This window comes from Brevibacterium sp. MGP-B1, from assembly GCF_057766545.1.
In genome coordinates, this window is the sequence record NZ_CM173407.1 from 3602215 (window position 1) to 3832900 (window position 230686).

A 230686-nucleotide genomic window follows, 5' to 3' on the forward strand; every position below is an offset into this window, starting at 1 on the left:
CCTCTCTTCATCAGCTCAGGTTCCTCTGATCGGCCCCGACTCACCCCGTCGTCTCGACGTCGAACCCGATTCGCCGATGGCCGTGGTCGTCAGTCTGGCTCATTTGAGCACGGGAGTTCGCCTCGCCGAATTCCAGGCCGTCGCGGGCCTGTTTCTGACCGATGTCATTGAGAAGCTCCGTTACGCCGAGGGCGACAAGATCTACTATCACTCAACGTTCACCGAAACGGCCGGCCGCTTCATCACGGCACGTGACGGACTGCTGCCTGAAAAGGACGACTTCGTGGACCCGTGGACATCCACCGGCTTCGTTCTCGAAGACCGCGCTCTCGACGGGTCTGATGATGCTGATTCCTCCACCGGCACTGCCGCCGGCGACAGCGAAACCGGGGAGAGCATCGTCGAGCAGCCACTGGCTCCGCCGGCAGCCCCGCTTCCGAATTTCCCCAAGTTCGGACTGCACAAATCCTTCAACAGCTGGGTCCACGACCTTGCCACGCGCGAAGAGATCGCCGAGCTGACCACGGTCCTCGGCTCGACGAGCAACGGTGCCTACAACGAGATCACGAACGCCGTGACACTGGCGTTCGGACTGCCGAAGTTCCTGCAGCGCTGCCTCGCCGGTGAATTCACGATCGAACACGTACTTGCAGCGACCCGTGCCATCAAAGACGTCGCCTTCGAATATCTGCCCCGTCTCGATGCCTACCTGGGCGACCGCCGTGCCGATATCACTATGGAGACCTTCAAGAAGTCGCTCAACCTCAAGATCGCGGCACTCGTCCCGGTCGACGACCGGACCGAACTGGCCGAGAAGCGTCGCCGGGTCGACATCATGAACTACCCCGACGGCACCGCCTCGGTGACCTTGTCCGGACCCGCCGTGGAACTTAACGCCTTCTACCTGCGCATCGAAGCATTCGCCCGAGCGATCCGCAACGGCAACATCTCGGCGCTCTCCGAAGAGAGCACCGCCGGCCTCGAGGTCGCCGACCAGGACAGCATCGCTGCTCTCATGTTCGACATCGCCACTCGAGCGACCCCGCAGATGACCATCGCAGTGACGACGCACGACACCACGACCGGAGAGACCACCACGAACGAGATCGCTCTCGAAGCTGCCGACGGCTCGGACTCCTCGGTCGCTGACGAATCGTACCCTACGGCTCCGATCACGGCAGCCGCGGTCGATCGTGCCGTGCAGGAGGCGCAGAGTGAAGCGGAAGCGGCCGCCGGCACCGGCGTCGACGTGAAGACCACCATCAAGCTCGTCATGCCCACCCACGGGCAGTGGGTGCGAGAGCAGGCGAAGATGATGGTAACGGTTCCGTATCTCACCGCGGTGGGAAAGTCGGAGCTGCCGGGGACGTTCTCCGACGGTACCCCGGTGCCGCCCGACGCGGCACGGGCTCTCGCAGGTGAGAGCCCCACTTGGCACCGGATCCTCACCGATCCCGCCACCGGGACGCCGATCGATGCCCGCTCGCGCAGCTACTACATCCCGGCGGAAGTTCGTGCTCCCCTGGTCGGCAGATGGCAGTCCTGCACTGCTCCGGGGTGCACCCGACGGGCGGAGACCTCGGAAGTCGATCACATCATCCCCTTCGACCATGCCGATCCGGCCCGAGGCGGTCAGACGACGTTCGAGAACCTCCACCCGCTGTGCAAACCCGACCACCAGGCCAAGACTGACCGCAGGTTCGCGGTCCGAATGACCGAGGACGGGGCGGTGGAGTACTCCTTCACTCGTGGAGTCGTCGCAACAATGTATCCACCGGACAACCCGATCAATGCCGAGCACGCTCGACAGGTGGAGAACTATGACCAACTGCCGAATCTGCTCGACCGTCAGAATGCCGTGGACGCGGAGCAGCTTGGCGACGTCGGAAATCTGGGCCCAGCCGGACGACTCGACAATACGGATGCATTTCGCCCTCCTGAACCAGAGGGCCATACCGCAGCAGGGGGCTCCGTACCAGTAGCCTCCGAGCCAAGGGACTCCGAACCAGGCTCCAGTGAACGAGGGGACGAGTGTGTCCCGACCGCTGGCGCCAAGCCCGTCTCGAGCGTCGGCCGGGAGCCCCCGTGGAACGACTATTGGGACTCCGGAGATCCGCCCCCGTTCTGACAGCGGGCCCGATCTGACAGCGGGCCCGATCTGACGGCGGGTCCGATCTGACGGCAGCCCGAAATCGCACGAGGCCCCAGACGCGCGCCTTCGCAGACGGCGACCGGGGCCCGTTCGGTGTATCCGGGTCCAGTTGGCCTAGCTGGCCTTAGATTCCGTCCTCGGCGATGAGGCGGCGGACGTCTTCCTGGGTGCGAACCTCGCCCTTTTGCGCGGCGTCGACGACCTTCTCGTGCTGCTCCTCGGTGACGACGGGAACCTCTTCTCCGTTGCAGTCGACGATCTTGCCGTCCTTGACGGTATCGCCTTCATAGAGGATGGCTTCGTTGTCGATGAGTCGCTGCAGCTCTTCCTTGCGGATGACTCGTCCGGTGCCGGCCACGAAGACCGACCGATCGGAGCGATCCTTCGTCTTCACTCCGATGTGGTTGAAGACGAGGTTGAGCAGCACGGCCATGAGAGTGGCCGAGGAGATGCCCGAGTGGAGGATGATGCCGACCCAATCCGGGAAGGCGTTGTAGAAGTCGGGCTCGACGACCGGGATGATGCCGAAGGCCAGCGAGACCGCCACGATGATCATATTGAGGTTGCCCTCGTACTCGACTTTCGACAGCGTACGGATGCCCGACGCGGCGACCGTGCCGAACAGCACGATGCCCGCGCCGCCGAGAACAGGAGTCGGAACCGCGGCAACGACCCCGCCCATCACAGGCAGCAGCCCGAGAACGACGAGGATCGCACCACCGGCAGTGACGACGAAGCGCGACTTCACGCCGGTGATCGCCACCAGGCCGACGTTCTGCGCAAATGCCGACTGGGTGAAGGAGTTGAAGATCGGCGAGACCGCCGACGACAGCATGTCAGCGCGCAGGCCCGATGCGATGCGCTTGGAATCGACCTTAGTATCGACGATCTCTCCGACGGCGATGATGTCCGCTGTGGTCTCGGCGAAGGTGACGATGATGACGATGAACATCGAGATGATCGCCGCGGCCGAGAATGTCGGCATACCGAAGGCGAACGGCTCGGGGAACGCGAAGACACCGCGATCGAGCACATGGGAGAAATCGGCCCAACCGAAGATGAGGCAGCCGATGGTGCCGATGACGATGGCCAGCAGAATCGACAGGCGGGAGATCACCGCGACGGGAATCCGGCTGAGGATGAGCACGATGGCCAAGGTGACCACGGCGATGAGGATATTGCGCATGCTGCCGTAGTCGGCAGCCTCGGCATCCCCGCCCATGGCCCAACCTGCGGCCACGGGCATGAGTGACAGACCGATCGTGGTGATGACCGTGCCGGTGACCACCGGAGGGAAGAACTTCACGATGAGCGCGAAGGCCGGGGCGACGATCAGGCCGATCACCGAGGCGACCAGCACCGACCCGAAGACCGCAGGCAGGCCGTCGCCGCCGGCCAGAATGGACGTCATCGTCGCGACGCCGGCGAACGAGACACCCTGGACCAGCGGCAGCTGCGAGCCGAAGAACGGCACACCGACCGACTGCAGGATCGTGGCCAGACCGCCCATGAACAGACAGGAGGCGATGAGGAGGCTGATGCCGTTGCCGTCGAGACCGGCGGCATTGCCGATGATGAGGGGAACCGCGATGATTCCGCCGTACATGGTGAGCACGTGCTGCAGACCGTAGGCGAAGGAACTGCCGACAGGAAGCCGTTCGTCCTCCGGACGGGCCGGCTTGCTCGCGACCGCGGACTTGCGGTCGTTGCTGGGTGACTGATGGGATACCGACATCTATCTCTCCATTGAGTGCGTCCTCGGGCGAAGACCTCACTGTGACTGTCCGACCTCAATGGTCGGTGTAGCGTGCGAGCGGGCATCAGATCGACCGAGAGATCGGTTGCATAATTCCGTTATGCGAAAGGAAATTTCCTTATCGCAAAACTCTAAAGGAATACCATTTTCGCCGCAAGCCATTTTAGTGACCCGCGGCACATGCTAGAGTGCACGGCAGTCGTGTACTCATCCCTTGACGATCTACTGAACGTTCGCTCAGTTCGAAGGTTTTGGATCATCGTACCGTTTTACCGATAGGTGGGTACAGTCGGGGATCCCGGATGGGATACCGACCGGCGGAGCAGCAGACGCCGGAAAACCTGAGCTGGTGGCGTCAGCCCCAGTTCTGTCGCCACTGACCAATAGTGCGCGCTCGACGCGCACGGTTCAAGAGTGAAAGGCGACACGATGACCGACATCAATGGAACCGGCACACCGTCAGCAGAGAGCTTCTCGGCTCCCGGGAACACATCGACCGCGCGACTGTGGCTGCGCGATCCGCTGGCCGTCCACCTCGGTGTCGGCGTCGATCCGAACCGGGCGACGCGGGGAATCGTCATCGACCCAGCCACGGGAACTATCGTGGAACTCGTTCCCGCCGGTGGCGAACCCACCTCATCCGGGGCCGGCGGTGCCGCCGGTGACGCGGCTGCCCTCGAAGTCATCGACGCCTCGGCGCATGTCATCACTCCCGGGCTGATCAATACGCATCATCACTTCTACCAGACGCTGACCCGTGCATGGGCGCCCGTCGCCGACCTGCCGCTGTTCGGGTGGCTGCAGAACCTCTACCCGGTGTGGGCCAGGCTGACCCCGCGCGCACTCGAGCTCGCCACGACCGTGGCGATGGCCGAGCTCCTCGAATCCGGCTGCACGACAGCCGCCGACCACCACTACCTGTTCCCCACCGGCATGGACGCGGCCATCGACATCCAGGTCGACGTCGTCCGGAGACTCGGCATGCGCGCCATGCTCACTCGCGGGTCGATGTCCCTGGGCGAGGACGACGGCGGACTGCCCCCTCAGCAGACGGTCCAGGACTCGGAAGTCATCCTCGACGATTCCCGCCGCCTCGTCGAGACCTACCACCAGCGAGGGCCCGGCGCTCAGATCCAGATCGGCTTCGCCCCGTGCTCCCCGTTCTCCGTGACCACCGAGCTCATGCGCGAATCCGCCGCACTCGCTGCGGAACTCGATGTCCGCCTCCATACCCACCTGGCCGAGACCATCGACGAAGAGGACTTCTGCCGCGAAACCTTCGGCCTGCGCACCGTCGACTACCTCGAATCCGTCGGCTGGCTGGGGGAGCGGACCTGGTTGGCGCACGGTGTGCACTTCGACGATTCGGAGATCGGCCGGCTCGGCGCCGCCGGAGTCTCCGTCGCCCACTGCCCGACCTCGAACATGCGGCTGGCCTCGGGAATCGCCCGCGCCGTCGAACTCGAGGACGCCGGAGTCAACGTCGGACTCGGCGTCGACGGATCCGCGTCGAATGACGCCTCGAACCTCATCCGCGAGGTCCGGCAGGCGCTCTACATCCAACGTCTGCGCTACGGCGCCGAGGCGGTCACCTGCGGCCGCGTCCTCGACTGGGCGACGAAGGGATCGGCGGCGGCACTCGGACGCGACGATCTCGGCACCATCGAAGCGGGCAAGCAGGCCGACCTCGCAATGTTCCGCCTCGACGGCCTCGCTTTCTCCGGATCGCACGACCCGATCCCCGCGCTCGTCCTCTGCGGTGCGGAGAAGGCCGATCGCGTGATGGTCGGCGGTCAGTGGCGGGTCGTCGACGGCCACGCCATCGGCGCGGATGGGCACGCGCTCGACAAGGAAGCGCTCATCGCTGCGCATCAGGAGGAGGCGCGCCGCCTCGTTGCGGGATGAGATCTGGGGCAGCGGTCGCCTCGGCGATCCTGAATCGGAGCCGGCCGCGCCTGGGGCACAGACAGCCAGCCGGCGGCTCAGTCCTCGGGCTTGCGGAACACCTCGCGCAGGTGGTCGCCGGTGAGGAAGTCGCCGACGCCGATCATGACCAGGCTGAACACGATCTGCTCGGTGATCATCCAGACCGGGTAGAGGCCGGGGATCGCGGCCATGACGAGGGTGATGACGGGGAAGATCTGCGTGAACAGGCGCAGGCGCTGGTATCCCCAGTAGAAGCCCTTCGTTGCGCGCCAGAAGAAGTAGAAGAGGGTCACGGTCATGCCGAGGACGACGATCGTGCGCATCCACACGGCGAACGGCACCGGTTCGCCGGCCCTGGCGATGAGCACCGCGTAGACCACGGCTCCGAAGCCGAGCACGAGTTCGAACACGAGCAGCCAGGTGATCCACGCGAAGGCGCGTTTCGTCTTCGGGTGCGCGAGGCCGTCCGAGGGCACGACGATTCCGGCTTTCCTGCCGCCGGCGAGGCGGTCGATCTTTGCAAGCAGGTTCTCCATGGCCATGCCTCCAGGCTAGCGGGATCACGAGCTCCGGAACCGATTTTCGGGGCTTCAGGTGCCTGTGTGATGGAACATCAATCGAAAGTTGGGGATGCAGTTCAATCCTGTGGGTCAGGAAACCGCGCCCGCGTGCTGATGAAGTGGAAGCATGAAGAAGATATTCAATGCAGCTTTCACGTACATGATCATCGGCGTCCTCTCGGGACTGTTCTACCGCGAGTTCACCAAGGCCAACGATTTCCCCTCCGGTGAGTTCACGCAGCTCGGCCTCGTCCACACCCACCTGCTCACACTCGGCTTCATCGTCCTGCTCATCGTCCTCGCCCTCGACAAGGTGTTCGGACTCTCGGGCACGAAGCTGTTCTCGTGGTTCTTCTGGCTCTACAACGTCGGCGTGATCCTCACGGGCGGAATGATGGTCTGGCACGGCTCGCTCACCGTCCTCGGCGAAGAGTCGAACGCCATGATCGCCGGAATCGCCGGCCTCGGTCACATCGCCCTGTCCGTCAGCCTCGTCCTGTTCTTCCTCGCCCTGCGCAAGAAGGTCGTGGCCGGCAAGGCTGTGACCGAAGGCGCGGAGACGACTTCGCTGTCGCGCTGACCGGGACACCTTCGCCGAGGCGGGGCTCGGGTCCGCACTCAACGACGTCACCGTCGTGGTGCGGGCCCGAAGTCCTGCTGTTGGGTGACAATGGTGCCATGAGCAGTGATTCCCAGCGCCGGGTGCGCATCCTCGCCATCGAACACGAACGTGGCACCGGACCGCAGAGGTTCGGTGAATGGCTGATCGACGCCGGCGCCGAGGTGGTCGTGACCCGTCCGTATCTCGGCGAGGTGATCCCGGAGCTCGGTTCGTTCGACGCCCTCATCGTCCTCGGCGGATCCGCAGGGCCCACCGGGGACGATGAGAATCCCTGGTTCCCCGAGGTTCGGGATCTGCTTCGCCGGTCGATCGCGGGGGAGTTCCCGAGCCTCAACATCTGCCTCGGCGGGGAGATGCTTGCCGTCGCAGGCGATGCTCCGATCGCTCGGCGGGCGCACCCGCAGATCGGGATCTACGAACTGGGTGTCACCTCGGCGGGGGCATCCGATCCGGTCTTCGGGGTGCTGGCCGGTGGCGGGTCAACCGGTACTGGGTCGACTGAAGGGGAGTCGCTGCCATCCGTGCTCTTCCATCAGGAGGAGATGGCGCTGCCGCCCGGAGCCGAACTCCTGATCACCGGTTCCGACGCCCCGGTCCAGGCCTTCCGCCTCGGCGAATTCGCGTGGGGCACTCAGTTCCACCCGGAAACCGATGCCGCGCAGATCGCGCGCTGGCTGGACGGCAACGACCTGGCCCTGCCGGCCGGCAAGACCGAGGATTCGATCATCGCCGAGGTCGAGGTGGACGATTCCGCTCTCGTCGACAATGGGAGGCGATTGGCTCGTGCCTTCGTGGAATTCCTGGACGGCCGGCGTCGGGCAGGCCGGGAAAGCAAGCTGGAATGCAGACAGCAAAGCACGAAGGCCGCGGACTGAGTCCGCGGCCTTCGTACCTGGCCTTTCTGGGCTGAACCCGGCCCCGTCGGGTGGTTCCTCCTCACGGTGAAGGAGGAACCACCTCGGCGATGGTGGGTCAGTCTTCGGCCTTCTTGAGCTTCTGATCGGTGTTGGTGTAGTAGATCCCATCGGCGGTGGAGCCGACGAGCCCCATCGTCACTCGCAGCAATCCGGGCTCGACGTCGTCCATGGGCGGCGGCGTCTCCGGTCCCAGGGTGAGCGACTTGCCGTCCTTCGTCGTGGCGGTGATCGAGCCGATGTACACAGTGACATCGCCCTTCAGCGTCATCGTGTCGGCCGTCGTCACCAGTCCATACTCCTCGTCCGGCGGCTTCACCGTCAGCGAGAATCCTTCGATCGAGATCTCTTCGGCCTGCAGCTTCAGAGTCACGATGGACCCGCCGTCAGCGGTGGGCACCGAGACGAACGAAATGCCCTTCAGACCCTTGAACGAGAGTCCTTCCGAACCCATCGCAGCCGGAGTCTTCGTGAAGACCGGTGCGTTCTCATCCATCTGTGCATCGGACGGGAACTCACCGTTGCCCTCTTTCTCCGAGTCTTCATCCTCGTCCTCGGTCGGGTCGTCGCTGGGCTCATCGAGTCCCAGACCACCCGGGTCCGTAGGTTCGTCGGACGGTTCCTCCGTCGGTTCCTCGCTCGGTTCGTCCGTGGGGCCCGGTGCGGGCAGCGAGGGATCCGATGTCGGTGGATCGCTGGGCTTCACCGGCATTCCGGGCGACAGGCTCCCCGCAGGTGAGGAGTCCTTGGCCTTTGCGGAATCCTCGTCATCGCAGGTGCCCACGAGTGAGCACAGCGGTGACGAATGGGCGGCTGCAACCGAACCCGCCCCGAGAGTCGTCGGGAGGATCAGGACAGCAGCCGCGAGGATTGAGGCCGTGCGGCGGCTGGGTGCCCTCATGCAGTCTCCCCCTCAGCGGCTTCGGACTCCTTCGGCCCGCGCGGTCCCATCCAAGCGACGATGAGGATCGCGCCGATGGTGGACAGCAGCATGCCGATGATGAACCCGCCGAGGTTCACTCCGATGAGTGAATAGACTGCGAGGACGAGAGCGATGATCCCGTAGAACACATGATGCGTGGGACGGAAGATCGACAGCAGAGCGAGGACGACGATGGCGATCGGAACCACCGTCGCCTGCAGACCCTCGATGCCGAACTGGATCTGCATATTGCCGAGGTCCAGCTGACCGGAGAAGAAGAGCTCGATTCCGCCGAGGACGGCAAGCACGCCTCCGATGAAGGGCCGCTGCCGACGCCAGTGCTTGAACCCCTGGCGCTTCTTCTCGGCGCCTTCGGTCATCTCGGCTCCCTCGCTGTTGTCAGCATCCCCCGTCTCCGGCGCCGGGACTGCGAATTCTGCCGTCTCGACGCCGGATTCGGTGTGGTCGCTCTGTTCGTTGGCGCGTCGACTCCGCCGGGACAGCGCAAGCAGGCTCGTCTTCTGCACGGTGTCCTCCTGTTCGGCGGCCCCCCGTTCATCGGTCGGCTGCCCGTTGGCTGCTGAGTCCCTCATCAGTCGCACTGCTCAGATCCGTCGGTGAGCTTCAGCGACATGTCCTTGAGGGTGAAGACCGAGGCCGTGGTCGACCAGGAATCCTGCTTGAGGTCCTTGATCGAGATGGTGTCGGAGTCCTGGGCGAAGTCGCCCTTGCTTCCCTTGGCCTTCGTATTGACGTCGGAGGCATCGACGCCGATGCGGATGTTCTTGAATTCCGCATCGCCCTTGAGTCCGGTCATGCCGATCTGCAGATCCTTCGCCGAGGCGGGGGTGCCCTTTCCGCCGGCCTTGATGAGGATGCCCACCTTGCCCAGAGGTGTCTCCTGGACTGCCGACTGGCAGAGGTTCTCCAGGGTGGCATCCTTGATGTTCGCGGTGACGATGGCGTGTTTGCCGCCCTCGGCGTCCTTGGCGACTCCGCTGTATTGGGAGAATCCGGTTCCCTCGAGCTGCGACGAGGCGATCTTGAATTGAGTGCCGGAGATGGCGAACGAGACCGGCACCGCGCCCTGGGCCACCCCGCCCATGAGCATGGCTGAGACGACACCCGTGGGAATTGCGACCATGGCGATGCGACCGGCATGGGATGAGACGAGCCTGCGGATGAGGCTGGGATTGCGGAACTTCATTGATCCTCCTTGACCACCGAAGGTTCGGCGGGCATCAGCGTGTGACGTAAGTTACTACGGGGTGTTACCCGACAGTATCGCGGGTGAAGTTTGAGCGTCAACATCTTTTGTCGACGAGGCTCGCAAGGGCGCGGGTGCGAGCGGTCGTGCGGCCCGGTTCCAAGCAGTCTTGTCGGATCATCACGTTCATCATCGGCCCAGGTCAGACGATGCGTCAGCGGCAACCGTGGGCGAGATCTGAATCGCGAGTGATGCCCCGGCGGCCCCGCCCGAGACGACGGAATCCGAGGAAAAGCAGTTCGTGAACAAAACTTTCAAAACTCAGCTGGATCGGCACGCTCAGCGCGTTGCGAACTCAGCGGCGAGAGCAGCGCGCAGGGCGATGATCCGCGGAGTCCGGGCGCTGCCGCGACGGATCGCCGTCGAGATCCGCCTGCTCGCAGGTTCCGGCAGCCGGTGCGTTGAGATCGTCGCGGAATCGATGCCGGCGTTCGCTGCGGCCGCCTGCAGAGACAAGCGCGGAACCAGCGCCGAGGCGAGGCCGAGAGCGACGAGCCGGACGAGCAGGAGGATATCGGAGGACTCGGTGCGCACCTCGGGTTCGAAGCCTGCCCTTCGGCATTCGGAGCGCGACCAGTGCCCGGCGCGTGTATCGGCAGGCTCCATGGCCCAGGCATGGTGGGCGCACCCATCGAGGCTTGGGACTGAAGGCGGGCCCGAAGAGCCGGAGTCAGCGGCTGCGGGAGTGATGAGGCAGAGCTCGTCGTCGCCGAGCACCTCGGTTTCGACTCCCTCGTCACGGCGTGCTGGACGCGACGGATAGTCCTCCTGGAGGACAAGATCGTAGTCCCGGGCGAGCAGTGCGGGGACGGCATCCTCGGTGCGGATATGCGTTGTGATGACCGTGAGGTCGGGATGGTCCCGGGCCAGCCGGGCGAGCGCGCCGGGCACGATAGTGTGCAAGGCCGTCTGGAAGGCGGCGATGCGCACGGTGCCGCCCACTCGGTGCCGGACCTCGGCGATCTCGGCCTCCGCGGCTTCAAGCTCACGCAGGACCGCCTCGGTGCGGGCGACGAGGATCTGCGCTTCCTCCGTCAGGCGCACCCCGCGACCAACGCGTTCGAGCAGCTGTGCGCCGACCTCGGACTCGAGGATCTTGAGCTGATGGGAGACCGAGGACGGGTCCTGGCCCAGAGCGGTCGCGGCCGCGGCCAGGCTGCCGCGGGCTGCGACCTCTCGCAGCAGACGGAGCCGTCTGAGACTGAACATCGTGCCTCCGGTGCAAGGTGAACTTTGAACGATGCAGTTCAAAACATGAAGGAAGTTCATGAGTAGTGGTGGAAGCCAGTCTATCGATTTCATGTGTCAGCGTTCGTAGGCTCGAGATCAGACACTTGAGAAAGGACGCTCAATGACCCCGACCACGCGCTCGAACAGCACAGATCTCCACATCGACGGTGACCGACTGTGGGCCGACCTCATGGCTCTCGCCGCGATCGGCTCCTACGACGACGAGGCGACCGGCCTCGTGGGGGTCAACCGGCAGTCGCTGACGGATGAGGACCGGGCAGGACGCGAACTGCTCATCTCCTTGATGGAGGAACTCGGCCTTGAAGTCACGATCGACGAGATGGGTACGATCTTCGGCCGACGCGAAGGTCTGGACCCCGAGCTCGCGCCCGTGCTCGTCGGTTCGCACATCGACACCGTGGCCACCGCCGGCGCCTTCGACGGCTGCCTCGGTGTGCTCGGCGGGCTGGCCGTGATCCGCGCCTTCGCCGAGGCGGGCCTCCAGCCCCGTCGCCCCATCGTCGTCGCCGCGTGGACCGAAGAGGAGGGAGTGCGCTTCGGCACCGATATGCTCGGATCCGCCGTCGCGGCGGGGCGACTGAGCCTCGATTACGCCTACGGACTCACCGATGAGACCGGAGCGCGGTTCGGTGACGAACTGAGGCGCATCGGCTTCAAGGGCGAGCGTCCCGTGCACATCGACCCGCCGCACGCCTACCTCGAATGCCATATCGAGCAGGGGCCCGTGTTGGCTCAGGAGGACCGCGTGATCGGCATCGTCACCGGAGTCCAGTCGATCTCCTGGCAGAAGGTGACCCTTCACGGCCGTGCAGCCCACGCTGGAACCACCCCGACCGAACTGCGCATCGACGCCGGCCTGGCCGCCGCGCAGATCATCGTCGAGGTCCGACGTATGGTTGACTCCGGCGCCTACGGACGGCTGCGTGCAACGGTCGGTCGCATCGATACCTTCCCGGGACTGCCGAGCGTCGTGCCCGATCGGGCCGAGATCACCGTCGACCTGCGCAATCCCGACGATGAGCACATGGCCCGCGCCGAGGCGGACCTCGCCGCTTACCTCGAACGTCTTCCCGACAGCCAGCCCGGACTGCGGGTGGAGGCGGCGCAGATGGCGCGGACCAAGGCCGTGCCCTTCAGCGAAGCCGTGCAGGACACGCTCGAGACCGCAGCGAAGGAACGCGGCTATGATTCGATGCGGCTGATGTCCGGGGCCGGTCACGATGCGCAGGAGATGGCCGCGATCGCCCCGGCGGCCATGGTTTTCGTCCGCGGTCAGCATCACGGAATCAGTCATAACCCCCGCGAATACTCGACTCCCGAGGACTGCCGCGCCGGTGTCGAGGTCCTGGCTTCGGCAGTGAAGGAGCTGAGCTCATGATCGGCGAATCCACACATCCGCAGGAATTCCACCGCACGATCCCCGGTTATCGGGTCACCGACCTCATCGATCTGCCCGGTCTCGCCGTCGAGGTGGGGGCCGCCTCGGTGCGGGTGAAAGACGAATCCGATCGCTTCGGTCTGCCGGCATTCAAGGCACTTGGAGCATCATGGGCAGTCAATCGGGTGATCAGCGCACACCTCGGTCTGCCTCCGGCTGCGACGTTCTCCGAACTCAGTGACCGCGCCGCGGGACTCGAGCTCGTCCTCGTCACCGCCTCCGACGGCAACCACGGCCGGGCGCTCGCCCATATCGCCGCCCGCCTGGGGCTGCGCTCACGCATCCACGTGCCCGCGGGTCTGCCTGCCAGCACGCTTGAGGCCATCCGCGGCGAAGGGGCCGAACTCGTGGAGACCGGCCTCATCTACGACCGGTCCGTCGAGGACGCGGCGGCGAGCTGCGGCGACGGCGAGCTGCTCGTTCAGGACACGGCATGGGACGGCTACGAGGACGTGCCCGGGTGGATCGTCGACGGGTATTCGACGCTGTTCGCCGAGGTCGATGAGCAGCTGGGCGGACCCGCTTCGCTCATCCTCGTGCCCAGCGGGGTCGGCTCCCTGCTCCAGGCCGCCGTCGTCCACCAGGGCAGGCACGGACCGGAGGCCCGCGTGATCGCCGTCGAACCGGTCACGGCTGCGTGCATCAACGCGTCGATGCGGGCAGGACGGTCGGTGAGCGTCGACACCTCGCAGCCGACCTCGATGGCCGGGCTCAACTGCGGGACCGTCTCGTCCCTGGCCTGGCCCGTCCTCCAGTCCGGACTCGACGATTCGGTCACGGTCACCGACACCGAGGCGGCCGCCGCCCAGGACGAACTCCATAACCTCGGTGTGGCGGTCGGCCCGTGTGGAGCCGCCTCGTTGGCGGGGCTGAGAGCCGCGCTCACCGCGTCCGGCGGACCGGGCGCCCTCGGACTCGATGAGTCCGCGCACATCGTCCTGCTCAGCACGGAATCGGCTGCGGCGAATGCCGGAGTCGACGCACTCAGCGCACCGGCGCATCGGGACCGAGCGGAATGCCCAGACCCCACCACAGGAAGAACAGCAGGCTCCAGCTGATCGTCATGCACACGGCCAAGGGCAGGGTGTGCGAGGCGAGCGTGCCGATGCCGGCGCTCTTCTGATACTTCTGCATGAAGCCGAGTGCGAGGATGAAGTACGGGCTCATCGGGGTGATCGCCGTCGACCCCGAGTCGGCGATGCGGAAGATCGCCTGCGAGGTCTCCGGCGGCACCTCGAGCAGCATGAGCAGCGGCACGATGACTGGGGCCATGATCGCCCACATCGCCGAACCGGAAGTGATGAGCACGTTGACGACGGAGAGCACGAGCAGGACGAGGATGAACACCACCCACGTCGGCAGGCCGAGGCCGGTGAAGAGTTCGGACACGGAGACCGAGACGAGCATGCCGATGTTCGTCCACTCGAAGTACTCGAGGAACTGGGCGATGGCGAAGAAGAGGACGAGGACCCCGGAGATCGAGGCGAGCCCCTGACCCATGAGCTTCGGAACGTCCGACCAGGTCTCGATCGTGCCCTCGCGGAAGCCGTACACGATGCCGCCGATGCCGAAGAGCATGGCGATGAGGAAGGCGATTCCGGTGAGGAACGGCGACTCCCCGAAGGGCCCGTCACCGCGCAGGGGCGCGCCCTCCGGGACGACGAGGACGACGATGGCGATGACCGCTGCGATGACGGCGAACATGGCCAGGCGCAGGGCCTTGCGTTCCTTGTCGGTGATGACGAGGTCTTCGTGTTCGGCATCCTCGTCGGCTTTGAGGTTGTCGCGCTTCATGAGCACGAGCTCGGTGACGATCGTGATGACGATGGCCAGCAGGATGGAGCTGGCGATGTTGAAGTACCAGTTGCCGATCGGAGTGACGATGTAGTCGGGGTCGATGATGTTCGCCGCAGCCGTCGTGATGCCCGCGAAGATCGCATCGTTGGGCGTCGGGATCGGGCTGGCATCGTAGCCGGAGGCGATCGAGGTGTACGCGACGATGACGCCGAGGACGGGGGAGCGGCCCACGGCCTTGAACACCATTCCGCCGAGCGGCACGAGGATGACATAGGCCGCCGCCGAGGCGACGTGGGAGACCGTGCCCATGAACGCGACCGTGAAGACGATGAGTCCGGCCGGGACGCGGGCGATCGAGACCTTCATCGCCGTCGACAGCAGGCCGGTGCGCTCGGCCAGGGCCACGCCCATGATGACGACCATGATCGTGATGAGCGGTGGGAAGGTCTCGTAGGCGTCGAGCGCGGTGCTCACGGCCATGGCGATGCCGTCGCCGCTGAGGAGGTTGTTCACCGGGGTCCAGTCCCCGGTGCCGGGATCCTCGACTCCCGCGCCGGCGAGGGAGAGGACGAGGCTGAATACGGCGAGGATCGCTGCGAGGATCCAGAACAGCCAGAAGGGGTTCGGCAGCTTGTTGCCGACGACTTCGATGACGTTGAGGGCGCGGATGACCAGCGGCAGCTTCTCCTGCTCGTCGGTCTGCGGGGTATCGGTGGTCTGGGTCGGTTTCATTGTGAGCTCCTGAGAGTCCAGTCAGGTCTTTCGGGCAGGGTCCACCAGGGCACGGTGATTACGGCGCTGGAATCGGGTGATCTGTGGTGGGGTGCGGGCCGGGCGGCCGGTCAGTGAGAAGCGGGTGTCACAGTCTCTGCAGCTCCTGACAGTAGGCGACGAGTCGGTCGACGACCTCGCCGAGGATGTCCTCCCCGGCCGCGGCCGTGGCGGTCCGTGGATCGCCGAGGACGCCGTTGTCGGCGTAGCGGTCGAATGTCACCGCTGTTGACGGTGTTTTCGTTCGTGATAGCCGGGCGCGCGGGTCGAGATCGTCGAGCCGGGTGGCGCCGGGGTTGAGGTGGCCCGAGTCGACCAGGGATTCGTCGATGGCAAGCATCTGCGAGGTCTCGGACTCTCCGCAGTGGCCGCTGACCTCGGTACGCGACAGCTGGGCGGTCGCCTCGGTGGCCAAGGCGGAGACCGGAGCATAGGCGAAGACGAAGTCCGGATGGGTGGCGAGCAGGGACTGCTGGACCACGCCGAGCGCGGCGAGGTTGCCGCCGTGACCGGTGATGACGAGGAGTCTGTCGAAGCCGGCATCGGCGAGCTGACGCACGATCGAGGAGACGAGGTCGATGAACAGCTGCGGACCGATATTGATCGTGCCGGGCAGGAAACGGTGGTGTGGGGAGACCCCATAGTCGATGCTCGGCAGGACGAAGGCGCTGCCCGCCCGAACCTGATTCCCGTCGGCGCTGTCGCGGAGCCGGTCGACGACGGCGCGTGCGACGTGAGCGGCACGGATGTTGTCGGTGCCCAGGGGCAGTCCGTCACCATGTTGTTCGCAGGCGCCGACGGGCAGGACGAGCAGGCTGCTTCGATCCTTCGCGAGCTCGACCTCCAAAGAGGTGAGTTCGGCGTAGTCGCGGATATGCGGGCGGATCTCGGAGATCGTCGGGCGGCTCACGGCTGGAGTCCTTCGACGGTGTCGGCGTCACCGGTCTGGTCTGTATCGTCAGCCCAGTCGGCGAGGACGGCGGCCTTGATCGCCTCGAGGTGCTTGCGGGTGCGGTGGGAGGCTTCGAAGCCGTCGCCGCGACGGATCGCATCGAGGATGTCCGCGTGCTCGTCGTGGTCGCGCAGGCGGTCATAGCTCGTGCGCGCCGCCTGCTGGGTCCGCGAATGGATGGCCAGCAGGGACACGAGCATCTCGTGCAGAGCGCGGTTGCCCGAAGCGCGAGCGAGTTCGACGTGGAAGTGACCGGCCGGGACCGCGGTCTCGACCTGGAGGGCATTGTCGAGTGCGGATTCCATGGAGGACACGGCGTCAGGTGCCTGAACGGCCGCGGCGAGCTCGGCGATTCCGGGCTCGATGGCGATGCGGGCGTCGAGGAGTTCGATGGCCGCTGCGAGATCGACGGGCACATAGTGCGGGTTGTCGAGGATGCGACGGTTGATCGCTTCGCGGACGTAGGTGCCCGAACCGTGCTTGAGCTCGACCGACCCCGTGGCCTCGAGCCGGCGCAGGGCCTCCCGGACGGTGGGCACGGTGACCTCGAAGCGTGCGGCGAGGACCTTCGCCGAGGGCAGGGTCTGCCCGGGCTGGAGGTTCTCGGTGCGGATGGTGTCGACGATTTCGCGAGTGAGGCGTTCGACGAGTCCGACGGTGGACGTCATGGTGCTCTCCTTCAAGTGTTTAAGTCATCTAATCACTTTGAGTGGTGTGTGTCAACGGTCACTTCTGGGTGGGCCCCTGCGTTGCTCCCGGGTGGCTGCGGAAGAAGTCCCAGACCGTGTCCGTGGCCGAGAAGTCCTTCGTGACGTATCCGCCCCCGCTGTAGACGACCTCACCCGGCCAGACGTGGCCGCCGTCGGTGATGGAATAGAGTTCGACGGAGGCGTCGCACCGCGTCCACTGGGTGCGCACAACGTCTTCGCCCTTGCGCCCGACCTGGCGTTCCTTCGTTCTCGCGCAGCCGGAGGCCTCCGCCCACGGCTGGATCCACTCGCGGACTCCCGGGTAGTCCTCGCCCTGGCGGTGGCCGCCCTCGTAGTGCATCGTCGCGTCCCCGGTGCCGTGGATCGCGAGCATCGGTGTGGGCGTCGAGTAATCACAGCCCTCCGTCGACTGCGGATAGTAGGCGCCGGCGACGGGGGCGAACGCGGAGAAGCGATCGCGCAGGTGACAAGCGAGGACGGAGACCATGCCGCCGCCGTTCGACTTGCCGGTGGCATAGACCCGATTGAGGTCGATGCAGTGCTCGGATTCGATCGAATCGAGCAGCTCGGCGACGAACGCGACGTCATCGGCACCGCTGGCGTAAGGAGCACCCTGCCAGGAACGTTTGCCGTCATTGAAGTCACCGTCGGGGAAGACGGTGATCGCGGGCAGTGTCGGCAGCCCCGTGTAGTTCTGGAATTCGGCGCCGTCGGACCCGTTGCCGTGGAACCCGAGGACGAGCGGCAGGGGAGTCGCGATCTCGTAGTCGCGCGGGATGTTGATCCGGTAGCTGCGCTCGCCGTCTGCCGTGGCGATGGTCTTCTCGTCGTTTCCGGGCTTCTGCTCGATGCCGCAGCCGGCCGACGGGGCGGCCGGTATCGTCGATGCCTTCGCGCCGGTGGTGTGAGCGGCGGCAGAATGCGCGGGTGCGGTCTGTGCGGTGGCGGCCATTCCTGAGGCCGCAGCGGTGCCCGTCAGCAGGGCGGCGCTCGTGGCGGCCGCGAGCAGAGCGGTCGAGATGCGTTTCGTCATTGATGACATCGTCAGTCCTTTGATCGTCGGTGATCGTGGTGAGGACTCTAGCACAGGTCATCAGATGACTAAATGAGTTGGCGATGACGGTGGCGTCGTCGAGGTGGCAGCGGTGTTGCCGATCCGGAACCCGCAGCTGGAAGGTGTTCGACTCAGGCCATCTGGGGCGCATCCCCTTCGATGGTCGACCAGTTCGCCTTCGTCAGTGCGACGGCATGCGCATGCTCACCGGCGCGGATGGCGGCGATGATCTCGGTGTGCTGCTCCGGTGAGGCTGACCCCTTCACCGATTCGAAGTGCAGGAACTCCGCGCGGCGCAGAGTGGCGGTGACGACCTCGAGGTGATCGGGAATGAGGGGATTGGCGGATCGGGTGAGGGCTACCTCGTGGAAGTCGTCATCGGCAGCGATCGCCGCCTCGGCGTCGCCGGCCGCGAGGGCCGCACTCAAACGGTCGTTCGCCTGCCCCATCTCATTCAGGGCCGCCTCATCGAGGGCGGGGAAGGCGAGGTCGATCGCCAGGCCGTGGAGTTCGGCGGCGATCTGCCGGGCCGCGAGGATGAGTTCCGGATCCTCCGGTGCCACGCGCGTCATCCGACCCGGCTCCGCCACGACGAGTCCGGCCTGCGCCAAACGTTGAAGCGCCTCGCGCACGGGCGTTCTGGACACCTGGAGCCAGGCACCGAGCTCCTGATCACGCAGCTGTTCCCCGGGGGCGAGCTGGCCGCGGACGATGGCATCGCGGATCGACCGATAGACGTCATCGCGCAGCAGGCTGCGCTGCGGGGCGGGGGAATCCGTGGGGATCGGCACGCTCGGTCACCTTGTCTCTGAGTGGGTAGGTCTCGTCCCGCGGGATGGGACTCGAACTCTGACCCATTGTAACCATCAGCAGAATGCAATATATTGCATATCACTGGATGCGATCCAGGACACAACGCATGGCGAACGAACGCCCAGAGACCTGCCCCAGAGAACAGAGGACATCATGGCCATCACCGACTTCGAACGCTACCCACTCACCTTCGGGCCGAGCCCAGTGCACGAGCTCCCGCGACTGAGCGACCACCTCGGCGGGGCCCGTGTCTGGGCCAAACGGGAAGACGTCAACTCAGGACTCGCTTTCGGCGGCAACAAGACCCGCAAGCTCGAGTACATCGTTCCCGACGTTCTCGCCTCGGGTGCGGACACTCTCGTGTCCATCGGCGGCTACCAGTCCAACCACACCCGCCAGGTCGCCGCCGTTGCCGCTCACCTTGGACTGAAGGCGCGCCTGGTGCAGGAACGCTGGGTCGACTGGGAGGACCCGGTCAACGACAAGGTCGGCAATATCGAACTGTCGCGCATCATGGGAGCCGACGTCCGCCTCGACTCGGCCGGATTCGACATCGGCATCCGCTCGAGCTGGGAGAACGCCCTGGCCGAGGTCGAAGAATCAGGCGGCAAGCCCTACCCGATCCCGGCTGGCGCCTCCGAGCACAAGTTCGGCGGACTCGGATTTGTGAATTGGGCGTATGAGGTCGCTGACCAGGAGAAGGAGCTCGGCGTCTTCTTCGACACCATCGTCGTGTGCACCGTGACCGGCTCGACGCATGCCGGAATGATCGCTGGATTCGCAGCTCTCGAGGCCGCCGGCGGACCGAAGCGCAAGGTCATCGGCATCGATGCATCGGCCACGATCGAGAAGACCCGCGACCAGGTGAAGAGGATCGCGAACACCACTGCCGAACTCATCGGCCTCGGGCGTGAGATCACCGCCGACGACGTCGATATCCGCACTGGTTGGGAAGGCCCGGCCTACGGCATCCCCGACGAGACGACCGTGAACGCGATCCGCACCACCGCCCAGCTCGAAGGCGTCATCCTCGACCCCGTCTACGAGGGCAAGTCGATGGCCGGACTCCTCGACCTCGTCGGAGACGGCACGATCGGCAGGGATTCCACCGTCCTCTACGCCCACCTCGGCGGACAGCTCGCACTCAACGCCTACTCCTCGATCTTCTGACGATGAGCACCGCACAGGAGTCGACAGCACAAGAATCGGCGGCTCAGGCGCCAACACCACAGGACACGGACCGCCACCAATTCGAGACCTCCCTGCAGGTCAGCCCGCCCGGGACGAATGACCGTCCGCTGCGCGCCTCGACCTCGGGAGATGATGAGATCCTTGACGAGATCGCCCAGCGCGTGCTGTGGCTGGCGACCTCGATCATCGACCGTGCCAACCGCGGCCGGGTCAACCCGGACGGGGTCAAGGTCGGCGGCCATCAGTCCTCGTCGGCCTCGATGACCGGGATCATGACGGCGCTGTGGTTCACCCGACTGCGCGCCATCGACCGCGTCTCGGTCAAACCGCATGCCTCTCCCGTCCTCCACGCGATCAACTATCTGCTCGGCGACCTCGGCGAGGAATTCCTCGACACCCTGCGCAGCCGCGGGGGACTCCAGCCCTACCCGTCGCGGACGAAGGACCCGGACACGGTGGACTTCTCCACCGGATCCGTGGGCATCGGCGCGACCGCTCCCATCTGGGCAGCCCTGTCCCACCGCTACGTCTCCGACCGGTTCCCCGAGACCCCGGAAGCCGGCCGGTTCTACTCCCTGCTCGGCGACGCGGAGATGGACGAAGGGGCGGTGTGGGAGGCGATCATCGATCCGGAGGTGCGCAGCCTCGGCGAGATCGTGTGGATCGTCGACCTCAACCGGCAGTCGCTCGACCGGGTCATTCCCGATGTCCAGATCCGCCGTTTGCAGGGCATGTTCGATGCCGCCGGGTGGCAGGTGCTCACCTGCCCGTGGGGGCGCCGACTCGAAGCCGTGTTCGCGGCCCCCGGCGGTGAGGCGCTCAAGAAGCGGCTCGTGCAGATGCCCAATCCCGAATACCAGCGGCTGCTGCGCGCCCATCCGTCCGAGATCCACGACCGGCTGCTCTCGGGTCTCACCGACACCGAGGCGACCGCCCTGTCCGCGGTCATCGACGGCTTCGACGCGGACGGTCTCGCCTCCCTCATCCGTGACCTGGGTGGACATGACCTCGGCCAGCTCGTGTCGACGTTCGACGCGATCGACGACGACCGGCCGACGGTGGTCTTCGCCTACACGATCAAAGGCAAAGGGCTGGCCACGGAGGGCCATCCCGGCAACCATGCCGCGCAGCTGACCGAAGCGCAGATGCGCGAGCTCGCGGCCGCCTCGGGGATGGACTTGGACGATCCGTGGGTCGCCTTCGCTCCGGACACCCCGGCCGGCCGGTTCTGTGCCGAAACCGCGCAGCGGCTGCGACGGGAGCCGGTGACCGGCCATGCCGTGGCCGCAGTGCCTGCCGAACTGGGATTCACTCCGCGACCGCAGATCTCCACGCAGGCGGCGCTGGGCCGGTTCCTCTCCGACCTCAAGCACGTCGCCCCCGAGGTGGCCCAGCGGGTTGTGACCCTGTCACCGGACGTCGCGACGTCGACGAACCTCGGCGGATGGATCAACAAGACCGGAATCTGGTCACCGGCGGGCCGGCATGACTGGTTCTCCGACGATCGGGAACGGGTGCTGCGGTGGCAGGAGGGCACGAGCGGACAGCACATCGAACTCGGCATCGCCGAGGTCAATCTAGTCTCCCTGGCCGGAGAGCTCGGATCGACCGGGCAGCGCTGGGGACAGCCGCTGCTGCCGATCGCCACGATCTACGATCCCTTCATCAACCGGGCCCTGGAACCCTGGACCTTCAGCCTCTACGCGGGTGGGCGTTCGATCATGGTCGGCACGCCCTCGGGGGTATCGCTTGCGCCCGAAGGCGGGGCCCACCAGTCGTTCAACACACCCTCGGTGACTCTGGAGATCCCGGGCCTGACGAGCTGGGAGCCGGCCTTCGCCCAGGACCTCGAATGGACCCTGCTCGAAGCGCTGCGCGAACTCACCGACCCGGATGGCGACTCCGCCTACTTTCGGCTGACGACGAGGCCCGTGGCCCAGGAACTCGCAAGTGTGCCCGAGGATCCGTTGCTGCGGGAGCGCCGCCGTGACCAGGTCATCGCCGGCGGCTACCGGCTCTCGGCCAGACCGGCCGCCGAGGACGAAGTCACCCTCGTCGGTGCCGGGGCCATCATGACCGAGGTGATCGCGGCGGCGGCCCGACTGGAATCCCTGGGTGTGCGGGCCGGAATCGTCTGCCTGAGCTCGCCGTCGAAGGTGTTCCGGTCGGTGCAGGCGCGGTCTCGGGTCCGCTCGAGTGTCCGCTCGGCCATCGCCGACGAACTCTTCCCTGCAGAGCATCCGGCACCGCTGGTCACCGTCCTCGACGGGCACCCGCACACTCTCGCGTTCCTCTCCGGAGTGCGCGGGGACCGCACACGGAACCTCGGGGTCACCGAATTCGGTCAGGCATCCTCGGTGGGGGAGGCCTATGCGATCCATGAGATCGATACGGACTCCATCGTGCGCGCCGGACTCGACCTCGTGGGGCGGTGAGCTCTCGGCGGGAGGCGAATCGTTTCGGTCCTCTGGTTCGATGAACAGGGGCCGGAGCGGACCCCCTCGCCGAGGCGGGAGGCCCCCGATCGAGGCCGGCGTTCCCACGTCGCGAGCGCGGTTCGGATTTCGTCGTGATCGATTCGGAATCCGCACCACCTCGGCGAGGGGACCACGGACGATCGGGGACTGAGGATTCCCCCAGGTTTCGGCACTTGTTGCGCGGGTCACGTATTGATAGCGTGGGTGGCAGGCATACGCATTCCGTCGATTCGGGCGGCAAACAGGTATGCAATTGCTTCAGCGGCGCCAACAGGCGCGCACAAGTCAAAGGAGTCTGGAATGAGCAACGTAGGCAGTGCTGCAGGCGGCTACCGTGTCGAGAACCCGGCCACGGGCGAGGTCGTCGAGAAGTTCGACAATGCCACCGACGAAGAGGTCCAGCAGGTCCTCGAATCCGCACACAAGGGCTACCTGAGCTGGCGCGAGAAGACGATCGAGGAACGCGCCGCCATCGTCAACAAGGTCGCCGCTCTCTTCGGCGAGCGCAAGGAAGAGCTCGCGAAGATCATCGCCGAGGAGATGGGCAAGCCCACCGCCGAAGGCGAGGAAGAGGCCGAGTTCTGCGAGGCGATCTTCAACTACTACGCCGACAACGGCCCGAAGTTCGCCGCCGACGAGCCGATCGAATCGATGTCCGGCGGCAAGGCCTTCATCCAGCGCCGCCCCGTCGGCACGCTGCTGGGCATCATGCCCTGGAACTTCCCCTACTACCAGGTCGCCCGCTTCGCCGCACCGAACCTCGTGCTCGGCAACACGATCATCCTCAAGCATGCCGAGATCTGCCCCCGCTCCTCGGCGAAGATCGCCGAGATCATGAAGGAAGCCGGCATCCCCGAAGGCGTGTACTCCAACATCTACGCCACGCATGAGCAGATCGAGACGATCATCGCCGACGACCGCGTCGAAGGCGTGTCCCTGACCGGTTCCGAGCGCGCCGGATCGGCCGTGGCCGCCACCGCCGGCAAGCATCTGAAGAAGGCCGTGCTCGAACTCGGCGGCTCCGACCCGTACATCATCCTCGACACCGATGACATGAACGAGGCCGTCGACACCGCCTGGGGCACCCGCCTGTACAACACCGGCCAGGTCTGCAACGCGAACAAGCGGATGATCGTCATGGACGACATCTACGACGACTTCGTGTCCGGACTGACCGAGCGTGCCCAGTCCTGGGAGAAGGGCACCCCCGCCGAGGCGGGCGACGGCAAGTACTCGCCCCTGTCCTCGCGGTCAGCCGCCGAGAACCTGCGCAAGCAGCTCGACCGCGCCGTCGAGCAGGGCGCGACCCTCGTCGGCGGCGAGCTCGCCACCGACGGCTCGGCCTATGTCACCCCGGCCGTGCTCACCGGAGTCACCTCGGAGATGGACGCCTACCGCGAGGAGCTCTTCGGTCCCGTGGCCACCGTGTACAAGGTCAGCAGCGATGACGAAGCACTGGCCCTGGCCAATGACTCGCGCTTCGGCCTCGGCGGCGCGGTGTTCGCCAAGGACGAGGAGCGTGCCGCGAAGCTCGCTCAGCGCCTCGATGTCGGCATGTCGAACGTCAACACCCCTGCCGGAGAGGGTGCGGAGATCCCGTTCGGCGGCACGAAGCGCTCGGGCTTCGGCCGCGAGCTCGGCCCCTACGGCATGGACGAGTTCGTCAACAAGCGCATGTACTACGTGGCTGACTGACCGGGGCTTGGCCTCAGCCTTCGTCGAGAAACGGGTTGGGCGTCGAGAAACGCGTGTGCGCATGCGTTTCTCGGCACCCAGCCCGTTTTTCACTGTCTTGCATGTGGGCCCGCGGGGTGGAGACGCGAGCGACCGTGAATCTCAGAATCTGAAACGCGTCTCTGATGGGTTGACGCGCGTTGGGTGAGCGGGATTACACTCAAACCTGTCATACAGCTTGACAGGTTTGTCTGGTGGGCTGTGTGTCGGATCAATGATCGGATCGAATCGGAGGAGTGGTCATGGGGACGAACAGCCCGACCGAACCCACCGCCAGACGCACAGCCGTCGAACGACTGTCCGCGGGCGAGGGCGTCGTGCGCAGTCTGCGTGCCGAGATCGCCGACGGGACCTTTCCCGTCGGCAACCGCCTTCCCTCCGAGGCGAAGCTCGCCGACCGATACGCCGTCAGCCGTCCCGTCATCCGCGAAGCCCTGCGCTCGCTGGCGACCCTCGGGCTGACCGAGACGAAGACCGGCAGCGGAACCTTCGTCATCGCCTCCGCTCCGGAGACCGGACTGCACCTCGGCGACTACTCCTCCCGGGATCTCCACGAGGCCCGACCGCATATCGAAGTCCCCGCTGCCGAACTCGCGGCCACTCGGCGCACCGAGGCCGACCTCGTCCGTCTCCACGCCCTGCTGCAGTCGATGAGCGCCGAGCCGAGTCCCCGCGGCTGGGTCGAGCTCGACGGAGAGCTGCACATCGCCATCGCCCGAGCCAGCGGAAACCGAGTCTTCGAAAGCGTCATCGCCGAACTCCGCGGTGCCCTGACCGCCCAGTCAGAGCTCCTCAACCTCGCCGCCAGCCGCCAACCGGACTCCGACGTCGAGCATACGGAGATCGTCCGCGCGATCGAAGCCGGCGACGGTGCCCGCGCCCGCGACGCTATGGCCGTGCATCTCGCTCAGGTCGCTGTCGCCGTCACCGACCTCGCCCGAAATCCAGGAAGACCATGACTCGCACTGCCTCTGCCCCGAACTCTGCCCCGGCTCATGTCCTGCTCGTCGAGGTCACTCGCAGCGACCTCGTCGAAGGCGTGCACTTCGGTTCCTTCGCCGTCGTCGACTCCGAGGGCCGTCCGCTCACCTCCGCCGGTGATATCGATGCGCCCTTCTATCCTCGGTCGACCCTCAAGCCCCTGCAGCTGCTTGCGATGCTGCGTCTCGGCCTCGATCTGCCGACCGAGCTCCTCGCTCTCGCCGCGGCCAGCCACTCGGGATCCCCCGAACACATCGACGGTGCCCGCCGGATCCTTCATCAGTACGAGCTCGACGAGACCGCCCTCGGCAACGTCATCGACCTGCCCTATGGGACTGCCGAGCGCGAAGCCCACCTCGCCGCCGGTGGGCAGCGCAGCCGCTTGGCCCAGAACTGCTCGGGCAAACACGCGGCCATGGTCGCGACCTGCCGGATCAACGGCTGGGACCTCGCGGGCTACCTCGATCCCACCCACCCTCTGCAGCGGCACATCGGCGCCACCATCGCCGAACTCACCGGCGAGACGCCGGCGACCGTGTCGACCGACGGATGTGGAACACCGCTGCCGGCGATCTCGCTGACCGGAATGGCCCGCGCTTTCGCCCGCCTGTCCACCGCCCCGACCGGCACGAGTGCGGCGCTCGTCGCCGCCGCCATGCGCGACCACCCGGACATGGTCGCCGGTGCCGGGCGCGACGTCACCGCGCTCATGCGCACCGTCCCCGGACTCATCGCCAAGGACGGCGCCGAAGCGGTTCAGCTGCTCGGGATCGACGGCATGGGCATCGCCGTCAAGATCGCCGACGGCTCGGATCGGGCCAGGCTGCCGATCGCCACCCGGATCCTCTCCGCTCTGCCCGCACCGACCGAAAATGCTGGCGACATCGTCAGTCCGCCCATCCTCGGCGGAGGGCGGGAAGTCGGCGGACTGCGCGTGACCCGCGAGGTCGAGGACCGCCTCGGCGAGTGGGAACGCACCCGGTCGGTCGCCTCCTGAGCCTCCGCAGCCGAACCACCCACCAGCACCGACAGGCATCAGCAACAACGACGAACAAAGGCGACACGAGAACCATGAGCACGGATACACGCATCGAGCACGACCTCCTCGGCGACCGGGAGATCCCGGGCGATGCCTACTGGGGCATCCATACGCTGCGGGCGGTCGAGAACTTCCCGATCACCGCGCAGACCCTGCAGTCCAACCCCGACCTCATCCGCGGTCTCGCCGCGGTCAAGCTCGCCGCAGCCAGGGCCAACCACGACCTCGGCCTCCTCGACGAGCAGCGGCGGGACGCGATCGTCTCAGCCTGCCGGGAGATCATCGACGGGAAGCTGTACGACCAGTTCCCGATCGACGTCATCCAAGGTGGGGCGGGCACCTCGTCGAATATGAACGCCAACGAGGTGATCGCGAACCGGGCGCTCGAGATCATCGGGCAGCCGCGCGGAACCTACACGCGGATCAGCCCGAACGACCACGTCAACCTCAGCCAGTCGACGAACGACGCCTACCCGACGGCCGTCAAGCTCGGTACGATCTTCGCGATCAAACGGCTGCTGACCGCCCTCGGGGAACTTCAGGACGCGTTCGCCGTGAAGGCGTCCGAATTCCACGACATCGTCACGATGGGACGCACCCAGCTGCAGGACGCCGTGCCGATGACGCTCGGCCAGGCCTTCGGCAGTTACGCGGTGACGATCGGGGAGGACCGCGAGCGCCTCGGGGAGGCCGAGTCGCTGGTGCACGAGATCAACCTCGGCGCCACCGCCATCGGCACCGGCCTCAATGCACCCGCCGGATACGCCGAGGCGGTCCGCGACCATCTCGCGCAGCTGACCGGGCTGCCCCTGGTCACCGCGCCCGACCTCGTGGAGGCGACCCAGGACGTCGGATCCTTCGTCCACCTGTCCGGGGTGCTCAAGCGCATCGCCGTGAAGATCTCGAAGATCTGCAACGATCTGCGGCTGCTGTCCTCGGGTCCGCGAGCCGGATTCAACGAGATCAACCTGCCCGCAGTGCAGTCGGGATCGTCGATCATGCCGGGCAAGATCAACCCCGTCATCCCCGAGGTGGTCAACCAGGTCGCGTTCGAAGTCATCGGCAACGATGTCACGATCACCGCGGCCGCCGAATCCGGGCAGCTGCAGCTCAACGCCTTCGAACCCGTCATCCTGCACAGCCTGCACAAGTCGATCTCCCACCTCGAATCGGCGTCGCGGACGCTGACGACCCGCTGCATCGCAGGCATCACCGCCAATCCGGAACTCACCCGCGCTGCCGTCGAACACTCCATCGGACTCGTCACCGCACTCAACCCGACCATCGGTTACCAGGCGGCGACGATGATCGCCCAGGAGGCGCTGAAGACCGGCCGCGGCGTCGCCGAACTCGTGCTCGAACACGGGCTGATGACCGCCTCCGAACTCGAACGTCTGCTCCGACCCGAACGGCTGGCGAACCTCACGGCCGTGTGAGCGAACCGGCTCCGGGCCGCCTGCCATCGACTACCTGACCACCTGACCGCCTGTTTCTGACAAGACCATCTGTACTCAACGAACGAGGACACTCATGACTGACAATCTCGGCTCCGACCGCAGCGCCGCCGTCGCACCCGCAGAACCGCGTTCGGGCCCGACCCGACCGAACCTCACCGCCGAGGACTCCGGGTATCAGAAGAACCTGGCCCCGCGCCAAGTGCAGATGATCGCCATCGGCGGGGCGATCGGCACCGGGCTATTCCTCGGTGCCGGCGGTCGCCTCCACGAGGCGGGGCCGTCCATCGTGCTCTCCTACGCGGTCTGCGGGTTCTTCGCGTTCCTCATCCTCCGCGCGCTCGGCGAACTCGTCCTGCACCGCCCGACCACCGGGTCGTTCGTCTCCTATGCCCGTGAGTTCTTCGGCGAGAAGGCTGCGTTCATCTCCGGGTGGTTCTATTGGCTGGTGTGGGCGACGACCGCGATCGTCGACATCACCGCGGCCGCGCTCTACATGGGCTTCTTCGGCCGCTACGTCGCCTGGATCGCGACCGTGCCGCAATGGGCGTGGGCGCTCATCGCGCTCGTCCTCGTGCTCGGACTCAACGTCATCTCCGTCAAGGTCTTCGGAGAGCTCGAGTTCTGGTTCGCGCTCATCAAGGTCGCCGCCCTCATCATCTTCCTCGTCGTCGGGGTCGGTTTCCTCATCTTCGGCACCCCCGTGGCCGGTCACGATCCCGGACTGTCGATGATCCTCGACAACGGCGGACTCTTCCCCAACGGTGCGCTGCCGGCGATCATCCTCATGCAGGGCGTCGTCTTCGCCTATGCCTCCATCGAGTTCGTGGGCACGGCCGCCGGCGAGACGGAGCACCCGGAGAAGGTGATGCCCAAGGCCATCAACTCCGTCATCCTGCGCATCGCGGTCTTCTACGTCGGATCGCTCACCCTGCTTGCCCTCCTCCTGCCCTTCACCGACTACGTCGACGGAGAGAGCCCGTTCGTCACCTTCTTCTCCTTCATCGGCGTCAAGGGCGCGGACACTGTGATGAACCTCGTTGTGCTCACGGCAGCCCTGTCCTCACTCAACGCGGGGCTCTACACGACCGGGCGAATCCTCAGGTCGATGTCGGTGGCCGGGTCGGCCCCGCAGTTCGCGCAGCGGATGAACCGCAGCGGCGTGCCCTACGGCGGGATCGTCATCACGGCAGTGGTCGCCCTCCTCGGCGTGCCGCTCAACTACCTGTTGCCCAGCGAGGCGTTCGAGATCGTGCTCAGTGTCTCCTCGGTGGGGATCATCCTCACGTGGGGCATGATCGTGCTGTGTCAGATGCGGCTCAAGCGGTGGGCCGACCGCGGACTGCTTGAGCGTCCCTCCTTCCGGATGATCGGTGCCCCCTATACCGGATATGCGACGCTGCTCTTCCTCGCTGTCATCCTCGTCATGGTCTTCGCCGATTCCCCGCCGACCCTGGTCGTGACGATCATCGCCTCGGTGTGCATGGTCATCGGCTGGTTCGTCTGCCGGAAGCGGATCCGGGCCATCGCCGAGGCGGGGGAGGCCGTCGAGTTCGAGATGTGAGGTTGGTCGGTTGGCTGGGTTGTGACGGTCGCCGGGCGGCTCAGCTGGCGTCGAAGTCCCAGGTCGCCTCGGTGGGGAGGTCCGGCATCGGCCAGTCGGGGTCCGGTTGGAAGTCCGGATAGTCGGAGTCGAAGGGGAAGGCCCAAGCGCGGATGTCGTCGATGGCTGAGTTCGCAGCGGCGCGGATGCGTGCGATCTTCTCGTCGGAGAACATTCCGGCTTCGCGCGCGAATTCGAGTTCGTCCTCGTCCTTGAGCCGGTAGGTGCCATCTGAGTCGACAACGATGTCGAGGACGTGGTCGGAGGTGAGGATTCCACGGTCGAAGCGGGTGAAGGGCTCCTCGAGGTTGACGTAGAAGGAATCGTGACGGGCCGGGGCGGCAGCCGCCTCGGAGGGGGCTGCCTCGGTGGTCCGGCCCTCGCGGTTCTCGAAGAACCACACCGAATAGTCAGCTCCCGGCTGGAAGACGGCGACGATGCCCGGTCCCTGCCATCGTTTGCGGCCTTGTGCCCGTGGGGCGCCGAAGCGGCCGGGTCCGTCAGCGGTGCGGATTCCCGAGCCGTCGGCGAGCACATGGTGGAGCATCCTCGTCCCCGACTCCAGCCAGACGGCCAGGTGGTTCTCGTCATCGGCGATGACCGTGACGGGGCGTTGGTCGTACAGCCCCGGGTGTGCCGGGTTGGTGTAGGTCCACAGGATCTGGTCGCCGTATCGCCAGCGCTTCTGTACTGCTACGTCCCGGCTCCCTGCTCCGCTCATGCTCTCATTGTCCCGGACCGGGGTGAGCGTGAGCCGTGAGCAGGAGCTGGGAGCGGATGATCAGCTGTGGGCGGCTTTGAGGGCGGCGCGCTCCTCGGCGGTGGGGATCTGAACGATCGGGGCGAGGACGACGTCAGCGAATTCTCGTGAGGGTGGCGGGGTCGATGCCATTCGCCGTGAACCAGCGAGCTGCCGCCTTCTCGGCGATGCCTTCGGCTTGATCGACGAGGTGGCGTCCGCTGTCGGTGAGGGAGAACTCACCGGACTCTGCGCGCGAGAGCCAGCCGAGCTTGACGAGTGGGCCGCTGGAGCGGATGGTCTGCGATCGGGTCTCGCCCATCGCCTCGGCGAGGTCCTCCCTGGTCAGCCCCTGCGGATGTGTCCCGATGATGCGCAGTCGACGCAGGTCGTCGAGCGACAGGCCGACGCGTGCCAGGGCAGCGCCGACTGCCGTGTCGAGCGCACTCTTCGCCCAGGCGACGGTCAGTGCTGCCTCGAGGTTGGGTGCCGAGTTCATGACCGCCGTCCCGACCGTGTCTTGATGTCCTCGACGCACACTGCCGAGACCTCGGTGACCGCGCCTGCGAAGCCGCGGCGGTCGAGGTCGGTGGCGGCGAGCTCTTCGCCTCTGAGCTTGGCCAGCACCTCGGCGTCATCGGGATCGGACTCGTCGACGTCGATGAGGAACCGATGCTGGAAGAACACGAGCTCCGGCGTGTAGAGAAAGGTCCCCTCGGGCGTGAAGCGGGCGGCGAACATGTCGTGCTCGGACTGGGCCGCACGGAGGCGGCGGCGCTGCTCGTCGTTGAGGTCGGCAAAGCGGCCGCGGGCGGTGATGCGAAAGTTCCATGTCATGGAGCGGTCTCCTGGATACGGGTGGCGTGATCGAAGATGGCGACGATCTCTTCGGCTGCGATGTCGCCGTAGGTGGGCACCGCGGTGTCGAGCACCGAGCGCAGGGTCAGGGCCATCGTCGTGGGATCGAAGCTGCGCATCTCGCCTCGGCGCTGTCCGTCCTCGAAGAGCGCGACGAGGTCGGCGGCCGATTCGGCCGCGCGCTCGCCATAGCTGGTTGCTCCCGGTGCGCGCCTGGCAAGGTGACCGACAGAGGCGATGATGGCCGCAGCCCGCTTGGGATGGCGTCGGCAGTAGGCGATATGCGTCGAGATGTACTCCGCAAGCCGTTCGTTCGAGCTGTTGGTCGAATTCAGTGCGTGGCCGAGCTCGGGGCCGAGTTCGCCGACTATGGACTGCACGACGGCTGCGGCCAGGTCCTCCTTGTCGGAGAAGTTTCCGTGGACGGCGCCTCGGCTGAAGCTGGCGTTCTCGGCCACCGCGACGAGCGAGGTTTCGGCGACACCGTGGTCGGCGAAGAGCGAGATCGCCGATTCGATGAGTCGTTGGCGAGTCGCTTCCTGACTTTCCCTGCGCGTCATGCGCTGCGGTGCTGAACTCATGACTTCAAGATACAGCAATGTATTTGAATACTGCAAAGTATTCGGGCCGGACTGGCGGAAACGGGCCGGACCCCCTCCGCAGACCACAGCCGTCTACGACGCTCCTATACTGAGGGTCGGTGCCCGGGGGCTGCCGATGCCAGTCGAGGATCGGGCACATGACGGCCCGCGAACGGGCCAGCGAGGAACGAATTCGAGGAGGACGGAATTGCCCATCACGTCGAGGATCCTCGAGGTCGCGGCCACCGATCCGGACCAGTTGGCCATCGTCGGCGGCCACTCTGGCAGCCCTGCCCCCGATGAGAGCACCGACCCCGCCGCGGACGTACGAGCCCCACGTTCCCTCACCTATGCGCAGCTCGTCCGGGATTCGGCCACGATGTTCGCCGCCGTCGACGCCCTCCACAGTGCCCAGCCCGACCCGCCGACACCGGCACCCGAGACCCACGGCATTCCGATCACGGCAGTGAGCCTCACCTCGGCGTTCGAGACCTCCCGCATCATCGCCGGCCTCGCCGGCTTCCGCGCAGTCTCGGCCACGATAGACCCCCGCTGGCCGCTCGACCACCAGGTCGGAGTCATCACGACCACCGGAATCGGTCTCGTCATCTCCGACTCGACCCGCCTCGCCGAGGCGCTTGCCGCCGCCGGATGGACCGGAACCGTCATCACCGCGACCGACTTCCGCGCCCGCGAAACCGCTATCGACCCTGCCGACACCTCACCGCCGACCGTCCGCGCGGCGTCCGAACCGTTCCTCATGCTCTTCTCCTCCGGCACGACGAGCAATCCGAAGGCCTTCATCAAGACCCGCCAGCAGTACCGCGACAACGTGGCCGTGTCCTCGGCCCATCTCGACCCCTTCGCCGGAGTGGCCACCCTCGCTCCCGGCCCCGTGTCCTACAGCCTCACCCTCTATGCCGTCGTCGAAAGCCTCGCCACCGGCGGCAGCGTGCACGTCGCCGACGACTTCGACCCGTTCACCATGGGCTCGCGCATCACCGACGAATCCATCACCCGCGTCGTCGCCGTGCCCGCCGTAGTCAAGGCCATCGCCGAGGCGGCCCGCCGAAAGCCTGAGAACTTCCACGGTCTCGACCTCGTCGTCACCGGAGGAGCGAACCTTCCTGCTTCCATCCGCTCGGCACTCGCCGACGTCCTCCCCGACACGCGGTTGATCAGCTACTACGGTGCCGCGGAGATCGGGTTCATCGGCGACAGTCGCGACGGCGACGGCACCTGGATCTCGATTTACGACACCATCGGCGTCGAGGTCCGCGACGATTCCGGTGCCCGCCTGCCGGACGGAGAGATCGGCACGGTCTGGATCAGGGCCGCCGCCTGCTCCGACGGCTATGTCACCGGCACCACCGACGCTCAGCTGCGACGCCCCGACGGCTGGGCCACGGTCGGTGACCAGGGACGGATCGAAAACGGACTCCTCCAACTCGCCGGACGGGCCGGTGACATCGCGATCACCGGAGGCCACAAGGTGTCCTTGCCCGAGGTCGAACGGGCCTTCGAGGGATTCGATCGCGGTGATCGGCGCTCGGGGCAGGGCCGCCTCGGCGAGGTCTGCGCGATCGCGCTGCCCGACGACGGTCTCGGCAGCATCGTCGCCCTCGTCATCGAACCGGGCCCTGGGGAACCTGCCTCCGACGACGGACCCAGGGACTCGGGCACGCCTGGTCTGAACTCGACTCTGCCCGGCAAAGCATCACTGCTCGCTCACGCACGGGCGGAACTGGCCCCGCAGTTCGTGCCGAGACGGTTCTATTCACTCGACCGGCTGCCGCGGACCGTCGGCGGGAAGATTCGACGCCACGAAACCGTTGACCTGGTCATGAGCGGAAAGGCACAGCGGCTGTGAACGCATCCCGGAGCAATCGGCACCGGACAGATGGCGTGCGCGATGTCGTCATCACCGGACTCGGCGCCATCACCCCGAGCGGCCAGGACCCCGAAACCCTTTGGCAGTCTGTGCGCGGCGGCCTCAGCGCCATCGACGTTCTCGCAGGTGAGCAGTTCGATGACCTTGCCGTGCGGATCGGCGGGCAGATCAAGGACTTCGACGCCGAGGCAGTTCTGCCCCGAGCGCTCGCCCGCCGACTCAGTCCCGTCCAACATTGGGCCATCGCCGCAGCCGACCAAGCGCTGCGCGCCGGTGGAATCGAAACCGCCGCCGACGATCTGCCCTGGGACCGCGACCGCACGGCCGTCATCGCGGCCACCGGCTCCGGACCCGTCGACGCCATGCAGGAGGCCACGCGCCGCCTCGACGCGGACGGCCCCCGGTCCGTTCCGCTGACCCTGTCCATTCACGGAGCACCGGACTCTGCGGCGGCGCTCATCAGCCAGCGCTTCGACCTGCGCGGTCCCGGTCAGGGAGTCTCGGCGACGTGTGCCTCCGGGGCGATCGGCCTCGGCGAGGCGATGCGCCGCATCCGCCACGGCTACGCCGATGCCGTGCTCGTCGTCGGCATGGAGGACTGTCTCGGCCCGGTCAATCTCGCCTCGAACGCGAACATGCGCGCGCTCGCCGCAGGATACGAAGACGATCCGACCGCTGCCAGCCGCCCCTTCGACCGGGCCCGCAACGGCTTCGTCATGAGCCAGGGTGCGGCCGCGATCCTCCTCGAATCCGCCGACTCGGCGGCCTCACGTGGGGCGATGCCGTTGGCTGAGCTCGCCGGATTCGGCGCCGCCAGCGATGCCCACCACCCGACGAACCCGCATCCGCAGGGACGGGGAGCCGCCTCGGCGGTGGTTCAGGCTGTGAGAGACGCGGGGCTGGAACCCGGCGATATCGACCACATCAACGCCCACGCCACGGGCACACCGGCCGGCGACCGAGCCGAACTCGCCGCCTTCGATGCGGCCCTGGGGGAGGCCGGACGGACGATCCCGATCTCGGCAACGAAATCGACGACGGGGCACCTCCTCGGCGCATCGGGGGTCGTCGAGGCGATCATCGCGACCATGACGATGCGTGACCAGATGCTGCCGCCGACACTCAACCTCGACGACAATGAGTTCCCCGACTGGGATATCGTCGCAGGTCAGGCTCGTGAGATGGGCGGTGGATCGAATCTCGCCGAGGCGGTCGTCGACACTGTGCTGTCCACGTCGTTCGGATTCGGCGGGCACAATGGCGCGATCATTCTGCGCCGGACCGCGCAGCCCGCGACACCCACAGCAGACGCGACCGACCCCTCGACAGTCGCAGACGACCCCTCGACGAAGGAGAGACGATGACCGACCGTGAGACACGCGTGAGCGAACTCGCCGCGCGGTACCTACCTGATGATGTGCTCGAACGATTCCGGGAACGGGCCGATGTCTATGACCGCGAGAACCGATTCTTCGACGAAGACCTCGCCGAACTCAAGGACCTCGGCTATCTTCAGCTGTTCGTCCCGCAGTCGCATGGCGGGCCGGGGCTGAGTCTGTTCGAGGTCTCCCGACTCCAGCAGAGGCTGGCAGCGGCGGCGCCCGGAACGGCTCTGGCGATCAACATGCACCTCATGACCACCGGCGTGGTCAAGGCATTGAACGACCGCGGGGACGACAGCTTGAACTGGGTGTTCGACGAGGTCAGGGCCGGTGAGATCTTCGCCTTCGGCATCTCGGAACCGTCGAACGACTGGGTCCTGCAGGGCTCGAACACCGAGGCGGTGCCGACGGCCGACGGCGGATACGAACTGACCGGGGTGAAGATCTTCACCTCGCTGTCTCCCGTGTGGACCAGGCTCATCGTCCACGGTGCCGTGGCCTCCGACGACGACGGGATCGCCGGTCCCGATGCGGACGAGCCGGCCGAAGGTCAGCTCGTCTACGGATTCATCGAACGCGATGCACCCAGGATCACGATTTCCGACGAATGGGATGTGCTGGGAATGCGGGCCTCGCAGTCGCGGGCGACGATCCTCGACCACGTGCCGATGAAACCCGAACGGGTCTCACGCGTCATCCCCGCCGGCAAGCACCCGGACCTGCTCACCTTCGCGATCACGAGCAACTTCCAGCTGCTCATCGCCGCCGTCTATGCCGGAGTCGCGGCCCGTGCGCTCGAGCTGGGCGCAGCCGGGCTGCACAAGCGGAAGTCCGCGAAGGCCGGCGTCACCTTCGCAGAGGTGCCCGAGGCCCGGACTCGCCTGGCCGATGCCCACCTCGACTTCATGCCGGTGACGGCGATGATCGACGCCTACGCTCGGGACTTCGACGACGTCATCGACCACGGCGCCGGGTGGCCGCTGCGCCTGGTGGGGGCGAGGATCAAGTCCGCCGAGGCGGCCCGCCGCAGCGCCGAGACCGCACTGATGTGCACGAGCGGCAGCGGATTCGGCAACAAACATGAGCTCTCCCGCCTCTTCCGCGACGCTGCGGCCGGTCTCTTCCACCCGCCGAGCGCCGACGCGGCACGTCCCATGTACGCGGCTGCACTGCTCGACGGGTAGGGGCGCTGTCGACTGGCGAGCCGTGGCCTCGGCAGGCGTAGAATGCCGCCGCAGGAATACGCTGACGCTGTCGACGGTCGGTTCGGTGCGTGCCAGGATGAGAGTGGATCGGAGCGTTTGGCTCCGGCGACGGCAGCTGCCGCCACAGATATGAGGGGAGGCTCCAATGGAGGAGATGACACCGACGATCGTCCGCGCCGATTCGATTGTGGCGCAGGCCGGGCTCGGGACCGATGCACAGGGTGGACGCGAGCCCGAGGCGTTCGCCGTGACCGGGGAGACCATCACCGCCACGGGCGATCTCAGCGAGCTTCGCGATCGTTTTCCCGGCGCCGAGGTGCTCGACTTCGGTGATGCGACGATCGTCCCCGGTCTCAATGACGCCCACACCCACCTCGCGCTGACCGCCGGGGACGCACTTCATCTCGACCTGTCTCACGCCGCCGTCGGTTCGGTCACCGGGCTTCTCGATACGGTCGCCGCCGAGGTGGGAGCCGCCTCGGCGAGGGATTGGGTCAAGGGCAGCCGCTACGACGATGAGAAGACCGGGACCGTCCTCCGCGATGACCTCGACCGTATTGCGGCCGAGGTGCCGGTGATCGTCACCCACGTGGCCGGGCACTGGGCAGTGGTCAACTCGGCCGGCCTCGAATGGTTGGGCATCGAAGAGACATCGACCGATCCCGACGGAGGACGTTATGACCGGTACCCCGACGGAAGACTCAACGGCCGCCTCGTCGAACGGGCGCTGATGAACGTGTCGATGCCGGCCACGGCGCGTGGTGGCCGCTTCATCTCCGGCGACACCGTCGACGATCTGCGGATCGGAGCTGCCAGGACGATTGCCCAGTGGAACGCCGCCGGGCTGACCTCGATCTGCGACGCGCTCATCAGCCCTCAGGACATCGGGATCCTCTCGGCCGTTCGTGAAGATGGCGGTTTGGGACTGCGGATCGGCATGCTCCTGTCCATCGACCACTACGACAAGGCCGCTGATCTCGGCATCGGCAGCGGGTTCGGCGACGACCGACTCAGACTGATCGGAGTGAAGGCCTTCCTCGACGGAGCGATCGGTGGGCGGACCTGCCTGCTGTCCGAGCCATTCACCGACCCGAACTATCAGGGGGTGCAGACCACCTCGACCGAGGAGTTGCGCTCAGCCATCGAACGCGTCCATTCCGACGGCAATCGCGTCGGCGTCCACGCCAACGTCGATGCCGCGATCCGCATCGTCCTCGACGCATTCGAGGACGTGTCGGCACGGACCGCTCGCCCCGGTCTGCGCCACCGGATCGAGCACTGCAGCCTGATCGAGGATGACATCCTCGCGCGGATGCGCCGTCTTGGTGCCATCGCCGTTCCCTTCGCCGGATACGCCGGCTACCACGGTGGGGCGCTGAACTCCTGGTATGGGGCCGAGCGGATGGGACGCATGTTCGCCCACCGGTCATTCCTCGATTCCGGGGTCACCGTGGCCGGATCCTCGGACTATCCGTGCGGCCCCTTCCAGCCGCTGTTCGGCCTCCAGTCGCTGGTCACCCGCACCGGAGTCGACGACGGCGTGGAAGTCGGGCCGAGCCAGAAAGTGTCGGCTGCGGAGGCGCTGTCGATCTTCACGCTGGGATCTGCCGAGGCGTCTGGCGAGGAAGCGTTTAAGGGTCGTCTAGCGCCCGGGTACCTCGCCGACTTCACCGTTCTCGGGGACAATCCGCTGACCATCGACCCGCACGGGATCGCAGACATCGCCGTGCGCGCCACCTACGTCGGCGGAGACGAGGTGTATTCCGCCTGAGCGGTGCTCTCAGCGCGATCGTCCTCAGCTCACCGCCTGCGCTTCCCGCTCGCTCGTCGGCGCCCACCGGGGGTCCGGCTTTGCCAGCGTCACCGCAACAACCACCACGAGGTTCGCCGCAACCGCCCACAGGCCGCCGTTGATGCCGAGCAGCGGATCATGGCCGGTGTAGTGGAGGCCAACCATGACGATCGAGCCGACGATGAGGCCCGCCGCAGCCGCCTGCTTGCTCATGCGCGGCCAGTACAGGGACAGCAGCGCGGCCGGCACGACCTGTGCCAGGCCCTCGTAGCTGAGCACGGAGAGCTCGACGAGCGCATCCGGCATGAGCAGGCTCATGATCAGGGCGATGATGCCGACGGCCAGGCACACCCACTGGGACAGGGTCTTCTGCCGCAGGCCCCGTGCGTTCAGCTGCTCAGGCGTCATCGAGGCGGCGTTCTTCGGTCCGGCCAAGCCGCCGCCCAAGACAGTCCGTCCCCACATCGAACCGATCGAGAGCATGTACACGCTCATCGGCACGATCGCCGAGAGCGCGCCTGCGACGCCGATGATCGCGACGATCGGCGCGGGCAGGGAATCGATGACCACGGAGAACAGGGCCAGGTCGGCGTCTTTGAGGGCGGGGACGACGAAGAGTGCAGCCACACCGACCATCATCGGCACGAGGAGCAGCAGCTGATACCACGGCAGGATGATCGAGTTGCGTCGCAGAGCATTCGCCGAGGTGCCCGACAGGTAGCCGGCGATCGACGTGGGGAATACGGTGATCGTGATACCGTTGAGGATGATCGTCGAGATGAACCATGCACCCCCGTAGATGCCATCGCCTGCGCCGGGGAAGGTCAGCCACTGAGATTTCTCACTCACGACGCGGTCAAGCAGAGGAGCCAGGCCGTCGAAATAGTGCAGCGGTACGTAGATCGCAAGGAACGCGACAGCGAGGATGACCAGTCCGTCCTTGAGGACGCTGACCCAGGCGGAACCGCGCAGTCCGGAGAAGAGGATGAACGCCTCGGCGACGATGAAGGAGACGATGGCGGCGACCTTGAGGTCGATCGCGCCGTAGCTCATGGCGTTGACGACTGCACCCATGCCCTGAATCTGCAGCTGGATGTAGGGGACGATGAAGATCGTCGCGAGGACGGCCACGAGGATCGCCAACCCACGCGAGCGGAACCGGTGTTCGACGATGTCGGAGAGACTGACGAGCTTGTGCCGGGCGGCATAGGTCCAGAACAGTGGGCCGACGAGGTAGGCGACGACGAGACCGATGCTCAGGTAGCCGATGAGGTAGAGGATCGGCACCCCGTAGGAGTAGGACCAACCGGCCGTGCCGAGGAACGAAAAGCTCGTATATGTTTTGCCTGCCATGAGCAGCAGGATGAAGACGAAGCCCAGCCCGCGTCCGGACACCGACCATTCGTCCAGCGACTTCTCCCGGCCGCGGCCGGACCAGATGCCGATGCCGATGGTCGCGAGCATGGCGAGGCCGAAGATGATGCAGGCGATGATCGCGGAGGTGCTCATTTCCCGGCCTCCTCGATCTCGTGGTCCTCACCGAATGCGACATCGGAGGGGATGTGCTCGGGCAGATCGTGCCGGTAGTACCGGTCGCCTCGGGCGGTCATCCACACGAAGAACCAGGTGAGGATCGTGACCGCGATCGTGTAGGCGAGGATGAACGGCAGACCGGCGATGCGCGGCTCGACCGAGTTCGCCACGACCGGGGTGAGGACGTAGAGGATGACGGGAACGATGAGGAGGACCAGCGAATACCGCCGCCGAGGCGGCCCTGACGTTGGGGCCGAATCGTCAGCATGCGACATGAGCGACCTTCTTTCACTCGACACCGGCAGCCGGTCGGCAGCCTCGGCAAGGTTAGTGCCGTGAGTCACAGACGAAATGGCCGTCCGAAGTGTGGAATCGGACGGCCATGCTGACGGTCCGATGTACGCGGTCGTACAGCGCGACGGTGATTGATAGAATTGGTGCCATGAATTTCGGTATGCCCTCCAGAAGGCTCCGCAGCCGCCGCTGACGGCGGCGGGAACCTCCACATCACTCTCGTGCGCCGTCCTGGCCCTCGCCGGACGGTGGCTTCATGCTGTCCGGCTCCACGACGAGCTGAAAGACCACGATGCCGAAATCAACATCTTCATCCCCCGAACTCGACCTGTCCGCAGGATCTGCCGCACACATCCGCGCCGAAGGCATTCACATCATGCGCGCCGACCGCGAGATCCTCACCGGTCTCGACCTGACGGTCTCCGCCGGTTCGCGACTGGCTGTCGTCGGCGAGAACGGCAGCGGCAAGACGACCTTGCTCCACGTCCTCGCCGGTACGCTTCCTCCCGACCGGGGAGTGCTGAGGCGGTCAGGTACCGTCACCCTGCTCGAACAGGCGCTCGACGCCGATAACAACCGCACAGTCGGCGACCTCATCAATGAGTCCCTGAGCCAGGAGAAGGCCGCATTGGCCGCTCTCGACGCAGCCGGCGAGGCGATGGCACGAGACGAACCCGGAGCAGACGAGGCCTTCACCCACGCCCTCGAATGGGCGACCCGCCTCGACGCATGGGACGGTGAGCGTCGCATCGACACGGCACTGGCAGGGCTGTCCGCGTGCTCGGACCGGACGCGGAGCCTCGCGAGCCTCTCGGTCGGCCAGCGGTACCGAGTGCGTTTGGCCGTCGTCCTCGGCTCGAGCACGGACATCCTCCTTCTCGACGAGCCGACGAACCACCTCGACGCCCAGTCACTGGCGTTCGTCACCGAGCGACTTCACACCAGACCCGGCGGATTCGCTCTGGTCAGCCACGACAGGGCGCTGCTTCACGATGTCGCCGACGAATTCCTCGATCTCGACCCGAGTCGCGACGGACGCCCCCGGAACTACTCCGGCGGCTACCGCGGATGGGTGGCGGGGAAACGTCGGGACCGTGAGAAGTGGGAGCAGGACTACCTCGCCGAGGTGGCCGAACACGCCCGACTGTCCGATGCCGCCGATGATGCCCGGTCCCGGCTGGGCAACGGATGGCGGCCACCGAAGGGAACCGGCAAGCACACTCGCGCGACGAGGACCGCCGGCGTCGTGCAGGCCTTCAACCGTCGCGTCGAAGACCTCGAACGGCACGCCGTGGAAGTGCCCGAACCACCCCTGCGTCTGCAGTGGCCGGACGTGTCGGAATCCGATGACGAGCGGTGGGAAGCGGAAGGCGACTCACTGCTGGCAGCGGAATCGGTCACCGTTGAAGGGCGGATGAGGCAGACGGTGTCTCTGAGCATCGCTCCCGGCGACCGCCTGCTCATCACCGGCGCGAACGGCACCGGCAAGTCGACGCTTCTCGACGTGCTCACCGGCCGTCTCGATCCGAGTTCCGGAGAGGTTCGCAAACATCCGCAGGCACGGGCGGAGCTGCTCAGTCAGGAGGTTCCCGAATGGAACGCCGCCGACACCGCCGCCCGTGTGTTCGAGGACTATGCACTACGGTCGTCGCTGTCCGGCGACCTTACCCTGCAGAACCTCGGGCTGCTCTCGGCGGATGACTCGACGACACCGGTTCACCGACTTTCGCAGGGTCAGCAGCGCAGACTCCAGCTGGCGATGTGTCTGGCGGTCGAACCCGACGTGCTCATCCTCGATGAACCGACGAATCATCTGTCCGCCTCGCTGGTCGACGAACTCACGGAGTCCTTCGGGACCGCCTCGGCGGCGCTCATCGTCGTCACCCACGACCGGCAGATGTTGGCGGATCTCGCGGACTGGCCGCGTCTCGACATTGGGACAAAAGCGGTCTCGGGCCTGCGACGCTGAGCTCTTGCACTCTCAATCATGGCGAAGCGCACCTGTCGCGGAGTGTACCTCGCGACAAGTGCGCTGACGCTTGAACGAGAGTCGTTGCGAGCCTGGCTCGTCTGCGTACAAAGACTTACAATGACTAACAAGGCTAACAAAGACTCATAGCCGACGAACAGCAGTCAGAGCAGTCATTTCGAGGAGCCGAAGATGTCCTTGCCGTTTGAGATACCGCCGGTGTCGTCCGGCGAGAGCTCGCTCTCGCCGTTCACTCCGTCGTTCGGGACGATTCCCCCGCTGCTCGCTGATCGGCAGGGCTACATCAATGATTTTGCCTATGCTCTCGACTCAGGGCCAGGTGCCATGGGGCGAGCGACCTTAGTGACAGGTCAGAGAGGTATGGGCAAGAGTGTGATGCTGAAAGTATTTCGCGAAGTGGCGGCATCACGGCAATGGGTTGCTGTCCACTCGGATGCCGGACCCGGTTTTCTTCGTCGGTTGGCAGAATCAAGGATCCCCGAAGCATTTGACGAGCTCGACATCGCAACGAAGACCAAGACTCGCCTCTCGGGGGTGAATCTGCCGTTTGGTGCTGGGGGTGTGTCCACCACAACTGAACCCACTCATTCGATCGTCCAGGATTTCGAGCACCAGGTCATCTCAATTCTGTCCCTCCTGGCGGCTCATGGCACGGGTCTGCTCATCACACTGGACGAGGTCCACCATGCGCAGCTGAGCGAACTGCGAGAGCTGACTGGAACGATTGCCGCAGCGTTCAGCGACGGTCTGCCGGTTGCCTTCGCCGCTGCTGGCCTGCCGTCGACGATCAACTCACTGGTGAACGACGAGATCTCTACTTACCTGAGGAGATCTGCTCGTGTTGAGTTGGGCAATCTCAGCCGCGATGGAGTTCGACGGGGATTGTTGGCACCAATCGAGGACAATGGAAAGACTATCGGTGAGACTGCGCTCAAACTGGCCGTCGAGGGGACCGGACAGTATCCGTACTTGGTTCAACTCATCGGAGATCAGGCATGGCGGAATGCTTCTGATCGTTCAGAGCTCACTGAGCAGGATGTTGCAAAGGCAGTGAGGAGATCCCGTTCTCTGATGTTCGACCAAGTGCACGGTCCGGCGTTTGCCGAATTGTCCGAGCGGGAGCGGGAGTTCATGGGCGCGATGAGTCGCGATGACAGTGATTCTGCTTTGCGGGACATCGCGGACAGGATGGGCATCAGCTCGAAGCACGCAGGGGTGTTCAGGTTCAGGCTGCTGGCACAGGGGGTTATCGAAGCTCCAGCGCGCGGGAGACTGCGATATGCGATTCCCTTTTCGCGTGACTACTACCGGCAACGCTGAACTCAGTCGTACTCGTTCAAGGCGCAGCGCACTTGTCGGGGCGTATACCTCGCGACAAATGCGCTGCCGCTTGAACGACGTTGGGGCTGCTCGACGGGTGAGTTCGCCCTCGCTCGTCAGAGCTCCGGCAGCAGCGAGATCGGGTTCTCGATGCAGTCGGCGACGAAGGTGAGGAACTTGCTCGGCTCCTGACCGTCGCACGCCCGGTGGTCGAAGACGAACGACAGATACATCACCTTGCGCACGGTCAGCTCGCCGTCGACGACCCATGGGCGGTCCTTGATCCGACCGAGGCCGAGCATGGCCACCTCGGGGAGGTTGATGATCGGGGCCGAACCGTCGACGCCGAACACCCCGTAGTTGTTCAGCGTGAACGTGCCGCCGGACAGTTCCGTAGGATCGAACCTGCCCGAGGCGGCCTTCCCGACGGTCTCGGACACGGAATCGCGCAGCTGCCGCAGGCTCATCTCGCCGGCCCCGTGGACGACGGGAACCATGAGCCCGCGCGGGGTCTGCGCGGCCAGGCCGAGGTTGATGTCACCATGGGTGACGATCTCTCCGGCGGCTGTATCGATCGACGAGTTGATGATCGGATACTTCTTCAATCCGGCCACGACGAAGCGGGCGACGAGGGACAGCAGCGAATATCTCTCACCGGTGCGCGCCTCGAGCGCGCGCTTCGTGCCCAGCAGCTCGGTGGCATCGACATCGAGCCAGATGGTGGCCTCGGGGATCTCCTGCCGAGACTTCGTGAGGCGTTCGGAGACGACCTTCCGAAGCCCCGTGATCGGGGTGCGGGTATCGCGGTCGGCCCGCCCGACAGGCGAAAGTGCCCCCGCCGAGGTGGTGCTGCGTTCCGTGATCGACTGAGGTTCGCCGGCTCGTGACGTCCCCGCGGGGACGTGAGCGCTCGCCGCGTCGAAGTTCGCAGCCGTGCCCGACTCGATCGCAGCGAGGACATCGGCCCTGGTCACGATCCCACCGGGACCGCTGCCGGGAAGGTGCTTGGCGCTGATTCCGTGATCCTTCGCCAGCTTGCGCACGAGGGGAGACGACACGGGGGAGACCTGCTCGCCGGCGGCCGTCGCCGACTCTCCGATGGCAGTCATCGACGAGTCATCGGTGGGAGTCTGTGCCGCTGTCGGCGGCTGCAGGGGAGCATCCGGGATGACTGTCGGGACGGCTGGGGCGGCGCCCGGGGTCACGGTGGAAGTCGCGGCCGGAACAGCCGTGTGCTTGCCGCCGAACGAGCGCTGCTTCGCCGACCGAGTTTTCGGCTCCGACGTGCCGTAGCCGATGAGATTCGCGCCGCTCGATTCGCCGGCGCTGTCGTCTGCGCTCGCGCTGGCGCTCGCCGCCGCGCTCTCCGCCTCGGCGACAGAGAGCAGGGCCTGGCCTGCACTGACGGTGTCCCCAGCGGCGGCGTGAAGGCTGACGATCCGCCCGGCGTACGGGCAGGGGAGTTCGACGACTGACTTCGCGGATTCGACCTCGACGACCATCTGATCGACGTGGACCTCGTCCCCGATCTCGACCTTCCAGGAGATCAGCTCCGCCTCGGTGAGGCCTTCGCCGAGGTCGGGAAGGATGAACTCGCGCGTGCCAGTCCCGCGCATCCCGGTATTCAGATCAGCACTCATCACAGCTCCCAATCCCAGGACTCGAGCGCATCGAGCACGCGTTCGACGGTGGGCAAGTAGAACTCCTCGAGCTTCGGCGACGGGTAGGGCACATCGAACCCAGCGACCCTCAGGATCGGGGCCGACAGGTACGTGAAGTTGCGCTCGGTGAGGCGCGCGGCCACCTCGGCGCCGTATCCGCCGAACTGCGCGGCCTCGTGGATGATCGCCGCGCGCGAGGTCTTGCGCACCGACTCAGACACCGTCTCATCATCGAACGGAGACAGCGTGCGCAGGTCGATGACCTCGATGGACAATCCGTGCTCGGCCCCGGCCTCGGCGGAATCGAGCGCCGTCCGCACCGTCGGACCATAGGCGAGCAGGGTGACGTCGGTGCCCTCGCGGATGACCTGCGCCCGATTCATCGGCGCCGTCGTCACCGGCAGACTCAGCGTCTCCTTCATCCAGTAGCGGGACTTCGGCTCCATGAACACGACCGGATCATCGGAGGCGATCGACTCGCGCAGCAGCGAATACGCATCGGCCGGATTCGACGGCGTGACGACGGTCAGACCCGGCGTCGACGTCCAATAGGCCTCGGACGAATCCGAGTGGTGCTCGACTCCGCCGATGTCGCCGGCATAGGGAATCCGGATCGTGATCGGCAGACTGACCCGGCCTTTCGTCCGGTTCCGCATCTTCGCCACATGGGACACGATCTGCTCGAACGCGGGGTAGGCGTAGGCGTCGAACTGCATCTCGACCACCGGGCGCATCCCGTTCATCGCCATGCCGATCGCGGTGCCGATGATGCCGGACTCCGCAAGCGGGGAATCCCAGACCCGATTCGACCCGAATTCGGCCCGCAGTGCTTCGGTGACACGGAAGACCCCGCCGAGGCGGCCGACATCCTCACCGAAGACGAGCACAGTGTCGTCGTCGGCCAGGGAATCCCGCAGCGCCTGGTTGAGGGCCTTCGTCATCGTCACCGATGACCGGGCGGCTCTGTCATTGCTCGCCGGTTCGGTGCTCGCCGAGGTGGCCGTGGCTGTTTCGGCGTTCACTGCGGTCGGATCGGCGGTCGGTTCGGTGGTTGGGTCGGTGCCCGTCTCGACGCTCATGCGTGACCTGCTGCGGCGAGTTCGGCCTCGAGGACCTGCTGCTGTTCGGCAAGGGCCGTGCGCGGGGTCGCGTAGACGTGGGCGAAGAGTTCGCGCGGGTCGATCTCGGCCTCGGTGTTCATGGCATCGCGGACGGACGCGGCCAGGGTCTCGGCCGCCTCGGCGATCTCATCGACGCCGGCATCGTCGAGGGCACCGGTCGTTCGCAGATACTTCTCGAGACGGTCGATGGGATCGAACTGCTTCCAGTGCTCGACCTCCTCGGTGTCACGGTACTTCGTCGGATCGTCGGAGTTCGTGTGCGACTCCATCCGGTAGGTGAGGCACTCGATGAGGGTCGGACCGTCCCCGTTCCGACCGCGTTCGAGGGCGGCGGCGACGGCGGCGAACACGGCGGCGACATCATTGCCGTCGACGCGCAGGCCCGGCATTCCGTAGCCGGCGGCGCGATCGGCGAGCATCGTCGCGTTCGTCTGCTCCCGCAGGGGAGTGGAGATCGCATACTGGTTGTTCTGCAGGACGAAGACCGTCGGGGTCTGCCACACGGAGGCGAAGTTGAAGGCTTCGTGGGTGTCGCCTTCGCTGCTGGCGCCGTCGCCGAGGAAGGTCAGAGTCGCGGCGTCTTCGCCCTTGAGCTTCGCGGCCATCGCGAATCCCGTGGCATGCAGAGTCTGCGTCGCCAGGGGCGTCGCCGCAGGTGAGGTGTGATACTCGTGCGGATCGAAACCGCAGTGCCAGTCCCCGCGGAAGGCGGCGAGGATCTCGGCGACGGGCACCCCGCGGGTCAGCAGCGCTGCCGAGTCGCGGTAGGTGGGGAACAGCCAATCGTTCGGGGCCAGCGCGGTGGTGGCCCCCACCTCGGCGGCTTCCTGGCCTGCCGCGGAGGGATAGGTCGCGAGTCGGCCTTGGCGGGTCAGGTGCGTGACCTGTGCTTCGAACCGGCGGACGAGGACCATCTGCCGGTAGAGACCGGTGAGGGTGGCATCGCTGGGGATCCGCAGCCCTTCGGTCGGAGTGTCGGTGAGCCGGCCATCTGCGCCGATGAAGCTGATCGGCTGCAGCTGGGGCAGTGAGCGGCCTGTGGTGGGAACGTCAATGGTCATGGCCCCATGGTGGCGTGAGCCGAGTCACGATTCCATGGCTTACGTGCAGGTGAGGACGGGCGGCCAAACGTGTCGCGAACTCGGGACGAAGGGGCCGGTTCCGGCAGGTCGAGTGGACGTTTGGCTGGACGGTCAGGGGGCTTTCTTATAGGCGTGCCTGCAAGACCAGCGAAGCGCATCAACATTTCTTGTGCGATGTCATCTTTTTGGAGGATGTGCGGGGGCCGAGTAAGAACATAACCTCGATACCGGCTGAGAACTACCGCAGTTCCAGCAGGGAGGAATCATGTGAAGAAGATGCTCAGTTACACGAGAACGACATTCTGCACGGGGCTGTGAATGCTGAGATATCTCACCGCACTGCCCTACGCCCTTCCGGTCATGGCAGGTGGTGCGATCGTTGCAGCCGTGATCGCAAAACCTGTTGGCCGACGGCTTCGGGAGCATCCAGTCATCGTGTTCTTCTGGATGGCGAGCGTGTCCGTTGTGATCGCTGCGACTGTGACACCTTCGGGGCACGCGGTGGGGTTGAACGATTATTTGACGACGACCCGAGTCTGGACGTGGTCGTTTCCGGACCCAGGGGCGCTATTCTCGGTCAATTGGCAGTCGATGAACCTGTTGCCTTTTGCGCTATTAGGGGTAGCTAGCGGACTGTTCCTTCGGTTCCGCCACATTGTCGGGGCCGCCTCCATCGCAGCGCTGCTGTCGCTAGCCGTCGAACTTGTCCAGTGCATGGTTATCTCGCTGGGCAGAGCACAGTTCAACTTAGCGACAGTCGTTATCGGACGGGTCGGGATTGTATGGGGAATGTTGGTGGGAAGACTGGCAGCGAGCCAAATTCGCAAGACTGAACAAAAAGGGGATCGGGGCCAGCATCGGCAACCTCGAGTGAAGACATCCTGCCGGTGGCGTCTTCGCCTGCAGATGAAGTCGCTCGAGTTGATTCGCTACCGAAAGACGGTGCCGAAGCAGACCCGCTGGAGCTTGTGCCTGGTGCGACCACCGACCCTGACAAGGTCAAAGAGATCAACGAGCCGAGAGCTCCTGGAACCGTAGTAGTCGATCCTGACAATGGGAAGATCGTTGCGGCAAAACTGGAATCCAATATCTCGGCCCACAAGATATCAATTGTCGGCCCTGGGTGTTCGGCGGCGAGCGGCGACCTCTCCGCGCCGGAGGAGATCGCCCCGATGCAACCGGAGATCGAAGCGCTCGTCGACCTCTACACGACGATGCAGCCGGCCGCCCACTTCTGGCTGAGCGCCCAAGCCGATGGCAACACACTCGTCATAGGCAGACTCGGGTACGGGCTCAACAAATATCACGGTGAAGCCGCCGACACCGAGTTCGAAGCCTGCCATTGGGTCAGCTCATTCCTCGCCCGCCGCGATGAGCGGGGCTCACGGTAAAGCGAGTCTCAACGGGCTCGGTGAATCACACGCCTCCCGCTATGCGAATCGCTTCTTGACCAAATCGCTGATGCGCACCCTTCCGACGACGATGACACCCACGAAGGACGCAGCTGCAGTGAGCACACCCGTGACGATGATGGGCACGGCAAGCACGCGCGCCGCTGTCCCCAAATCCATGTTGGGCACACACAGCAGAGCGATCGCTGTCAGCAATGCGCCCGCCCCCACACAGATCGCACCTCTGCGTCCCAGGCGAGTCCACCAGATCCGCAGGAGCGAGTGCCCGTGCAGTCTCAGTATGCCCAGCGTTGCCGCGTCCCTGGCCAATGCCGCAGCGGTGGCTCCGAGCACCGCGAGCGAGAGAACTGCGCTGAGTGCCATCAGCGGAGTCGAAGAGAACGACTCGAGCTGGACACTCTCGTCGTCGACGAATGAGTCCGGGGCCGTCGGTGCGGCATCCGGATCAGATTCGTGCATCTCGTCGTTGACCCGCTGACTGAGTGATTCGAGGAAGCCAGCAAAACTCTCCCGGTCGTCAGCCTCAACGCTGTAGATTCCCATGACTGGCAGCGTTGCGAACGCATCAGTCAAGGGCCGGACAGTCAGGTCGTAGCTGTCAGCGAGGTTGCGCGGAGTGCCCACTGTGGCGCCAGATTTGGTCGACACCATGGCGCCGTGAGCCTGAGTCTCTGCTCTGGTGAGTTCACGCCCTTCGGCAAGTGGGATTCGGTCGAAGATCTTCGTCGGATGATTGAGCCGGACGTAGTAGGTGACATCAATGCCGTCTCCATTTGACTGACGCACCGTTCTCCTGACGAGGTTGACGCCATTGTCATCGGCAGCGCCGACAAGGATGCGTTCGGCCGTCAGCGGGTCTTGAACCGGTATGTCGCGAGGCCAGGAGAACACGTCCATTTCGCGAGTGACCTCGAAGGTGGCTGTCTCTTGGGCCTTCCGGATTTCGGTGGTCAGCCCCAGTCCCGCCGAAATGAGAAAGGTGACCAAGAGCGTGACTGCAACAAAGTTCCTCACAAGGATGGGCCTCCATAGCCTGCCCTCTGGTGCTGTGCCTCGGGCTGGGGGAGTAGAGATTCCACTGTGACTGTTCGACTGCACGCCTCAGCTACTCGAGCGTCGTGAGTTGCGATGAGAACTGTGCGACCGTCAGCGTTCATCTCCTGAAGCAGCGCGATGATGTGATCGCGGTTATCTTCATCCAGCGATCCAGTGGGTTCGTCGGCCAGGACGAGCTCACACGGTTTGAGCCACAGCCGGGCGAGAGCCACCCGCTGCTGCTCCCCACCTGAGAGTGAGTACACGTAACGATCCTCGTAACCGGCCAGACCGACCCGTTTGAGAACTCTGGCGATCTGTTGTGTCCGATCGGTCTCATCGGCTGAGTACGTCAAGGCGACCATCAGATTCTCTTTGACAGTCGCGGAGTCTATGAGGGCAAAGTTCTGGAATAGGTATCCGAGGCGATGGCGCAATAGCAGCGTCGAAGCTCGCGAACGAGGGCGTGGTGCAGGGGTGCCGAAGAGTCGGACTTCGCCGCTGTCAGGAGCGTCAAGAAGACCGGCAAGGTTGAGGATCGTCGACTTCCCCGATCCGCTCGGGCCTGTGAAGGCGACCATCTCACCGTGGCCTACCGAAAGATCGACGTGGTCGAGTATCGTCCGCCCAGCGTAGGCTTTCGTTACCTGGTCGAAGTCGAGAGGTGTTGATTCCGTGTGACTGGGCATGTCAGATTTCCTTGAGGCGGAGTACGGGGTGACGGCGGTCGAAGAACATGACTGCGCTGACGGCGATGAGCGCCTCCAGCGCAGCGACACTGACTGTCGCCACCACCAGAGCCGGCCACTCATCGACAAGGACGAGAGGGTGGAAATACTCGGGGATCTCTACGTAGCCGCTCAGTATGTAGATCCCTGCCACCGCGACTGCCGCGGCGGGGATCAGCAAGAGCCACGACGTAGCTAGACCGGTGAACACTTCCTCAAAGCTCTTGAACCGAGAGAAACCGTGAAGCCGTCTGATCGCTGAATGGGCGCGCCACCTTTCATAGACGACGGCAACAGCCACGATGCTCGAAGCCAAAGTGAAGACAACAGCTCCGATGGCGGCGACGGTCAGCCAACGAGCGTCCTCGGACGAAAGCGAGAACTGCTCGTTGATCGCGTCCGCTGGGTAGACGAGTGCGGTGAAGTTGTCGTCAAGATCGTGCTGTTCGAACAGGGGGAGAAGGTCCTGGTAGACCTGTTCGGGGTGGCCATCGACTTTGACCTTCATCGGGGTGTCAATCTCACCGGTGATCGCATTCTCCCAGTCGCTGGCGATGGTGTTCGACCGGGTCATCACTGTCACGATGGGGTCAGGAAGCGTGTTGCCTTCATCAGGCCGAATCTGAGTGTTGAACGTAAAGAGGTTCTGACCGGGTTGAGTCCAGACGATGCGAACCTTCTGCTCAAGGACTGCGTCGCTGACTGTATACCCGTTGGCTTCCGCATACTCGACATCGCTGCCGGATGAACCGTTGCGCATGTCTTGCAGGTACTCCCGGATCTGACCCTCGCGATCTTTGAGGGTGGTTGGCACGGCCACAATCCAGTCTTTTTCATCGTCCGAAATCGCGAGCCTGTTACCCTCACTGTCGAGGACAGGGTACTTCTCGAGGTAGTTGGTGTTCACATTCATCTGAACATAGGGAAGATTCGGGTCATCCCCAACCACATCCATATCGGCGGCTTCGACGTAGATTCCTCCACCCTTATCAAGCTCCGGGTAGACGTGCTCGGCCACCGCTTTTGAGATCCCGTCGCTGCCATCTTCGATAGCCGCCAGGTCGTCGCCGTTGCTTCGAGGGAAGTAGACCGCATAGTCCGTGCTGTCGCTCCAGCTGTTGAGCGTCGAGGCACTGTCTGAGGAGAAGCTGAAGGCACTGAAGAAGCACACGGCTATTGCAATGAGCACCCCAGCAGCGCATGACTTGATTCCAAAAGCCGCCATGGTCTTGATGACGTACGTGGAAGGTTTCCGCATAAAGTTCCTGCCGTTGTCGGTATGTCGCAGGAGCTGGGGCGGACCGGTCGATCGATCCGCCCCAGCTCGAATGACGAGTGTTCGAGCTCTGCCGACTACGCGTTAGCGCTCCACTTAGCCTTGCACGTGTGCGACCGCTTGCCGTATGCGTTCGCGTTGGCCCACTTGCCCTTGCTCGCAGTCTTCGTCACGTTCACCGATCCGATGATTGCGGTGCCGGAGTGACGCTTCGTGCGATGGAAATAGTGCGAATAGCACTTCTTCTGCTTCCCAGCTTTAGTCGTCACTTTCTCGCTGCCGAAGTTCCACGTCCCGCCTCCTGGGCTCCTCTTTGCCTGGACGGTGATGCTCGTTCCGCTCGCCTCATCCTGGACAACGACCTCACCGGAGGTGGCCTCCTGGCTTGCAGTGGTAGGGCTGGTGGAGCTTGCGTCACTAGCCATCGCACCGGTGGCACCAGTTGCCGATAGAGCAATCGCGAGAACCACTGTCGCAATCGTCTTCGAAGCCTTCACTTCATTCTCCTATATCTTTCAATCATTATTCAGTGAACGGTCAGGATCGACCAAGAACTGACACTAGACGACAGCCCTAGTGAAGCGCCTCCTCTAAAAGGATGAAATCGTGGGACTTTCTCAATCGACAGTCCCTACGCACATGCATCGGTGGCCCATTGAGCCAACCGCCGCAGCCGAGTTCAAAGCCTGCCATTGGGCCAGCTCATTCCTCGCCCGCTACGCGGGCCACCGAAGACTGACCGGCAACGACGACCGGTGGTACGGCCCCACCCGATACGTCTTGCCGTCCCGTGTCTGCCGGTAGCCGCGCACATCATGCGGTCTGCGAGGGCCGGTTGCACCCGTGGACACCAGGTGCCCCGAAGGACCGCCGTCAACCCAGCGAGGTCGATCCGAGAGACGGTACACCGCCGCAGCCTCCTGCCCGTCCGGGGTCAATCTCGACGTCGTGAACTTCCGATCACCGACCGCCCGCGAGGCCGTCAACCTGCCTTCATGGGCGAAGAGCAAGTCCAGCAGGACAAGCGCCGCATGGGAGGCATCACCGGAGATATATGTGCGCTGACGGAAGTCGACGTCGACGTGCGTGGGCAGCACATGACGACTGTCCATGGTGACAAACCGCAGCGCGATGGAATCCTGCCGCATCATCGCCGTCACCGACGACAGGGACTGCCGCCGCGAGCCGAACTTCACCGACACAGGTTGTTCGAACAGAAGCCGACACTGTGGCCGGCAGGTCAAAGCCGTGGCGAGGAAGACCGTCTCCACGGTCAGATCCCGCTTGCCGACTGCCGCCAGATACTTCTCCACATCGGCACACTCCCGCGACCGGACAGCGATCGCTGCGGCAGGCTGCAATTGCGGAGGCCGCGGCTGAGTCGCCGCAGTCTCCTTCTTCTTCGGCTGAGCCTGCTTCTGCTCAGGCGGCACGGTCTCGACCGGAGGCTGAGCCGGTGGGGGAGGGGCGACCGGCGGGATCGGCCTCGACGGGCACCTTCGCTAAGTCGTCGGTGCGTGTCAGCAGCACCAACGCTCGCCGCCACTGCCCGATGCGATGCTGACTGGGTGCCGACGCTTTCAGGACTGCATCGGAGATCGCCGACATCACCGGCACCGACATGACCTCGGCAGCCCACACTTCGTCGGACATCGGCGGCACTCTCGGCAACCCAAGTGCCGCGACGATGCCGGTGACACTCTGCTTCCACGACGCCTGCAGGTAGCTGGAGCGAATGGCGTCGGAGATGAACGGTTCAACCTCCTGCGGAGGCAGCGCGGAGAATGCGTTCGCCCACACCCCGAACGACTCAGGGGTACACAGCGTCTGCAAATGACCGGTGATGAGACCGTCAGCACCCTCGGGCGACAGCCCTTTCGTCTCATCGACCCATTGAGTAACGACCGTATACGGCACCGGAGCCCTCATCAGCATCCTGCGATATCGCTCGGCTCGACGACCGGCCGACCTCTTCACAATGGAACTCCGGCCACAGCCGACGAGCCTCCATTGTTCCAACAGCGCCACAGGGCACGGCCACGCTGATCGACCATCGCACACCACTTCCTGTTCAGGCACACGAACACTCAAAGAGATGATGGCACACGGCAGCGACACAAGTAGTCGCTTCGACCAACGACGTCTCCGTACCGGCTAGGGCGTGCCTCCTTTATCGGCGGAGCCATGTCATTATTGCGCTGATCACGATGGCCGCTCGACAGGTGATGGCGAGCTTGTCGTATCTCGTCGCTAAACCTCGCCATTGCTTGACGTAGGCAAACGAACGCTCAACGACATTGCGGTCCCGATACGCGGCCGCATCGAATGCCGGTGGCCGTCCGCCTTTGCTGCCGCGCTTCTTACGAGTCGCGATCTGGTCATTCTTCTCCGGGATCACCGCCCGAATGCCACGCGACCGTAGGTATTCGCGGTTGCCTTTGGAACCATAAGCACGATCCGCCAAGATCGCGTCCGGACGTGTGCGAGGACGACCGCTACCAGCCTGTGGCACTCGGATATCAGCCAGGACCTGTTGCAGGATCACCCCGTCATGGCGTTGTCCACCAGTGACTACCACCGCCAGGGGACGGCCGCGGCCGTCGACGGCATGGTGGATCTTTGTTGTCAGCCCACTACGTGAGCGACCGATGCCATGTCCGGCCGGCTCACACTCCCGATCGGGCAGATTCTTGTAATTCGATGTAGCCCCCTGTGTCCTGGTCAGGGCGTGTCGTGTTCGTTGCGTGCTGGCGAGCACGGTTGAGGGTGCCGTCGACGGAGATGTTCCAATCGATGTCACCGGCGGCATCGGCAGCAGAGAGCATCTGGGCCAGGACTCGGTCCCAGGTGCCGCCGGCGGCGTAGCGGCGATGGCGTTTCCATACTGTCTGCCAGGGGCCGAAGTGCTCGCGTGGCAGGTCGCGCCAGCCAATGTCGGCGCGGTATCGGTAGACGATTCCTTCGACTATTCGGCGGTTGTACTCAAACGGTCGGGCTCTCTTGCTGACGTTCGAGGGCAATAGCGGTTCGATTCTCGCCCACTGCTCATCAGTGAAGACTCTGTGTCGTTGCTGCGTAGTCACCAATCCAGCGTGTCAGTCCGAAGACCTCAAATAGAGGAGACGTGCCCTAGGAGGCATGTAGGCGCGTATGAGAGATAGCGCTTATTGCCGTGGGGGTGCCTGCCTGCCCACGTTTTAAACCGGCCTCGGACAATGATATTCGGGGGCCGGTTCCCATTCGCGCAGACGAGAAAGTAGCGGTGTCCGCTTGGCTCAGCATTCGCCGTTGTCGCGGTCGTGAACGACGACCACCGGGTTGGCATTGCTTGCATCGAGGACGGTGAAAACTCTCATCGACTTCGCCCTCACCGGCCGGCTGCTTCTGAACAACTTCCTCCCGTTGATCGCATTAGCTCTCGGCGCAGAGGTCCTCTCCGAGCGGGGCGATGTGCGCCTTAACCTTCGATGCCGCGGCCCTCAGATCTCGCCCCACCGGTATCCGTGGGAGGTGAAGGCCTCGGCGATCGCGGCCTTCTTGCCTTCGACATCTCCTTTGAAGGCCTGATGCCCGCCTTCGGTGACGACGATTAGCTTGCCGTCGGTGAAGTATGCGGTCGAAAACGAGGCGCGGGAGATGCGCAGCGGGTGGTCGTCGTCTCTTCCGATGGTGATTCCGTGCTCGTCGATGCGCAGGGGAGTCGTCGAGGCGGCGATGAAGAAGGCGGCGATGAGTCCGAGTGCTCCGCCGATGATCGGTCGGGCGATGACGACCCACGCCTGGTCGAAGCGGCTGAGCTTCTCGATGACGTCGCCGAAAGGGAGGGGGAACGTCGCGGCAAACGACCCGAGTGCCGGAAGGAAGAAGCCGAGAGCCACGCCGATGCCGATGCAGACGAGACCGATGACGACGACATCGGTCCGACTGAGCGCAAACGTCGCAGCGGTGCGGGGCCGCCGGGCGGTGGGGTCGTTCTTCTGTTGGGGGTGATCCATCACGTGCTCGATCCTCGAAGTCGTTGTCGGTACTCCATGATACCAAAGTGGAACACTGGTGTTCCATAAGTAGACTGCTCTGTATCGTTCAACGAATCTGGGAGGGGTTGTGCCGGTGCAGGGCATGCGTCGATTGGGCCGAGAGGCCCTGGTTAGCGAGGCACTGACCCACCTTGCCGCGAACCCGCAGGCGTCGATGAGCGAGCTCTCGCAGTCAATCGGCGTCGGCCGTACGACCCTCTATCGGCATTTCGGTGATCGCGAGGCGCTCGTCGCCGCGGCGGCGAGGCTCGGTGCCCGGCGATTCGGTGAGGCGGTCATGCAGGCCCGTCCCGGCGAAGGGGCCGGGCTGGCTGCGCTCGAACGGATCTGTGCGGAGCTGTTCACTCTGCCCGATGTGCTCACCCTGCTCTTCGCCGACAACCCGATCATCACCGATGAATCCTTCGCCGAGGCGACCCCAGAGTTCCGTGCGGATGCTGGAGACGCGGCAGGCGCTGAGCCCAGCGCGGGCGCTGAATCTGCAGGCGACGAAGACGATCCGCTCGAAGCTGTCATCGCAAGGGGGCAGGCGGATGGGTCCATCGATGACGGCGTGCCGATCGGCTGGGCGGCAGCCTTCGTCTACCTCACCATCGGCTCCGGACACCTCTACAGCGTGAGCGTCGGCGTCGACGATCCGACCGCGCGCGCCCAATCCCTTGAACTGACCATCAGGGCGGTGCGGAAGACCCTGGGGTCGCCCGGAGTGTGATCTCGGCAAAGCCGCGGGGCCATGCCGGGGCAGTTGCGGGGCGGACGAGGTCTGACTTGTTACCGTTATTGCTTCAGTTCATCCTCGGCAGGAGCAGTGCGTGTCTTCTTTCTTCGACAGTCCCGAATTCCACGGTATGGCAGCGGGCGGCAAAATCAGCCGCAACCCCGGCATGGGCGATCGGATGATGCGGGAGCTGGCGCCGTTCCTCAAGGCCGAAGGAATCGACATCGATGATCCGAATGCGGACTTCACCGAGGCTGACTTCCACGCTGCCATGGAGAAGGCGCAGGTGGAATACAACCGCCGCCTATTCACCCCGGTCGGTGCCCACCGCGGACTGGCTCTGGGTAAGCTGCGCTCCTTCTCCCTTGCCTTCGCCGAAGGAGATATCAAGCGCGCCGAGGCTGTTGTGGCCTCCCTGCCCTCGGACCCCGAGGACTTCAGCCCGAGCGTCGCGCAGGTGACCGGGGCGGCGATGGGCCTCCTCGACGAGTGGTTCACCGACGACGTGCACGGACCGAAGCTCGGCGGAGTGCTGGCACCGAAGTGGTCGGCGAAGAAATCTCGCGCCGTGGCCCGTGACATCCTGGCCCTGGCGCATAAGGGGCGCGTCGTCGACAGCCTCGACGGCCTCATCGCCGGCAACAGCGGACGTCCCGTCCTCGAAGGGGGCATGCTCGCCGTAGCTGCCGCAGTCGTGCGGTTGGCCAAGCGAAACAAGGTCTCGGAGCAGGACGTCGTCGACGAGATCATGCCACTCGACGGTTATCCGGAGCCGGTTGCCGGCACCTACGGCTCCACCGGCCGCGTGATCCAAGACGTCCAGGAAGCCCAGGACGGCCCTGCTGCAGAACAGGACCTGCCGGAGTGGCTCGGAGGATCGAGCGCCCAGGCGAGTGCACAGGCGAACCCCCACGCTGATCCGCAGGGCGTCGACGAACGAATGGACGAGGTCGAGAAGACCGTCTACGAGATGCCGCTATACCAGCGCTTCCGCGACTGGCTGGCCGAGACCTACGATGATGTCGACGAGGACTCAGAGGTCTTCGACATCGCCCATCTCCTGTTCTGCATCGCCGTGTCCTCCCGCGCAGATATCGACGAACCGGAGGGAATCGACGACCTCCTCGATGTCCTTGAAAGCTTCGCCGTCGACGGACAGGAGGAAGCCGAGAAGACCGATGGCGAATCGCCTTCGACGGTGATCTTCCTCGACAGCCTCGAAGCTCTCGACAACTATCTTCGTTTCCGCATGGACACCGACGAGGCCCCCGAGCGCTGGAGCGCCGCCCGGGCCCGCGCCGAGGCCGCGAGCATGCGCACCGACCCGCTGCCTTCGGCGCTGATGGCGGCCGTCGAAGCCAATGCCCTGAGTGAGGAACAGCTCGCATCGCCGATGCCGCACAACCGCCTCGTCGAGGGAGTGGTCGGCACTCTCGATTGGATCGGCGACTCCCGCCCGCTGACCGGTACGGGGCGGGTGAAGCGAGCCGATATCGCCGAGGCGGCCGGAAAGTTCGGCATCAACGCCGTCGGAGTCGCGTCGAACGCTCGGTACGAACATGGCGTGAACTATGCGCGCAGCGCCGACGAGGTGCCCGTCCTCGAAGCGATGTGGGCCGTGATGCAGAGCGCCGAGATCACCGAGATCACCGGCACCAAGGTCTGCCCGGGAAACGCCGCCGACGAGTGGAAGAAGGGCGAGGTGAGCGCGGATACCGCACTGCCGGTCATCGGCGCCTTCATCTACGAGCGGCTGCTCGACGTGATCAACCTCGTTCCCGGAGAGGACTACGGCGCCCCGGCGATCACGATCGCCCAGCGCCTCATCGAGATCCTCACTCCCGACTCGGCACCGGAACGCCCCGAACTCGACCTCGGCGAGGTGCGCAGCGAACGGCTCTCCACGCTCTTGGAGGACGAACTGCAGGAGCTCACCGAGCTCGGGCTCCTCACGGCCGACGGAGACACGCTGTCAGTCGAGCCGGTGTACAAGCGCATCGTCGCCGGTGCCGCGCTCATGCTGCTGTCGGGACCGCGCGAATAAGACGAGGCGAGACCAGGGGTGTCGGAGCGAACTGAGGTGGCGGCCTCTGGTCGGTGTTGAAAATAAGTGGTTGCACCTGCTGCGATCCCAGGTTAGGCTCACCTATGAGATATAGGGAACATCGGTCTTGCCTAAGGCAGTTGACACACCTGCTTGAAGTTGTGGGTCCGGCTTCTCTGTTTCTCGCTGTTTCATACGTCAAGAACCCTCGGAGCTGAATACATGCCGCGTACTTCCAGGCCTCTGCAGGTGCTGCCGATCATCCTGCGAGAAGTGGAAGTCACCGGCATCGTCGACATCACCCCGAACATGCGACGCCTGACAGTGGCAGGCGATCAATTGGCGGCCGGTGGGGTCGGCGAGGCTGCACGGCCTGCATTCCGCTCCGAGGGTTTCGACGATCACGTGAAACTCGTCATTCCCCCGCCCGACGGCTCATCCCTCGATATCGGCGAGCAGGAGGAGTTCCGCTTCAACTGGAATCGGGAAGCGCTCAACCGTGCCCGCGACTACACCGTTCGCAGCGTCGACCACGAGACGAACTCCTTCAGCATCGACATCGTGCGCCATGACTCCGGACTGGCCTCTGACTGGGCTTTCGGCGTCGCGGTCGGTGATCGGATCAGCTTCGCCGGACCGAAGACCTGCGCCGGGCTGGCCGACGACATCGATTTCCACCTCCTCGTCGCCGACGAGACGGCGCTGCCCGCTGTCGGGCGCTGGCTCGAAGAGGCACCTGCTGGCACCCGCGGTCACATCATCGTCGAAGTACCCACCTCCGACGACATTCAAGACATCCCCACCGAAGCCGATGTCGAAATCGACTGGCTCATCCGCGGATCCACCGCACCGGGCGAATCGCGCCTGATGTTCGACGCCGTGAAGAATCTCGATCTGCCCGAAGGACGCACTTTCGCCTGGTGCGCGGGCGAGACACTGACCATCGCCCCCATCCGCCGCTACCTGCGCCGGGAGATCGGCCTTCCCAAAGAGGACGTCGAGGTCGTCGGCTACTGGCGGAAGATGCCGACTCGTCCCGCCGCGCCAAGTGCGGCAGTCGCCTCCACGCCCGAGGCCACGCTCGAGGGATCTGGGGCCGAGTCCGCCCCGGCCGATGATTCGGCCCCTTCTGCAGCAGCCGGCAGCGAGGGCAGCGCCGAACCGGACGGAACTCTCGAGGTCCTCCACCAGGTCCACGAAATGACCGAACTGCTCCCCGCGATCATCACCCGGACAGCCGTCACCCTCGGCATCAACGACCTCATCGCCGGCGGAGTCGCCACCGCCGAGGCGATCGCCGCCGAACTCGATATCGATGCCGACCGTGTGCGCCCGGTGCTGACGGCTATGTGCTCCCTCGGACTCCTTGCGCGTGAGGAGGAGAACTACCGCAACACCCCGACCGGGGCGGTTCTCACCGGCGACGGTGCCTCCGACGGGCTCGACCTGAGCGATGCGGCGCTGCTCGACCTGTTCTCCCTCGTCGACCTCATCGACGTGCTCAGAGGCGGGTTCGCCTCCCGCACTTCGCGCGCCTCGACGATTCAGGCTCCCACCTGGCACGCCCAGCGCGACGCCGATTCCGAACTCGACTCCGCCCACCGGCGACGCAGCCTCGACCACCTGCAGTATGTCCTCGATCTCATCCTCGACCTCGAACCCGTGGCCTCGGCCGAGGGCCTCGCCGTCGTCGGTGATGTCGACGCCGAGGCGGCCGCCGCCCTGACGAGGAAGGCCTCGCATTCGGGGCGGACGATCCACACTCCCGGCGCACAGGGCCTGTCCGGTCGACGACCCTGGCCGGACGTCGACTGTACCCTCGTGATCGCCGGATTGACGGGGCGATCGCGGACAGAGGTGACCTCGTTGTTGGACCGGATGCTCGCCGCGAGCCGGACAGTGGTGATCGTCGAACCCTTCACCGACGATGCCGAGACCGATGACCATCAGGCCGAAGAGCTCATCACGGTCCTGGCCACCACCGGGAATCCGTCGCTGACCCGCGGCGAGCTCGTCACGGATCTGCACAGGCTCGGAGCCGCGCACGTGCAGGTGAGAGACATCGGATGGGGGTTCGGCCGGTTCCGATCGGCCGTGATCGCCTCACGCTCCTGAACTGCCTCTCCGGGGCCCGGCCGCCTCACCCGGACGTTCACCAGATCAAAGAAGAATAAGGACAAACGTATGACATTGACGCGCCTGACCGCTGCTGCCATCGCCGGAGCCACCGGCCTCGCTCTCCTCGCCGGATGCGCAGGCGGCAGTGAGGAAGCGAACCCGGGCACTGCCTCCGAGACGCGCACCGTCACCGATGCGACCGGCGCGGAGGTCGAAGTGCCCGCGGCTCCGAAGGCCGTCGCGACACTGCACTATGCCGCCACCGAGACCCTCATGGATCTTGATGCGCCTCCCGTGGCGCAGGGCGAGTACCAGGATCCGGCCGTGCCCGAGGAGTGGCTCGATGAACTCGAGGGGATCCCCACAGTCAGTCAGCAGGAGCCGGACCTCGAGAAGCTCGCCGAGGCCGAACCCGACCTCATCCTGTCCCCGAACATCTTCGAGCCGGAGATGATCGAGCAGCTCGAGGAGATCGCACCCGTCTACCAGTTCACCCTGCGCGGCGGAGACCGCGCGAACTGGCAGCAGCGTGTGGGGGAAGTCGCAGACGCCGTCAACAAGACCGATCAGCTCGACGAACTCGACAGAGAATTCACGGCTCGGCAGAAGCAGCTCGGCGAAAAGCATTCCGAAGTCACCGAGGGCACCACGATCGGAGTGGTGTCCTCCTTCGAGGAGAACTCGGCATATCTGTGGGGAAGTGAGAACATGCTCGGCACGATTCTGTCCCCGCTCGGGTTCGATTGGTCGGCCGACGAAGACGCCATGGTGAAGAAGTACGGCAAGGCCGAACAGGGAGGCAATAAGTCCGGGACCGTCGAGCCCGAAGCTCAGATCTCGCTGGAAGTCCTCGACCGCAGTCTGTCCGATGCCGACATCATCTTCGTCAACTCGGACCTGCGCGGCGACTATGACTCGTTGACGAAGGCGCTCATGGACTCCGCTGTGTTCAAAGACCTCCCGGCTGTCCGGGCCGGACACGTCTATCCGATCGGCAAAGCCACAATCGCCGGATACGCCGACGCGGATTACGGTCTCGACCTTGCCGAGAAAGCCATCACCGAATACCAGAAGGACTGAGCCGCAGGACTCAGCCGGCGCCCGGCCTGTGGCCCTCGGCCTCATCGAGGATGAGGAGCGAGCGGGAGGACACGACGCCCGGGACCTCGTGGATGCGGCGCAGGATCACCTGCGACAGCGCAGTGTTATCCGGGGCGTTGACCGTCACCAAGGCGTCGATGTCCCCGCTGACGGCTTGGACCTTTTCCACGAACGGAAGGGCTGCCAGGTCGTCACGGACCTGCGGCCAGGGGCGCTCGCCGATCTTGACGACGACGACCGCGGTCACGGTCATGCCGAGAGCCTCGCGGTCCACCTCGGCGGTGAATTTCCTGATCGCACCCGATTCGATGAGGGTCGTGAAGCGCTTATGCGCGGCGGAGCGGGAGATGTGGACGCGTTCGGCCAGCTGGCGCACGCTCAGGCGCGAGTCCTCGACGAGGGCGGCGATGATGCTGCGGTCGATGTCGTCGAGGTCGAATGCCACGGGGCGCTCCTTCACCGTTGATGTCTGCGTCTTGCCTGCGACCTCTGCGTCCAGCCTGCCCGGATGCACTCGCACGGAGGGCGGCGATGGCCACCGGGAGGAATGGTCGGTCTGCTTCCCATTCTAGGGCCCCGCCTCGGCGAGGGGATGCCCCCGCGTCGAGGTCCCGTCGTCGACGACAAGGGCGCCGCCTCGGCGAGGGGAGCCCGCGAGTTTGCGGCGTCCGACGCACTGGACAAATTCTGTCGATCGTTCGTACAGTAACGGAGATACCTGTGGTGCCTACCACGTACCATGGGTGATGGACATGATCGGTTCTAACCCGGACCCGGTCAACGGACGGAAATCAGCCACCTGTAGATTATGAGACGAAAGTCTCACGCAGCTGGAACTGCTTCACGAACCTAAGGAGTCATCCTTGAAGATCGCGGTGTTGGTCAAAGAGGTCCCGGATACGTACGGCGACCGCAAGTTGAACTTGGAAACCGGGCTCGCCGATCGCGGCGCCTCGGAAGCCGTCCTCGATGAGATCGGTGAGCGTGCCCTCGAGGTCGCCCTGACGCAGAAGGACTCCGACGGCGACACCGAGGTGACCGTCATTTCGATGGCGCCCGATACCGCGACCGCCACGATCCGCAAGGGTCTGGCCATGGGTGCTGACAATGCCGTGCACGTGGCCGATGAAGGTTTGGCCGGCGCCGATCTCGGCCTGACCGCCGAAGTGCTCGCCGCCGCTCTGCGCCGCGGTGAGTTCGACCTCGTCGTCACCGGCAACGTCTCCACCGACGGCAACGGCGGCATGATGCCGGCGATGCTCGCCGAGCACCTCGACTACCCGCACGTGACCGGTCTGACGACCGTCGAACTGGGCGACGGCAAGGTCTCCGGCAGCCGCGCGGTCGAAGGCGGCAAGCAGCAGGTCTCGGCCGAACTGCCCGCCGTCATCTCCATCACCGAGGCGCTTCCCGAGGCCCGATTCCCGAACTTCAAGGGCATCATGGCGGCGAAGAAGAAGCCCTTCGAGGTCATCAGCCTGTCCGATCTCGACATCGACGCCGAGGACCAGTCCGTGGCCCGCTCGATCATGGTCACCGTCGCCGAGAAGCCGCCGCGCGAAGCCGGCGAGAAGGTCGTCGACGAAGGCAATGGCGGAGTCGAACTCGCCGAATACCTCACCAAGAACCGTCTGGCCTAAGGAGAATCGTCATGTCAGAATTCCCGCAGGACTCCATTCTCGTCGTCCTCACCGCCGATGCCGAAGGCCAGCTGGAGAAGCCGGCCGCCGAACTGCTCGGCGGAGCCGCTGAGATCGGCTCGCCCGTCGCCCTCGTGCTCGCCGACGGCAGCGCCGACGCCGCTGCCGAGAAGGCCGCCGAACTCGGCGCCGTGGCGACCCTGACCGCCGCAGCCACCGAGGGCAACCTCGGCACCGCGGCCGTCGACGCCGTGGCCGCAGCCGCGGAGCTCACCGCCCCCGACGCTGTTCTCGTGCCCAATACTCTCGACGGTCGTGACATCGCCGGTCGCTACGCCGTGCGCAGCGGATCGGCCGTGTCCGTCGACGCCACCGGACTCGAACGCGACTCCGAGGGCATCGTGGCCAACCACTCCGTCTACGGCGGCGGCTACACCGCCTCCTCGGCCCCGACCTTCGGTGCGCCCATCGTGACCCTGCGCCTGGGCTCGATCGAAGCTCGCGCAGAAGCGCAGTCCGCGAACACGCAGGCCCTCGAGGTCGCCGATTCCGGTAAGCGCTCGGCTTCGATCGACTCGTTCGAGGCCGTTGTCGAAACCTCCTCGCGTCCCGAGCTGCGCGGCGCGCAGAAGGTCGTCTCCGGTGGCCGCGGCGTCGGTTCGGAGGAGTCCTTCGAGCTCGTCGGCGAATTCGCCGACACTCTCGGCGCTGCCGTCGGTGCCTCCCGTGCGGCCGTCGACGCCGGCTACATCGCGCAGTCGCACCAGGTCGGCCAGACCGGTGTGTCGGTGTCCCCGCAGCTCTACGTGGCTCTCGGCATCTCCGGCGCGATCCAGCACAAGGCCGGTATGCAGACCTCGAAGACCATTGTCGCGGTCAACAAGGACGCCGAAGCTCCGATCTTCGACATCGCCGATTTCGGCGTCGTCGGCGACCTGTTCAAGGTCGTTCCCCAGGCCATCGAATCACTGAACGAGAACAAGTCCTGATATGGCAACCTATTCCAGTTCGCTGCGTTCGGGTCTGCCCCGGGTCGAAGGCGGAGACCCCTGGCCCCCGGAGGGCGTCATCGGCGAACCCTTGGAAGAGGGCGCGTCGTGGCTGCCGGAGACTGCCGAGACGGAGGAACTGGATGAAGGTTCCCCCGCCGAGGCGGCCGAATCCGATGTGACCGAGGCTGAGGAGTCGACGGGGATCGTCGACGACTCGGACGAGGAATCCGCCGAGGATTCGTCGACCGGTGCTGCTTCTGCGACGGCGGGTGATGACGATGATGCAGCCGATGTCGCTCCTGCTGAAGCCGCTCCCGCGGCCGAGGTGCCGTTGCGCCGTGGACTGCCGCGCGTCGAGGGCGGAGAGCCCTGGCCGCCGGAAGGTCTTGCTCCGGCCGGAGTGAAGGCCACCGGTGCCTCAGCTGCTCCTATCGCGTCTGCTGAATCGTCGGCTCCCGAAGAGCCTGCGGCCGAAGAGGATGTCGCTGCCGAGGATTCGACCGAGGACGCGGCGTCCGCTGAATCGGACGAACAGTCCTCTGCTGCCCCAGCTGCTGCAGCGACGGCTGGTGCCGGAGTGGCTGCCGGCGCCGCCGTCGCCGCTTCCGGTTCGGACGATGAGTCTGAAGCGGCAGAACCTGCCGCCGCCGATGCCGCACCCGCTGCGGAATCCGCTCCTGCCGCCGAGGTTCCCTTGCGTCGTGGTCTGCCGCGAGTTGTCGGAGGAGATCCTTGGCCGCCGGAAGGCTTCGCGCCTGCCGGAGTCAAGGCCGCAGGTGGATCCGCCGCCGGCGCTGCTGCTCCGGTAGCGGCTGCATCCGCTCCTGACGACAGCACTGCGGAGGAATCCGCTGCTCAGGCCGACTCTGCTGAAACCGCTTCGGCTGATACGTCAGCCGATTCCACGTCTGAATCCTCGTCCGCTGCTCCTGCGGCGGCCGCCGCAGCTGGTGCTGGCGTTGCCGGTGCCGGTGTGGCTGCAGCAGCCGCGAACGGCTCGGGCTCCGGAGAACTCTCCGATGTACCCCTGCGCCGCGGACTTCCCCGCACCCCCGGGGGAGACCCCTGGCCGCCGGAAGGCTTTGCTCCAGCACACGCTGCCAAACCTGCCGCAGGTTCGGCTGCCGCTTCGGCTCCGGCTGAAGAGAAGGCCGCCGACGCCACGTCGACCGGTGCCGAATCTGCCGACGAAGCGCAGGCGCCGGCCGAGACGAAGCAGGATGCGAAGCCGGCTGCAGCTGACGAATCCGGTGAGAAGAAGCCCCAAGGCCGACGCACCGGAATCGGCGGCGTCGGTGCCGGTGCGGCAGCCGCAGGTGCGGGAGCCGCCGCCGGTGCAGGTGCTGCAGCAGCGGGAGCCGCCTCGGCGTCGGAGAAGAAATCCGGCGAAGCCGAGAAGAAGCCTGCCCAGCGCAAGCCGATGGCGAAGCCTGCGGCGAAGACCGCGGGCAAGCCTGCCCAGCGCAAGCCGATGGCCAAGCCCGCAGCGAAGGCCGACGACAAGGCTGCGGCTCGCACCGCGGACAAGCCGGCCGCGAAGACGGCACCGGCTGCGAAGGCCACATCGTCGAGTTCGGGCAGCACCGCCTCGGCGAAGCCTGCAGCGAAGAAGGAACCGGTCATGATCGGTTCGAAGTCGCTGGGACAGTGGTCCAAGCTCGTCGGACTGGGACTCGGCGGACTCCTCGTTGTGGCCGGGGTCCTCATCCTCGCCGCGCGCGGTGTCACGACCCTGCCGGGCGTGCCGGAGTTCCTCGAACGCTACCCGGGCGAATATCACATCCCGGAATTCGTCGAACCCGGCTTCCCGGGCTGGGTGCGGTGGACGCACTTCCTCAACATCTTCTTCATGGTGCTCATCATCCGTTCGGGTCTGCAGGTGCGTCACCAGCAGAAGCCGCCGGCGTTCTACACCCCGAAGAAGGGTGGGAAGAAGATCAGCATCAACCTCTGGCTGCACACGAGTCTCGATCTGCTGTGGCTGGCCAATGGTGTGGTCTTCGTCGTGCTGCTCTTCGTCTCCGGGCACTGGGCGCGCATCGTGCCGACCAGTTGGGAAGTGTTCCCGAACGCGCTGTCGGCGGCGCTGCAGTACGGCACGATGGAATGGCCGATGGAAGATGCGTGGGTCAACTACAACGCTCTCCAGCAGCTGATGTACTTCATCATCGTGTTCATCGCCGCCCCGTTGGCTGCGATCACGGGCGTGCGGATGAGCGAATGGTGGCCGAAGAACGCCGCGACGCTGAACAAGATCTACCCGGCGCCGCTGGCACGGGCGATCCACTTCCCGACGATGCTGTTCTTCGTGTTCTTCATACTCGTCCACGTGTTCCTCGTTTTCACGACCGGACTGCGGCACAACCTCGGCTACATGTTCGCGGGAACCGAGATGCTCGGTTGGGCCGGACTCGTATGGTTCCTCATCGCGATGGTCGTGGTCGTGGCCGGTTGGTTCGCCGCCAGGCCGCTGCTGCTCGCCCCGATCGCGAATCTCTTCGGACGCGTCTCGAGCAGGTAGGCGACGCCGCCCGCATCAGCGAAGCCCCGCACGATCGAAAAGTCGTGCGGGGCTTCGCTGTGTCGGTGAGTACAGTTCCAAGGCCCAGTCGGACATTCATTCCGACAGGGCCTTTCTCGTGGACGGATCGGGCCGCCTCGGCGAGGTTCTATTTCTTGGTGCGGGTGGCCACGTGGCGGATCGTGCGGACGATCATCAGCGCCAGGAGGATGATGCCGACGTAGCCGTTGATGACGTAGATGATGTTGACCATCTGCGAGAACGGCAGGACGAGGCCGATGATCGTGCCGAGAACGGGGAGTGCGATCGTCACGTACTTGAACTTCTTCGTCTTGTCGTCGAAGAAGCGCGATGACACCGTCCACAGCAGCGGAATCGCCGTCGTGTAGATTCCGGCGAGGATCATCACGGAGATGAGCGCCCCGATCCACGGTCCGAGGCTGCTGGCGAGAACGAGCATCGGGATCTCGGCGTCGAAGACCTCGCCGATGTTGGCCAGCAGCCCGAGTCCGACGACCATGCAGGCCAGGGAGAAGGCAATGCCTCCGACGAAGCCGCCGGCCGTGGCCTCGCGGCGGTTCTTCACGGTCTTGCCGAGGGCGGCGAGGAACGCCGCGAGCCAGAGCATGCAGAATCCGACATAAGACAGGCCGGAGAGGAACCAGTTCGACGACGCCTGAGTGACGTCGAGGCTCGGCAGGATCTCAACTCCGGTGGAGACGCCTGCGGGGTCGCGCACGATGCCGTAGACGCCGAGGGCGATCGCGACGACGACGATGACCGGGCCGATCTTGCCGATGACGTCGACGAGGCTCGTCAGCCCGAACCACACGGTGGCGCAGACGACAGCGGCCAGGGCGATCCCGCCGATGAACTTCGACAGTCCGTAGTGCTCCTCGAAGACTGCGCCGGCACCAGCGATCATCACGGTGAAGGACAGGAAGACGAAGAGGATCGAGAAGTAGTCGAAGAACGTGCCGAGGTACTTTCCGCCGTAGTAGTAGAAGACGCGTGAGGGTTTCTCGAACTGCTCCCGCCTGCCCGTGAGGAAGAGCTCGACGGCGACGTAGGAGATGAGCACGAGCACCAGAAGACCGGTGCCGAAGACGCCCCAGAAGCCGTAGGACGCGTAGTACTGGAGGATCTCTTGGCCGGTGGCGAAGCCCGAGCCGATGAGGAATGCGATGATCGCCCCGGCATAGGTGATGACCCGCAGAATGCTGGTCTTCTCGGTCGTGGCCAGATGGGTGGCAGTGGAGGTCTCAGCCATGGAAGTCCTTCGTCGTTGAGGGAATGAGGTGGTCGACAGAGTCAGGTCGACAACTGATATATCACATTCAAGCACGTTAGCGTGTGTTTGTGATCACGTCAACGGGTGTTGGGGTTCAGCGACGGCGTCGTTGTTGGCGCGGGCCGTGGCGGCTGGCTTCCAGCGGGGTCTGGGGCTGTGAGCGGGTGAAGTGGGACCTCAGCGCAGGGTTGTGCGGACGGTCTTGTCGAACTCGCGGACGTGCTCGGCGGCGCGGGCGGCGACAGTCTCCTCGTCGCCGTCGAGGATGGCCTCGAGCAGATCGATGTGCTCGCGGATGTGGGTGACGAGATCCGGGATCCCCGGGATGACGAGGCACCAGATGCGAGTGGCCAGGTCGTCGAGGCGGATGAGCGTCTCCGACAGGTGCGGATTGTCCACTGAGCTGTAGATGAGGCGGTGGACGTCGAGGTCGCGTTCCATCAGCGTGCGCTGCTCGTCGGTCGATTCGAGTGCCCTGAGGTCGGCGATCGCGGCCGTGAAATCCGCGCGACGCTCCGTGGTGAGGTTGCGTGCCGCACGCCGGGCGGCGATGGGCTCGAGTGCTTCGCGCATCTCGGAGATCGTCGACAGATCGGTGAGGTCGACATTCGTGGCGAAGGTCCCGCGCCGCGGATACGACACGACGAGGTGATCGCGCTCGAGTCGCTTGAGGGCCTCGCGGATCGGCGTGCGACCGACCTCGAGCTCGGCGCTGAGGGCCGCCTCGTTGATCGGATCGCCCGGAGCGATGTCGAGCATGATGAGCCGGTGGCGGAGGATCTCATAGGCGCGATTCGCCAAGGACGTCGTCGGTGACGTCGCGTCGGCGGATGTGCTCATGAGAAGCCCCTTCATAATCTCTGCGGCAAACGTATTGCATCGGCTGGAATTCTCTGCCTACACTACAGGAACGCATCTGATATATTAGTTGCCGATCAGCCGGGAAGGGCTGATCGCGACAGGTCGAAGGAGATCCATGACAGAGCAACTCGCCAATCCCGCCGAAGCCGGCACGGCCAGTGCCCCGACAAGCGCTTCCGCTGGGACCTTCCCCAGCCGTGAACCCGTCGAACTGAGCACCTCGATCGCTGAACTCGATCCGCAGATCGCCGGATTCATCGACGCCGAACTGGCCCGGCAGCGCGAGGGCCTGGAGATGATCGCCTCGGAGAACCACACCGCCTCGGCCGTCATGGAAGCTCAAGGGTCGGTGCTCACGAACAAGTACGCCGAGGGCTACCCGGGCCGCCGCTACTACGGCGGCTGCGAACACGTCGACGAGATCGAACGCATCGCCATCGACCGCGTCAAGGCACTCTTCGGAGCCGCGTATGCGAACGTCCAGCCGCACTCCGGCGCCCAGGCCAACGCCTCGGTCATGCACGCACTCATCCGTCCCGGCGACACCGTCCTCGGACTCAACCTCGCCCACGGCGGCCACCTCACCCACGGAATGAAGATCAACTTCTCCGGCCGCCTCTACTCGATCGTCCCCTACGGCCTCGATGCCGAGACCGGACGCGTCGACATGGCCGAGGTCGAACGCCTCGCTCACGAGCACCAGCCGAAGCTCATCGTCGCAGGCTGGTCGGCTTACACCCGGCAGCTCGACTTCGCCGAGTTCCGCCGCATCGCCGGTTCCGTCGGTGCCTACCTCATGGTCGACATGGCCCACTTCGCCGGACTCGTCGCCGCCGGGCTTCACCCCTCACCGGTCCCGCACGCCCACGTCGTATCGTCGACGACGCACAAGACCCTCGGCGGCCCCCGAGGCGGCATCATCCTCACCAATGACGCGGACATTGCGAAGAAGATCAACTCCGCCGTCTTCCCCGGACAGCAGGGTGGACCCCTCGAGCACGTGATCGCCGGCAAGGCCGTGGCCTTCGGCTTGGCCGCCACCGACACATTCGTCGACAAGCAGAAGCGGACCCTGGCCGGGGCCGGCGAACTCGCCCGCCGGCTGACCGAAGACGATGTCGCCGAACGCGGAATCTCCGTCCTCACCGGCGGCACCGACGTCCACCTCGTCCTCGTCGATCTGCGCAACTCAACCCTCGACGGAGCCCAGGCCGAAGATCTGCTCGCCCAGATCGGCATCACCGTCAATCGCAACGCCGTCCCCGACGATCCGCGTCCCCCGATGGTCACCTCGGGCCTGCGCATCGGCACCCCGGCACTCGCCAGCCGCGGCTTCGGCTCCGAGGCCTTCGCCGAGGTCGCCGACATCATCGCCGAGGTGCTCAAGGCCGGCACCGAGGCGGACGGCGCGAGCCCGGAGATCATCGCCGAACTGAGCGCCCGGGTCACCGCGCTCGCGCAGAACCACCCGCTCTACCCCACCATCTCAGAGATCGGAGCACGCTGATGGCAGACCAGCTTCCCGAACACCCCGACTTCCTGTGGCGCAACCCCGAGCCGAAGAAGTCCTACGAAGCCGTCATCATCGGCGGCGGCGGACACGGCCTGGCCACCGCCTACTACCTGGCGAAGAACCACGGGATGACGAACATCGCCATCCTCGAGCGCGGATGGCTGGCCGGGGGCAACATGGCCCGGAACACCACGATCATCCGCTCGAACTATCTCTGGGACGAATCCGCCGCGATCTACGAGAAGTCCCTCAAGCTCTGGGAACAGCTGCCCGAAGAGCTCGAGTACGACTTCCTCTTCTCCCAGCGCGGCGTGCTCAACCTCGCCCACACCCTCCAGGACGTCCGCGAATCCCAGCGCCGGGTGAACGCGAACAAGCTCAACGGCGTCGACGCCGAATGGCTCGATCCCAAGCAGGTCAAGGAAGTCTGCCCGATCATCAACATCGGCGACGACCTCCGCTACCCAGTGATGGGCGGGACGTATCAGCCGCGCGCCGGCATCGCCAAGCACGACCACGTCGCCTGGGCCTTCGCCCGCAAGGCCGATGAGATGGGCGTCGACATCATCCAGAACTGCGAAGTCACCGGCATCGAACGCATCGGCAATCAGGTCGTCGGTGTGCAGACGAACCGCGGACCGATCGCCACCGAGAAGGTCGCTCTGGCCGTGGCCGGCGACTCCTCGGTGCTCGCCGACATGGCCGGGATCCGCCTGCCGATCCAGACCCACCCGCTGCAGGCGCTGGTCTCCGAACTCTTCGAACCCGTGCACCCGACCGTGGTCATGTCCAACCACGTCCACGTCTACGTCTCCCAAGCGCACAAGGGCGAACTCGTCATGGGCGCCGGCGTCGACTCCTACAACGGCTACGGTCAACGAGGCGGCTTCCACGTCATCGAGGAGCAGCTGGCCGCCGCGGTCGAACTGTTCCCGATCTTCGCCCGCGCCCATGTGCTGCGCACCTGGGGCGGCAACGTCGACGTCACCCTCGACGCCTCACCGATCGTGTCGAAGACGGAAGTCCAAGGACTCTACGCCAACTGCGGCTGGGGCACCGGCGGCTTCAAGGGCACCCCCGCGGCGGGCTTCACCTACGCACACACCATCGCGAACGACGAACCCCACCCGCTCAACGCCCCGTTCGCCCTCGACCGCTTCGAAACCGGTCACCTCATCGACGAACACGGCGCCGCAGCCGTGGCTCACTGAGCGGAAGGAAAGAGACACCGACATGCTGCTCATCGACTGCCCGAACTGCGGGCCACGCGACGAAACCGAATTCCACTACGGCGGACAGGCGCACGTTCCCTACCCCGAAGACCCGCACGCCCTGACCGACAGGGAATGGGCCGAGTACCTCTTCTACCGTGAGAACAGCCGCGGCGCCTACGCCGAGATGTGGAGCCACAGCGCTGGCTGCCGGAAGTGGTTCAACGCCATCCGCGATACGGCCACCTACGACTTCACCGCCATCTACCCGATCGGCTCGCCCCGTCCCGACACGCAAGGAGAGGTTCGATGACGAACACCACCCGCCTGCACTCGGCGTCTCGTCTGCCCGGTGCCACCGGCATCGACACCACCCGCCCGATCGACTTCACCGTCGACGGAGCGACCTACTCGGGCTTCGCCGGTGACACGATCGCCAGCGCGCTCATCGCCGCGGGCCGCATCGACTGCGGCAACTCGACGTACCTCGGACGCGCCCGCGGCATCCTCGGCGTGGGCGTCGAAGAGTCCAATGCGCTCGTCCGCGTGCAGCCCCGTTTCCCCGGAGACGTCTCCGAGTCGATGCTGCCCGCCACCCGCGTCGCCCTCGCCGATGGTCTCGAGGCCGACTACCTCGCCGGGCTCGGCATCCTCGATCCCGGCCAGGACGAACTGACCTACGAGCACAAACACGTCCACACCGACGTCCTCATCGTCGGCGCCGGCCCCGCCGGACTCGCCGCCGCCCGGGAGGCCGGCAAGTCCGGGGCCCGCACCCTGCTCCTCGACGATCAGTCGATTCCCGGCGGCTCGCTGCTCGCCGCGGGACCGGCCACCACCGAGACCATCGACGACGTCGACGCCCTGGCGTGGGTCGAGTCCACCGTCGCCGGATTCGCCGAGCATGAAGAGCTCACGTACGTGCCGAACACCACGGTCTTCGGCAGCTACGACTCGAACTACTTCGTCGCCCTCGAAGACCGCACCGACGCCGTCGCCGCGGCCGATGGCCGCGGAGTGCGCCAGAAGGTCTGGCATGTCCGCGCCGGTCAGGTCGTGCTCGCCACCGGCACCCACGACCGCCCGATCGTCTTCGCCGATAACGACCGCCCCGGCATCATGCTCGCCTCGGCCGTGCGCACCTACCTCGGCCGCTACGGTGTGGCCGCCGGGCAGAACGTGGCCGTGGCGACGACGAACGACTCCGCCTACGATCTCGTCACAGACCTCCACGCGGCAGGCATCACCGTCCCCGCGGTCATCGACTCCCGTCCGACCGCCTCGGCGATCGCTGAATCCGTCACCGCGGCCACGGGCACCCGCCTCATCCTCGGCTCCGCCGTCACCGGCACCGCCGGTGACGGGCCGGCCGGACGTATCAGCGCCATCACCGTCGCCTCCCTCGACGACGACGGTGTCGTTGCCGGAGCAGGCGAAGAGATCGCCGTCGACCTGCTCGCCGTCTCCGGCGGTCACTCGCCGGTCATCCACCTCCACGGGCAGCGCAAGGGCCGGATCCACTGGAACGCCGACAGCGCGGCCTTCGTTCCCACGGCCCCCGTCCGCGACCAATTCACCGTCGGATCCGTGACCGGAGACTACTCGCTGGAAGCGGCCCTGCGGCAAGGAGCGGAAGCCGGGAACCAGGCTGCGAACCGGACCGGCTTCCCGGCCGCACTGAGCGTCCCGGCAGCCTCCCCGATGGCCTACGCGCCGGCCCGCCCACTGTGGCTGGTCACCTCGGCTTCCGACGACCATGACGCGCTGAGCACGCACTTCATCGACTTCCAGCGTGACCAGACCGTCGCCGACGTGCAGCGGGCGATGAGCGCAGGCATGCGCTCGGTCGAGCACATCAAGCGCTACACCTCGATCTCGACCGCCAACGATCAGGGCAAGACCTCAGCGGTCAACGCCATCGGCGCGATCGCCTCGGTGCTGGGCAAAGCCGAGGACCTCGGACAGGTCGGACACACGACCTTCCGCGCCCCGTTCGCGCCGGTGCCGTTCGCGGCACTGGCAGGACGGCGCAAGGGCGAACTCTTCGACCCGGCCCGGGTCACCTCGATCCACCCCTGGCACGTCGCCCACGGAGCCGAATTCGAAGACGTCGGCCAGTGGAAGCGTCCCTGGTACTACCCGCGGCCGGGTGAGGACATGGAGGCCGCGGTGCTGCGCGAGGGCAAAGCCGTGCGCGAGTCCGTCGGCTTCCAGGACGCCTCGACGCTCGGCAAGATCGAGATCCGTGGGAAGGACGCCGGAGAGTTCCTCGGCCAGATCTACACCAACGGCTTCAAGAAGCTCAAGGTCGGCAAGGGTCGCTACGGGCTGATGTGCAAGCCCGACGGAATGATCTTCGACGACGGCGTGACACTGCGCGTGGCCGAGGACCGCTACTACATGACGACGACCACCGGCGGGGCGGCGACCGTCCTCGAATGGCTCGAGGAATGGCACCAGACCGAGTGGCCCGAACTCGACGTCGTCTTCACCTCGGTGACCGAACAGTGGTCGACCGTCGCCGTGGCCGGACCCCGGTCGCGCGATGTCATCGCCAGGGTCGCACCGAACCTCGATGTGTCGAACGAGGCCTTCGAGTTCATGGGCTTCCGTGAGACCACCCTGGCGAACGGCATTCCGGCTCGCATCTGCCGGATCTCGTTCTCCGGTGAGCTCGCCTTCGAGATCAACGTCGACACGTTCTACGGGCTGGCCGTGTGGGAGGCCGTCGCCGAGGCGGGTGCCGAGTTCGACATCACCCCCTACGGCACCGAGGTCATGCACGTGCTGCGTGCCGAGAAGGGCTTCATCATCGTCGGGCAGGACACCGACGGGACCGTGACCCCGCAGGATGCGGGCATGGAGTGGATCGTCTCGAAGGTCAAGGACTTCATCGGCAAACGCTCCTACTCCCGGGTCGACACGGCCCGCGAGGACCGCAAGCACCTCGTCGGCGTGCTGCCGATCGACGGCACGACGCGCCTGGCCGAAGGCGCCCAGCTCATTGCGGCGGGCACTCCCGTCACGCCGGAGGACGGGCCGGTGCCGATGATCGGGCACGTCACCTCGTCCTATATCTCGCCGAGCCTCGACCGGCCGTTCGGACTCGCACTCGTCGAGAACGGCCGCAACCGCGAAGGTGAGATCGTCAAGTCCCCCTTCGGCGACACCCTCGTCGACGTCGAGATCACCTCGCCCGTCTTCTACGACCCGGAAGGAAACCGCCGCGATGGCTGACACCACCTATTCCACACTTTCCGCCACGACGGCCGCGGCAGGGACCGCCCACACGGGCACCGGGTCGAGCGGACTCGATGACCTGCGGGTCTCGCCGGCCGGGCACCTGGCCGGGCTGATGTCCGAGGCGAGTGCCGCCGGCGGCCGCAGCGTCGGCCTGCGCGAACTGCCCTTCACGGTGCAGATCGGCCTGCGGGCACAGCCTGACTCGGCGTCGTGGAAGTCGCTCGAGGATACGTTCGGTCTCAGCCTGCCGCGCAGCGTCGGCGAAGTCACCGGTGATCCGGCGGCTCAGCACGTGCTGTGGCTGAGCCCCGACGAGTTCCTCGCCGTCGACGTCTCCCGCGAGCAGCAGCCGGGTGAGACGATCGTCGCCGAGGCAGGACTCGAAGGACTGCCGGGACAGGCCGTCGACCTCTCCGCCAACCGCACGATCCTCGAACTGACGGGGCAGAAGGCCCGCGAGGTGCTCGAGAAGAGCTGCCGCGCCGACCTCCATCCCCGCGCCTTCGGAGTCGGGTCCGCGATCGTCACGGCGCTGGGTCCCGTGCCGGTCATTCTCCACCACAGCGGTGAGGACACGTACCGCATCTACCCGCGGGCGAGCTTCGCGGACTTCACGGTCCGCTGGCTGCTCGACGGAATGTCGGAGTTCCTCGACAGCGTCGATGCCAGCGGTGCCTCGGCGCGTGAAGAGGACGTCGGCTGATGGCACTCGGGGTCCTCGATCTGTTCTCGATCGGCATCGGCCCCTCCTCCTCACACACGGTGGGGCCGATGCGTGCAGCCTTGCGATTCGTCGACGAACTCGAGGGGCAAGGTCTCCTGCATCGGGTGCGTCGGGTCCGGGTCGGACTCTATGGTTCGCTGGCCGCGACCGGCATCGGGCACGGTTCGGATTCGGCGGTGCTCGTGGGTCTGAGCGGTTTCGATCCCGAAACGCTCGACCCCGACCAGGTGGGCCCGCTGGTCGCCGAGGTGAAGACCCAACGCAAGCTCCACCTCGGCGGGCGTCTCGTCATCGAATTCGAACCGGAGACGGATCTCGTCCTGCACATGCGGAAGAATCTTCCCGGCCATCCCAATGGGATGCTCATCCGCGCCGAGGTCGACGATGAGGTCATCGAGCGCGAGTACTACTCGGTCGGTGGGGGATTCGTCGTCACCGCCGAGGAGCTCGCGGCTGAGAAGGACGCTGCGGAGACGATCGAGGCCTCTGAACAGGCCGGGCAGGAAGTCGGTCGGACGATTGATTTCGCGACGGCCGATGAACTCCTCGCCCGCTGCCGCGAGCATGGGCTGAGCATCGCCGAGCTCATGGCCGTCAACGAACGCGTGACCCGCAGTGATGAGCAGCTGCGGGAGAAGCTCTTGGCGATCTGGGCGGTGATGCGCGAATGCGTGCACAACGGATGCACGCGGGAGGAGACGACGCTGCCCGGCGGGCTCAAGGTCCGCAGGCGCGCCCCCGAACTGCGGGCGAAGCTCGAGGACGCGGACTACCGGGCATCGGGTTCGCTCGATGCCCTCGAGTGGGTCAACCTCTTTGCCTTGGCCGTCAACGAGGAGAACGCCTCGGGCGGGCGGATCGTCACTGCCCCGACGAACGGGGCCGCGGGCATCATTCCCGCGGTGCTCCATTACATGGACCGGTTCGTCACCGGCGACGGGACGGCTGGCGGGGATGCGAGCTCCGGCGACGGAGCAGGCGCCGCCGCTGGTGCGAGTGCTGCCGACGATGCCGTCGTGCAATTCCTGCTCACGGCCGGGGCGATCGGGATCCTCTTCAAACGCAATGCGTCGATCTCCGGCGCCGAGGTGGGCTGCCAGGGCGAGGTCGGATCGGCCTGTGCGATGGCTGCCGCAGGCCTGTGCGCCGTACTCGGCGGAACTCCCGAACAGGTGGAGAACGCCGCGGAGATCGGACTCGAGCACAACCTCGGGCTGACCTGCGATCCCGTCGGCGGGCTCGTCCAGGTTCCGTGCATCGAACGCAATGCCATCGCCTCGGTGAAGGCGATCAATGCGGCCCGGCTGGCCATGCACGGCGACGGCACTCACCGGGTGAGCCTCGATCAGGCGATCGAGACCATGCGGCAGACTGGAGCCGATATGAAATCGAAGTACAAGGAGACATCGCGCGGCGGCCTCGCCGTCAACGTCGTCGAATGCTGAGCACCATCCCGACCTTGCACCACACAGATCTTGCCCCACGGACAGAAGGACACGGACATGCAGGACTACATCTTCACTCTCGAATGCGCCGAGCGCCCCGGAATCACGCATGCCGTGACCGGTGCCCTGCTCACCCACGGCGGAGACATCAAGGAACTCAAACAGTTCGATGACCAGTCGACTCAACAGCTGTTCCTGCGCATCGACTTCAGCGTCTCCGACGAGCCCGGCAATGGTGTCGAGGCTCTGCGGACCGACTTCGAAGCGATCGGCGAGGAGTTCGGCGCGACCTGGCAGCTGTGGCCGCAGGGGGAGAAGCGGCGGGTGCTCATCATGGTCTCGAAGTTCGAGCACTGCCTCAACGACCTGCTCTTCCGCGCCCGGGTCGGCGAACTGCCGATCGAGATCGCCGCGGTCGTCTCGAACCACCCCGACCACCGGGAGCTCGTCGAATGGCACCACATTCCCTTCTTCCGGATCCCGGTGACGAAGGAGACGAAGCCCGAGTCCGAGGCGAAGCTGCTCGAACTCGTCGACCGCTTCGAGGTCGACCTCGTGGTGCTCGCCCGCTATATGCAGATCCTCTCCGACGACCTCGCGCGCGAACTCACCGGACGCGCCATCAACATCCACCACTCGTTCCTGCCGTCGTTCAAGGGCGCGAAACCCTACCACCAGGCATGGGAGCGCGGAGTCAAGACCGTCGGGGCGACCGCGCACTTCGTCAACAGCGAACTCGACGAGGGTCCGATCATCGCTCAGCAGCTCGTCGAGGTCGACCACGCCTTCACGCCTGAGGACCTCGTGGCCGCCGGCCGCGATGCCGAGTGCAAGGCGCTGTCCAACGCCGTGAAGTGGCACTGCGACGGGCGTGTGTTCCTCTCGGGCAAGAGGACTATCGTCCTGCGCTAGAACCGCTTTCGCGCCGACCGCTCAGGTTGCCGTCGCTGTACCGCGTTATGCGGCGAGCGGTCGAAGGCAACCTGAGCGGTCGGCGTATCCACGGTGCCGAGGGGACGGAGGCCATGAAACCGCTGCATGCCGCCTCGGCGTGGATAGACTGTCGACTATGAGCGAGACCCAGACCGAGATCGGCCCGCGCATCGGCGACCAGGTGTTCGAAGCGCTGCAGGCGAGCATTCTCTCCGGCGAATATCGCAGCGGCGATCGACTGCGGATACGCCAGCTCGCGGCGTCCCTGGGTACGAGCGTCATGCCCGTGCGGGAGTCGCTGGCCCGGCTCGAGGAGGTCGGACTCGTCGAGACCAGCCCGCACCGCGGGGCCGTGGTCAAGGAATTCACCGCCGAGGAGCTGCTGCAGATCTATTCGGTGCGTCGCATCCTCGAGGTCGAAGCGACGGTCCAGGGCACGCAGAAGCTCGACGCGGCAGGACGGGCACGCCTCGATGAGGAGTTCGCGTCGATGGAGGCGGCTCTCGACTCCGGCGATGCCTCGGAGTATCTCGACCACGACGAAGAGCTGCTCTCGACGATCTATTCCGCCTCGGACAATCCCGTCCTCGTTGAGACGATCCGGACCCTGTGGCTGCGCTGCCGGGCGTACAAACTCGTCGGTGCCAGGCGGGAGATCGCGGCCGACGCCAAGGCGCCGCTGCTCAAGCACCAGCGCCGACTCATGGACGCCGTCGACGCGGGAGACCCCGCGGCCGCCGCCGAGGTGACCGAGGAGTCCTTCGACGACGCCGTCCGCCGCATCCGTGCCGGGTTGGGCGCCTGACAGAAATCGCATGAAATCGGGTGTGATCAGACACTTGCGAGTAAATGTGATCACATTCTATTCTGTGTGCAGACGATCCGCGTGAAGGTGCGCGGCCGCTCAGAGTAGAGGGGGTGCTCCCCATGAAAGATGCCGTTATCGTCGGCGGCGGACTCGCCGGACTGTCAGCAGCGTGGAGACTGCGCAATTGGGATGTGACGCTGTTGGAATCGGGTTCCCGAGTCGGCGGTCGGATCCGTTCGGAGAACCGCGGACGCTACTTCCTCAACTGGGGCGGACACATGTTCGCCGGAGGCAAGACAGCGACGAATTCACTCATCACCGAGACACAGACCCGTTCGTCGGAGATCCCCGGATCGCTGTCTGCGGTGTCGATGAACGGCAAGTTGCTCATTGACGGACCCGTCCAGTCGTATCCGTTCCGGATCCCGATGTCATTGAAGGACCGCGCATCGATGATCAAGGCTGGGGTCAAGGTCTCCGCCGACGTCCTCCGCTACGCCAATGCCGTGCGACTGCGCCCGAACGAAAGTTCGGAGATGCGTCAGCAGAGGATCTATGACTTCGAGAGCGACCGCTCGTTCGCCGACTACATCGGGGAACTCTCCGAGGATGCCGAGGCGATGTTCCGCCCGACGATCACCCGTTCAGCCGCCGATCCCGATGAGCTCGCCGCCGGTGCCGGCATCGGCTACTTCAGCCTCGTGTGGAACATCGGGCAGGGTCTCAACCGCAGTATCGGCGGCGGGCCGTCCAACCTCGTCGAGTCGATCGCGGCTCCGCTGCAGGAGAACATCCAGCTCGACGCTAAGGTCTTTGAGATCGTCCATCAGAAGGACCATGTCGTCATCCGCTATCGGCAGGACGACATCGACCATGAGATCGAAGCGCTCTCTGTCGTCCTCGCCGCCCCGGCGACCGTGGCTCATAAGATCGCCGTCGACCTGCAGGAGGATAAGCGCGAGGCGCTCGGGCAGATCGTCTACGGTCCCTACGTCTCCGCGGCGTTCCTTACCAACGAGACCGAACCTCAGCCCTGGGACCGGGCCTACGGGATCGCCACACCGAAGCGCTCGTTCAACGTGGTGATGAACCAGGGCAACATTGTCCGCGGCACGGAATCGGAGCGTCAGCCGGGCGGAAGCATCATGACCTTCTCTCCGGCGAGCCTTGCCGGGAAGCTGCTCGACCAGGACGACAAGGACATTCTCGACACCTACATCGGCGACCTCGACGAGGTCCTGCCCGGGTTCGCCGGCATCGTCGAAGAGGCCCAGGTGCAGCGGTGGCGCACCGGCGCACCCTACTGCTTCCCGGGTCGCGGCAAACTTCAGCCGACGCTGAACAAACTCTCCGGCCGGGTGTTCCTCGCCGGCGACTACATGGGCACCTTGTACACGGAGACCGCCATCAGCTCCGGTTTTACGGCCGCGCAAGAGGCCGCGAACATCCTCGTCACAGCGCGTCAGACCCGCCGACACCACCCCGTCCAGCACCCCAACGAGAACGAACCGCCTCGACATGAGGCGAATACTCACAACACCGCACCTCAGGCAAACACTGCATCTCAGTCAACCAACGCTTTACAGACCCTTATGGAGACATCATGAACATTCAGCTGCGCGGAGTCCTCACCGCACTGACCACCCCCTTCGACGCCGAGGAGAACATCGACTATGACGCCCTCGGGCGCATCGTCGATCGGTCGATCGACGGCGGAGTCGACGGACTCGTCGTCGGCGGTTCGACCGCAGAATTCGCGACCATGACCGGCGAGGAACGTCAGTCCGTGCTCGAATTCGTCATCGAACGCACAGCCGGGCGCTTGCCGATCGTCGCGCAGACCGGAGCCACCTCGACGCGGGAAGCCATTCGCCACTCCCAGGCGGCGCAGGCATCCGGAGCCGATGTTCTCATGATCGTCACACCCTATTACGAGCCCCTGACGCTGGCCGAGACGATCGACTACATCAAGGCTGTCGCCGCTGCCGTGGACATCGACGTCATGCTCTACAACATCCCCGCGGCCACCGGCGTCAACCTCGACCCCGGCACAGTGAGGCAGCTCGCCGAGGGTGTCGCGAACATCCGCTTCATCAAGGACTCGAGCGCGAACTGGGAACAGGCACTCCAGCTCATCCACCACCACAGCGACGTCATCTCCACCTACATCGGCTGGGACAGCTTTATCTACTCGGGTCTCGTCGAGGGCGCGGCAGGCATGGTCGCGGGAGCCGCGAACGTCCTCCCCGCTGAGATCGTGTCGGTGTCGAAGCTCATCGCCTCCGGAGACCTCAACGGTGCGCGCGAAGTGTGGAAGACTCTCTACCCGGTCATCGACGCGATGATCTCCGAACCGTTCATCCAGGCGGTCAAGACCGGCCTCGAGCTGCGCGGCGTCCCCGTCGGCTCGCCGAGACGGCCCCTGGCTGACACCGACCCCGACGTGAGGGAGCGGATCAAGGTGGCGCTGGACAGCTCGGCGGGTGAGCTCAGACGCCGACCGCTCAACTCGGCGTCGAGCTCTCGCTCCGGATTCAGCCACTGATGCCGACCGCTCACGTTGCCGTCGCTGTGCCGAGGAAATTGTCAACCTGTTTGAGACATTGTGTGGATATTGATGCCAGTCGGCAGGACTTGTGCCGCCAGAGGTCGTCGCCGAAAACGGGATGGATAAAGCAACTGGGCTCGATCCAGATGTGCTTGTCGCTTTGCGATGAGTTCATTGACACTGCCGTCATAGACCGCTTGGGGTGGATAATGACCGATTCCTGAGTGCCGATGATTGCGTGAATACTCGTCAAGGAACTCCGCCGTCCATGCCCGAGCGTCGTCGAGCGACTCGAACCGTTCAGGGGCAGTCGGCGAGTACTTGATCGTTTTGAACATCGATTCGGAAGACGGGTTGTCGTCGCTGACACGTGGTCGCGAATGCGAAGCAATCGCTCCTTGAGTCTCCAGAAGGTCGAGGACTCGTTGGCTACGCATCGGCCCACCATTATCCGAATGGACAACCTTCGGGACACCGTGCCTGGCGAACGCGGTCGCGAACATTTTTGCGGCGAGCTCACCGGTCTCCGCACGGTCAAGACACCACCCGACCGGACACCTCGAGTAGACATCGATGATCAACATCAGCCTGTACTCCTGCCGGCCAGGCCCCTTCAACAGGGTCGTATCCCACGACCACAACTCGTTGGCCTTCGTCGCAGCAGCCACAGGTGCATGACGAGGCCCACGGGCCGCTTGGCGGCGACGATCTCCAACAAGCCCCCGAGTCTTCGCGACCCGATAGAAAGTCCGTTGAGAACACATAATCTCCTCGGTTTCCAAGCTCTTCCAATACACCTGTTGGACGGAAAGATCGATATTGTCCTCACGGGCCAAGACCTCGAAAATTGTGTCCTTCTCCGCGTCCGTTAACCGTGACGGCTGGGCCCGCTCGGCTGCAGGAACGGGCACCGCGACCGCAGTGTAATGCTGATATCCGCGATGAATCCTGTAGTACGTCGACCGAGGCAACCCGACCAACGCACAGGCCCGGCTGACACTCATGCCGACGACGTGCAAATCAGTGACCGTGACGATCAGCGCACCCCGTGCTGCTTGAGCCAGCTGGCATATTCCTCGGCGCTCATCAACGACGGCGGGATCGGTGTGGTCTGCGGTTCCGAACTCGTGGTGATCCCCTCCAAGAGCTCGTATGCTTTTCCCATGATGTCCTGGGCCGCTTCGGCCTGTGCGACCTTCTTCTTAAGCCTCTCGTTCTCCTCTCTCAATCGCACTATTTCTGCTCGGTCGGACGCGTCTAGACGATCCTTATCCGAGCCTTTACGCGATCGCTCTCTCAACGTTGCGTCCAACCTTCCGTTATCACGAGCCGCGAGCCACCGTTTCGCTGTTCCGTACGCGAGGTTATGCTCTCGAAGCAGCATCGTCTTCTGTCCGCGTTCGATACAAGCATCCCACTCGCGGAGGAATTGTCTCCTGAACTCGTTATTGAATGATCGGCGTCCTGTTGGGGAGATGCCGGGCTGGGCAGTGATCATGGTGCTCATACCTCCTACCCGCCCCTGCCAGGACTGTCTCACGACCATCCTGGCAAATAGGGTATGCGATGCGCGGTCGACGGTAACTCGAGCGATCGGCGAAGCTCAACTACGGCTGCGAGTGATCAGCGCAGAGTGGAGTTCCTCCGGCAGCTTGACGACCTCGAGGCTGCGTTTGCGGCCGAAGTCGAAGCCGAACCGTGCATGCAGACGGTCGAGATGCTCGGCGACCCGCAGCGAATAGTCAGGGTCGAAAGCATCTGCCGCGATCGCGATGATGAACAGGCCAGTGCCCGGACTCTCCTGTCCCGAGTCGAAGGCAGGTGCGTCGACGGAGAAGCGGCCCCCGCCGTGGACGGCGAGGAGTTCGATCATGAGAGCGACATTGCTGCCCTTGACCCCGCCGAATGGCAGCAAGGAACCGGCGAGGGCGGCCTCGGCATCGTTCGTGGCCGCTCCGTCGGGTGCGAGTGCCCATCCGTCGGGGATCGTCTCTCCTCGATCGGCGGCGTCGCGGACGTTGACCCACGCGGTAGCACTGGTCGCCTGATCGAACATCCGCGGGCCATCGGAATGGGGAACGGCGAACGAGAACGGGTTCGTTCCGGTCGCCGATCCCGGTGCGCCGAACAGCGACATCAGCGCCGGTGAGTTGGCCCCTGCAAACGCCACCAGGCCTCGTTCGGCCAGTCGCGTCGTAAAGTGGCCGAGCTCTCCGGCGGTGAAGGCGTTGGCGATGTTGAGGACGGAGATGCCGAGCGTTGCGACAGACGAGGCGTAGTCGTCGAAGGCTGCGTCGAAGGCGAGCTGCGCGGTGCCGCGGTCGGCGTCGACGTGGTGTGCGGCGGGCAGGCGATTCGTCACTCGCGGCTGCGCCTGCCCGTTGATCCGGCCGGCTTCGAGCCCATCGAGGTAGTCGATGAGGTGCGCGGTGCCCACCTGCGTCTTGCCCCGTCGCTCGGCCGCCACTGTTGCATCGGCCAGGGATTGCGCCAGCGCTGGTGATCCGCCTGCCGCGGTGATCGCTGCGATGCACAAGTCACGCAGTTCGGGAATCGTCAGGGACACGGTCGCGGCGTCAGGAGTCTCCGGCATGCCCATCACGCTACCGGAGCTCGGGTGTTCAAGGGGAGCAGTCTGGCATGGGAGCGGGGCGGCTCACTTGGCCGAGCAGCCTACCTGAACAGATCCCAGATGCTGAACGTAGTGCGTTTGTAGACCGCGTTGCGTGCGGCACGCTTGGGGTTCTTCACCACGCCCATTCCGCGCTGACCATAGCCGGGAACGACCGCCTTCTTGACGGCGCGCTTGGCACGTCCGGTGGTTCGTGCCTTCAGTGAGCGTTTCAGGGATGGCTTGCGCATACCGAATTTCATGGCGCTCCTCTTCTCTCGTCCGCGACCTCCGCCGCTACGGCAGGTGTCACTATGACAATAGTGTGATGCGGGACTGCCGTGAAGTACAGCGCGAGCTCCCGGAAGACGCGCGCAGTTGACAGAATTGTCCATCAGCTCATCAGCCGCCACGAATTCCCGCGCCCGCCACCAAGAACGGAGTGTGTCATCTGCTCGCCGGGCGCCGCCGAATCGCAACAACGGCGATGCTCAGTGCAACGAGCGGAATGGTCAGGAATCCAGCGGCCGTATAACCGAACTCGTCGGGAACCAGCGAGTCAGCAGGGGTTGCGGTCGCCAACAGCAGACCGGCGAGAGCGCTGCCGAAACTGAAACCGCTGGCACGAACGATCTGATTGATCGAGAGGACACTTGAGGTCTCGGATTTCGGCACCCCGTCGAGGACGAGCCGCGGCATGATCGCTGAGACGCCGCCCACGCCGAAGCCGAGCAGGCTCATCGCAATCAGTACGACGATGAGCGAATCCGGAGAGAAGGCGAATACGGCCATCCCCGCGATGACAGCTGCCGAATGGATCGCAAAGGTCCACCGCGCCGATGTCTTCTGCGCCAGGGACGGGGTGGCCCGACCCGCGACGAACCCGAGTACGGAGAAGGGAATGAGCGCAGCTCCGGCAGCGGGTCCGGTGAGGCCGAAACCGTATCCCGAATTCGCCGGAGTCTGCACATAGCGGGTGAACAGCGAGAACAGCAGATACATCGCGACTGCGGAGGCGAGCATGGCGATGTTGGCGCGCAGCACATTGCCCGTGAGGAAGAGACGCAGGTCGACGAGCGGTGATGTCGTTCTGCGCTCGACTGCCGCCCAGCCGGCGAATGCGGCGGTGGCTGAGATGAGGATCAGCGCGCCGATCCACGGCTGTTGCCACACCGAAGGCTGAGCGACGACCATGAGCACGCCGAGGATGCCGAGCGCCAAGAGCAGCGCACCCGCAGAATCGATGCGCACTCTCTGCCGCGAGTTGCTGCCCGGGAGGGTGCACCAAGCGAGGACGAAGGCGGTCAGGGACAGCAGGAAACCGAGGCCATAGGCGATGCGCAGGCCCGCCGCTTCATCGACGAAACCCATCAGTGGGTACGCCACGCCGATGCCCACTGTGGACGCGACCGACACCGTCGCGATCGTTGACTCGGTACGAGAAGCACTCAGGTGATCGCGTGCAATGCTCATGAGAAGCGGAGTGACTCCGAGACCGAGTCCCTGAAGTCCGCGACCGATGATGAGCACGGCGAAATGGGCGGGAACTGCGGTCAGCAGACCGCCGAGGGCGACGAGTCCCAAGGCGATGAGCACCGTCGCCCGACGTTGTCGACCAGCGCCGAGGCGGCCGAGCACCGGTGCCGTGACCGCGCCGGTGAAGAGGGTGATCGTCAGTGTCCATTGCGCCATCTCGAGCGGCACGTTGAGACCGAGTGCCGCCGAGGTGATGAGCGGTGCACCGACTCCGCCGATGACTGCGCCGAGGAGGGCGATGACGATGATGGAACGCGAAAGGGTTCCTTCGGTGGGGCTGCTGTTCGGGGAGGTCATCGGTTCGTCTGGTCATCGATGTGGTCGAACAGACCGGGGCGAATCAGAGTGCGGATGCCGCTGGCCCAGTCTTCGTCGACCTCATTGATGTCCAGAGCCGCTCCGACGTTGAGCAGCATACCGAAGGCGAGGAAGGTCTTGACGGTGACCGGATCGAGCTCGGTGCTGTCGGCGACGACCTGCCACATGTAAGCGAATCTCTCGCGAACTGCCCTCTTGACCTCGGCGTCTCCGCAGGCCGCGAGTCCCTGCAGCTGGAGGAGCAGCGAATGCCGATCGGTGAGCAGATCATAATACTGAGAACCCATGACTTCGAGGGCCTGTCGACCGGTCTTCCCCTCGGCAGCTGCGAGCATGGCCTCGCTGACCCGGTCGAAGGATTGGGCGACGAGTTCGAGGAACAGTGCCTTCTTCGTGCCGAACATGCGGAAGATGTACGCCTGCGTGATCCCTGCCTCCCGGGCGATTGCGTCAGTCGACGCGCCGTGCAGTCCGTGTTCGGCGAACTCCTTCGCGGCGAGTTCGAGAACCTGTCTGCGGCGATCTGCGCCGCTCATCCTCTGTGCCATGGGAATAAATTATCAGTTAGTGACTAGTAACTAAAGTTGCTGCCACGAAGATGCGAGTTGGTCGCTTTCACGGTGGAGGTGCTTCCTGCGGGTGAATCCGTCTCGATCCAACAGCGGAATTCGAGGTGGATCCACCCGCACGAGTCATGCGCGAGAGGATCGGAGGGCAGATCAGAGGTCGCCGGAGTCCGGGGTGAGGTCGGCTTGGGAGCTCAGCGCCTCGGCGATGGCCTTCGCTTCCCGGCGCAGCAGAGCGACGAGGCGTTCGACCCGGGAACCGGTGACACGGTCGGCGATCGAGGCGATCGACAGGGCCGCACGCGGGCGCGAGCCGCGGATGCGCAGCGGAACCGCGACCGCCCACGACCCCTTGGCGAAGAGCCCCGGATTGTGGACGAAGCCGTCGATGCGGGCCTGATCGATGATGTCGCGCAGGTGCGGAACGGAAACCTTCGGATACCTCTCGGCGAGGATCTCGGCGTTGGCCTCGAACTGGGCGTCCACCTCGGCGGGGGAGAGCTCGGAGAGGATCGCCAGCGATCCGGCACCGATGCCCAGCGGGTGGCGGTCGCCCACGGACAGGGCGTTGTTGAAGATCTCACCGAAGCCCTCCTCGCGGCGGGCGCAGATCGAATAGCTGCCCGTGCGCAGAGTGAGGAACACGGTGTCCTGACTGAGCTCGGCCAAGCGCATCAGACTCGACTCGGACTCCGTGACCAGGGGGTCCACCGATTTCTGGGCCAGCTGGCCGAGGATCTGCGACTGCACGCCGAGGCGGTATCCACCCTCTTCGAGGCGTTCGACGTAGCCCATGGCGATGAGCGCCTGGAGCATGCGGTGGACGCTGGCCTTCGGGCGGCCGCTGATCGAAGCGAGCTCGGACAGGCTCGCGCCCTCGCGCCGCTCCCCGGCGATGAGCCCGACGAGGTTGAGCAGGGTCAGGGCGCGTTGGATGCTCTGAGCGCCGGTGCCCGGTTCGAGGCTGTCGACGGCGTGGGCGACATTGAACGAAGCGGACCGGCGCAGGAGCCGACCGCGCATCTTGATGCGATATTCCTCGCGGAGGTCCTCATTCGAATCGGCGCCGTTGTGCATGTCTCCATTATGGACCGTGCGCCTCGCATTGCGGCCGCGGACTCTGCGGAACCGACCAACGGCGGGCCGCCTCGGCGAGCTGACCTGGGGCGATCCACCTTCCGCGGAAAACGTAACCGGAGTTCGGGGTCCATTTGTGGTCGACTCACAATCGAGCGCCAGGAAGTCTGGGCCGACTCACGAAGCATCCTCGCTGTGGCCTGCACCACACTCGAACTGCACCCCGAAGCAATGACGCAACAGTGAGGACATCATGTACGACTACATCGTGGTAGGCGCAGGATCGGCCGGATGTGTGCTGGCCGCTCGTCTGAGCGAAGATCCCGACGTCAACGTCGCGCTCATCGAAGCCGGAGCCGCCGACACCGCCGACGAGATCCACATCCCAGCAGCATTCAGCACCCTGTTCAAGAGCCAGTGGGACTGGGACCTCGACACCGAACCGGAACCCGAACTCCACCGCCGCCGTGCCTACCTTCCCCGCGGCAAGATGCTCGGCGGATCGAGCTCGATGAACGCGATGATCTACATCCGCGGCAACCGCGCCGACTACGATCAGTGGGCCGCCGACGGTGCCACCGGCTGGTCCTATGACGACGTCCTTCCCTACTTCCGGAAAGCCGAATCCAATGAGCGCGGGGCGGACGACTTCCACGGAGCCGACGGCCCGCTGACCGTCTCCGAATCCCGGTCGATGAATCCGCTGTGCGACGCCTGGGTCGACGGTGCCGTCGAAGCCGGATTCGACCACAACGAGGACTTCAACTCCGGTGAACAGCTCGGGGTCGGCCGCTTCCAAGTCACCCAACGCGACGGAATGCGCTGCAGCACCGCCGTGGCCTACCTCCACCCTGTGGCGGAGCGGAAGAACCTCACCATCATCACCGACGCCCACGCCCGCAAGGTGGTCTTCGAGGGCAAGCGCGCCGTCGGAATCGAGATCGAACGCTACGGCGAGATCGAACAGATCCGCGCGAACCGTGAGGTCGTGCTCTCGGCCGGCGCCTACGGCTCCGCCCACCTCCTCCTGCTCTCCGGCGTCGGCCCGGCCGCCCAGCTCGACGCCTTCGGCATCGAGAAGGTCGCCGACCTGCCCGTCGGTGAGCGCATGCAGGACCACTACATGGTCATGCTCAACTACACGACCGACCTCGAAACGCTCAAGACCGCCGTCTCCCCGGCCAACGCCGAACTGTTGCAGACCGCCGGCCGCGGCCCGCTGACCTCGAACATCGGCGAAGCCGGCGGCTTCTTCGAAACTCGAGAAGGGCTGAACGGTCCCGATGTGCAGTTCCACTCCACCCCCTGCCTCTTCGCCGAGGAGGGGCTGGGCGCCCAGACGGTCCAAGGACTGGCCGCCGGTCCCTGCGTTCTCAAACCCACGAGCACCGGAACGCTCACCCTGCGCTCGCCCGACCCGAAGGTCGCGCCCCGGATCCTCCACAACTACCTCGGATCCGAGGAGGACAAGCAGAGCATCCTCGCCGGACTGCGCATCGCGCTGGACATCGCCTCCCAGCCGGCGATGCAGGCCGTCATCAAGGACGACTTCATCGTCCCCGAGGGCTTCAGCGACGAGGAACTGCTCGACTTCGCCCGGCAGGTCGGACAGACGCTCTACCACCCGACCTCGACCTGCTCGATCGGCCACGTCGTCGACCCCGAGCTCAAGGTCATCGGCGTCGACGGGCTGCGCGTCGCCGACGCCTCGGTGATGCCCACCGTCGTGCGCGGCAATACGAACGCCCCGACGATCATGATCGGCGAGAAGGCCGCCGACCTCATCGCCGAATCCCGCACCACCGACACTCGCACCGCGAAGCCCACCACCGCCACCGAGGCGGCCACCCCCATCACACAGAAAGACGAGGTTCCGGCATGACCGAGATCCCCACCTACCGAATGTTCATCGACGGCCAATGGATCGACACCGCCGAGAAACACGCGATCACCTCACCGGCCACCGGGCAGACCGCCGCCCGAGTCGCCTTCGGCGGAGTCGAGCATGCCGATGCCGCGGTCGCCGCTGCCGTTGCCGCTCACGAAGAGGGCACGTGGCGGAACATGACGCCTGACCAGCGCGCGGACATCCTCGACCGGATCGCCGCGAGCATGGAGGCCAAGGCCGAGCGGCTGTCCGCCCTGGCGACTGCCGAGAACGGAGTCACAGTGCGCACCGCCGGCGCCTTCCACATCGGCCTCGGTGTGGCGAACCTGCGCGTCTTCGCAGGCATGGCCCGCGGCTTCACCCCCGAACAGGACAATCCGCTGGCACCGGCCACCGGCGAGGCGCGAGCGACCATCCGCCGCGAACCCATCGGGGTCTGCGCCGGCATCGTGCCCTTCAACTTCCCCCTCGTTCTCGCCGGATGGAAGCTCGGACCGGCCCTGGCGGCAGGCAATACCTTCGTGCTCAAAGCCGATGAGAACACCCCGCTGACCCTGCTCGAACTCGCCCGGTCCGCCGAAGAGGCGGGCCTGCCGCCCGGTGTCCTCAACATCATCACCGGCCCCGGCGAGACTGTCGGAGCCCGGCTCGCCGAACACCCGGACGTCCGCAAGATCGGCTTCACCGGATCCACCGAGGTCGGCAAGAGCGTCCAACGCGCAGCCGCCGACAATCTCAAGAAGGTGACCCTCGAACTCGGCGGCAAGGGCCCGAACATCATCCTCGACGATGCGAACCTCGATGCCGCGATCGACGGTTCCATCTTCGCCTTCCTCATGTACTCCGGGCAGGTGTGCGAATCCGGCACCCGACTGCTCGTGCCCAATTCGCGCAAGGACGAGATCGTCGACCGCCTCATCACCCGCTTGCAGGATGTGACGATCGGCGATCCGACCGATCCCGCCTCGGACATGGGCCCGGTCGCCTCTCAGGACCAGAAGGCCCGGGTCGAACGCTACCTGGCGATCGCCGCCGAGGAGGGGGCGACGCTGGCCTACCGCGGGGCCCTTCCCGAGGGGGAGATGTTCGAGACCGGGGCCTGGGTGCCGCCGATCGTGTTCACCGATGTCACCAACGACATGCGCATCGCCCGCGAGGAGGTGTTCGGTCCGGTCCTCGTCGTCATCGGCTACGACGATGAAGCCGAGGCGGTCGCGATCGCCAACGACAGCGAATACGGGCTCTCCGCCGGAGTCTGGGGCTCATCCGAGCGTGCCCGCGCTGTCGCGAACTCACTCGAAGCCGGAACCGTGTGGGTCAACGACTGGCACGCGGGCTTCCCGTTCAACCCGTTCGGCGGGTACAAGCAGAGCGGCATCGGCCGGGAGCTCGGCCCCGATGCCCTGGCCGAATACACCCAGGTCAAGGCGGTCCAGGAAAGCCTCGACGCCGACTGGGCCAAACACGGATACGCTCTCGTGCTGCCGGCGCCGGCCGAGGTTCCGGTTCCGGTTCCGGCCTGACCATCCGACGTCGGGTCCTGAGGATCCGACGTCAGGTCCTGAGGATCCGACGTCGGTTCGTGAGGTCATCGATCCCCACGCCGAGGCGACTCTCCCGTTCCGGGGATGGGCCGCCTCGGCGCGGGGATCGTTCAATTCGAGATCGGGACGGTGCCGCGCGCGGTGAGCATGCGGATGGCGATGATCGTCTCCTGCAGGTCGGTGAAGCTGCGGACGTTGCGGCCGGTGCGGTCGGCTGCGGTGTCGAGTCGGTAGTACGCGGTGTTCACGTGGACATGGAGGTGCTCGGCGGCGAGTTTGGCGTTGAGGTCACAAGCCGCGTATTCGAGCAGCGTTTCGATGAGGACACCGCCGGCGGCGAGATCGTCCTCGACGAAGCGGCGCAGTTCGGGGCGGATGAGGCGGTGGGCGACCTTATCGTCGAGGGTGACGAGGTAGTCGAGCGGAGTGAGGGCATGCAGCGACCTCACTCCCGGCACACCGTTGAGACTCTCCTGGGCGAGCACAGCCTCGCGGTATGCCTCGGGCACACGGTCGAGCCCCTCGTGGACGGTGGAGGTGCCCACGCACAGGTCGGTGCCGTGGCGGGACAGCTCCCGGTGGACACGTTCGAGATCGGCCAGGGTGGTCGTGCCGTCGGAGGTCACCGGGGTGATGCCGACGATCTGATCCTGGAGGACCACGGCGATGCCGCGACGGCCGACGTCGAAGACCGAGCGCAGGGCGGTGATGACCTCCCGCATCCCTCGATCATCTCGCAACGGAGTCTGCGAGGTGGCCGTGGCGACGAGCACGCGCGAATCCGGGCGGAGGTCGGACACCTCGGCGAGGTCCGCGCTCGGCCCCGGTGCCAAGCGGCGACCGGAGAGCAGATCGTCGACGAGGTCACGGCGGACCCGGTCGCCCTCAGCCATCTCAAGCTGCTGGGTCTCAAGGAAAGCGACGGCCCCGACGGAGCTGCCGACCTCGATGACGCTCATGACGTGGATGGCGATGTGCAGCGCCTCGTCGCGGGTCTCCTGTTCGGAATCCGAGGCATCGACGATCGCCTCCCACAGAGTCTCCTGCCCGATCCGGAAACCGGTGAGGAAGTCCGGCAGGGTCACTCCCTGCCGCAGTCGCCGCCGGGCCTGGGAGGCGGTGATCGGGAAGTCCTCGGCGGTGGCGCGGCGGCCCTCCTCCAAGGGGGTGAGCGCGGCTTCGAAGACGGTGAACGTGTGTGCGGTGAGATCCTCGGCGAGATTCTTGTCCGGGCTGGCCGGATAAGCGGGCACTTCCCGCCAGGTGCGGCTGACCGAACGTTGGACCGTGGCCGGCAGCGTTGCTCGGACACGGTCGACGATGCGCAGGACGAGTGGATTGGCGACCATGGCAGAAGCTTACGGGCATCCTTGTCGTCCGACCACAATCGATGACTCGTGTTTCTGTTGCACATCCCGTTGCCCGACCCTGCCGGCAACGGCAGAGTGGGCTTCATAGAGCCGGACGGCGGGAGCCGAACGGGAGTCGGACCCGTCCGCTCAGTCGACTCTTCTCCTGTGTTGGGGCCACAACCAGTGGTGGTTCCAGCGCCAGCACCGAGCCGATCAAAGACGAACGATTCAAGCCTGGAGGAAGACATGACCAACCTCGCCGACAATCTCACCGCCACCGCGAGCCGGCACGGGCAGCGACCTGCCGTCCGCCTCGGCGATTCCGTGCTGACGTATGCGCAGCTGCAGGGCCAGGCGCAGCGGGTGGCGACGATGCTCAAGGACAGGGGGATCGGGCCCGGCGACCGCGTCGGACTCGTCCTGCCCAACGTCCTCGAATTCCCCGTACTCTTCTACGGGGCGCTGTCCGTCGGCGCCATCGTCGTGCCGATGAACCCGCTGCTCAAGGACCGCGAGGTGCAGTACTACCTCGAGGATTCCGGGGCCCAGATCGTCTTCGCGTGGAAGGATATGGCGGGTGAGGCCGGGAAGGCGGCGGCCGCGGTCGGCATCGAATGCGTGCGAGTCGATCCCGCCGATTTCGCCGATCAGCTGTCCGTCTTCGACCCGACGCCTGAGGTGGTGTCCCGAGCCGACGACGACACCGTCGTGCTGCTCTACACCTCCGGCACCACCGGACAGCCGAAGGGCGCGGAACTCACCCACTTCAATATGATGACGAACGCGGCCGTCACCGCCGAGACCCTCACCTTCCTCACCGAGGACGACATGGTCATGGGCTGCCTGCCGCTGTTCCACTGCTTCGGCCTGACCTGCGGACTCAACGCCTCCGTGCTCAGCGGATCCTGCCTCGCCCTCATCCCGCGCTTCGACCCGATCGAGGCCCTCGAGACCATTCAGGAAGCGAAGGTCAGCATCTTCATCGGTGTGCCGACGATGTACGCGCGCATGCTCAACGCCGAAGGGCGCGAGAACTTCGACGTCTCCAGCCTGCGCTCATGCATCTCCGGCGGATCGGCGATGCCGGTCGAGGTGATGAAGAACTTCGAATCCGCTTTCGACTGCATCATCCTCGAAGGCTACGGGCTATCCGAGACCTCACCGGTCGCCTGTTTCAACCAGCCGGGCATGGAACGCAAGACCGGCACCATCGGCGTGCCCGTGCGCGGAGTCGAGATGAAGCTCGTCGACGATGACGACAACGACGTTCCCGTCGGTGAGATCGGCGAGATCGCCATCAAGGGCGAACCCGTGATGAAGGGGTACTGGGGACGACCGGAGGCGACAGAGGTGGCCATCCGCGACGGATGGTTCCACTCCGGCGACCTCGCCGAGCAGGACGAGGACGGCTATTACACGATCGTCGACCGGAAGAAGGACCTCATCATCCGCGGCGGCTACAACGTCTATCCGCGTGAGGTCGAGGAAGCGCTCTACGAGCACGAAGCCGTCGCCGAGGCGGCTGTGATCGGCATCGCGAATGACGACCTCGGTGAGGAGATCGGGGCCGCCGTCGCCCTCAAAGCCGGCAGCAGCGTCGACGCCGAGGAGCTGCGGACGTTCGCGAAATCGCGGGTCGCCGCCTACAAGTACCCGCGCAATGTGTGGATCGTCGACGAGCTGCCCAAGGGACCGACCGGCAAGATCCTCCGCCGCGAGATCTCGGCACCGGAGGACGCGCTGAAATGAACGCGCGCTGAGCTGCGGTCCAACCGGGTCGCGATTCGGCCGGGCTCCACCTCGAACTCGGATCCACGATGCGGAACGGCGGTCTCTTGACTCGGCGGCCGCCTCGGCGAGGGGAGACCTAGACTCGGATCGGCCCCATCGGACGGTGGGGCCGTCGATCTTGAGAGGTGAGTGAGACGTGGCCGAGACGGTCCTCGATATCGCTGATGTGACATTCCGGCGTGGGCAGACGCAGATCCTCCATGGCATCGATCTGCGCATCGCCGCCGGCGAGCACTGGGTGCTCATCGGTCCGAACGGGGCGGGGAAATCGACCCTGCTGAGTTTCGCCTCGGCGCAGGTGTTCCCGACCTCGGGCACCGTGGATATCCTCGGATCACGCATGGGCCGGGTCGAGCTCGCAGCGCTGCGCCGCCTCATCGGACACGTCAACCCGCGCCATCCGCTGCGGTCGAACCTCACCGTCCGCGAGGTCGTCCTCACCGGGCTGACCGGCACCGTCGAACGACCCATGCGGTGGGAACCCTCACCCGAGGATGTCGTGAAGGCCGATGCCCAGATCGCCGAGGTGGGACTGGAGTCCCGCGCCGACGCCGGGTGGAAGGTGCTGTCACAGGGGGAGCGGGGCCGTGCGCTCGTCGCCCGGTCGCTCATCGCCGACCCTCAGCTGCTGCTCTTCGACGAACCGACCACGGGCCTCGACGTGGCCGCCCGCGAACAGCTGCTCGAGACCATCGACGCCCTGTCGGTGCGCTCGCCGGAGTTGTCGACGCTGCTGGTCACCCATCATCTCGAGGAGATCCCGGAGACCACGACGCATGCCGCGCTCATCTCCGACGGTCGGTTGACCGCGGCGGGCCCCATCGCCGAGGTGCTCACCTCCGAGCAGGTCTCCGCCGCCTTCGACCATCCGATCGAGGTGGGCTTCGCCGATCGCCGCTGGTCGGCCCGCGCAGTCCGGTCCGGTGCGGTGCTCGGCTGACGAACTGCGTCCGTGCTGAGGATCGGCTGGGACGATCACCGCGCGCATTGCACGGCTGTGCACTCGGGCCTAGGCTTGAGGCATGAAGATGAGTACCGTGTGGAGCATCATCGGCGCGATCATCGCCATCATCATCGCGTGGTGGGTGGTCAACGTCGCGTTCTCCATCGCGTGGTTCCTCGTCAAGGCCATCATCACCGTCGTCGTGGCGCTCGCGATCTTCGGCCTCATCAAGGCCTCGCTGAAGTCCAAGGACCGCGACCGAACACGCTGAATTCCTGCCTTCGACCGCGCTGACTTCGCCTCAGAGATCGCCGAGGCTCGTGTTCGCCCCGCAGAGGACGACGCAGACTTTCTCTCCCTCGGCCGGCACATAGCCGCCTGCAGTTTTCCCGTCGCTCGCAGACTCGCCGTCGACACCGCTGACTCCTGCCAATGCCGTGGCCGCCGCATGCTCGACCGCCAGCCGGTGCTCGTCCCATAGTCGCTGCCGTGCTTCGATGATGGCGTCGTCGCTGACCAGCACCGAGGTGACCAGATCCGACCGTGCCGCCTCCAGCGCCAAGGATGTCGCCCGCCTGGCACCGAGCGAATCTGCTGCCACTGAATCGACCGTGACGTCGACCGGTTCGCCCGCCTCAATCGCTGCATTCAACGCTCGGCAGTTCTCCGGCTCGACCGCGACAGTGCGCACCCGGTGATGAGTCGCGGCCGTCGCGACGCCTGCGAAAAGTCCGCCGCCTCCGACGGAGACGACGACCGTGTCGAGATCGGGCACCTGCTCGAGGATCTCGGTCATCAAGGTGCCCGCGCCGGCGGCGATAAGCGGGTGGTCGTAGGCGTGCGAGGCCAGCGCTCCCGATGAGTCGACGAATTCCTGGCAGGCGGCGGCCGCCTCGGCGAATTCGGAACCGACCAACTCCACTCGCGCGCCATACGAACGCAGCCGTTCGACCTTCACGCTCGGTGCGGTGGTCGGCAGGAAGACGGTCGCCGGTACACCGGCGGCACGTGCAGCCCATGCACAGGCAAGTCCGGCGTTCCCGCCCGAGGCGATCGTCACTCCCGCCTCGGGGAAGGTGCCTTCGGCAAGGTGAGCCTGGATGAAGTTCTGCGCACCGCGGGCCTTGAACGTGCCGGTGTGCTGCATGAACTCGAGGGCGAAGACGTGTCCTTCCTCGTCGGCCGGGGCCACGGTCACCGGTCGCACTTGTCCGGCGATCCGTGCAGACGCGGCTTCGATGTCGGGATACGTGAGCTCAGTCATCTCATCAGCCTATGCGAGAGCTGCTGAGAGGGTGCGCCGCCTCGGTGGATTGTTGGGTCGATCCACGGCGTTTCAGGCGGAGGAATCACCGTGGATCGACCAGGAAATCGAGGTGCAGGTGACGAACCAGGGGTTCGCGGCAGCCTCAGTGATGCTTCGTCAGGCCGAGGTCGTTGCCCTTGGTCTCCTTGACGAGGCTGACGCCGATGAGCGAGATGATGCACACGATGATCATGTAGATCGCGATCGAGATCGATGAGCCGGTCTCGGCGAGCAGGGTCTCGGCGATGGTCGGGGCGAAGGCGCCGCCGAGGATCGCACCGAGCGCATAGCCGATCGACACTCCCGAGTAGCGGACCTCGACAGGGAACATCTCCGCATACATCGCCGACATCGGGCCGTAGGAGAGGCCCATGCCGACGGTGAGGACGAAGATGCCGATGCCGTACAGCCAGATATTGGCTTGATCGATCATGAGGAACGTCGGGATGAGCCACACGATGAGCAGGATGTATCCGATCTGGAAGGTCCGCACGCGACCGAGCTTGTCCGACAGCGCACCGCCCCACATCGTGAAGACCAGCCAGCCGAAGCTCGCGAGCGTCGTTGCCAACAGCACGGGTGCCCGGTCGAGGCCGACCGATCCGCCCTCGGCGATGGGGCGCGAGGCGTAGGCGGCGAAGAACGCGATGATCATGTAGCCCACGGCGTTGTTGCCGATGAAGATGAGCGCGGAGAGGACGACTTCCTTCGTGTTCTTCTTGAACAGGGTGCCCAAAGGAGCCGAGGATTCGGCCTTGCGCTCGGCGAGCTCGGCGAAGACCGGGGACTCCTCGACCTGCCGGCGGATGTAATAGCCGATGAAGACGAGGACGACTGAGAAGAGGAACGGGATCCTCCATCCGAAGCTCGCGAACTGTTCGGCGGAGAGGACCGTGGTGAGCACCCAGATGACGCCGGTGGCCAGGATCATGCCGACCGGCACGCCGATCTGCGGGTACGCGCCGAAGATGCCGCGCTTGGAGATCGGGGCATGTTCGACCGACAGCAGCGCGGCCCCACCCCATTCGCCGCCGGCGGAGAAGCCCTGGAGGATCCGCAGCAGGGTAAGCAGGATCGGGGCACCGACGCCGATCATCGCGTAGTTCGGGAGCAGTCCGATGAGCGAGGTCGCGGCCCCCATGAGGATGAGCGTGAGCACGAGCATCTTCTTGCGTCCGATCCGATCGCCGAGGTGGCCGGCGATGATCGCGCCCAGCGGACGGAAGAGGAACGAGATGCCCAGAGACGCCCACGCCATAATCTGGCCGAGCGCTGGATTCTCCGAGGCCAGCGGGCCGAAGTACTGGGCGGAGAGGACGAGGCCGGCGGCCTGGGCGTAGATGAAGAAGTCGTACCACTCGATGGTGGTGCCGACGAGGGTGCCGGCGAGGACCTTGCGCTCCTCGCGAGTGATCGAGTGGGGCTCGGTCGGCTGTGATGCGGCGGGGCCGGGTGCTGTGGTGGACATCAGAAGATCTTTCGGTTGCTGGGCGACTTTGCCGGGTGCCGTCTCCGGAGGCGGTGGTCCTCGACTCTGAGTGATCGCCGGTGCCTCGGGTCTGGCGGCGGACGGATGGACGTCTGCCTCGACTGACTGCCTGGTCAGTAATTGCCTCTGACTATATTGCAGATGGTGGTCGATGTCACCTGCGTGATGGCCGAATCCGGCCCGATCCTCCGGGGTGCTCGTTGGCGGTGGAGATCGGTGAGTCAGCGACCTGGTTCCGAGTCGTTGCTCGGTGTGGTTATCGTGGCCCCACGGCTCATCTCTGCCACGTGCTGCAGAGCGCAGGGGCGATGAGCGTCTCTGCGGCGAATCCAAGGGAAGGGGCCGAACGATGGCAACCACAGTGATCCTGGTCAACGGCCTCCCCGCCTCCGGGAAGTCCACGCTCGCCTCTGACCTCGCCGATGCTGCGGACATCCCGTTCCTCTCCGTCGACGAGGTGCTCGAACGGCTCGTCGATTCCGTGAACTACCGCTTCCCTCGGGATCCGGCCCATGAGCTCGCAGGCGGAGTGGCATGGAGGCTGGCATCCCTGGTCGAGGGCACGGTGGTGGTCGAGTCGTTCTGGGCTCTCGAACGTGATCTCGACAGTGTCAGGGAGGGCCTGCGAACCGCCAGGGCTGAGGCGGTCGTCGAAGTGTGGTGCGACGCACCTCTGGAGGAGGCCGTCGAGCGGTACGAGAACCGAGACCGTCACGGGATACACGAGGACGATCCGAATGATGTCGATCTGTGGGAGCGAAGTGCACCGCTCGACGTCGGGCCGGTCGTGCGCATCGATACGAGCAGCGATTCGGGCAAGGCATCGGGTGCAGAAGTGTTCGCGGCAGTGCAAGAGCTTCTGGCAAAGGGTGAAACACAGGAAAGAGGGGCATGATGAAAGGCAGACTTCTCTTGGCGGCAGGCTTCGGAGTGGGATACGTCCTCGGCTCCCGCGCCGGTCGACAGAGCTATGAATCGCTCAAGCGATGCGCCCAGAACCTGTGGAGTGACCCCAGGGTCCGGGGCCGTGTCTCGGAGGTCGAGGACTTGGTCAAGGAGAAAGCTCCGGTCGTCCAGGACAAGGCGGAACAGGCGCGGAAGACCGTCGGTGAGAAATCGAAGAAGGTCGGCGATGAGGTGAAGACGAAGATCTCCGGCGATTCGGTCGAGGATCCGATGGAGGACAGTCATGGTTGAGATCTCCGATACCGAGCACTTCGGGGCCAGCCGAAAGGCCATCGAGGCCGAGCTCGGTGTCATCGCCGCCGAGTGGGAGCAGCAGGGACGCATCGAGCCGGTCGTGGACAAGGACACGGGTGAGATCCATCCCGATGCGGAGCGTGAGCTGCTCGATCGTTTCTGACCTGCTCTGACGACTCTTCATGACAATTACCGACCGATTGGTTAGTATATGTTGAGGAATCGGCAGCGGTGCCGAATACGGCCGCCGTGGACCGGGAGACGTCGTTTCACCAGGGAGAGCAAAGCATGACCGAAATCCTCAGTTCCTATGTGGCCGGATCCTGGCACACACCGGCAGCGACCGAGTCCGCCCGTCCCGTCCGCGACGCCGGCACCGGGGAACTCCTGCACTCGGTGAGTTCGGCAGGAGTCGACTTCGCCGCCGTCGCCGACCACGCCCGGACCACCGGAATCGAGCAGCTGCAGAATCTCACCTTCCATCAGCGCGGTGTGATCCTCAAGAAGCTTGCGACTTACCTCATGGAGCGCACGAAGGACTACCATGAGATCTCCTTCACCACCGGCACCACGAAACGCGATGCCTTCGTCGACATCGAAGGCGGAATCGGCACTCTCTTCACCTACTCCGGAGTTGCCCGCCGCCAGATGCCGAATTCGACCGTTCACCTCGACGGCAGAGTCGAGCGCCTGTCGAAGAACGGCACCTTCGTCGGCCGCCACATCCTCACCTCCCGGCAGGGCCTCGCGCTGCAGATCAACGCCTTCAACTTCCCCGTCTGGGGCATGCTCGAGAAGTTCGGGCCGATGTTCGTCGCTGGCGTCCCCGTCGTCGTCAAACCTGCCACCGACACCGCCCACCTGACCCGCGCCGTGGTCGCGGATATGATCGAATCCGGTCTGCTCCCGGCCGGCGCGATTCAGCTGGTCAGCGGTGATGTCACCCCACTGTTCGACCACCTCGCCGAGCAGGATGCCATCGCGTTCACCGGTTCCGCGAACACTGCCCGCACGCTGTCCGCGCTCGATTGCGTGACCGAGCGCGGCACCCGCTTCTTCGCCGAGGCGGACTCCCTGAACTTCTCTCTGCTCGGTCCCGACGCCGGACCCGGCACGGAGGAATTCGATCTCTTCGTCTCCGGCGTCGTCGCCGAGATGACCGTCAAGGCCGGACAGAAGTGCACCGCGATCCGCCGCACCTTCGTCCCCGAAGCCCACGCCGAGGCGGTCGGTGAGGCCATCATCGCGAAGCTCGCCACCCAGGGCGTCGGAGATCCGCGTGAGAAGTCCACCCGCCTGGGCCCCGTGGTCTCCGACAAGCAGCGCACCGACGTCCTCGACGCGGTCGACCAGATCATCTCCGGGGGAGCGCATCTGCTCGTCGGCGGCCGTGAGGAATCCGATCGTCTGGCCGCCGAACACGGCGGAGCCTATGTCGCGGCCACCGTCCTCCAGGCCGATGACGCCTGGGCCGATGCCGTCCACGACATCGAGGCCTTCGGGCCCGTGACCTCGATCATCACCTATTCCGACACCGAGGATGCCGTCCGCCTGGCCGCCCGTGGCCGCGGATCGCTGGTCGGCTCCGTCGTCACCCACGACCGTGAGTTCGCCACCGAATTCGTCCGCAAGATCGCCCCATGGCACGGCCGTGTGCTCGTCCTCGACCGCGACGATGCCGACGAGTCGACCGGTCATGGTTCGCCGCTGCCGAACCTCATCCACGGCGGCCCCGGACGGGCCGGCGGCGGTGAGGAGATGGGCGGACTGCGCGGCGTCGAGCACTTCATGCAGCGCACCGCGATCCAGGCCTCCCCGGACATGCTCACCGCGATCGGCGGGGAATGGGTCAACGGATCGGAGCGCCGCCTCGGCGATCATCCGTTCACGAAGTCGCTTGAGGACCTGCGCATCGGCGACACCCTCGATTCGGAATGGCGGGAGGTCACGCTCGACGATATCGAGCACTTCGCGAACTTCACCGGGGACACCTTCTACGCCCACATGAACGAGGAGGCGGCCGCCGCGAACCCGTTCTTCCCGGGACGCGTGGCGCACGGCTACCTCATCGTGTCCTTCGCCGCCGGACTCTTCGTCCAGCCGGACCCGGGCCCGGTGCTCGCGAACTACGGACTCGAGGGTCTGACCTTCATCACGCCCGTCTCCCCAGGTGACAAGCTCAAGGTGACGCTCACCGCCAAGCGCATCACCCCGCGTGAGACCGACGAATACGGTGAGGTCCGCTGGGACGCGCAGGTCGTCAACCAGAACGACGAACCCGTGGCGAACTACGACGTGCTCACGCTCGTCGCCAAGGAGTACTGAGGACCCGGTTGGGTTGAGGGCCTGTCGGCCGGACAGGCGGGTAAGAGTCGCCCCGCGCCGAGGATGCACATCCTCGGCGCGGGGCGATTCGTCTGTGGAATCAGAGTTCGATGCGTGCTGAACCGGCCGCGGAGCCGTTCAGTCTGACTCTGCGATCGCCTCGGCGACGCTGTTGAGGTGGTCGTGCATCGCTGCCGCGGCGGCTTGGGGGTCGCGGTCCGAGATGGCATCAATGATCGCTACGTGCTGCGGCAGGGACGCCGTGGGACGGCCCTCGCGAGCTGAGAGGCGGAATTGATGTCGGACAGCCTGACCTCTCAGTCTGCGGATGGTATCGGCAGCAGTGGACTGTCCGCTGATTTCAATGATCAGTGCATGCAGCTGTCGGTTCTGGTCGGCATAGACGTCCAGGGCGCCCGTTGAAACTGCCTCTGACATAGTGTTTCCGATCGCTTGGAGCTGCTCGATCTGCGCATCGCTGGCTTTTTCGGCCGCCTTCGAGGCACAGAGACCCTCCACTGCGGAGCGGACCTCAATGATTTCGACGGCCTCTTCGATGGACACCGCCCTGACACGTGCGCCACGGTGACGGATGCGTTCGATGAGCCCTTCGGCAGTCAGCTCGGACAGTGCAATGCGCACATTCCCTCGTGAGGCTCCGTACTCTTCCGCAATATCCGTCTCCACAAGGCGCTGATTGGGGACGAGCCGACCCTCCATGATCGATTCGCGTAGATGAGCTGCAAGTTTTTCGGCGCTGATGGACTTGCGTTTCTCCGGGGATGAAGCCTGTTGTGCTGAGGGTGTCACGGAGGGGAAAGGTCCTTTCGTGGTCCGTCGTGCTCTGTCGCTCGAGAGGAGGTTGTTCTCCTCGAGCGTTCGGTACTCCCGCTCAGGATATCTGATCTGTACGACAAAATTGTCTACATGATTGTCAACAATATGATTAACATGTAAGCTCGCTCACGGTTGGTCGTCGAGACGATCGGCTTCGTCAGTTCCAAGCCGAGCGAATACTCGGCGTCACCGACCTGAACAGGTACAAGGAGGTACATCGTTGACGGAAGTCACTACTGATTCCTGGCTGGAGTGGAAGAGGGGTCTGGCCGCCCCGAGGATGTCACTGCCGCAGTCGTCGGTCGACGCGCATTGCCACGTATTCGGTCCCGCAGCCGACTTCCCATTCTCGCCGAGCCGCAAATACACCCCGGGTGATGCCGGCAAAGCCGATCTGGAGAACCTGCACCGGCACCTCGGTATCGACCGCCGAGTCATCGTCCAGGCCAGTTGCCATGGGCGTGACAATGCGGCTCTGCTCGATGCTCTCGACCACTTCGGCGATTCGGCTCGGGGCGTAGTCGCACTCGGGCCGGACGTCAGCGATGCAGAGCTGAGATCGATGCACGAGCGCGGGGTACGCGGAGTCCGATTCAATTTCGTGCGGCGACTGGTGCAGAACCAGCCGCTCGATGAGTTGAAGACCGTCGCCGACAAGATCCGCGACCTCGGCTGGCACGTCGTCCTCTACTTCGAACCGCAGGACTTCCCCGAGCTCGAGACAACCTTCGCCTCACTCGGAATCCCTCTCGTCATCGACCACATGGGACGACCCGACGTCGGCCTGGGCGCAGCCTCGCAGGCCTTCTCCGATTTCCTTCGGTTCGTTGAACGGACACGAGCGTGGGTCAAGGTCAGCTGTCCGGAACGGTTGACCAAGACCGGCCCGTTCGCCCTTGACGACGCCGAGGCCGTCTACGACGATGTCGTGCCCTTCGCCCGCAAGGTCATCGACGAGTTCGGAAACAGAACACTGTGGGGGACGGACTGGCCTCACCCCAACCTGAAATCCCATATGCCTGACGACGCCGTCATGCTCAACTACCTATCGCAGATCACAGAGAACGCCCGGGAACTGACACAGCTGTTGGTGGACAACCCGGAGGCTCTCTACTGGACGGGAGAGACTCGATGACAGAACAGAACGCCGCCACAGCCAATCCGGTCAATCGAATCAACCGATTGCCCGTGACCAAGGTCCACATCCGAATCATCGTCCTCATTGCCGTCGCATACTTCTTCGAGTTCGCCGATATCAACACGTTTGCGGCCACAGCGCCGGAAATCAGACGGGTGTGGGGCCTCAGCGTCAACTCGGTCGCCTACATCACCTCGATCTCTTTCGTCGGTATGTTCATCGGTTCACTCGTCGGAGGGTGGATCGGCGACAAATGGGGTCGTAAGACGGGCCTCTTGTTGACCACGGGGTGGTTTTCGCTCTTCTCTCTGCTGACCGTCATCGCCTGGGACGGTCTGTCGATGGGCGTGCTGCGTTTCCTGACCTCGGCAGGATTGTCCGCTATGACAGTCATCGCGGTCATCTACGTCAATGAACTGTTCCCTGCCAAAGTGCGCGGACGGTACCTCGCCTACGCAATGGTGATCGGCATCTGCGGAACACCGGTGACAACTTTCATCGCAAGCTTCATCGTCCCACTCAGCGACGAGAGCTGGAGGCTCGTCTATGTGTGGGGAGCACTGGGAGGAGTTGTCTTTCTCGGGTTCCGGACACTGATCGAGTCTCCTGCTTGGTTGGAGAGCAAGGGACGGATCACCCAGGCCGCTGCGGTACTCACCGATCTGGAGAAGCGGATCGAAGCGACCGGAGCGACCATTGCTCCGGCACCGCCGGCCGTGGCCGAGGTGAAGGCCTCGCACGGAACGCCCTTCCGAACACTCTTCCAGCGCAAATACGCGATCCCGCTCATCGTGCTCAGCCTGCTGTGGATCACTCAGACCGTCGGCTTCTTCGGTTACTCCAGTTGGGCTCCGACGCTGCTCGCCGACCAGGGATTCGCCGTCGAGAAATCGATCTTCTACGTGGCTCTCACCACCGTTGGAGCACCATTGGGCTCCCTCCTCGCGGCACTGCTTACAGACCGATTCGAACGCCGGTGGCTGCTGGTCATCGCCGGAACCGTCATCGGCATCTGCGGTCTGCTCTATGGCTTGACCTTCAACCCGATCCTCATCGTTGTCTTCGGTTTCCTCGTCAACATGTTCGAGCGCGGCTACACCTCTTTGGCGTATGCCTACTCACCGGAACTTTTCGACACGCGAACCCGGTCCTTGGGCACTGGACTGACCTACGGTATCGGACGTCTGTCGAATGCAGCGGGGCCACTGATCATCGCTGCGATCTACACCTCGAACGGCTATTCGTCGGTGTTCGTCTTCATTGCGGGCACCTGGTTCTTCGGAGCCTTGGTCCTGGCCGTGCTCGGACGATCGACCAGGAAGCAGAGGCTGACCGATGAAGCGTCGAGCAGCGCAGAGGTACCCGCATGAAAGCTCGATCTCCGCAGCAGCGCATTCCGGGCATGCTCATGCGCGGCGGATCGTCCCGTGGACCGTTCTTCCGTGCCGAGGATCTGCCGAGTGACCCGGCAGAACGCAACCGAATTCTGACCGCTGTTCTGGGCAGTCCCCACCCGCTGCAGGTCGATGGCATCGGCGGCGGACATCCGCTGACCAGCAAGGCCGGCATCGTCTCCGTCTCAGATGAGGAGGGAATCGACCTCGACTTCACTTTCGCGCAGTTGACTCCTGACTCCGATTCAGTGCAGACCACGGCGAACTGCGGAAACATGCTCGCCGCTGTGGTTCCCTTCGCCATCGAGTCCGGACTTCTCACGGCCAACGACGACTGGACGACTGCGGTCGTGAAGTCGCTGAACACGGGCCTGCTTTCCAAGATCACAGTGTGTACCCCGGAAGCGCTGCCCGGCGGCGAGCGGTATGTGGCCTACTCCGGCGATGTCAGTATCGCCGGAGTGCCGGGAGCCGGGTCGGGAATAGACATCCGCTTCGTCGACACTGCAGGCTCGGTGGCGGATTCAATGATTCCCTCTGGCAAGCTCGTCGATCAGATCACACTCGATTCCGGGCAGACCGTCGACACGACTTTGATCGACAATGGCCAGCCACTGGTTCTTATCCGCGCCGCGGACCTCGGACGCACTGGGTACGAGACTGTGGCCGAGCTGGACGGTGACGATAAACTCAGCCACCAGCTCGAGGACATTCGACTGAAAGCCGGACGCCTCATGGGACTCGGTGATGTCACCGAGCACAGCTACCCGAAGATGACTCTGGTCGCAGCACCTGCAGATGGAGGAACGATCTGCACGCGAAGCTTCATCCCTCATCGTGTCCATGAGTCGATCGGCGTACTGGCCGCACTGACCGTAGCCACTGCCGCACGACTCAACGGAACCGTCGCCGCAGCGGTCACACCTGCCGACGATGCCGACTGCACGGCCATCGACGGTGGGGGAACTCGTGTACTCACCATCGAACATCCCAGCGGAGGATTCGACGTCGCGTTGGAATGCGACTCAGCCGGAAATATCACCGGTGCCGGAATCACCCGTACCGCACGTCTGCTGATGTCTGGCGATTTCCACCTTCACAGCCAGACCGGTCACTGACACACCACCGAACGAAAGGCACAAGAATGATCATCGATTGTCATGGGCACTACACCACCGCGCCCGGGCAGCTCGGCGAATGGCGGAAACAACAGCTCTCTGCCTTCGAGGACGGCACATCAGGGCAGCCTCAGCGACCGTCGATCAGCGATGATGAAATTCGCGAATCTTTGGAAGCCAACCAGCTACGTCTGATGGATGAGCGAGGGATCGACCTCACCGTCTTCTCGCCACGGGCCTCATTCATGGCGCATCATCGGGGAGACTTCGAGATTTCCTCGGAATGGGCCCGCATCTGCAACGACCTGTGTGCCAGAGTCGCTGACCTCTATCCGGAACGATTCGTCCCCGCAGCGATGCTGCCGCAGTCGCCCGGAGTCGACCCAGCGAGCTGTGTCGGTGAGATCAACCGAGCAGTTGACGAACACGATGTCGTGGCGATCAATCTCAACCCCGATCCGTCCGGAGGGTACTGGTCGTCGCCGCCGTTGACCGATGAGCAGTGGTTCCCAGTCTACGAGGCCATGATCGAGCACGGACTTCCTGCGATGATCCACGTGTCCACCTCGGCGAATCCTGCCTTCCATACGACAGGTGCTCACTATCTCAACGCCGACACGACCGCAGTCATGCAGCTCATCGAAGGAGATCTGTTCTCCCGATTCCCTGAACTGCAATTTGTGATCCCCCACGGAGGCGGAGCCGTGCCGTATCACTGGGGACGATTCCGAGGACTGGCACAAGCCATGGGCAAGCCGACATTGGACGACCACCTGCTCGGCAACGTCTCCTTCGACACCTGCGTCTATCACCAGCCGGGTATCGACGAATTGCTGTCGGTGATTCCCGCGAAGAACGTTCTCTTCGCTTCGGAGATGGTCGGCGCGGTACGTGGGATCGATCCGATGACCGACCGCTACTTCGATGACACTGTCGCATATATCGAAGCCGCAGAACTTACCGACGGACAGCGAAAGGCCATCTACAGCGATAACGTGCGCCGCATCTATCCCAGGCTGCACCGCCGCTTGGAATCCATGGGGCTGTGAATCGTCAGGCGCCTCGCCTAGCCCGATCCCCAGAACTCAGATCCGCAAACAGGAGAACATCACACCATGTATGATCTCGGAGTCGTCCACACCACAATCGACCGCCCCGATCCCGATGACATTGCTGCGCTCAGTGAATTCGGCGTAGCGACTGTCCATGAAGCCATGGGGCGCGTCGGGTTGATGCGGCCCTACCTTCGCCCGATCTATTCCGGGGCCTCGATGTGCGGGCCCGCAGTGACAGTGCTGTTGCAGCCCGGAGACAATTGGATGCTTCACGTTGCGGCCGAACAGATTCGCGAAGGTGACGTCGTTGTAGCCGGGTGCACGACAGAAAGCACCGACGGCTTCTTCGGCGAACTGCTCGCCACCTCGATGAAGGCCCGAGGCGGCAAAGGGCTCGTCATCGACGGTGGGTGCCGCGATACACAGGAACTCGAAGAACTCGGCTTCCCTGTGTTCGCACGCTCTGTGCACGCCAAAGGCACGGTCAAAGCAACACTCGGGTCGGTCAACGTTCCTGTCGTCTGTGCCAATGCTTTGGTCAATCCCGGTGATGTCGTCATGGCGGATGCAGACGGAGTCGTCGTTGTCCCAAAGGATCGAGTGAAGACCGTTGCTGAAGCATCGCGACGTCGCGAAAACCGCGAAGCGGAGAAACGCGCGGAGTTCGAGGCTGGAGTATTGGGGCTCGACCTCTACGAGATGAGGGCACCGTTGGAAGCAGCAGGACTCAAGTATGTCGATTGAGTAGATGCCCCCGCGCCGAGGATGCACATCCTCGGCGCGGGGCGATTTCGTTCATGAGGTCTGGGGGACCCGGACCTTGAGCGATGACGGGCGGATCGTCACGGTCGCCGGGGTCTGCGTCACAGCGTCGCCGTCGGCGACGATCTCGACCGGAGCGGCACTGGCAGGGGTGTCGATGCGGATCTCGCGAGCACGGCTGAGGTGGATGTTCGGATGACGGTCATGTCTGCCCGACGTGAACGCGACGAGCTCGACGGCAAGCTTCGGCAGGAATGCCTCTTTGAGGAGGACGACATCGATGAGTCCGTCGTCGAGCTCTGCCTCGGGGGAGAGCTTGAGTCCGCCGCCGTAGCGGCCCGAATTTGCGAACCCCGCGGTCAGGCCCCGAAAGTCGAGGCGCCTGCCGTCGACGGTCAGCTCGAGGTCGATGCTCCTCGGTGGCAGGACCGCACGCAGGATCCCGTACAGGTACACCCAATGGCCCCGGACGAACCGGGCCGAGTTCGCATACCGCTGGACAGCCGAGTCGAGGCCGAGGCAGACGTTGCCGAGACTGATCGTGCCATCGAGGTCGAGAACGTCGATGACGCGATCGCGGCCGTCGGCGATGGTGGCCACAGCGTCGTCGACGTCCTTCGGGATGCCGAGTTTGCCGATGAGGTCATTGCCGCGGCCGCCGGCGATGACGCCCAGTGCTGTGTTCGTATCGACGAGGCCGGCGGCGACCGCGCGCGCCATCCCGTCACCGCCGAGCGCACCGACGACTTGAGCACCTTCAGCTGCGAACTCGGCGGCGAGTTCCTTCGCATGCTCCTCGCTCGTGCTTCTCACGAGCCGCGCTTCAAGCCCGTGCGCTGCGAAGGCATCGATGAGTGGGTCGATGCGCTTGAGTACGGCTCCTCTGCGGGCTGTGGGGTTGAGGATCACGGGCACGACTGCCGGGTCGGCGACCCGCCGTGCCGAACCCTGTTCCGCGGGATCCGTGCCGAAGGCGTCCTTGTCTTCGATGCCGTTCACAGCCGATCCGGTCCGTTCATCAGCTTGCCGGGGTTCATGATGCCCCTCGGGTCGACCTCGGCCTTGGCCGCACGCAGCATCCGCAGCCACATCTCACCGGTTTCGGTCGGCAGCCACGGAGCGTGATCGGTGCCCACGGCATGGTGGTGGGTGATCGTGCCCCCGCCGGCAAGGATGGCGTCGCCGGCCGCCGACTTCAGCGCCTTCCATTGCGCGATCTCCGCTCCGACCTGCTGCTTGGCGAAGACCGTGTAGTAGAGCGAGCATCCGGAGGCGTAGAGGTGCGAGACGTGGCAGAGCACGAACGCGGGCGTGCCGCGATCGGCCATCTCCTTCTCGATTCCGGCGCCGATTGCATCGTGGAGCTCCTCCACCTTCGACCAAGGAGCCGAGGTCTCCATCGTCTCGACGATCATCCCCTCCCGCAGCAGCTGATCGCGCAGATACGGAGTCGAGAAGCGGTGCTTCTCCCACGAGGTCTCCGGAACGGCACCGAGATTGACGCCCTTGTGTCGGCGCACGATCGAACGGCCTTGGGACCGACGCAAATGCACATCGGACCGGACGCCGTCGTAGCGGACGACGAGCAGGCAGGGGGTCGTGATGCCGCGGGCGCGCAGATAGGCCAGGACGCCCTTGCGCTGCAGCTCGCTGCCGAGCTGGGCGAGGCCGAACGCGGTCTCATTGACATCGGAGAGGCGAGCGATGTCGAGGTGCAGTCCCGACTGTTCCATCTCCCGCAGTGCCGCGGTGCCCGAAGCGAAGTCGGGGAAGAACCACGAATCGGCCAGGACCGACTTCGGCACGCGACGGATCCGCAGCGTCGCCTCGGTGATGACGCCCAGCGTGCCCTCGGAGCCGACGAACAGCTGGCGCGGATTCGGGCCGGCCGCCGTTGCCGGGGTAGTGCGCAGCTCGACCGGGCCGCTCGGGGTCGAACACCGCAGACCGTACACGTTCTCGTCGATGCGCCCGTAACCGGTCGACTGCTGACCGGCAGAACGGGTCGCGACCCAGCCGCCGACGGTGCTGAACTCGAAGGACTGGGGGTAGTGGGCGAGGGTGAAACCTTGAGCCTGCAGGGTCTCCTCCAGGTCGGGTCCGAAGACGCCGGCCTGGACGGTGGCCGTCAGCGATTCCTCGTCGATGTCGATGACCTGGTCGAGACGGGCGAGGCTGATGCTCACGACCGCGGAGAACTCGCCGCGCACGGCATCGATGCCGCCGACGACGCTGGTGCCGCCGCCGACGGGGACGACCGCCACGGATTCCTCGGCACACACGGCCAGCAGAGCGTCCACCTCGGCGCTGGAGGAGGGGTAGACCACGGCATCGGGCGCGTGGGTGAGCCGTCCGCTGCGCAGGCGGATGAGGTCGGGCAGGCTGCGCCCGGCGGCATGGGAGACGCGGACGGCATGATCATCGCGGACGAATTCCTCGCCCACGGTCTCGACGAGTCGGGCGCGCACCTCATCGGTGAGTCCCGACTCGGGCAGCGAGACGTCCTCGAGCGCCACATGCGGCTTGTCGACGCCGGCCGGCCAGCCACAGTGCTTGCTCAGGATCACCTTCGCGCCGGGCTTGACGGGCCCGTCATTGCCGTCTTCGCCCCAGCCCCACCAGCGCATACGCGGTTGAATGTTGTCCATGCTCGTCATCCTTCGTGTCGTGTTTCGGTGGTGAGCTCCGGAGCGAGCCTGACCACAGCGTCGTAGAGATCGGGGCGATCGGCGCCGACGAGGCCCCAGCGGGTCCGCCGGTCGATGACGTCCTCGACCGTCAGCGCCAGTTCGTGCTCGACGGCGAACCGGACCTCCGCCCCGGTCAGCGGGATTCCCTCGCGAACGGGTTCGTCGAGTGAGGGATCGGCCTCACCGTAAGCGGCCACCGTCGCGGCCTCGGTTCCGAAGACGGCGACGAGGTGTTCGGGCAGGCCGGGCGCGGGGGTGCCCTTGCCGACGAGCCCGAGTTCGGTGCTCCGGCACGGTCCCGCCTGCAGGCCGCCGGATTCGATCGCGGCATCGACAGCGTCTTCGGCCATGCGCCGGTAGGCGGTGAGTTTGCCGCCGACGATGGTCAGCGCTCCGGTCCGCGAATCCCGCAGCAGCGCGTGCTTGCGGGAGAGGTCGGCGCTGGTGGAGGCGCCGCTGCTCTTGATCAGCGGGCGGAAGCCCGAGTAGCTGCCGATGATGTCCTCAGGTGTCAGCTCGTCGCCGAGGACGGCGTTGATCGTGTCGAGGAGGAACGCCTCCTCGTCGCCGTCGGGGTGGGCCCGATCCGGGATCGGCCCGTGGTGCGGATCGTCGGTGAGACCGATCATCACGAGGCCGTTGTGCCACGGGACGGCGAAGACGTAGCGACCGAAGTGACCGGGCACCGGCGCGGTGATCGCGGCCCGGGGATTGCCCAGACGGGCGGCCGGTACGAGGATGTGCGAACCCTTGCTGGGGGCCAGTTCGACGTCGCCTGCGAGCGTATCGGACCAGACCCCGGCGGCGTTGACGATCTGCTTGGCGCCGATCGTGTGCTCGTCTCCGGTGAGGCGGTCCCTCACGTCCACGAGGCCGGGTTCGATGGCGGTCGCCTCGGCGTAGGTGATGATGCGTCCGCCGTGGGCGGCGGCCGTCCGAGCCAGTGCGACGACGAGCCTGGCGTCGTCGATGAGCTGACCGTCCCAGCTGAGCAGTCCGCCGCGCAGACCCTCAGCCTCGGTGGTCGGGGCGAGCCGTCGGACTGCCTCGGCCGAGACCCGACGAGGGCGGGGGAGAATCTCCTTCGGGGTGCGGGCGAGCATCCGGAGGACGTTGCCGGCGTGGAAGCCGGTGTTCGTCACTGCAGCCTCGACTCGGCCGATCCCCGGATGCAGCGGGAAGACCATCGGCAGCGGCCGGATGAGGTGCGGGGCGATGTTCTTCATCAGCCGGCCGCGTTCGACGGCTGATTCCCATGCGATCCCGATATCGCCCTTCGCGAGGTAGCGCAGTCCGCCGTGAGCGAGCTTCGATGACCAGCTGCTGGTGCCCGAGGCGAGATCGCCGCGTTCGATGAGTGCGACGCTGAGCCCGCGGGTCGCCGCGTCGAGAGCGACTCCGGCGCCGGTGAATCCGCCGCCGATGACGACGAGGTCGACCTCGCCGCCGGCGGTGAGTTCTGCGAGTTCCCGCTCACGGCGAGCGGCATTGAGCGCGGAATCTCCTGAAGCAGTGGAATCCATCGGAATCCTTTCTGGTACGAGTTCGTACCAGTTTGCAATCGCGCTCCGATGTTGTCAAGATCACAGTGTGAGCGAAGAGGGACGTCCGTATGCCGGTGAGAGCCGCGAGGAGCGCAGGAGCGCTCGCCGTGAGCTCGTCGTCGCCGCCGGGACCGCGCTGTTCGGGACCATCGGCTATCGGTCGACGACCGTCGGTGCGATCTGTGCGAAAGCCGGACTCAATAAGCGCTACTTCTACGAATCGTTCGCCACCCTCGAAGATCTGCTCTGCGAGGTCTATGGGCGGGTGGTCGGCGACCTGCGCTCCGCGGTGCTCGCGGGGGGCGGCGATTCCGCCCCGGAGGTGCTGCGCGGGTTCGTTGCGGCCTTCCTCGAATGGGCGCAGAACCATCCGGTGGAGGCGAGGGTCCATCTCTTCGAGGTCCTCGGGGTGAGCCCGCGCGTCGACGAGCTCTACCGTTCCTACGGGCGATCGATCGGCGACGAATTGGTCGACCGGCTCTCTGCGTCATTCTCCGGACCGGAGCTGACTGCGGAGCGCAAGCGCATCCTCGGGGACGTGCTCGTGGGTGCGGGTATCCAGCTCGTCGTCGACTGGGTGATCAGCGGCTATCAGCCGCCGCGCGACGATTTCCTGTCCGAGATGGACGGGACGATGGAGTGGGTCGTCGCTGCGGGAATGTCGGCACTCGGCTTCGATCTCGGCTGAGGCGCCGACCCTCAGGCTTCAGGCCTCCAGGCCTTGGAAGGCCATCGTCGTGACCGCCTCGGCGATGGTGTCGGGATCGACGGGATAGCTGGGCCGGTACCACTCGGTGATCGAGTTGACCATGCCGAAGAGCAGGCGCGTGATGAGCCCGGGGGTGAAGTCCGAGCGCAGACCGCCTTCGGCGATGGCGGCCGCGACGAGAGCACGGACCTTCGCATCGATGTTGCGCCGGGCTTCGAGGGCCTTGCGCTCGAGCGGCGAGTTTCCGCGCACCCGCAGCAGCAGGGTCACCGAATGGTGGTATTCGATGAGGATGACCACGCTGGCGCGCACGGCCAGCTGCAGGCGTTCGAGCGCGGTGACATTCTCGCGCAGGCTCTCGGTCTCGACGGCGGAATCGAGGGCGCGGATGCCGCGGCTGATCGCGAGATGCAGCAGCTCTTCCTTCGACTTCACATGATGGTAGATCGCGGACTTCGTGATGCCGAGCTCACGGGCGACCGTGTCCATCGACGTGCCGTCGTAGCCGCGGGAGACGAAGACCTCGGTGGCTTTGTTGATGAGCGTCTCCCGGTCGTAGCCGGGACGGCCGCGGCGCGAGCGTTTGGGGGCGGACGCCTCGGCGGGGGTGGTCGAGGGCGTCGACGCGGAGGTCGTCGATTCCGCGGACGACGTCGTCGAGTCCGGGGATGTCGACGCGGGTGAGGACGATTCGGGCATGCGCATCAGTCTAATCGGCCACCTCGGTGAGTGCCGCGACCCAGGTCACAGCACTCACCTCGGCACTCGTCCGCGGCGCGGCTTCAGCGCATGCCCCGCGCCTCATCTCAGCGCACGCCCTCGCGGCGATCGATGATGCGCTTCATCTTGCCCACCGAGCGCGGCAGATCGCCGGGCAGCTTGATGTCGATGGCGCAGGAGACGCCGAGGCGCTCCTTGATGCGGGCGGCCACGAGCTTGTCTAGGCCCTCGAGTTCGACGGCGCCGACGCCTTCGCGAGCCTCGACCTCGACGGTCATCTCATCCATCCGGCCCGGGCGGGTGAGGATCAGCTGGAAGTGGGGGCTCAGCGGCGCGAACTCGAAGAGCACGGTCTCGACGTTCGCGGGGTAGACGTTGACGCCGCGGATGATCATGAGGTCATCGGAGCGACCGGTGATGCGCGAGATGCGGCGGAAGTTTGGCAGCGCGGTGCCCGGCAGCAGCGTTGCCAGATCGTGCGTGCGGTAGCGGATGATGGGCAGCGCTTCCTTTGTCAGCGAGGTGAAGACGAGTTCGCCCTCCTCACCGTCAGGCAGCACTTCGCCGGTGAAGGGATCGACGATCTCCGGGTAGAAGTGGTCCTCCCAGATCGTCGGGCCGTCCTTCGTTACCGCGGATTCGCAGGCCACACCCGGTCCCATGACCTCGGAGAGGCCGTAGATGTCGACGGCATCGATGTTGAAGGAATTCTCGATCTCCTTGCGCATCTCGTCCGTCCACGGCTCGGCGCCGCAGATCGCGGTCTTCAGGCTCGTGCTCGTGGGGTCGATGCCCTGCTTGTGGAATTCGTCGAGGATCGTGAGCAGGTACGTCGGGGTGGCTGTGATGATGTCCGGCTTGAAGTCCTGGATGAGCTGCACCTGGCGCGGGGTCTGACCGCCGGAGATCGGGACGACGGTGAAGCCGTGGCGCTCCGCCCCGTGGACGCCGAGTCCGCCGGTGAACAGCCCGTAGCCGTAGGCATTGTGCATCATCTGTCCGCGCTTGCCGCCGGCACCGAGGATGGACCGCGCGATGAGGCTGCCCCACCGATCGAGATCGCCCAAGGTGTAGCCGACGACGGTCGGCAGGCCCGTCGTTCCCGAGGAGGCGTGGATCCGCGCGACCTGGTCCTGCGGGACCGCGAAGAGTCCGAACGGGTAGTTGTCGCGCAGGTCCTGTTTGGTCGTGAACGGTAGTTTCGCAATGTCATCGAGGCTCGTGATGTCCGCAGGGGTCACGCCGAGGTCGTCGAAGGCCTTCCGGTAGAACGGCACGTTCTCGTACACCGATTTCACCGTCGTCTGGAGGTTCTTCAGCTGGTCGGAGCGCAGCTCATCCAGGCTCATCCGTTCGCCGGCGTCGAGGTCGGTCTCAGTCATCATCGTCTCCTTGCGAATCTCTTCTGTGTGTCAGATCCAAAGACCGCCGAGGTGGTCCACCGTTCTTCGGTGTCCGGTCGTCGACGGGTGGTTCGGTGGGGTTTGTCCGGCGCGGCATGGTGCCTGTCGCGGAGCCGGCGGTCGTGGGGTTGGTCGGGTCTACTTGCGGGCGGGCAGTGTGCGGGAGCGGCCGCGGTAGGTGGCGATGATGTCGTCGCCGCGGGTGACGGTGACGTCGTAGATGCCCGAGCGACCCTGCTTGATGACCTCATGGCCGCGGGCGACCAGCTGATCGCCGAGGTATGTGGGTTTGAGGAAGTCGATGTCTCCGCCGGAGGCGACGGTGATCGAGCCGGGATAGTTGCAGGCCATCGCGAAGGTGGTGTCGGCGAAGAGGAAGACATAGCCGCCGTGGGTGATGTCGTGGCCGTTGGTCATGATCTCGGTGACCGTCATCGAGCACTGCGCCCACCCGGGCCCGTGGTCATCGACGGTGATGCCCAGATGCTGGGAGGCGCGATCATTGGCGAACATCGCGGCCGCACCGGTGAGTTCGGGAGCGTGTGGGGCTGCCCCGGCGGTGGATGCCTCGGTGGATCCTGTGGGATCGGGCTGGGGAGCCGCCTCGGCGGGGGACTCGGGCGCCGCCTCGGTGGGGGTGTTCGGGGTCTGTGACTTCGCGGTCGTCGTATCGTGGGCGGGCTGTCCCATGGTCGGCTCCTCCTCGAGTCGCGGGTTCAGGCGCTGGTGCACGAGGAGTGCCTGCGCCGCTGCGTATTGACGACGGTGAGAGTTCCCCGCGATTCCGGACGGTCAGCCCGCCGGAGAATTAACGACCATCTGGTCAATAAATATCGTTCCGATCGTCGCCGCTGTCAAGTCATGCGCCGCAAATCGGTCGAGCCGGAGTGCTGCTCGGCGGCAGAAATCGGAATGTTGGGTCGATCCGCGGTGGTTTCGTCGCCGGTGACGCCGTGGACCGACCCAACAATCCACTGAACGGCACGGCGGGGCGGCTCCATCGCGCGGCGGCTCCGTCGTGGGCGGCGCGGCACGGCGATCCGACAGGCGGCGCGGCAAGGCGGCGGGGCTGAGTGGCTCCTTCGCGTGGGCGGCACGGCATTGCACCCGGGCCGGGGGTGTGCGACACTGGTGGCAACAATACAGAACAAATGGTCAGTAAATGGATGCCCTCGGGCCAGAGGTCTTGCGATGGTCGGACCGATGAGGAGGTCGGCAGCCGCTGGCCGAGCCGGGTCCTGACAAGGGCACATCCAAGGGTGGAGTGGTCATGACAACTCAAGTGAACGACAACCGCTTCGACGAGGCGCAGCTGCAGGAGCAGTTCGACGCCACGATCGAGGCCAAGGATCGGATCGAACCCCGGGACTGGATGCCCGAGGCCTACCGCAAGACGCTCATCCGCCAGGTCGCGCAGCACGCGCACTCGGAGATCATCGGCATGCAGCCCGAAGGCAACTGGATCTCCCGTGCGCCTTCTCTGCGTCGCAAGGCGATCCTGCTGGCGAAGGTCCAGGACGAAGCCGGACACGGCCTCTACCTCTACTCGGCCGCCGAGACCCTGGGCGCCACACGCAACGAACTCACCGAGAAGCTCGTCGCCGGCAAGCAGAAGTACTCCTCGATCTTCAACTACCCGACCCTGTCCTACACGGATGTCGGCACGATCGGCTGGCTCGTCGACGGGGCGGCCATCTGCAACCAGGTGCCGCTGTGCCGGACCTCCTTCGGCCCCTACGGTCGCGCGATGATCCGCATCTGCAAGGAGGAGTCCTTCCACCAGCGTCAGGGCTATGAGCTGCTGATGACGATGATGCGCGGCACCGACGCTCAGCGCGCGATGGTCCAGGAATCGGTCAACCGCTTCTGGTGGCCGGCGTTGATGATGTTCGGACCTCCCGACGACAACTCGCCGAACACCGAGCAGTCGATGGCCTGGGGCATCAAGACCCACACCAACGATGAGCTGCGGCAGAAGTTCGTCGACATGTCCGTCCCGCAGGCCGAAGCCCTCGGCGTGACGTTCCCCGACGAGAACCTCAAGTGGAACGAAGAGCGTGGCCACTACGACTTCTCCACCCCGAACTGGGACGAGTTCTGGGACGTCGTCAAGGGCAATGGCCCCTGCAATACTCAGCGAATCGCCCACCGCAAGCGCGCTTGGGACGAAGGAGCGTGGGTGCGCGAAGCAGCGCTCGCCTTCGCCGAGAACCAGACCGCCGAGGCGGCCGCCACCCCGGCCGCAACCGCGGACACCCCCGCCGCCGGTGTCGACACCACCACCCCCGAGGAGACAGCGAAATGACCGAGACCAACCCCGGCTCCGCCTCGGCGAAGGATGAATCCGCTGCGGGCTCGACCCGCGGCGAATGGCCGCTGTACGAGGTCTTCGTGCGCGGCAAGCGCGGACTCAACCACGTCCACGTCGGTTCCCTGCACGCCGCCGACGACCAGATGGCCGTCCATCACGCCCGCGACGTCTACACCCGACGGAACGAAGGCGTGAGCATCTGGGTCGTCCGCGCCGCCGACATCACGGCCTCGAGTCCGGATGAGAAGGACCCGATGTTCGCCCCCAGCGGCGACAAGGTCTACCGCCACCCGACCTTCTACGACATCCCCGCCGATGTCCCCCATATGTGAGTAGGGGCGAGAAATGACTGCGAACAACGAACCCACCATCCACGTCGAACACGACGAAGCCGGCACGAACGTCGACCACGATACGCACGACAACGCCTACTCCGGTCTGCTCGTCAACGACGCGAACTGGGCCTTCGGCACCGACTTCGAAGACCCCTTGGCAGGCGTCGACACGACCGTGCCCGACGGCGTCGATGCCAAGGACCTCGGCGCGTACTGCCTCATGCTCGGCGACGACGCCCTCGTCTTCAGCCAGCGGATCTCCGAATGGTGCTCGAACGCCCCTGACCTCGAAGAGGACATCGCGCTGGCGAACATCGCGCTCGACCTCCTCGGGCAGGCGCGTCTCCTGCTCGCCCGCGCCGCCGCAGCCGATCCGGAGCTCGTGCCCGAGCTGCCGGCTGGCTCCCCGGTGCCCGATGAGGACCGGCTCGCGTACTTCCGCAATGACCTGGGCTTCCGCAATGTCCGCCTCGCCGAGGTGCCCAACGGCGACTTCGCCGAGGCGGTCGCGAAGATCCTCATCTACTCCACCTGGCGCCTGTCGATCTTCGAACGGCTGGCAGACAGCCGCGACACCGTGCTCGCAGCCATCGCGGCCAAGGGTGTCAAGGAGATGTCCTACCACCGCGACTTCGCCGGACGCTGGGTCGTGACTCTGGCCCGCGGCACCGAGGAATCGAAGTCCCGCCTGGTCAAAGCCCTCGACGGCCTGTGGCCGCTGTGGTCCGAACTCTTCGAGACCCATCCGGCCGAAGCGTCCGTGGCCGAGGCCGGAATCGGCGTCGACCCCGCGACAGTGGCCGATGAGGCATCCGTCATCCTCGACCAGGTGTTCGCCGCGGCCGGAATCGACCGGCCCGAACGCGGCGGTCTGGCCGGAGTCGGTGTCCACGGCGGTAAGGGCCGCGACGGACTCCACACCGAGGCCCTGTCGAAGCTGCTCGCCGAGATGCAGGTCGTCGCCCGGGAGCACCCGGAGGGTCAGTGGTGACCACCATGCTTCAGACGCACCCGACCGCCGCCCGCGCAGCTCACACCCCGGCCGACGACGCCGAGGCGATCGACCGTGCCTGGGACGCCGCCGAACGCGTGACCGACCCCGAGATGCCGATGCTCACCCTCCTCGACCTCGGCGTGCTGCGTGACGTCACGATCGAGAACGGCCACGTCGTCACGACCATCACCCCCACCTATTCGGGCTGCCCGGCGATGGCGACGATGCGCGATGACCTGCAGCGCGAGCTCCTCGAGGCCGGATTCCCCGACGCCGAGGTGCGCGTGTCCCTGACACCCGCCTGGACGAGCGACTGGATCACCGAACGCGGCAGACAAGCACTCAAGGACGCCGGGATCTCCCCACCCGGGTCCGCCCCAGTCCGCACCGGCCCCGTGGCGCTGACCCTCATGCCCACCCGCCGCGCCGTGACCTGCGTGCTGTGCGGATCGGACAAAGTCCGCCTGTCCTCCGAGTTCGGCGCGACCGCGTGCAAGGCGATGTACCAGTGCAATGACTGCCTCGAACCGTTCGACCATGTGAAGGAGATCTGATGACACAGACGATCGATCAGACCGCCGAGGCGACTCCCGCCACCGAGCCCACCGACGGGAACTCCCGGTCGGCTTTCTACCCGCTGACCGTGAAGTCCGTCGACCACCTCACCGAGGATTCGGCCGCCGTGACCTTCGACGTACCGACCGAATACAGCGAACTCTTCGACTTCGCGGCGGGACAGTCCCTGACCCTGCGTCGCATCATCGACGGCCAGGAGCACCGCCGCACCTACTCGATCTGCGCTCCGGCCGGAACCGCCCCGCGCATCGGAGTCCGCGAAGTCCCCGAAGGTCTGTTCTCCCTGTGGTTGGTCAACGAGGTCCGAGCTGGCGACGTCATCGAGGTGCAGCCGCCCTCGGGCAGCTTCCGCGCCGACGCCTCGGCCGGCGGCAGGCACCTGTGCATCGCGGCGGGTTCGGGAATCACCCCGATGCTCTCCATCGCCTCGACCGTGCTGTCGAACCCGGCCGCATCGGTGACCCTGCTCTACGGCAACCGGCACACGAACACCGTGATGTTCGCCGAGGAGCTCGCCGACCTCAAGGACGCCCGCAACCAGCAGCTCGACCTCGTCCACGTGCTCTCCCGCGAACCCCGCGATGTCGAGCTCTTCTCCGGCCGCCTCGACGAGGAGAAGCTGCGGGATCTGCTCACCGCCATCGTCCCGATCGGCAGCATGGACCATGTGTGGCTGTGCGGACCCTTCGGCATGCTCGAAGACGCCCGCAAGGTCCTCGCCGAATTCGACGTGCCGAAGGAGAGGATCCACTTCGAGCTCTTCTACGTCGACGAACCCCCACCGGAGGTCGTCCACGCGGACAAGGTCGTCGAAGGTGCGACGAGCGAGGTCACGGTCATCCTCGACGGGAAGCGCTCCACCTCGGCGATGTCGCAGGGCAAGACCATCCTCGATTCCGCACAGGAGTCCCGGTCCGATCTGCCGTTCGCCTGCAAGGGCGGCGTCTGCGGAACCTGCCGCGCGAAGATCTGCGGCGGCGAAGTCAACATGGTCCGCAACTACGCCCTCGAGGACGCCGAGGTGGAGGCGAACTTCGTCCTCACCTGCCAGACGTTCCCCGTCAGCGACGAGGTCACGGTCGACTTCGACTCGTAAGCGTCCCGCCGAGAGCCGCTCCCTATCGGGGCGCTCCGGCACGGAGTCTTCCGGCCGGTCACCGACGAACCGTACACTGGCCGGGACTCCGCTCCATCCACGCGGGCGTGAGCCCACACCACATCACCGAGGAGACCCATGCCCGAGGCATTCATTCTGGACGGACTGCGCACCCCCATCGGACGCTACGGGGGTGCACTGGCCGACCAGCGGCCCGACGACCTCGTGGCAACCACGATGAAGACCGTCGTCGAGCGGGCGGGCATCGACCCGACCGATATCGACGAGGTCATCCTCGGCTCGGCGAACCAGGCCGGTGAGGACAACCGGAACATCGCACGTATGGCCGTGCTCCTGACCGGACTGCCCGAGTCCGTGCCCGGGTTCACCGTCAACCGTCTGTGCGCCTCGGGGATGACCGCGATCACGACGGCGCGGGCGATGATCGCCGCGGGAGATGCCGATGTGGTCGTGGCCGGTGGAGTCGAATCGATGACTCGAGCCCCGTGGGTGAGCGAGAAGCCCTCGCGTGCGTGGTCGAAGCCGGGACGGACCTGGGATACCTCCATCGGCTGGCGGTTCACGAACCCCGCCTTCGGTGAGGACACGACTCTGTCGATGCCGCAGACGGCCGAACGCGTTGCCGAGAAGTGGCAGCTATCTCGCGAAGCCCTCGACGAATTCGCCTTTCAGTCCCATCAGAAGGCGCTGGCCGCGCAGAAGGCCGGCAGCTTCGATCCGGAGATCCTGCCCATCGGCGAAGTCACCGCCGATGAGGGCCCGCGCGATTCGACGCTGGAGAAGCTCGGCAAGCTGCGTCCCATCCACGGGGAGGGCGGGGTCATCACCGCCGGAAACTCCTCCTCGCTCAACGACGGAGCCGCCGTCGTCGTGCTCGTGTCCGAGGACTATGCGAACAAGCACGGGCTCAGCCCGCGCGCCCGCGTCGTCGCCGGTGCCAACGCTGGAGTCTCCCCGGAGATCATGGGCATCGGCCCCGTCCCCGCGACCCGCAAGGTGCTCGAGCGCACCGGGTGGAAGGTCGGCGAACTCGAAGCCGTCGAACTCAACGAAGCCTTCGCCTCCCAGTCGCTGGCCTGCATGGGCGACCTCGGCCTCGACCCGGAGACCGTCAACGGATTCGGCGGAGCGATCGCGCTCGGCCACCCGCTCGGCTGCTCGGGCACCCGCATCACCCTGACCCTGCTCAACCGTCTGGAGCAGGCCGGGGCGAAGAAGGGACTGGCGACGATGTGCGTCGGCGTCGGCCAGGGTTCGGCGCTGCTGTTGGAGCGCGTGTGAGCGCCGGCGGCACCGGCGGGGACACGAACGGCGCAGCCGGCGTGAACGATTCCGCCTCCCCGCTGCTCATCGAACGCCATTCCGACCGCACGATCATCCGGCTCAACCGGCCCGAGGTCCGCAACGCCATCGATCAGTCGATGGTCGATGCCCTCCACGCGGTGTGTGCCGAACTCGAGGCCGAACCGAAGGTCGCGATCCTCACCGGCACCTCCGGAGTCTTCGCCGCCGGTGCCGATATCTCGCAGCTGCGCAATCGTCGCCGCGACGATGCCCTGGCCGGGATCAACTCGAAGATCTTCTCCCGCATCCAGGAGCTGCCGATGCCGGTCATCGCGCTCGTCGAGGGATTCGCCCTCGGCGGCGGAGCCGAGCTCGCCTTCGCCGCGGACTTCCGCATCGGCACCCCGTCGACGAAGATCGGCAATCCTGAGACCGGTCTGGGCATCCTCGCCGCCGCCGGAGCCGCGTGGCGTCTGCGCGAACTCGTCGGCGAACCCCGTGCCAAGGAGATCCTCCTGGCCGGGCGCACCCTGCAGGCCGACGAGGCCAAGGCCATCGGTCTGCTCAACGACGTCGTCGACCCCGAGGACCTCGAACTCGCCGGTCAGGCGCTGGCCGACCGGATTGCGAGCTTCGCACCCTTGGCCGTGCGACTGAGCAAATCGGCGTTCCACGCGCCGCGTGAAGCGCATCCGCTCATCGACAATGTGGCCCAGGCCGTGCTGTTCGAAACCGAGGAGAAGTTCGCCCGCATGGATGCGTTCCTGTCCAAGCGCGAGGCCAAGAAGGCGAAGAAGGCAGCCGAAAAGGAAGCGGCCGAGCGCGCACGCGCCGAGGCCGTGACCACCGAAGCGATCGACCAGCAGAGCGATTCGCGCACCCGAGGAGAAGGCGACAACGCATGAGCGACACCACAGACACCCCCACCGAGGCGGCCGCCACCACCGCCCGTGTTCCCGACGTCGTCGGCGTCTATGGAGGAGGTCGGATGGGGGCCGGAATCGCGCATGCCTTCGCCACCGCCGGTGCCCGCGTCATCGTCATCGAGAACACCGACGACACCGTGGCCGCAGCCCGGGAACGCATCGACGCGTCGACGAGTAAGTCACGATCCAAAGGCATCGACGTGCCCGGAACCGTCGTCGTCGACCGCGACCCCACCCTGCTCGACGAGGCTCTCCTCGTCGTCGAAGCCGTGCCCGAGATCGTCGAACTCAAGCAGGAAGTGCTTGCGAGCATCGCGAAGCACGCTCCTGCTGCGAGCATCGGCACGAACACTTCGGCGCTGTCGATCGACGAGCTCGCCGCAGCCCTGCCGCGGCCGCAGGCGCTCATCGGCCTGCACTTCTTCAACCCGGTGCCCGTGTCCGAACTCGTCGAGGTCGTCGTCGGCACCCACACCGATCCCAAGCTCGTCGACGTCGCCAAGGGATGGGTGACGGGGCTGGGGAAGACGGCGATCACGGTGAAGGACTCGCCCGGATTCGCCTCCTCCCGCCTCGGCGTGGCTCTCGCTTTGGAAGCGATGCGGATGGTCGAAGACGGCGTCGCCAGCGCTGAGGACATCGACCGGGCCATGACTCTGGGCTACCGGCATCCGGCCGGGCCGCTGAAGACGACGGACATCGTCGGCCTCGATGTGCGCCTCGGCATCGCCGAGCACCTCGCAGCCGAGATCGGCGAGCGATTCACACCCCCGCAGATCCTCAAGGACAAGGTCGCCGCTGGTGAACTCGGCCGCAAGACCGGACAGGGTTTCTACACATGGTGACCCCCTGTCATCTCTGGTGACGGGCGCGAGCGCGTCCGTCACCGCGGGCACCGACACTGCAAGGACACGCAAAGGAGCATCCATGACCGAGATCCAACTGAAGAACCGCGGCCCGATCGCCGAGCTCGTCCTCGACGGACCCGAGTCGCGCAACGCCCTCGACGCGGACAACCTCCGCGATATCGCGGCCGCCGTGGCCAAGGTCGCCGAGGCGGTCCCGAACGTCCGCGTGCTCCTCATCCGCGGAGAGGGCAAGGTCTTCTGCTCCGGTCGCGATATCGCGAACGTCGACGTCGAGACGGATGACGCCCACGCCTTCCTCGCCGAGATCTTCGCCCCCGTCTTCCAGGCGATCCGGGCGCTGCCGATTCCCGTCATCGCGCAGGTCCAGGGGGCGGCTCTCGGGCTGGGATACGGGGTCGCCGCGGCCGCAGACATCATCTTTGCCGCCGATGATGCGAAGTTCGGGTCCCCGTTCGCCGCGATCGGTGCGATGCTCGATTCCGGCGCCCACTACGTGTTCCTCGACCGGGTCGGCTATCACCGGACGATGGACCTCATCGTCACCGGTGATTTCATGACCGGCGCCGAGGCAGCCGCCACCGGGATCGTCTCCCGCGCGGTCCCCGCCACGGAGCTGACCGACTTCGTCGAATCGAAGCTGGAGAAGATCGTCACCGGACCAGCCGAGGCCTTCGCGATGGAGAAAGGCTTCGTGCAGAAGCTCGCCGACGAGCGCCCGAACCTCGCCGAGGTGCTCGCCCAAGAGGCGGCCCTGCAGGAATCGGCGCGGCAGACCCCGGACTATGCCGAAGGGTTCCGCGCGTTCCAGGAGCGCCGCAAGCCGAACTTCGAGTGAGGCTCGTGCCTGACCTTACCCGGCTCAGGCGAATCGCCTCTTCACTAAGTCGCTGACACGCACCCTGCTGATGACGATGATGCTGAGAAGCGACATGAGCAGCGTGAGACCCGCAATCCAAACCACCGGTGAGAGCAGGATGCGGATGAAGATTGCCGAGCCCATGCCAGGAATCCCAAGCAGGACAAACACGGTCAAGATCAGCGCGGTGACGGAGGCGATGGCTCCTCGTCGTCCCAGGCGGGACCACCACACCCGAATCAGTGAGTATCCGGGCATGCGCAGGACTCCGATGCTTGCCGAATCACGAGGACAAAAGCGCCAGCACGTATGAAATCGTGTTGTTGATCTGGCAAACGAGTAGGCAACTCAGGCAAGTCTATTCAGGCGAGAAGAACTTGTATTGGAGGGCTCTGACGATTAGCTGAGCGAGGTTCGTCGCATCCAGCTTGGCGCGAAGATTCTGGGCGTGTGACTTCAACGTGTTGATGGAGACGTGTTGCTCTGAAGCGATCTCTGCATAATCCAATCCGCGACAGAGCTGTTGCAGCAAAGCCATTTCGGCAGGCGTGAGGCACGGTGCGACAGCGGGTGCGTCGGGGAGGATGTCGCCGCTGATGATGATGTCCTCGGCCAAGTTCCGCAGCAGCGCGGGCGATTCGCCGGTGGTTGCGGCGCGAACCACGGCAACGAGTTCGTCATCCGTCGCCGTCTTCTGCACTACGGCGATTGCTCCGGCTTCCAAAGCGCGGGAGATTCCAGGGCCCGGAGACACCGTAGTGAGAAGGATGACGGCAGCTTCCGGATCTGTTTCGATGATCGCCGAGGTGGCGTCCGCCCCGCTCATCCCTGGAGGCATATTGACGTCCATCAGGACGATATCGGGACGATGGATAGCGTACGCTGAAACCGCCTCTTCGCCGGAATGCGCGTGCGGGAGTACTTGGAATTCGTCTGAATCCTCAAGGGCAGCCGCTACAGCACGGGCAGTCCACGAGTCATCGTCGACGATGAGGACGCGAGGCCTGGCGTCGTTGTCGTCGAGTGTAGTCATCGACAATGCTTCCGGTATTTCACTATGTTTGTGAATTTCCATCTCCAGCAATTCTGCGGACGTTTGACCGGTGCCGCGGCTGGAGCGAAGCTTTCAGTGCTGATAACAAGAACAGTCTCACCGGTCCTGCTCCCCGACTCGTCCGGGTTCCATTGTGTGGGCATCGTCGTGGTAATGAGCATGATGCTCAGGCCAGCGCAGATGATTCTCTTCATCTCTCAATGAAACATGCTCTGCCACCTGTGTCTTCTCATCCGAATGGGTGAGTTTGACCGGAATCTTTACGACTATCTGCAGGGTGCCGTCATTCTTGTAAAAGGTCTGACAATCACCATTGAGAGACTGTGCCCGACGGCTCAAAGAACGAGGAGGAGCAGGGAGCGCCACTTGGGAGCGGTTGTAGGACTCAAAGCAGAGTTGAGCTGAACCCGGTTGGCGCCCCACCAGCGACACAGCGATCACAGGAGTATCGGGCAGCGTTGTGTAGCGGATGATGTTTGTGGCGAGTTCCATGATGAGGGAACGTGCATGGTCCATTAAGGCATGCTGCGCCGAGCGGGGCAGATCACGAGACGTTACCGAAAGGTACATGCCCCCAGCTGAGCTGGCCGCCCTGATCGCCGACCCCAGGGTGCGGATTTCGAAGTCGAGATCAACATCCTTCTTGTCGGGACTCTCAGCGTCCAAACTGGAGAGCAGCGTACGCAACCGTTTCTGTGCCGTGGAATTCACCAAGGTCAGTTCGGCGAGTTTGCGGTCCACTGCCTCGGTGGTCTGTTCGCGTGAGAGCATTTTGATGATCGAGGACTCTGTCGACAGGCCATGGGAGACGGCGTCGTGGGTGTCGAGGGAGAACTTCAAGCGGAGCTTTGCGAGACTTCTGTCGTGCTCGCGCGAAACGGCGACGCGGTGTGAGATTTCAGCTCTGATGCGCTGTTCGACGACGCCTGCACTCAGCCCGAGGATGCTTGCGACCAACAGGCCGAAAGTCGTCTCGACCAAGCCGTCGAGCCCACCGTCGAATGCGCGCAGCCACGTTGCCAGGCCCAGATGTGCGAACAGGCCCAGGCATCCGAGTCCATAGGCTGCCCATGCGAAATGGCTGGCCAGGATCGCGGTCGCGAAGATTCCAGCATCGGGGAATGACGAGGGCAGTGCGGGGTAGAACCACGTGACCGTGCAGCCGAGCACAATCGAGAGAATGACGATCAGCCGTGGTGCATAGGGGGAAAGAATGACGAACAGAGCGGCGAGCGTCATAAAGACGCCATAGGTCGTATCACCTGAGTCGTGCGCACTCGGCAGGAAGCCAGCAAGCCCGATAACCAACGTGGTTGCACGAATAGGTAGATCGACGAAGCGAGGGCCACGCAGCCATTTCCAGGCGTGAAGGGGCGTTAGAGCTCTGTCTGAAGGCTTCGTCAGCAGGGACGTGGAAGGTCGCGGAGGCACGACAGATATTGTCCCATGCTCATCAGTCACTTTCAGCGGACTGCTGAGCATCTGGGGCGTCGGACCCGGAACCGGCCTCGGGGTCACGAGTGCGTTTCCAGCGACGCACCGTGAAGATCGTGAGCACGATGACCAGGGCCCAGGAGATGGCCACGGCGATTCCGTTGAGGACGGTCGGATTGCCGATGAATGCGCCGACGGCCACGAGTGAGAGCTGGCCGGGCAGGGCCGAGACGGTGGTGGCGATGAGGAACGTGCGGTTGTCGATACCCAATGCCCCGCTGCCGTAGTTCACCGGCCAGTAGGGGAATCCGGGCATGAGGCGCAGAGCGCACACCGCATAGAAGCCACCGCCGGTGAGTCGGGACTCAACCGATTCGGCGTGTGATCCGAGCAGTCGCATCACGGTGTCGCGGCCGAGCCCCCGGGCGATCCAGTATCCGCCCCAGCAGCCAGCCACGACGCCGATCATCGACAGCAGCGTGCCGAAGGACAGTCCGAAGATCAGGCCGCCGGCCACGGCCATGATCGTCACCGGGATGGGGGTGGCGGCGACGACCAGGTAGACGAGGATGAAGACCGCGAAGCCCCAGAAACCGGCGGCGGCGATATCGTCTTGGATGACGTCGATGGAAGGCAGGCGGACATTGAAGACCGCCCACACTCCGGCCAGCAGCACCAGGGCGAGGGCGATATTGCGCAGAATCGTCGGCCAGTCGAGACGGGACCGCCGTGGGCGTGCCTCGCCATCGGGTGCTGCGCCGGTGCGGAAGTCGTCGGATTCGCGGGCATGCGAACGCTCGGAGCGGGATCTCCGCTTCGGTGCTGAGGGGTCGTCATATCCGGGCATGGATCGATCCTACGTCGGGGCATGGGCGCGACGGCAATCCCCGGATCGTGGCCAGGCCCCCGTCTGCAGCGAGTGCAGGCGGGGACCGGAATGGCTCGGAACCGAACTCAGGCGGCCGGTCCCTCGGTCAGGGTCACCTTCGCGGTGTGGGACTGACCGCTGGTATCCGTCCAGGTCAGGGACACGGTGTCGCCGGGCTTGTGCTCGGAGATCGCGTTCGAGAGGCTGGTGCCGTCGGTGATCGGCGTCGAGTCGATCGCGGTGATCGTGTCCCCGGCGGTGAGCCCCGCCTGTGCGGCGGGAGTGTCTTCGTAGACTCCGGCGACGGTCGCACCGTCGGTCTGCGACGAGGCACCGGACTGTCCGTACTGGTCGCTCGCGCCGCCGTTGCCGGACTGGCTCTGTCCGCCCGACTGGTCCTGCTGGCCCGACTGACCCTGTTGACCGGACTGGCCGACGCCGATGCCGAGGAAGGCCGGATAGCCGAGCGTGTTCGTGCTTGTCTGCTCACCGGCGATGATCGATTCGGCCGTCGACAGCGCCGATTCGATGGGGACGGCGTAGCCGGTGACGATGGCGCTGCCAGACGAGGCTGCTGTGTTCATGCCCACGACTTCGCCCTGGTCATCGAGCAGCGCCCCGCCTGAGTCGCCGGAGACGATATCGGCCTGGACCTGAATCATGCCGTCGAGCGTCTCAGCGTCCTCGGTGCCCTGTGCGGTCGTGGTGACCGAAGCGCCGAGGTCGGTGACCGCTCCGTCGGCGGCCTGCAACTGTCCGCCGCCCTCGGAATTGCCGACTGCGGTGACGTCGTCGCCGACCGAGACGGAGTCGTTGTCGATCGTCGCCGGTGTCAGATTGCTGGCGCCCTTGAGCTTGAGCACGGCGACGTCCTTCGTCGAATCCGAACCGACGACGCTGGCCTCATAGGTCTTGCCGGTCGTGGCCACGGTGACGGCGATCTTCGTGGAATCGGCGATGACGTGGTTGTTCGTCAGCACCAGACCGTCCTTGCTCAGCACCATGCCGGTGCCGGCCGCCTCGGCGTTCTCATAGCCGAGCTGGGTGTCGATGAGCACGACTCCGGTGGACTCCTTCGCACTCGCCGGGGTGGCGTCCTGCTGGCTCGAGCCGTCGCCGCCTTGGCTGGTGCCCGGAGATTGAGTGCCGCCGCCATAGCTGCCGCTGCCTCCAGGGGTGGAGCCGCTGCCACCAGGAGTGGTCCCGCCGGAGTATCCGCCCTGTCCGCTGCCGCCCTGGCTGGGGCTGGTCGGCTGTCCCGTGAAGGGGATGGCCGTTCCGGCCGCGACCGTGCCGACGTGTGTTGCCGCGGCCGCGGGCAGACCCGCAGCCGTTCCGATGCTCAACGCCAGGGCAGCCGCCGCTCCGGTGACAACCAGTGCGAGTCGACGCCTGCGTGGGCGGGATCGGGTGACGGCTGCCGCCGTCGTCTCGGTGCCGAATGCGTTCTCACCGCTGTGTCCAGCGCCGGTCCGTGCGTGTGCCGACCTCGTGCGCCTCGACTCGTTCATGGTCTGTGCCTTTCTCTGCTGAGTGGGAGTGCCTGTTGACTCCTATTCAGTACCCGGAGGCTGTGGCCAGGCTGTGGCGCACCTGGAGCGAAGCTTCGACTTCTGGGGACGAGATACAGGTGCGCATCGGGCGAAGGCTTCGACACGTCATCTCAGATCGATTGTCGAGCCGAGAATCTCATCTATTCAGATGAAGTCGGTTGAGCGGCGCCTGGCTAGTCTTTGGACGGCAGCGTGTTCCATACCGCTGGGAGGTGCTTCTTTATCGTTTCGTCGGAGCACCTGTCTGTCAGAACTCTCAAGGAAGTAGGAATTGTGCGATCCTTCAACAGATTCGTGACCGGGGCTGCTCTGACAGCGGCATTGACGGTCTTCGCCTCGAGTGGAGTTTCGGCCAGTGAGGCCGAGTCCAGCTACCTCGGAGGATGGGAAGAAGGCAAAGGAATCTCGACTGCGCCAGTGAACCCTGAGCGCCCGATCACCACTCACGCGGCAAAAGCGAAGCACACTGGTAAGGCTGAGTCGAAGACTATCAAAGGAACTACGAACAAGCGTTCACACGGTTGGACAACCTGGAAAGGCGTGAAACACTACACGACTGCACGACTCGAACACTACTGGCCCAACAGCGGCGTCATCGCGAGTTCGGGAAGAAAATGGGGCAAGAACGGTACCGAGGCAACAACCAAGTGGGTGCCGTTCAATCCCAATAAGAAGAGCAGCGGGTACGGAAAAGCGAAGACCTACTACGGCAGATGATCTGCGTGAAGACTCCGGTCCCCGTGGAAGTGAGGACAGATGGATCGCTTGAACGGATGGGGGTTTGATCATGAGACTGCACCAACTCTTCGTGATCGCTGTGATGTTCGCAGTGATGAACTCTGCTCTCATCGGGGCCCGGGTCTACGATGCTCGTCAGGCCGATATCACCCGAGAGGGCAACCACCTGTTCTCACAGCACAAAGTTGCCTTCTCGGGCTCGGCCGATGAGATCCGCGGTTATCTCGACGAATCGTTGGGCCCATATGCAATGTACCGAGAACTGGACGACACCGGCCTCGTGAGGGCCGTTGAAAGTACGCGTCTTGACGACCTCAGACTTCCTGTCCACGAGGGGCGTCAACTTCGGCGAACAGACCACCATATTGCCCTTGTCGGTTCCCAAGTGCCCATCCGAAACGAGGGAACGAAGGAGGTCTACTCATTCGACGGTGAGGATTACGAAGTCATCGGGCTTCTGGGCAGACAGGCACGCAGCCTTGTCGAGAACGATGTCATCATCGTCGATAGCGACCTGATCGAGACCTCGGGCAGCAACCGCGAACTCATCGTCGATGGCCCTGCGATAGAAGAGCAGGCGCTTGCGCTCCCATCGGAGCGGGTGAGGAGGTCCGACTCCAGTGTCAACCGACGAGCCAGCGTCGATCTTGTGTCCCCGGTGGTCGGGACGGTGGTTCACGTCGTTATCGTCGTCTGCGCGATGTTCACAGGGTTGCTCGCTGCGACGTTCAGTAGGCGGAGGATCTACGTGGCGCATCTGCTCGGACGCAGGACCGCTGAGCAACTGGCTATCAGTCTTGCCAGCGTCTTGGCTGTCGCGACTGGTGCCGTCGTGCTCAGCTTCCTCATCGGTCGACAACGGTTCGCTGAACTACCTGCGATGGTGGAGCCATCGTCAGTGCTTCCCGTTGCCGTCGCAGCAGTGACGATGTTGGTCTCGCTGACTCTTGATCTGGTGCGGGTGAAGTCATGGAGATAGTCCGAGACCTGAGTCGGAACTGGCCGTTCATGCTGATGAAGATCTGCATCCTCGGTCTCTTGCTAGTGTTGATCTCTCAGATTGCTGCATTCGCCCAGGTCAGCAAAGAAGAGATATCGCGCAGTTTCTCCGGCGAATCGGAGGTTGATATGTATGCGATCACCGACACTTTGGTGGACCCTGAAGAATTCTCATCGTTCCGCGAATCAGGGAAGTCTCTTGATGCCGTTGGCCGGTTCTACAACACGCTCAACGTCGAAACCGATATGCGGTTCCTGTCGGTATTCGACCAACCACTTTCTATAGTGGACTTTCCCAGCGGGCAGGGTCTTCGCGACTCGAGTACTGGCGAGGCACCGACAGAAGAGTACTACGACGAGGAGTCCGATCAGCGACTCACGGACGTCAGGTCGTTCCAGATGAACGAGAACGCGTTCGATTTCAACTCGCTGAAAGTCAGCAGCGGCCCCGGAATCAAATGGGCAGAAGTCGATTATGACTCGCGGACGATCCCGGTCCTCTTGGGGGCCGACTACTCGTCGATCTACGACGTCGGGGACAACATCGACGTGCAGTACTACTTCGAGGACTTCACACTCGTCGTCGGTGGGTTCCTCTCCCCTGATTCGACGATATACTACCAAGGTGAACTGAACACCTTCCTCGATGACGCTGTGGTTGTTCCATACCCTCCGATTCTCAAACCGGTCTCTGACGAAAGCCAGGGGTTCTACGGAATTCTGTCGTTCGCAATGATCTCTGGAGATCTTGCCGTCAGCCAGAAGACCGAAGCAGAGTCCGTGTTGCAGAAGCTGGGAGCAATTGCGTCACAAAGCGGTTTCGATGCCTACACCGTTCTCAACGTGCCGACCTACTTAGTGCAATTTCAGCTGACCAGGCAGCTCATCCAGGACAATGCCGGACTCTTGATCGGGGTGGGAATTCTGCTCGGAGTCTGTGTAGCAGTGTCGAACGGTGTGATCAGTGTTCATCTCGCACGTCGGCGATGGAAACAGCAAGAGATCGAGTTCATTCTGGGCGTCAGCCCGCGTATCACAGGTGCCAGAACCGTGTTCGCCACCGTCTTCGAGTACGTTGTCTTGGTTCTCGCCCTGGCTCTCTTGGCTGGCCAAGTGCCTCAGGGCAGCAGATCCGGGCTGATCGCGGTAACCCTGACAGCTTCTGCTGTGCTGGTCGGCGACATTACTCTCCAAACGGTACTGCGTAAACACTGGATCACGCACAGACTATTCAGGCGGGAAAGAACATGACTATTGAGCTGACATCTATCTACAAGAACATCACGGAGGCCAACGGAGAGAAGCGGGAACTCTTTGACGACCTCGAGTTCCGGCTGGGTGATGCTCCGACTTCTGTTGCGATAATGGGCAGAAGCGGATCCGGGAAGACATCTCTGCTCCGGATCATTGCAGGTCTCGATCCTCACTATTCGGGATCGTATTTCTTCGATGGGGAAGTGCTCGGTCGCGATGCTGTGAATCTGGCTCGACTGAGATGGAGGTCGATTGGGTTCATCACTCAGCACTTCGACCTCCTTCAGGACCGGACTGTACTGCGCAATGTGATGTTCGGATGCCCAGATCGTCGAGGTTCAAAGGCGCGGTCTCGGGAGTGCCTCGAACGTGTTGGCATCAGCGCATTGGCGAGCAAGCGGGTGAACAGGCTCTCCGGCGGAGAGTCGCAGAGGGTTGCGATCGCGCGTGCCCTGGCAAAACAGCCTCGCGTACTGCTCGCTGACGAACCGACCGGCGCCTTGGACGCTGAAACCGAGGAGCTCATCCTCGATGTCTTCGACACCGTGAAGAGCATGGGCACGAGTCTCATCGTTGCGACACACAGCGAACTAGTAGCTGCAAGTTGCGAAAGAATCGTTCATCTGGCCGATGGTCGGCTGCATAGTGCATGAGTGCGCGATCGGAAGCCGGTGCCGGAGACGGGAGGTTCGCGCCTCGGTAGGTGGGGCGATCAGGCGGCGATGACGATGGCGGCACCGATGTAGAAGAGGTTGACGGAGAGGATGAAGATGCGTTCGGCGATGCCGAAGACCTTCGGGCGCAGGGACTTGATGATGAGCACGACGACGCTGACGATGAGGGACACGAGCGCGAACCACGAGATCACCTGGAGAATCTGCGCCAGAGGTGCGGGCCCCTCGGCGGTGAACAGACGGACGAAGTTGCCCATGCAGGCGTAGCTGAGGGCGAACCAGGCGATGGCCATAGGTAGTGCAGCCGCCCGACCGTCGTCAGCTTCTCACCTTCGAGATCGGTGGGGACGAAGGGCAAAGCGAGGAAGATGAGAACGAGGACCGCGAGTGCGATGCTGACGAACGTCGAATCCTCCCAGTCAGGCAGACCGAGAGCGACAGCCGCGGCGATCAGTCCCCAGAACGGCACCGTCACCCAGGTCATCGCGCTGCTCAGGCGCCGGGTGGAGCCGACCGCATAGTCGCTGACGACATGGCTGACGATCGAGTACTCGCTCCTGACGAGGTGGAGTGCGACGAAGAGGGCGAGGCGGGCCAGTCCGCAGACGGCCGCGAGTGCAACGAGGATGAGAGTCATGAGTGGTTCTTCGGGGTCTCGGAGCGGATGGTGCGGACCTCGTCGTGGAGGTCGCGGATCGTGGTGGCCAGAGAGCTCGGGTCGATGCCGATCGCTCGGGCGTTGTCGTCGAGGGAGTGTCCGAGTGGGCGTGCACAGTGTCCGCTCTTGTCTTCCCCCGCCGAGGTGAGGCGTAGTTGCCGGCGATTGCCGGATCCCGGTGCCGCATCGTTGGTGATGAGGCCATCGGTCAGCAGGACTTTGACGATTCCGGACCCGGCAGCCTCGGTGACCCCGAGCGATTTCGAGAGCGTGCGGCCGGTGATTCCGGGGTGCGGCCGAGGATGACGAGGGCGGCGTACTGGTTGTAGGTCAGTCCCTCGGGGCGCAGCATCTGCTCCGCCCACCGATCGAGTGTGCGGACCAGGTCGTGGAGTTCATGAGCGAGATCCATGATGAAAGTTAAGCGCTTAAGTCAATGGGTGGCAAGGGTCCGGCGAAGATTCTTCGCTGTGGGGGAGGGTCAGCCGGGGGTTCACAACAGGTCTGGCCACGGCTGGTCGGACCATGACCGGAAATGGCCGATCCCCGGCAGAACCATGGTCGGTTCTGCCGGGGATCGGAAGGGGGCCCGCGTCGAGGACGGGGGTGGGCGGCTGTGTGGGGGCCGCCTCGGCGAGAGTCAGCCGGTGAAGATCGCGACGGCCTTGACCACGGTCAGGGACAGGCCCCAGAGGAGGCCGCCGACCACGACGACGGTGAGGACGGAGCCGACGGCCTTGTAGGCGCCGCCGACGGGGGACTGCGGCGATCCGGAGTCGGGGACGTGGGCGACGGGGGTGGAATCGTTCATGATCTGACCCTTCCTTCAGTTCTCTTCGAGGGCGGCGGCCTGCTTGGCGGCGACGTCCTCTTCGCGTTCGAAGTATTTTTCGCTGACCGGGCGGACGAGCACATTGGCGATGAAGCCGATGACCAGTGCACCGACCATGATGAACATTCCCGGAGTGTAGAGCTCGGGGCCTTCCTTGCCTGCCGCCTCGCCGGCCTCGACGACGGAGTTGACGATGAGCGGACCGGCCACACCGGCCGCCGACCAGGCGGTGAGCAGGGCGCCATGGATGGCTCCGACCTGGTAGACGCCGAAGAGGTCCTTGAGGTAGGCGGGGATCGTGGCGAAGCCGCCGCCGTAGAAGGAGATGATGATGAGGGTGGCCAGCACGAAGAGGAAGATCGAGCCGCCTCCGAACAGGGCGACGACGAGGTAGAGGATCGCTCCGACGCCGAGGTACATCATGTAGTTGTTCTTTCGGCCCAGGTAGTCCGAGGTCGTCGACCAGATGAATCGGCCGCCCATATTGCCGATCGAGAGCAGACCGACGAAGCCAGCTGCTGCTGCGGCGGTGATGCCGAAGTAGGACTGGATCATCGGGGCGGCGTTCTCGAGAATGCCGATGCCCGCGGTGACGTTGAGGAACAGGACGACCCACAGCAGCCAGAACTGCGGGGTGCGGATGGCATTGCGGACCGAGACATTGCCCTTCGTCTGCATCGGCTTCGCTTCGACTTTCGAGGGGTCGAAGCCCTTCGGGGTCCATTCGGGGTGGGGGACGCGGATGACGAAGGCGCCGGCGGCGATGACGACGGCATAGACGATGCCGAGGGTGACGAAGGTCGGCGTCAGACCGGCGACGAGGTGTTCCGGGTCGGAGCCGCCGCCGAAGAGGGCCATGAGCTGGTTCGACATCGGGCTGGCGATGAGGGCACCGCCGCCGAAGCCCATGATGGCCAGTCCCGTGGCCAGGCCCGGACGATCCGGGAACCATTTCATCAGTGTCGAGACCGGGGAGATGTAGCCGATGCCCAGACCGATTCCGCCGATGACTCCGTAGCCGAGGTAGACCAGCCACAGCTGCCCGGTCATGATGCCGAGCGAGGCGATGAAGAAGCCGACGACCCAGCAGGTTCCGGCGGCGACCATCGAGGCGCGGGGACCGTTCTTCTCCACCCAGGGGCCGAAGACGGCCGAGGAGATGCCGAGCATGAGGATCGCGATCGAGAAGATCCAGCCGATCGAGACCTCACCGGCGTCGAAGTGGGACATGAATGGGATCTTGAAGACGCTGAATGCGTAGACCTGGCCGATGCATAGGTGGATGGCCAGAGCGGCCGGTGGGATCAGCCACCGGTTGAAGTTCTTCGGCGCGACGATCGCCGAGCGCGTGAGAATGGAAGCCACGGGAAGTCCTTTTCTGCAGTGGAACTCGTGTCACCGTCGACACCGGTCAGCGGACGGCAGGTGCGGCGGGCGGTCAGGTGACCGACCGGAGAGTCCACCTCAGAGTAAGTTCCACACAAGAGAAATGCGAGGAACACTCAGCATTTTCTTGAGAAAAGGCGGCAATTTCTTGCCAAGTGGGATGTCGTCCGTGGCCTCGGGGCTCAGAGGTGGATCGTGACGTCAGCCTGCTTACGCAGCTTCTTCGCGTACTTCTGCGTTGCTTCCTGAGACTTCTGGTTCTTCACCTGTTCCTTGAGCTGGGGGCGCATGTCCTCGATCGGCGGCATCTCCTGCTGGCCCTGGCCGCCCTGCTGCGCCATCTGCTCCTGCTGGGACTTCGCCTGTTCGTAGGCCTGTCCGATCTCTTCGCCGCTGACCTCGAACTCACCGTATTCGTCCTCGATGAGGCCCTCGATCTTCAGCTGGTTCTTCAGTTCCGAGCGGACGTTCTCCTCATCCATGCCCTGGTCCTTCATGGCCTTGAGGAAGTCCTTCTCGCTCATCTGTCCCGATTTCGCGGATTCCTTGAGCCCCTTGTCGATGTCCTTGTCGGAGACGTCGATCTTGCGCTTGTCGGCTTCCTGGACGAGCACTTCGGTGCTCACAAGGTTCTCGACAGTCTGCTTCTTCAGGCTCTTCTCATCGACCGGCTGGCCGGATTGCTGAGCCTGCATCTGCATCTGCTGATACTGGGTTTCGAAGAGGGGAACGAAGTCGCCCTTGAGGATCTTCTCGCCGTTGACCTCGGCGACGACCTTCGGAATGTCCTTCGTGTTCGGTTTGCCCTGCTGGCCTTGTTGATCCTGAGCGGAGTCGGCACCGGGGGACTGTTCGGCCGCGGCAGAGGACTCCTTCGGCTTCGCTTCGTCGCCCTGACTTCCGCAGGCGGCCAGCGCCACCACGGAGACGGACATGGCCAGGCCCAGCAGCCACCGGTTCGTTCGCACATTCACTCCTGCTCATCGGTTTCAGCCTGCCAGGCTAACAGGGCCGACTCCCCGAAGAATGTGTGGAGTATGTGCGTCGCTTGGCAAGGGTGATTGCGGTGGTTGGGGTCGGGGAGGCCCCGGGTGTCTTCTGTTCGTCTCGGATTCGTCGTTGGGGCACTGACGGTCGGCCGCCTCGGCGGGTACACTGCGGCTACCGGAATCGCACGGAGCACGGTCCGTGCCATCCGCAGCGAAGGGAGTTGGCCATGGAATCGACGTTTCGCGGGGTGTTCCTCACCTGCACCGATGCCGAGGCGACCGCCGCCTTCTATCGCGAGATCGCGGGCCTGCCGCTGACGACCGAGGGCGATGAGGAGTACACGTATTTCACTGTCGAGGCAGGGGGAGTGCAGTTGGCTCTGCATTCGGCGGAGGCGTTCGCCGACTATGCGTTCCCGCCCGTGGCCGAGTCGAATCTCACGCATCTGTACTTCCGGATTCCGGATCAGGCGGAGTTCCTCGAGCGGATCAAGAACGCGGGCACTCCGCTCGTGGCGGTCGACGATGTCGTCGTCACGGTCGAGGACCCTGATGGCCGGAAGGTCATGTTCGGCACGGCGTGAGGCGAGGCGGCTCTACGGCTGTGTGTGAGTTCGCCGCCGCTCAGGCGCTCGGCTCGTAGGCCGAGTAGGTGATGCCGCTCGGGAAGGACTTCGCATCGATGAGCTTGAGGCGCGGCGGTCTGGCCGAGTGCGCGCCGTCGTGAAAGTAACCGCGTCCGCGACCCTGCCATACCGGATAGGTGAACATCCGATACTCATCGACGAGTCCCTCCGCGATGAGTTCGTGGGCCAGGGTGATGCTGCCGGTGACGATGACATCGCGTCCCGGTGCCTCGCGCAGGTCAGCGACCGCGCGCAGCGGATCGGAGCTGATGATCTGTGTGTTCTGCCAGCCCGGTTCGGTCAACGTCGAAGACACGACGCGTTTGTCGACCTGATTGAGGTGGTCCGCGACTCCGGTGGTGTCATCGGTGGCGTTCGGCCAATAGCCGCGGAAGTCCTCGAAGGTCTGCCGACCGAGCAGCAGCACGTCCTCGTTCGCGGACTGCCGCATGAGTTCGGCCGAGAGCTCTTCGTCCTGGGCCTGCGGATCGAACCAGTCGTCGAGCATCTCGACACGACCGTCGAGGGTGATGTTCTGAGTGATGATGATGCGCACGCTCGGTCTCCCCGTTGAGTGACGTGGGTAATCAACACTACTTGCCCGTGTAGACCGGCAACAAGGGTGCGTTGACCACCGGAGGGCATAGATTGGTAACAGCAGCCGACCGGAACCGGTCGAACCGAACCGCACGCCACCCACACGATGAGGAGCCCCATGACCACCCCAGATTTCCGCACCGAAGCTCAGGGCCACCTCGGCGATCTCATTTCCCTGCGACGCAAGCTGCACGCGAACCCCGAACTGGGATTCGACCTTCCCTTCACGCAGCAGACGGTGCTCGATGAGCTCGCCGGGCTGGGACTTGAGATCACCACGGGGGAGTCGCTCACCTCGGTGGTGGCCGTCCTCAAGGGCGGGAAACCCGGGCCCGCGGTGCTACTGCGCGGCGACATGGACGCGCTGCCGGTCGTCGAGGACACCGGCCTCGACTTCGCCTCTGAGAACGGGAACATGCACGCGTGCGGTCACGACCTGCACACGGCGGGGCTTGTCGGCGCCGCACGCTTGCTCGCCGCTCACCGCGAGGAGATCCCCGGATCGATCATCTTCATGTTCCAGCCCGCCGAGGAGGTCGAAGGCGGGGCCGAGCCGATGATCGCCGAGGGCGTGCTCGAAGCCGCCGGTGTCCCGGTCGTCGCGGCCTACGGCATCCACGTCGAAGCCGACGTTCGAGGTCGCTTCACGACGAAGGGCGGGCCGCTCATGGCCGGCTTCGCCGACCTCAACCTGACCATCCACGGGGCGGGCGGACACAGCAGTCAACCGCAGGCGACCCGCGACCCCGTGCCGGCGCTCGCCGAGGTGGTGCTGGCCCTGAATACGATGACCGGTCGGTCCTTCAACATCTTCGATCCCGTCGTCGTCTCGGTCACCCAGCTCGAAGCCGCGCAGGCCAGCAACGTCATCCCGGATTCGGCGAAGCTCACCGCTTCCATCCGCTTCCTCTCCGCCGAGTCTGTGGCCCTGCTGCAGGAGCGGGTGACGGAGATCGCCGAGAACATCGCCCGTGCGCACCGCTGCACCGCCGAGGTGGACTTCCAAGTGGGATTCCCCGTGACCGTGAACAACCCCGCCGAGTCGACGGTCGTGCTCGAGCGGCTGGGCTCAGTATTCGGGTCCGAGCGGGTCGTCGAGATGGAACATCCGCGGATGGGGTCGGAGGACTTCTCCTTCGTCTTGCAGAAGGTGCCGGGCACGTTCGTGTTCCTCGGGGCGACGCCGGAGGGCATCGATCCGGACGCGGAGACGAACCACTCGCCGCGAGTGCAGTTCGACGACGGACTGCTCGGCGATCAGGCCGCGGCGCTCGCCCACCTGGCGTTCGCGCGACTGGAAGATGAGGAGATGCGCTGACACAAAACAGTGGTCGCAATCGGATACTCAGGAGGTCCTGAAAGTATCCGATTGCGACCACTTCTCACCGCTTCACCCGGCTTTCGGCCATGAGAAGCGCGGGCTCAACGTGAGGTCTGAGAGCCTCAGGCAGAGATGAGGCCGTGCGGGTCGAGGACGAACTTCTTCGCCACACCGGAGTCGAAGTCCGCATAGCCCTGCGGGGCATCCTCGAGGCGGATCGGGGTCGCATTGACGTTCTTCGCGATCGAGACCTTGTCGTACAGGATCGCCTGCATCAGCCCCCGGTTGTACTTCATCACCGGGCACTGGCCGGTCACGAACACATGCGACTTCGCGAAGCCGAGCCCGAACCGCATCGACAGCGACCCTTCCTTCGCCGCCTCATCGGGCGCGCCCGGATCGCCGGTGACATAGAGGCCGGGGATGCCGAGGCTGCCGCCGGCTCGGGTGATGTCCATGAGCGAGTTGAGCACCGTTGCCGGCGCCTCGTGGCTGGCGTCCTTGCCGTGTCCGCGCGCCTCGAAGCCGACGGCGTCGATTCCGCAGTCGACCTCGGGCTCGCCGAGGATCTGCGCGATCTGGTCCTTCGGGTCGCCCTTGGACACGTCGACCGTCTCGCACCCGAATCCGCGGGCCTGAGCCAGTCGATCCTCGTTGAGATCGCCGACGATGACGCAGGCCGCACCGAGCAGATGCGCCGAGGTGGCCGCGGCGATTCCGACCGGGCCCGCACCGGCGACGTAGACCGTCGAACCCACCCCGACGCCGGCGCTGACGGCGCCGTGGAACCCGGTGGGGAAGATGTCGGAGAGCATCGTGAGGTCGAGGATCTTCTCCATCGCCTGATCCTTGTCCGGGAACTTCAGGACGTTCCAGTCGGCATACGGCACGAGCACGTACTCGGCCTGGCCGCCGACCCAGCCGCCCATATCGACATAGCCGTAGGCCGAACCGGGCCGATCGGGATTGACGTTGAGGCAGATGCCGGTCTTGCCTTCCTTGCAGTTGCGGCAGCGACCGCACGAGATGTTGAACGGCACCGACACGAGATCGCCGACCTTGACGAATTCGACGTCTCGGCCCACCTCGACGACCTCACCGGTGATCTCGTGACCGAGCACGAGACCCTCCGGGGCAGTCGTACGGCCCCGGACCATGTGCTGGTCGGAGCCGCAGATGTTCGTCGCCACCGTCTTGAGGATGACACCGTGATCGACCTTGCGGCCGATATTGGCGGGATTGACTCCAGGCCCGTCCTTGAGGACGAATTCCGGGTACTCGGTGTCGATGACCTCGACCTTCCCGGGACCTGCGTAGCTGATTGCCTTATTGCTCATCGTTGAGCCTCCATAGGTGCGAAAGCGTGGGAATTCGATATGCGAGTGCGACGAACGGGGGTTCGTCGACAGCTCTGACATATCAGTCTGACATCAGACTTAGATGCAGTCTCGCCGTCGCAGGCGAACTCTGTCAAGCCCCGTGCTGGTGGCCGGGCGGAGGTGTAGTTTCAGGAGTCTTCGCGCAGGCGGGTGGAGAGGATGTACTGGGAGGTCGTGCGCAGATGTTGAAGGGAATCCCTGATCAGCGGGGATCTGCGACTGCCTGCCCGCATGGCGGCGATGATCTTTCGACTCAGTCGACCGGAGCCTGTCAGGCGAACGCGGCTGACGTTGTCTTCGCCGGCGAGACTCGCCAGTCGCGGCAACAGGCTGACTCCGATTCCTGCCCCGACCAGGGCTGCCGAGGTCTCCCACTCGGCCGACTCGTGTGCCACCGATGGTGTCACCCCCGCCGCTGTGAAAGCAGCGATGAAAAGTGAGTGATAGGGCGATCCCGGGCCTGCTGTGATCCACTCCTCTCCCGCGAGTTCGCTCAGCGTCACCGACTCCCGGCCTGCAACCGGGTGATCGGAGGGCACCATGACGTCGAGGGGGTCGTCGAGGAGGTCGATGCTCTCGAACCGGTCATCCTCCTCGACCTGGACATTGCCCTGCATCGAGACGATGACGGCGAGGTCGATGCGCTCGGCGATGAGGAGCTCGAAGCAGCGAGTAGGGCTCGCTTCGATGACGTGGACGCTGATCCCGGGACGAGTCGTGCGCAGCTTGGCGGCCAACGGCGCCAGCAGATTCGACGAGGCGGTGGAGAAGCCGCCGATGCCGAAATGCGTCGGGGCCTGGTCGCCGGCCCCCAGCGCACCGGCGCGGATGTCCTCCCACGCGGCGGTCAGCTCGTCGGAGCGGCGGACGAGATAGCGGCCGGTCGACGTCAATCGCAGGCCGCGGCCGTCCTTGACGAGCAGGGTCATGCCCAGGGTCTGCTGCAGCTCTCTGAGCTGGCCGGAGACCGCCGACGCGGAGTAGCCGGTGAGCTCGGCGGTGGCGGCGACGGTGCCGCAGGCGGCGAAGGTGCGCAGTGTCGTCAGGCGCGGATCGATCATGGGCACAATTATGCAGTGAATCCGCAGAATATGTAACGAAATCTCGCGCTTTTTCTGCAGGGTGTTCCTCGCTAGTGTGACTGTCGAGATCGTTCCGGCAGCACACGGTCTCCGCGGTCTCCGCCGAGGAATTCGCCCCTTCCCCCGGTGGACCGCTGCAGGCAGACATCAAGGGAGATGAGCATTGACAGCTACCAACCTGGCACCGACGAAGAAGGGCTTCCCCGCGGGATTCACCGAGGAGAAGCTCGACGAGACCCGCATCCGACTCGACACGCGTCGGACAGGCTTCTCGCTCGAAGCTCCGTTCTACACGGATCCGAACCTCTTCAACCTCGACATGCAGGCCATCTTCGGTCAGCACTGGGTCTTCGCGTGCAGCGTCGCCGAGATCCCCGAGCCGGGTGACTATGTCACGCTCGACTACGGTCCGTACTCCCTCATCGTCCTGCACAACGACGATGGCGGCGTCAACGTCCTCCACAACGTCTGCCGCCACCGCGGGGCACGAGTCCTCACCGATCCGCAGGGAACGACGGGCAACCTCGTCTGCGGCTACCACTCGTGGACGTACTCTCCCGAGGGCGACCTCATCCACGCCTCGGCGCCGGGGGAGATGACCTTCGACAAGTCCTGCTACGCGCTCAAGCGCGCGCACGGGAAGATCGCCGCCGGACTCGTCTTCATCTGCCTGGCCGAAGAGCCGCCGACGGACTTCCACGAGACCGCGAAGATCTTCGAACCCTATGTCGCCCCGCACGAGCTGGCGAAGACGAAGGTCGCCTTTCAGCAGAATATCGTCGAAGAGGGCAACTGGAAGCTCGTGATGGAGAACAACCGCGAGTGCTACCACTGCGACGGCCACCCGGAGCTCGCGTGCTCGCTGTTCCCGACCTGGGGGCTGACCGACGAGACGATCCCGCCGCACCTCGAAGACGTCTGGGACCGCAATCAGCAGGCGCAGGCCTCCCTCGAATACCGCTGCCGCCGCTACGGCCTGCCCTATGAGGTCGTCGAAGAACTCGACACCCGCGTCGGCGGCATCCGCATCTCCCGCGAATCGCTCGACGGGGCGGGGGAGTCCTTCTCGGCAGACGGGCGCCGGCTGTCGAAGAAGCTGCTCGGCGATCTTCCGGACTTCCGCCTCGGTCGCTGCTCGATGCATCTGCAGCCGAACTCGTGGTTCCACCTCCTCGGCGATCACGTCATCACCTTCGCGGCGTTCCCGATCAGTGCCTCGAAGACCCTCGTGCGCACCACCTGGCTCGTCGCCGACGACGCTGTCGAAGGTGTCGACTATGACCTTGAAACCCTCACGCACACGTGGAAGCAGACCAACCTGCAGGACAAAGCATTCGTCGAACTCTGCCAGCAGGGAGCGGCGAGTCCGTTCTATGAGCAGGGTCCGTATATGAAGAGCGAGTACCAGGTCGAAGCCTTCATCAACTGGTACGTGCAGCGGATGCGGGAGCACGTCGGATGAGATCCTCCGCTGTGCCCGCGCTGCCGCTGGCCCAGCGGGTGCGCGGACTGGAGATGCCTTGGAACCGCGTGCTCTCGAGCGCCTCGGAGCCGGCCGGAGCCGCCACCGCGCTGGGTCCGTGGCATCCGCAGGAATTCGCCGCCGAATGCGTGGAGACCATCCCCGAGGCGGGAGGGATGATGGTCTTCGTCTTCCGTCGCATGGACGGTGCGCCCCTGGCGTTCCGGTCGGGGCAGTACATCAACATCGACTTCCCCATCGACGGACCGAATGCCGAGCCGGTGTCGCGCAGCTATTCGATCTCGTCGGCGCCGACCGAGCCGTGGACGTTCTCGATCACGATCAAGCGCAACTCCAGGGGAAAGGTGTCGCCTTGGGCGCATGACCACCTCCGTCCCGGCACCGTCCTCGACATGCTCGGCCCGGTCGGTGCCTTCCACCTCGCCGATTACGACCGGCGGGCACGGTTCCTGCTGCTCGCGGCCGGAGCCGGGATCACCCCGCTGATGTCGATGATCAGGACTGTGCATTCGCTGCCTGGCCAGGCCGATGTCGTCCTCCTCTATCACGGAGCCGCACCTGACTCCTTCGCCTTCTCCGAGGAACTCGACTTCCTCGCGAACGTGGATTTCCGGATCAAGGTCATCTACTGCCTCGGCGATCGGGAATGCGGCGACGAATGGGAGGGACGGACGGGACGCCTGTCGACGTCGCTGCTCGAGGAGCTCGTCCCCGACGCCAACGGTCGGCAGGTCTTCGCCTGCGGTCCGGAGGGATACCTCAACTCCGCGACCGAACTGCTGCGCACCGTCGGAGTCGACGACACCTCGGTGTTCATGGAGTTCTTCTCCGGCGACCGTGAGATCCGGGCCGAATACGCCGAGGAAGTCGCCATCGCCGGTGAGATCGCCGAGGAGATCGCGGCGACGACCGAAGAGTACTTCGAGTCCCAGCCGGCCGCGCTCGACATGTACGAACCCGAGTACGACGCCGACGGACCGGTCGAGGCCGTCGGGGCACCGACCGAAGCGGTCGACGCCGAGGCGGTCGTGCCGGTCGAGGACGAGGTTGAGATCGAGGTCGTCGGGGTCACCGATGAGAACCTCGCCGAGGCAGAGCCCGGATCTGCGTCCGACGCTGGGTCCGCGGTCCCGGCCGGGGATGGGGCGGCCGCCTCGGCGGGGGAATCGGGCGACGATGACGAAATCGCCGTCGTCGACCCGGCCGCACTGCCTACTGTGGGGCAGGGTGAGCACACGATGTCGTTCGTGCGCACCGGCCTCAACGTCTGCGTCGGGGAGGACGAAACGGTCCTCCAAGCCGCACGGAAGGCGGGGGTGAAGATCCCCGCGAACTGTCAGGAGGGCATGTGCGGATCCTGCAAGGTCGTCAAACTCGACGGCGATGTCGAGATGAACCATCTGGGCGGCATCCGCGCCCGAGAGATCGACGCGGGGAAGTTCCTGCCGTGCTGTTCGACGGCGAAGACCGACCTCGTCATCGACGCCTGAACCGGGCGCTGACTACCATATTCGTTCGGTGAGTCGAAGGAGACCACATGACACAGCAGAAGGACATCGACGGCATCGAGCCGGTCCGTCGTGATGCTTTCGCGCAGCGGACCGATGCCGGGCGGATCTCGATAGATGAGGCCCCGCTCAACCGGCTCGTGCTCCTCGTCGCAGTGGCGGCCTTCGGTGGGATCTTCATCGACGGCTACATCCTCGGCGTCATCGGCGGTGCCGTCGCTCCGGCGGCCGCGGAGCTGGGGCTGTCGGCGCTGGGGCAGGGGCTGATTGCGGCGAGCGCGCTCATCGGCATCTTCGTCTCCGGCCTGTTCTTCGGACGGATCGCCGACCGCTATGGACGCAAGCGGGTGTTCTTCTGGAACCTCGTCGGCTTCGTCGTCGTCTCGCTGGCCCAGCTCTTCGTCGTCGGCACATGGGACCTCGTGGCCATGCGGCTGCTGCTGGGCCTGCTCATCGGCGTCGAATACGCGGTCGGCACCGCTCTGCTGGCCGAATTCACCCCGCGCCGTCACCGCAGCGTCCTGCTCGGGTCGATCGCGGCGTTCTGGTTCATCGGGTTCATCTCGGCGTTCGTCGTCGCCCACGTCTGGGACGCGGATTCGTGGCGAATGCTCCTGGCCAGCAGTGCGGTGCCGGCCCTGGTCGTGCTCATCCTGCGCATGGCCCTGCCCGAATCGCCGAGGTGGCTGCAGGCTCAGGGACGCACGACCGAGGCGCAGGCGATCGTCGCCGCTCACTATGGCCCGCAGTACGGACTGCCGCCGGCGCCGACCGAGGTCGTCAAGACCCGCCTGCGCGACTTCTTCCGCGAGAACGACGTTCGCACGGTGATCTACTCCGGACTGTTCTGGTTCTGCCAGGTTGGTCCGCTGTTCGCGATCTTCACGTTCATCGTGCCGGTGCTCGAAGACCTTGGACTCAACAGCGGATTCTCCACGGATCTGCTCATGAACGGGCTCCAGCTCCTCGGTGCCGGCGTGGGACTGTGGCTGCTGTGGCTGCTGCCCCGACGCACGTTCGTCAACTGGACCTTCGCGCTCATGGTGGTCCTGCTTGTCTTCCTCGGCGGCTGGACTGAGCTGCCGTCATTGGTCGTGCTCATTGTCTTCGGCGCTTTCGTCCTCATCATCACGGCGTCGAACAGCATTCAGTATGTCTATCCGCCGGAGATGTTCACCACCCGGTTCCGCAGCACCGGCGTCGGCTACGCCGCGGCATTCAGCCGAGTCGGTGCGGCCGGAGCGACCTATCTGTTCCCGGTCACGCTCGAACACCTCGGTGTCTCGAGCACCCTGCTCATCGCGGCGGTCTTCCCCCTGGTCGGGTTCATCGCTTCGCTCTTCTGGGCACCGGAAACCAAATACTCAGCACTGGACGACTGAGCCCAGCTCCGGCGTCTGCTGCGACAACAGCCTCTACCACCGTTAACAACAAGGAGTACTCAGTGCCGACCTCATCACCACGAGTCGTTATCATCGGAGCCGGCATCGTCGGCGCCAACCTCGCCGACGAACTCGCGCAGCTGGGCTGGACCAACACCCTCGTCATCGAACAGGGCCCGCTGAACATCCCCGGCGGTTCGACCTCACACGCCCCGGGACTCGTCTTCTCATCGAATGCATCGAAGTCGATGACCGAATTCGCGCAGTACACGATCGAGAAGCTCACCTCGCTCAAGGACACCGACGGGCGCGGATCATTCCTGCCCGTCGGAGGCCTCGAGATCGCCACCACCGATGATCGACTGCAGGATCTGCACCGTCGAGCCGGATGGAACCGCTCCTACGGCGTCGAAGCCGACGTCATCGACGCCGACGAGTGCGCGAAGCTCTTCCCCATGCTCAACCGGGACATGGTCCACGGCGGTCTGCTCACCCCGGGCGACGGGCTCGCGTTGGCGGCGAAGGGCACTCAGATCGTCATCGACCGTGCCCGTGCCGCAGGGGTCGAATTCCGTGATCGCACCACGGTGACCGACATCGAGACCACAGGCGGTCGCGTCAGTGCTGTGATCTGCGGCGATGACCGGATTCCTGCCGATATCGTCGTCTCCTGCGCCGGATTCTGGGGACCGAAGATCGGTGAGATGGTCGGTACTCCGATCCCGCTGCTGCCGCTGGGCCACCAGTTCGCCTGGACCACCGAGGTGCCGTCTTTGGTGGGCAAGAACGAGAAGCCCGCCGGTGCGCAGGCTCCGATCCTGCGCTACCAGGACAAGGACCTGTACTACCGCGAATGGGGCGAGCGGATCGGCATCGGCTCCTACGCGCACCGGCCGATGCCCGTCGACCTCGACACGCTGCAGACCTACTCACCCGACGAGATCACCAGCGAACGGATGCCCTCGAGCCTCGACTTCACCCCGGACGACTTCGCGCCCGAGTGGGAGGCGACGAAGACTCTGCTGCCCGAACTCGCGCAGACGCAGATCCAGCGCGGCTTCAACGGCATCTTCTCGTTCACCCCGGACGGCGGTTCGCTGGTCGGACAGTCACGTCAGGTCGACGGATTCTTCGTCGCCGAGGCGGTGTGGGTGACCCATGGTGCCGGTATCGCCCGCGCCGTGGCCGAGCTCATCGCCGAAGGAAGGTCGAAGACCGACCTGTCGGGAATCGATCTCAACCGCTTCGAGGATGTGCAGACGTCAGCGGACTACGTCAGCGAGACCTCGCAGCAGAATTTCGTCGAGATCTACGACATCATCCACCCTCTGCAGCCACGGGTCTCCCCGCGTGATCTGCGCTCGAGCCCGTTCCGGAGGCAGCAGGAGGAACTCGGTGCGTTCTTCCTCGAGACCTCCGGCTGGGAGCGGCCGCACTGGTTCGACGCGAACGCCGCTCTGCTGTCGGAGATGCCGTCCGAGTGGGCGGCACCGGAACGGGACGCCTGGGCGGATCAGTTCCACTCGCCCATCGCCGCAGCCGAAGCGTGGAAGACGCGCACCTCGGTGGCGATGTTCGACATGACCCAGCTCAAGCGCTTCGAGGTCACCGGCCCCGGTGCCGGCGAGCTGCTGCACGGGATGACCACCTCGTCGATGCTGCGCAAACCGGGAGCGGTCAGCTACACGCTGCTGCTCGACGAAGCCGGCGGCATCACGAGCGACATCACGGTCGCGATCCTCGACGAGCAGACCTACCAGGTAGGAGCGAACTCGAACATCGACCTCGCCGCCATCTCGCGGGCGGCCAGGCATCAGTCGGCCGCCGACCCGTCGAAGTGGGTGACCGTGCGCGAAACGACGCCGGGAACCTGCTGCATCGGACTGTGGGGGCCGCTGGCCAGGGACGTCATCTCCAAGGTCACCGACGAGGACTTCAGCGACGCCGGACTCAAATACTTCCGAACCAAGCCTGCGGTGCTTGGGGGAGTGCCGGTCACGGCGATGCGCCTGTCCTATGTCGGCGAACTCGGCTGGGAGATCTACACCTCGGCGGACCTCGGTTCGCGACTGTGGGACGTGCTGTGGGAGGCCGGTGAGGAATTCGGCATCATCGCCGGAGGTCGCGAAGCCTTCAACTCGATGCGCCTGGAGAAGGGCTTCCGGTCCGTCGGCACCGATATGACCAGCGAACACGAACCGGTTCAGGCCGGACTCGGATTCGCCGTGAAGGCGTCGAAGACCGACGATTTCACCGGCAAGGCCGCGTTGGAGTCGAGGGCCGCAGCCGCGACGACGAAACTGACGTGCCTCACCCTCGACGTGCCGTCTGACGTGGTGCTCGGCAAGGAGCCGGTGTACGTGGTCGGTGGGTCGGGTGTCGCGGACGGCAGGGCCGCCTCGGCGACGTCGGACGGATCGGTAGGTTCGGGTGTCGCGGACGGCTACGTCACCTCGGCGGCATACGGGTACACGATCGGGAAGTCGATCGCCTACGCCTGGCTGCCGAATACTCTGTCGGTCGGTGACGCTGTGGAGATCGAATACCTCGGGCGCCGCCTGCCGGCCACAGTCACCGCCGAGCCGCTCTTCGACCCGGAGATGACGCGCCTCAAGGGGTGATGCCGGGCAGGCTCGTCCGCCAGGGCTTGGGTGGGCAAGTAGTCGCTTTGGCCGGTGTTCATCGATAAACGCACGGAGCGTCGAGAAACGGGGGTGCACACCCGTGTCTCGACGCTCCATGCGTTTCTCGGCGGTGAGGTGCGGAGGACTGGCACCGGAACCACTGCCGACACCAATGTTCCATATGGTGGATTTTCTTTGACCAGCTGGTGGGACCGGGAAAGTATGAGAGGACAGTGCTCGTTCCGCAGAGCCCGGTACCCAAAGGAGTGTCCATGTCCTCACCTGCGATCATCGGCTGGTCCCACGGCAAGTTCGGACGATCCGAATCACCGCTGCCCCAGATGATGGCCGACGTCGCCCGCGACGCCATCGCCGAGGCGGGACTGGATCCGGCTGACATCGACGTCATCCACGTCGGCGTCTTCAACAACGGACTCTCCCGCCAAGGCTTTGAAGCCGCACTGCCGGGCACCGTGTTCCCCGAACTCGCGCGCACACCGGCTCACCGCCACGAGAACGCCTGCGCCACCGGGTCTGCCGCGATCTTTGCAGCTCACGACTCCATCGCCGCCGGCCGCCACAAGACCGCCCTGGTCATCGGCGCCGAACGCATGACCCAGGCTTCCGGCCACGACGTCAACGAAGTGCTGCTCAGCGCCAGCTTCCGGGAAGAGGAGGAGCACTTTAAATCCTTCGCCGGAGTCTTCGGCGAGATCGCCCGCCAGTACTTCGACCGCTACGGCGACCACTCGGAGACACTGGCCAAGATCGCCGCGAAGAACCACGCCAACGGATCGCAGAATCCACTCGCGCACATGCAGAAGGACCTCGGCTTCGAGTTCTGCAACACCGTGAACGAGAAGAACCCGTACGTCGCCGAACCCCTGCGCCGCACCGACTGCTCGATGGTCTCCGACGGGGCCGCGGCCCTGGTCCTGGCCGCCGAGGATGTCGCCGCCTCTGCACCGCAGGCCGTGTCCTGGAGAGGCATGGGCAACGCCAACGACGTCCTGCCGCTGTCCCAGCGTGACCCGCTGGAGATGGCCGGCGCACGCGCCGCCATGGAGCAGGCGCTCACAGCCGCCGGCATCGGCATCGACGACCTCGACTTCCTCGAGACTCACGACTGCTTCACCATCGCCGAACTTCTCGAATACGAAGCCTTCGGACTCGCCGCCCCCGGGCAGGGCCACACCCTGCTCGACGACGGTGCCACCGAGGTCGGCGGCCGCCTGCCCGTCAACCCCTCCGGCGGACTCAAGGCCAAGGGCCACCCCATCGGTGCCACCGGTGTGTCCATGCACGCCCTCGCCGCCGCACAGCTGACCGGCCGCTCGCCCGGCATCCAGATCGAGACCCCGGAACTCGCCGGAGTCTTCAATATGGGCGGCGCCGCCGTGTCGAACTTCGCCTCCGTGCTCGAGCGCGTCCGCTGATGCGCGCCATCTCCCAGACGTCCCCGGCCAAGGACTTCACGCCCACGCCCCGGCGCGGGGTCAACGTCTCCCACTTCCTCACCCAGACCGCCCGCCGGATCCCCGACCGCCTCGCCGTCGTCGACGACGATCACGGGCAGCGCTGGACCTGGGCCGAACTCGACGCCCGCGCCGAAGCGCTCGCCGCCGCCCTCCAGGCCGGTGGCGTGGACCGGCGCGACACCGTCCTCCTCGTCTCGGCCAACCACGCCGAGGTGATCCAATCCTTCTGGGGCATCCTGCGCTCCGGCGGCGTCATCGCCCCACCTAACGCGGCCCTGTCGACCGAGGAGCTGCTCGGCATCAGCGCCGAGGTGGCCCCCGCCGCCGTCATCGCCGACCGCGCCCACACCGACTTCGTCACGGCCCTCAAAGACACCGGCTTCACCGGCCCCGTCTTCTGGATCGGCGACCTGCCCACGGCCCAGGCGGCAGCCGCACCGGCAGAGGCCGTCGACTCGACAGTCGACGAGGACGACCCCTGCTGGTACTTCTTCACCTCCGGGTCGACCGGGCGGCCCAAGGCCGCGACGTTCACGCACCGCCACCTCGGCGCGGTGCTCATGAATCACCGCTGCGACCTCTTCCCCAACGAGGATGAGACCGGGGCGTCCCTCGTGCTCGCGCCGCTGTCGCACGGTGCAGGCATCCACATGCTCGGACAGGTCTTCGGCGGCACTCCGTCGATCATCCACCCCGGCGGCAAGCCCAGCGTGGAGTCCCTGTGGCCGGCCATCGACGCCTACGGGATCACGAACGCCTTCACCGTCCCGACCATCCTCAACCGCATCGCCGCCGGCTACCCGTCGGGCCGCGGACCCGAGGACCACACCCTCGAGTGCGTCATTTACGCCGGAGCCCCGATGCTCGCGACCGACCAAGCCCGGGCGCTCGAGAGGCTCGGGCCATGCCTCGTCCAGTACTTCGGACTCGCCGAGGTGACCGGAGCGATCACGATCCTCCGCCCCGAGGACCACGGAGCCATCCCCGTCGACGATGCCGGCATCGGCACCTGCGGCCGCGCCCGCACCGGGGTCGAAATCGTCATCGTCGACGAGACCGGCGCACAACTGTCCGCCGGTGAGCAGGGCGAAGTCTGCGTGGCCGGACCGACTGTGTGCGCCGGCTACCTCGGCCGCCCCGATGCGAACGCCGAATCCTTCGCCGGAGGGCTCTTCCACACCGGCGACGTCGGCTACCTCGACGAACGCGGGTACCTCTTCCTCACCGGCCGCAAGTCCGATATGTACATCTCCGGCGGTTCGAACGTCTACCCCCGCGAGATCGAGGAGCTCCTCCTCACCGACACCGAGGTGGCCCAGGCCGTCGTCGTGGGCGTGCCCGACCCGCAGTGGGGCGAGATCGGCGTGGCCGTCATCGAACGCGCGCCGTCGACCGGGAACGAAGGTGCCGGTGCTGCCGATGCCGATGCCGACGAGCTGGCCGAGCGGCTGACCGCGCTCTGCAAGTCGGGGCTGGCGAAATACAAGGTGCCCAAGGAGATCCACTTCGTCGAGACCATGCCGGTCACCGCCTACGGCAAACTCGCACGCAAGGAACTCAAGGCCGAACACTCCCAAGGACGGGGCAGCGCACGATGAACACGACAGGGACGGCAGCCGTGTCAGTGCCGACAGGTAGGTTAGTCGGCACGACGATCATGGCCATCGGCTGCGGCACTCCGGACGGGGAGGTGAACAACGGCTTCGCTGCGGCGATCGGATTCCTGCGCGAGGGGGCGAAGGTCTGCATCGTCGACCGCGACCCGAGGGCGCTTGACGAAGCGACACGGGCCCTCGCCCAGGCCGACTCGAACGGGGCGGACACAGCCGGGCGGGGCCACCTCGGTGGGGTTGATCTCGACGCTCAGCTGACCACGGTCGTCGCCGATGTCGGCGACGAAGACTCTCTAACAGCGGCATTCGCGCACTGCACCGACCGCCTCGGTGGACCGACCGTGCTCCACTACAACGTCGGCATCGTCGTCAACGGGGGAGTCGACGAACTCGCCACCGACGGCTTTCGTCGCGCCCTCGACATCAACCTCACCGGGGCGTTCTCCGCGATCAAGCATGCCCTGCCGCATATGCGCGCGGCCGGACACGGGTCGATCATCACGGTGTCCTCGGTCGGCGGTATGCGGTACATGGGGTATGACTATCCGGCGTATGCGGCCTCGAAGTCCGGGCTCATCGAACTGACGAAGGTCGTCGGCGCGCAGTATGCCTCCGAAGGCATCCGTGCGAACTCGATCGCCCCGGGCCTCATCGAGACCCCGCTCATCCATCGCTCGATCTCGGGCCACTATGGCTCGGTCGAGGAGATGCTCGCCGCCCGGCATGCCCAGTCGCCGACGGGGAAGATGGGCCGGCCCGAGGACGTCGCGGACCTCGCGGTGTTCCTCGCATCAAGCGAATCGGCTTATATCAACTCCACGCTCATCCCCGTGGATGGGGGACTGACCCATTACGCGGGGATGCCGAAACGATGAGGTTGCGGTTCGCACGGACGGCGGCGGTCGACTCGGCGGGGGAGGGCCCAACCATCGCGGTAGGGCACGTGAACGCAGACCCGAGTGCCGCCTCGGCGAGGGAATCCACCGCGGTCGGGGCCTGACCCCACCGAACCCAACGACAGTGAAATAACGGAAATCAAGGAGGCAATGGTGCCGAGAACACGGACGACGAGGAGCATGCTCGTCTGGTCCGCCGTACTGATGGTGTGCGCCCTGCTGCTGGCAGGGTGCGGAACGAACTTCGGCACCACCGACGACGGAAAGCAGCGCTACCGGTGGAAGATGACGGTGACGACCGGGTCGACCTCGACGTGGTACCTCGCGGCGGAGAAGTTCGCGAAGGACCTCGACGAGGAGACCGACGGACGGATCACCATGAAGGTCTTCGCCAACGAACGGCTGTCGGCCGGTGAGGCCACGGCCGGAGTCGAACAGCTCATGGACGGGGCGAAGGACTTCTCCTACAACTCGCCGATCATCTACGCCGGCGTCGACCCGCGCTTCGGCGCCGTCACCGCCCCCTTCGTCTTCGACTCCGTCGAGGACGGTCAGAAGGCGCTCGCCGGAAAAGGCGGGGACGTCTACGGCGACTACCTCGCCGAACGCGGAGTGCACCTGCTCGGCTTCGGCGAATCCGGAATGCGGCAGCTGACGAACACGCACCGGCCCATCCACACGCCCGAAGACATGAAGGGCATGAAGTTCCGCATCCCCGGCTTCGGCATGTACACCGACCTATACCGCGGACTCGGCGCGAACCCGACGACGATGCCCTTCGGCGAGGTCTTCACCGCTCTGCAGCAGGGGGCCATCGATGGGCAGGAGAACCCGATCGACGTCATCTACTCGGCGAACCTGCAGGAGGTCCAGCCGTACCTGACGTTATGGAACTATTCCTACGACCCGCTCGTCCTCGGCATCAACAAGGACCTCTTCGATTCGCTGACGCCGGAGGACCAGAAGCTCGTGAGCCTCCTGGCCGGCGAGGCCAACGACTTCCAGATCAAGAAGAACAGGGACGGCGAAGAGAAGCTCATCGCCGAACTCGCCGACTCCGGCATGGAGGTCAACGAACTCAGCGATGAGGAGAAGGACGCCTTCCGCGCCAAGCTGGGTCCGATCTACTGCGAATACCGCAAGGTCTGGGGACCGGACATGTCCCAGGCGTTCATCCCGAAAGGACTGTGAGATGAGAGTCATCAGATTCTTCGAGGACTGGGTCGTCATCGCCTCGTTCATGGTGATCGTCCTCGTCACCTTCGTCAACGTCCTCTCCCGCTACATCTTCAAGGCCTCACTGGCCTTCTCCGAGGAGATCACCATCAACCTCCTCGTCGTGCTCACGATGATGGGAGCCGTCGTCGGGATCCGCCTCGGCGCGCATCTCGGGTTCACCTACCTGGTCGAGAACGCGAAGGGCAGCGTCCGCCGAACGCTGCTCATCACCGGCACCACCCTCATCGTCGTCTTCCTCGCCGTCCTCCTCATCTGGGGCGGCGAGATGACGATCGCGCAGGGGCTGCGCGGACGGGCGACCCCGTCGCTGGGGATCCCGCAATGGCTGTTCACCCTGTCGATTCCCTTGGCCGGTCTGCTCGGAATCATCCGCAGCCTCCAGGCTCTGCGGACGGCACTGCATGAGGACACCTCCGCCGAGGCGGTCGTCGAGCGGCTCGCCAGCGAAGCCGCCCCGACCATCGACTCGTCCGAATTCTCAACCGACTCCGAAGGAGGCCGGAAATGATCGCGCTCCTGCTCTTCGGCAGCTTCTTCCTCTTCCTCGGCCTCGGGATCCCCGTCGCCTTCGCCCTCGGCCTCTCCGCCGTCGTCACCCTGGTGACCACCGACGGTGTGCAGGTCCTCGACGTCGTGCCCTCGGTGATGTTCCCATCGATGAGTTCGGGCACGCTGCTGGCGATCCCGTTCTTCATCCTCGCCGGCATCGTCATGCAGTACACGGGCATCTCGCAGCGACTCGTCGACCTCGCGTTCCTCATCTTCGGACGCCTGCGCCACGGCCTGGCCGCGGTGACGATCATCTCCGCGTTCTTCTTCTCCGCGATCTCCGGTTCCGGGCCGGCCACCGTGGCCGCGATCGGTGCGATCCTCATCCCCGCGCTCGTGCGCAACGGGTACCAGAAGAAGCACGCGGTCTCCCTCGTCGCGGCCTCCGGTTCGATGGGCATCGTCGTGCCCCCGTCGATCGCGTTCATCATCTTCGCCGTCGTCGCCGCCGAGTTCGGCAAGATCTCGATCTCCCGACTGTTCATCGCCGGCATCGTGCCCGGCATCATCATGGCTGTTGCGTTCTTCATCGCGGCCCTGTTCGTCCCTCGGGTGCGTGAGCTCGCCGGCCTGCCGGTGAGAACGAAGACCGGCACCGAGGCGGTCGCGGGGTCCGCGTCGACCGGAAAGTCTGCGTCCCGTTCCGCCGATACCGACTCCGCCGGTAACGGCGGTTCGGGTGACGGTGCGGCAGCGGGCAAGACCCAGCTGCTGACGGCGGACGGGAAGGCCGCCTCGGCGAGTTCCGGATCCACCGGATCGGGCGTCGGCACCGCGGATCCGACAGCCACGGTCAACCCCGAAGGCGGGTTCGGCGAGATCATGACCGCGCTGGTCAAAGCCATCCCCGGACTGCTCATCCCGGTGATCATCCTCGGCGGAATCTACGGCGGAATCTTCACCCCCACCGAGGCGGGAGCCGTCGCATCCGTGTACGCGCTCATCGTCGGGGTGTTCGTCTACCGGGAGCTGACCTGGAAGGACATGCCGAAGGTGTTCCTCGAATCCGGGGTCTCGACCGCGGTCATCATGTTCATCGTCGGCGTGGCCAGCCTCTTCTCCTATGTCATCACTGTCGAAGGGGTGGCCGACCGGATCTCGGCGGCGGTGCTGGGCGTGACGGACAACAAGTACCTAATCCTCGCGGCGATTACGATCATCCTGCTCATCGTCGGCGCCTTCGTTGACGCGATCAGCGCGTTCTACCTGTTCATCCCGATCCTCGTGCCGATCCTCATCGGCGTGGGCGTGGACATGACGACGATCGGCGTGTTCATGACCGTCAACCTTGCGATCGGCCTGTTCACGCCGCCGGTCGGGCTCAACCTCTACGTGGGTGCGGGCATCGGGAAGGTCAAGCTCGAAGAGGTCGTGCGCGGGATCATGCCGTTCCTCATCTGCGCGATCGTCGCCCTGCTGCTCATCACCTACATTCCGGCGATCTCGAACTGGCTGCCCGACCTGCTCGGGGTCGGATAGTTCGGGCCTCACTCAACTCTGTCGAAGGAGAAACATGGAACCGTATCTGCTCACGAACAAGACGGCCCTGGTCACCGGCGCCGCCCAGGGCATCGGCCTGGCCATCGCCACTGCGCTGGCCAAGCGAGGCGCCTCGGTCGGCATCGTCGATCTCAAGGGTGCCGAAGAGGCTGCCGCGTCGTTGGCCTCGGAGTACCCGGATCAGCGGTTCGCCGCGTTCGCACTCGACGTCCGCGACGGCGAGGAGGTGACCGCTGCGGTCGGATCGTTCGTGTCGACCTTCGGGGGTCTCGATATCCTCGTCAACAATGCGGGCACGGCCGCGCGCATCGGCATCGATGAGATCACCGCCGAACAGTGGCAACGCGATATCGAGACCAACCTCGGCGGGACGTTCAACTTCATCAAGGCCGCCGTGCACCCGCACATGATCGAGGCGGGAAAGGGGTCGATCATCAACATCTCATCGATCTCGGGCATCAACGGCGGAGCGGTCTCCGACGGGGAGGCTGGGGCACGGTCGGGGCCGGCATATGCGGCGAGCAAGGGCGGGATTATCGCCCTGACGAAATGGGTGGCCAAGGAGTACGGATGCCAGGGCATCCGCTGCAATTCGGTGGCACCGGGACCGGTCGAATCAGCGCTCACCGTCGGTCAGTCGTACGACTTATCCGGGCAGGCGCTCGATCGGATGGGCCAGCCTGATGAGATCGCCGAGGCGGTCGCCTACCTCGCTACCGACGGTGCCGCATTCACGACCGGACAGATTCTGCGCGTCGACGGCGGGGCCGTGATGTCGTGAGCGTTTGAGTGTTCTGAACTCGAACGGGCGATCCCCGCATCATCCTCAGGATGGTGCGGGGATCGTTGTCTCTGCGGACCTGTCTGGCTGGGCGACGTGTCCGGTCAGTCGGTGCGGCGGACGAAGAGTTCGAAGGTCACCGCCACGGGATTGGCTTGAGCCTTGAGAGTGCCGGAGCTGACCTCTCCGGCGACGTCGACGACCTCGCCGGAGAGGTTGGTCTGCGGAGCCGAGGACCGTGCGCCGGTCACGGTCCCGGTGAGATGGGTGAACTCGACGGCCGGCCATGGGGCGGTGCCATCGGTGAACACGGCTCCGGTCGTGCTGCCGAGACTCGCGACAACCTCGGCGGAGTCGAAGTTTGCGTTGCGGCAGACGGCGAGGACCGCCTCGTCGAGGATCTCACCGGGACGGACGCGGGAAACTACGGCATCGGGGGAGCCCGAAGACTCGGGCGGTTCTGACTTCGTCACTGCCCGGTCGGTGGGCGTCGGGGCGAAAGCTGAGAACCCGGTCTCGGGGTCGACCTCACTGATCAGCTTTGCATCGTGAAGGGTAAAGAGTCGGATCGTCAGTCCTGCCGGCCCCGCCAGAGTGCCCGACAACAGGTGTCCGCCTTTGGTTTGGCCGTCCGCACCGGTCCATGAGGCGTGGACGTGGCAGAACGGTGTGCCCTCACGGAAGCCGATCGTCGCAGATGCGTGGCGAAGCTTCGTGGGGCTGTCGACGGCGAATGCCTCGGTGAACGACATCGGGTGCTCGGCGTCGGGGCCGTAGGCCGGATGGACATAGTCGATGTGACCGAATTGTCCGGAGACGAACTCGGCCATGACGCCGTTCACTGCGAAGTCTTTCAGGGATGCTTCGAGGGAGCTGAACAGGTCCGCGCCCTCCGGCAGTTCGAGGACGTGCTCGGTGCAGCGGGTCGGAACGGAGACGATGCGGGGGTTCTGCCGTGGACCCGCGTGGACCACCGCTGTTCCGGGTGCCTTCAGCGGGAAGGTCGGCTGTTGCAGTGCTGTCGTCTCGGCTCCATTGCTCATGTCTCGATTATGGTCAGGCGCCAGGGCCGGTGTCGCCGAAGATCCAAGTGGTGGAACATGAGCTCAGACATCTGACGGAACGGCGGCGGCCGCCTCGGTGCCGCGCATGATCATCACGGTACCGATGATGCCGATGCCGCCGAGGACGGCGATGCCGGCACCCATCGTCATCGCACCGGTCGCGCCCGGACCGCCGACGGCGACGAACACTCCGACAAGTGCTGAGGCGATCGTGTTGCTGATGAGCTCGGCGGTGCCGAGCCCGGCGGCCGCCTTGGATCCTTCGACGGGGTCATCGCTGCTGCTCATCGCCGCGACGTTGAGGTGCGGAAAGGCGAGGCCGATTCCGGAGCCGGCGAGCACCAGACTTACGGCCCAGACCCAAGCGATCCACTCCGCGTCGACGAATTGCGTCGCGGCGTAGATGACCAGCCCCGCGGTCACAAGGATGGGGCCGAGGGTCATGAGCCTCCGGCCGGTGCGAGAATCATCGATACTCGCGCTGAACAGCTGGACGAAGCTCCAGCCGACCGAGATGCTAACGCCGAATACAGCCGCCAACAGTGGCGGCATGCCGACGAGATCTTGACCGAACTTCGGCAGAAAGATCTCCACCATCGCCGCGGAGCTGAGGATCCCGATGACGAGATAGATCCACTTGAGCGGATTGCCGCGCTGGTAGGTGATGTGTGGGAGGACTGGAGAAGCGGAAGTCCGATCGACGGCGATGAAGGTGATGATGAGTGCCGCTCCTGCAACAAGAGCGATCATCGTGGGCCAGCCCGTGTGAACCACCGCGGCAATGCTGAAGGCAGCGGAGGCAAGGACGAGCAGCGACAGCGAGGGGATCGGAAGGCGGCCGAAGTCCCGTTGACCGGAAGCCTCGCGGGGAAGGCTGCGCAGCGCCATAAGGCCGAGCACAACCGATATCAGCGTCAGCAGACCGAAGGCCCCGCGCCAGTACCCGACCTGGGCGAATGCTCCGCCGACGGCTGGGCCGATAAGTGTGCCGAGCCCCCACATCGCCGAGACCAGTCCTGTCGCGCGAGTCCAAAGGCGCTTCGGCAGGGCATCGCGGATCACCGAGTAGCTGAGCCCGGCGAGCAGACCTCCGCCGAGTCCCTGAACGACCCGCGCGATCACCAGCAGCTCCATGGTAGGAGCGAGCGCGGCGCCGAGCGAGCCGATGGCGAAGAGGCCGAACGCGAGCAGGTACGACCACGCGGCGCCCATCGAACCGAGCACCCTGGCGACGAGCATCGAGGCGAGCACAGAGGCGACGAGGAATGCCGTGGTCACCCATGCGAAGTACTGCTGCCCGCCGATGTCGGCGATCGTCGACGGCAGCAGGGCCGCCGTGACGAAGGTGTTCATCGCGAATACGGCAATGCCGCCGGCGAGGACGAGGGAAGCGCTTGCATGCTCGGCACTGAAGAGTTCCCGCCAGCCGCCCGTCAACTGTGCTGCGGCGGCATCCGCGGTTGCGCCTTCGGAGGGATGTTCTGGAATCGCGCTCTCGTGTTCGTCTCTCATATCGATTACGCTAAAACCTCAACTTAAGTTGAGGTCAATGGGTCAGTGTCGAGCGAGGGAAAGAGGGTCTCCATGAGCGACAAGAAGCCGTCGCCGACCGATATCCTGTCCGTGGGCGATGTGGCTGCACGAACCGGAGTCGCCGTCTCTGCGTTGCATTTCTACGAACGGCAGGGGCTGATCGCCTCGGTCCGCACCGCTGGAGGCCAGCGCCGATACGCCCGTCATGTTCTCCGCCGGGTGTCGGTGATCCAAGTGGCGAAGAGGATGGGCATTCCCCTCGCCGAGGTGGCCGAGGTGTTCGAGGATCTCCCTGCCGATCGGATGCCCGGGAAGTCCGATTGGCGACGGATCAGCGAGCGCTGGAGGGGCAAGTTGGAAGCCCGTCGCAAGGAGATCGAGCGGATGGAGAGCGAACTCGTCGAATGCATCGGCTGCGGCTGCGTCTCACTGCGCAGTTGCCGAGTGCTCAACCCCGATGACGCGCTCGGCTCGAGCGGTTCGGGCCCACGCCTGCTTCCGGAATTCCCCTCCGAGTGAGGGGATGAACGGTTCTAAGAGAAGAAGAATGTGAAGAACCCGGAACATCTCACAAACTGTTCTGCAGAGCCTCCACCATGAGGTCGAGACCGTGGGATTCGCGGCGCGGCTCGGCTTCGAGGACCTGAATGTAGCGCGATTCGATATCCGGATCGACGATCGGAATCGCTTTGCAGCCAACTGCATTGAGGTTCGTCGGAATGGTTCGACCGGCCATCATCGCGATCATCGACGTTCCCACGAGAGAGCGCAGCATGAGAACTGGACATGTGGCCTCAAGTGACGGGGAGAAGACCTGCCCCTGGGCCCGGACCGCCTGCTCGATGCGCATCCGAGCAGTGTTCCCGGCGGGAAGTGTTCCGACAGGAAAGTCCGTCATATCGTTGATGAAAAGACTGGACCGGTCAGCCAGCGGATGGTGTCCGTCGAGAATCGCAAAGTTCGTCGCTTCCACTTCGGCGACTTTGCGGACCCCCGGTAAGGTTCCGAATTCGTGGCTGGAGACCGAGAAATTCACGCACAGGTCGGCCCGACGGTTCCGCAGCACCTGCAGAGCTTCGACCGATCCGCGGTCGATGATGCTGACCTGAACTCTGTCAGTCATCCTCATCAGTCGGTTGATGGCATCGGCAACCACGGTCTGCCCCAACCCGGTGCTCGTCACGATCGAGACTGTTTCGACCGCGCCCGAGTACTCCCCGAACGAGTCGGCGAGCAGTTCCGACTCGGCGATGGTTCGGCGAGCAAAATCCGCGACAGCAAGGCACTGTGCTGTGGGATTGACTCCGGCACTCGTCCGTTCGAAGAGCTGTGTGCCGTAATGCTCTTCCAGGCTCCTGATCTGACGGCTCGCTGTCGAGTGCGAGATGAAGATCGACCTCGCGGCAAGATGGATCGACCCGTATTCGACGACGGCAAGCAGGGTCTTGAGACTGCGGAGATCGGTCATCGTGGTCGTCCTTCGGCCGGGTGCGACTCCAGAGTACGTCGGTGGTGCAGCAAACGCACCACCTCGGTGCGGGAAACGCACCTGGGTGTGGACGGATCCGGGTGTTGTCGAGTCGTCTGCTGGGCGATGCTGACAGTCATGAACGCAGAGAACACCGGCCGCGACGTTGCGGCAGATTCCCCCGAAACCCGAACCGATCTTGCCCGGCGTGCGGGCGAATTCGTCCGCAGCGCAGACTTCATCGATCGGCTATCCCGCAGAGTCGCCCGGCGCACCGAAAGCCAAGCACCCGGAGGCGGGCCGGCAGCGCTGGCCTACCTCAGCGAAGAGCTGGTTCCAGAACTCGACGAACTCGATTTCGTTTCGACCATCCACGACAATCCGGAATCGGACGAACACCCGCTTCTCATCACCAAGCGCGTCGAGGACCCGAAGCTGCCCACGGTGCTGCTCTACGGCCATGCCGATGTGCAGTTCGCCCACGATTTGCAGTGGGCCGAGGGCCTCGACCCCTGGGTGCTCACTCGTGACGGTGACCGCTTGTATGGCCGCGGCACTGCCGACAACAAAGGCCAGCACAGCGTGAACACGGCGGCATTGAAGACCGTGCTCGACGGCTTCCGTGCAGAGCACGGAACCGGCGAAGCCAGGCTCGGCTACAACATCACGATCCTCATCGAGACCGCTGAAGAGGCGGGGTCCAAGGGCTTGCGCTCGTTTGCGGCCGCACATGCCGATGACCTCTCGGCCGAGCTCTTCCTCGCCTCCGACGGACCACGGATCGCCGCCGAGGTCCCCACGCTGTTCCTCGGCTCCCGTGGGGCACTGAATTTCCGGCTCATCGCCCACGAGCGCGACGGCGACCACCACTCGGGCAACTGGGGCGGTCGGCTGCGGAACCCGGCCACGGTCATCGCCGCCGCGATCAACGCTCTGGTGGATGCCAACGGCGTCATACGGATCCCTGCGCTGCGCCCTGAAGATCCTCCCGCCTCGGTGCTCGACGCAGTGGCGAAGCTGCCTGACATCGTCGAGGAAGGTGCGCCGGAGACCGATCCGGACTGGGGCGAGCCCGGCCTGAGCCCCGCTGAACGGGTCTTCGCCTTCAATGTGCTCGAGGTCCTCGCCCTCGATGCGGGCGACCCGACCCAGGTCGTCAACGCGATCCCCGGCACCGCCTCGGCGAGCATGCAGCTGCGATACGTCGTGGGCACGGATGTCAGCGATTTCGAGAACCGGGTCCGGACCTTCCTCGAAGAAAAAGGGATCCATGGGGTCGCGGTCGAGCTCGAACACTGCATGCCGGCCACACGTCTGGACCCGGAAGCACGAGTCGTCACGGCAGCGGTGGACTCGATCCGCGAAACGACCGGACTCGACGTCGCCGTCGAGCCGAACCTCGGGGGAACCATCCCGAACGATGTCTTCGCCGAAGTGCTCGGACTGCCGACCGTCTGGGTGCCGCATTCCTACCCGGGATGCAACCAGCACGCACCGAATGAGCATGCGCTGGTATCGATCCTCAAGCAGGGTGCGGAGATCATGACGGGAATGTTCTGGGACATGCGCATGCGTCCGGACGACTGGTTCTCCTCGAAATGATCCCGCCAGCTGTCGGAGACCCCATGTCGCCGACGACCAAGCCGTCCCACCACACTGCAGGCAAAGGAGCCCAGTCATGACAGAACAGCTGTCAGCGCAGAATACCGCTGAGAACAAACCGGTGAAATCGTGGAAGGTCATCACCGCGGCCTCGATCGGCAACGCCCTCGAGTGGTACGACATCTCGGTCTACGCGTACTTCTCCGTGTACATCTCCGTGGCGTTCTTCCCCTCCGAGAGCCATGCGGTCTCAGTGATGCTGGCCTTGGGCACTTTCGCTCTGTCCTTCTTCATCCGCCCGGTCGGAGCAATCGTGCTCGGCAGCTTTGCTGACCGGAAGGGACGCAAACCGGCACTGACGCTGACGATCTGGCTGATGTTCGCAGGCACACTGATGATCGTGCTCATGCCACCGGCTCATGTCATCGGACTGGCTGCACCGCTGCTCATACTGCTTGCCCGACTCATTCAGGGGTTTGCCGCCGGAGGCGAATTCGGTTCGGCAACCTCGCTCATGGTCGAACACCTGCCCGATCGCCGAGGGTTCGCTGCAAGCTGGCAATTCACCTCGCAGGCGATGTCGACAATTCTCGCTTCCGTCATCGGTGTGGCCGTAACGACGACGCTGACGCAGGAACAACTCGAGACCTGGGGCTTCCGCCTGCCATTCATCGTCGGACTCCTCGTCGGCCCGGTCGGACTCTACATACGCCGGCATGTCCCCGAATCTCCCGAGTTTGCCGCTGCCCAAGCTGACAAGCCCAAGGAAGCAGTAGCAATCGGAGGTGTGCTGCGACATCACAAACTGGCTGTGCTGTTGGCGATCGGCGCGATCGCTGTCTCGACCTGCCTGAACTACTTCATCACGTATGTGCCGACTTACGCTGTCGACAACCTCGGTATGAACAGCTCCGCAGGATTCTGGGCGACCCTTGTGTCCGGACTCGTGCTGTTCCTCTGCACACCGGTCGCCGGCTACTTCTGCGACAAAGTCGGACGGTTGACCTTCATGATTCCGGCGGCGCTCGCGGTCATGGTACTCACCTGGGTCCTCTTCACCTGGGTCGTCGCGGCCAACGCGCTGACGGTGCTCATCGTCGTGGTCGTCATCTTCTCGATCCTGAAGGCCGCCTATTACGGGCCGCTGGCCAGCGTCATGGGCGACATCTTCCCAACTGAGGTACGAGGGACCGGCCTGTCACTGGGCTACAACGTCGGCGTTGCCATCTTCGGAGGGCTGACCCCGCTGGTGGCGGCCTGGCTCATCGGCATCACCGGTGACGCGAAAGCCCCGGCCTACTGGGTGCTGCTCGCCGGAGCGCTGAGCGTGGCGGCGATCCTCGTGGTGTGGAAGAAGCTCGGCGTGCGGTGACGTCCAGGGTATCGGTGCCGCCGTGAGAACGGGGCCGTGGTCGATTGCGGCCACGGTCCCGACTGGGCGGATATGGAACTCATGCGTTCGAGGCAACGGCGGCGGCCGCCTCGGCGAGGGTTCGTCTCTTCTTCTCACCGAGGTGGCCGATCACGGCCGCGGCGGCGATCATGACGGCGACGAGGGCGATGCCGATCCACTGATTGAGCATGAGCGTGGCGGCACCGGCCAGCGCGCCGATGAGGATGAGGACGACGGCGAGGGCTCGGCGGATCCAGCGGACGTTGTCACCGCCGGCCAGGCTCGAATCGGCGGCGAGGCCGACGATCGTCGAGGTCACCACCACGGTGGTGACGTCGGCGATCTTCATCTTCCGTGCGGCCGCGGCCTGCGCACCCATGAGCGCGGACAGGGCAGAGGTGAAGATCGTGCCGGCCAGCCCGATCTCGGGGTCGGGGACGACCGCGACGTAGACGGATAATGCGGCACAGCCGACGGCGACGCCGGAGAAGATCACGGTCGTCCGGTGGTGCCAGTTCTCGCCGATGTCGCCGAGGATGCGACCGGACAGTGCGGCTCCGACCATGAAGAACACGAGTGCGAGGACGGGGCGGAGGACGGGGACGCCGTCGGCGCCGGCGAGGCCCATGCCGAGGATGACGACGTTGCCGGTCATATTGCCGGTGAAGACCTTGTCGAAGCCGAGGTAGCCGATGGCGTCGACCATGCCGGTCGAGAAGGTCAGCAGCAGGAGCATGGCCAGGTCGAGGCGACGAGTCATGGTGTCCTTTCCGGGCGAGTGGGGCCGGCGGCAGTGCCGGAATGTCGCCATGAGGGGTAATTTGTATACAAAACTGTAATCAGGTGACGGTTGGCATGCAATCGAGGGGCAACCGGAATTGTCCGGGTATCGTCGTTATCGACAGCTGACCAAGGCTTGCACGCCGAACGACGATCAGCTGACCACTGCCGAAGGACTTCGCCCATGACCTTTTCACCGCCCCCAGCATTCACCACGCGCCCCACCCTCGAGGGGCACTTCGGGATGGCGGCATCGACGCACTGGTTGGCGACCGCATCCTCTCAGGCGGTGCTCGAACGCGGCGGGAACGCCTTCGACGCCGCCGTCGCCGGAGCTTTCGTCCTCAACGTCGTCGAGCCCCACCTCAATGGACCCGGAGGTGATATGACCGGGATCTTCGCCACCGCCGCCGAGCCTTCCCGACCACAGGTGATGATGGGGCAAGGGCCGGCTCCGGCCGCGGCGACGATCGAGCATTTCCGCAGCGAGGGCCTCGATATGGTTCCCGGCTCCGGGGCTCTCGCCGCCGCCGTTCCCGGAGCCGTCGACTCGTGGCTCAACCTGCTCGAACACCACGGGACGTGGGAGCTCGCCGACGTCCTCGACTTCGCCATCGACTACGCCGACAACGGGCATCCGATCCTCGCCCGAGCAGCCGGGACGATCGCGAAGGTCAGCGAACTCTTCACCGAGCACTGGCCGACCTCGGTCGCACAGTGGATGCCCGAAGGCCGAGTTCCCGAAGCCGGCGAGCTGGTGTTCAACCACGCCTACGCCGATGTGCTGCGCAGACTCATTGCTGTAGGTGACGGCACTGCGACACGGGAGGAGCGGATCCGAGCGGCCCGTCAGGAGTGGAAGTCCGGATTCGTCGCGCGGGCGATCGCCGACTTCATCTCCACCGCGCACAGACACTCGACCGGAGGCGACCACGCCGGAATCATGACGCTGGAGGACATTTCCGCCTTCGACGCTGTGTTCGAAGATCCCGTCACCATCGACTTCCGCGGATATCAGGTCGCGAAGATCGGCGCCTGGGGTCAAGGTCCGGTGCTGCTGCAGACTCTGAAGATCCTCGAGGGCTTCGACGATGACTGCCTCGACCCGTCGACCGAGAGCGGAGCGCACACGATCCTCGAAGCGCTGAAGCTGGCCATGGCCGACCGTGACACCTACTACGGCGATGCCGACGTCGACCTCGACTGGCTGCTCAGCGACTCCTATGCGGCCTCCCGACGAGAACTCATCACCGAGCAGGCATCGGCGGAATTCCGGCCCGGTCTCGGCCGGGACGGTGCGGCGCCCGTCTTCACCACCCCGCTCATCCCCGAAGGTGATGACAAAGAAGCGCTGATCAAAGCCGGCATCGGGGAGCCGACCGTACAGAAGAACGGCGTGAACAACGGCGACACCTGTCACCTCGACGTCGTCGATCGGTGGGGCAATATGATCTCGGCGACCCCGTCCGGAGGGTGGCTGCAATCCTCGCCGACCGTCCCCGGGCTCGGATTCTGCCTCGGCACCCGGCTGCAGATGATGTGGCTCGACGAGGCGGCCCCCTCGGCACTGCGCCCGGGCAAGCGTCCGCGCACGACATTGACCCCGACCTTGATCTCCCGAGACGGGCAGCCGATCATCGCTCTCGGCTCACCCGGCGGTGACCAGCAGGAACAGTGGCAGCTGCTGCTGATCCTGCGCATGCTCGTCGGCGGCTACCGTGCGCAGGAGGCCATCGATGCACCGGCACTGCACACGACGTCGTTGGCGGGATCGTTCTGGCCACGTACCTGGGTTCCGGGTGGAGCGGTCGTCGAGGACCGCCTCGGCGAGGATGTCATCAACGGACTCATCAACCGCGGTCACGACGTGACCAGGGCGGGGGAGTGGGAGCTCGGCCGGCTGTCGTGCGTGACCCGGGATCCGGCGACGGGCCGGCTGAGCGCCGGAGCGAATCCGCGTGGGGCGCAGGGTTATGCGGCGGGGAGATGACCATGGCTGATTCGCACGATGCGCAACTGGATGTCGCCGCGCAGATCCGCACCGACATCATCAAGGGCAAGCTCGAGCCCGGGACCAAGCTGCGCGAGGTCGCCCTGGCCGAACGCTACGAAGTGTCGCGGATTCCGATCCGGGAAGCGCTGCGTGCTCTTGAAGCCGATGGGCTCGTCGAGTCCCGGAAGTTCAGCGGTTCGGTTGTCGCGCCCTCCCCGGCCGAGGATGCCGAGGATCTGTTCGAGATCCGCATCGTGCTCGAATCGGCGACCGCGAAGCGCGCCGCCCGCCGGGCCGCCGAACTCAGTGCCGGCGGCGAGCACGATGCGAAGTGGTCGGAGATCCGCGCAGAGATCAACGAGATCCTCGAGGCCGGCGACGCCGTCATCGCTGAAGAACGTTTTGAGGACCTGGCGGTACTGAATATGCGGTTCCATTTCGCGGTCGCCGAACTCAGCGGGAGCCTGTCGTTCATCAGCCTGCTGCGTCAGATCTCCGGCAAGATCGAGTGGCTGTACTCGCTCAACCTCATGCGCCGGGGCCCGCAAGCGTGGCCGGAGCATCGCGAGATCATCGCCGCCATCGATGCCGGACGGGTTGAGCAAGCCGCCCAGGCAATGGCCCGACACGTGCGCCGCAGCCGCGATTCCTACTTCGCCACCATGTCCGAACGCCCCTAATTGCTACCTGACGGGGGCTGAGCAACCTCGCGCCAGGTTGCTCAGCCCCCGTCAGGTGCCTTGGAGAGCGAATTTCATCCTTTTGTGGGAGATACATCGACTCGGAGACCCGCTACTGTTGAGAGGTCCCGTCGCCGTTACGACGCCCGTTGAAGGTTCGTCGGACGTGATGACGGTCCAGTCGGCCCAGCCCATCAACTGGAACGGTGATCAGAAACTTGCAGGAACCCGCCCGTCGCTCCCTGCTGCTGACAGCATTGAGCTATCCGCTCGTCGTTGCGGGAATCATCCTGCTGATCCTCGCGGTCGAGGCCCCGGGTGCAGCCCTGCTGGGCTCCGGTGTCTTCCTCATCGGCATCAACGAGCTGTGCCTGTACATTGCCAGGTCGTCCGACCCCTCAAGAACTACCTGACGGCGGCTCAGCAACCTGGCGCCAGGTTGCTGAGCCCCCGTCGGGTAGCAATTAGGGGTGGTCTAGGAGGCGATCGAGTTTGTTGTAGCCCTCGACGATGCCGTGCTCCATGCCCGAGGCGACCATGCCATCGCGGGACTCGAGCGAGTCATAGATCGAGGTCGACATCAGCCTGGTCCGCCCGTCGCCGAGGTCGGTGAGCGTGAGGATCTCGAGGTTGACCGCGTCCGGGAATCCTTCGAAGGTGAAGGTCTGGACGATGCGCTCGTTCTCCCGCACCTCATGGAACGAGCCGAAGAACGCGTACTCGCCGCGATCGTCGTGCGAGACATAGCTCCAGTTCCCGCCGGTCGTCGCGTTCCATTCCCGGATCGTGTTCGTGATCGAGTCCGGTCCGCACCACTTGACGAACAGTTCGGGGTCGATGTGGGCCCGGAACACCTTGTCCGGTGAGGCGGCGAAATCGCGGGTGATCGACACGGTCTGCACGCCCTCGGGGACGTCGAGCTTGAGAGTCGAATAGTCGGCTGCGGTGTCTGTGGCGGTCATGTCATGCTCCTTTGCGTGATTTTCTGTGGGGTGATGTGGCCTCGGATCCCTCCGCCGAGGCGGCGCTGGAGTCCGAGTCGTTCGCTTCCTCGTCCGCGTTCATCGCTTCGAGGACCGCGTCGAGGCGTTGGTAGCGTTCCTCTGCCTGCTGCTTGTATCTCTCGATCCATTTCGTCATCAGATCGAACACATTGTCTTCGAGGTGGACCGGTCTGCGCTGGGCGTCACGGGTGCGGGAGACCAGTCCGGAGTCCTCGAGCACCTTGAGATGTTTCGATACGGCCTGCAGGCTGACCTCATAAGGTTCGGCGAGTTCGTTCACCGTCGAATCGGCGACGCTGAGTCTGGCCACCATGTCCCGCCTCGTCGGGTCGGCCAGAGCGGCGAAGACCTTGGACAGCTGATCGGCCATTTGAGCCTCCTGTGAATCTGCATCGAAACAATCATTCAACCAATGGGTTGATAAAAGGATATGTCTACCAGTTCTCGTAAGTCAACCATTTGGTTGAATAAAGTATTCGTTGGAGCGTATCTCGTGCTCCACCTGCAGTGCCGTGCGCAGGGTCGGCGCCGCCTCGGTGAGAGGCGACGGATTTCGCACCGATGAATTCCGGTAGAAACCGAATCGGACCGCGCAGTCTGTCGTATGGTCTCAGTAGCGGCGAGCAGCGAGCGCACCCGACCGGTGCGCGACGGGCTCCGCCCACAGGCAAGTAAGACGATGAAGTCTGGAGAAGAACATGCCCACACTGCGACAGCAGCTGTTCCGGATCAAACCGGTGCCGCGGCAGAAGGAAGACGTCGAGACCGATCTCAAACGCACGATCGGGCTGTTCTCGCTGACGATGGTCGGCGTCGGTTCGACCATCGGCACCGGCATCTTCTTCATCCTCTCCGAGTCCGTTCCGGTGGCGGGACCCGCCGTGATCTGGTCATTCGTCATCGCCGGTGCTGTCGCCGGCCTCGCGGTCATCTGCTACGCCGAACTCGCCGGATCCGTCCCCGTCTCCGGTTCCTCTTACTCCTATGCCTACGCGACCCTCGGCGAACTGCCGGCGATGGGGGTGGCCGCGTGTCTCCTCCTCGAATACGGAGTCGCCGGTGCGGCCGTCGCAGTCGGCTGGTCGCAGTACGTCAACCAGCTGCTGTTCAACCTCTTCGGATTCCAGATCCCGCACGCCCTGGCCTACGCGCCGGAAGAAGGCGGCATCGTCAACCTGCCTGCCATCCTGCTGCTGGCGATGTGCTGCTTCCTCCTGGTGCGCGGCACCGGCGAATCCATCGTCGTCAATGCGATCATGGTCTGCCTCAAGATCGGCGTGCTTATCTTCTTCATCTGCGTCGGCGTCACCGGCTGGGACTCGAATAACTTCGCCGACTTCGCCCCCTTCGGCATCTCCGGAGTCGTCGCCGGCTCGGGTCTGATCTTCTTCAGCTACGTCGGCATGGACGCTGTCGCCACGGCCGGCGATGAGACGAAGAACCCGAAGAAGACGATGCCCCGAGCTCTCATCGCCGCCCTCATCATCGTCACCTCCGTCTACGTCCTCGTCGCCGTCGCCGCCCTGTCCGCCCAGCCGTGGGAGAAATTCGACGGACAGACCGCAGGCCTGTCGGCCATCCTCGAGAACATCGTCGGCTCGCAGTGGCCCGGCACGGTCGTGGCCGCCGGCGCGGTGATCTCGATCTTCTCCGTCACCCTGGTCTCCATCTACGGCCAGTCGCGGATTCTCTTCACGATGGCCGGCGACGGAATGATGCCCAAGCTCTTCCGCGAGGTCAATCCCCGCACACTCACCCCGGTCAAAGGCACGATTGTCGTCTCCGCCGTCATCGCGGTCCTCGCCGGCTTCATCCCGTTGAACTTCCTCGCCGAGATGACCTCGATCGGCACCCTCGTCGCCTTCGTCGTCGTCTCCCTGGCCGTGATTATCCTGCGCGTGCGCGAACCGAACCTCGAACGCGGCTTCAAGGTCCCGTTCTATCCCGTCCTGCCGGTGCTCTCGATCATCGGCTGCTTCTGGATCATCTCGAGCCTGCAGGTCATCACGATCGTCGTCTTCATCATCTGGACCGCCTTTATCCTGGGCCTGTACTTCATCTTCGGCCGCAAGTCCTCCGTCCTCGGCAAGCAGCTCGCCGAGGCGGGACCCACCAATCCCGAATCCCCCGGAACGGACTCCACAGGAGGAGCCAAATGAGCATCGTCGTCGGTCTTGCCCCAGGTCAGGATAACCGCGCAGCCGTCGAGCTGGGCATCGTCCTCGCCCGCACCTATCGACGCCGGATCGTCGCAACCGCCGTGGACTCCGCTGCGTTCCCGATGGCGCCCGTGCACTTCGAGAGCCAGTACGAGAACAGGTTCCGCACCGTCGCCGAGGCGGCGCTCGACGAGGCGCGTGCGCTCATTCCCAGCGATCTCGAGTCCGAATGCGTCCTCCATTCCGCGCGGTCGTCACGGCGAGGTCTGCTCGAGATGTGCGAGAAGACCGACGCCTATCGCCTCGTCGTCGGACCATCGTCGGAAGGAAGGCCGGGCAAGATCGCGCTCGGGTCGGTGTCGAACGGTCTGCTGCATAGTGCCAGGCTGCCGGTGGCCCTGGCCCCGGCCGGATTCGAAGCGCCTGCGGGGGCGCGGCTGGAGCGGATCACGGCCGCGTACTCGGGATCGTCCACCTCGGCGGATCTCATTCTTGGTGCTGCGATGGTTTCGGCGGAGTCGGACGTGCCGTTCCGCATCGCCTCGTTCGCCCCGCGTTCGCGTGTGGTCGCCTCGGCGAACGTGCCCTTCGACATGGAGTCACGCGTCATCGACGAATGGACGAAGACCGTCCAGCGCGACACGGACAAGATCCTGTGCTCGATCGAGCAGCTGCACATCAAGCCAGGTGAGACGGACGTCGTCGTGGGAACCGGCGCCGATTGGGCCGCGGCGCTCGGAGCTGTCGAGTGGAAGCATCCGGAAGTGATGATGCTCGGGTCCTCCGGGCTGGGTGCGCTCAAGCGAGTGTCACTGGGCAGTCACGCGATGCGGATCCTGCAGAACTCTCCTGTGCCGATCGTCGTCGTACCCCGCCGCGCGAAAGCCGATTACATCCGCCAGCAGACCGTGTGACGGTCGAACTCGGTGGGCGTTTCGACGCCTGCGGGTGTCCAATACTTGAGCAGTTCCAAATTAGCGCCGTCGGTCTCGCTAGCCTGGCGACAGGTCACAACGACGTGGCCGAGAGCTAGTAGAGAGGAACCGCATGGAACTGCTGCGACTGGGACCGATCGGACACGAGATTCCGGCAGTCCGCCACGACGGAGTCTGCTTCGACCTCCGCCCGCTGACCGATGACATCGACCCGGACTTCTTCGCCGCCGACGGCATCGGACGCGTCCGAAGTGCGCTTGACGCTGGGGAACTCACGCCGCTCGATGGTGCTGAAGAGATGCGCATCGGCGCGCCGCTGACCAGACCTTCTGCCATCGTGTGCGTGGGCATGAACTATGCCGCGCATGCTCGTGAGGCCGGAGCCGAACCTCCCGAGCGTCCCGTCATCTTCTTCAAGATGCCCTCGACCGTCGCCGGGCCCAACGACCCGATCGAACTGCCGCCGTATGCGACGAAAGCCGACTGGGAGGTCGAACTCGGAGTGGTCATCGGATCACGGACCTTCAGGGCCGCCTCGGCGGAGGAAGGACTCAATCACGTCGCCGGGTACGTGCTGGCGAACGATCTGTCCGAACGCCGACTGCAGATCGAGGAGTCCGGGGGACAGTGGTCGAAGGGGAAGAACCTGCCCGGGTTCACCCCGCTCGGGCCCTGGATCCGCCCCGCCGCCGAGGTCGACCCCGGTGACCTGCGACTGCGCAGCTGGGTCAACGGCGAAGCCAGGCAGGATTCGTCGACGAGTGACCTCATCTTCTCCGTCGGCGAGATCATCTTCCAGCTCAGCCAGGCGATGGCCTTCGAGCCGGGCGACGTCATCCTCACCGGCACCCCGCAAGGTGTCGCACTGTCGGGAAAGTACCCGTACCTGGCCGACGGGGACGTCGTCGAACTCGAGCTCGAAGGCCTGGGACGGCACCGGCAGGGCGTGACCGTCACGGAGTGAATGCATGAAGCGGCGCACCGGTGAATGGTGCGCCGCTTGTGCGTGTGGATCGGCGCCTCAATGATGACGGCCGATCAGGTGAGGGCTGAGATCAGCGGTTCTCGTCGAATCCGCCCTGCTCGCCACCGAAGCCACCCTGATCCTGACCGCCGAAGCCACCCTGATCCTGACCGCCGAAGCCGCCGGGCTGGCCGCCCTGTTCGCGGTCGTTGTCTCCGCCGAATCCGCCGGACTGCTGGCCTTCCTGGGACTGCTGGCCGCGGTCGTCTCCGCCGAACCCGCCGTCGTTCTGACCGCCCTGAGCCTGCTGGCCGCGATCATCGCCGCCGAAGCCGCCCTGTCCCTGGCCGCCGGGCTGGCCGCCCTGCTCGCGGTCGTTGCCACCGAATCCACCGGACTGCTGGCCCTGCTCCTGCTGACCACGGTCTCCGCCGAAGCCACCCTGATCCTGCTGGCTGCCCTGGGCCTGCTGATCCTGGCCGCCGAAGTCACCCTGCTCCTGCTGACCCGACTGACCCTGCTGGCCGCCCTGGTCGCCGAAGCCACTCTGCTGGCCCTCGGGACCGCTCTGCTGCTCATTGCCGAAGTCGTTCTGACCGCTGTCGTTGTTGCCTGCGAAATCGTTCGATTCCATGTCCAACTCCTCATTCGGTGACGAATCATCGCTGTCTGCGACTCGATTGCCAGTCTTCGGCACCCAGAGCCTGGCTGACAATAGAGTTCAAGGAATGTTGCGCGAAGTTCACTCAAGCCGCAGCTGATGTTCAGCCAAGGCAGCTTTTCAACGCGACTTTGCTGTCAGCGGCATTTCGTCACCGTCCAGCACCGATTGTGGAGAGAAGATGGACGTGGTCGTGACCATGGTGGTCGGACTGCCGGCCGAGCAGACCGGCCGAACGAGTGCGGGAGGCACAATGAGTACACCCGATTCCGACACACGACGGGTGACGAAAGGTCGCGTCACGGTCTGGGCGGTTCTCTGTCTCATTCCGGTGATCGCCGCCTTCGTCCTCCAATGGCTGCCGATTCTCAATGGCCCACATCTGTTTCTCGGACTGCCGACCATCTTGTGGTGGACCTGTGTGCCCGGCAGCCTCCTCGTCACCGGCATCCTCCTGATCATCGAGAAGACCCGCCCCGATCTCGAACGGCAGGGCCACCTCGACGACCTTGCCCTCGAAGAAGCCGAGAGGCTCGAATCGGCCCAAGTCGGGGACCGACCGGAAGTGCAGGCACGCCCCGACAACGGTCGGGAGGGCTGAGATGAGCACTATCGAGATCGTCACCCTCGGCGGAATCGTCCTCGTCGCGATCCTCGGCTTCATCGGGCGCAAGAAGCCCAATGCCGACCTCTCCGAGTGGACCGTCGGCGGCCGACGCTTCGGCGTGGCCACCACCTGGCTGCTTCAGGCCGGCGAAACCTTCACCACTTTCACCTTCCTCGGTACCGCGGGGCTCGTGGTCTCGGGAGGTGCCGCCGCCTTCTACTCGATGCCCTACGTACCCCTCGGCTACCTGGTCCTCTACTTCATCGGCCCGAAGATCTGGCGCATGGCCAAAGCACGCGGACACCTGACACAGGCCGACTTCCTCGAACACAGCTACTCCTCGCGCACCCTCGGAGTCATCGCCGGCATCTGCGGAGTCATCTTCCTGCTGCCCTACCTGCAGCTGCAGATCACCGGACTCGGCCTCATCGTCCAACTCGTCACCGGCAATCGAACGACGGGCGTGTGGTCAATGGTCATCGCCTTCATCCTCGTCGTCGCCTTCGTCCTGTGGTCGGGCCTGCGAGGCGTGGCCACGACCGCGTACTTCAAAGACGCGCTCATGCTCGTCATGCTCTTCGTCGTATGCATCTCGATCCCCATCCATTTCACCGGCGGATTCACGAACGTCTTCGACACCGTCGCTGCGACCATGCCCGACCTCCTGAGCGTCCACGGCACAGAGGAGTACGGCATCCCCTGGTACATCTCGAACATGGCGATCAGCGCCATCGGCGTGGCCTTCGTGACTCTCCCGCACATGTGGCCGCCGATCCTGGCCGCCCGCAGCTCCGCGGTGCTTCGCCAGAACTACCTGTGGCTGCCGATCTACAACACCTTCATCGTCCTGCCGCTCATCGTCGGCTACGTGGCCGTCGTCATCCTCGGCCGGAACACCGATGCCGACTCGGCTCTGCTCCACTTGTCCGGACAGATGTTCCCCGATTGGGTGATCGGAGTCCTCGCCGTTGCCGGAATCACCACTGCGATGGTGCCCTCGGCCGCGCTGCTCATCGGCATCTCGACCCTGGCTTCACGCAATGTCTTCCGGATCAGATCCGAACGGCATCAGTTCACTGCGACTCAGATCATCGTCGTCGTCGCCACTGCCCTGTCGCTGCTGCTGGCCATCGTCATGCCCGACCTGCTGGCGAACCTCCTGCTGCTGACGTTCTCCGGCCTCGACCAGCTCGCTCCGGCGATCGCCGCGGCTCTCTTCTTCCGCGGTCGGCTCAGTGTCCGCTCGATCATCGCCGGTCTCGCGGCGGGCCTGATCGTCGTCATCGCCTACACGTTCTGGTTGCCGTTGCCATGGGCGATCAGCGAAGGCATCATCGGCCTCGGCGTCAACATCCTCGTCGTTGCGGTGTGCGAAGCCGTGCGTGCCGGGATCGGTCGGTCGAAGGCTGAGCTTCCGACCGAATCCATCGGTCAACGCGCGTAGGTCACGCTGCGGAACAGCTGAGCGCCGCCTCGGCGAGGTTGACCTTCCGACCGCCCGGACGGCGGATATCCGCGCCGATCGCGCCGACACCTGGCACCATGGGAGAACCGAACCACGCACAACTAGGAGCATCGTCATGAGCACGCACCGACTTCCCCTTTCTGGTGTGCGAGTCCTCGAACTCGGCAACTACATCGCCGCCCCCACCGCCGGGCGGATGCTTGCGGACTTCGGCGCCGAGGTGATCAAGGTCGAACGCCCCGGCACCGGTGATGAGCTGCGCAATTGGCGGCTCAAGGCCGGCGACACCTCGATGCTCTACCGCACGATCAACCGCAATAAGAAGTCGGTCGTGCTCGACCTGCGCAGCGATGAGGGACGCGAAGCTGTGCTCGAACTCGTCCGCCGCAGCGACATCCTGCTCGAGAACTTCCGCCCCGGCACCCTCGAGAAATGGGGACTCGGCCCCGATGTGCTCGAAGAGGCGAACCCCGATCTTGTGTTCGTGCGCATCTCAGCGTTCGGCCAGACCGGACCGATGTCGTCCCGGCCCGGATTCGCTGCTGTCGCCGAAGGATATTCCGGCTTTCGCGAACTCGTCGGCGACCCCGACCGCCCGCCGGTGCGCGTGGGCATCTCGATCGGCGATTCGATCGCCGGGATGCAGGCGGCGTTCGGTGCGGTGATGATGCTCTTCGACCGTCAGCGGCAGAAGATCGCCGGAGCCGCCGAGGCGGTCGTCGGTTCCGCGCACAGCTTCGAAGGCAAGGGTCCGCTGTCGGATCGGACCGTCGACGTCGCGCTCAACGAGGCGATGTTCTCCGTGATGGAATCCCTCGTCCCCGACTACTCCGCATTCGGCGAGGTCCGCACCCGCACCGGTGGTCGGATGGAGGGCATCGCGCCCTCGAACGGCTACCTGTGTGCGGGAGGGAAATCCGTGGTCATCGCCGGCAACGGGGATGGAATCTTCCCGCGGCTGATGACGGCGATCGACCGTCCCGACCTCGCCGAGGATGCCGACCTGCAGACGAATGCCGGCCGTTGGCAGCGACGCGACGAACTCGACGAAGCGATCGGTGCGTGGTGCGCGCAGCGTTCGGTCGAGGACGCCGTCGAGACTCTGGAGGAAGTGGGAGTTCCGGCGGGACCCATCTATACGGCCGAAGACCTCGTCGCCGATGAGCAGCTGGCCGCTCGCGGCATGATTCAGAACCTCGACGTCTCCACCGGCGACGAAGTCCTCGAGGACGTCGCTTTCCCCGGCATCACCCCGGTCATCGGCGGCGAATCGATCGCGATCGACCATCTCGGGCCCGATCTGGGAGAGCACACGGATGAGGTGCTGTCGTGGTTGGGGCTGGCATCGGAGCAGAATGCAGTCCCGGAGCCAGACCAGGACGGCGTCGAGGACTGAACGCCGAGACCTCTTCCGACGGCGACCGCCCAGGTCTATTCTTATGCCATGGGCGAGCTGAGGTACTCGATCAACGTCACCGTCGACGGCTGCTGCGACCATCGCGTCGGAGTCATCAGCGACGACTTCCACCTTCACCATGCGAATAATCTCAAACGTGCCGACGGGCTGATCTTCGGCCGCGTCACCTATCAGATGATGGAAGACGCGTGGCGCCGACCCGAGGGTGACACGACCGCTGAGGAAGACCTTGACCCATTCGTCGCGGCCATCGACCCGGCTCGCAAATTTGTCGTCTCCAGCACCCTGGACAGCGTCGACTGGAACTCCGAACTCATCCGCGGCGACCTCGGCACCGCTGTCCGCGAGCTCAAGGAACTATCGGTGACGGGTCTCGCGACAGGGGGAGTGACTCTGCCGTTGGCTCTGGCCGAACTCGGTCTCATCGACGAGTTCGAGTTCGTCGTCCACCCCTGCATCGCCGGCCACGGACCCTACCTCTTCGCGGGACTGAGTGACGTCGTCGATCTGGAGCTCGTCGACCGCGGCGAACTCGAAGCAGGCCACGCGATCCAGACGTACCGGCCGAAGAACCGAGCTTCCCGCTCGGCCTGAGCGAATGTAGTTCAGGATGTTTGTGCAACGTTGAGCGATTGGCGCGAACGTTTGGCTCATTCCATACTCAGCTTTGGAATTTTGGATTGGAATGTTTGGAGAGAATAGCGTGACGCAATCCAAAGTTCCAAAACTATGGAATACTTATGGATGTGAACCCAAAAGATGTTCGGGCCCTTGCCGTCGCAGGTGAAACGTTAACCGTCGAATTCAAATCGGATCGCCACGAGGTGATGAAGGACGACAAGATTGCGGACACGGTCGTATGTCTCGCTAATGGGCAGGGTGGGCACCTGCTCATAGGCGTCGAAGATGATGGCTCCATCACCGGCGCGCGAAAAAGGCATGGTGAGGTAACCGATCCATTGCGGCTGCAGGCAGTCATTTCGAACAAGACAGTTCCTCCGGTGCTCACGGATGTATCGGTGGTCGGTCTTGATGAAGTGGAAGTGATTGTCATCAGGGTGCCGCAAGCGGCATCAATCACTGGGACGAAAAAGGGATTGTATGTTCGACGCGCTCTTCAGTCCGACGGCAAGCCTCAGTGTGTGCCGTTTCTAGCGCATGAAATGCTCGCAGACCGAATCGAGCGCGGTGAGATTGACTATGCCGCAATCACCGAACCGGGTGCGACTCTCAGCGACCTTGATCCGCTTGAATTCGACCGGATGAGGAAGCTCGCTTCGACAAGCTCTGGCGGTGCAAGTGCGCTGGCCACACTTACTGATTTCGAACTTGGCCGCGCACTTGGCGTCGTTGACGGGCGAGAGGATTCTGCAGTAGTCAAGCGCGGCGCGCTCTTATTGTTCGGCCGTCCGGATGCGATACGTCGTTTCATTCCAACGCATGAAACCGCGTTTCAGGTCACAGATGACCTGACGGTTAAGCAGAATGTGTTCGCGCACGACCCGCTCTTCAAGTCAGCGGAGGATCTCTTCGCGCAGGTTCAGCGATTCAATGATGAGGACGAGTTGGATATTGGTCTAACGCGAGTCTCTGTTCCGCGGATTCCTCCGGTGGCAGTGCGAGAGCTGATTGCGAACGCTCTCGTCCACCGTGATTACACGATACCGGGGCCAGTTTCCGTGCAGTTGAGTGATCTGGACTTGGCCATCTCAAATCCTGGCGGATTTCCCGGAGGAGTGACACTCGACAACTTTCTCAGCATGTCGCGTCCGCGGAGCAGAATTCTGGCAGAAGCGTTCCTTCGAGCGGGTTTAGTGGAACGTACCGGGCGCGGGATCAGCCGAGTTTTCGAATGGACATTGCGCACTGGTAGGGCGGCTCCAGACTATTCGCGAACTGATTCCTCGAGAGTCGTTGTCTCCTTGCCGGTGGGTGACTCTGACCTATCGGTGGTGAAGTTTGTCGTCGAACACAGTGAAGCTACAGGCGGGCAATTCTCGCTGGCTGAACTCCAAATTGTTCATTCGCTGCTTGACAATCCGAAATTGACTTCGGGCGAGCTGGCGCGAATTACACAAGCCGGCGAGATCGCGACGCGCAGTATTCTTACCCGACTGGTCGAAAGGGGAATAGTTGAGATGCGGGGCAATGGTCGGGGGCGTAGGTACACGTTGACTGCGGCAACTTATCGTGACCTATCGACGCCGTCCAGCTACGTTCGAGTTCGTTCTTTCGACGGTGTTCAACAGGAGCAGATAGTGCGATCCTATGTGGACTCTCATGGTTCAATAACGCGTAGAGAAGCGGCAGATCTCTGCTCAATTACCTCTGAAGAAGCCAAAGCATTGCTTAGGACTATGAGGGACAAAGGTCTGCTTGAGCTGATTGGTGAGCGCCGAGGCGCGCGATACATCGATCCGCTGACTTCCTAATTATCGCTATGCGAGTGAGGTCGTACAGGACGCCTTCGTCGGTCGGTTCTTATGGTTGCGCATCGTGGGTTGTGCTCATGCCAATCGGTTCCCGATAAACGGGACTGAACACAGGCAATTCTCCCCGACCTCTCATATGCCGAACAAAGCCTGTTCCCTGGACTGAGCACGTTATATAACGAGAGTGGAGTCGCGCATGGTCGCGCGGCGACGAATCGTTTCCCGTTCAGCGGGAGCTTGCGTGAAGGAGTCCCATGGTCCGGCCCACTTCCGTCGACATCCTCGACACCACTCTGCGCGACGGGCTGCAGATCGAAAAAGCCATCGTGCCCACCGATGTCAAAGTCGCCCTGGCCGAGAAGCTCATTGCGGCGGGACTCAAGCACATCGAGGTCGGCTCCTTCGTCAATCCGAAGAAAGTCCCGCAGATGGCCGACACCGACGAACTGCTGCGCCGGCTCGCACCACACGAGGCCGACGGGGTCGAGTTCTATACCCTCGTCTTCAACCTCAAGGGCGCCCAACGGGCCGTCGACGCAGGCGCGAAGAACATCAAACTCGTGCTCTCGGCCTCCGAAGGACACTCGAAAGCGAACTCCGATGCCTCCATCGCCGAGGCGTCCGACCGCCTTATGGATGCCGCCGTCTATGCCCGTGACCAGGGACTGCGCTTCGACATCACGACTGCCGTGAGCTTCATCTGCCCTTTCGACGGGATCACCGAGGCGGGCCACCTCGTCGAGGTTCTCCGTCCCTTCGTCGACGCCGGAGCCCACGGAGTCGGGGTGGCCGACACCATCGGCAACGCCAACCCATCGCTGGTCCGCCGCAACACCTCGGCGGTTCTCGACGCCTTCCCGGACAAACCGGTCAACCTCCATCTCCACGACACCTACAACTTCGGCATGGCCAACGTCATCGCCGCTCTCGATCTGGGGGTCGCGAACTTCGACGCGGCCATGGGCGGACTCGGCGGCTGCCCCTTCGCCCCGGGCGCTGCCGGCAATATCGGCACCGACGACCTCGTCCACCTCCTCCACCGCGAGGGCGTGGCCACCGGCGTCGACGTCGACGCGCTCAGCGAGGTGCGCGACCCCCTCATCGCCGCCGTCGGACACGACCTGACCTCGAGCCTGTCGGACATCCCCGCGACCCCCGCGGTCTTCGACGACCGGTTCGCGGCCGCCTCGGCGAAGGTCTGAAATGACGTCCCACATGACCGCCGAACAGACCCAGGCAACGGCCCCTGAACCGCTGCCGCTCGAAGGCATCCGCGTCATCGAGTTCTCCCACATGGTCATGGGCCCCAGCTGCGGGATGATCCTCGCCGACCTCGGCGCCGAGGTCATCAAGGTCGAACCCCGTGGAGCCGGCGACAAGACCCGCTACCTGCCCGGGTCCGGGTCCGGACTGTTCCCCGCGTTCAACCGCAATAAGCACAGCGTCCAACTCGATATCGCCGAGGCGGCCGACCGTGACCGCGTCCTCGACCTCATCGATTCCGCCGATGTCCTGCTCGAGAACTTCCGCGTCGGGAAGATGGAATCGATCGGCTTCGGATACGAGGAGCTCTCGGCCCGCAACCCCGGACTCATCTACTGCTCGCTCAAGGGATTCCTTTCCGGCCCCTACGGGAACCGCGCCGCCCTCGACGAGGTCGTGCAGATGCTCGGCGGTTTGGCCTATATGACCGGCCCGCCCGGTCAGCCGCTGCGCGCCGGTGCCAGCGTCAACGACATCATGGGCGGAATGTTCGGAGTCATCGGCATCCAGTCGGCACTGCGGGTGCGCGAAACCACCGGCCGCGGAAAACTCATCAACTCCGCACTGTTCGAGAACAATGCGTTCCTCGTCGGCACGCACATGGCACAGTCCCAGATCAGTGGCGAGCCACCGCGGCCGATGCCGACCCGACAGGCCACGTGGGCCGTCTACGATATCTTCCGCGATGCCGACGACAACCAGGTCTTCGTCGCCGCGGTCTCCGATGGGCAATGGCGCGACCTCTGCGACGAATTCGGACTGACGGGGCTGGCTGCCGACCCGGACATGCTGACCAACCAAGGCCGAGTCGACCAACGCGACCGCATCCATCGCGAGCTTCAACAGGCACTGTCACAGCTGAGCCTGGCCGAGATCGAAGACAAGTGCACCCGGCGCGGCCTGCCCGTCGCTCCGGTCAACACCCCGGCCGACCTCACGGCTGACCCGCACCTCGTCGCCTCCGGAGCGCTCGCCCACACCGGGCTGCCGACAGGTGCAAGCGTGGATGTGCCGCTGTTGCCGCTGACCTTCGATGGGAACCGGCTCGGACTGCGCAGCGATGTGCCCGAACCCGGCCGCCACAACAGCCATTACCGGGACGGCCCCGCAGTGCCGACGGGCCCACCGGTCGATGGACCCCAGCCCGACGAGAACCGCTTGGACTGACAACTCAGTCAGCGGCACACCGGCTCCGGGCGGATGAGTTCCGAACCGCCGGGCACCGGACGCGCAGGCACCAGCTCCACCAGCACTAGATCACCAGCACACCGCCAAATATCGAGAACCGAACACACAAGGGGACAGCTCATGCGATCAACGACGATCACACGCACACGGACGGCCGCCTCGGCGAAGGAAGGGAAGACGAGCACCCGCAAGCGCGCGGCGAAGATCGGGGCCGTGCTCGCTTCGGTCGCGCTCGTCGCCACCGCCTGCGGAAACAAGGCGCAGCCTCCGGGCGAGGGCGGGGACTATCCGAAAGGACCGGTCACGGTCACGGCTCCGGCCGAGCCCGGATCCGGTTGGGACACCACGGCACGCGCCCTCGTCGAGGCGCTGCAGAAGGAAGACATCGTCTCCACGCCGCTGCCCGTGCAGAACAAGCCCGGCGGCACCGGCTGCTCGTGGCTGACGTCGATGATGCAGCAGGAGAAGGGCAAGGACGATCAGATCGCCATCACCTCCCTGGCCAGCCAGACGATGAAGGCGCGCAACCTCTGCGAATTCGGTCCCGAGGACACGACGCTCATCGCCACCCTCTACGTCGAGGACTTCATGGTCGTGACGCCGAAGGACGGGGACTTCAAGGACCTCGACGCCCTGGTCAAGGCGCTCAAGGACGACCCGCAGAAGGTCACCGTCGCGGCCGCCGGAGACGACACTCTGCCGTTCGCCCTGTTCGCGAAGGAAGCCGGCGTCGACCCGGCCGACATCAATTTCGTCAACTACGACGGCGGCGGGGAGCAGACGACCGCCATGCTCAACGGGGACGCGAAGGTCGCCATCGCCGGCATGAGCGAATTCCGCTCCGTCATCGAAGCCGGTGACATCGAACCGCTCGTCACCTTCGCCCAGGAACCGCTGGCGGCGCCCTTCGACAAGGTGCCCACCGCGAAGGACTCCGGCTACGACGTGACCCTGGGCAACTGGCGCGGAGTGTACGGACCCGCCGAGATGCCGCAGGAAGCCGTGGACTTCTGGGCCAAGGCGCTCGAGGACGTGAGCAAGTCCGACGCCTGGCAGGAGACGCTGAAGAACAACCAGTGGGCCGCCGAGTTCCACACCGGCGACGACGCTCAGACCTACGTCGACGACGCGGCGAAGACGGTCGCCGAAGGCGTCAAGGAGACCGACCTGGGCAACAGCAAATGACCGCTTTCCGCACCGACCTCATCACCGGCGGCGCCATCGCCGTCATCGGCGCGGTGTACTACATCGCGACGTTCTCCATCCAGGAGACCACGAACATCGTCACCCCGCGCACCTTCCCCGCCATCGTGGGGATCGGACTCATCGTGCTCGGCCTCTTCCTCGCCGGCCAGGCGGTCGTCCGGCACCGGAAGGACACCCTCGCCGAGGCGGTGCCCGGGTCTGCGGGGTCCGCTGAGTCGGCCGGGTCCGCGGGATCCGCGCACTCGACCGCGGCGGGGGACGGGGACGGTGCGGCCGCCTCGGCGGGGGAAACATCCGTTGAAACCGCCGACCGATCCTCCGGTCAGGAAGGGGTCGGCGGGATCGTCCTCGAAGCCCCGCCGGAGCCGCAGGTGCGCAAGGTCGTGTTCCAGTTCGCGCTCTTCTTCGTCTATCTGGCGATCCTCATCCCGGTCGGATTCCTGCTGTCGACTGCGGCGTTCCTGATGGGGCTGACCAGCATCTACGCGCCTGAGAAGTGGATCCGCAACCTCATCTTCTCCGTCCTCTTCGCGGTCGTGGTCTACACGGCGTTCGTCTACGGACTCGCCGTGTACCTGCCGGTCGGAATCCTGGGCTAGGGGGCGGACATGGACACTCTCATCGATCTGGGAGGCGGCTTCGCCTCGGCGCTCGAGCCGGTCAGCCTCGCCTTCGCCCTCCTCGGCGTGCTGCTGGGCACCGTTGTCGGAGTGCTCCCGGGAATCGGACCGATCTCCGCGATCGCGATCCTCATCCCGGTGTCCTTCGGAATGGAGCCGGTGCACGGCCTCATCCTGCTGTGCGGAATCTACTACGGGTCGATGTACGGCGGCTCGATCACCGCTACGCTCATCAAAACCCCTGGTGAGGTGGCCAGCGCGGTGACCGCGATCGAAGGCTACGAAATGGCCCGCCGCGGTCGGGGCAAGGCCGCCCTGGCGACCGCGGCGATCGGATCGTTCCTCGCCGGCACCCTGGCGATCATCGGGCTGACGTTCCTCTCACCCGTCCTCGTCAAGCTTGCGAACGTCTTCGGCGCCACCGAATACTTCCTGCTCATGGCCACGGCCCTGCTGCTCGCGTCGACGATGTCGGCGGGTTCGCGGGCCAAGGCGCTCATCTCGATCTTCATCGGCCTGGCCGTCGGCCTCATCGGACTCGACTTCCAGACCGGACTGCCCCGGCAGACCTTCGGCATGGATCTGCTCTCCGACGGGATCGACTTCACGATCTTCGCGATGGCGCTCTTCGCCATCCCCGAGGCGATCCGAAACCTCGCGCTCGGTCGTGGGGCCATGGATGAGATCCAGAGCTTCGGAAACGACAAGTGGATGACGAAGGAAGACTGGCAGCGCTCGGCCGGGCCGTGGGCCCGCGGTTCCGTGGTCGGCTTCATCATCGGCATCCTGCCCGGTGTCGGGCCCTCGCTGGCCTCGTTCATGTCCTACATCATGGAGAAGCGGATCTCGAAGCGGAAGGACGAGTTCGGTCACGGCGCCATCGAGGGCGTGGCCGGTCCCGAAGCGGCGAACAACGCCGGTGTGGGCGGTGCGATGATTCCGCTGTTCAGCCTCGGCATCCCGGGTTCGGCGACGACGGCGCTGCTGCTCTTCGTGTTCACGATGTACGGCCTGCAGCCAGGACCGCTGATCTTCCGGGACGAGACCGGTCTGATCTGGACGATCATCGCCAGCATGTACATCGGCAATATCGCGCTCATCATCCTCAACCTGCCGCTGGTCGGGGTCTTCGTGAAGCTGTTGAAGATGCCCAAGGAGATCCTCTTCTCGTCCATCCTCGTGCTCGTGGTCATCGGCGCCTACGCCATCGAATTCAGCCTGTTCGGGCTGATGATGCTCGGCATCTTCGGCGTCATCGGCTACCTCATGGAGAAGGGCGGCATCCCCTTGGCTCCGGCGATCCTGGCGCTCGTACTCGTCCCGCTGCTCGAGGACAACTTCCGGCGCATGCTGCAGATCTCCGGTGGATCGTTCGCACCCCTGGTCACCAGGCCGGTGTCGCTGTCGATCATCATCCTCATGGTGGCAGGCATCATCGGACCCATCATCTTCCGGTGGTGGGTGTCCCGGCGGAAGCTGCTCGCCGATGTGACGGTGTCGTGAGGAGTGGGAATGAAGAGTTCTGACCAGGCGCCGGCGGAGATCGGGGTCATCGACCGCAGTGCGGCCATCCTCGAAGTCCTCCAGGACTCGCCGATGACGGCCGCGGAGGTGTGCCGCCGACTCGGCTATTCGAAGTCGACGACCTACCGGTTGCTGACCGACCTGCGGGCGCACAAGTTCATCGTCCGTGACTCCTCGGGACTGCTGCGATTGGGGCCCTTCCCAGGCAGGCGCAATATCGCCACGACGAACTCGGTGCTCGACCATCTGCGGACGATGACCGGGGAATCCGTGCAGCTGTGGGTCCGCGTGGGTGAGGACCGCGTGTGCGTGCGCAACGTCGAAGCCGATCATGAGCTGCGCGTCTCGCGCGGAGTCGGGGCGGTGCTCCCGCTCGTCGACGGCGGCTCGGCGGCCCTGGCGCTGTGCGGGCCGGGAAATCCGGCGGAGTTCTACGCGACCAAGCAGGCACGGGTGGCCGGGACCGCCTCGGCGAGTGTGGCTTTCACCGTCGGTGCGATCGTGTTCGCCCTCTGTGTGTCCTACCCGCTGACGCGGGAACCGGACAACGTCGCCGGCGCCTATCGCAGCCTGCTCAGCCGGGCCGCAGTCGAGCTGCGGGCGCTGCTCGACGGCAGCGAGGAACTCGAGGTGCTGCGCGATATCGCCCGGTTGGCGCTGGGTGCGCGGAAGCAGGCGGGGGAGTAGGGAGGGAGTAGGCGGGACCATTCCGCCGGTGGCTCAGTCGACGGTCGAAAGTCACTCGGCCGGAGGCTGGCCGAGGTAGAAGCCGGTGGTGCGTTCGGCGGCGGCGCGCGCCTGATCGACGGGTGTGCCTGCCGCCGCCGAGGCCTCGCCCCAGCGGGTGCTGGAGGTGCGGACGAATTCCTGGGCCGACGCCGAGGCGACCCATTCGTTCTCGTCTTCCGGGCGTCCCGTGCCGGCCACGAGATGGTTGGCGAGACCGAGGAGGGAGATGTCCCACCCGACCCCGGTGGCGCCGGGTCCGAACTGCACCCAGAAATCGGCGTTCGCCTCACCTGCGTGCGAGTGCTCGAGAGTCAGGCGTGCGCCGCCGTCTGCCTCGGCGATGCGGACGGTGACATGGCTGACTCCTCCCGCGAATTCCCAGGTCAGCGAGTAGAAGTGGGGCGGTTCGCAGCTCTCGATCGTGCCGGAGGCATTTCCTTCGATCTGGTAGCGACCGCCGAGTTCGAGGTCGCCGCTGACGGGTGCGAACCAGCGCTCGAGCCGGACCGGATCGGTGCAGGCTTCCCAGAGGTCGGAGACGGTGGTCGGGTAGGTCTGGCTCAGCGTCTGGACCGTGTGCTGGGTGTCGCCCTCGACGGTGATGTTGAGCCCGCGGTCGACGGCGTCGGCCTGCGCGGCGAGGACCTGGTCTTCGGTGGGGCGACTGGAGTCGGGGGTGGTCATGGAAGCTCCTCGGAGGTCGTCGATGATCTGACGGCGGTTGAAGGTGAGGTGCGGGAGGTCCGCCGAAGATCGGCGGTACTTCATGGTAACCAAGGATGCGCAGCGGTGGAATGGCATCGGTCCAGGTTGGGGATGAGAACGGATATGTCATTTATCGGGCTCGGTCCATCAGCCGACGCATAGTGTGGAGCGCAGACGGAGCCGCCGAGCGCGGGGCCCGGACAAGAGCGCACCGCACCAATGGGAGGACCCCCTTATGACCACACGCATCGCCGTCGTCGTCGGCAACCCGAGCCCAAATTCGCGAACCCGCCAAGTGGCCGAAGACCTCGCCGCCAAGATCGCCGAGGTGACCGGATCCGAGATCGACGAAACCATCGAACTCGCCGAGGTGTCCGGCGAGATCTTCGAGTGGAAGTCCGATCGCCTCAACACACTCACCGAACGTCTGGCCACCGCCGACTACGCGGTCATCGCCACGCCGACCTACAAGGCCAGCTACACCGGACTGCTCAAAGCCTTCCTCGACCGGTACGACGCTGGCGGTCTGCACGGACTGACCGCGATCCCGGTCTTCACCATCGGGTCCCCGGCGCACACGCTCGCGGTGGAGACGACCCTGCGTCCGCTGCTCGTCGAACTCGGCGCCAGCGTGCCGACGAAAGGTCTGGCGTTCCCGACCGCAAAATTCGATGACCGCGCAAACGTGCTCGACGAATGGGTCGACAGCCAGAAGGCGTACCTGCCGCAGAGGTGAGCCTTCAGCTTGGTGAACCTGCAGCGGCTCAGTGCAGGGGCCGAGTTATTGCAGGTTCACCAAGCTGGTGAGTTGGCCGGTGCCGAGAGTCAGTCGGTCTGTTCAGAGGGCGTCTGCAGTGACGATTGCGCCGCTCTGAACGAGGGCAGAAGCGCCTGCTTCCACTCGCCGAGGTCGACGGACAGGGTCAGCCAGGTGACGGAGCGATTGATTGCGTCGTATTGATGGATGATGAAATTGCGATTGGCGGTGGCCAGAGCTCAATCTATTCCCGCTGGCGAGTTCCTTAGCAATTCTGCGATCCATCACAGCGACACCGCTTCTCGGCGGATGTCATCGTCGACCCCCGGCTTCAGTCCGCCATAGTCGACCAAGTCGATCTCTCTGCCGAGAACCTTCTCGATAAGTTGTTTGAAACGGATGAAGGCGAAAGACGAAGTGCCTTCCGGAGCGTCGACGAGCAAGTCGATATCGGAGTCCATTCGAGCTTCACGGCGCGGAGCGGAACCGAAGACAGCCAAATTCTCATAGCCGTGATCCGAGGCTAGTTTCATGAGAATCGGACCAGCGGCTTCCAGGAGGATCTCCGGATGAACCAGATCAAGAGCGGGGGCGAATTTGAGCTGCTGACTCACGGCAGGCTGCGAGATTCCAAGATCATTCGCGATCTCTCGCTGACTCATGCCAGTGGCGAGCATGGCTCGGAGCGCGAGTGCACGGCGCAGTCGCGCAATGTCTTCACAGCGTTGCGCGTGGCGGTACTCTTCGACGAAGCTCATAAGACAATCTTATCAACCGGTGTGCGGCATGGGAATAGACTCAACCGAGCTGCAGCGAGGGTGACGGTGAGTAGAGCGCGGGCCCGCTGAACGCATCAGCGGACCCGCGCGACATCCTCGGCGGATGAGGTCGTCCCGATCAAGGACGGGCGCCTCGGTGGGGGATCAGTCGATCTGCAGCTCGCCCATCGCGTCCCAATCATCACCGTCGATCTGACGGGAGATGATCTTCGGGGTCGCTGTCAGTGCGGAGTGCATCGGCCCGCCCGCGGCGGTCGCGGCCTGGAAATGGTCGGACTTCACATGCGCTTCGGCGGCATCGTCGTCGAAGGCTTCGACGAGGACGTACTCGTTCGGGTCATCGAGGCTGCGCGACCAGTCGAACCATTTGTTGCCCGGTTCTGCGCGGGTCGCCTCGGTGAATTCGCGGGTCAGCTCGGGCCACTGGTCAGCCATTTCGGGGTTGACGGGGAACTTCACGACGATGAAGATCATGTCTTCTTCCTTCTCTCTGTGGTTGTTCTCTCGGGTGGAGATGTGGGTGTGGCGGTGTCGGTTTCTGCTCTCAGCGACAACGTTACGAGAACTGCATTCCGCCGTCGACGAGCATGGTCTGTCCGGTGATGTAATCGGAGTCCTCGCTGGCGAGGAACGACACGAGGTTCGCGACGTCCTCGGGTACGGACACCCGGCCCATGAGGATGTCACCAGCATATTTCTTGATCGCCTCACCCTTGGCCAGCCCCTCCTCGGCGGCGAGTTTCTCATCGATGAGATCCCACATGGCGGTGCCGACGATGCCGGGCCCGTAGGCGTTGACGGTGATGCCGTGCTTGGCCCACTCCATCGCCGCACCCTGGGTGAGTCCGCGCACCGCCCATTTCGTCGCCGAATACGGTGACAGCAGCGCGAAGGGACGGAACGCGACGATCGAGGCGGCGCCGATGATCTTGCCGCCGTTGCCCTGCTCGATCATCTGCTTCGCCGCAGCCTGATACGACAGGAAGACGCCGGTGAGGTTGACGTCGACGATCTTCTCGAAATCCGCCTTCGAATAGTCGATGAGGGGTTCGACCTGGGCGATTCCGGCGTTCGCGACGAAGACGTCGAGTTTTCCTCCCGCATCGACGGCAACCTCGACGAGGCGGCTCAGCGAATCCTCGTCCGTGACGTCCACCTCGGCGCCGGTGGCCTTCCCACCTGCACTTTCGATCGTGGTGACGGTCTCCGCCACCCCGTCCTGCATGCTCGGCAGATCGGCGACGATGACATGATGGCCATCGGCTCCGAGCCTCTGCGCGATGCCCTGACCGATTCCCCGTGCGGACCCCGTCACCACGGCGACGCTGTTGTTCGTGCCCATTTCTCCTCCTTGAGTTCTCAACTGTGAGTGAGCACGATCATTCTCAGCAGAGTCGGCAGCCGGAGGACACGGTTCTTCTCATGTGGCGATAAAGCTGGGGGTCAAACGTGGCCGGCTGTGGGGCGGGTGGTCTCCGTCGGGAGTGCTGTCTCCATCGAGAGTCCGGGGCTCAAGCGTGTTCGGCGACGGGGACGGTGACCGACCCGCCGCGCAGGTAGCTCGACGCCAGTCCCGCATGCTCGCGCAGGGTCGACTCGACCAACTTCGCCCGCCCCGCCATCTTCGACGAAGGCGTGCTGATCGCCATCGCCCCGACCTGCATTCCCGTGCCATTGCGCACCGGCACGGCCGCGCAGGTCTGACGAGGCAGGAACTCCTCGTGCTCCCAGGCGATTCCGCGGGTGGCCACCTCGGCAAGGTGGGGGTCGAGGGCCTCCCGACTGATCATCGTCTGCGGGGTGAGCACCTGCATTCCGCGCGCCTCGAGGTAGTCGGTGCGCTGCGGTTCGGGCATTCCGGCCAGGAGGATCTTGCCGAAAGCGGTGGCGTGCGCCGCCTCGTGGAAACCGAAGCGCAGAGGCCGCAGCCGCGGATGCTTCTCGCAGTCGGAGCAGTAGGTGAGGATGATGTCCGAGCCGCGGTAGATCGCGAAATAGGCGGCGGTGCCCAGCGACCGGTGGAGCTGATCGGTGATCTGCCGAATCGGATGCGGAGCGACGAGGCGCTGCTGGAACGACAGTCCGAGTTCGAAGCATTTCGGGCCGAGCTCGAAGCGCTTGGTGTCCTTGAGGTAGACGAGATACCCGGAATCGGCGAGCTCGTTGAGGAGTCGGTAGACGGTGGGCAGCGGGATCTCGAGGCGGGTGGCCACGGTCTTCGCAGCGGCACAGCCCGAAGCGGCGACGGCTTCCAGGACGGAGAAGGTTCGTTGGATCACGGCACTGTTGGACACGCGGTCTCCTGACTGTGCGATCGCCTCGGCGATCGACTTTTTCATGTGGTGAGAATGAGGATAGTCCATGGTGTCGCGGATCACATAGGTTGCTCGTGTCAGGTCAGTGGCGGGCGCGCGTCGATGCCGCCGGCCGAACTGGAGCAAAGGAGCATCCGATGGCATTCCCTGCCAAATATCCATCGCTCAACGCGATGGAGATGACGGACGAGGCGAAGCAGACCCTCATCCGAGTGCTGCGCGTGGCGTTCCCGCACGCAGACTTCCCCGATGGGCCGTATGTGCGTACCGCGGAGAAGATCCTCATCGCCGCCGATGAGGAGACGTGGTTCCGGGTCGCCCTCATCCAAGGGCTGCTGTCGTTGGATCAGCTCTCCGACGGCGACTTCTGCAGCCTCGACGACGAGTCCGCACTGAAGGTGCTGCGCCGCGTCGAGTCCACCGAGTTCTTCGGCTTCGTCCGCCGCACCGCCGTGCTCAACCTCTACGACGATGTCGAGGTGTGGGAGACGCTCGGCTACGAAGGACCCTCGTTCGACAAGGGCGGCTACATCAACCGCGGCTTCGACGATCTCGATTGGCTGCCAGAACCACGGATCGTCTACCCCGAGGACGAGCCGCTGCCCGAACTCGGTGACGGGGTTATGGGTGTCCGCAGCGGCAGCGCCGCCGGTGACGATTCGACCAATCAGCCTGCGCCGCAGAGCGCCGAGATGGGTGAGGTGAAGAAGTGATGACACAAGATCAGAATGCAGGGCGCCGGTCCAACGCCGAGGCGGGGCGCAGCGTGACAGGTTTCAGCATCGACCCGGACGAGGCGACCGTCGTCATCGTCGGCTCCGGCGCCGGTGGCGGAACCTTGGCCTACGAGCTCACTGCGAAGGGCATTCCCGTCGTCGTCCTCGAGGCTGGGCCGTATCTGCACAACGAGGACTACGTCAACAACGAATGGGAAGCGTTCAACCAGATGGCCTGGCTCGATCCCAGGACGACGACCGGTTCGTGGCGGATCGCCCGTGACTTCCCGAATCTGCCGGCCTGGATCGTCAAAGCCGTGGGCGGAACGACGACCCACTGGTCGGGAGCAACCCCGCGATTCAAGGCTCATGAGTTCAAGGCCCGCAGCGTCTACGGCCGCATCGACGGCGCCAACCTCCTCGATTGGCCGATCACGCTCGAGGAGATGGCCCCGTACTACGACCGAGCCGAGAAGGCGATGGGCTCGACCCATGTCCACGGCCGGAAGCCGCTGCCTGCGAACAACAACTACAAGGTCTTCGCCGGAGGGGCGAAGGAGGTCGGCTACAAGTTCTACGCCACTGGCCCGTACGCCACGAACGCCGAAGAATACGACGGCCGCCCCGCCTCCATCCAGGACGGCTTCAACTTCCAAGGCGATAAGAACAAATCCAAATGGTCGACCCTGGTCAGAGAGCTGCCGCGGGCCGCGGACACCGGGCTGCTCGATCTTCGACCAGAGTCCCAGGCCGTGCAGATCACGCACGATGCCAATGGTCGGGCCGACGCCGTGCTCTACCTCGACAAGGACGGGAACCTCCACCGGCAGGCTGCGAAGATCGTGTGCGTGGCCGGCAACTCGATCGAGACGCCGAGGCTGCTCCTCCTCTCCGGCACACCGTCCTTCCCCGACGGGTTGGCGAACTCGTCCGGCCACGTGGGCCGGAATTATATGCGCCATCTGACGGGCACCGTGTGGGGGCACTTCGACAAGCCGGTGCGGATGTACCGCGGGGAGACGATGGCCGGAGCCATCGCCGACGAATCGATCCATGACCCCGACCGCGGGTTCTCCGGCGGCTACTACATGGAGACGATCTCGTTGGGGCCGGCGTTCATGGCCTCCTTCGTCGAGCCCGGCGGGTGGGGACCGGACTTCGCGGCACTGCTCGACCGGTACCTCAACACCGCAGGAATGTGGATCGTCGGCGAGGACATGCCGCAGGAAAGCAACCGGGTGACGCTGAATACGACGGTCAAGGACACAAACGGTCTGCCCGTGCCGAACGTCCACTACGACGATCACGCAAATGACCTGGCGATGCGCGAACACGCCTACGCCGCAGGTCAGAGAGTCTACGAAGCGGTCGGGGCGAAGACTTCGCACCACACTCCGCCCTATCCGTCGACGCATAACCTCGGCACCGCACGGATGAGCGAACGTCCCGAGGACGGTGTCGTCGACAAGTGGGGCCGGACCCACGACGTGAAGAACCTCTTCATCTCCGACGGATCGGTCTTCACCACCGGCGCCGCCGCGAACCCGACCCTGACGATCGTGGCGCTCGCCATCCGGCAGGCCGAGTACATCGCCGAGGCGCTGCGGACCCAGGAGGTATGAGGCACGGCAGGCTTTGGAAATCTGAGGTGTCACGGGCTCGGTGAGTCTGAGGCGCGACGGGGTGTCGTCGCATCGATCGGCGTCGGTTCTGTCAACAGATGGAATCGACGCCGAACTGCTGCGAGAGAGCGTCGGGCCAATAGGATGGCAGAGAGACGCATCAAGGAGGAGACTGCCTGTGGCACGTACCGTCTACTACACCGCGACCACGCTCGACGGGTTCATCGCCGACCCGAACGACTCGCTCGAATGGCTGCTGCGCCAGACCGAAGAGCCACCGGACGACGGGTTCATCGACGGAGTCGGAGCGATCGTCATGGGTTCGACGACGTACGAATGGGTGCTGCGCAACCTCGACGGACCGTGGCCCTATGAGGTGCCCGCGTGGGTGATGACCCACCGGAAGCTCGGCCTGCCCGAAACCGGGAAGGACGGGAAGACACCCGACATCCGATTCGCGAAGGGCTCGGTCTCCGACCACTACTTCGAAATGTGCACCGCCACGGGCGACCATGACCTGTGGGTGATGGGCGGCGGCGACCTCGCCGGACAGTTCGCCGACGAGGGGCTCCTCGACGAAATCATCACCTGGACCGCCCCGGTGGTCCTCGGCAAGGGGCGCTCGCTGCTGCCGCGTCGCCTCGACCTCGAACTCATCGACGTCGGGCACAGCGCTCCTTTCGTCATCTCCCGCCACCGAGTCATCGGCCCCCTCCTCGAGGACAGCCCGGCAGAGTGACGCTTCTCGAGGACGGCTGATGACTCGCCCGCATCGTCCATTCGCCGAGGCGGGACGACGTTTCGGACGGGACGATCGTTGGTACGGACATTCAGGGCCGCCTCGGCGAAATGATCGATGATTCGTACGCAAGGGTGGGCCGCCTCGGCGAGGTTCATCCGGATATCGGGCACCTCTGGTGGCCGGGTGGGGTTCCGTGATTCGATGCAGTCATGACTGCTGCGATTGAGAACCATCGGGCCCGCCTGCGCGCGGGGGAGATCTACAACGGACTGTGGATGATGTCGACGAGTCCGGAGCTGGCGAAGATCGGGTCGGCGGCCGGATTCGACTATGTCTGCCTCGACCTGCAGCACGGGCTGGTGCGGCCCAGCGATGTGCTGCGACTGACCGATGCCGTGCGTGCCAGCGGAGATCCGCTCGTGACGGCGCGGGTCGCGGCGAATCGCTTCACGGAGATCGGGGCGCTCGCCGACGCGGGAGTCGAGGCGATCATCGTCCCGCTCGTGTCCTCGGTCGACGAGGCACGGGCCGCGGTGGCCGCGCTCGACTATCCCTCGCGGGGCGGGGATCGTTCGTGGGGACCGACGGCCGAGATCATGCACGGCGCCGTGCAGGACACTCGGGATGAGCGGCCTCTGCTGTTTGTCATGATCGAGAACGAGGAGGGTCTGGCCGCGGTCGAGGACATCTGCGCCGTGCCGGGAATCGATGGGGTCTATGTCGGTCCGTCCGATCTCGCGTTCGCCGTGGGTGCGCTGCCGGGTCAGCACAACGAGGCCCACACCGAGGCGCTCGTGCGGATCCGCACGGCAGCCGATGCCGCCGGGGTGGTGCCGGGAATCCACTGCGGCGACGGCGAGGAGGCGAAGCTGCGAAAAGAGCAGGGTTTCCGCTTCATCACCTCATGCGGGGACTTGGGTGCGGCGGGCCGAGCCTTCCGCGAGGACCTCGCGAACGCCCGCTCCTAATTGCTACCCGACGGCGGCCCAGCAACCTCGCGCGAGGTATCTGGGCCGCCGTCGGGTAGTTCGGGGTGGTGGGTGGGTTCGTGTTGCGCGCGACGTTGCCATGGTGCGCCAGGATGTTCTTGGGAATGACGAGTATCCTGGCGTTTCTCAATTCAACTCTCGAGTTTTTCCTGCTTGTACAAACTCATTGATGCAATTCCTTCAGGGTATCGAAACATGCGAAAACAATCTTGGACAGGCATCGTTGAGTCGCGAATACTGGAACGCATCACAGTTGTTCCACGTCACAAATGCAATGCCACACCTGCTCATGGACCAGAACCCAATGGAGGGATCGCCGATGACAACAGCACCACGCATCGATACCGATGCAGTTCGACCTGTGGAGCCCGGCCCTGCGCCGGCAGCTCCGCCGACTGCATCTCGGCTCAAACCTGAGTCATTCACGGCGGGAATCAAAGCTGTTGTCGGGCTCGTCGGATTGTTCGCGATCTGGGAGCTAGCAGTCTTCATCTTCGACTTCCCGAAGTATCTGCTCGTCGGTCCGATTTCGGCTTTCGAAGAATTGTTCACGAACCCCGGTTACTTCGCGGTCAACGCTCTCACTACCCTGCAGGAAGGTCTCGCAGGCTTTGCGCTCGGCACAGCATTGGGCGTTCTGTGTGGAGCACTCCTCTATTACGCTTCTTTCCTTCGTCCCTTCCTCTATCCGGCGCTCATCGCTATCGACACGATTCCGAAGGTCGCTCTGGCGCCGCTGTTCATCGTCTGGTTCGGCTTCGGCTTCGAGTCGAAGGCTTTCGTGGCAATGGCCATCGCATTCTTCCCCCTCGTCATCAACACATTCGACGGGCTCAACTCTGTGCCGCACGAGCTGCAGGACCTTGCACGCATCAACCGTGCCTCGAAGCTGAAGAAGATGATGAAGATCGATTTCATCTATGCGCTTCCTTCGATCTTCACGGGAGCGAAGATCTCGATCTCGCTGGCCGTCGGCGGCGCCGTGGTCGGTGAGTTCATCGCTGGGTCCAAGGGACTCGGATACGTCATTCTTCTCGCGAACTCTCAGGTCGACCTCCCCTCGATGTTCGCGGCATTCATCGTGCTCGCGGCGATCGCATTGCTTCTCTTCTTCATCATCGACCTCATCTCGAAGAAGCTGCTGCCGTGGAAGAACTACACGAAGTGAGAGGCGGAACCATGCACATCTTGAAGAAACTGCTTGTTGCGCCGCTTCTGCTGTCTGTCGTCGCTCTGACAGGATGCACGCCAAAGGACGGACTCGATGACTTCAACCTCATGGTCGACGTCGCCTACCTGCCGAAGCACGCACCGTTCTTCGCCGCTGAAGCCGAGGGGTTCTTTGAAGAGGAGGGATTCGATGTCTCGCTGATGCCGGGTTCCGGTTCGACGAACACCGTGACGTCCGTCGAAACCGGGAGAGTCGACGCCGGATGGGCCGATTTCGGTGCGACCATCCTCAGCCAGGGCAAAGGAGCTCACGTCAAGCAGGTGAACCTTCTTCAGGCCCGATCGGCGTATGCGACCATCGCACTCGAGAGTTCGGGCATCGAAAACTGGGAGGATATGAAGGGCAAGACGGTGGCGACTGAAGGCGCCGGTGCCATGACGGCGATGTGGCCGCTCGCGCTCGAACGCAGTGGCCTCAAGCAGGATGACGTCAATGTCGTCCATGCCACCGGCGAATCAAAGATTCCAGGTCTGCTGGCCGATCGTTGGGATGCGAACCTCGCACTCTACGTCTCCGATGAGCCGGCTCTGATGGCACTCGGTGAGAAGGCGAACATTCTCAAATGGTCTGACGTCGGCATCGACCTCTACGGCAACGGCATCGTCGTCTCGGATGAGTCCCTGAAGAATGATCCCGAACGTGTTGAGCGGTTCAACCGCGCTATGCAGAAGGGCTTTCTCTGGGCCTGCGACCACCCGGATCAGACTGCAGAAGACTTCACAAAGGAAGTCCAAGGATATGAACCGGAGACCGTGACCTATGCGCTCAAGTCGCAATGTGAATTGAACTGGGCCACCGGAAAGTCAGATGACCAGTTCGGTGTGATGACCGACGACGGAGTTGGACAGATGCTGAGCGTAGCCACCGACTTCCTCGGTCTCGATAATTCGACCGACCTCACCGTCGACGACATCTATACGAACGACTACATCGACCCGATTCGCCATGACGAAGACGTTGCGGCACCTACAAAGTGAATGGAGTACGACCATGACCACTGACTATGCGATCTCAGTCAACAACGTCGGTAAGACCTACACCTCGCGAGACGGGCAGGAGAACGTCGTCCTCAAGGGGCTCGACTTCCACGTCAACCCGGGGGAGTTCGTCTCAATCGTCGGCCAGTCCGGCAGCGGAAAAACCACGCTGCTCAACACGATCTCGGGTCTGCAGGAAGCCTCTGAAGGCGAAATCCTCATCCGCGGACGCGAGATCAGTGCCGCTCTCAAGGACATCGGCATGGTGTTCCAGAGCCCGGTCCTCCTTCCTTGGCGGAATAATCTCGACAATGTCCTCCTGCCTTTGGAATTTCGTGACGCCGTCACATCGGAATCCAAGGACCACGCCATGGAGCTGCTGCACATGGTCGGACTCGGAGAGAAAGCGACCCGGTACTCTTACGAGCTCAGCGGCGGGATGCAGCAGCGTGTCGCCATCTGCCGCGCCTTGGTTTCACGTCCGGAAATCCTCCTCATGGATGAGCCATTCGGCGCGCTCGACGCGATGACACGCGATTCGATGAACTTCGAGATCCAGCGGATCTGGCGTCGCACGGGCTGCAGTGTCCTCTTCGTCACTCACAGCATCTCCGAAGCAGTATGGCTGGCAGATCGAGTTGTCGTCGTCGGCGATCGTCCGGGTCGTATCGTCGCCGACGTCAAAGTGGACATCGAACGTCCCCGCGCGAAAGAGCACAAATTCTCAGAGAACTTCGCCAGCTACGTGGCGGAGATCGAATCCCACATCGGCGTCACCGCCGGAATCAGCTGAGCGGTCCGCCCGTCCGGCCCGACGAACACATGCAAGGGGATGGCCGGCAGGGATCCTTCGGCCCAAGGCACATCGCACGAGGCGAACACGCCTCAAGGAAGATATGGAGTTGGAAACGCAATGATCAAACTGACAACCGACAAGACGCGTCTGGCAGATTCGTTCGGACTAGACGCCCAGAAGAGCCTTCTGTTCTCGGCGATTCGGCTTGATTCGAGCCCCCTGGTTGCACCGATCATCGCCGACACGACTGACGGTGAAGTGCTGCTTGTTCGCCAGCAGGAGCAGGGAAACGCCTTGTCCGCCGGGGTACCGAAGGAGCGGATGAGATTCTATGCGCCGTGGGTGACGATCGATCCCCGAATTGTTGCCGATACACCGGCTTCAGCATCACTGGCGACATTGGTTGAGGAGCTCGCAGAAGGGGATCAGGTTGGTCTCGACTCCGGTGTCGTCATGAAGCACTACTCGACTTTGTCGAAGAGCCTCGATGTCGTCGCCGACAAGCAGCCGACGACTCCGGTTGTCGCCTATGAGATCGACACCGCAGCGGTTCTTGAGCGCTTCTCTCGCTGGCGTGAGCTCGGAGCGGAGACTGCAACGCGGCTCATCGCCGACGTCGAACACCTTGACGGACTCGACAAGGAAATCCAGTCGCAGACCGATACACGCTATTCGGCTCTGCAGTCGATGGCGCAGGACCGAGGGCTCGACGCCGTCGTCATCTCTGCTCCGCCGAACTTCAGCGAGGTCGTCGGAACTCAGCAGAGCGAAGGTCAACTGGCGGTTTGGTCCACTCAGGACGAAAAGCTCTATGTTCTCGCTCCGGAGACCGCGCACGGTGTGTCCGGCACTCCGATCGGCCGCTTCGTCGGATTTGGTGCGGCCGCTGTGGCACTGGCACATGGTAATCAGATCGGCGTTGAGGAGGAGTGGATCGCAACCGGTCTGGCGCTCGAGCTCGAAGCCGAAGGCGCCGTCCTCAACGAGCTGTCGACCGCTCTCGGTCACTGGCGCGACATTCGTGACCGCGAAGACCTAGGGTTCCAGATCGTCGCTGCCAGGTGCAGCGTCTTCGCCATCGAAGAGGCTCTGAAATGGGCAGAAGAGTCCTTGGCCGCGGGGCTTGAGTTCACCGAGCTCGACATCTACGCGCGCTACGTGGACAAGATCGTCGAATTTCGCACGGACAACGTGATTCCTTTTGCGATCGAACCGTACTTCACCAACTTGCACTCCTCAAACAGAATGCTGTTCCCCGGTCCTCCCGTCGACTTCCCGATCAACGACGACACGAAGTGCATCCAGCTCGACGCTGGTGTGCGGATCACCTTCGACGGGATCACTGTGGCGACCTCCGACATGGCACGCTCGCTTCCGCGCACTGACGGCGCCAAACAAGCCTATGAGTTCTTCTTCGACGTGGTCCGTGAGGGAATCATCGGCCAGTTGCGTCCCGGAGTTGTGTGTGAGGACATCCATCAGGGGACATTGGACTATTTGGCTCCCCACCTCGACAGAATGGTCGAGATCGGCATGCTCGGTGCAGACGTGGATTTCAACACGGAATACCGCAAACGCAACGTCGGGCACCTCATGGGCAAGCAGGAGTCATTCGCCAACGAGCTGCGTCCCGGCTACAAACACGTCTTGGACGTCGGGTCCTTCGGCGCCGCGGAGATCCCGTGGCGGTATGGTGATGTGGCGATCGGCACCGAGGACCTCTGGTACATCGGGGCGGACCGCACGTATATACTCTCAAAACGCTGAGACAGGACCTCTCCACTTCGATGCGCCTCCCACAGGGCGCTCGACTTCTTGCAGGTTGAACGGGGCGGACACTCCCACAAAAGGGAATGTCCGCCCCGTTGCGTAGCTTTAGGGCAGTAGAAGCGTGAGTTGCAGCTGTCCTCTGGCCAGCAAGGACCTGAAAAGCGGTCCGGTCGTTGAATCGACCGGACCGCTCTGAGCTCAGCTTCGCAGCTGATCAGTTTGGGCGGAGTCTACCTGGACTCTTGAGCTTAACCACTGCCTCGATCTCAACCGGTGAGTTCGCAGGCAGACGCGGAACTCCCAAAGCAGTGCGTGCATGACTACCAGCGTCCCCCAGCGCATCGATTAGGAGTTTGGAGGCTCCTTCAGCGACGACGGGGTGCTTGCTGAAGGCAGCCGGGCTGGCCACATAGACGTTGAGCTTGGCGATGCTCTCGACATTGTCGAGACCGAGGTTCGTTTCCAACTGGGCAATGAGATTCACCGCGCACAGCTGAGCTGCCGCAATTCCGTCCTCTACGCTCAGGTCTTCACCGACGACTCCCTGGACCGGTACTTCTCCACCCTGTTTGGCGATCTGCCCGGACACGAAGGCCAATTCGCCGGCGACGGTCACTGTCTCGTAGCTGTAGCTGGCAGGGTTGGCTTCGGGAAGGTCGAACCCGAGTGCGTTGAGACGGTGACGCACGCCGTCTGCAAAGGAATTCGTCGAGGCGGCCGTGGAGGCAGCATCTGAGACACCGCCACGCTGTGCCGCAGAGTATCGACCGTCGAGCATCCGGGCCACTGCCCAAGGATTGGCTTCCTGGAGAACCGGATGCAGGATGGCCTGCGGGACGTTCTGGTAGGCGACCGGGCGAAGGAAGCGGTCGATCGCGGTTGCACCCACCGAGGTGGTCTGCGGAGCTGACGTCGCTGGAAACGGTCCACCGTGGATCATTGCATGGCCGACATCGACTCCTGTCGGCCAACCGTTGACGATGATCCGTCCGACGGTGAGTTCCAGTGCGCGTACCAGCACGTCTGCTACCTCGGTGTCCTGTTCACCCATCTGCAGTGTCGCAGTCAGCTGTCCTTCGAGCTCTGCCACCACAGGCTCCAGCTCATCGGTCGAGTTGTAGCGCACGACGAGGGCAGCGGACCCGAAGATCTCATTCTGCAGCTCCTTGTTCGATGCGAAGTCCTGGATCGAGGCCGTGAACACGCAGGGCCCGGGCGCATTGAGCGTCTCTCCATCCGACCCCTGTGCCAGAGGTGAGACGTCCGGCTGTGCTGAAAGCTGGTCGACTCCTCTCTGCCACGCTGCGGCTATGGAGGGAGTGAGCATCGTTTGGCCCTTCGCCGCGTTGAATTCCTCTGCGATGCGAGCCGTCAGAGCGTCTCCGCGGTCGCTGTTGGGAACGAATAGAACTCCAGGGGAGGTGCACAACTGACCGGAGGAACCGGTCACTGCCCCGAAAAAGCCCTGGGCCACCTCGGTGACGTCATCGGCAATGGCTCCCGGCAGGACGAACACGGGATTGATTGAACTCATCTCGGCATAAATAGGGATCGGTGTGGGTCGAGCCGCGGCGGCGGCCGACAATGCCAGTCCGGCAGCCCTGGAACCGGTGAATCCTACGGCGGTGATTCGCCGGTCCGTGGCTAGTTGCTGCCCGACCTCGGAGCCAGCCCCATAGACGAGTGAAAAGACACCCGGGTGGAGTCCGCTGTCGCGAACGGCACGCGAGATGGCGGCACCGACCAGTTCGTTGGTTCCGGGATGGGCATTATGGGCCTTGACGATGACTGGGCATCCGGCAGCAAGTGCCGAAGCGGTGTCACCGCCTGCCGTTGAGAAAGCCAGGGGAAAGTTGCTCGCACCGAAGACAGCGACGGGACCCAGAGGAACCTTGCGCTGACGAATATCGGGACGCGGCAGGGGTGCGCGGTCAGGGAGCGCGGGATCAATGCGCACGCCGTGGGCGTCACCGAGTCGGACGACCGATGCGAACAGGCGCAGCTGGTTGGAGGTTCTGGTGATCTCGCCATTCAGGCGCCCCGCAGGAAGTCCGGTCTCCAGAACGGCCCGGTCGACGATGCGCCGCGCGTCAGACTCGATATTGGCTGCGATGTCCTCGAGAAAGGCTGCGCGGATCTTCGGCGAAGTGCCGCGGTACGAAGGGAACGCATCGTGGGCCTCGGCGATGGCTGCGGATACCTGCTCCTCGATGAGCAGCGTGTATTCGGGATCTAAGGTCTCACCTGTCGCCGGATTGACTGCACGGCTGGTCTCCCCCTGTCCCGGCGTCTTGGTGCCGGCGACAATTGATGTGCCGGAAAGTGATGTGTCGACGTCCGAGTCGGTCGTCGCGGTAGTGAACTGCGTCGTCATAAGTGACCTCTGTTCCTGATAGCGATATCGGCGCCGACCGGCTCAAGCCGATCGGCGCCGATCTGTGGGTGTGGCTGTCTCAGCCGCGGATTCGTGGCGTCCTAACCGTTCAGGCGACTGCGGACGCGGTGCGGTCGAGTCGGATGCCGGCAGCGGACATAACTTGTTCGAGATCCTGCAGGTCTGCCTCGGTGAGGTTCTGCAAGGGTGGCCGGACCGGCCCGCAGTCGCGGCCGATGACTTTGAGGCCGCCCTTGACGATTGAGACGCCGTAGCCGGCCACTCGTTCGCGGATCTTCGAGTAGGGCAGGACGAAGGAGTTGAGCTTCTCTGTCACGGCGGCGCGGTCCTGTTTGCGCACCGCATCGTAGAAGTCGAGGGCGAATTCGGGTGCGAAGTTGAACATGGCGGATGAGTAGGTGCTCATTCCCAGCTGCAGCAGTGGCAGTGCATAGACTTCGGCGGTCGGAAGTCCGCCGAGGTAGAAGAGGCGGTCGCCGGTACGGGCGTAGACCTTCGTCAGCTGCTCGATGTCGCCGAGGGCGTCCTTGAAGCCGATGAAATTCTCATGGGTGTCGGCGAGGCGTTCAACGGTCTCGGGCGAGTAGATCGCATTTGCCCGGTTGTAGACGATGATGCCGATCTTCGTTGCTTTGCAGATGGCGGATACGTGCTCGAATAGGCCGTCTTGGCTGCATTCGGTGAGGTAGGGAGGGAGGACGAGAAGACCCTCTGCTCCGGCTTCCTCGGCGTCGATCGCATTCTGCACGGCGTGTGCAGTGGCGCCCCCTGCCGAAGCAAGGACCGGCACCTCCGCTCGTGAGTTTGAAACTGCCAAGCCCACGACCTGTTTCGCTTCCGGGGGAGTGAGGCTGAATCCCTCGCCGGTTCCGCCAGCGGCGAAGAGTCCTGCGACGTCGAAGCTCGACTGCCAGGCGATGTGGTCGGAATAGGAGTCGGCGTCGAGGGACAGGTCTGCGTTGAATGCTGTCGCGGGGAAGGAGAGGAGTCCGTCCTTGAGGTGGTCGGCGAGTTCTTGAGGTTGGTAATTGGCCACGGAATGACGTCCTTGTTAGTCGGGATAGTGATCCCACTGTAAGAACGAGGAATAATTCCTGTCCAAGATTATTTATATATGCATTGATGCCCAGAAGGTATTATCTTCATTTTCTGCGAATCAATGCGAGGACTTCCTTGAGTGCCGGGTTGCGGGACTCCGGATTCCAGATCGCATGAAGTTCGACGACATCGCGTGGAGCGTCGTGGAGCGGCACATATGTGACACCGTCGACGCCGAGGCGAGCAGCTGATTCCGAGACGACGGCGATGCCGCGACCGGCAGCGACGAGATTGACGATGGTCAGGATCTGGCTCAGCGAATGAGCCACCTCATTGGCTTCGACATCGATGTAGCGAACGGTGAGATCGTAGAAGTATCGAGCCTTCGTGGCATCGTGCATGAGCAGTCGCTGACCGGAGATCTCCTTTGTGCCCACAGAGTCACGTGCGGCGAACGCATGGTCCGAAGGGACTGCCAGTACGAGCTGCTCAGACAGGACCAGGGTCGCGTCGATGGTTTCGGGAATGCGGCCCACTCGCCCCAGGCCGATGTCGATCTTGCCCTCAGACAAGGCCTTGATCTGTTCTGCCGTAACCATCTCGGCGATCTCGACGCTTATGCCCGGCAGGTGTTCTGCCAGGGTCGAGACCAGACTGCCAAGGACGCCGAACGTCGAGACCGCAGTGCACCCGATGGTGATCTGACCCCAGGAGCCCTCGGCGATCTTCTGTGCTCGCCGCGGGGCACGCTCGACGGAGGCGAGCAGACCGTATGCCTCAGCGAGGAAGGCCTCACCTGCCGGCGTAAGTGTGACGGTGCGATTGTTGCGTTCGAAGAGGTGGACACCGATCGATTTCTCCAATTTCTGGATCTGCCGGCTCAACGGTGGCTGGGTCATATTCAGCTCTTCAGCGGCGCGTCCGAAGTGAAGGTTTTCGGCCACCGCGATGAAGCCGGTGATCTGTGCCAAGGTGAACTGCATCGCTCGCTCGATTTCTTTCGTGGGCCACGGCCTGTGCTGTTCAGCAGTGTATCGGGCGTGCGGCACCTCGCTTTCAGTTGTCGGCAACTCCCTCCGCGCTACCCGACGGCGGCCCAGCAACCTCGCGCGAGGTAGCTGGGCCGCCGTCACGTAGTAATTAGAGAGAGACTATTGTGCGGAGGGCTTTTGTCGGTGCCTCGAACTCCTGAGGCAAGTCAGCCAAGGGGATCGGGCCGCCTAGGATGTCCTCCCACGGCAGCGTCCCACCGTCGGCTGCCAGGAACTCCACGGCCTCGGCCAGGTGGTGAGGTTCGAAATTGTGGACTCCGGCGATCGTGCGCCATCCGCGCACCACCTGCTCGGGATCGATCGACACCTGCGGCCCCGGCGTCACGCTGCCGGCGAGGACCACAACGCCCCCGACACCCAACGACGAAATGCAGGAGCGCACCCCCGCCTCGGCACCCGAGAGCTCGAGAGCGACGTCGATATCAGCGATCTCCACACCCGGCTCAACGGACCGGGCAGCCCCCGCCCGGTCGGCCAGAGAGCGGCGGTCCGGGTGCGGATCGGCGGCGACGACCTCGGCAGCCCCGCGGGCCAGTACCGCCCCGACCGCGGACAACCCGAGCATCCCGATGCCGTTGACGAACACCCGTCGTCCCCACAGGTCACCGGCTGCTTCACACATCGCCATCACGGTGGCCACGGCGCACCCCGCGGTCGCTGCCACCCCATCGGGCAGCGAGGCCGGCACCGGAACCATCGCCACTCCGGCGGGCAGGTGGATATGGCTGGCGTAGGTGCCCGACAGCGCCCAATCCGACTCGGCCGATTCGTGGCCGACCTTGCGCACCGAGGTGCATTTCGCGCTCAGCCCGCGCCGACAGTTCCGGCACTGACCGCACACCGAGGTGACCGAGAAGACCACGCGAGTGCCGACGGGCACATCCCCGCGCGTCTCCTCGACGATGCCGACGCCCTCGTGGCCGAGCACCGAGGGGCACGCCCCCGACCGGCGTCCGCTGACGGTGTGCCGATCGGACCCGCACACCGTCGCCGCGGTCAGCCGGATGAGGCTCTCGCCCGGTGCCAGCTGCGGCCGGTCGAACGTGCGGAGCTCGAATTCCGAGCCTCCCGTCCACACCTCGGCAAACGGCTGAGCGGTCGGGCGGCCACGATCGGCCGCCTCGGTGCCGGTCATCGTCGAATCGGCGTCGGTCATCGTCGAATGAGCCTGAACCGTCACTTCGCGACCACCGCAGCTTCCTGCTCGGCAAGGACTGCGGGCAGGTCCGCCACGGAATCGAGGACGAGGTGCGCGCCCTCGGCCGCGAAATCCTCCCGGCTCAGGTGCCCGGTGAGCACGCCCACCGCCGTGACCTCGGCATTGAGTGCCGATTCGATATCCGCCGAGGTGTCTCCCACGCTGACGATGGCAGCGCGGTCGGTGACTCCGACCGTGTCAATGACCTTGTTGATCATGTCCGGTGCCGGTCGTCCGGCGGGCACCTCGTCGCCGGTGACCGCGACGTCGAAGGTCTCGCCCGGGGCCCAGCCCATCGTGGAGAAGATGAGGTCGGCGATCTCGCGGGAGAACCCGGTGGTCAGGCACACCTTGATCCCGCGTTCCCGCAGAGTCGACAGGGCCTCCTCGATTCCGGGCAGCGGACGCGGAGGATTCTTGGTGTAGGTCTCGCGCAGTTCGGCACGGAACCACTGCCAAGCCCGCTCGTGGACCTCCTCGGTGACCTCGACCCCGCCGAGGCGGAGCAGATTCTCGATCGCCCAGTGCTTCTCCGTGCCCATCCACTTCTGGAAGACCTCATCGGAGTAGTCTGCGCCCTCCCGTTCGGTGGCCTCGCGCAGCACGCGGTAGACCTCGTCCCGTTCGTCGATGGTGGTTCCGGCCATGTCGAAGACGGCAAGTTCAGTCATGTCGATTCTCTTTCTCTTGCGGTGGTGCCCACGCGAGTTCGTGGGCTCTGCTTCGCCCGCTTGGTCGGCGGACGGAAATTTCGGTGGGCGGGTGGACTTGATTGCGCAGGCTCAGCGCACGGCTCGGCGCAGCCACATGGACAAAGCCTCGACGAGGAGGACGACGGCGACCATGAGGATGAGCACCATGGTCACGACATCGAACTGGTTGACCCGCGAGGCGTTGAGCAGCAGGAATCCGATGCCTCCGGCGCCGACGACGCCGAGCAGCGTGGCCGAGCGGATGTTCGTGTCGAGCAGGTACATGATGTGGGCGACGAACGCCGGTGCCGCCTGCCGCAGGGTGGCCGAGAAGAACACCTGCGCCTCGCCGGCTCCGGTGGCCCGCACCGCCTCCTGGACCTGGAGGTCCGTCTCCTCGATCGAGTCGGCGATGAGCTTCGAGAGCAGGCCGATCGCACCGATGGACAGGGCCAGGGTTCCGGCGACCTCGCCGAGTCCGGAGATGACGACGAAGATGATCGCGAGGATGAGCTCGGGGATGCCGCGGACGACGACGATGAGGACGCGGAACGTCTTGTGCACCGCCCGATTCGCCACGACATTGCGGGCGGCGAGGACGCCGATGGGCACCGCGAGGATCGCCCCGATGAACGTCGCCGCCAGCGAGATCTGGATGGTGACGAGCAGCTGTTCGACGAGGTCGGCCAACGTTCCGCCGGTCGACGGCGGGAAGAACAGGCTCACGGTCTGCGGCAGGTCGAGCAGACCCGCAGCCAGGGCCGACCATGACACGTCCACCCGCCACAGGGCGGCGATCGTGAGGACGATGAGCACCGCCGCCGAGGCGAAACGACGGAACCGTGCCACGCTCCACGGTGGGGTGAGGCTGAGATCGCCGACCCCGGTGGCCCGACCCCGGTTGAAGATCCGGTCGACCCAGGTGCCGCCGGTGATCTTCGCCCCCGTCGAGGCCATGAGTGCGGCTCGGATGGATCCGGAGACGAATTCGATGACGATGCACAGGATGAGCACGATGACCGCCAACGCCATCCCGCGCTGGTAGTCCAAAGTGCGCAGGGAGTCCGCGATGGCCAGACCGATTCCGCCGACTCCGACATAGCCGAGCAGTACCGAGGTGCGCAGGTTGATGTCGAAGCGGTGCAGAGCCGTGGCGATGAGCTGTGGCATAAGCGTCTGCGGGATCGCGGTGAGGATCTGTTGGGAGCGGCTGCCGCCGAGGGCCTCGATCGATTCGCGGGGTCCGTCGTCGAGCTCTTCGATGGCATCGGCGTAGAGTTTGCCGATCATCCCCACCGAATGGATGCCCATGGCGATGATGCCGGCTGTGGCTCCGAGGCCGAACATCCGCAGGAACACGATGGCGAGCACGAGGTCGGGAATCGCCCTGGCGAGGACGATGAGGGTGCGCGCTGTCCACTGCGAACCGCGACCCATCCGGGTGGGACGAGCGGCGAGGAGAGCGACGGGGATCGACAGCACGACGGACAGCAGAGTCGCCAGGAACACGATCGCCAGGGTCTCGACGACAAGAGAGACTGTCTCACCGAAGGCCGGGAAGTCGAGTGGGACGATGCGGGAGAAGAACCCCACGGCATTGTCGAACGACGAGGCGATCGTGGCGATATCGATGCCGAGTGACCACACCGACCAGGCGCCGGCGACGGCGAGGCCGATGAGCACGATGACGGCCACGGCGGAGTTTCCCGACGGGCGGGGACGCTGCGGTTCGACGACGGCGGGAGCCTCTCGGTCGAGCACGAGACTCATCGGGTGGCTCCCACCCGGGCGCCCGCCTCGGTGCCGGACGTCGCGGTCTGCGATCCGGCAGTGGTCGCACCGGCACGCTCGCTCGCCTCGGCGGCGGTGTCCATTCCGGACACGCTCGAGTAGATCTGGGAGGCCTCCTCGGCGCTGAGCCCGGCGGTCTTGCGGTCGAGGACGACCCGACCGGTGCGCAGACCGATGATCCGATCGGCGAAGTCGATGGCCAGCTGCACCTGATGCAGGGAGGCGATGACGGTGAGGTCATCCTCGGCGGAGATCTGCCGCAGCAGGTCGATGACGTCGCGGGCCGACACCGGGTCGAGGGAGGCGACCGGCTCATCGGCGAGCAGCACCTTCGGGTGCTGCATGAGTGCGCGGGCGATCGCGACCCGCTGCTGCTGACCGCCGGAGAGCGTGTCGGCGCGTTGGTAGGCACGGTCGGCCAGGCCGACGCGGTCGAGCTTCTCGATGGCTTCGCGGCGGATGGCCTTCGGGTACATCATCAGGGTGATGCGCGGTCCGCGCAGCGATCCCAGTGCCCCGGCGCAGACGTTCTCGAGCACGGACATCGGTCCGACGAGATTGAACGACTGGAAGATGACGCCGATGTCGCGGCGCACGGCCTTCAGCTCCGAGCGGCGCAGACGGTCCATGTCCTCACCGAGGACGCGCACCTTCCCCGAGGTGGGGGTGTGCAGGCCATTGATATGGCGCAGGAGGGTGGATTTGCCCGAGCCGGAGAGGCCGAGGAGGACGCTGATTCCGCCGGTCCGGAACCCGAGGTTGACGTCGTCGAGGCCGAGGACTCCGCCGCCGAAGTCCTTGGTCACATGGTCGAGTTGGACGGAATAGATGGAGTCGATCTCCTTCTGGAGTTCCGGTGTGGTCGGGCGGGGAATGGTGTGTGAGTGTGTCATGGTCATCCTTCTCAGCCGATGTTCTTGCAGGCGTCGGCCTGGGTGGCGTCGCAGATGTCGCGGATCGAATCGAAGTCCGAATCGGAGACTTCCTTGTAGCCGTACGTGATCTCTTCGGGCAGGACGCAGTCGTCCTCGGAGTCGCAGATTCCGGCTTCGACCATCGCCGGGACATTGGCCTTCTCGCGCAGGATGTTGGTGATCTTCGCGGCCGTATCGGCGTCGAGGGAGTCGTTGTTCACTGCGATCGGGTCCTCGGTGATCGGGTCGGATTCCCAGACGGGTTCGAGGCTGCCCTTGTCGACCTGGCCGGACTTCTCGAGGGTCGTGAGCATGGCGTCGTGGGCGAAGGCGACATCGCAGTCACCGGAGTTCAGCGACAGCAGCGAGGCGTCGTGCCCGCCGGACATCACCGGTTCGAGGTCCTTGTCGATGTCGATGCCTTCGTCCTGGAGTCCCTTCATCGGCACGAGATAGCCGGAGGTGGAAGCGGCATCGACGAAGCAGACCTTCTTGCCCTTGAGGTCCTTCATGTCCTTGACGTCGGAGTCCTTCTTCACATAGGCCAGCGAGGTGTAGGCGGGGTCCTTGGCTTTGTCGTTCGTCGGTGCCGCGGCCGGTTCGATGTTGATGCCCGAGTCCTTGGCGATGACGTAGGCGAAGGGGCCGAACGAGGCGGCGTCGATCTGGCCGGCGCGCATGCCTTCGATGACGGCGGCGTAGTCCGAGGCGTTCTGGAATTCGACCTTCTTGCCGGTCTCTTCTTCGAGCAGCTTCGTGACGTTCTCGAAGGAGGACTCGAGCGTCGAGGAGGATTCGGCGGGGACGGCGGCGAAGATGATCGTGTCGTCACCGCTTCCTCCGGAGCTGCCGCAGGCGGCGAGCAGAGGCAGGGCGAGGAGACCGGCGGTGAAGGTCCGGACCGCTGTGGAGCGGAAAGGGGAGGTCATGGTCATGGCGAATGGCCTTTCGGAGAGCAGTGCGGCAGAGGCGCTGAGGTGATCGTTCGCATTCATCGTGCCGACCCCACTGGCGAATGTCTATACAAGTCGAGGCAGTTTACCGACTGGACATGACAACTTCACGGTCGGTTCGGAGTCGGGTGGGCGTTGCCTCAGATGTCGGCGGTGCCGCCGGAGAGGATGAGGTCGGCGATGCCGAACGACAGGGTCATGCCGATCCCCGAGGCGACGACGGCGACGGCCGTGCGTTCGTCCGGGCGCTCGAGGACGAGGTTCGTCGTCGGGCTGTCGGCGTACATGCCCAGCCACCGCTGCAGCACACGCGGGTTCTCGATTCCGAGCATCGAGGTGGCCCGATCGAGCAGCAGTGCGCCGATCTTCTCGTCGATGAAGGGTTCCGGGCTGAGGTCGTAGGCGTGTGAATCGCCGATGAGCAGGCCCTGCGGGATGTCGGTGACCATGAGGTTCGCGATGCAGCCGCGCAGCTCCGGTTCCCGTTCGTCGAGGTCGTGGCGCAGCGCCTCGGCGCCGGGCATCGCCGCGAACCCGTCGTAGCGGGCCAGGGAGGTGCCGGTGAGCATCGCGAAGCCGGTCGGAATGTGCTGCGGGGCCTCGATGAGCGACATGACGAGCGAGCAGATGCGGATCTCGTGGGATTCGGCGATCTCGGGGAAGAGGCTGGTCAGCTGATAGCCGGGGCAGACGACGACCTGCTCGGCGTGGAAGTTCCCGCGTGTCGTCGACACGGTGCCGTCGGCCACCGCGGTGACGTGCGTGTTCCAGGTGAATTCCACGCCCTGGCCGGCCAGCCATGCGGCGATTCTCGGGGCGGCCTGTCGCGGGTCGACGCGCATGTCCTGCGGCAGATGTGCGCCGCCGATGGCCGGGAGGTCGGGGTTGCCGACCGCCTCGACGATCGCCTCCGGGTCGAGCAGTCGAACTTGGTCGGGGCCGCGATGGGCGGCGAACTGCTCGAGGACGGTCAGCTCGGCCTCGGTCATGGCCGGGATGAAGGTTCCGGTCTCGGCGGCCCAGAGTCCCGTGGCGGCCGCGGCATCGAGCCAGCCCTCGCGGGACTTGACGGCGATCGGCTGCGCGGAATCGGACTGGCCGGTGAAGCAGGCGTGACCGAAATTCTGGATGGACGAGCCCACGGGTCGGTCGGACCGGTCGATGATGTGGACGCTGCGGCCCTGTCGGTGGGCGAGGAATGCGGTGGCCAGGCCGAGGATGCCCGAGCCGGTGATGATGAGATCTGTTGTCGGCATTCCCTCATATTCGTGAAGATGTGCCGTAAGATGAAGATATGTATGTACAAGTTTGATGTCTGTTCACCTGAATGTGACATTCGGACTTCGTTGAGCCACGCCAAGTTCACCGAGACAGCGCTTCCTCGACTCTGAGGCGCTGTCCTCTGAGCCGCCGAATGAGCACCGTCGAAGGAGAAGTGAGGTCATGACCACCGGCCCGAGGCACCGCACCCGTCAGCAGCATGACGAGATCGCGCACTACCTGCGCACGGCGATCCGTGAAGGCTCGTTCCAGCCCGGCGATGAGCTGCCCTCCGAGGCAGAGCTGACGCGGAAGTTCGAGAGTTCGCGCGGACCGGTGCGGCAGGCGATGTCGGCTCTGCGCGGGGAGGGGCTGATCTCCTCGGGGCGGGGGAGGCGCACGGTCGTGCTCGACAACGTCCTCACGCAGTCCTTCGACGACGTCATCTCCTTCTCTCAGTGGTGCCACGCCTCGGACATCGTGCCCGGTCAGGTCACGCAGCGTGTGGCGCGCGAACCGGCGGAGAAATCCCTGGCAGCGAGCCTGCGGATCGAAGAGGGCGATCCGATCGTCTCGGTGTTCCGGCTGCGGCTCATGGACGAAGCTCCGGCCATGGTCGAGAGGCTGAACTATCCGTTCGAGTTCGGACGTCACGTGTTGGCCTTCGACACGGATTCCGGGTCGATCTACCAGGAGCTCATCGACCAGGGCGTCGACATCAACCGGGCGTCGCGCACGATCGATGCGGTCGGAGCGAACGATGACGATGCCAGGCTCCTCGAAGTCCCCGTGGGCACCCCGCTGCTGCGAGTGCGCCGGCGGGCGTTCACGACCGCCGGTGATGTCATCGAATCCTCCGATGACCGGTACCTGCCGTGGAAGGCGAGTTTCACGATGAACTCCACCCGCGGAAACCCGAGCTCCATGTCCTTGATCTCCGGCGACTGAAAACCCCTTATTGCTACTGTGAGTATTGATGGTGGCTGGTCTGGGACTGGCTGGCAGAGTAGGAACTGACCGTCCCATCGATCATCATGACTCTTATTGCTACTGACTCGAACGATGTCCTCGTCGGGATCTGTCTGATGATTGGTGGGCGGTCGGCACCGGCTCGGCCCACATCGATAACTTGATCAGAAGGTTGTCCGTTCCTGACCGAACGTGACTCATCACAGTAGTGTTTCGACGTGACTATCTCCCGGACCGGAGCCGACCGCTTTGACGGTCGGACCTCATCCGCTCTGACACAGGAGAGTCACGAACCGTCATGACTATCATCTCGCATTTATACGCGTTTGTCGTTGGCGTCGACACCCACGCGAAGAACCACGTCTACAGCGTGCTGACCAACACTGGCGAGCACGTCGACACGGCCGCATTCCCGACCACGAAAGCTGGCCTGAAACGGGCCCTGGCGTGGGCTGGCCGCCGTACTCGCGGCGACCTCGATACCCTGTGGGTCATCGAGGGCATCGGCACTTACGGGGCGATCCTGGCCGACCATGTCGCCGACGCAGGCTATACGGTCGCCGAGGCCGCCAGCATGAATGCTCGCGACCGGCACGCCACGGGCAAAGACGACCAGATCGATGCCCGACGGATCGCTGGCACGGTCCTGCCTTTGGACGAGTCACGGCTGCGGTTTCCCCGGCAGGCTGATGGGCCGCGCCAGGGACTGCGGATCCTGGTCAAAGCGCGGGAGTCCATGACCCAGGAGAAGACACGCACCATCAACGCACTCACCGCGCTGTTGCGGACTCATGACCTCGGTATGGATGCGCGTCGGAAACTGTCGGTCGTGAAGATCCAGACGGTGGCGAAGTGGCGGCTCAGGAACGAGGCTGTGGAACTGACCGAGGCTCGTCGGGAAGCCATCCGGTTAGCCAAACGCGTCATCGAACTCGAGGCGGACATCAAGGACTACGCCACCCGGATCGGGGCGATGGTCAAGGACAGTCCAGCTGCGGTGTTGCTGGCTGAGCCGGGGATCGGGCCGATCACCGCGGCTGTGTTCTACCTGGCCTGGTCGCATCATGGGCGGGTGCGTTCCGAGGCAGCGTTCGCGAAGTTGGCGGGGGTCTGCCCGATACCGGCGTCGTCGGGGAACGTGGTGAGGTTTAGGCTTAACCGCAGTGGCGATCGGCGGTTGAATTCTGCGTTGTACATGGTGGCCATCACGCGGCTTTCTCACCAGGAGAAGTCCCAGGCATACATGGCTAAACGGCTTGGTGAGGGGAAGACGAAGAAGGAGACGATCCGGTGCATGAAGCGTCACGTGGCTCGTTCTGTTTATCGGATTCTCGAGGCCACGAAACCGATCGGCCAGGCCGCTTGACAGACATAGAAGGATCCCGACGGCGGCCCAGCAACCTCGCGCTGGGCCGCCGTCGGGTAGCAATAAGGGGCGGGTACAGTGACAGACACCGACTCGAGAGGACAGAGCATGACCACGCAGACAGTGACGCAGCAGGGTACCTCGACCGAGAGCACCCCCACCGGAGCCGACCTCACAGAACATGTCGACGTCCTCGTCATCGGCTGGGGCAAGGGCGGCAAGACTCTGGCCGGCACCATGGCCCGCGCGGGCCAGAAGGTCGCCGTCGTCGAACAGTCGGAGATGATGATCGGCGGCTCCTGCATCAACATCGCCTGCATCCCCACGAAGATCCTCGTCCACGACGCCGAGAACAAACGCGCCGATGACGACATCGACGAATACTTCGCCAAGGCCGTCAAACGCCGCGACACCCTGACCGGGGCGATGCGGAAGAAGAACCACTCGATGCTCGCCGACCTCGACTCGGTGCTGCTGGTCAACGGCCGTGCCGAGTTCACCGGCGAACGCGAAGTCCGCGTCACCGGCGGCGGCGACACCATGACGATCACCGCCGACACCGTCGTCGTCAACACCGGATCCGTCGCGAACATCCCACCGATCGACGGCGCCCAACTCGGCGGCCGCATCCACGACTCCGAATCCCTGCAGCACGTCGACCCGTTCCCGAAACGTCTGGTCATAGTCGGCGGCGGTTACATCGGACTTGAGTTCGGATCGATGTTCGCCCACTTCGGCTCGCAGGTCACCGTCCTCGACCGCGGACCGCGCCCGCTGGCCAATGAGGATGACGACGTCGCCGAGGTGGTCGCCCAGGCCCTCGCCGATGACGGAGTCACCATCGTCAACGACGCCTCCGTGACTGCGGTCAACGAGGGTGCCGAGGCCGCGACCGTGACCTATGAGGTGGGCGGTGAGACCAAGACCATCGACGCCGAGGCGGTCCTCCTGGCCGTCGGACGCAAACCCGCCACCGCCGACCTCGGCCTCGAGAATGCCGGTATCGACACCGATAAGCGCGGCTTCATCACCGTGGACGACCACCTGCGCACCACGGCCGAAGGCGTGTACGCGTTCGGCGACGTCAACGGCGGACCGATGTTCACCTACATCTCCCTCGATGACAACCGGATCCTCGCCGATCAGCTCCTCGGCGAGGGCAAACGGTCGACGAAGGACCGCGGCTCCGTGCCGTACACGATGTTCCTCACCCCGCCCGTCGCCCGCGTCGGCCTGACCGAGAAAGCCGCCCGCGACGAAGGCTACGAGATCAAGGTCGGGGCGAAGCTGCAGGCCGATATCGCCGCGGCACCGCGGGCGAAGATCGAAGGCGACCCGCGCGGAATCGTCAAGTTCGTCGTCGACGCGAAGACGGACCTCATCCTCGGCGCGGCACTCGTCCACGTGCACTCGCAGGAGGTCATCAACACCGTGGCGCTCGCCATGCGCCACGACGTCACCGCCACCGAGCTGCGTGACACGATCTACACTCACCCCTCCGCCACCGAGGCGCTCAACGAGGTGCTCGGCGCACTCAAGTAATGAAGGAGACCGACAGCTGGAACCGGTCGGGGTACTTCACCGCCCCGTGTCAACCGGCTGCCGCGGCGGCCCAGAGCGCGACAACCGTGATCGGCACCAGCACGACGACGAGAACTGCTCCGAGCAGGGCATATCGGCGCCAGGAGATCTCCACGCCCAAGCTCTTCAGACGCTGATGCCACAGCAGGGTCGCCAGGGACGCCCACGGTGAGACCAGAGGCGCGAGGTTCACTCCGATGAGCAGAGCGCCCATCCGAAGGGGAGACTCTGCGACTGGAGCGAGCGCCATGAACGCGGGAAGGTTATTGACCGCGTTCGCGCCGAGCGCGCCGACTGCGGCCACCTGCAGCAGACTGATGACATCATCGCCTGTCCCCGCAACGGCAGCCGCGACCGCCGCCAAGCCGTGCGAATGTGCCGCCTGGACGAGGACGAAGAGGCTCGCGGCGAATCCCAGAGTCCGCCAGGGAACGAGTCCGAAACTCAGTGCGCCGCGATTGCGGATCGCAAACGCGATGAGCAGCACCGCGGCGGCCCCGCCGGCGACGACGGCGACATCGATTCCGGATACGAGCAGAGGGACGAGCAGGCCGACGACCACCATGGCGATGATGAGCAGGAGGCGGTCGGGCGCCTCGGTGGGAGTGTCGAGTCGGTACCGGCCCGTCAGCGACCGTCGATAGACGATCGTGAGCATGCCGATCGTGATGAGGACGGACGCCAGGGCCGGTGTCCAGAGGAATCCGATGAAGTCGGCCGTTGCGGCCCCGAAGGTGTCGCCGCCGATGAGGTTCGTCAGATTCGACACCGGCAGGAACAGCGAGCCCGTGTTAGCCAACCACACGGTGGCCAGGGCGAACGGCAGCGGGGACAGGCCGATCCGCCGGGCCAGGACGACGATGATCGGAGTCACGAGCACGGCGGTCGTGTCCAAGGACATGAACGCAGTGATGAGCACGATCATGACGAGGACGAGGGCCCACAGCACTGGTACGCGTCCCCGACCCCACAGTGCGAGATATCCGGCCAGGATCGTGAAGACGCCCGCGACGCTCGCCAGCTCCGCCACGATGGTCATCGCCAGGACGAACGCGAGCACTGGCACCGTGGTCGTCGACAGCTCGCCGATCTCAGCCCATGTCAGGCCTCCTGCGGCCACGACGATGACGGCCGCGATCGCGAGGGCCAGGGTCACCGCGCGGACCCCGCGCTGACGCAGTCGGAGGGATGGCGTTTCACTCACAGAATGCACAGTACGCCGTGGGTGAGGCAATCCGCGCACCGAAGGTGTGCGGTTCCGCGGAGGTGAGACAGGCAGTACCGTGGATCTATGGCGCACCCGAAGATGTTCGAAGACGACGATCCGCTGCTGCAGCGGTTCCGCACGATCGCGCTGACACTGCCGGAAGCCGCCGAAAAGATCTCCCACGGACGGCCCACCTTCTTCACGAAGAAGACCTTCGCCATCTACGGCGGAACACTGAAGATCGGCCCGAAGGAGATGGAACAACGGCCCCACGCGATGCTTATCAAACCCAACCCCATCGACGCCGAGGTGCTCCTCGAACGTCCGGGAAGCTTCGTCCCCATGTACCTCGGACCCTCCGGTTGGGTCGGCCTCGAATTCACCGACCTCGACGACGGAGAGATCCGAGAACTGCTCGTCGATTCCTACCGGAACACCGCCTCGGCGAGATTGATCAAGGCGCTCGACGCCTGAGTTTCAGCGCCGCCGGTCCCGCGCCCTCACAAAGATGAGCACAACCAGCCCCACCGCCACCAACCCCACCCCGGCAAGGAACCCGTAGAAGGGGAATCCGTACTGCGTGACCGAGAACTCCTGACCGGTGACGGAATCCCCGCTGCAGGTCAGACTCGGCGGCAGGTAGCTGGCGGTGACCGAGAACCCCAGCACATCGTTGCCGCCGACGGTACTGGGGCAGATTCCAAAGCCGTCCGATTTCGAGGACCACTGCAGGTACTGGCCGAACATCATCAACGGCAGAACGAAGACCCCGATCCCGACGAGCAGCAGCGGCCATCGATCTCGACGCGGTTCGGCAAGTGGCGACCGGTGCAACGAGACCAGCCGAGTCACCGTGAATGCGAGCAATACACCGAGGAGCGCCGCGACGCTGAGCGCGGCGATTGCCAATGAGAACATGAACAGCGCCGAGGTGGCTCCGGAGTGCTCGACCACCGCGGAGCCGCTGTCGTAGGTCTCGGCCTGGCAGGCGAATCCGAATGGTGCGCGATCCTCGATTTCGATCGCATCGGGGTCAACGCCTGAAAGGTCAAGCAGCTCAGAACAGGCTTCAGCAGCGCCCTGCGTACGGGCGACCGCTGTTGAAATCCACGAGGTCACCCACTGGGCGGCGTGGAGCAGCGCGGCGACCACCAACCGGCGCTCGGCAGGAGAAAGGCCACCTGCCACCGCGAAAGCCTGCGAATACGGCGAAGGAATCCCCGCTCCGCAGCTCGCGCGTTCGTCTCCATGCGACCACGCTAGATCAAGCTGCGTTGTGAGAAACCCTCAGCTGCGCCTCCTCGGCGGACCTCACAGGAAGAGTTCACCCACGACACCCTCCTCAAACTCATGGTGAACACCCTGGTCAGCGCCGCCTCGGCGGACATAGGGTGGAACCATGGCCAACTCCTTTGACTACACCACCCCAGCCATCATCCCCACCCTCGACCTCAACGACGGGCGCGCGATCCCGCAGCTCGGGCTCGGTATCTACGCGATGAAGGGCGAGGAGGGCATCGACGCAATCGAATCGGGCATCGACAACGGCTACACCCTCCTCGACACCGCCGTGAACTACGAAAACGAGCGCGAGGTCGGTCAGGCCATCGTCAACACCGGCGCCCCACGCGAGGACCTGTTCGTCACGAGCAAGATCCCCGGCCGTCATCACGGCTTCGACGAGGCGATCGCGAGCACCGAGGAATCCCTGGCCCGCCTCGGCCTCGACTACCTCGACCTCCACCTCATCCACTGGCCCAATCCCAGCGTCGGCAAGTACGTCGACACCTGGCGCGGGCTCATCGAACTGCGCGAGCGCGGGCTCGTGAAGTCCATCGGCGTCTCGAACTTCACCGAGGCCATGATCACCGAGCTCATCGACGCAACCGGGGTCACCCCGGCCGTCAACCAGGTCGAGCTCCACCCATATTTCCCGCAGACCGAGCTCATCGCCTTCCACCGTTCGATCGGTGTGCAGACCGAGAGTTGGTCCCCGCTCTACCGTGATCAGGGACTCTTCGACGAAACCCCTATCGCCGAGGCGGCTGCCGCCCACGATGTCACCCCCGCCCAAGTGGTCCTGCGCTGGCATATCGAGGTCGGTTCCATCCCGATCCCGAAATCGGCGAACTTCGAACGCCAGCGGTCCAACGCCGACGTCTTCGAATTCGCCCTCACCCCCGCCGAGGTGGCCGCAATCTCCGGACTCGAGCGCGGTCGGATGAAGGACCGGGACCCGCTGACGCACGAAGAGATGTGAGGCTCTACTCTCACATCGCCCGGGGCCGCGCCTCTGCCGACCGTCCCCTCAACCCTGCCGGGCGTCGAAGCGTCGGCGGTAGGTCGACGGCGTCGTTCGGAACTCCTCGGTGAAGCTCTGCCGGAAGGTCACGACGCTGCCGAACCCGGTCTCTGCGGCGATCCGCTCGATCGAGTGATCGGTAGTCTCGAGCAGCCGACGCGACTCATCGAGCCGACGCGACCGCACCCACGCCGCCGGTGTCGTCCCCGTCGACGAGCGGAAGGCCCGGACCAAGGATCGCGTGCTCATGTGCGCCGCGGCGGCGAGATCGGCGATGGTCAGCGGCTCGCCGAGGTGGTCGAGAGCCCAATCGAGGACCTGTGAGATCGGGTCATCCCCGGTCCGTGCCGGCAGCGGTCGCTGAATGTACTGGGCCTGACCGCCGTCGCGGTGCGGGGCGATGACGAGGCTGCGCGCGACTTCGTTCGCGACGGCGGCACCGAGGCGGCTGCGGACCAGATGGAGACACGCGTCGAGCCCGGACGCGGTTCCTGCGGCGGTGAGCACGTCCCCGTCGTCGATGTAGAGCACACTTTCATCGACCTGCAGTTCGGGATGCCGTTCGATGAGCCGATCGAAGGCCTTCCAATGGGTGACGGCATGCCGATTCGTCAGCAGACCCGCGTCCGCGACCGGGATCGTGCCCAGACACAGCCCCACGATCGTCGATCCCCGCTCATGCTCCCTCGTCAGCAGCCGACACAGGTCGGGCTCGGTCGGTCGAGCATCCTCATGCCAGGACGGAACGACGACGATATCGGCACCGTCAGCCGCCTCGGCGCCGGAGAGCCCGGCGATCTCGTAGCCCTCCGCGGTGCGAATCGGATTCCCGTCCGCGGAGAAGACGACGGTCGACCACTCGGCCGCGCCGAGGCGGGTGACCTCGTCGAAGACCATCTGCGGGACCGAGAGATGGAACATGGTGATGCCGTCGAAGGCGAAGATCGCGATGCGCATGGAGTCCTTCCTGATGGGCGGCTGCGGGGTGGGCGATCACCGAGGCGGGCGACCACCGAGGTGGGCGACCGGCCGAACGAGTGCCGACCGAATGTTGGCGTGAATCCATCGTAACTGTGTCATTGCGCCTATGGTCTCTGCCCATCGGGTCGACGAGAGTGGAGTCATCCGGATCGCAATGACATCGGACATGACAGCAGAAGCAACGACTTCAGAATCAGAGTCAGCAGAAGGAGACCCGAAATGACCACCCCGCGCCGCGCCCTCGTCCTCGTCGACATCCAGCAGGACTACTTCGCCGACAGCCCGCTGGTCATCGAGTACCCGAATCCGCAGGAGTCCTTGGCCAAGATCACGCAGGCCATCGACGCCGCGACCGCCGCGGACATCCCGGTCGTCGCGGTCCAGCACACGATGGGAAGCGGTGCTCCGGTCTTCGACCCGGACTCGACGGGATTCGCACTGCACCCCGAGGTGGAATCGCGGCGCACCGACGCGTGGAAGTCGTTGGTCAAGGAGAACGGGTCGGTCTACGCCGGCACCGACCTGACCGAGTGGCTGCGCGAGCAGGGAATCGACACCGTGACCTTGGTGGGGTTCATGACGAACAACTGCATCCTCGCCTCGGCGGTCGAAGCCGAAGGACTCGGGTTCACCACGGAGGTCCTCGGCGACGCCACCGGAGCGATCAACATCGCCAATGATGCCGGATTCGCCGATGCGAAGACAGTGCATACGACCCTGCTCACCCTGCTCAACTCGAACTTCGCCGCCGTCGCCGACACCGCCGCCTGGGCCGAGGCCGTCGGTTCCGGGCAGTCCCTGTCGAAGAGCGACCTGGGCAGCTCCGCCATGGCAGGAGCCGAACGCGCCGGAGCCTGAGCCGGGGCCAAACCCGAGCGGGCACCAGGTGACGCCTGAGTCGGGCAATCACCCGACTCAGGCGGCCCGACAATGAGCCGCAATCAACACAATAAAAGAGAACTTGAGCACAGAAACCATGCCTGCCAGCAGAGCTGCGACGATCCCGATGACGTTGATCGGCGGCCCCACCGTAGTCTTCGACTACGCGTGTCTGCGGATCGTCACAGACCCGACGTTCGATGCGCCGAGGGTCTATGAGCCTGAGCACCTGGAGAATGAAGTCACCCTGGTGAAGACACAGGCGCCGGCGCTCAGGCCGGCGGATTTGGGAGAAGTCCACGTCGTTCTGGCCTCACACGACCACTTGGACAATCTGGACCTCTCAGGTAGGGCGTGGAGCGTGGGAATCGAGCACGTCTTCACGACAGAGCCGACAGCCCGGGTGATCCCCGGGGCGAGTGTCCTCGCCGACTGGGAATCAGTGACTGTTACGTCCCCGAGCGGGCAGGAGGTGACGATCACCGCAGTTCCAGCCGAGCACGGTCACGACGGCGTCTGGCAGAAGAACGGACCTGTGATCGGCTTCGTTCTCACTTCGCCGGGGGAGAAGACCGTCTACGTCTCCGGGGACAACTCTTCGGTCGATGTGGTGAGACGAATCGCCGACCGGTTCAGCCACATCGACATCGCGATCCTGTTCGCGGGCGGTGCCGGGCCGACGATGGAACATCTGCACGGCGCCTACATCACTCTCAGCGATGAAGCGGCAGTCGGGGCCGCTCGGGTGCTGGGTGATGCCATGATCGTGCCGATTCATGCCGATTCGTGGGAGCACTTCACTCAGAGCATTGAGAGCATGGAGTCGCACGCGGAAGCATCGGGCATCGGTGACCGTGTGATCGCGCTGAGTCCGGGTGAGACTGTGAACATCTGACAAAGCGGGCTGCTGCGGCTGCTGGTGACAGGGTCTAGGGAATGTGGCGGAATGCCACAGTCAGTGCGGATGAGATCGGTGTCAGCCGCGGATGGAAGACTGGACTCATGGATCGAGCCATGACCGTCGTCCCGAGGGACGAGCTGAAGAGCCTCGTCGACCCCGGAACCTTCGCGCGCGGCAGCGACTACGCGCGGAGGGGACAGGTGCTGCGGATGGTCTGGCACGAAGACGAGCGAGAACTCATCGCCGACGTCGCCGGATCCGGTGGGCTCTATCAGACCACCATCGTCTTCGAGGACGAAGAAGTGCCAGGCGAGGTCCTCTACACCGACTGCACCTGCCCGGTCGGCGGCGGCTGCAAACACTGTGTCGCCGTACTCATCGTCAATAACCAGCAGATGCTGGAGCTGCGGACATCCGCGATCCTCAACCACGGGTCCGACCGTACGCTGGAAGACACCGAATCGGATCCGGTCTGGGGTGCAGGGCCCTTCGGCGTTGAAGAGAGTCTCGACTGGAGGAGGGCACCTGCCCGGCGCCCGCAGAAACCGGAATGGCAGCAACGGCTCGATCGCATCGTCGAGGCCGCGCAACGGACGAGCGCGCAGCCCGAGACTGTGGCCCTCGGCTTCGAACTCCACCGTCCCCCGCAGCGCAGCTATTTCAACAGGCCCCCCGCGAGGCTCAAGGTCGCCGAGCTCGCCGACGAACCCGAGCCGCAGTTGTATGCGCGACCGCTCGTACCCGGAGCGAAGGGCAACTGGATCAAAGGTCAGGCGGGATGGCACTGGTTCACCTCACGACTCAACGCCTCCCGCTTCGATGCCGACCAGTTCGAGTGGTTCTACCGCTTGGTCACCCTTGACGACGGTCTCGGCCGCCCAGGCTATGCGTCCGCGACCGCAATGCTCTCGCTCGATGACTTCGGTTCGCCCTTCCTCTGGGAGCTGCTCAGCCAGGCCGCTGACCTCGATATTCCTCTCGTCAGTGCCGACAAACAGATCGAGATCCAGCTGGGTCGGCAGGCGGAATTCCACCTCGATCTCACCAGCAGTGATGACGACCTTCTGCTTCGCTCCGACATCGCCATCGACGGTCGACAGGTCCCCGCCCGTGACGTCCGACCCATCGGACGCACCGGCGTCTACGGCCTGGAGATGGTCGGCAAGTCGAAGGCTCGTATCACCCTTGCGCCACTGAACGAACCACTGACCCCACCGCAGCACACCATCCTCAGCGATGCCGCCGTGACCAGAATTCCGGCCAGGGGTCGCGAGGATTTCTTCGGTCGCATCCTCCCGCTTCTGCGGACACCGCCGGACCGGCGTGGCAGTGACCGTGCTGGCAGCGACCATGCCGGCGACCAGCGGGTCATCAGCAGCGATGGATCCGTCGACCTGCCCGACGAGAAGTCCCCGCACCTCAACCTGCACATCAGCTACGAAGGCCCCGACAAGCGCGACCCAGCCAAAAGCGGCTCCGACAAGCACAGCCGCGGCCAGAGCCCAGCCATTCCGACGATGCGTCTGTCCTGGTCATGGACCTACTATTCGCCGCAGCGGACGTTCCCCTTGGTGACTCACCACAGCGAACTGTCCGACCAAGTGCGCGGCCGCGACCAGAAGTTCGAACACGCAGTGCTCCGCCGGTTGCGCACCATCGACCCCGACGCCGCCCGAACAGAATCGACCACCCTGACCGGCATCGATGCCGCCACCTACAGCACCCGGGTCCTGCCCCGAATCCAGGAGCTCGACGACGTCACCGTCACCTACGCAGACAGCGACAACGCCCCCGACTTCCGCGAACTCGATGCGACCCCGCAGGTCAGCGTCCGCACGGAGGCGACCGATGACTCGGACTGGTTCGACCTCGGTATCGACGTCTCCGTCGACGGCCGTGAGATCCCCTTCGTCGACCTGTTCACCGCACTCGCCCAAGAGCAGTCCCACCTCATCCTTGAGGACGGATCGTTCTTCTCCCTCGACAATCCCGCCTTCGACCGACTGCGCGAACTGCTCGCCGAGGCGAATGCCCTCGATGGCTTCTCACCGGAGAACCCGCAGATCAGCCGCTATCAGACCGCTCTGTACGACGAACTCGAGGACCTCGCCGACGACGTCGCCGACGATCCCCGATGGTCCGAACTCATGGACGGGCTGCGCAATCTCGACACCATCGCCGAGGTAGCCGTCCCCGAGACCGTGAACGCGCAGCTGCGGCCCTACCAGGTGGAGGGCTTCCGATGGTTGGCATTCCTTGGTCAGCACCACCTCGGCGGGATCCTCGCCGACGATATGGGTCTGGGCAAGACCTTGCAGACGCTCGCCCTCATCGACCACGACCGGAGCGAACGTGCAGCCGAGCGTGCGGCTGGGCAGGCAACTGAACCCGACGCCGAACGCACAGCCGAGCCCGCGGCCCAGCCCAAGGCCGAGACCCGAGCCCCGTTCCTCGTCGTCGCTCCCACCTCGGTGGTGGCGAACTGGGTGCTCGAGGCGCGGAAGTTCACTCCGCACCTGAGCGTGACCGCGGTCGGGGAGACTGCGAAGAAGCGGAAGAGCCCCGTCGCCGAGGCGGTCGCAGGCGCCGACATCGTCGTCACCTCGTACGCGGTGATGCGTCTCGACATCGACGAGTTCGCCGAGCTGACCTGGGCGGGCGTCATCTTCGACGAAGCCCAATTCATGAAGAACCACCAGGCGAAGACCCACCGAGCGGCCCGGCAGCTCGACGCCCCGTTCCGGTTGGCGATCACGGGTACGCCGATGGAGAACTCGCTCACCGATGTGTGGTCGCTGATCGCGATCACCTCACCCGGGCTGTTCCCGAACGCGAAGCGCTTCCGGGAAGACTACGTTCGCCCGATTGAATCAGGCGAAGATCCGAGCCGCATGGATCGACTGCGCACGCGACTGCGCCCATTCATGCTTCGGCGAACGAAGGACCTCGTCGCAGCGGATCTGCCGGAGAAGCAGGAGCAGGTGCTCACAGTCGAGCTCGAACCGTGGCACCGGCGTCTCTATGACACGGTGCTGCAGCGCGAACGCAAACAGGTGCTCGGGCTCCTCGGCGACTTCGAGAAGAACCGGTTCGCGATCTTCCGGTCGCTGACCCTGCTGCGGATGCTCGCGCTCGACCCGGGGATCGTGGCCGACTACGCGGACTCCGGGATCGCCTCGAGCAAGCTCGGTGTGCTCATGAGTCACCTTCGCGAGGTCCGCGACGAGGGTCACCGGGCTCTCGTGTTCAGCCAGTTCACGAGCTATCTCCGCGCGGTGGCGGCCGAACTCGAGGACAACGGGATCGACTACGTCTACCTCGACGGGTCCACGACGGATCGGACGAAGGTCATCGAAGCCTTTCGTGAGGGCAGCGCTCCCGTGTTCCTCATCAGCCTCAAGGCCGGCGGGTTCGGACTCACCCTCACCGAGGCAGACTACGTCTTCCTGCTCGACCCGTGGTGGAACCCGGCGGCTGAGTCCCAAGCAGTCGACCGGACGCACCGGATCGGGCAGACCCGACAGGTCATGGTCTACCGGCTCGTCGCCGAGAATACGATCGAAGAGAAGGTGCTGGCGTTGCAGACGAAGAAGGCCGAACTGTTCACCGCGCTCATGGACGAGGGCAGCGCGTTCAGCGAGGTGATCTCGGCCGCGGACATCAGAGACCTGTTGGAGGGGTGAGCGGCCGGCGATCACTCGGCCCGGCAGATTCAAAGACATCCTTGAGTGCCATCCGGCTGGCGCGAGGCAGCGGCTGCTGGTCGCCGCGCCCATTCGTCTCGAAGCTCTGCAGCAGATAGGCGATGAGCCGCCTTGAGAGATCGTGGGCGTGCTCGGGCGGAGCCGCACTGACACCGCTGTTGGCGAAGAAGATGAGCAGCAGGTCGCTGGGGTCGAAGTCGCGGCGCAGTCGGCCGGCCTCCTGGGCCCGGCAGACGAGTTTCGCAAACGTCGCTTCCGCGTGATTGCTCTTCTCGTTCACTCCCGAGTCCTCGGTGATCGTCGTGATGAAGGCCTCGGTGAAACCACGATCCTCGACCTGCATCCGGCCGAGCTCGTCGACGAAGGTGCAGAAGCCATGCCACGGATCCGGGTCGGCCGCGGCATCGTCGAGGACCGATTCGCAATGCGTGATCTGAGTCGAGAACACCTCGTCGATGAGTGACCTGCGATCTGGGAACCGGCGGAACAGGGTGGCCGCGCCGACCCCTGCCCGCCTGGCGATCGCTGCCATGGGAGCATCGATGCCTCGGTCCGCAAAGAGCTGCCTGGCCGCGGCGACGATACGAGCCCGGTTCTGGGCGGCATCAGCACGCAGGCTCGGACGTGACGTGCGGGGGCGAAGCCATCAGGGTATTGCGCCTCGATCTGAGTCGACTCCGCCATTTCTTCTCTCACTTCCGCCGGATTCGGAATGCTGCGATGGTTCCTCTGCTTAGCCTATACGTAAGTGGAAACTGCATTCCACATACTGTGGGGCGGTGCGATGCGCCGAAAGGTGCAGAAATGAGAGACGCCGGAAGGTGCAGAGGAGAGTCGCAGAGATGAAGATTTTGATGTTCGGCCGCGGAGTCATTTCGACGCTGTACGGATGGGCCTTGGACAAGGCGGGCAACGATGTCGACTTCTACGTTCGCCCCGGGCGTGCCGTCGACTTCGGTCAGTCGGTCGATCTGGACATCAGAGACGGCAGGAAGAAGTCGTTGCAGGGGACACCGGTGACAGGGCCGTGGCCCATCAGGCTGCGTGAGGACCTCGAGGCCGATCACGACTACGATCTCATCATCGTCAGCGTCAACCACGACCAACTGGAGACCGTGGTCGACTTCCTCAGTACACGGGTCGGCAGAGCCACTGTGCTCATCTTCAACAATATCTGGGCCGAACCCGCAGTCGCGGTGAAGTCGCTGCCCCACGATCACGTCGTGTGGGGCTTCCCCGGCGGCGGAGGCGGATTCTCAGGCAACACGCTGCACGGCGGATTCATGAGGACCGTCTTCTTCGGCGATATCGACGGGTCGAGCCGCACCACCCGGCATCGTGAAGTCACCGAGCTCTTTGAAGCCGCCGGATTCTCGGCTTCACACGTGGCGGATTTCCGGAGCTGGCTGTGGTTCCACTTCATCCTCGATGCCGCCATCATGGTCGGATGGCTTCGCATGGGAAGCTTCGACGCTCTCGTCCGATCCCGGCTGGCTCTGCGCGAAGTCGTCCGACTCATCCGTGAGATGATCCCCGTGCTCACGGTGAAGGGAGGCACCGCGCGGCTCGGTGCGGGTGCGGTGAAATATGTTCCTGCAAGCGTCCTCGCCCTTGTGTCGGGAAGGCTGTTGGCCGGTGACTCCGTCTCCGCTGTCATCATGAGGCAGGCCCAGGACACCGGTCACATCGACTATGAAGCGAAGGCCGTCTACCCGCGAGATGTCCTCGACGATGCCCGGCGTCTGGGTGTCTCGGTTCCCAGGCTCGAATCGAACGAGCCGGCTTTCAAATAGATCCTGACGACTGCGCACCGGCCGATCGGGCGTGCCGGAACCTCAGGCGCAACGGCGGCTCGGGCGCGACGGACGATCGGACCCGTCGCGCGGTCAGGTCGACTCGCTATCGACTCGGAACCTCGACGAGGTTGCCCTTGATTTTGCTGAGGAAGCTCGCCCCCAGCGGAGTCAGGGACAGCAGCTTGCGCTTCGCTCCGGTCCGCGGGGCATCGACCGCCGTGCTCTGCATGAACCCGGAATCCTGCAGGCGTTTGATCGTGCGGTAGAGGCCGCGTTCGGTGATCTGCCATCCCGTGGCTGCGGTGACCGCCTCGGCGACCGTGGAGATCTCGGCCGGCTGATGCGTCGCGACGAGGGAGAGCGTGATCGGGGTGAGCATCGACTTCTTGTACGTTTCGACCCAGGACTCGACGCGGTGATCAAGCCACTCGCGCTCTTCCGGCGTGAGTGCGGTCGAACCGGTCTCCCCGGTTGCGATGTCGGGAGACTCTGCCGCCATTCTCAGTCCTCCCAGCCGCGGCCGAGGACTGAGCCGAGGAGGTGGACCAGCAGTCCGAGCCCCCACAGGGCGCTCATCACGAGCGTGGCTCCGAACCAAGAGCTCTCGAGCAGGGTGCGGGTCGCGTCTCCGGCGCCGTCGACCTCGAAGCCGAGGAACATCACCCGGAGGATCGCGTGCAGATTGAAGGAGGTGGTGACGGTGACGAAGGCAATGGCATGGGCGATGACCACGCCGAAGCGGACTCGTTTGAGCACGGACAGTTTCCGCCAGAGCCACACAACGATTCCGAGAGCGACGACGGCGGTGAGGATGCCAGCGAGGAGAGTCACGGCTCCTCCGGTCGCCGCGATGACGATCTGCACGATGAGCATGGCGACAATGAGACCGAGCGTGTAAGGGAGCAGGAGTGTACGGGCGTTGGCGGGCGATGACGTCTGCGGGACTGTAGTCATAATGGTACTGTACCTATGGTTCACTGCGTGTTGCAAGGGTCGATTTCGCACGATCTCTCGGGTGGGGCCTACCTGTGTGAGAATGTCACCGTGGAGATGGAAGTCAGGCACCGGCGCGCTCTGCGCGGCACCCTCGCCGCAGCATTCGCGACCTTTGTCGCACTGACGTCGCACATCCTCGGCGGGGGATCTTTTCCGACGGCGATGGGTGTCATCGTCCCGCTGGCGCTGTCGATCCTCGTCTGTGTCCTCCTGTCCGGGCGCCGACTGTCGCTGCCTCGGCTGACGTTCTCAGTCGGAATCAGCCAGACGCTCTTCCACCTTCTGTTCTCTCTCTTCACTCCGTACGGTTCCGCATCGCCGAACGCGATGGCACGCTCCGACAACGGTCTCGCCGTGCTCCTCGGCTCGCACTCTCATCACTCGCCGGCGCATGGAGCCCACCATGCAGCGATGCATTCGTCGCCCGGCGGCGCGGTGCAGATGGCTCATGATTCCGCAGTCATGCCTGCCATGGACGGTTCTGTGGGCGCAGCGGCCCAGATGCATTCGCACTCGTCGCCGGGGATGCTGCTGGCCCACTGCGTTGCCGGGATCGTGACGATCGCGATGATCTATTGGGCCGAGCGACTGCCGGTCATGCTCGGCGAGTTCGCCCGCCTCATCATCCGGGCGGTCATTCCGCGCCTCGTCGTCTTGCGGGCGCTGATCGAGAAGCCGCGGTCGCTGATCGGCTTCGAGCCCGAACTGCCTCGCAGCCTCGGTGTGTGCCGATCCCCGGTGCTGCGGCGAGGGCCACCGCAGCCTGCTTTCTGACACTCATCACATCCGCGCATCGGCTCTCGTGGGCCGGTGCGATCACTGCTGACCCCATCTGGTCGTCGACCGCGACTGCGTGACGTGCGCGACCACGGCCGACCGCAACTGCCCGTCGACAGCATCTGCTCGTCGAGGGCATCAGGCCGACCCGGACCGGCTCAGCGCAACTGAGAGAAAGCATCATCATGACCACCCCTTCATCAACCGTGCCCGAAAGCTCGGGTCCGGAACCGACCCGCCACCGTGACCACCCCGATCGCCCTATTCCATGGCTCGGTCCGCTTCTACGCCGTCTCCACTTCTACGCGGGCATCCTCATCGGTCCGTTCATCCTCATCGCCGCGCTCACCGGGGCGGCCTACGCGATCAGCCCGACGCTCGAGAAGGTGGTCTATGCCGACCAGCTCAGCGTCCCCGCCACCGACGACCCGCTGCCACTGGCCGACCAGATCGACGCCGCGAACACCGTGATCGCAGGCAGCGATTCGACGCTGTCCGCCGTGCGACCGGCACCCGAGCCGGGCGACACCACGCGTGTGATGTATGACGATCCCAGCCTCGGGGAGAGCGAATCCCGGGCGATCTTCGTCGACCCTGCCACCGCGAAGGTGGTCGGTGACCTCACCGTCTACGGCACCTCGGGTGCCCTGCCGCTGCGGACGTGGATCGATCAGATGCACCGCAGCCTCCACCTCGGCGACGTCGGACGGATCTACAGCGAACTCGCCGCGTCCTGGCTGGGAATCGTCGCCGCCGTGGGTCTCGTCCTCTGGATCCTCCGCGCTCGCAAAACGAAGAAGCCCGCCGCGATGCTGCGACCGAGCCGGAAGCACAAGGGGCTGAGACGCACCTTCTCCTGGCATGCCTCGGTGGGCGTCTGGGCGGCGATCGGGATGCTCTTCCTCTCGGCCACCGGGATCACGTGGTCGCAGTTCGGCGGGGAGAACGTGACGAAGCTGCGAGCGGCGCTGAGCTGGGAGACCCCGGCGGTGTCGACGGAACTCGGCGGTCAGAGCGACGCGGAAGACGCTGCTGTTGCAGCGAGCGCCGGTGCGCATGCGCACCATGGAACTTCCGCCGAGGCGGCCGACCCTGCCGCTGTTCGTTCCGTCATCGATCCGGCCGACTTCGACATGATGTTGGCCATGGCTCGTGGGGTCGGCATCGATTCTGGTGCCGTCGAGATCCTGCCGCCCGAGGACGACGGATCAGCGTGGGTGGTGCAGGAGATCCAGCGCAGCTGGCCTACTCAGGTCGATGCGGTCGCCTTCGACCCCGAGACGATGGAGGCCACTGACCGGGTCGACTTCTCCGACTACGGGGTAGCGGCGAAGCTCGCCCGCTGGGGTGTCGACCTGCATATGGGCACATTGTTCGGTTTGGCCAACCAGATTGTCCTCTTCGCGCTCGCCATCGGCATCGCATCGATGGTGGTCTGGGGCTATGTCATGTGGTGGCAGCGGCGCCCGAAGCGGAATCCGGCGAAGAAGTTCGGGCGTGCACCCGCACGTGTCGTGCTGAATGGGGCTCCGTGGTGGGGAGTGGCTGCGATCGTCGTCGCCGCAATCGCGATCGGTATGTTCCTGCCGCTGGTGGGCATCAGCCTCGTTGGGTTCGTCGTCATCGACGTTCTACTCGGGCTGAGGGAGTGGCGTCGCCAGCGGCAGTCCATGAGGATCTAGCGCTCACAGCATCTGTCCGCACCCGGCGGCGCTTCACTCAAACGTCACGGAACCCTTCGCGCGCGTGTCGACTTTCAGTTCGAACACGTCCGGCCGGGAGTAGTGGCCGACCGGGTCGAAGTCGAGGTGCGAACGGGTTTTGGCACCGAGGTCGATGTCGGCATAGAGGATCGTCTCTTCCTCGTAGATCGGTCCGGCCAGCACCTCGCCGCTGGGTGCGATGATGACGCTGCCGCCGCGGATGGCGGTTTCGCCGTAGGGGAGTTCCTCGTCGAATGGATGGTCGTCGGGGAACTCGCTCTTCGTGATGAACTGGCAGGCCGAGAGCACGTGTGTGCGTCCCTCCAAGGCGATATGCGTCATCGTCGCGGTCCACGTCGGACGGTCGTCGACGGTCGGCGCGCAGTAGAGCTCGACACCCTGGGCGTACATCGCCTGGCGCAGCAGAGGCATGTAGTTCTCCCAGCAGATGACGCTGCCCACTCGGCCGAGCGGGGTGTCCATCGTGTCGAGAGTCGACCCGTCCCCGAAGCCCCAGATGACCCGCTCGGTGCCGGTGGGCATGAGCTTCCGGTGTGCGCCGACGGTCCCGAGTTCGGGGTCGATCATCACCGCCGTGCAGTAGAGCGTGTTGCCGGACCGTTCGATGATGCCGATGACGACGAAAGCACCGGCTTCGCGGGCCGCCTCGGCGAGCCTGCTCATCTCGGGACCATCGACGGTGACCGCGCCGTCGAAGTACCGCTCGAACTGCTCCCGCCCCTGCTCGGTGCGCATGCCTACGGGAGCGCCGAACGTGCTGCCCTTCGGGTAGCCGCCGATGAACGCTTCGGGAAACACGACGAGTTCGGCCCCGTTGCCGGCGGCCTCTCGAAGCCGGGCGATCGCCTTGTCGGTCGACGCCTCGGCGTCGAACGGAACGGACCCTGTCTGGACGACTGCCACTTTGTGCATACTGTTCGACCTTCTTCGCTCGATGGAAACTCCTGGCTCAACTGTCGAACGGTTGATAGCAAAGGTCAAACAGCTGGGTCGCTCGCCTCGAACGGACGGGCGCCCCGCGATTCTGTACCGAATCGCGGGGCGCTCTTTCAGTTGGAGTGACTCAGCTCCAGTGCTCAGCAGACCGAGTCCGCATACTGTCGCGGAACTGTCCCGTTGACTTCTCCAACAGCTCTCCGGTGCCCCAATCGAGCACGACGCCGTATCGGCGGATGACGTCGTGGACGGTGATCTCACCATCGCGGTAGCGGCGGGCCACCTCGGCGGGGTCGGCTTCCAGCCAGGACGCTCGTTCGGAGCGGATCCGTTCCCGCTCCGTCGCTGTCGCGGTCTCATCGATCTCGTAATCATCGAGCTCGGCATCGATCTCACGGATGACGACGCCGTAGTCTTTCGCCGCCCGGCCGATGGAGACATAGCCGTCGATGACGTCCTCGAGCACCTCGGCAGTCGGCCGATCCAGCGGGTCACCGAAGCCACCACCTCCGGCGCTTGGTCGTTCGAACGTGTCACCGGGGCTGATGGCTACATTCGAGAACGTGGCACCCAAGTAGCGCGGGTTCTCTGACGAAGGATTGAGCCAGACTCCGTGTGGGATCGACGGCAGTCCGCCATTGATGCCCCACGTCGTCGACCGCCCGCGGTCGCAGCAGTAGCTCATCACCGCACCGGTCGCATCTGTGAGGATGCCGCCCTTATTCACGCCGCAACCACCGCGGAACCTGCCGGGACCTCCGGAATCGATGTTGATCGAGTGCTGAGTGGTGACAACGGGAGTCAGTCGCTCTTGACCTTCAACTGGTTGGACCGCAAGCCCAGTACCGAAGACCGGAGACGTCGCGGAGGAGCCGTCCTTCGTCGACCGGCCGCCCCATCCGCCTGCCATCCAGTCATACCACATGAAGTACGGGCTCGACTCGGTCCTGGCATCATGCCCACCGACGAGCAGATACTCGAGGTTGAATGCACACGCCATCGCTCGTTCGGGCATGATGTGGGACCACAGTTCGAAGATCGCGTTCATGACCTTCTCGTACGGGCCCGAACAGAA

Annotated in this window: 209 protein-coding genes and 1 pseudogene (2 of these 210 running past the window's edge); 119 read left to right on the plus strand and 91 right to left on the minus strand. The window is 64.8% G+C overall.

Translation table 11 applies throughout. The features are described from left to right. A protein-coding gene (locus tag AC3CD9_RS16415) for an HNH endonuclease signature motif containing protein (protein ID WP_488365038.1) crosses the window boundary here: on the plus strand, positions 1-2128 show its 3' portion. Its footprint begins 86 nt before the window's first position; the window shows 2128 of its 2214 coding nt (coding positions 87-2214); its start codon lies off the left edge, out of view; it ends in the stop codon at positions 2126-2128. A 148-nt stretch (positions 2129-2276) separates the two neighbouring features. Here AC3CD9_RS16415 and AC3CD9_RS16420 read toward each other — a convergent pair whose 3' ends face one another. Further along, positions 2277-3887 carry a nucleobase:cation symporter-2 family protein gene (locus AC3CD9_RS16420; protein ID WP_488365039.1) on the minus strand — a complete coding sequence of 537 codons (1611 nt, stop codon included), beginning with the start codon at positions 3885-3887 and terminating at the stop codon, positions 2277-2279. A gap of 450 nt (positions 3888-4337) precedes the next feature. On the opposite strand from AC3CD9_RS16420, the gene AC3CD9_RS16425 reads away from it, so the two are divergent. After that, complete coding sequence (locus tag AC3CD9_RS16425; protein WP_488365040.1) at positions 4338-5813, plus strand: 8-oxoguanine deaminase; 1476 nt, start codon at positions 4338-4340, stop codon at positions 5811-5813. Between the two features lie 77 nt (positions 5814-5890). Here AC3CD9_RS16425 and AC3CD9_RS16430 read toward each other — a convergent pair whose 3' ends face one another. Next, complete coding sequence (locus AC3CD9_RS16430) at positions 5891-6376, minus strand: hypothetical protein (RefSeq protein WP_139467678.1); 486 nt, start codon at positions 6374-6376, stop codon at positions 5891-5893. A gap of 145 nt (positions 6377-6521) precedes the next feature. On the opposite strand from AC3CD9_RS16430, the gene AC3CD9_RS16435 reads away from it, so the two are divergent. Beyond that, positions 6522-6974 carry a DUF2871 domain-containing protein gene (locus AC3CD9_RS16435; protein ID WP_488365041.1) on the plus strand — a complete coding sequence of 151 codons (453 nt, stop codon included), beginning with the start codon at positions 6522-6524 and terminating at the stop codon, positions 6972-6974. A gap of 98 nt (positions 6975-7072) precedes the next feature. Next, positions 7073-7891, plus strand: coding sequence for a type 1 glutamine amidotransferase (locus tag AC3CD9_RS16440; protein ID WP_488365042.1), 819 nt, complete (start codon positions 7073-7075; stop codon positions 7889-7891). A gap of 97 nt (positions 7892-7988) precedes the next feature. On the opposite strand, the gene AC3CD9_RS16445 is transcribed toward AC3CD9_RS16440, so the two are convergent. From AC3CD9_RS16445 to AC3CD9_RS16460, 4 genes are all read right to left on the minus strand, one after another. Further along, positions 7989-8831, minus strand: a complete 843-nt coding sequence (locus AC3CD9_RS16445; RefSeq protein ID WP_488365043.1) for a hypothetical protein — start codon at positions 8829-8831, stop codon at positions 7989-7991. Beyond that, entirely contained in the window at positions 8828-9445 is a 618-nt protein-coding gene (locus tag AC3CD9_RS16450) for a DUF6114 domain-containing protein (protein WP_181271167.1), read from the minus strand. The genes AC3CD9_RS16445 and AC3CD9_RS16450 overlap by 4 nt, the downstream gene beginning before the upstream one ends. Beyond that, entirely contained in the window at positions 9445-10059 is a 615-nt protein-coding gene (locus tag AC3CD9_RS16455; protein WP_487489555.1) for a DUF6230 family protein, read from the minus strand. The genes AC3CD9_RS16450 and AC3CD9_RS16455 overlap by 1 nt, the downstream gene beginning before the upstream one ends. Positions 10060-10398: 339 nt before the next feature. Next, positions 10399-11328 carry a LysR substrate-binding domain-containing protein gene (locus AC3CD9_RS16460; RefSeq protein ID WP_488365044.1) on the minus strand — a complete coding sequence of 310 codons (930 nt, stop codon included), beginning with the start codon at positions 11326-11328 and terminating at the stop codon, positions 10399-10401. Positions 11329-11470: 142 nt separating this feature from the next. On the opposite strand from AC3CD9_RS16460, the gene AC3CD9_RS16465 reads away from it, so the two are divergent. Next, the gene (locus AC3CD9_RS16465; protein WP_488365045.1) at positions 11471-12748 is read left to right on the plus strand and encodes a M20 family metallo-hydrolase; all 1278 of its coding nucleotides are present in this window, start codon (positions 11471-11473) and stop codon (positions 12746-12748) included. Further along, positions 12745-13866 (plus strand): diaminopropionate ammonia-lyase, encoded by a 1122-nt coding sequence (locus tag AC3CD9_RS16470; RefSeq protein ID WP_488365046.1) that lies wholly within the window; start codon positions 12745-12747, stop codon positions 13864-13866. Before AC3CD9_RS16465 ends, AC3CD9_RS16470 begins: the two co-directional genes overlap by 4 nt. Here AC3CD9_RS16470 and AC3CD9_RS16475 read toward each other — a convergent pair. From AC3CD9_RS16475 to AC3CD9_RS16495, 5 genes are all read right to left on the minus strand, one after another. Further along, on the minus strand, positions 13793-15337 hold the full coding sequence (locus tag AC3CD9_RS16475) for an AbgT family transporter (protein ID WP_488365047.1): 1545 nt from the start codon (positions 15335-15337) through the stop codon (positions 13793-13795). The two genes, AC3CD9_RS16470 and AC3CD9_RS16475, sit on opposite strands and share 74 nt — an antisense overlap. 127 nt (positions 15338-15464) lie before the next feature. Beyond that, positions 15465-16286 carry a creatininase family protein gene (locus tag AC3CD9_RS16480; RefSeq protein ID WP_488365049.1) on the minus strand — a complete coding sequence of 274 codons (822 nt, stop codon included), beginning with the start codon at positions 16284-16286 and terminating at the stop codon, positions 15465-15467. Then, positions 16283-16996: a FadR/GntR family transcriptional regulator gene (locus AC3CD9_RS16485; RefSeq protein ID WP_488365050.1), complete on the minus strand. Its 714-nt coding sequence runs from the start codon at positions 16994-16996 to the stop codon at positions 16283-16285. Before AC3CD9_RS16485 ends, AC3CD9_RS16480 begins: the two co-directional genes overlap by 4 nt. 58 nt (positions 16997-17054) lie before the next feature. Continuing rightward, complete coding sequence (locus tag AC3CD9_RS16490) at positions 17055-18080, minus strand: CE1 family esterase (RefSeq protein WP_488365051.1); 1026 nt, start codon at positions 18078-18080, stop codon at positions 17055-17057. Positions 18081-18223: 143 nt separating this feature from the next. Further along, the gene (locus AC3CD9_RS16495) at positions 18224-18883 is read right to left on the minus strand and encodes a GntR family transcriptional regulator (protein WP_488365053.1); all 660 of its coding nucleotides are present in this window, start codon (positions 18881-18883) and stop codon (positions 18224-18226) included. Between the two features lie 175 nt (positions 18884-19058). Here AC3CD9_RS16495 and AC3CD9_RS16500 point away from each other — a divergent pair, with 175 nt between their 5' ends. The 7 genes from AC3CD9_RS16500 (at position 19059) to AC3CD9_RS16530 (ending at position 29345) form a co-directional block, all read left to right on the plus strand. Beyond that, entirely contained in the window at positions 19059-20075 is a 1017-nt protein-coding gene (locus tag AC3CD9_RS16500; protein WP_488365055.1) for a 1-aminocyclopropane-1-carboxylate deaminase, read from the plus strand. A gap of 2 nt (positions 20076-20077) precedes the next feature. Then, positions 20078-22531 carry a transketolase-like TK C-terminal-containing protein gene (locus tag AC3CD9_RS16505; RefSeq protein ID WP_488365056.1) on the plus strand — a complete coding sequence of 818 codons (2454 nt, stop codon included), beginning with the start codon at positions 20078-20080 and terminating at the stop codon, positions 22529-22531. A gap of 342 nt (positions 22532-22873) precedes the next feature. Then, positions 22874-24268, plus strand: coding sequence for an NAD-dependent succinate-semialdehyde dehydrogenase (locus tag AC3CD9_RS16510; RefSeq protein WP_488365057.1), 1395 nt, complete (start codon positions 22874-22876; stop codon positions 24266-24268). A gap of 281 nt (positions 24269-24549) precedes the next feature. Further along, a complete protein-coding gene (locus AC3CD9_RS16515; protein ID WP_488365058.1) occupies positions 24550-25266 on the plus strand; it encodes a FadR/GntR family transcriptional regulator in 717 nt (238 codons plus the stop codon). Further along, a complete protein-coding gene (locus tag AC3CD9_RS16520) occupies positions 25263-26285 on the plus strand; it encodes an asparaginase (protein WP_488365059.1) in 1023 nt (340 codons plus the stop codon). The genes AC3CD9_RS16515 and AC3CD9_RS16520 overlap by 4 nt, the downstream gene beginning before the upstream one ends. A gap of 74 nt (positions 26286-26359) precedes the next feature. Further along, complete coding sequence (locus tag AC3CD9_RS16525; protein WP_488365060.1) at positions 26360-27763, plus strand: aspartate ammonia-lyase; 1404 nt, start codon at positions 26360-26362, stop codon at positions 27761-27763. A 94-nt stretch (positions 27764-27857) separates the two neighbouring features. Then, on the plus strand, positions 27858-29345 hold the full coding sequence (locus AC3CD9_RS16530; protein ID WP_488365061.1) for an amino acid permease: 1488 nt from the start codon (positions 27858-27860) through the stop codon (positions 29343-29345). Between the two features lie 40 nt (positions 29346-29385). Here AC3CD9_RS16530 and AC3CD9_RS16535 read toward each other — a convergent pair whose 3' ends face one another. The 4 genes from AC3CD9_RS16535 to AC3CD9_RS16550 form a co-directional block, all read right to left on the minus strand. Continuing rightward, entirely contained in the window at positions 29386-30105 is a 720-nt protein-coding gene (locus tag AC3CD9_RS16535; RefSeq protein ID WP_488365062.1) for a DUF402 domain-containing protein, read from the minus strand. Positions 30106-30238: 133 nt separating this feature from the next. After that, positions 30239-30622 (minus strand): hypothetical protein, encoded by a 384-nt coding sequence (locus tag AC3CD9_RS16540; RefSeq protein ID WP_488365063.1) that lies wholly within the window; start codon positions 30620-30622, stop codon positions 30239-30241. Continuing rightward, entirely contained in the window at positions 30619-30960 is a 342-nt protein-coding gene (locus tag AC3CD9_RS16545; protein ID WP_139467703.1) for a DUF6204 family protein, read from the minus strand. The genes AC3CD9_RS16540 and AC3CD9_RS16545 overlap by 4 nt, the downstream gene beginning before the upstream one ends. Next, positions 30957-31562 carry a TetR/AcrR family transcriptional regulator gene (locus tag AC3CD9_RS16550; protein WP_488365064.1) on the minus strand — a complete coding sequence of 202 codons (606 nt, stop codon included), beginning with the start codon at positions 31560-31562 and terminating at the stop codon, positions 30957-30959. The genes AC3CD9_RS16545 and AC3CD9_RS16550 overlap by 4 nt, the downstream gene beginning before the upstream one ends. A 208-nt stretch (positions 31563-31770) precedes the next feature. Between AC3CD9_RS16550 and AC3CD9_RS16555 the strand changes: the two genes are divergently transcribed. The 4 genes from AC3CD9_RS16555 (at position 31771) to AC3CD9_RS16570 (ending at position 37811) form a co-directional block, all read left to right on the plus strand. After that, complete coding sequence (locus AC3CD9_RS16555) at positions 31771-33432, plus strand: class I adenylate-forming enzyme family protein (protein ID WP_488365066.1); 1662 nt, start codon at positions 31771-31773, stop codon at positions 33430-33432. 35 nt (positions 33433-33467) lie between these two features. Next, positions 33468-34817 carry a beta-ketoacyl-[acyl-carrier-protein] synthase family protein gene (locus AC3CD9_RS16560; protein WP_488365067.1) on the plus strand — a complete coding sequence of 450 codons (1350 nt, stop codon included), beginning with the start codon at positions 33468-33470 and terminating at the stop codon, positions 34815-34817. Further along, entirely contained in the window at positions 34814-36019 is a 1206-nt protein-coding gene (locus AC3CD9_RS16565; protein ID WP_488365068.1) for an acyl-CoA dehydrogenase family protein, read from the plus strand. The genes AC3CD9_RS16560 and AC3CD9_RS16565 overlap by 4 nt, the downstream gene beginning before the upstream one ends. A 166-nt stretch (positions 36020-36185) precedes the next feature. Then, entirely contained in the window at positions 36186-37811 is a 1626-nt protein-coding gene (locus AC3CD9_RS16570) for an amidohydrolase (protein ID WP_488365070.1), read from the plus strand. A 24-nt stretch (positions 37812-37835) separates the two neighbouring features. Here AC3CD9_RS16570 and AC3CD9_RS16575 read toward each other — a convergent pair whose 3' ends face one another. Continuing rightward, the gene (locus tag AC3CD9_RS16575; protein ID WP_488365072.1) at positions 37836-39341 is read right to left on the minus strand and encodes a sodium:solute symporter family protein; all 1506 of its coding nucleotides are present in this window, start codon (positions 39339-39341) and stop codon (positions 37836-37838) included. Beyond that, entirely contained in the window at positions 39338-39640 is a 303-nt protein-coding gene (locus tag AC3CD9_RS16580) for a DUF3311 domain-containing protein (RefSeq protein ID WP_488365074.1), read from the minus strand. The genes AC3CD9_RS16575 and AC3CD9_RS16580 overlap by 4 nt, the downstream gene beginning before the upstream one ends. A 311-nt stretch (positions 39641-39951) precedes the next feature. Between AC3CD9_RS16580 and AC3CD9_RS16585 the strand changes: the two genes are divergently transcribed. Then, on the plus strand, positions 39952-41628 hold the full coding sequence (locus tag AC3CD9_RS16585; RefSeq protein WP_488365075.1) for an ATP-binding cassette domain-containing protein: 1677 nt from the start codon (positions 39952-39954) through the stop codon (positions 41626-41628). 192 nt (positions 41629-41820) lie between these two features. Beyond that, positions 41821-42969 (plus strand): ATP-binding protein, encoded by a 1149-nt coding sequence (locus AC3CD9_RS16590; RefSeq protein ID WP_488365076.1) that lies wholly within the window; start codon positions 41821-41823, stop codon positions 42967-42969. Between the two features lie 116 nt (positions 42970-43085). On the opposite strand, the gene AC3CD9_RS16595 is transcribed toward AC3CD9_RS16590, so the two are convergent. The 3 genes from AC3CD9_RS16595 to pdhA are packed head-to-tail and all read right to left on the minus strand — an operon-like array spanning position 43086 to position 46812. Then, complete coding sequence (locus tag AC3CD9_RS16595; protein WP_488365078.1) at positions 43086-44609, minus strand: dihydrolipoamide acetyltransferase family protein; 1524 nt, start codon at positions 44607-44609, stop codon at positions 43086-43088. After that, positions 44609-45709, minus strand: coding sequence for an alpha-ketoacid dehydrogenase subunit beta (locus AC3CD9_RS16600; RefSeq protein ID WP_488365079.1), 1101 nt, complete (start codon positions 45707-45709; stop codon positions 44609-44611). The genes AC3CD9_RS16595 and AC3CD9_RS16600 overlap by 1 nt, the downstream gene beginning before the upstream one ends. Beyond that, the gene (pdhA, locus tag AC3CD9_RS16605) at positions 45706-46812 is read right to left on the minus strand and encodes a pyruvate dehydrogenase (acetyl-transferring) E1 component subunit alpha (protein ID WP_488365080.1); all 1107 of its coding nucleotides are present in this window, start codon (positions 46810-46812) and stop codon (positions 45706-45708) included. The genes AC3CD9_RS16600 and pdhA overlap by 4 nt, the downstream gene beginning before the upstream one ends. A 339-nt stretch (positions 46813-47151) precedes the next feature. Here pdhA and AC3CD9_RS16610 point away from each other — a divergent pair, with 339 nt between their 5' ends. Further along, positions 47152-47871: a hypothetical protein gene (locus AC3CD9_RS16610; RefSeq protein WP_488365082.1), complete on the plus strand. Its 720-nt coding sequence runs from the start codon at positions 47152-47154 to the stop codon at positions 47869-47871. Positions 47872-48005: 134 nt separating this feature from the next. Further along, entirely contained in the window at positions 48006-48224 is a 219-nt protein-coding gene (locus tag AC3CD9_RS16615) for a hypothetical protein (protein ID WP_488365083.1), read from the plus strand. A gap of 39 nt (positions 48225-48263) precedes the next feature. Here AC3CD9_RS16615 and AC3CD9_RS16620 read toward each other — a convergent pair whose 3' ends face one another. The 8 genes from AC3CD9_RS16620 to AC3CD9_RS16655 form a co-directional block, all read right to left on the minus strand. Continuing rightward, on the minus strand, positions 48264-49232 hold the full coding sequence (locus tag AC3CD9_RS16620) for a hypothetical protein (RefSeq protein ID WP_488365084.1): 969 nt from the start codon (positions 49230-49232) through the stop codon (positions 48264-48266). 23 nt (positions 49233-49255) lie between these two features. Beyond that, the gene (locus AC3CD9_RS16625; RefSeq protein ID WP_488365085.1) at positions 49256-49969 is read right to left on the minus strand and encodes an ATP-binding cassette domain-containing protein; all 714 of its coding nucleotides are present in this window, start codon (positions 49967-49969) and stop codon (positions 49256-49258) included. 1 nt (position 49970) lies between these two features. Then, positions 49971-51266, minus strand: coding sequence for a hypothetical protein (locus tag AC3CD9_RS16630; protein ID WP_488365086.1), 1296 nt, complete (start codon positions 51264-51266; stop codon positions 49971-49973). A 95-nt stretch (positions 51267-51361) separates the two neighbouring features. Further along, positions 51362-51781, minus strand: coding sequence for a lactococcin 972 family bacteriocin (locus tag AC3CD9_RS16635; protein ID WP_488365088.1), 420 nt, complete (start codon positions 51779-51781; stop codon positions 51362-51364). Between the two features lie 219 nt (positions 51782-52000). After that, positions 52001-52597 (minus strand): hypothetical protein, encoded by a 597-nt coding sequence (locus AC3CD9_RS16640; protein ID WP_488365089.1) that lies wholly within the window; start codon positions 52595-52597, stop codon positions 52001-52003. A 109-nt stretch (positions 52598-52706) separates the two neighbouring features. Beyond that, positions 52707-53213, minus strand: coding sequence for a hypothetical protein (locus AC3CD9_RS16645; protein WP_488365090.1), 507 nt, complete (start codon positions 53211-53213; stop codon positions 52707-52709). A 241-nt stretch (positions 53214-53454) separates the two neighbouring features. Further along, positions 53455-54370 (minus strand): IS5 family transposase gene (locus AC3CD9_RS16650; protein ID WP_488365092.1). Its coding sequence is split into 2 segments (ribosomal slippage): positions 53455-53994 and positions 53996-54370, totalling 915 coding nucleotides; the frame shifts between segments, so codons are not numbered across the junction. Positions 54371-54763: 393 nt separating this feature from the next. Next, positions 54764-55279 carry a YqeB family protein gene (locus AC3CD9_RS16655; RefSeq protein ID WP_488365093.1) on the minus strand — a complete coding sequence of 172 codons (516 nt, stop codon included), beginning with the start codon at positions 55277-55279 and terminating at the stop codon, positions 54764-54766. 124 nt (positions 55280-55403) lie between these two features. Between AC3CD9_RS16655 and AC3CD9_RS16660 the strand changes: the two genes are divergently transcribed. From AC3CD9_RS16660 to AC3CD9_RS16675, 4 genes are all read left to right on the plus strand, one after another. Next, positions 55404-56033 (plus strand): TetR/AcrR family transcriptional regulator, encoded by a 630-nt coding sequence (locus AC3CD9_RS16660; protein WP_488365094.1) that lies wholly within the window; start codon positions 55404-55406, stop codon positions 56031-56033. Between the two features lie 100 nt (positions 56034-56133). Further along, on the plus strand, positions 56134-58083 hold the full coding sequence (locus tag AC3CD9_RS16665) for a hypothetical protein (RefSeq protein WP_488365096.1): 1950 nt from the start codon (positions 56134-56136) through the stop codon (positions 58081-58083). 222 nt (positions 58084-58305) lie between these two features. Next, positions 58306-60198 (plus strand): SIP domain-containing protein, encoded by a 1893-nt coding sequence (locus AC3CD9_RS16670; RefSeq protein WP_488365098.1) that lies wholly within the window; start codon positions 58306-58308, stop codon positions 60196-60198. 69 nt (positions 60199-60267) lie between these two features. Beyond that, positions 60268-61281 (plus strand): ABC transporter substrate-binding protein, encoded by a 1014-nt coding sequence (locus AC3CD9_RS16675; protein ID WP_488365099.1) that lies wholly within the window; start codon positions 60268-60270, stop codon positions 61279-61281. 10 nt (positions 61282-61291) lie between these two features. Here the strand turns inward: AC3CD9_RS16675 and AC3CD9_RS16680 are convergent, their stop codons facing one another. Continuing rightward, positions 61292-61747, minus strand: coding sequence for an Lrp/AsnC family transcriptional regulator (locus AC3CD9_RS16680; protein WP_009883814.1), 456 nt, complete (start codon positions 61745-61747; stop codon positions 61292-61294). A gap of 418 nt (positions 61748-62165) precedes the next feature. Between AC3CD9_RS16680 and AC3CD9_RS16685 the strand changes: the two genes are divergently transcribed. The 3 genes from AC3CD9_RS16685 to AC3CD9_RS16695 are packed head-to-tail and all read left to right on the plus strand — an operon-like array spanning position 62166 to position 66455. Then, positions 62166-62942 (plus strand): electron transfer flavoprotein subunit beta/FixA family protein, encoded by a 777-nt coding sequence (locus AC3CD9_RS16685; RefSeq protein WP_420097046.1) that lies wholly within the window; start codon positions 62166-62168, stop codon positions 62940-62942. A gap of 11 nt (positions 62943-62953) precedes the next feature. After that, positions 62954-63931, plus strand: a complete 978-nt coding sequence (locus tag AC3CD9_RS16690; RefSeq protein ID WP_488365102.1) for an electron transfer flavoprotein subunit alpha/FixB family protein — start codon at positions 62954-62956, stop codon at positions 63929-63931. Position 63932: 1 nt separating this feature from the next. Next, the gene (locus tag AC3CD9_RS16695; RefSeq protein WP_488365104.1) at positions 63933-66455 is read left to right on the plus strand and encodes a cytochrome b/b6 domain-containing protein; all 2523 of its coding nucleotides are present in this window, start codon (positions 63933-63935) and stop codon (positions 66453-66455) included. A gap of 148 nt (positions 66456-66603) precedes the next feature. On the opposite strand, the gene AC3CD9_RS16700 is transcribed toward AC3CD9_RS16695, so the two are convergent. Both AC3CD9_RS16700 and AC3CD9_RS16705 read right to left on the minus strand, forming a co-directional pair. Next, on the minus strand, positions 66604-67725 hold the full coding sequence (locus AC3CD9_RS16700; protein WP_488365105.1) for a YkvI family membrane protein: 1122 nt from the start codon (positions 67723-67725) through the stop codon (positions 66604-66606). 198 nt (positions 67726-67923) lie between these two features. After that, entirely contained in the window at positions 67924-68586 is a 663-nt protein-coding gene (locus AC3CD9_RS16705; protein WP_488365106.1) for a GntR family transcriptional regulator, read from the minus strand. A 136-nt stretch (positions 68587-68722) separates the two neighbouring features. On the opposite strand from AC3CD9_RS16705, the gene glyA reads away from it, so the two are divergent. The 10 genes from glyA to dapA all read left to right on the plus strand — a co-directional run bounded on the left by glyA (position 68723) and on the right by dapA (position 81029). Then, entirely contained in the window at positions 68723-70114 is a 1392-nt protein-coding gene (gene glyA, locus AC3CD9_RS16710; protein ID WP_488365107.1) for a serine hydroxymethyltransferase, read from the plus strand. Then, the gene (locus AC3CD9_RS16715; protein ID WP_488365108.1) at positions 70114-71331 is read left to right on the plus strand and encodes a sarcosine oxidase subunit beta family protein; all 1218 of its coding nucleotides are present in this window, start codon (positions 70114-70116) and stop codon (positions 71329-71331) included. The genes glyA and AC3CD9_RS16715 overlap by 1 nt, the downstream gene beginning before the upstream one ends. A 22-nt stretch (positions 71332-71353) precedes the next feature. Continuing rightward, entirely contained in the window at positions 71354-71644 is a 291-nt protein-coding gene (locus AC3CD9_RS16720; RefSeq protein ID WP_139467723.1) for a sarcosine oxidase subunit delta, read from the plus strand. Beyond that, positions 71641-74568, plus strand: coding sequence for a glycine cleavage T C-terminal barrel domain-containing protein (locus AC3CD9_RS16725; RefSeq protein ID WP_488365109.1), 2928 nt, complete (start codon positions 71641-71643; stop codon positions 74566-74568). The genes AC3CD9_RS16720 and AC3CD9_RS16725 overlap by 4 nt, the downstream gene beginning before the upstream one ends. Then, complete coding sequence (locus AC3CD9_RS16730; protein WP_488365110.1) at positions 74561-75277, plus strand: sarcosine oxidase subunit gamma; 717 nt, start codon at positions 74561-74563, stop codon at positions 75275-75277. Before AC3CD9_RS16725 ends, AC3CD9_RS16730 begins: the two co-directional genes overlap by 8 nt. Beyond that, positions 75277-76743 carry an L-serine ammonia-lyase gene (locus AC3CD9_RS16735; protein WP_488365111.1) on the plus strand — a complete coding sequence of 489 codons (1467 nt, stop codon included), beginning with the start codon at positions 75277-75279 and terminating at the stop codon, positions 76741-76743. Before AC3CD9_RS16730 ends, AC3CD9_RS16735 begins: the two co-directional genes overlap by 1 nt. Before the next feature lie 57 nt (positions 76744-76800). Beyond that, a complete protein-coding gene (purU, locus tag AC3CD9_RS16740) occupies positions 76801-77655 on the plus strand; it encodes a formyltetrahydrofolate deformylase (RefSeq protein WP_488365112.1) in 855 nt (284 codons plus the stop codon). A gap of 157 nt (positions 77656-77812) precedes the next feature. Next, positions 77813-78481, plus strand: coding sequence for a GntR family transcriptional regulator (locus AC3CD9_RS16745; RefSeq protein ID WP_488365113.1), 669 nt, complete (start codon positions 77813-77815; stop codon positions 78479-78481). Positions 78482-78603: 122 nt separating this feature from the next. Beyond that, the gene (locus AC3CD9_RS16750; RefSeq protein ID WP_488365114.1) at positions 78604-80091 is read left to right on the plus strand and encodes a protoporphyrinogen/coproporphyrinogen oxidase; all 1488 of its coding nucleotides are present in this window, start codon (positions 78604-78606) and stop codon (positions 80089-80091) included. After that, entirely contained in the window at positions 80088-81029 is a 942-nt protein-coding gene (gene dapA / locus AC3CD9_RS16755) for a 4-hydroxy-tetrahydrodipicolinate synthase (RefSeq protein WP_488365115.1), read from the plus strand. Before AC3CD9_RS16750 ends, dapA begins: the two co-directional genes overlap by 4 nt. A 41-nt stretch (positions 81030-81070) precedes the next feature. Here the strand turns inward: dapA and AC3CD9_RS16760 are convergent, their stop codons facing one another. The 7 genes from AC3CD9_RS16760 to AC3CD9_RS16790 all read right to left on the minus strand — a co-directional run bounded on the left by AC3CD9_RS16760 (position 81071) and on the right by AC3CD9_RS16790 (position 87140). Further along, entirely contained in the window at positions 81071-82051 is a 981-nt protein-coding gene (locus AC3CD9_RS16760; RefSeq protein ID WP_488365116.1) for an IS3 family transposase, read from the minus strand. A gap of 17 nt (positions 82052-82068) precedes the next feature. Next, entirely contained in the window at positions 82069-82539 is a 471-nt protein-coding gene (locus tag AC3CD9_RS16765; protein WP_488365117.1) for a transposase, read from the minus strand. 96 nt (positions 82540-82635) lie between these two features. Next, entirely contained in the window at positions 82636-83625 is a 990-nt protein-coding gene (locus AC3CD9_RS16770; protein ID WP_488365118.1) for an Ldh family oxidoreductase, read from the minus strand. A gap of 80 nt (positions 83626-83705) precedes the next feature. Further along, positions 83706-83906 (minus strand): hypothetical protein, encoded by a 201-nt coding sequence (locus tag AC3CD9_RS16775; protein WP_488365119.1) that lies wholly within the window; start codon positions 83904-83906, stop codon positions 83706-83708. A 184-nt stretch (positions 83907-84090) separates the two neighbouring features. Beyond that, a complete protein-coding gene (locus AC3CD9_RS16780; protein ID WP_488365120.1) occupies positions 84091-85476 on the minus strand; it encodes an MFS transporter in 1386 nt (461 codons plus the stop codon). After that, a complete protein-coding gene (locus AC3CD9_RS16785) occupies positions 85473-86045 on the minus strand; it encodes a TetR/AcrR family transcriptional regulator (RefSeq protein ID WP_488365121.1) in 573 nt (190 codons plus the stop codon). Before AC3CD9_RS16785 ends, AC3CD9_RS16780 begins: the two co-directional genes overlap by 4 nt. Positions 86046-86216: 171 nt before the next feature. Then, positions 86217-87140: an IclR family transcriptional regulator gene (locus AC3CD9_RS16790; protein WP_488365122.1), complete on the minus strand. Its 924-nt coding sequence runs from the start codon at positions 87138-87140 to the stop codon at positions 86217-86219. A 253-nt stretch (positions 87141-87393) separates the two neighbouring features. Here AC3CD9_RS16790 and AC3CD9_RS16795 point away from each other — a divergent pair, with 253 nt between their 5' ends. Together AC3CD9_RS16795 and AC3CD9_RS16800 are read left to right on the plus strand one after the other, a co-directional pair. Beyond that, on the plus strand, positions 87394-89022 hold the full coding sequence (locus tag AC3CD9_RS16795) for a GMC family oxidoreductase (protein ID WP_488365123.1): 1629 nt from the start codon (positions 87394-87396) through the stop codon (positions 89020-89022). Next, complete coding sequence (locus AC3CD9_RS16800) at positions 89019-90551, plus strand: aldehyde dehydrogenase family protein (protein ID WP_488365124.1); 1533 nt, start codon at positions 89019-89021, stop codon at positions 90549-90551. The genes AC3CD9_RS16795 and AC3CD9_RS16800 overlap by 4 nt, the downstream gene beginning before the upstream one ends. Positions 90552-90682: 131 nt before the next feature. On the opposite strand, the gene AC3CD9_RS16805 is transcribed toward AC3CD9_RS16800, so the two are convergent. Next, complete coding sequence (locus AC3CD9_RS16805) at positions 90683-91921, minus strand: PucR family transcriptional regulator (RefSeq protein WP_488365125.1); 1239 nt, start codon at positions 91919-91921, stop codon at positions 90683-90685. A 249-nt stretch (positions 91922-92170) separates the two neighbouring features. On the opposite strand from AC3CD9_RS16805, the gene AC3CD9_RS16810 reads away from it, so the two are divergent. The 3 genes from AC3CD9_RS16810 to AC3CD9_RS16820 all read left to right on the plus strand — a co-directional run bounded on the left by AC3CD9_RS16810 (position 92171) and on the right by AC3CD9_RS16820 (position 94929). Next, positions 92171-93673 (plus strand): long-chain-fatty-acid--CoA ligase, encoded by a 1503-nt coding sequence (locus AC3CD9_RS16810; protein ID WP_488365126.1) that lies wholly within the window; start codon positions 92171-92173, stop codon positions 93671-93673. 178 nt (positions 93674-93851) lie between these two features. Beyond that, positions 93852-94655, plus strand: coding sequence for an ABC transporter ATP-binding protein (locus tag AC3CD9_RS16815; RefSeq protein ID WP_488365127.1), 804 nt, complete (start codon positions 93852-93854; stop codon positions 94653-94655). A gap of 82 nt (positions 94656-94737) precedes the next feature. Then, positions 94738-94929 (plus strand): hypothetical protein, encoded by a 192-nt coding sequence (locus AC3CD9_RS16820; RefSeq protein ID WP_039211572.1) that lies wholly within the window; start codon positions 94738-94740, stop codon positions 94927-94929. Between the two features lie 30 nt (positions 94930-94959). Here the strand turns inward: AC3CD9_RS16820 and AC3CD9_RS16825 are convergent, their stop codons facing one another. Both AC3CD9_RS16825 and AC3CD9_RS16830 read right to left on the minus strand, forming a co-directional pair. After that, positions 94960-95922, minus strand: a complete 963-nt coding sequence (locus AC3CD9_RS16825; protein ID WP_488365128.1) for a threonine/serine dehydratase — start codon at positions 95920-95922, stop codon at positions 94960-94962. Positions 95923-96067: 145 nt separating this feature from the next. Beyond that, complete coding sequence (locus AC3CD9_RS16830; protein ID WP_488365130.1) at positions 96068-97432, minus strand: MFS transporter; 1365 nt, start codon at positions 97430-97432, stop codon at positions 96068-96070. 370 nt (positions 97433-97802) lie between these two features. On the opposite strand from AC3CD9_RS16830, the gene AC3CD9_RS16835 reads away from it, so the two are divergent. The 4 genes from AC3CD9_RS16835 to paaZ all read left to right on the plus strand — a co-directional run bounded on the left by AC3CD9_RS16835 (position 97803) and on the right by paaZ (position 100978). Then, the gene (locus AC3CD9_RS16835) at positions 97803-98348 is read left to right on the plus strand and encodes a P-loop nucleotide/nucleoside kinase family protein (protein WP_488365131.1); all 546 of its coding nucleotides are present in this window, start codon (positions 97803-97805) and stop codon (positions 98346-98348) included. Continuing rightward, positions 98345-98650 (plus strand): YtxH domain-containing protein, encoded by a 306-nt coding sequence (locus AC3CD9_RS16840; protein ID WP_488365132.1) that lies wholly within the window; start codon positions 98345-98347, stop codon positions 98648-98650. The genes AC3CD9_RS16835 and AC3CD9_RS16840 overlap by 4 nt, the downstream gene beginning before the upstream one ends. Next, positions 98643-98816, plus strand: a complete 174-nt coding sequence (locus tag AC3CD9_RS16845) for a hypothetical protein (protein ID WP_488365133.1) — start codon at positions 98643-98645, stop codon at positions 98814-98816. Before AC3CD9_RS16840 ends, AC3CD9_RS16845 begins: the two co-directional genes overlap by 8 nt. 125 nt (positions 98817-98941) lie before the next feature. Continuing rightward, entirely contained in the window at positions 98942-100978 is a 2037-nt protein-coding gene (gene paaZ, locus AC3CD9_RS16850; protein ID WP_488365134.1) for a phenylacetic acid degradation bifunctional protein PaaZ, read from the plus strand. A 138-nt stretch (positions 100979-101116) separates the two neighbouring features. Here the strand turns inward: paaZ and AC3CD9_RS16855 are convergent, their stop codons facing one another. After that, positions 101117-101542, minus strand: coding sequence for a GntR family transcriptional regulator (locus AC3CD9_RS16855; protein WP_488367570.1), 426 nt, complete (start codon positions 101540-101542; stop codon positions 101117-101119). 18 nt (positions 101543-101560) lie between these two features. Further along, a pseudogene (locus AC3CD9_RS16860) lies at positions 101561-101788 on the minus strand (GntR family transcriptional regulator); the annotation flags it as partial. A gap of 247 nt (positions 101789-102035) precedes the next feature. Here AC3CD9_RS16860 and AC3CD9_RS16865 point away from each other — a divergent pair. The 5 genes from AC3CD9_RS16865 to ligK all read left to right on the plus strand — a co-directional run bounded on the left by AC3CD9_RS16865 (position 102036) and on the right by ligK (position 107264). Next, positions 102036-102950: an amidohydrolase family protein gene (locus AC3CD9_RS16865; RefSeq protein WP_488365136.1), complete on the plus strand. Its 915-nt coding sequence runs from the start codon at positions 102036-102038 to the stop codon at positions 102948-102950. Beyond that, positions 102947-104323, plus strand: coding sequence for an MFS transporter (locus AC3CD9_RS16870; protein ID WP_488365138.1), 1377 nt, complete (start codon positions 102947-102949; stop codon positions 104321-104323). Before AC3CD9_RS16865 ends, AC3CD9_RS16870 begins: the two co-directional genes overlap by 4 nt. Further along, a complete protein-coding gene (locus AC3CD9_RS16875; RefSeq protein ID WP_488365139.1) occupies positions 104320-105465 on the plus strand; it encodes a PrpF domain-containing protein in 1146 nt (381 codons plus the stop codon). The genes AC3CD9_RS16870 and AC3CD9_RS16875 overlap by 4 nt, the downstream gene beginning before the upstream one ends. 26 nt (positions 105466-105491) lie before the next feature. Continuing rightward, positions 105492-106514, plus strand: coding sequence for an amidohydrolase family protein (locus AC3CD9_RS16880; protein WP_488365140.1), 1023 nt, complete (start codon positions 105492-105494; stop codon positions 106512-106514). A 66-nt stretch (positions 106515-106580) separates the two neighbouring features. Next, positions 106581-107264 (plus strand): 4-carboxy-4-hydroxy-2-oxoadipate aldolase/oxaloacetate decarboxylase, encoded by a 684-nt coding sequence (ligK, locus tag AC3CD9_RS16885; protein ID WP_488365141.1) that lies wholly within the window; start codon positions 106581-106583, stop codon positions 107262-107264. 51 nt (positions 107265-107315) lie between these two features. On the opposite strand, the gene AC3CD9_RS16890 is transcribed toward ligK, so the two are convergent. From AC3CD9_RS16890 to AC3CD9_RS16900, 3 genes are read right to left on the minus strand one after another with little or no spacing between them, the layout of a single operon-like run. Continuing rightward, the gene (locus tag AC3CD9_RS16890) at positions 107316-108281 is read right to left on the minus strand and encodes a diacylglycerol/lipid kinase family protein (RefSeq protein WP_488365142.1); all 966 of its coding nucleotides are present in this window, start codon (positions 108279-108281) and stop codon (positions 107316-107318) included. Further along, positions 108278-109930, minus strand: coding sequence for an FAD-binding oxidoreductase (locus AC3CD9_RS16895; RefSeq protein WP_488365143.1), 1653 nt, complete (start codon positions 109928-109930; stop codon positions 108278-108280). Before AC3CD9_RS16895 ends, AC3CD9_RS16890 begins: the two co-directional genes overlap by 4 nt. Before the next feature lie 5 nt (positions 109931-109935). Then, entirely contained in the window at positions 109936-111495 is a 1560-nt protein-coding gene (locus tag AC3CD9_RS16900) for a glycerol-3-phosphate dehydrogenase/oxidase (protein ID WP_488365144.1), read from the minus strand. A 67-nt stretch (positions 111496-111562) separates the two neighbouring features. Between AC3CD9_RS16900 and AC3CD9_RS16905 the strand changes: the two genes are divergently transcribed. Next, the gene (locus AC3CD9_RS16905; protein WP_488365145.1) at positions 111563-112204 is read left to right on the plus strand and encodes a TetR/AcrR family transcriptional regulator; all 642 of its coding nucleotides are present in this window, start codon (positions 111563-111565) and stop codon (positions 112202-112204) included. A gap of 18 nt (positions 112205-112222) precedes the next feature. Here the strand turns inward: AC3CD9_RS16905 and AC3CD9_RS16910 are convergent, their stop codons facing one another. The 3 genes from AC3CD9_RS16910 to paaI all read right to left on the minus strand — a co-directional run bounded on the left by AC3CD9_RS16910 (position 112223) and on the right by paaI (position 115038). After that, positions 112223-112924, minus strand: coding sequence for a TetR/AcrR family transcriptional regulator (locus tag AC3CD9_RS16910; protein WP_488365146.1), 702 nt, complete (start codon positions 112922-112924; stop codon positions 112223-112225). 107 nt (positions 112925-113031) lie between these two features. Continuing rightward, positions 113032-114327 (minus strand): AMP-binding protein, encoded by a 1296-nt coding sequence (locus AC3CD9_RS16915; RefSeq protein ID WP_488365147.1) that lies wholly within the window; start codon positions 114325-114327, stop codon positions 113032-113034. A gap of 159 nt (positions 114328-114486) precedes the next feature. Continuing rightward, complete coding sequence (paaI, locus tag AC3CD9_RS16920; RefSeq protein ID WP_488365148.1) at positions 114487-115038, minus strand: hydroxyphenylacetyl-CoA thioesterase PaaI; 552 nt, start codon at positions 115036-115038, stop codon at positions 114487-114489. Between the two features lie 580 nt (positions 115039-115618). Here paaI and paaA point away from each other — a divergent pair. The 9 genes from paaA (at position 115619) to AC3CD9_RS16965 (ending at position 123595) form a co-directional block, all read left to right on the plus strand. Then, the gene (paaA, locus tag AC3CD9_RS16925) at positions 115619-116653 is read left to right on the plus strand and encodes a 1,2-phenylacetyl-CoA epoxidase subunit PaaA (protein ID WP_488365149.1); all 1035 of its coding nucleotides are present in this window, start codon (positions 115619-115621) and stop codon (positions 116651-116653) included. Further along, a complete protein-coding gene (gene paaB, locus AC3CD9_RS16930) occupies positions 116650-116991 on the plus strand; it encodes a 1,2-phenylacetyl-CoA epoxidase subunit PaaB (protein WP_488365150.1) in 342 nt (113 codons plus the stop codon). Before paaA ends, paaB begins: the two co-directional genes overlap by 4 nt. Positions 116992-117004: 13 nt before the next feature. Continuing rightward, positions 117005-117985: a 1,2-phenylacetyl-CoA epoxidase subunit PaaC gene (paaC, locus tag AC3CD9_RS16935; protein ID WP_488365151.1), complete on the plus strand. Its 981-nt coding sequence runs from the start codon at positions 117005-117007 to the stop codon at positions 117983-117985. A 5-nt stretch (positions 117986-117990) separates the two neighbouring features. Continuing rightward, complete coding sequence (gene paaD, locus AC3CD9_RS16940) at positions 117991-118542, plus strand: 1,2-phenylacetyl-CoA epoxidase subunit PaaD (protein WP_488365152.1); 552 nt, start codon at positions 117991-117993, stop codon at positions 118540-118542. Further along, a complete protein-coding gene (paaE, locus tag AC3CD9_RS16945) occupies positions 118542-119660 on the plus strand; it encodes a 1,2-phenylacetyl-CoA epoxidase subunit PaaE (protein ID WP_488365153.1) in 1119 nt (372 codons plus the stop codon). Before paaD ends, paaE begins: the two co-directional genes overlap by 1 nt. A 138-nt stretch (positions 119661-119798) precedes the next feature. Continuing rightward, positions 119799-120962, plus strand: coding sequence for a thiolase family protein (locus AC3CD9_RS16950; RefSeq protein ID WP_488365154.1), 1164 nt, complete (start codon positions 119799-119801; stop codon positions 120960-120962). Beyond that, positions 120959-121870 (plus strand): enoyl-CoA hydratase/isomerase family protein, encoded by a 912-nt coding sequence (locus tag AC3CD9_RS16955; protein WP_488365155.1) that lies wholly within the window; start codon positions 120959-120961, stop codon positions 121868-121870. Before AC3CD9_RS16950 ends, AC3CD9_RS16955 begins: the two co-directional genes overlap by 4 nt. Next, complete coding sequence (locus tag AC3CD9_RS16960) at positions 121867-122736, plus strand: 3-hydroxyacyl-CoA dehydrogenase family protein (RefSeq protein WP_488365156.1); 870 nt, start codon at positions 121867-121869, stop codon at positions 122734-122736. The genes AC3CD9_RS16955 and AC3CD9_RS16960 overlap by 4 nt, the downstream gene beginning before the upstream one ends. Positions 122737-122818: 82 nt before the next feature. Then, positions 122819-123595, plus strand: a complete 777-nt coding sequence (locus AC3CD9_RS16965; RefSeq protein ID WP_488365157.1) for an enoyl-CoA hydratase/isomerase family protein — start codon at positions 122819-122821, stop codon at positions 123593-123595. Positions 123596-123974: 379 nt separating this feature from the next. Here the strand turns inward: AC3CD9_RS16965 and AC3CD9_RS16970 are convergent, their stop codons facing one another. The 4 genes from AC3CD9_RS16970 to AC3CD9_RS16985 form a co-directional block, all read right to left on the minus strand. After that, on the minus strand, positions 123975-124691 hold the full coding sequence (locus AC3CD9_RS16970; RefSeq protein WP_488365159.1) for a response regulator transcription factor: 717 nt from the start codon (positions 124689-124691) through the stop codon (positions 123975-123977). A 75-nt stretch (positions 124692-124766) separates the two neighbouring features. Then, positions 124767-125909 carry a sensor histidine kinase gene (locus AC3CD9_RS16975; protein WP_488365160.1) on the minus strand — a complete coding sequence of 381 codons (1143 nt, stop codon included), beginning with the start codon at positions 125907-125909 and terminating at the stop codon, positions 124767-124769. A 214-nt stretch (positions 125910-126123) separates the two neighbouring features. Then, complete coding sequence (locus AC3CD9_RS16980) at positions 126124-126951, minus strand: TVP38/TMEM64 family protein (protein WP_488365162.1); 828 nt, start codon at positions 126949-126951, stop codon at positions 126124-126126. 107 nt (positions 126952-127058) lie between these two features. Beyond that, positions 127059-128483, minus strand: a complete 1425-nt coding sequence (locus AC3CD9_RS16985) for a S1C family serine protease (protein WP_488365163.1) — start codon at positions 128481-128483, stop codon at positions 127059-127061. Between the two features lie 234 nt (positions 128484-128717). Between AC3CD9_RS16985 and AC3CD9_RS16990 the strand changes: the two genes are divergently transcribed. From AC3CD9_RS16990 to AC3CD9_RS17005, 4 genes are all read left to right on the plus strand, one after another. Next, positions 128718-129242: a hypothetical protein gene (locus AC3CD9_RS16990; protein WP_488365164.1), complete on the plus strand. Its 525-nt coding sequence runs from the start codon at positions 128718-128720 to the stop codon at positions 129240-129242. A gap of 70 nt (positions 129243-129312) precedes the next feature. After that, on the plus strand, positions 129313-130242 hold the full coding sequence (locus AC3CD9_RS16995) for a hypothetical protein (RefSeq protein ID WP_488365165.1): 930 nt from the start codon (positions 129313-129315) through the stop codon (positions 130240-130242). Beyond that, the gene (locus AC3CD9_RS17000; RefSeq protein WP_488365166.1) at positions 130233-131513 is read left to right on the plus strand and encodes a hypothetical protein; all 1281 of its coding nucleotides are present in this window, start codon (positions 130233-130235) and stop codon (positions 131511-131513) included. The genes AC3CD9_RS16995 and AC3CD9_RS17000 overlap by 10 nt, the downstream gene beginning before the upstream one ends. Next, a complete protein-coding gene (locus AC3CD9_RS17005) occupies positions 131510-132169 on the plus strand; it encodes an ABC transporter ATP-binding protein (RefSeq protein WP_488365167.1) in 660 nt (219 codons plus the stop codon). Before AC3CD9_RS17000 ends, AC3CD9_RS17005 begins: the two co-directional genes overlap by 4 nt. A 59-nt stretch (positions 132170-132228) precedes the next feature. Here AC3CD9_RS17005 and AC3CD9_RS17010 read toward each other — a convergent pair whose 3' ends face one another. The 6 genes from AC3CD9_RS17010 to AC3CD9_RS17035 all read right to left on the minus strand — a co-directional run bounded on the left by AC3CD9_RS17010 (position 132229) and on the right by AC3CD9_RS17035 (position 136040). Next, positions 132229-132384 (minus strand): hypothetical protein, encoded by a 156-nt coding sequence (locus tag AC3CD9_RS17010; RefSeq protein WP_488365168.1) that lies wholly within the window; start codon positions 132382-132384, stop codon positions 132229-132231. Continuing rightward, positions 132381-132827: a hypothetical protein gene (locus AC3CD9_RS17015; RefSeq protein ID WP_488365169.1), complete on the minus strand. Its 447-nt coding sequence runs from the start codon at positions 132825-132827 to the stop codon at positions 132381-132383. The genes AC3CD9_RS17010 and AC3CD9_RS17015 overlap by 4 nt, the downstream gene beginning before the upstream one ends. Next, a complete protein-coding gene (locus AC3CD9_RS17020) occupies positions 132824-133213 on the minus strand; it encodes a MarR family winged helix-turn-helix transcriptional regulator (protein ID WP_488365170.1) in 390 nt (129 codons plus the stop codon). Before AC3CD9_RS17020 ends, AC3CD9_RS17015 begins: the two co-directional genes overlap by 4 nt. Before the next feature lie 275 nt (positions 133214-133488). Further along, positions 133489-133659, minus strand: a complete 171-nt coding sequence (locus tag AC3CD9_RS17025; protein ID WP_172172908.1) for a hypothetical protein — start codon at positions 133657-133659, stop codon at positions 133489-133491. Between the two features lie 15 nt (positions 133660-133674). Then, positions 133675-135045 carry an L-lactate MFS transporter gene (locus AC3CD9_RS17030; protein WP_259358146.1) on the minus strand — a complete coding sequence of 457 codons (1371 nt, stop codon included), beginning with the start codon at positions 135043-135045 and terminating at the stop codon, positions 133675-133677. Positions 135046-135248: 203 nt separating this feature from the next. Continuing rightward, positions 135249-136040, minus strand: a complete 792-nt coding sequence (locus AC3CD9_RS17035) for a SurA N-terminal domain-containing protein (RefSeq protein ID WP_488365172.1) — start codon at positions 136038-136040, stop codon at positions 135249-135251. Between the two features lie 242 nt (positions 136041-136282). Between AC3CD9_RS17035 and AC3CD9_RS17040 the strand changes: the two genes are divergently transcribed. Continuing rightward, complete coding sequence (locus AC3CD9_RS17040; RefSeq protein ID WP_488365173.1) at positions 136283-136639, plus strand: VOC family protein; 357 nt, start codon at positions 136283-136285, stop codon at positions 136637-136639. Between the two features lie 40 nt (positions 136640-136679). On the opposite strand, the gene AC3CD9_RS17045 is transcribed toward AC3CD9_RS17040, so the two are convergent. Beyond that, positions 136680-137237: a dihydrofolate reductase family protein gene (locus tag AC3CD9_RS17045; protein ID WP_139467764.1), complete on the minus strand. Its 558-nt coding sequence runs from the start codon at positions 137235-137237 to the stop codon at positions 136680-136682. A 159-nt stretch (positions 137238-137396) separates the two neighbouring features. On the opposite strand from AC3CD9_RS17045, the gene AC3CD9_RS17050 reads away from it, so the two are divergent. Further along, the gene (locus tag AC3CD9_RS17050; RefSeq protein ID WP_488365174.1) at positions 137397-138596 is read left to right on the plus strand and encodes a M20 metallopeptidase family protein; all 1200 of its coding nucleotides are present in this window, start codon (positions 137397-137399) and stop codon (positions 138594-138596) included. Between the two features lie 125 nt (positions 138597-138721). On the opposite strand, the gene fdhA is transcribed toward AC3CD9_RS17050, so the two are convergent. Together fdhA and AC3CD9_RS17060 are read right to left on the minus strand one after the other, a co-directional pair. After that, entirely contained in the window at positions 138722-139936 is a 1215-nt protein-coding gene (fdhA, locus tag AC3CD9_RS17055; protein WP_488365175.1) for a formaldehyde dehydrogenase, glutathione-independent, read from the minus strand. Between the two features lie 170 nt (positions 139937-140106). Beyond that, positions 140107-141039, minus strand: coding sequence for a LysR family transcriptional regulator (locus tag AC3CD9_RS17060; RefSeq protein WP_488365176.1), 933 nt, complete (start codon positions 141037-141039; stop codon positions 140107-140109). 262 nt (positions 141040-141301) lie between these two features. On the opposite strand from AC3CD9_RS17060, the gene AC3CD9_RS17065 reads away from it, so the two are divergent. The 11 genes from AC3CD9_RS17065 to AC3CD9_RS17115 all read left to right on the plus strand — a co-directional run bounded on the left by AC3CD9_RS17065 (position 141302) and on the right by AC3CD9_RS17115 (position 156113). Further along, positions 141302-142522, plus strand: coding sequence for an aromatic ring-hydroxylating oxygenase subunit alpha (locus AC3CD9_RS17065; protein WP_488367572.1), 1221 nt, complete (start codon positions 141302-141304; stop codon positions 142520-142522). Further along, complete coding sequence (locus AC3CD9_RS17070; RefSeq protein WP_488365178.1) at positions 142519-144033, plus strand: flavin reductase family protein; 1515 nt, start codon at positions 142519-142521, stop codon at positions 144031-144033. Before AC3CD9_RS17065 ends, AC3CD9_RS17070 begins: the two co-directional genes overlap by 4 nt. Positions 144034-144080: 47 nt before the next feature. Next, positions 144081-145433, plus strand: a complete 1353-nt coding sequence (locus AC3CD9_RS17075) for an MFS transporter (RefSeq protein ID WP_488365179.1) — start codon at positions 144081-144083, stop codon at positions 145431-145433. Between the two features lie 62 nt (positions 145434-145495). Then, positions 145496-148054: a GcvT family protein gene (locus tag AC3CD9_RS17080; protein WP_488365180.1), complete on the plus strand. Its 2559-nt coding sequence runs from the start codon at positions 145496-145498 to the stop codon at positions 148052-148054. A 275-nt stretch (positions 148055-148329) separates the two neighbouring features. Continuing rightward, positions 148330-149493: a thiolase domain-containing protein gene (locus tag AC3CD9_RS17085; RefSeq protein WP_488365181.1), complete on the plus strand. Its 1164-nt coding sequence runs from the start codon at positions 148330-148332 to the stop codon at positions 149491-149493. Next, positions 149493-151133, plus strand: coding sequence for an AMP-binding protein (locus AC3CD9_RS17090; protein ID WP_488365182.1), 1641 nt, complete (start codon positions 149493-149495; stop codon positions 151131-151133). The genes AC3CD9_RS17085 and AC3CD9_RS17090 overlap by 1 nt, the downstream gene beginning before the upstream one ends. Beyond that, complete coding sequence (locus tag AC3CD9_RS17095; RefSeq protein WP_488365183.1) at positions 151130-152023, plus strand: SDR family NAD(P)-dependent oxidoreductase; 894 nt, start codon at positions 151130-151132, stop codon at positions 152021-152023. The genes AC3CD9_RS17090 and AC3CD9_RS17095 overlap by 4 nt, the downstream gene beginning before the upstream one ends. A gap of 171 nt (positions 152024-152194) precedes the next feature. After that, positions 152195-153235, plus strand: a complete 1041-nt coding sequence (locus AC3CD9_RS17100; RefSeq protein ID WP_488365184.1) for a DctP family TRAP transporter solute-binding subunit — start codon at positions 152195-152197, stop codon at positions 153233-153235. Position 153236: 1 nt separating this feature from the next. Further along, positions 153237-153791 carry a TRAP transporter small permease gene (locus AC3CD9_RS17105; RefSeq protein WP_488365185.1) on the plus strand — a complete coding sequence of 185 codons (555 nt, stop codon included), beginning with the start codon at positions 153237-153239 and terminating at the stop codon, positions 153789-153791. Continuing rightward, positions 153788-155311 (plus strand): TRAP transporter large permease, encoded by a 1524-nt coding sequence (locus tag AC3CD9_RS17110; RefSeq protein ID WP_488365187.1) that lies wholly within the window; start codon positions 153788-153790, stop codon positions 155309-155311. The genes AC3CD9_RS17105 and AC3CD9_RS17110 overlap by 4 nt, the downstream gene beginning before the upstream one ends. A 34-nt stretch (positions 155312-155345) precedes the next feature. Next, entirely contained in the window at positions 155346-156113 is a 768-nt protein-coding gene (locus AC3CD9_RS17115; protein ID WP_488365188.1) for an SDR family NAD(P)-dependent oxidoreductase, read from the plus strand. Positions 156114-156217: 104 nt separating this feature from the next. On the opposite strand, the gene AC3CD9_RS17120 is transcribed toward AC3CD9_RS17115, so the two are convergent. Together AC3CD9_RS17120 and AC3CD9_RS17125 are read right to left on the minus strand one after the other, a co-directional pair. Next, entirely contained in the window at positions 156218-157156 is a 939-nt protein-coding gene (locus tag AC3CD9_RS17120) for a PCC domain-containing protein (RefSeq protein WP_488365189.1), read from the minus strand. Positions 157157-157219: 63 nt separating this feature from the next. Continuing rightward, entirely contained in the window at positions 157220-158689 is a 1470-nt protein-coding gene (locus AC3CD9_RS17125; protein ID WP_488365190.1) for an MFS transporter, read from the minus strand. Between the two features lie 72 nt (positions 158690-158761). Here AC3CD9_RS17125 and soxR point away from each other — a divergent pair, with 72 nt between their 5' ends. Beyond that, complete coding sequence (gene soxR, locus AC3CD9_RS17130) at positions 158762-159229, plus strand: redox-sensitive transcriptional activator SoxR (protein WP_139467793.1); 468 nt, start codon at positions 158762-158764, stop codon at positions 159227-159229. Positions 159230-159278: 49 nt separating this feature from the next. Here soxR and AC3CD9_RS17135 read toward each other — a convergent pair whose 3' ends face one another. Further along, a complete protein-coding gene (locus tag AC3CD9_RS17135; RefSeq protein ID WP_488365191.1) occupies positions 159279-160178 on the minus strand; it encodes a LysR family transcriptional regulator in 900 nt (299 codons plus the stop codon). A gap of 138 nt (positions 160179-160316) precedes the next feature. Here AC3CD9_RS17135 and AC3CD9_RS17140 point away from each other — a divergent pair, with 138 nt between their 5' ends. Together AC3CD9_RS17140 and AC3CD9_RS17145 are read left to right on the plus strand one after the other, a co-directional pair. Beyond that, a complete protein-coding gene (locus AC3CD9_RS17140; protein WP_488365192.1) occupies positions 160317-161780 on the plus strand; it encodes a M20/M25/M40 family metallo-hydrolase in 1464 nt (487 codons plus the stop codon). 76 nt (positions 161781-161856) lie between these two features. Continuing rightward, positions 161857-163152 (plus strand): MFS transporter, encoded by a 1296-nt coding sequence (locus AC3CD9_RS17145; protein WP_488365193.1) that lies wholly within the window; start codon positions 161857-161859, stop codon positions 163150-163152. Positions 163153-163231: 79 nt separating this feature from the next. Here AC3CD9_RS17145 and AC3CD9_RS17150 read toward each other — a convergent pair whose 3' ends face one another. After that, a complete protein-coding gene (locus tag AC3CD9_RS17150; RefSeq protein ID WP_488365194.1) occupies positions 163232-163933 on the minus strand; it encodes a YoaK family protein in 702 nt (233 codons plus the stop codon). Between the two features lie 204 nt (positions 163934-164137). Here AC3CD9_RS17150 and AC3CD9_RS17155 point away from each other — a divergent pair, with 204 nt between their 5' ends. From AC3CD9_RS17155 to AC3CD9_RS17165, 3 genes are all read left to right on the plus strand, one after another. Then, a complete protein-coding gene (locus AC3CD9_RS17155) occupies positions 164138-165943 on the plus strand; it encodes a gamma-glutamyltransferase family protein (RefSeq protein ID WP_488365195.1) in 1806 nt (601 codons plus the stop codon). Positions 165944-165945: 2 nt separating this feature from the next. After that, entirely contained in the window at positions 165946-166626 is a 681-nt protein-coding gene (locus tag AC3CD9_RS17160; RefSeq protein ID WP_488365197.1) for a GntR family transcriptional regulator, read from the plus strand. A gap of 206 nt (positions 166627-166832) precedes the next feature. Beyond that, positions 166833-167039 (plus strand): hypothetical protein, encoded by a 207-nt coding sequence (locus AC3CD9_RS17165; RefSeq protein ID WP_488365198.1) that lies wholly within the window; start codon positions 166833-166835, stop codon positions 167037-167039. 51 nt (positions 167040-167090) lie between these two features. Here the strand turns inward: AC3CD9_RS17165 and AC3CD9_RS17170 are convergent, their stop codons facing one another. Together AC3CD9_RS17170 and AC3CD9_RS17175 are read right to left on the minus strand one after the other, a co-directional pair. Continuing rightward, positions 167091-167588, minus strand: a complete 498-nt coding sequence (locus tag AC3CD9_RS17170; protein ID WP_488365199.1) for an SRPBCC family protein — start codon at positions 167586-167588, stop codon at positions 167091-167093. A 1-nt stretch (position 167589) separates the two neighbouring features. Continuing rightward, on the minus strand, positions 167590-168000 hold the full coding sequence (locus AC3CD9_RS17175; protein ID WP_488365200.1) for an ArsR/SmtB family transcription factor: 411 nt from the start codon (positions 167998-168000) through the stop codon (positions 167590-167592). A 328-nt stretch (positions 168001-168328) separates the two neighbouring features. On the opposite strand from AC3CD9_RS17175, the gene AC3CD9_RS17180 reads away from it, so the two are divergent. The 3 genes from AC3CD9_RS17180 (at position 168329) to AC3CD9_RS17190 (ending at position 171688) form a co-directional block, all read left to right on the plus strand. After that, positions 168329-169789 carry an APC family permease gene (locus AC3CD9_RS17180; protein WP_488365201.1) on the plus strand — a complete coding sequence of 487 codons (1461 nt, stop codon included), beginning with the start codon at positions 168329-168331 and terminating at the stop codon, positions 169787-169789. Further along, positions 169786-170703, plus strand: a complete 918-nt coding sequence (locus AC3CD9_RS17185; protein WP_488365202.1) for a universal stress protein — start codon at positions 169786-169788, stop codon at positions 170701-170703. Before AC3CD9_RS17180 ends, AC3CD9_RS17185 begins: the two co-directional genes overlap by 4 nt. Before the next feature lie 133 nt (positions 170704-170836). Further along, on the plus strand, positions 170837-171688 hold the full coding sequence (locus AC3CD9_RS17190; protein ID WP_488365203.1) for a fumarylacetoacetate hydrolase family protein: 852 nt from the start codon (positions 170837-170839) through the stop codon (positions 171686-171688). 91 nt (positions 171689-171779) lie between these two features. Here the strand turns inward: AC3CD9_RS17190 and AC3CD9_RS17195 are convergent, their stop codons facing one another. Beyond that, complete coding sequence (locus AC3CD9_RS17195; protein ID WP_488365204.1) at positions 171780-172322, minus strand: hypothetical protein; 543 nt, start codon at positions 172320-172322, stop codon at positions 171780-171782. A gap of 280 nt (positions 172323-172602) precedes the next feature. On the opposite strand from AC3CD9_RS17195, the gene AC3CD9_RS17200 reads away from it, so the two are divergent. The 11 genes from AC3CD9_RS17200 to AC3CD9_RS17250 all read left to right on the plus strand — a co-directional run bounded on the left by AC3CD9_RS17200 (position 172603) and on the right by AC3CD9_RS17250 (position 184758). Beyond that, positions 172603-172950 (plus strand): hypothetical protein, encoded by a 348-nt coding sequence (locus AC3CD9_RS17200; protein WP_488365205.1) that lies wholly within the window; start codon positions 172603-172605, stop codon positions 172948-172950. 1 nt (position 172951) lies between these two features. Beyond that, positions 172952-174400: a sodium:solute symporter family protein gene (locus tag AC3CD9_RS17205; protein ID WP_488365206.1), complete on the plus strand. Its 1449-nt coding sequence runs from the start codon at positions 172952-172954 to the stop codon at positions 174398-174400. 136 nt (positions 174401-174536) lie between these two features. Beyond that, positions 174537-175817, plus strand: a complete 1281-nt coding sequence (locus AC3CD9_RS17210) for a CaiB/BaiF CoA transferase family protein (RefSeq protein ID WP_488365207.1) — start codon at positions 174537-174539, stop codon at positions 175815-175817. A gap of 48 nt (positions 175818-175865) precedes the next feature. Then, a complete protein-coding gene (locus tag AC3CD9_RS17215; RefSeq protein WP_488365208.1) occupies positions 175866-176432 on the plus strand; it encodes a dihydrofolate reductase family protein in 567 nt (188 codons plus the stop codon). Positions 176433-176578: 146 nt separating this feature from the next. Next, positions 176579-178270: an RNA/DNA-binding domain-containing protein gene (locus AC3CD9_RS17220; protein WP_488365209.1), complete on the plus strand. Its 1692-nt coding sequence runs from the start codon at positions 176579-176581 to the stop codon at positions 178268-178270. Between the two features lie 254 nt (positions 178271-178524). Continuing rightward, on the plus strand, positions 178525-179472 hold the full coding sequence (locus AC3CD9_RS17225) for a hydroxymethylglutaryl-CoA lyase (RefSeq protein ID WP_488365210.1): 948 nt from the start codon (positions 178525-178527) through the stop codon (positions 179470-179472). A gap of 13 nt (positions 179473-179485) precedes the next feature. After that, complete coding sequence (locus AC3CD9_RS17230) at positions 179486-180700, plus strand: CaiB/BaiF CoA transferase family protein (protein WP_488365211.1); 1215 nt, start codon at positions 179486-179488, stop codon at positions 180698-180700. A 141-nt stretch (positions 180701-180841) separates the two neighbouring features. Next, on the plus strand, positions 180842-181906 hold the full coding sequence (locus AC3CD9_RS17235) for a Bug family tripartite tricarboxylate transporter substrate binding protein (RefSeq protein ID WP_488365212.1): 1065 nt from the start codon (positions 180842-180844) through the stop codon (positions 181904-181906). Beyond that, positions 181903-182526 (plus strand): tripartite tricarboxylate transporter TctB family protein, encoded by a 624-nt coding sequence (locus tag AC3CD9_RS17240; RefSeq protein ID WP_488365213.1) that lies wholly within the window; start codon positions 181903-181905, stop codon positions 182524-182526. The genes AC3CD9_RS17235 and AC3CD9_RS17240 overlap by 4 nt, the downstream gene beginning before the upstream one ends. Positions 182527-182535: 9 nt before the next feature. After that, positions 182536-184050: a tripartite tricarboxylate transporter permease gene (locus AC3CD9_RS17245; RefSeq protein ID WP_488365214.1), complete on the plus strand. Its 1515-nt coding sequence runs from the start codon at positions 182536-182538 to the stop codon at positions 184048-184050. 9 nt (positions 184051-184059) lie between these two features. Continuing rightward, positions 184060-184758: a helix-turn-helix domain-containing protein gene (locus tag AC3CD9_RS17250; RefSeq protein ID WP_482401164.1), complete on the plus strand. Its 699-nt coding sequence runs from the start codon at positions 184060-184062 to the stop codon at positions 184756-184758. 51 nt (positions 184759-184809) lie between these two features. Here the strand turns inward: AC3CD9_RS17250 and AC3CD9_RS17255 are convergent, their stop codons facing one another. After that, positions 184810-185484, minus strand: coding sequence for an SRPBCC family protein (locus AC3CD9_RS17255; protein ID WP_488365215.1), 675 nt, complete (start codon positions 185482-185484; stop codon positions 184810-184812). Between the two features lie 256 nt (positions 185485-185740). On the opposite strand from AC3CD9_RS17255, the gene AC3CD9_RS17260 reads away from it, so the two are divergent. Continuing rightward, a complete protein-coding gene (locus AC3CD9_RS17260; protein WP_488365216.1) occupies positions 185741-186241 on the plus strand; it encodes an NADPH-dependent FMN reductase in 501 nt (166 codons plus the stop codon). Positions 186242-186546: 305 nt separating this feature from the next. Here AC3CD9_RS17260 and AC3CD9_RS17265 read toward each other — a convergent pair whose 3' ends face one another. The 4 genes from AC3CD9_RS17265 to AC3CD9_RS17280 form a co-directional block, all read right to left on the minus strand. Continuing rightward, complete coding sequence (locus AC3CD9_RS17265) at positions 186547-187020, minus strand: nucleotidyltransferase family protein (RefSeq protein WP_488365217.1); 474 nt, start codon at positions 187018-187020, stop codon at positions 186547-186549. A gap of 165 nt (positions 187021-187185) precedes the next feature. Beyond that, the gene (locus AC3CD9_RS17270; protein WP_488365218.1) at positions 187186-187515 is read right to left on the minus strand and encodes a putative quinol monooxygenase; all 330 of its coding nucleotides are present in this window, start codon (positions 187513-187515) and stop codon (positions 187186-187188) included. A gap of 82 nt (positions 187516-187597) precedes the next feature. Beyond that, a complete protein-coding gene (locus AC3CD9_RS17275) occupies positions 187598-188383 on the minus strand; it encodes an SDR family oxidoreductase (RefSeq protein WP_488365219.1) in 786 nt (261 codons plus the stop codon). A gap of 169 nt (positions 188384-188552) precedes the next feature. Continuing rightward, complete coding sequence (locus AC3CD9_RS17280; protein WP_172172749.1) at positions 188553-189380, minus strand: IclR family transcriptional regulator; 828 nt, start codon at positions 189378-189380, stop codon at positions 188553-188555. Between the two features lie 113 nt (positions 189381-189493). Here AC3CD9_RS17280 and AC3CD9_RS17285 point away from each other — a divergent pair, with 113 nt between their 5' ends. The 8 genes from AC3CD9_RS17285 (at position 189494) to AC3CD9_RS17320 (ending at position 198196) form a co-directional block, all read left to right on the plus strand. After that, the gene (locus AC3CD9_RS17285) at positions 189494-190069 is read left to right on the plus strand and encodes a hypothetical protein (protein ID WP_488365220.1); all 576 of its coding nucleotides are present in this window, start codon (positions 189494-189496) and stop codon (positions 190067-190069) included. Beyond that, entirely contained in the window at positions 190069-191694 is a 1626-nt protein-coding gene (locus tag AC3CD9_RS17290) for a GMC family oxidoreductase (protein WP_488365221.1), read from the plus strand. The genes AC3CD9_RS17285 and AC3CD9_RS17290 overlap by 1 nt, the downstream gene beginning before the upstream one ends. Positions 191695-191872: 178 nt before the next feature. Next, on the plus strand, positions 191873-192433 hold the full coding sequence (locus AC3CD9_RS17295; protein ID WP_488365222.1) for a dihydrofolate reductase family protein: 561 nt from the start codon (positions 191873-191875) through the stop codon (positions 192431-192433). A 212-nt stretch (positions 192434-192645) separates the two neighbouring features. Continuing rightward, positions 192646-193404 (plus strand): HpcH/HpaI aldolase family protein, encoded by a 759-nt coding sequence (locus AC3CD9_RS17300; RefSeq protein ID WP_488365223.1) that lies wholly within the window; start codon positions 192646-192648, stop codon positions 193402-193404. A gap of 340 nt (positions 193405-193744) precedes the next feature. Further along, entirely contained in the window at positions 193745-194593 is an 849-nt protein-coding gene (locus AC3CD9_RS17305) for an ABC transporter permease (protein WP_181271054.1), read from the plus strand. 11 nt (positions 194594-194604) lie between these two features. After that, positions 194605-195633 (plus strand): ABC transporter substrate-binding protein, encoded by a 1029-nt coding sequence (locus AC3CD9_RS17310; RefSeq protein WP_488365224.1) that lies wholly within the window; start codon positions 194605-194607, stop codon positions 195631-195633. A gap of 13 nt (positions 195634-195646) precedes the next feature. Then, positions 195647-196426 (plus strand): ABC transporter ATP-binding protein, encoded by a 780-nt coding sequence (locus AC3CD9_RS17315; protein WP_139467842.1) that lies wholly within the window; start codon positions 195647-195649, stop codon positions 196424-196426. A gap of 120 nt (positions 196427-196546) precedes the next feature. After that, positions 196547-198196 carry a M24 family metallopeptidase gene (locus AC3CD9_RS17320; RefSeq protein WP_488365225.1) on the plus strand — a complete coding sequence of 550 codons (1650 nt, stop codon included), beginning with the start codon at positions 196547-196549 and terminating at the stop codon, positions 198194-198196. A 217-nt stretch (positions 198197-198413) separates the two neighbouring features. Here the strand turns inward: AC3CD9_RS17320 and AC3CD9_RS17325 are convergent, their stop codons facing one another. The 9 genes from AC3CD9_RS17325 to AC3CD9_RS17365 form a co-directional block, all read right to left on the minus strand. Beyond that, on the minus strand, positions 198414-200573 hold the full coding sequence (locus AC3CD9_RS17325; protein WP_488365226.1) for an aldehyde dehydrogenase family protein: 2160 nt from the start codon (positions 200571-200573) through the stop codon (positions 198414-198416). 109 nt (positions 200574-200682) lie between these two features. Beyond that, positions 200683-201630, minus strand: a complete 948-nt coding sequence (kdgD, locus tag AC3CD9_RS17330) for a 5-dehydro-4-deoxyglucarate dehydratase (RefSeq protein WP_488365227.1) — start codon at positions 201628-201630, stop codon at positions 200683-200685. Positions 201631-201736: 106 nt separating this feature from the next. Then, a complete protein-coding gene (locus tag AC3CD9_RS17335; RefSeq protein ID WP_488365228.1) occupies positions 201737-202615 on the minus strand; it encodes a LysR family transcriptional regulator in 879 nt (292 codons plus the stop codon). Between the two features lie 157 nt (positions 202616-202772). Continuing rightward, a complete protein-coding gene (locus AC3CD9_RS17340) occupies positions 202773-203840 on the minus strand; it encodes an alcohol dehydrogenase catalytic domain-containing protein (RefSeq protein WP_488365229.1) in 1068 nt (355 codons plus the stop codon). 20 nt (positions 203841-203860) lie between these two features. After that, positions 203861-204553, minus strand: a complete 693-nt coding sequence (locus AC3CD9_RS17345) for a phosphonatase-like hydrolase (protein ID WP_488365230.1) — start codon at positions 204551-204553, stop codon at positions 203861-203863. A 111-nt stretch (positions 204554-204664) separates the two neighbouring features. Continuing rightward, entirely contained in the window at positions 204665-206344 is a 1680-nt protein-coding gene (phnE, locus tag AC3CD9_RS17350; RefSeq protein WP_488365231.1) for a phosphonate ABC transporter, permease protein PhnE, read from the minus strand. Beyond that, entirely contained in the window at positions 206341-207258 is a 918-nt protein-coding gene (gene phnC / locus AC3CD9_RS17355; protein WP_488365232.1) for a phosphonate ABC transporter ATP-binding protein, read from the minus strand. Before phnC ends, phnE begins: the two co-directional genes overlap by 4 nt. 11 nt (positions 207259-207269) lie before the next feature. Then, positions 207270-208274: a phosphate/phosphite/phosphonate ABC transporter substrate-binding protein gene (locus AC3CD9_RS17360; protein ID WP_488365233.1), complete on the minus strand. Its 1005-nt coding sequence runs from the start codon at positions 208272-208274 to the stop codon at positions 207270-207272. A 98-nt stretch (positions 208275-208372) separates the two neighbouring features. Further along, positions 208373-209488: a TIGR03364 family FAD-dependent oxidoreductase gene (locus tag AC3CD9_RS17365; protein WP_488365234.1), complete on the minus strand. Its 1116-nt coding sequence runs from the start codon at positions 209486-209488 to the stop codon at positions 208373-208375. Positions 209489-209675: 187 nt separating this feature from the next. On the opposite strand from AC3CD9_RS17365, the gene AC3CD9_RS17370 reads away from it, so the two are divergent. From AC3CD9_RS17370 to AC3CD9_RS17380, 3 genes are all read left to right on the plus strand, one after another. Continuing rightward, on the plus strand, positions 209676-210440 hold the full coding sequence (locus tag AC3CD9_RS17370) for a GntR family transcriptional regulator (RefSeq protein WP_488365235.1): 765 nt from the start codon (positions 209676-209678) through the stop codon (positions 210438-210440). Between the two features lie 319 nt (positions 210441-210759). Continuing rightward, a complete protein-coding gene (locus AC3CD9_RS17375; RefSeq protein WP_488364469.1) occupies positions 210760-211827 on the plus strand; it encodes an IS110 family RNA-guided transposase in 1068 nt (355 codons plus the stop codon). 108 nt (positions 211828-211935) lie between these two features. Further along, positions 211936-213369: a dihydrolipoyl dehydrogenase family protein gene (locus tag AC3CD9_RS17380; protein ID WP_488365236.1), complete on the plus strand. Its 1434-nt coding sequence runs from the start codon at positions 211936-211938 to the stop codon at positions 213367-213369. Positions 213370-213418: 49 nt separating this feature from the next. On the opposite strand, the gene AC3CD9_RS17385 is transcribed toward AC3CD9_RS17380, so the two are convergent. Continuing rightward, a complete protein-coding gene (locus AC3CD9_RS17385) occupies positions 213419-214612 on the minus strand; it encodes an ArsB/NhaD family transporter (RefSeq protein WP_488365237.1) in 1194 nt (397 codons plus the stop codon). An 87-nt stretch (positions 214613-214699) separates the two neighbouring features. Here AC3CD9_RS17385 and AC3CD9_RS17390 point away from each other — a divergent pair, with 87 nt between their 5' ends. After that, positions 214700-215089: an MmcQ/YjbR family DNA-binding protein gene (locus tag AC3CD9_RS17390; RefSeq protein WP_488365238.1), complete on the plus strand. Its 390-nt coding sequence runs from the start codon at positions 214700-214702 to the stop codon at positions 215087-215089. Positions 215090-215092: 3 nt separating this feature from the next. On the opposite strand, the gene AC3CD9_RS17395 is transcribed toward AC3CD9_RS17390, so the two are convergent. Next, positions 215093-215803 carry a hypothetical protein gene (locus AC3CD9_RS17395; protein WP_488365239.1) on the minus strand — a complete coding sequence of 237 codons (711 nt, stop codon included), beginning with the start codon at positions 215801-215803 and terminating at the stop codon, positions 215093-215095. Between the two features lie 211 nt (positions 215804-216014). On the opposite strand from AC3CD9_RS17395, the gene AC3CD9_RS17400 reads away from it, so the two are divergent. Then, a complete protein-coding gene (locus AC3CD9_RS17400; RefSeq protein ID WP_488365240.1) occupies positions 216015-216875 on the plus strand; it encodes an aldo/keto reductase in 861 nt (286 codons plus the stop codon). A gap of 48 nt (positions 216876-216923) precedes the next feature. Here the strand turns inward: AC3CD9_RS17400 and AC3CD9_RS17405 are convergent, their stop codons facing one another. Next, positions 216924-217874 (minus strand): GlxA family transcriptional regulator, encoded by a 951-nt coding sequence (locus AC3CD9_RS17405; protein WP_488365241.1) that lies wholly within the window; start codon positions 217872-217874, stop codon positions 216924-216926. Between the two features lie 243 nt (positions 217875-218117). Here AC3CD9_RS17405 and AC3CD9_RS17410 point away from each other — a divergent pair, with 243 nt between their 5' ends. From AC3CD9_RS17410 to AC3CD9_RS17420, 3 genes are all read left to right on the plus strand, one after another. After that, positions 218118-218756, plus strand: a complete 639-nt coding sequence (locus AC3CD9_RS17410; RefSeq protein WP_488365243.1) for an isochorismatase family protein — start codon at positions 218118-218120, stop codon at positions 218754-218756. A gap of 103 nt (positions 218757-218859) precedes the next feature. Then, the gene (locus AC3CD9_RS17415) at positions 218860-219672 is read left to right on the plus strand and encodes an MBL fold metallo-hydrolase (RefSeq protein WP_488365244.1); all 813 of its coding nucleotides are present in this window, start codon (positions 218860-218862) and stop codon (positions 219670-219672) included. Between the two features lie 107 nt (positions 219673-219779). Then, on the plus strand, positions 219780-223361 hold the full coding sequence (locus AC3CD9_RS17420; RefSeq protein ID WP_488365245.1) for an SNF2-related protein: 3582 nt from the start codon (positions 219780-219782) through the stop codon (positions 223359-223361). Here the strand turns inward: AC3CD9_RS17420 and AC3CD9_RS17425 are convergent. Beyond that, on the minus strand, positions 223339-223914 hold the full coding sequence (locus AC3CD9_RS17425) for a TetR/AcrR family transcriptional regulator (protein ID WP_488365246.1): 576 nt from the start codon (positions 223912-223914) through the stop codon (positions 223339-223341). The genes AC3CD9_RS17420 and AC3CD9_RS17425 overlap by 23 nt on opposite strands. 310 nt (positions 223915-224224) lie before the next feature. Between AC3CD9_RS17425 and AC3CD9_RS17430 the strand changes: the two genes are divergently transcribed. Next, complete coding sequence (locus AC3CD9_RS17430) at positions 224225-225175, plus strand: ketopantoate reductase family protein (RefSeq protein WP_488365247.1); 951 nt, start codon at positions 224225-224227, stop codon at positions 225173-225175. Positions 225176-225281: 106 nt separating this feature from the next. Here AC3CD9_RS17430 and AC3CD9_RS17435 read toward each other — a convergent pair whose 3' ends face one another. Together AC3CD9_RS17435 and AC3CD9_RS17440 are read right to left on the minus strand one after the other, a co-directional pair. After that, the gene (locus AC3CD9_RS17435) at positions 225282-225677 is read right to left on the minus strand and encodes a PadR family transcriptional regulator (RefSeq protein WP_488365248.1); all 396 of its coding nucleotides are present in this window, start codon (positions 225675-225677) and stop codon (positions 225282-225284) included. 2 nt (positions 225678-225679) lie between these two features. Beyond that, complete coding sequence (locus tag AC3CD9_RS17440) at positions 225680-226132, minus strand: hypothetical protein (protein WP_488365249.1); 453 nt, start codon at positions 226130-226132, stop codon at positions 225680-225682. A 96-nt stretch (positions 226133-226228) separates the two neighbouring features. On the opposite strand from AC3CD9_RS17440, the gene AC3CD9_RS17445 reads away from it, so the two are divergent. Both AC3CD9_RS17445 and AC3CD9_RS17450 read left to right on the plus strand, forming a co-directional pair. After that, complete coding sequence (locus AC3CD9_RS17445) at positions 226229-226948, plus strand: hypothetical protein (protein WP_488367573.1); 720 nt, start codon at positions 226229-226231, stop codon at positions 226946-226948. Positions 226949-227136: 188 nt separating this feature from the next. Further along, positions 227137-228633 carry a PepSY-associated TM helix domain-containing protein gene (locus AC3CD9_RS17450; protein ID WP_488365250.1) on the plus strand — a complete coding sequence of 499 codons (1497 nt, stop codon included), beginning with the start codon at positions 227137-227139 and terminating at the stop codon, positions 228631-228633. A 33-nt stretch (positions 228634-228666) separates the two neighbouring features. On the opposite strand, the gene AC3CD9_RS17455 is transcribed toward AC3CD9_RS17450, so the two are convergent. Together AC3CD9_RS17455 and AC3CD9_RS17460 are read right to left on the minus strand one after the other, a co-directional pair. Continuing rightward, a complete protein-coding gene (locus tag AC3CD9_RS17455) occupies positions 228667-229587 on the minus strand; it encodes a carbon-nitrogen hydrolase family protein (protein WP_488365251.1) in 921 nt (306 codons plus the stop codon). Between the two features lie 151 nt (positions 229588-229738). Beyond that, positions 229739-230686: the 3' end of a hydantoinase B/oxoprolinase family protein gene (locus tag AC3CD9_RS17460; RefSeq protein ID WP_488365252.1), read on the minus strand. It continues 1026 nt past the right edge of the window; 948 of the gene's 1974 nt are visible here — the last part of the coding sequence; its start codon lies off the right edge, out of view; its stop codon occupies positions 229739-229741.

What these genes read in the sequence shown, in the direction of transcription:
- AC3CD9_RS16700 (WP_488365105.1), bottom strand. Translation starts at nt 67,725, where the DNA reads ATGGCTGAGACCTCCACTGCCACCCATCTGGCCACGACCGAGAAGACC.
- AC3CD9_RS16950 (WP_488365154.1), top strand. Translation starts at nt 119,799, where the DNA reads ATGCCCGAGGCATTCATTCTGGACGGACTGCGCACCCCCATCGGACGC.
- AC3CD9_RS17075 (WP_488365179.1), top strand. Translation starts at nt 144,081, where the DNA reads ATGACACAGCAGAAGGACATCGACGGCATCGAGCCGGTCCGTCGTGAT.
- AC3CD9_RS17315 (WP_139467842.1), top strand. Translation starts at nt 195,647, where the DNA reads ATGACCACTGACTATGCGATCTCAGTCAACAACGTCGGTAAGACCTAC.
- AC3CD9_RS16450 (WP_181271167.1), bottom strand. Translation starts at nt 9,445, where the DNA reads ATGAGGGACTCAGCAGCCAACGGGCAGCCGACCGATGAACGGGGGGCC.
- AC3CD9_RS17455 (WP_488365251.1), bottom strand. Translation starts at nt 229,587, where the DNA reads ATGCACAAAGTGGCAGTCGTCCAGACAGGGTCCGTTCCGTTCGACGCC.
- paaC (WP_488365151.1), top strand. Translation starts at nt 117,005, where the DNA reads ATGACTGCGAACAACGAACCCACCATCCACGTCGAACACGACGAAGCC.
- AC3CD9_RS17210 (WP_488365207.1), top strand. Translation starts at nt 174,537, where the DNA reads ATGAGCACGCACCGACTTCCCCTTTCTGGTGTGCGAGTCCTCGAACTC.
- AC3CD9_RS17200 (WP_488365205.1), top strand. Translation starts at nt 172,603, where the DNA reads ATGAGTACACCCGATTCCGACACACGACGGGTGACGAAAGGTCGCGTC.
- AC3CD9_RS16490 (WP_488365051.1), bottom strand. Translation starts at nt 18,080, where the DNA reads ATGTCATCAATGACGAAACGCATCTCGACCGCTCTGCTCGCGGCCGCC.
- AC3CD9_RS16585 (WP_488365075.1), top strand. Translation starts at nt 39,952, where the DNA reads ATGCCGAAATCAACATCTTCATCCCCCGAACTCGACCTGTCCGCAGGA.
- AC3CD9_RS17220 (WP_488365209.1), top strand. Translation starts at nt 176,579, where the DNA reads ATGGATGTGAACCCAAAAGATGTTCGGGCCCTTGCCGTCGCAGGTGAA.
- AC3CD9_RS17390 (WP_488365238.1), top strand. Translation starts at nt 214,700, where the DNA reads ATGGCGCACCCGAAGATGTTCGAAGACGACGATCCGCTGCTGCAGCGG.
- AC3CD9_RS17110 (WP_488365187.1), top strand. Translation starts at nt 153,788, where the DNA reads ATGATCGCGCTCCTGCTCTTCGGCAGCTTCTTCCTCTTCCTCGGCCTC.
- AC3CD9_RS17290 (WP_488365221.1), top strand. Translation starts at nt 190,069, where the DNA reads ATGACACAAGATCAGAATGCAGGGCGCCGGTCCAACGCCGAGGCGGGG.
- paaA (WP_488365149.1), top strand. Translation starts at nt 115,619, where the DNA reads ATGACAACTCAAGTGAACGACAACCGCTTCGACGAGGCGCAGCTGCAG.
- AC3CD9_RS17105 (WP_488365185.1), top strand. Translation starts at nt 153,237, where the DNA reads ATGAGAGTCATCAGATTCTTCGAGGACTGGGTCGTCATCGCCTCGTTC.
- AC3CD9_RS16625 (WP_488365085.1), bottom strand. Translation starts at nt 49,969, where the DNA reads ATGCCCAGTCACACGGAATCAACACCTCTCGACTTCGACCAGGTAACG.
- AC3CD9_RS17070 (WP_488365178.1), top strand. Translation starts at nt 142,519, where the DNA reads ATGAGATCCTCCGCTGTGCCCGCGCTGCCGCTGGCCCAGCGGGTGCGC.
- AC3CD9_RS17275 (WP_488365219.1), bottom strand. Translation starts at nt 188,383, where the DNA reads ATGGGCACGAACAACAGCGTCGCCGTGGTGACGGGGTCCGCACGGGGA.
- AC3CD9_RS16690 (WP_488365102.1), top strand. Translation starts at nt 62,954, where the DNA reads ATGTCAGAATTCCCGCAGGACTCCATTCTCGTCGTCCTCACCGCCGAT.
- AC3CD9_RS17095 (WP_488365183.1), top strand. Translation starts at nt 151,130, where the DNA reads ATGAACACGACAGGGACGGCAGCCGTGTCAGTGCCGACAGGTAGGTTA.
- AC3CD9_RS17380 (WP_488365236.1), top strand. Translation starts at nt 211,936, where the DNA reads ATGACCACGCAGACAGTGACGCAGCAGGGTACCTCGACCGAGAGCACC.
- AC3CD9_RS16515 (WP_488365058.1), top strand. Translation starts at nt 24,550, where the DNA reads ATGGGGACGAACAGCCCGACCGAACCCACCGCCAGACGCACAGCCGTC.
- AC3CD9_RS16765 (WP_488365117.1), bottom strand. Translation starts at nt 82,539, where the DNA reads ATGAGCACCATGATCACTGCCCAGCCCGGCATCTCCCCAACAGGACGC.
- AC3CD9_RS17185 (WP_488365202.1), top strand. Translation starts at nt 169,786, where the DNA reads ATGAGCATCGTCGTCGGTCTTGCCCCAGGTCAGGATAACCGCGCAGCC.
- AC3CD9_RS17190 (WP_488365203.1), top strand. Translation starts at nt 170,837, where the DNA reads ATGGAACTGCTGCGACTGGGACCGATCGGACACGAGATTCCGGCAGTC.
- AC3CD9_RS16430 (WP_139467678.1), bottom strand. Translation starts at nt 6,376, where the DNA reads ATGGCCATGGAGAACCTGCTTGCAAAGATCGACCGCCTCGCCGGCGGC.
- AC3CD9_RS17335 (WP_488365228.1), bottom strand. Translation starts at nt 202,615, where the DNA reads ATGCAGTTCACCTTGGCACAGATCACCGGCTTCATCGCGGTGGCCGAA.
- AC3CD9_RS16845 (WP_488365133.1), top strand. Translation starts at nt 98,643, where the DNA reads ATGGTTGAGATCTCCGATACCGAGCACTTCGGGGCCAGCCGAAAGGCC.
- AC3CD9_RS16630 (WP_488365086.1), bottom strand. Translation starts at nt 51,266, where the DNA reads ATGCGGAAACCTTCCACGTACGTCATCAAGACCATGGCGGCTTTTGGA.
- AC3CD9_RS17085 (WP_488365181.1), top strand. Translation starts at nt 148,330, where the DNA reads ATGTCCTCACCTGCGATCATCGGCTGGTCCCACGGCAAGTTCGGACGA.
- AC3CD9_RS17125 (WP_488365190.1), bottom strand. Translation starts at nt 158,689, where the DNA reads ATGAGAGACGAACACGAGAGCGCGATTCCAGAACATCCCTCCGAAGGC.
- AC3CD9_RS17040 (WP_488365173.1), top strand. Translation starts at nt 136,283, where the DNA reads ATGGAATCGACGTTTCGCGGGGTGTTCCTCACCTGCACCGATGCCGAG.
- purU (WP_488365112.1), top strand. Translation starts at nt 76,801, where the DNA reads ATGCAGGACTACATCTTCACTCTCGAATGCGCCGAGCGCCCCGGAATC.
- soxR (WP_139467793.1), top strand. Translation starts at nt 158,762, where the DNA reads ATGAGCGACAAGAAGCCGTCGCCGACCGATATCCTGTCCGTGGGCGAT.
- AC3CD9_RS17430 (WP_488365247.1), top strand. Translation starts at nt 224,225, where the DNA reads ATGAAGATTTTGATGTTCGGCCGCGGAGTCATTTCGACGCTGTACGGA.
- AC3CD9_RS16830 (WP_488365130.1), bottom strand. Translation starts at nt 97,432, where the DNA reads ATGTCCACCACAGCACCCGGCCCCGCCGCATCACAGCCGACCGAGCCC.
- AC3CD9_RS16525 (WP_488365060.1), top strand. Translation starts at nt 26,360, where the DNA reads ATGAGCACGGATACACGCATCGAGCACGACCTCCTCGGCGACCGGGAG.
- AC3CD9_RS16820 (WP_039211572.1), top strand. Translation starts at nt 94,738, where the DNA reads ATGAAGATGAGTACCGTGTGGAGCATCATCGGCGCGATCATCGCCATC.
- AC3CD9_RS17140 (WP_488365192.1), top strand. Translation starts at nt 160,317, where the DNA reads ATGAACGCAGAGAACACCGGCCGCGACGTTGCGGCAGATTCCCCCGAA.
- AC3CD9_RS17245 (WP_488365214.1), top strand. Translation starts at nt 182,536, where the DNA reads ATGGACACTCTCATCGATCTGGGAGGCGGCTTCGCCTCGGCGCTCGAG.
- AC3CD9_RS17250 (WP_482401164.1), top strand. Translation starts at nt 184,060, where the DNA reads ATGAAGAGTTCTGACCAGGCGCCGGCGGAGATCGGGGTCATCGACCGC.
- AC3CD9_RS16775 (WP_488365119.1), bottom strand. Translation starts at nt 83,906, where the DNA reads ATGAAATTCGGTATGCGCAAGCCATCCCTGAAACGCTCACTGAAGGCA.
- AC3CD9_RS16510 (WP_488365057.1), top strand. Translation starts at nt 22,874, where the DNA reads ATGAGCAACGTAGGCAGTGCTGCAGGCGGCTACCGTGTCGAGAACCCG.
- AC3CD9_RS17235 (WP_488365212.1), top strand. Translation starts at nt 180,842, where the DNA reads ATGCGATCAACGACGATCACACGCACACGGACGGCCGCCTCGGCGAAG.
- AC3CD9_RS17410 (WP_488365243.1), top strand. Translation starts at nt 218,118, where the DNA reads ATGACCACCCCGCGCCGCGCCCTCGTCCTCGTCGACATCCAGCAGGAC.
- AC3CD9_RS16770 (WP_488365118.1), bottom strand. Translation starts at nt 83,625, where the DNA reads ATGCCGGAGACTCCTGACGCCGCGACCGTGTCCCTGACGATTCCCGAA.
- AC3CD9_RS17050 (WP_488365174.1), top strand. Translation starts at nt 137,397, where the DNA reads ATGACCACCCCAGATTTCCGCACCGAAGCTCAGGGCCACCTCGGCGAT.
- AC3CD9_RS16840 (WP_488365132.1), top strand. Translation starts at nt 98,345, where the DNA reads ATGATGAAAGGCAGACTTCTCTTGGCGGCAGGCTTCGGAGTGGGATAC.
- AC3CD9_RS16875 (WP_488365139.1), top strand. Translation starts at nt 104,320, where the DNA reads ATGAAAGCTCGATCTCCGCAGCAGCGCATTCCGGGCATGCTCATGCGC.
- AC3CD9_RS17360 (WP_488365233.1), bottom strand. Translation starts at nt 208,274, where the DNA reads ATGAATGCGAACGATCACCTCAGCGCCTCTGCCGCACTGCTCTCCGAA.
- AC3CD9_RS17145 (WP_488365193.1), top strand. Translation starts at nt 161,857, where the DNA reads ATGACAGAACAGCTGTCAGCGCAGAATACCGCTGAGAACAAACCGGTG.
- AC3CD9_RS16470 (WP_488365046.1), top strand. Translation starts at nt 12,745, where the DNA reads ATGATCGGCGAATCCACACATCCGCAGGAATTCCACCGCACGATCCCC.
- AC3CD9_RS17155 (WP_488365195.1), top strand. Translation starts at nt 164,138, where the DNA reads ATGACCTTTTCACCGCCCCCAGCATTCACCACGCGCCCCACCCTCGAG.
- AC3CD9_RS16750 (WP_488365114.1), top strand. Translation starts at nt 78,604, where the DNA reads ATGAAAGATGCCGTTATCGTCGGCGGCGGACTCGCCGGACTGTCAGCA.
- AC3CD9_RS16975 (WP_488365160.1), bottom strand. Translation starts at nt 125,909, where the DNA reads ATGACGCTCGCCGCTCTGTTCGTCATTCTTTCCCCCTATGCACCACGG.
- paaD (WP_488365152.1), top strand. Translation starts at nt 117,991, where the DNA reads ATGCTTCAGACGCACCCGACCGCCGCCCGCGCAGCTCACACCCCGGCC.
- AC3CD9_RS17090 (WP_488365182.1), top strand. Translation starts at nt 149,493, where the DNA reads ATGCGCGCCATCTCCCAGACGTCCCCGGCCAAGGACTTCACGCCCACG.
- AC3CD9_RS17215 (WP_488365208.1), top strand. Translation starts at nt 175,866, where the DNA reads ATGGGCGAGCTGAGGTACTCGATCAACGTCACCGTCGACGGCTGCTGC.
- AC3CD9_RS16870 (WP_488365138.1), top strand. Translation starts at nt 102,947, where the DNA reads ATGACAGAACAGAACGCCGCCACAGCCAATCCGGTCAATCGAATCAAC.
- AC3CD9_RS16485 (WP_488365050.1), bottom strand. Translation starts at nt 16,996, where the DNA reads ATGACGTCCACCGTCGGACTCGTCGAACGCCTCACTCGCGAAATCGTC.
- pdhA (WP_488365080.1), bottom strand. Translation starts at nt 46,812, where the DNA reads ATGACCATTGACGTTCCCACCACAGGCCGCTCACTGCCCCAGCTGCAG.
- AC3CD9_RS17320 (WP_488365225.1), top strand. Translation starts at nt 196,547, where the DNA reads ATGATCAAACTGACAACCGACAAGACGCGTCTGGCAGATTCGTTCGGA.
- AC3CD9_RS16985 (WP_488365163.1), bottom strand. Translation starts at nt 128,483, where the DNA reads ATGAACGAGTCGAGGCGCACGAGGTCGGCACACGCACGGACCGGCGCT.
- AC3CD9_RS16500 (WP_488365055.1), top strand. Translation starts at nt 19,059, where the DNA reads ATGGCCATCACCGACTTCGAACGCTACCCACTCACCTTCGGGCCGAGC.
- AC3CD9_RS17370 (WP_488365235.1), top strand. Translation starts at nt 209,676, where the DNA reads ATGACCACCGGCCCGAGGCACCGCACCCGTCAGCAGCATGACGAGATC.
- AC3CD9_RS16785 (WP_488365121.1), bottom strand. Translation starts at nt 86,045, where the DNA reads ATGGCACAGAGGATGAGCGGCGCAGATCGCCGCAGACAGGTTCTCGAA.
- AC3CD9_RS16615 (WP_488365083.1), top strand. Translation starts at nt 48,006, where the DNA reads ATGCAACCGGAGATCGAAGCGCTCGTCGACCTCTACACGACGATGCAG.
- AC3CD9_RS16530 (WP_488365061.1), top strand. Translation starts at nt 27,858, where the DNA reads ATGACTGACAATCTCGGCTCCGACCGCAGCGCCGCCGTCGCACCCGCA.
- AC3CD9_RS16660 (WP_488365094.1), top strand. Translation starts at nt 55,404, where the DNA reads ATGCGTCGATTGGGCCGAGAGGCCCTGGTTAGCGAGGCACTGACCCAC.
- paaI (WP_488365148.1), bottom strand. Translation starts at nt 115,038, where the DNA reads ATGGGACAGCCCGCCCACGATACGACGACCGCGAAGTCACAGACCCCG.
- AC3CD9_RS16580 (WP_488365074.1), bottom strand. Translation starts at nt 39,640, where the DNA reads ATGTCGCATGCTGACGATTCGGCCCCAACGTCAGGGCCGCCTCGGCGG.
- AC3CD9_RS16600 (WP_488365079.1), bottom strand. Translation starts at nt 45,709, where the DNA reads ATGAGCGTCGAGACGGGCACCGACCCAACCACCGAACCGACCGCCGAT.
- AC3CD9_RS16895 (WP_488365143.1), bottom strand. Translation starts at nt 109,930, where the DNA reads ATGGACAACATTCAACCGCGTATGCGCTGGTGGGGCTGGGGCGAAGAC.
- AC3CD9_RS17240 (WP_488365213.1), top strand. Translation starts at nt 181,903, where the DNA reads ATGACCGCTTTCCGCACCGACCTCATCACCGGCGGCGCCATCGCCGTC.
- AC3CD9_RS16800 (WP_488365124.1), top strand. Translation starts at nt 89,019, where the DNA reads ATGACCGAGATCCCCACCTACCGAATGTTCATCGACGGCCAATGGATC.
- AC3CD9_RS16520 (WP_488365059.1), top strand. Translation starts at nt 25,263, where the DNA reads ATGACTCGCACTGCCTCTGCCCCGAACTCTGCCCCGGCTCATGTCCTG.
- AC3CD9_RS17120 (WP_488365189.1), bottom strand. Translation starts at nt 157,156, where the DNA reads ATGAGCAATGGAGCCGAGACGACAGCACTGCAACAGCCGACCTTCCCG.
- AC3CD9_RS16565 (WP_488365068.1), top strand. Translation starts at nt 34,814, where the DNA reads ATGACCGACCGTGAGACACGCGTGAGCGAACTCGCCGCGCGGTACCTA.
- AC3CD9_RS16460 (WP_488365044.1), bottom strand. Translation starts at nt 11,328, where the DNA reads ATGTTCAGTCTCAGACGGCTCCGTCTGCTGCGAGAGGTCGCAGCCCGC.
- AC3CD9_RS16475 (WP_488365047.1), bottom strand. Translation starts at nt 15,337, where the DNA reads ATGAAACCGACCCAGACCACCGATACCCCGCAGACCGACGAGCAGGAG.
- AC3CD9_RS17440 (WP_488365249.1), bottom strand. Translation starts at nt 226,132, where the DNA reads ATGACTACAGTCCCGCAGACGTCATCGCCCGCCAACGCCCGTACACTC.
- AC3CD9_RS16825 (WP_488365128.1), bottom strand. Translation starts at nt 95,922, where the DNA reads ATGACTGAGCTCACGTATCCCGACATCGAAGCCGCGTCTGCACGGATC.
- AC3CD9_RS16805 (WP_488365125.1), bottom strand. Translation starts at nt 91,921, where the DNA reads ATGGTCGCCAATCCACTCGTCCTGCGCATCGTCGACCGTGTCCGAGCA.
- AC3CD9_RS17000 (WP_488365166.1), top strand. Translation starts at nt 130,233, where the DNA reads ATGGAGATAGTCCGAGACCTGAGTCGGAACTGGCCGTTCATGCTGATG.
- AC3CD9_RS16790 (WP_488365122.1), bottom strand. Translation starts at nt 87,140, where the DNA reads ATGCACAACGGCGCCGATTCGAATGAGGACCTCCGCGAGGAATATCGC.
- AC3CD9_RS16900 (WP_488365144.1), bottom strand. Translation starts at nt 111,495, where the DNA reads ATGGATTCCACTGCTTCAGGAGATTCCGCGCTCAATGCCGCTCGCCGT.
- AC3CD9_RS17025 (WP_172172908.1), bottom strand. Translation starts at nt 133,659, where the DNA reads ATGAACGATTCCACCCCCGTCGCCCACGTCCCCGACTCCGGATCGCCG.
- AC3CD9_RS16695 (WP_488365104.1), top strand. Translation starts at nt 63,933, where the DNA reads ATGGCAACCTATTCCAGTTCGCTGCGTTCGGGTCTGCCCCGGGTCGAA.
- AC3CD9_RS17115 (WP_488365188.1), top strand. Translation starts at nt 155,346, where the DNA reads ATGGAACCGTATCTGCTCACGAACAAGACGGCCCTGGTCACCGGCGCC.
- AC3CD9_RS16730 (WP_488365110.1), top strand. Translation starts at nt 74,561, where the DNA reads ATGGCTGACACCACCTATTCCACACTTTCCGCCACGACGGCCGCGGCA.
- AC3CD9_RS17225 (WP_488365210.1), top strand. Translation starts at nt 178,525, where the DNA reads ATGGTCCGGCCCACTTCCGTCGACATCCTCGACACCACTCTGCGCGAC.
- AC3CD9_RS17230 (WP_488365211.1), top strand. Translation starts at nt 179,486, where the DNA reads ATGACCGCCGAACAGACCCAGGCAACGGCCCCTGAACCGCTGCCGCTC.
- AC3CD9_RS17305 (WP_181271054.1), top strand. Translation starts at nt 193,745, where the DNA reads ATGACAACAGCACCACGCATCGATACCGATGCAGTTCGACCTGTGGAG.
- paaE (WP_488365153.1), top strand. Translation starts at nt 118,542, where the DNA reads ATGACACAGACGATCGATCAGACCGCCGAGGCGACTCCCGCCACCGAG.
- AC3CD9_RS16970 (WP_488365159.1), bottom strand. Translation starts at nt 124,691, where the DNA reads ATGGAAATTCACAAACATAGTGAAATACCGGAAGCATTGTCGATGACT.
- AC3CD9_RS17205 (WP_488365206.1), top strand. Translation starts at nt 172,952, where the DNA reads ATGAGCACTATCGAGATCGTCACCCTCGGCGGAATCGTCCTCGTCGCG.
- AC3CD9_RS17270 (WP_488365218.1), bottom strand. Translation starts at nt 187,515, where the DNA reads ATGATCTTCATCGTCGTGAAGTTCCCCGTCAACCCCGAAATGGCTGAC.
- glyA (WP_488365107.1), top strand. Translation starts at nt 68,723, where the DNA reads ATGACAGAGCAACTCGCCAATCCCGCCGAAGCCGGCACGGCCAGTGCC.
- AC3CD9_RS16965 (WP_488365157.1), top strand. Translation starts at nt 122,819, where the DNA reads ATGACCGAGATCCAACTGAAGAACCGCGGCCCGATCGCCGAGCTCGTC.
- AC3CD9_RS17435 (WP_488365248.1), bottom strand. Translation starts at nt 225,677, where the DNA reads ATGGCGGCAGAGTCTCCCGACATCGCAACCGGGGAGACCGGTTCGACC.
- AC3CD9_RS16570 (WP_488365070.1), top strand. Translation starts at nt 36,186, where the DNA reads ATGGAGGAGATGACACCGACGATCGTCCGCGCCGATTCGATTGTGGCG.
- AC3CD9_RS16465 (WP_488365045.1), top strand. Translation starts at nt 11,471, where the DNA reads ATGACCCCGACCACGCGCTCGAACAGCACAGATCTCCACATCGACGGT.
- AC3CD9_RS16915 (WP_488365147.1), bottom strand. Translation starts at nt 114,327, where the DNA reads ATGACTGAGACCGACCTCGACGCCGGCGAACGGATGAGCCTGGATGAG.
- AC3CD9_RS17280 (WP_172172749.1), bottom strand. Translation starts at nt 189,380, where the DNA reads ATGAAAAAGTCGATCGCCGAGGCGATCGCACAGTCAGGAGACCGCGTG.
- AC3CD9_RS17345 (WP_488365230.1), bottom strand. Translation starts at nt 204,553, where the DNA reads ATGACTGAACTTGCCGTCTTCGACATGGCCGGAACCACCATCGACGAA.
- AC3CD9_RS16440 (WP_488365042.1), top strand. Translation starts at nt 7,073, where the DNA reads ATGAGCAGTGATTCCCAGCGCCGGGTGCGCATCCTCGCCATCGAACAC.
- AC3CD9_RS16670 (WP_488365098.1), top strand. Translation starts at nt 58,306, where the DNA reads ATGCCGCGTACTTCCAGGCCTCTGCAGGTGCTGCCGATCATCCTGCGA.
- AC3CD9_RS17285 (WP_488365220.1), top strand. Translation starts at nt 189,494, where the DNA reads ATGGCATTCCCTGCCAAATATCCATCGCTCAACGCGATGGAGATGACG.
- AC3CD9_RS17425 (WP_488365246.1), bottom strand. Translation starts at nt 223,914, where the DNA reads ATGGCAGCGATCGCCAGGCGGGCAGGGGTCGGCGCGGCCACCCTGTTC.
- AC3CD9_RS16445 (WP_488365043.1), bottom strand. Translation starts at nt 8,831, where the DNA reads ATGAGGGCACCCAGCCGCCGCACGGCCTCAATCCTCGCGGCTGCTGTC.
- AC3CD9_RS16420 (WP_488365039.1), bottom strand. Translation starts at nt 3,887, where the DNA reads ATGTCGGTATCCCATCAGTCACCCAGCAACGACCGCAAGTCCGCGGTC.
- AC3CD9_RS17160 (WP_488365197.1), top strand. Translation starts at nt 165,946, where the DNA reads ATGGCTGATTCGCACGATGCGCAACTGGATGTCGCCGCGCAGATCCGC.
- AC3CD9_RS17400 (WP_488365240.1), top strand. Translation starts at nt 216,015, where the DNA reads ATGGCCAACTCCTTTGACTACACCACCCCAGCCATCATCCCCACCCTC.
- AC3CD9_RS16705 (WP_488365106.1), bottom strand. Translation starts at nt 68,586, where the DNA reads ATGAGCACATCCGCCGACGCGACGTCACCGACGACGTCCTTGGCGAAT.
- AC3CD9_RS16835 (WP_488365131.1), top strand. Translation starts at nt 97,803, where the DNA reads ATGGCAACCACAGTGATCCTGGTCAACGGCCTCCCCGCCTCCGGGAAG.
- AC3CD9_RS16545 (WP_139467703.1), bottom strand. Translation starts at nt 30,960, where the DNA reads ATGACATGGAACTTTCGCATCACCGCCCGCGGCCGCTTTGCCGACCTC.
- AC3CD9_RS17310 (WP_488365224.1), top strand. Translation starts at nt 194,605, where the DNA reads ATGCACATCTTGAAGAAACTGCTTGTTGCGCCGCTTCTGCTGTCTGTC.
- AC3CD9_RS16780 (WP_488365120.1), bottom strand. Translation starts at nt 85,476, where the DNA reads ATGACCTCCCCGAACAGCAGCCCCACCGAAGGAACCCTTTCGCGTTCC.
- AC3CD9_RS16675 (WP_488365099.1), top strand. Translation starts at nt 60,268, where the DNA reads ATGACATTGACGCGCCTGACCGCTGCTGCCATCGCCGGAGCCACCGGC.
- AC3CD9_RS16550 (WP_488365064.1), bottom strand. Translation starts at nt 31,562, where the DNA reads ATGAGTTCAGCACCGCAGCGCATGACGCGCAGGGAAAGTCAGGAAGCG.
- AC3CD9_RS16535 (WP_488365062.1), bottom strand. Translation starts at nt 30,105, where the DNA reads ATGAGCGGAGCAGGGAGCCGGGACGTAGCAGTACAGAAGCGCTGGCGA.
- dapA (WP_488365115.1), top strand. Translation starts at nt 80,088, where the DNA reads ATGAACATTCAGCTGCGCGGAGTCCTCACCGCACTGACCACCCCCTTC.
- AC3CD9_RS16595 (WP_488365078.1), bottom strand. Translation starts at nt 44,609, where the DNA reads ATGAGTGCTGATCTGAATACCGGGATGCGCGGGACTGGCACGCGCGAG.
- AC3CD9_RS17135 (WP_488365191.1), bottom strand. Translation starts at nt 160,178, where the DNA reads ATGACCGATCTCCGCAGTCTCAAGACCCTGCTTGCCGTCGTCGAATAC.
- AC3CD9_RS17405 (WP_488365241.1), bottom strand. Translation starts at nt 217,874, where the DNA reads ATGCGCATCGCGATCTTCGCCTTCGACGGCATCACCATGTTCCATCTC.
- AC3CD9_RS17340 (WP_488365229.1), bottom strand. Translation starts at nt 203,840, where the DNA reads ATGACCGACGCCGATTCGACGATGACCGGCACCGAGGCGGCCGATCGT.
- phnC (WP_488365232.1), bottom strand. Translation starts at nt 207,258, where the DNA reads ATGACACACTCACACACCATTCCCCGCCCGACCACACCGGAACTCCAG.
- AC3CD9_RS16435 (WP_488365041.1), top strand. Translation starts at nt 6,522, where the DNA reads ATGAAGAAGATATTCAATGCAGCTTTCACGTACATGATCATCGGCGTC.
- AC3CD9_RS17255 (WP_488365215.1), bottom strand. Translation starts at nt 185,484, where the DNA reads ATGACCACCCCCGACTCCAGTCGCCCCACCGAAGACCAGGTCCTCGCC.
- AC3CD9_RS16995 (WP_488365165.1), top strand. Translation starts at nt 129,313, where the DNA reads ATGAGACTGCACCAACTCTTCGTGATCGCTGTGATGTTCGCAGTGATG.
- AC3CD9_RS17445 (WP_488367573.1), top strand. Translation starts at nt 226,229, where the DNA reads ATGGAAGTCAGGCACCGGCGCGCTCTGCGCGGCACCCTCGCCGCAGCA.
- AC3CD9_RS17450 (WP_488365250.1), top strand. Translation starts at nt 227,137, where the DNA reads ATGACCACCCCTTCATCAACCGTGCCCGAAAGCTCGGGTCCGGAACCG.
- AC3CD9_RS16425 (WP_488365040.1), top strand. Translation starts at nt 4,338, where the DNA reads ATGACCGACATCAATGGAACCGGCACACCGTCAGCAGAGAGCTTCTCG.
- AC3CD9_RS16720 (WP_139467723.1), top strand. Translation starts at nt 71,354, where the DNA reads ATGCTGCTCATCGACTGCCCGAACTGCGGGCCACGCGACGAAACCGAA.
- AC3CD9_RS16455 (WP_487489555.1), bottom strand. Translation starts at nt 10,059, where the DNA reads ATGAAGTTCCGCAATCCCAGCCTCATCCGCAGGCTCGTCTCATCCCAT.
- paaZ (WP_488365134.1), top strand. Translation starts at nt 98,942, where the DNA reads ATGACCGAAATCCTCAGTTCCTATGTGGCCGGATCCTGGCACACACCG.
- AC3CD9_RS16655 (WP_488365093.1), bottom strand. Translation starts at nt 55,279, where the DNA reads ATGGATCACCCCCAACAGAAGAACGACCCCACCGCCCGGCGGCCCCGC.
- AC3CD9_RS17100 (WP_488365184.1), top strand. Translation starts at nt 152,195, where the DNA reads ATGGTGCCGAGAACACGGACGACGAGGAGCATGCTCGTCTGGTCCGCC.
- ligK (WP_488365141.1), top strand. Translation starts at nt 106,581, where the DNA reads ATGTATGATCTCGGAGTCGTCCACACCACAATCGACCGCCCCGATCCC.
- AC3CD9_RS17180 (WP_488365201.1), top strand. Translation starts at nt 168,329, where the DNA reads ATGCCCACACTGCGACAGCAGCTGTTCCGGATCAAACCGGTGCCGCGG.
- AC3CD9_RS17170 (WP_488365199.1), bottom strand. Translation starts at nt 167,588, where the DNA reads ATGACCGCCACAGACACCGCAGCCGACTATTCGACTCTCAAGCTCGAC.
- AC3CD9_RS17015 (WP_488365169.1), bottom strand. Translation starts at nt 132,827, where the DNA reads ATGACTCTCATCCTCGTTGCACTCGCGGCCGTCTGCGGACTGGCCCGC.
- AC3CD9_RS16715 (WP_488365108.1), top strand. Translation starts at nt 70,114, where the DNA reads ATGGCAGACCAGCTTCCCGAACACCCCGACTTCCTGTGGCGCAACCCC.
- AC3CD9_RS16910 (WP_488365146.1), bottom strand. Translation starts at nt 112,924, where the DNA reads ATGCCCGAATCGTCCTCACCCGCGTCGACATCCCCGGACTCGACGACG.
- AC3CD9_RS17005 (WP_488365167.1), top strand. Translation starts at nt 131,510, where the DNA reads ATGACTATTGAGCTGACATCTATCTACAAGAACATCACGGAGGCCAAC.
- AC3CD9_RS17420 (WP_488365245.1), top strand. Translation starts at nt 219,780, where the DNA reads ATGGATCGAGCCATGACCGTCGTCCCGAGGGACGAGCTGAAGAGCCTC.
- AC3CD9_RS16590 (WP_488365076.1), top strand. Translation starts at nt 41,821, where the DNA reads ATGTCCTTGCCGTTTGAGATACCGCCGGTGTCGTCCGGCGAGAGCTCG.
- AC3CD9_RS16540 (WP_488365063.1), bottom strand. Translation starts at nt 30,622, where the DNA reads ATGAACTCGGCACCCAACCTCGAGGCAGCACTGACCGTCGCCTGGGCG.
- AC3CD9_RS17060 (WP_488365176.1), bottom strand. Translation starts at nt 141,039, where the DNA reads ATGATCGATCCGCGCCTGACGACACTGCGCACCTTCGCCGCCTGCGGC.
- AC3CD9_RS16735 (WP_488365111.1), top strand. Translation starts at nt 75,277, where the DNA reads ATGGCACTCGGGGTCCTCGATCTGTTCTCGATCGGCATCGGCCCCTCC.
- AC3CD9_RS17150 (WP_488365194.1), bottom strand. Translation starts at nt 163,933, where the DNA reads ATGACTCGTCGCCTCGACCTGGCCATGCTCCTGCTGCTGACCTTCTCG.
- AC3CD9_RS17365 (WP_488365234.1), bottom strand. Translation starts at nt 209,488, where the DNA reads ATGCCGACAACAGATCTCATCATCACCGGCTCGGGCATCCTCGGCCTG.
- AC3CD9_RS16810 (WP_488365126.1), top strand. Translation starts at nt 92,171, where the DNA reads ATGACCAACCTCGCCGACAATCTCACCGCCACCGCGAGCCGGCACGGG.
- AC3CD9_RS17260 (WP_488365216.1), top strand. Translation starts at nt 185,741, where the DNA reads ATGACCACACGCATCGCCGTCGTCGTCGGCAACCCGAGCCCAAATTCG.
- fdhA (WP_488365175.1), bottom strand. Translation starts at nt 139,936, where the DNA reads ATGAGCAATAAGGCAATCAGCTACGCAGGTCCCGGGAAGGTCGAGGTC.
- AC3CD9_RS16880 (WP_488365140.1), top strand. Translation starts at nt 105,492, where the DNA reads ATGATCATCGATTGTCATGGGCACTACACCACCGCGCCCGGGCAGCTC.
- AC3CD9_RS16505 (WP_488365056.1), top strand. Translation starts at nt 20,078, where the DNA reads ATGAGCACCGCACAGGAGTCGACAGCACAAGAATCGGCGGCTCAGGCG.
- AC3CD9_RS16960 (WP_488365156.1), top strand. Translation starts at nt 121,867, where the DNA reads ATGAGCGACACCACAGACACCCCCACCGAGGCGGCCGCCACCACCGCC.
- AC3CD9_RS16575 (WP_488365072.1), bottom strand. Translation starts at nt 39,341, where the DNA reads ATGAGCACCTCCGCGATCATCGCCTGCATCATCTTCGGCCTCGCCATG.
- AC3CD9_RS16795 (WP_488365123.1), top strand. Translation starts at nt 87,394, where the DNA reads ATGTACGACTACATCGTGGTAGGCGCAGGATCGGCCGGATGTGTGCTG.
- AC3CD9_RS17325 (WP_488365226.1), bottom strand. Translation starts at nt 200,573, where the DNA reads ATGACGACGCAGTTCACTACCGCGACGACCGACTCGGACGTCGACACA.
- paaB (WP_488365150.1), top strand. Translation starts at nt 116,650, where the DNA reads ATGACCGAGACCAACCCCGGCTCCGCCTCGGCGAAGGATGAATCCGCT.
- AC3CD9_RS17375 (WP_488364469.1), top strand. Translation starts at nt 210,760, where the DNA reads ATGACTATCATCTCGCATTTATACGCGTTTGTCGTTGGCGTCGACACC.
- AC3CD9_RS16745 (WP_488365113.1), top strand. Translation starts at nt 77,813, where the DNA reads ATGAGCGAGACCCAGACCGAGATCGGCCCGCGCATCGGCGACCAGGTG.
- AC3CD9_RS16645 (WP_488365090.1), bottom strand. Translation starts at nt 53,213, where the DNA reads ATGAGGGCTCCGGTGCCGTATACGGTCGTTACTCAATGGGTCGATGAG.
- AC3CD9_RS17265 (WP_488365217.1), bottom strand. Translation starts at nt 187,020, where the DNA reads ATGAGCTTCGTCGAAGAGTACCGCCACGCGCAACGCTGTGAAGACATT.
- AC3CD9_RS17195 (WP_488365204.1), bottom strand. Translation starts at nt 172,322, where the DNA reads ATGGAATCGAACGATTTCGCAGGCAACAACGACAGCGGTCAGAACGAC.
- phnE (WP_488365231.1), bottom strand. Translation starts at nt 206,344, where the DNA reads ATGAGTCTCGTGCTCGACCGAGAGGCTCCCGCCGTCGTCGAACCGCAG.
- AC3CD9_RS16980 (WP_488365162.1), bottom strand. Translation starts at nt 126,951, where the DNA reads ATGCCCGGATATGACGACCCCTCAGCACCGAAGCGGAGATCCCGCTCC.
- AC3CD9_RS16610 (WP_488365082.1), top strand. Translation starts at nt 47,152, where the DNA reads ATGCTGAGATATCTCACCGCACTGCCCTACGCCCTTCCGGTCATGGCA.
- AC3CD9_RS16725 (WP_488365109.1), top strand. Translation starts at nt 71,641, where the DNA reads ATGACGAACACCACCCGCCTGCACTCGGCGTCTCGTCTGCCCGGTGCC.
- AC3CD9_RS17175 (WP_488365200.1), bottom strand. Translation starts at nt 168,000, where the DNA reads ATGGCCGATCAGCTGTCCAAGGTCTTCGCCGCTCTGGCCGACCCGACG.
- AC3CD9_RS17300 (WP_488365223.1), top strand. Translation starts at nt 192,646, where the DNA reads ATGACTGCTGCGATTGAGAACCATCGGGCCCGCCTGCGCGCGGGGGAG.